This is a genomic window from Streptomyces sp. BK239, from assembly GCF_004217285.1.
GTDB lineage: Bacteria > Actinomycetota > Actinomycetes > Streptomycetales > Streptomycetaceae > Streptomyces.
In genome coordinates, this window is record NZ_SHKS01000008.1 from 1 (window position 1) to 230,686 (window position 230,686).

Annotated in this window: 193 protein-coding genes, 5 tRNA genes, 2 pseudogenes and 1 riboswitch (1 of these 201 cut by a window edge); of the genes and pseudogenes, 79 read left to right on the forward strand and 121 right to left on the reverse strand. The window is 71.9% G+C overall.

All coding sequences use genetic code 11. From position 1 onward, the window contains the following. Window positions 1-494: 494 nt before the first annotated feature. The 6 genes from ftsH to EV567_RS22955 all read right to left on the reverse strand — a co-directional run bounded on the left by ftsH (window position 495) and on the right by EV567_RS22955 (window position 10,246). The gene (gene ftsH / locus EV567_RS22930) at window positions 495-2,429 is read right to left on the reverse strand and encodes an ATP-dependent zinc metalloprotease FtsH (RefSeq protein WP_130443134.1); all 1,935 of its coding nucleotides are present in this window, start codon (window positions 2,427-2,429) and stop codon (window positions 495-497) included. Between the two features lie 127 nt (window positions 2,430-2,556). Then, a complete protein-coding gene (ffh, locus tag EV567_RS22935) occupies window positions 2,557-4,116 on the reverse strand; it encodes a signal recognition particle protein (protein WP_130443136.1) in 1,560 nt (519 codons plus the stop codon). Window positions 4,117-4,251: 135 nt separating this feature from the next. Continuing rightward, complete coding sequence (locus EV567_RS22940) at window positions 4,252-6,708, reverse strand: [protein-PII] uridylyltransferase (RefSeq protein WP_130443138.1); 2,457 nt, start codon at window positions 6,706-6,708, stop codon at window positions 4,252-4,254. 26 nt (window positions 6,709-6,734) lie between these two features. Beyond that, window positions 6,735-7,073 carry a P-II family nitrogen regulator gene (locus EV567_RS22945; RefSeq protein WP_009190863.1) on the reverse strand — a complete coding sequence of 113 codons (339 nt, stop codon included), beginning with the start codon at window positions 7,071-7,073 and terminating at the stop codon, window positions 6,735-6,737. Continuing rightward, complete coding sequence (locus tag EV567_RS22950) at window positions 7,070-8,407, reverse strand: ammonium transporter (RefSeq protein ID WP_130443140.1); 1,338 nt, start codon at window positions 8,405-8,407, stop codon at window positions 7,070-7,072. The genes EV567_RS22945 and EV567_RS22950 overlap by 4 nt, the downstream gene beginning before the upstream one ends. Window positions 8,408-8,755: 348 nt before the next feature. Further along, window positions 8,756-10,246: a hypothetical protein gene (locus EV567_RS22955; protein WP_130443142.1), complete on the reverse strand. Its 1,491-nt coding sequence runs from the start codon at window positions 10,244-10,246 to the stop codon at window positions 8,756-8,758. A gap of 447 nt (window positions 10,247-10,693) precedes the next feature. On the opposite strand from EV567_RS22955, the gene EV567_RS22960 reads away from it, so the two are divergent. After that, window positions 10,694-11,350 carry a bifunctional DNA primase/polymerase gene (locus tag EV567_RS22960; protein ID WP_130443144.1) on the forward strand — a complete coding sequence of 219 codons (657 nt, stop codon included), beginning with the start codon at window positions 10,694-10,696 and terminating at the stop codon, window positions 11,348-11,350. Window positions 11,351-11,490: 140 nt separating this feature from the next. Here EV567_RS22960 and ftsY read toward each other — a convergent pair whose 3' ends face one another. Beyond that, window positions 11,491-12,693, reverse strand: coding sequence for a signal recognition particle-docking protein FtsY (ftsY, locus tag EV567_RS22965; RefSeq protein ID WP_130443146.1), 1,203 nt, complete (start codon window positions 12,691-12,693; stop codon window positions 11,491-11,493). Window positions 12,694-12,827: 134 nt separating this feature from the next. Between ftsY and EV567_RS22970 the strand changes: the two genes are divergently transcribed. Further along, window positions 12,828-13,799 (forward strand): LLM class flavin-dependent oxidoreductase, encoded by a 972-nt coding sequence (locus EV567_RS22970; RefSeq protein WP_130443148.1) that lies wholly within the window; start codon window positions 12,828-12,830, stop codon window positions 13,797-13,799. A gap of 139 nt (window positions 13,800-13,938) precedes the next feature. Here EV567_RS22970 and EV567_RS22975 read toward each other — a convergent pair whose 3' ends face one another. The 4 genes from EV567_RS22975 to EV567_RS22990 form a co-directional block, all read right to left on the reverse strand. After that, window positions 13,939-15,357, reverse strand: coding sequence for a sugar porter family MFS transporter (locus EV567_RS22975; RefSeq protein ID WP_130443150.1), 1,419 nt, complete (start codon window positions 15,355-15,357; stop codon window positions 13,939-13,941). A 207-nt stretch (window positions 15,358-15,564) separates the two neighbouring features. Then, window positions 15,565-19,308, reverse strand: coding sequence for an AAA family ATPase (locus tag EV567_RS22980; protein WP_130443152.1), 3,744 nt, complete (start codon window positions 19,306-19,308; stop codon window positions 15,565-15,567). Window positions 19,309-19,582: 274 nt separating this feature from the next. Next, window positions 19,583-19,786 carry a hypothetical protein gene (locus tag EV567_RS22985; RefSeq protein ID WP_073491170.1) on the reverse strand — a complete coding sequence of 68 codons (204 nt, stop codon included), beginning with the start codon at window positions 19,784-19,786 and terminating at the stop codon, window positions 19,583-19,585. Window positions 19,787-20,166: 380 nt separating this feature from the next. Then, window positions 20,167-20,448, reverse strand: a complete 282-nt coding sequence (locus tag EV567_RS22990) for an acylphosphatase (protein ID WP_130443154.1) — start codon at window positions 20,446-20,448, stop codon at window positions 20,167-20,169. A 193-nt stretch (window positions 20,449-20,641) separates the two neighbouring features. Between EV567_RS22990 and EV567_RS22995 the strand changes: the two genes are divergently transcribed. Then, window positions 20,642-21,739 (forward strand): CAP domain-containing protein, encoded by a 1,098-nt coding sequence (locus tag EV567_RS22995; RefSeq protein ID WP_130443156.1) that lies wholly within the window; start codon window positions 20,642-20,644, stop codon window positions 21,737-21,739. Window positions 21,740-21,814: 75 nt separating this feature from the next. Continuing rightward, window positions 21,815-22,204, forward strand: a complete 390-nt coding sequence (locus EV567_RS23000; protein WP_130443158.1) for a helix-turn-helix domain-containing protein — start codon at window positions 21,815-21,817, stop codon at window positions 22,202-22,204. On the opposite strand, the gene mutM is transcribed toward EV567_RS23000, so the two are convergent. The 8 genes from mutM to recG all read right to left on the reverse strand — a co-directional run bounded on the left by mutM (window position 22,177) and on the right by recG (window position 29,574). Then, window positions 22,177-23,037, reverse strand: a complete 861-nt coding sequence (gene mutM / locus EV567_RS23005; protein ID WP_130443160.1) for a bifunctional DNA-formamidopyrimidine glycosylase/DNA-(apurinic or apyrimidinic site) lyase — start codon at window positions 23,035-23,037, stop codon at window positions 22,177-22,179. The two genes, EV567_RS23000 and mutM, sit on opposite strands and share 28 nt — an antisense overlap. Window positions 23,038-23,116: 79 nt before the next feature. Then, window positions 23,117-23,941 (reverse strand): ribonuclease III, encoded by an 825-nt coding sequence (rnc, locus tag EV567_RS23010; protein WP_388485047.1) that lies wholly within the window; start codon window positions 23,939-23,941, stop codon window positions 23,117-23,119. Between the two features lie 7 nt (window positions 23,942-23,948). Continuing rightward, the gene (gene rpmF, locus EV567_RS23015) at window positions 23,949-24,122 is read right to left on the reverse strand and encodes a 50S ribosomal protein L32 (RefSeq protein WP_007493396.1); all 174 of its coding nucleotides are present in this window, start codon (window positions 24,120-24,122) and stop codon (window positions 23,949-23,951) included. A 2-nt stretch (window positions 24,123-24,124) separates the two neighbouring features. Beyond that, window positions 24,125-24,778 carry a DUF177 domain-containing protein gene (locus EV567_RS23020; RefSeq protein WP_130443164.1) on the reverse strand — a complete coding sequence of 218 codons (654 nt, stop codon included), beginning with the start codon at window positions 24,776-24,778 and terminating at the stop codon, window positions 24,125-24,127. Between the two features lie 176 nt (window positions 24,779-24,954). Next, entirely contained in the window at window positions 24,955-26,073 is a 1,119-nt protein-coding gene (locus EV567_RS23025; protein ID WP_130443166.1) for a cell division initiation protein, read from the reverse strand. A gap of 110 nt (window positions 26,074-26,183) precedes the next feature. Further along, on the reverse strand, window positions 26,184-26,663 hold the full coding sequence (coaD, locus tag EV567_RS23030; RefSeq protein WP_207228842.1) for a pantetheine-phosphate adenylyltransferase: 480 nt from the start codon (window positions 26,661-26,663) through the stop codon (window positions 26,184-26,186). Between the two features lie 26 nt (window positions 26,664-26,689). After that, window positions 26,690-27,274 carry a 16S rRNA (guanine(966)-N(2))-methyltransferase RsmD gene (rsmD, locus tag EV567_RS23035; RefSeq protein ID WP_130443170.1) on the reverse strand — a complete coding sequence of 195 codons (585 nt, stop codon included), beginning with the start codon at window positions 27,272-27,274 and terminating at the stop codon, window positions 26,690-26,692. A gap of 107 nt (window positions 27,275-27,381) precedes the next feature. Beyond that, window positions 27,382-29,574 (reverse strand): ATP-dependent DNA helicase RecG, encoded by a 2,193-nt coding sequence (gene recG / locus EV567_RS23040; RefSeq protein ID WP_130443172.1) that lies wholly within the window; start codon window positions 29,572-29,574, stop codon window positions 27,382-27,384. A gap of 166 nt (window positions 29,575-29,740) precedes the next feature. Between recG and EV567_RS23045 the strand changes: the two genes are divergently transcribed. Together EV567_RS23045 and EV567_RS23050 are read left to right on the forward strand one after the other, a co-directional pair. After that, the gene (locus EV567_RS23045; protein WP_130443174.1) at window positions 29,741-31,597 is read left to right on the forward strand and encodes an HSP90 family protein; all 1,857 of its coding nucleotides are present in this window, start codon (window positions 29,741-29,743) and stop codon (window positions 31,595-31,597) included. After that, window positions 31,597-34,590, forward strand: a complete 2,994-nt coding sequence (locus tag EV567_RS23050; protein WP_130443176.1) for a tetratricopeptide repeat protein — start codon at window positions 31,597-31,599, stop codon at window positions 34,588-34,590. The genes EV567_RS23045 and EV567_RS23050 overlap by 1 nt, the downstream gene beginning before the upstream one ends. Window positions 34,591-34,605: 15 nt before the next feature. On the opposite strand, the gene EV567_RS23055 is transcribed toward EV567_RS23050, so the two are convergent. Next, window positions 34,606-36,324 carry a DAK2 domain-containing protein gene (locus EV567_RS23055; RefSeq protein WP_130443508.1) on the reverse strand — a complete coding sequence of 573 codons (1,719 nt, stop codon included), beginning with the start codon at window positions 36,322-36,324 and terminating at the stop codon, window positions 34,606-34,608. A gap of 256 nt (window positions 36,325-36,580) precedes the next feature. Between EV567_RS23055 and rpmB the strand changes: the two genes are divergently transcribed. Next, a complete protein-coding gene (gene rpmB / locus EV567_RS23060) occupies window positions 36,581-36,766 on the forward strand; it encodes a 50S ribosomal protein L28 (protein WP_003993230.1) in 186 nt (61 codons plus the stop codon). Between the two features lie 100 nt (window positions 36,767-36,866). Here the strand turns inward: rpmB and thiD are convergent, their stop codons facing one another. Together thiD and EV567_RS23070 are read right to left on the reverse strand one after the other, a co-directional pair. Then, window positions 36,867-37,664 carry a bifunctional hydroxymethylpyrimidine kinase/phosphomethylpyrimidine kinase gene (gene thiD / locus EV567_RS23065; protein WP_130443178.1) on the reverse strand — a complete coding sequence of 266 codons (798 nt, stop codon included), beginning with the start codon at window positions 37,662-37,664 and terminating at the stop codon, window positions 36,867-36,869. After that, window positions 37,661-38,626 (reverse strand): thiamine-phosphate kinase, encoded by a 966-nt coding sequence (locus tag EV567_RS23070; protein WP_130443180.1) that lies wholly within the window; start codon window positions 38,624-38,626, stop codon window positions 37,661-37,663. Before EV567_RS23070 ends, thiD begins: the two co-directional genes overlap by 4 nt. A gap of 206 nt (window positions 38,627-38,832) precedes the next feature. On the opposite strand from EV567_RS23070, the gene EV567_RS23075 reads away from it, so the two are divergent. Both EV567_RS23075 and EV567_RS23080 read left to right on the forward strand, forming a co-directional pair. Continuing rightward, window positions 38,833-39,066 carry an Lrp/AsnC family transcriptional regulator gene (locus tag EV567_RS23075; RefSeq protein WP_130443182.1) on the forward strand — a complete coding sequence of 78 codons (234 nt, stop codon included), beginning with the start codon at window positions 38,833-38,835 and terminating at the stop codon, window positions 39,064-39,066. A gap of 20 nt (window positions 39,067-39,086) precedes the next feature. Then, the gene (locus tag EV567_RS23080) at window positions 39,087-39,560 is read left to right on the forward strand and encodes a DUF3515 domain-containing protein (protein ID WP_130443184.1); all 474 of its coding nucleotides are present in this window, start codon (window positions 39,087-39,089) and stop codon (window positions 39,558-39,560) included. A gap of 16 nt (window positions 39,561-39,576) precedes the next feature. Here EV567_RS23080 and EV567_RS23085 read toward each other — a convergent pair whose 3' ends face one another. The 3 genes from EV567_RS23085 to EV567_RS23095 all read right to left on the reverse strand — a co-directional run bounded on the left by EV567_RS23085 (window position 39,577) and on the right by EV567_RS23095 (window position 42,694). Then, on the reverse strand, window positions 39,577-40,734 hold the full coding sequence (locus tag EV567_RS23085; RefSeq protein ID WP_130443186.1) for a D-alanine--D-alanine ligase family protein: 1,158 nt from the start codon (window positions 40,732-40,734) through the stop codon (window positions 39,577-39,579). Window positions 40,735-40,814: 80 nt separating this feature from the next. Beyond that, on the reverse strand, window positions 40,815-41,825 hold the full coding sequence (locus EV567_RS23090) for an NAD(P)H-dependent glycerol-3-phosphate dehydrogenase (protein WP_130443188.1): 1,011 nt from the start codon (window positions 41,823-41,825) through the stop codon (window positions 40,815-40,817). Further along, entirely contained in the window at window positions 41,822-42,694 is an 873-nt protein-coding gene (locus EV567_RS23095) for a 1-acyl-sn-glycerol-3-phosphate acyltransferase (protein ID WP_242620976.1), read from the reverse strand. The genes EV567_RS23090 and EV567_RS23095 overlap by 4 nt, the downstream gene beginning before the upstream one ends. Before the next feature lie 156 nt (window positions 42,695-42,850). Here EV567_RS23095 and cofC point away from each other — a divergent pair, with 156 nt between their 5' ends. Together cofC and EV567_RS23105 are read left to right on the forward strand one after the other, a co-directional pair. Further along, the gene (gene cofC, locus EV567_RS23100) at window positions 42,851-43,489 is read left to right on the forward strand and encodes a 2-phospho-L-lactate guanylyltransferase (RefSeq protein ID WP_130443190.1); all 639 of its coding nucleotides are present in this window, start codon (window positions 42,851-42,853) and stop codon (window positions 43,487-43,489) included. 9 nt (window positions 43,490-43,498) lie between these two features. Further along, window positions 43,499-43,702 carry a hypothetical protein gene (locus EV567_RS23105; RefSeq protein WP_130443192.1) on the forward strand — a complete coding sequence of 68 codons (204 nt, stop codon included), beginning with the start codon at window positions 43,499-43,501 and terminating at the stop codon, window positions 43,700-43,702. A gap of 119 nt (window positions 43,703-43,821) precedes the next feature. Here EV567_RS23105 and EV567_RS23110 read toward each other — a convergent pair whose 3' ends face one another. The 4 genes from EV567_RS23110 to leuC all read right to left on the reverse strand — a co-directional run bounded on the left by EV567_RS23110 (window position 43,822) and on the right by leuC (window position 47,166). Further along, window positions 43,822-44,475: an HU family DNA-binding protein gene (locus EV567_RS23110; protein ID WP_130443194.1), complete on the reverse strand. Its 654-nt coding sequence runs from the start codon at window positions 44,473-44,475 to the stop codon at window positions 43,822-43,824. A gap of 136 nt (window positions 44,476-44,611) precedes the next feature. After that, the gene (locus EV567_RS23115; RefSeq protein WP_130443196.1) at window positions 44,612-44,842 is read right to left on the reverse strand and encodes a hypothetical protein; all 231 of its coding nucleotides are present in this window, start codon (window positions 44,840-44,842) and stop codon (window positions 44,612-44,614) included. Between the two features lie 293 nt (window positions 44,843-45,135). Next, window positions 45,136-45,729, reverse strand: coding sequence for a 3-isopropylmalate dehydratase small subunit (gene leuD, locus EV567_RS23120; protein ID WP_130443198.1), 594 nt, complete (start codon window positions 45,727-45,729; stop codon window positions 45,136-45,138). 6 nt (window positions 45,730-45,735) lie between these two features. Next, a complete protein-coding gene (leuC, locus tag EV567_RS23125) occupies window positions 45,736-47,166 on the reverse strand; it encodes a 3-isopropylmalate dehydratase large subunit (protein ID WP_130443200.1) in 1,431 nt (476 codons plus the stop codon). A 185-nt stretch (window positions 47,167-47,351) separates the two neighbouring features. Between leuC and ndgR the strand changes: the two genes are divergently transcribed. Beyond that, the gene (ndgR, locus tag EV567_RS23130; RefSeq protein WP_010984119.1) at window positions 47,352-48,068 is read left to right on the forward strand and encodes an IclR family transcriptional regulator NdgR; all 717 of its coding nucleotides are present in this window, start codon (window positions 47,352-47,354) and stop codon (window positions 48,066-48,068) included. 170 nt (window positions 48,069-48,238) lie between these two features. Here ndgR and EV567_RS23135 read toward each other — a convergent pair. From EV567_RS23135 to EV567_RS23175, 9 genes are all read right to left on the reverse strand, one after another. Then, a tRNA-Glu gene (locus tag EV567_RS23135) sits at window positions 48,239-48,311 on the reverse strand. A gap of 43 nt (window positions 48,312-48,354) precedes the next feature. Further along, window positions 48,355-48,426, reverse strand: a tRNA-Gln gene (locus tag EV567_RS23140). Window positions 48,427-48,446: 20 nt separating this feature from the next. Beyond that, window positions 48,447-48,519, reverse strand: a tRNA-Glu gene (locus EV567_RS23145). 62 nt (window positions 48,520-48,581) lie between these two features. After that, window positions 48,582-48,654 (reverse strand) — tRNA-Glu (locus tag EV567_RS23150). 42 nt (window positions 48,655-48,696) lie between these two features. Beyond that, a tRNA-Gln gene (locus EV567_RS23155) sits at window positions 48,697-48,768 on the reverse strand. 92 nt (window positions 48,769-48,860) lie between these two features. After that, entirely contained in the window at window positions 48,861-49,592 is a 732-nt protein-coding gene (locus EV567_RS23160; protein ID WP_130443202.1) for an HAD family hydrolase, read from the reverse strand. A 74-nt stretch (window positions 49,593-49,666) separates the two neighbouring features. After that, complete coding sequence (gene gltX, locus EV567_RS23165; protein WP_130443204.1) at window positions 49,667-51,151, reverse strand: glutamate--tRNA ligase; 1,485 nt, start codon at window positions 51,149-51,151, stop codon at window positions 49,667-49,669. Then, a complete protein-coding gene (locus tag EV567_RS23170) occupies window positions 51,144-51,929 on the reverse strand; it encodes a fumarylacetoacetate hydrolase family protein (protein WP_130443206.1) in 786 nt (261 codons plus the stop codon). The genes gltX and EV567_RS23170 overlap by 8 nt, the downstream gene beginning before the upstream one ends. Before the next feature lie 142 nt (window positions 51,930-52,071). Further along, on the reverse strand, window positions 52,072-52,266 hold the full coding sequence (locus tag EV567_RS23175; protein ID WP_165430469.1) for a hypothetical protein: 195 nt from the start codon (window positions 52,264-52,266) through the stop codon (window positions 52,072-52,074). Window positions 52,267-52,867: 601 nt separating this feature from the next. Here EV567_RS23175 and EV567_RS23180 point away from each other — a divergent pair. The 8 genes from EV567_RS23180 to EV567_RS23215 all read left to right on the forward strand — a co-directional run bounded on the left by EV567_RS23180 (window position 52,868) and on the right by EV567_RS23215 (window position 63,479). Continuing rightward, entirely contained in the window at window positions 52,868-56,611 is a 3,744-nt protein-coding gene (locus EV567_RS23180) for a nitrate- and nitrite sensing domain-containing protein (protein ID WP_130443208.1), read from the forward strand. Between the two features lie 9 nt (window positions 56,612-56,620). Continuing rightward, complete coding sequence (locus EV567_RS23185; protein WP_130443512.1) at window positions 56,621-57,034, forward strand: roadblock/LC7 domain-containing protein; 414 nt, start codon at window positions 56,621-56,623, stop codon at window positions 57,032-57,034. Between the two features lie 113 nt (window positions 57,035-57,147). Next, window positions 57,148-57,546, forward strand: a complete 399-nt coding sequence (locus tag EV567_RS23190; protein WP_130443210.1) for a DUF742 domain-containing protein — start codon at window positions 57,148-57,150, stop codon at window positions 57,544-57,546. Continuing rightward, a complete protein-coding gene (locus EV567_RS23195) occupies window positions 57,527-58,102 on the forward strand; it encodes an ATP/GTP-binding protein (RefSeq protein WP_030793795.1) in 576 nt (191 codons plus the stop codon). The genes EV567_RS23190 and EV567_RS23195 overlap by 20 nt, the downstream gene beginning before the upstream one ends. 373 nt (window positions 58,103-58,475) lie before the next feature. Further along, window positions 58,476-61,811 carry a nitrate- and nitrite sensing domain-containing protein gene (locus EV567_RS23200; RefSeq protein WP_130443212.1) on the forward strand — a complete coding sequence of 1,112 codons (3,336 nt, stop codon included), beginning with the start codon at window positions 58,476-58,478 and terminating at the stop codon, window positions 61,809-61,811. A 10-nt stretch (window positions 61,812-61,821) separates the two neighbouring features. Further along, a complete protein-coding gene (locus EV567_RS23205; protein WP_004983065.1) occupies window positions 61,822-62,235 on the forward strand; it encodes a roadblock/LC7 domain-containing protein in 414 nt (137 codons plus the stop codon). A gap of 97 nt (window positions 62,236-62,332) precedes the next feature. Continuing rightward, window positions 62,333-62,917 (forward strand): DUF742 domain-containing protein, encoded by a 585-nt coding sequence (locus EV567_RS23210; protein WP_130443214.1) that lies wholly within the window; start codon window positions 62,333-62,335, stop codon window positions 62,915-62,917. Beyond that, window positions 62,898-63,479, forward strand: a complete 582-nt coding sequence (locus EV567_RS23215) for an ATP/GTP-binding protein (protein WP_026248371.1) — start codon at window positions 62,898-62,900, stop codon at window positions 63,477-63,479. The genes EV567_RS23210 and EV567_RS23215 overlap by 20 nt, the downstream gene beginning before the upstream one ends. Window positions 63,480-63,623: 144 nt before the next feature. Here EV567_RS23215 and EV567_RS23220 read toward each other — a convergent pair whose 3' ends face one another. Next, on the reverse strand, window positions 63,624-63,818 hold the full coding sequence (locus tag EV567_RS23220) for an acyl-CoA carboxylase subunit epsilon (protein WP_130443216.1): 195 nt from the start codon (window positions 63,816-63,818) through the stop codon (window positions 63,624-63,626). Window positions 63,819-63,875: 57 nt separating this feature from the next. Beyond that, window positions 63,876-65,471 (reverse strand): acyl-CoA carboxylase subunit beta, encoded by a 1,596-nt coding sequence (locus tag EV567_RS23225; RefSeq protein ID WP_130443218.1) that lies wholly within the window; start codon window positions 65,469-65,471, stop codon window positions 63,876-63,878. A gap of 357 nt (window positions 65,472-65,828) precedes the next feature. Between EV567_RS23225 and EV567_RS23230 the strand changes: the two genes are divergently transcribed. Beyond that, a complete protein-coding gene (locus EV567_RS23230; protein ID WP_130443220.1) occupies window positions 65,829-66,611 on the forward strand; it encodes a trypsin-like serine protease in 783 nt (260 codons plus the stop codon). A gap of 74 nt (window positions 66,612-66,685) precedes the next feature. On the opposite strand, the gene EV567_RS23235 is transcribed toward EV567_RS23230, so the two are convergent. The 4 genes from EV567_RS23235 to EV567_RS23255 form a co-directional block, all read right to left on the reverse strand. Continuing rightward, window positions 66,686-68,062, reverse strand: a complete 1,377-nt coding sequence (locus tag EV567_RS23235) for a hypothetical protein (RefSeq protein ID WP_130443222.1) — start codon at window positions 68,060-68,062, stop codon at window positions 66,686-66,688. 192 nt (window positions 68,063-68,254) lie between these two features. Next, entirely contained in the window at window positions 68,255-69,898 is a 1,644-nt protein-coding gene (gene cimA, locus EV567_RS23245) for a citramalate synthase (RefSeq protein ID WP_130443224.1), read from the reverse strand. Window positions 69,899-70,263: 365 nt separating this feature from the next. Continuing rightward, window positions 70,264-71,352 carry a branched-chain amino acid aminotransferase gene (locus EV567_RS23250; RefSeq protein WP_130443226.1) on the reverse strand — a complete coding sequence of 363 codons (1,089 nt, stop codon included), beginning with the start codon at window positions 71,350-71,352 and terminating at the stop codon, window positions 70,264-70,266. 249 nt (window positions 71,353-71,601) lie between these two features. Beyond that, window positions 71,602-72,645, reverse strand: coding sequence for a 3-isopropylmalate dehydrogenase (locus EV567_RS23255; protein WP_130443228.1), 1,044 nt, complete (start codon window positions 72,643-72,645; stop codon window positions 71,602-71,604). A 132-nt stretch (window positions 72,646-72,777) separates the two neighbouring features. Between EV567_RS23255 and EV567_RS23260 the strand changes: the two are divergent. Then, window positions 72,778-74,446, forward strand: a pseudogene (locus EV567_RS23260) (purple acid phosphatase family protein). 7 nt (window positions 74,447-74,453) lie between these two features. Here the strand turns inward: EV567_RS23260 and EV567_RS28420 are convergent. The 3 genes from EV567_RS28420 to EV567_RS23275 form a co-directional block, all read right to left on the reverse strand. Continuing rightward, window positions 74,454-74,585, reverse strand: coding sequence for a hypothetical protein (locus EV567_RS28420; protein ID WP_130443230.1), 132 nt, complete (start codon window positions 74,583-74,585; stop codon window positions 74,454-74,456). Between the two features lie 266 nt (window positions 74,586-74,851). Then, entirely contained in the window at window positions 74,852-76,483 is a 1,632-nt protein-coding gene (gene pruA, locus EV567_RS23270) for an L-glutamate gamma-semialdehyde dehydrogenase (RefSeq protein WP_130443232.1), read from the reverse strand. A gap of 183 nt (window positions 76,484-76,666) precedes the next feature. Beyond that, a complete protein-coding gene (locus EV567_RS23275; protein ID WP_130443234.1) occupies window positions 76,667-77,593 on the reverse strand; it encodes a proline dehydrogenase family protein in 927 nt (308 codons plus the stop codon). Window positions 77,594-77,755: 162 nt separating this feature from the next. Between EV567_RS23275 and EV567_RS23280 the strand changes: the two genes are divergently transcribed. After that, entirely contained in the window at window positions 77,756-78,991 is a 1,236-nt protein-coding gene (locus EV567_RS23280) for a CdaR family transcriptional regulator (RefSeq protein WP_130443236.1), read from the forward strand. Window positions 78,992-79,000: 9 nt separating this feature from the next. Here the strand turns inward: EV567_RS23280 and EV567_RS23285 are convergent, their stop codons facing one another. Continuing rightward, window positions 79,001-79,603, reverse strand: a complete 603-nt coding sequence (locus tag EV567_RS23285; protein WP_130443238.1) for a TetR/AcrR family transcriptional regulator — start codon at window positions 79,601-79,603, stop codon at window positions 79,001-79,003. A gap of 110 nt (window positions 79,604-79,713) precedes the next feature. Between EV567_RS23285 and EV567_RS23290 the strand changes: the two genes are divergently transcribed. Then, a complete protein-coding gene (locus EV567_RS23290) occupies window positions 79,714-81,219 on the forward strand; it encodes an MFS transporter (protein ID WP_130443240.1) in 1,506 nt (501 codons plus the stop codon). Between the two features lie 69 nt (window positions 81,220-81,288). Here EV567_RS23290 and serA read toward each other — a convergent pair whose 3' ends face one another. From serA to EV567_RS23320, 6 genes are all read right to left on the reverse strand, one after another. Beyond that, entirely contained in the window at window positions 81,289-82,878 is a 1,590-nt protein-coding gene (serA, locus tag EV567_RS23295) for a phosphoglycerate dehydrogenase (RefSeq protein WP_130443242.1), read from the reverse strand. Between the two features lie 298 nt (window positions 82,879-83,176). Further along, a complete protein-coding gene (gene ilvC, locus EV567_RS23300; protein ID WP_130443244.1) occupies window positions 83,177-84,175 on the reverse strand; it encodes a ketol-acid reductoisomerase in 999 nt (332 codons plus the stop codon). 117 nt (window positions 84,176-84,292) lie between these two features. Next, window positions 84,293-84,817: an acetolactate synthase small subunit gene (ilvN, locus tag EV567_RS23305; RefSeq protein ID WP_130443246.1), complete on the reverse strand. Its 525-nt coding sequence runs from the start codon at window positions 84,815-84,817 to the stop codon at window positions 84,293-84,295. Between the two features lie 20 nt (window positions 84,818-84,837). Continuing rightward, entirely contained in the window at window positions 84,838-86,685 is a 1,848-nt protein-coding gene (locus EV567_RS23310) for an acetolactate synthase large subunit (RefSeq protein ID WP_207228841.1), read from the reverse strand. A gap of 233 nt (window positions 86,686-86,918) precedes the next feature. Then, window positions 86,919-89,930: a bifunctional diguanylate cyclase/phosphodiesterase gene (locus EV567_RS23315; RefSeq protein ID WP_165430473.1), complete on the reverse strand. Its 3,012-nt coding sequence runs from the start codon at window positions 89,928-89,930 to the stop codon at window positions 86,919-86,921. 328 nt (window positions 89,931-90,258) lie between these two features. Further along, window positions 90,259-91,236, reverse strand: coding sequence for a 2-hydroxyacid dehydrogenase (locus tag EV567_RS23320; RefSeq protein ID WP_130443252.1), 978 nt, complete (start codon window positions 91,234-91,236; stop codon window positions 90,259-90,261). Between the two features lie 76 nt (window positions 91,237-91,312). Between EV567_RS23320 and EV567_RS23325 the strand changes: the two genes are divergently transcribed. After that, window positions 91,313-92,311, forward strand: coding sequence for an aldo/keto reductase (locus tag EV567_RS23325; protein ID WP_130443514.1), 999 nt, complete (start codon window positions 91,313-91,315; stop codon window positions 92,309-92,311). A gap of 633 nt (window positions 92,312-92,944) precedes the next feature. Then, window positions 92,945-94,108: a sorbosone dehydrogenase family protein gene (locus tag EV567_RS23330; RefSeq protein ID WP_130443254.1), complete on the forward strand. Its 1,164-nt coding sequence runs from the start codon at window positions 92,945-92,947 to the stop codon at window positions 94,106-94,108. A gap of 24 nt (window positions 94,109-94,132) precedes the next feature. Here EV567_RS23330 and EV567_RS23335 read toward each other — a convergent pair whose 3' ends face one another. The 11 genes from EV567_RS23335 to EV567_RS23385 form a co-directional block, all read right to left on the reverse strand. Then, complete coding sequence (locus EV567_RS23335) at window positions 94,133-94,327, reverse strand: DUF6191 domain-containing protein (protein WP_130443256.1); 195 nt, start codon at window positions 94,325-94,327, stop codon at window positions 94,133-94,135. A gap of 35 nt (window positions 94,328-94,362) precedes the next feature. Continuing rightward, window positions 94,363-97,461, reverse strand: coding sequence for a helix-turn-helix transcriptional regulator (locus EV567_RS28425; RefSeq protein ID WP_130443516.1), 3,099 nt, complete (start codon window positions 97,459-97,461; stop codon window positions 94,363-94,365). An 83-nt stretch (window positions 97,462-97,544) separates the two neighbouring features. Next, window positions 97,545-97,736, reverse strand: coding sequence for a hypothetical protein (locus EV567_RS23345; protein WP_130443258.1), 192 nt, complete (start codon window positions 97,734-97,736; stop codon window positions 97,545-97,547). A gap of 252 nt (window positions 97,737-97,988) precedes the next feature. Further along, entirely contained in the window at window positions 97,989-98,561 is a 573-nt protein-coding gene (locus tag EV567_RS23350; protein WP_130443260.1) for a hypothetical protein, read from the reverse strand. A gap of 35 nt (window positions 98,562-98,596) precedes the next feature. Further along, the gene (locus tag EV567_RS23355; protein ID WP_130443262.1) at window positions 98,597-99,172 is read right to left on the reverse strand and encodes a GNAT family N-acetyltransferase; all 576 of its coding nucleotides are present in this window, start codon (window positions 99,170-99,172) and stop codon (window positions 98,597-98,599) included. A 74-nt stretch (window positions 99,173-99,246) separates the two neighbouring features. Continuing rightward, on the reverse strand, window positions 99,247-99,573 hold the full coding sequence (locus EV567_RS23360) for a hypothetical protein (RefSeq protein WP_130443264.1): 327 nt from the start codon (window positions 99,571-99,573) through the stop codon (window positions 99,247-99,249). A gap of 118 nt (window positions 99,574-99,691) precedes the next feature. Next, complete coding sequence (gene gatB / locus EV567_RS23365; protein ID WP_130443266.1) at window positions 99,692-101,206, reverse strand: Asp-tRNA(Asn)/Glu-tRNA(Gln) amidotransferase subunit GatB; 1,515 nt, start codon at window positions 101,204-101,206, stop codon at window positions 99,692-99,694. Between the two features lie 15 nt (window positions 101,207-101,221). Continuing rightward, on the reverse strand, window positions 101,222-101,461 hold the full coding sequence (locus EV567_RS23370) for a hypothetical protein (protein WP_130443268.1): 240 nt from the start codon (window positions 101,459-101,461) through the stop codon (window positions 101,222-101,224). Then, on the reverse strand, window positions 101,458-102,951 hold the full coding sequence (gene gatA / locus EV567_RS23375; RefSeq protein WP_130443270.1) for an Asp-tRNA(Asn)/Glu-tRNA(Gln) amidotransferase subunit GatA: 1,494 nt from the start codon (window positions 102,949-102,951) through the stop codon (window positions 101,458-101,460). Before gatA ends, EV567_RS23370 begins: the two co-directional genes overlap by 4 nt. Before the next feature lie 5 nt (window positions 102,952-102,956). After that, window positions 102,957-103,253 carry an Asp-tRNA(Asn)/Glu-tRNA(Gln) amidotransferase subunit GatC gene (gene gatC / locus EV567_RS23380; RefSeq protein WP_095936815.1) on the reverse strand — a complete coding sequence of 99 codons (297 nt, stop codon included), beginning with the start codon at window positions 103,251-103,253 and terminating at the stop codon, window positions 102,957-102,959. Window positions 103,254-103,347: 94 nt separating this feature from the next. Beyond that, entirely contained in the window at window positions 103,348-103,719 is a 372-nt protein-coding gene (locus EV567_RS23385; protein ID WP_130443272.1) for a DUF4267 domain-containing protein, read from the reverse strand. Between the two features lie 89 nt (window positions 103,720-103,808). On the opposite strand from EV567_RS23385, the gene EV567_RS23390 reads away from it, so the two are divergent. After that, complete coding sequence (locus EV567_RS23390; protein WP_130443274.1) at window positions 103,809-104,393, forward strand: TetR/AcrR family transcriptional regulator; 585 nt, start codon at window positions 103,809-103,811, stop codon at window positions 104,391-104,393. A gap of 19 nt (window positions 104,394-104,412) precedes the next feature. Here EV567_RS23390 and EV567_RS23395 read toward each other — a convergent pair whose 3' ends face one another. The 5 genes from EV567_RS23395 to EV567_RS23415 all read right to left on the reverse strand — a co-directional run bounded on the left by EV567_RS23395 (window position 104,413) and on the right by EV567_RS23415 (window position 111,520). Then, on the reverse strand, window positions 104,413-106,653 hold the full coding sequence (locus EV567_RS23395; protein WP_130443276.1) for a bifunctional diguanylate cyclase/phosphodiesterase: 2,241 nt from the start codon (window positions 106,651-106,653) through the stop codon (window positions 104,413-104,415). Window positions 106,654-106,969: 316 nt separating this feature from the next. Beyond that, entirely contained in the window at window positions 106,970-109,162 is a 2,193-nt protein-coding gene (ligA, locus tag EV567_RS23400) for an NAD-dependent DNA ligase LigA (protein ID WP_130443278.1), read from the reverse strand. Window positions 109,163-109,177: 15 nt separating this feature from the next. Next, the gene (locus tag EV567_RS23405) at window positions 109,178-110,179 is read right to left on the reverse strand and encodes a methionine synthase (protein ID WP_130443280.1); all 1,002 of its coding nucleotides are present in this window, start codon (window positions 110,177-110,179) and stop codon (window positions 109,178-109,180) included. 60 nt (window positions 110,180-110,239) lie between these two features. Next, a complete protein-coding gene (locus EV567_RS23410; protein WP_130443282.1) occupies window positions 110,240-110,938 on the reverse strand; it encodes an SDR family oxidoreductase in 699 nt (232 codons plus the stop codon). 18 nt (window positions 110,939-110,956) lie between these two features. Then, complete coding sequence (locus tag EV567_RS23415) at window positions 110,957-111,520, reverse strand: TIGR00730 family Rossman fold protein (RefSeq protein WP_130443284.1); 564 nt, start codon at window positions 111,518-111,520, stop codon at window positions 110,957-110,959. Between the two features lie 119 nt (window positions 111,521-111,639). Between EV567_RS23415 and EV567_RS23420 the strand changes: the two genes are divergently transcribed. Beyond that, window positions 111,640-112,422 carry an alpha/beta fold hydrolase gene (locus EV567_RS23420; protein WP_130443286.1) on the forward strand — a complete coding sequence of 261 codons (783 nt, stop codon included), beginning with the start codon at window positions 111,640-111,642 and terminating at the stop codon, window positions 112,420-112,422. A gap of 15 nt (window positions 112,423-112,437) precedes the next feature. On the opposite strand, the gene mnmA is transcribed toward EV567_RS23420, so the two are convergent. Beyond that, window positions 112,438-113,568 (reverse strand): tRNA 2-thiouridine(34) synthase MnmA, encoded by a 1,131-nt coding sequence (gene mnmA / locus EV567_RS23425; protein ID WP_130443288.1) that lies wholly within the window; start codon window positions 113,566-113,568, stop codon window positions 112,438-112,440. Window positions 113,569-113,697: 129 nt separating this feature from the next. Here mnmA and EV567_RS23430 point away from each other — a divergent pair, with 129 nt between their 5' ends. After that, window positions 113,698-114,387 carry an N-acetylmuramoyl-L-alanine amidase gene (locus EV567_RS23430; protein ID WP_130443290.1) on the forward strand — a complete coding sequence of 230 codons (690 nt, stop codon included), beginning with the start codon at window positions 113,698-113,700 and terminating at the stop codon, window positions 114,385-114,387. A gap of 13 nt (window positions 114,388-114,400) precedes the next feature. Here the strand turns inward: EV567_RS23430 and EV567_RS23435 are convergent, their stop codons facing one another. From EV567_RS23435 to EV567_RS23445, 3 genes are all read right to left on the reverse strand, one after another. Next, window positions 114,401-115,570 carry a cysteine desulfurase family protein gene (locus tag EV567_RS23435; RefSeq protein ID WP_130443292.1) on the reverse strand — a complete coding sequence of 390 codons (1,170 nt, stop codon included), beginning with the start codon at window positions 115,568-115,570 and terminating at the stop codon, window positions 114,401-114,403. Between the two features lie 134 nt (window positions 115,571-115,704). Then, window positions 115,705-115,971: a DUF4190 domain-containing protein gene (locus EV567_RS23440; protein ID WP_130443294.1), complete on the reverse strand. Its 267-nt coding sequence runs from the start codon at window positions 115,969-115,971 to the stop codon at window positions 115,705-115,707. A gap of 20 nt (window positions 115,972-115,991) precedes the next feature. Continuing rightward, a complete protein-coding gene (locus EV567_RS23445) occupies window positions 115,992-116,159 on the reverse strand; it encodes a hypothetical protein (protein ID WP_130443296.1) in 168 nt (55 codons plus the stop codon). A 121-nt stretch (window positions 116,160-116,280) separates the two neighbouring features. On the opposite strand from EV567_RS23445, the gene EV567_RS23450 reads away from it, so the two are divergent. Further along, window positions 116,281-116,958, forward strand: coding sequence for a TetR family transcriptional regulator (locus tag EV567_RS23450; protein WP_130443298.1), 678 nt, complete (start codon window positions 116,281-116,283; stop codon window positions 116,956-116,958). 84 nt (window positions 116,959-117,042) lie between these two features. On the opposite strand, the gene EV567_RS23455 is transcribed toward EV567_RS23450, so the two are convergent. Beyond that, the gene (locus EV567_RS23455; RefSeq protein ID WP_130443300.1) at window positions 117,043-117,408 is read right to left on the reverse strand and encodes a hypothetical protein; all 366 of its coding nucleotides are present in this window, start codon (window positions 117,406-117,408) and stop codon (window positions 117,043-117,045) included. 153 nt (window positions 117,409-117,561) lie between these two features. Next, a complete protein-coding gene (locus tag EV567_RS23460; protein ID WP_130443302.1) occupies window positions 117,562-118,416 on the reverse strand; it encodes a thioesterase family protein in 855 nt (284 codons plus the stop codon). A gap of 169 nt (window positions 118,417-118,585) precedes the next feature. On the opposite strand from EV567_RS23460, the gene EV567_RS23465 reads away from it, so the two are divergent. Continuing rightward, complete coding sequence (locus tag EV567_RS23465) at window positions 118,586-119,848, forward strand: esterase family protein (protein ID WP_130443304.1); 1,263 nt, start codon at window positions 118,586-118,588, stop codon at window positions 119,846-119,848. On the opposite strand, the gene EV567_RS23470 is transcribed toward EV567_RS23465, so the two are convergent. The 9 genes from EV567_RS23470 to EV567_RS23510 all read right to left on the reverse strand — a co-directional run bounded on the left by EV567_RS23470 (window position 119,757) and on the right by EV567_RS23510 (window position 129,813). After that, complete coding sequence (locus EV567_RS23470) at window positions 119,757-120,413, reverse strand: trimeric intracellular cation channel family protein (protein ID WP_130443306.1); 657 nt, start codon at window positions 120,411-120,413, stop codon at window positions 119,757-119,759. The two genes, EV567_RS23465 and EV567_RS23470, sit on opposite strands and share 92 nt — an antisense overlap. 63 nt (window positions 120,414-120,476) lie before the next feature. Continuing rightward, the gene (locus tag EV567_RS23475) at window positions 120,477-121,712 is read right to left on the reverse strand and encodes an ABC transporter ATP-binding protein (RefSeq protein ID WP_130443308.1); all 1,236 of its coding nucleotides are present in this window, start codon (window positions 121,710-121,712) and stop codon (window positions 120,477-120,479) included. Continuing rightward, window positions 121,709-122,806: an ABC transporter ATP-binding protein gene (locus EV567_RS23480; RefSeq protein WP_130443310.1), complete on the reverse strand. Its 1,098-nt coding sequence runs from the start codon at window positions 122,804-122,806 to the stop codon at window positions 121,709-121,711. Before EV567_RS23480 ends, EV567_RS23475 begins: the two co-directional genes overlap by 4 nt. Then, window positions 122,803-123,801 carry an ABC transporter permease gene (locus EV567_RS23485; RefSeq protein WP_130443312.1) on the reverse strand — a complete coding sequence of 333 codons (999 nt, stop codon included), beginning with the start codon at window positions 123,799-123,801 and terminating at the stop codon, window positions 122,803-122,805. Before EV567_RS23485 ends, EV567_RS23480 begins: the two co-directional genes overlap by 4 nt. A gap of 110 nt (window positions 123,802-123,911) precedes the next feature. Then, window positions 123,912-125,708, reverse strand: a complete 1,797-nt coding sequence (locus EV567_RS23490; RefSeq protein ID WP_130443314.1) for an ABC transporter substrate-binding protein — start codon at window positions 125,706-125,708, stop codon at window positions 123,912-123,914. A 69-nt stretch (window positions 125,709-125,777) separates the two neighbouring features. Next, on the reverse strand, window positions 125,778-126,785 hold the full coding sequence (locus EV567_RS23495; protein WP_130443316.1) for an ABC transporter permease: 1,008 nt from the start codon (window positions 126,783-126,785) through the stop codon (window positions 125,778-125,780). A 328-nt stretch (window positions 126,786-127,113) separates the two neighbouring features. Beyond that, window positions 127,114-127,917, reverse strand: a complete 804-nt coding sequence (locus EV567_RS23500; RefSeq protein WP_130443318.1) for an enhanced serine sensitivity protein SseB C-terminal domain-containing protein — start codon at window positions 127,915-127,917, stop codon at window positions 127,114-127,116. A 324-nt stretch (window positions 127,918-128,241) separates the two neighbouring features. Beyond that, complete coding sequence (locus EV567_RS23505) at window positions 128,242-129,042, reverse strand: enhanced serine sensitivity protein SseB (RefSeq protein WP_130443320.1); 801 nt, start codon at window positions 129,040-129,042, stop codon at window positions 128,242-128,244. Window positions 129,043-129,126: 84 nt separating this feature from the next. Further along, entirely contained in the window at window positions 129,127-129,813 is a 687-nt protein-coding gene (locus EV567_RS23510) for an AAA family ATPase (RefSeq protein ID WP_165430470.1), read from the reverse strand. A gap of 177 nt (window positions 129,814-129,990) precedes the next feature. Next, window positions 129,991-130,101: riboswitch (glycine riboswitch) on the forward strand. Between the two features lie 165 nt (window positions 130,102-130,266). Here EV567_RS23510 and gcvT point away from each other — a divergent pair. The 5 genes from gcvT to EV567_RS23535 all read left to right on the forward strand — a co-directional run bounded on the left by gcvT (window position 130,267) and on the right by EV567_RS23535 (window position 135,375). Continuing rightward, the gene (gene gcvT / locus EV567_RS23515; RefSeq protein ID WP_130443322.1) at window positions 130,267-131,385 is read left to right on the forward strand and encodes a glycine cleavage system aminomethyltransferase GcvT; all 1,119 of its coding nucleotides are present in this window, start codon (window positions 130,267-130,269) and stop codon (window positions 131,383-131,385) included. 124 nt (window positions 131,386-131,509) lie between these two features. Beyond that, entirely contained in the window at window positions 131,510-131,887 is a 378-nt protein-coding gene (gcvH, locus tag EV567_RS23520; RefSeq protein WP_130443324.1) for a glycine cleavage system protein GcvH, read from the forward strand. A gap of 14 nt (window positions 131,888-131,901) precedes the next feature. Next, a complete protein-coding gene (gene glyA / locus EV567_RS23525; RefSeq protein ID WP_130443326.1) occupies window positions 131,902-133,164 on the forward strand; it encodes a serine hydroxymethyltransferase in 1,263 nt (420 codons plus the stop codon). Between the two features lie 105 nt (window positions 133,165-133,269). Then, window positions 133,270-134,637, forward strand: a complete 1,368-nt coding sequence (locus EV567_RS23530; RefSeq protein ID WP_130443328.1) for an L-serine ammonia-lyase — start codon at window positions 133,270-133,272, stop codon at window positions 134,635-134,637. Window positions 134,638-134,817: 180 nt separating this feature from the next. Further along, window positions 134,818-135,375: a glycoside hydrolase family 25 protein gene (locus EV567_RS23535; RefSeq protein WP_130443330.1), complete on the forward strand. Its 558-nt coding sequence runs from the start codon at window positions 134,818-134,820 to the stop codon at window positions 135,373-135,375. A gap of 25 nt (window positions 135,376-135,400) precedes the next feature. Here the strand turns inward: EV567_RS23535 and EV567_RS23540 are convergent, their stop codons facing one another. Beyond that, window positions 135,401-135,613, reverse strand: coding sequence for an EF-hand domain-containing protein (locus tag EV567_RS23540; protein WP_130443332.1), 213 nt, complete (start codon window positions 135,611-135,613; stop codon window positions 135,401-135,403). Window positions 135,614-135,723: 110 nt separating this feature from the next. On the opposite strand from EV567_RS23540, the gene EV567_RS23545 reads away from it, so the two are divergent. Then, window positions 135,724-136,383: a GNAT family N-acetyltransferase gene (locus EV567_RS23545; RefSeq protein WP_130443334.1), complete on the forward strand. Its 660-nt coding sequence runs from the start codon at window positions 135,724-135,726 to the stop codon at window positions 136,381-136,383. A 20-nt stretch (window positions 136,384-136,403) separates the two neighbouring features. Here the strand turns inward: EV567_RS23545 and glgX are convergent, their stop codons facing one another. After that, entirely contained in the window at window positions 136,404-138,638 is a 2,235-nt protein-coding gene (glgX, locus tag EV567_RS23550; protein ID WP_130443336.1) for a glycogen debranching protein GlgX, read from the reverse strand. 154 nt (window positions 138,639-138,792) lie between these two features. Between glgX and EV567_RS23555 the strand changes: the two genes are divergently transcribed. The 11 genes from EV567_RS23555 (at window position 138,793) to EV567_RS23605 (ending at window position 155,636) form a co-directional block, all read left to right on the forward strand. Continuing rightward, a complete protein-coding gene (locus tag EV567_RS23555) occupies window positions 138,793-140,040 on the forward strand; it encodes an Ig-like domain-containing protein (protein ID WP_130443338.1) in 1,248 nt (415 codons plus the stop codon). A 233-nt stretch (window positions 140,041-140,273) separates the two neighbouring features. Further along, entirely contained in the window at window positions 140,274-141,518 is a 1,245-nt protein-coding gene (locus tag EV567_RS23560) for an Ig-like domain-containing protein (RefSeq protein ID WP_407071614.1), read from the forward strand. A 211-nt stretch (window positions 141,519-141,729) separates the two neighbouring features. Next, window positions 141,730-142,497, forward strand: coding sequence for an enoyl-CoA hydratase/isomerase family protein (locus EV567_RS23565; RefSeq protein WP_130443342.1), 768 nt, complete (start codon window positions 141,730-141,732; stop codon window positions 142,495-142,497). A 244-nt stretch (window positions 142,498-142,741) separates the two neighbouring features. Continuing rightward, window positions 142,742-143,245 (forward strand): ATP-binding protein, encoded by a 504-nt coding sequence (locus EV567_RS23570; RefSeq protein ID WP_130443344.1) that lies wholly within the window; start codon window positions 142,742-142,744, stop codon window positions 143,243-143,245. A gap of 122 nt (window positions 143,246-143,367) precedes the next feature. After that, window positions 143,368-145,203, forward strand: a complete 1,836-nt coding sequence (locus tag EV567_RS23575) for an ABC transporter ATP-binding protein (RefSeq protein WP_130443345.1) — start codon at window positions 143,368-143,370, stop codon at window positions 145,201-145,203. After that, entirely contained in the window at window positions 145,200-147,074 is a 1,875-nt protein-coding gene (locus tag EV567_RS23580; RefSeq protein WP_130443347.1) for an ABC transporter ATP-binding protein, read from the forward strand. Before EV567_RS23575 ends, EV567_RS23580 begins: the two co-directional genes overlap by 4 nt. Window positions 147,075-147,114: 40 nt before the next feature. Continuing rightward, entirely contained in the window at window positions 147,115-148,911 is a 1,797-nt protein-coding gene (locus EV567_RS23585) for an ABC transporter ATP-binding protein (RefSeq protein ID WP_130443349.1), read from the forward strand. Continuing rightward, window positions 148,908-150,722, forward strand: coding sequence for an ABC transporter ATP-binding protein (locus EV567_RS23590; RefSeq protein ID WP_242620978.1), 1,815 nt, complete (start codon window positions 148,908-148,910; stop codon window positions 150,720-150,722). Before EV567_RS23585 ends, EV567_RS23590 begins: the two co-directional genes overlap by 4 nt. Before the next feature lie 286 nt (window positions 150,723-151,008). Further along, entirely contained in the window at window positions 151,009-153,054 is a 2,046-nt protein-coding gene (locus EV567_RS23595; protein ID WP_130443351.1) for a M4 family metallopeptidase, read from the forward strand. Window positions 153,055-153,377: 323 nt separating this feature from the next. Further along, window positions 153,378-155,042 carry a M4 family metallopeptidase gene (locus EV567_RS23600; protein WP_130443353.1) on the forward strand — a complete coding sequence of 555 codons (1,665 nt, stop codon included), beginning with the start codon at window positions 153,378-153,380 and terminating at the stop codon, window positions 155,040-155,042. 72 nt (window positions 155,043-155,114) lie between these two features. Beyond that, window positions 155,115-155,636 (forward strand): DUF1990 domain-containing protein, encoded by a 522-nt coding sequence (locus EV567_RS23605; RefSeq protein ID WP_130443355.1) that lies wholly within the window; start codon window positions 155,115-155,117, stop codon window positions 155,634-155,636. A gap of 52 nt (window positions 155,637-155,688) precedes the next feature. Here the strand turns inward: EV567_RS23605 and EV567_RS23610 are convergent, their stop codons facing one another. Then, entirely contained in the window at window positions 155,689-156,699 is a 1,011-nt protein-coding gene (locus EV567_RS23610; protein WP_347400506.1) for a hypothetical protein, read from the reverse strand. A gap of 281 nt (window positions 156,700-156,980) precedes the next feature. Beyond that, window positions 156,981-159,599, reverse strand: a complete 2,619-nt coding sequence (locus EV567_RS23615; RefSeq protein WP_130443357.1) for a glycosyltransferase family 1 protein — start codon at window positions 159,597-159,599, stop codon at window positions 156,981-156,983. Window positions 159,600-160,120: 521 nt separating this feature from the next. Here EV567_RS23615 and EV567_RS23620 point away from each other — a divergent pair. The 4 genes from EV567_RS23620 to glgB all read left to right on the forward strand — a co-directional run bounded on the left by EV567_RS23620 (window position 160,121) and on the right by glgB (window position 167,962). Further along, window positions 160,121-162,241, forward strand: coding sequence for an alpha-1,4-glucan--maltose-1-phosphate maltosyltransferase (locus EV567_RS23620; protein WP_130443359.1), 2,121 nt, complete (start codon window positions 160,121-160,123; stop codon window positions 162,239-162,241). Next, window positions 162,238-163,938 carry a maltose alpha-D-glucosyltransferase gene (gene treS, locus EV567_RS23625; RefSeq protein WP_130443361.1) on the forward strand — a complete coding sequence of 567 codons (1,701 nt, stop codon included), beginning with the start codon at window positions 162,238-162,240 and terminating at the stop codon, window positions 163,936-163,938. The genes EV567_RS23620 and treS overlap by 4 nt, the downstream gene beginning before the upstream one ends. Window positions 163,939-164,034: 96 nt before the next feature. Continuing rightward, window positions 164,035-165,432 carry a maltokinase N-terminal cap-like domain-containing protein gene (locus EV567_RS23630; protein ID WP_130443363.1) on the forward strand — a complete coding sequence of 466 codons (1,398 nt, stop codon included), beginning with the start codon at window positions 164,035-164,037 and terminating at the stop codon, window positions 165,430-165,432. Between the two features lie 13 nt (window positions 165,433-165,445). Then, a complete protein-coding gene (gene glgB, locus EV567_RS23635; RefSeq protein WP_130443365.1) occupies window positions 165,446-167,962 on the forward strand; it encodes a 1,4-alpha-glucan branching enzyme in 2,517 nt (838 codons plus the stop codon). Window positions 167,963-168,110: 148 nt separating this feature from the next. Here glgB and EV567_RS23640 read toward each other — a convergent pair whose 3' ends face one another. The 3 genes from EV567_RS23640 to EV567_RS23650 form a co-directional block, all read right to left on the reverse strand. Next, entirely contained in the window at window positions 168,111-170,342 is a 2,232-nt protein-coding gene (locus EV567_RS23640; protein ID WP_130443367.1) for a UvrD-helicase domain-containing protein, read from the reverse strand. A gap of 206 nt (window positions 170,343-170,548) precedes the next feature. Then, window positions 170,549-170,881, reverse strand: coding sequence for a co-chaperone YbbN (locus EV567_RS23645; protein ID WP_130443369.1), 333 nt, complete (start codon window positions 170,879-170,881; stop codon window positions 170,549-170,551). Beyond that, a complete protein-coding gene (locus EV567_RS23650; RefSeq protein ID WP_130443371.1) occupies window positions 170,878-171,306 on the reverse strand; it encodes a MerR family transcriptional regulator in 429 nt (142 codons plus the stop codon). Before EV567_RS23650 ends, EV567_RS23645 begins: the two co-directional genes overlap by 4 nt. Before the next feature lie 62 nt (window positions 171,307-171,368). Between EV567_RS23650 and EV567_RS23655 the strand changes: the two genes are divergently transcribed. Then, on the forward strand, window positions 171,369-172,055 hold the full coding sequence (locus EV567_RS23655) for a TetR/AcrR family transcriptional regulator (RefSeq protein WP_130443524.1): 687 nt from the start codon (window positions 171,369-171,371) through the stop codon (window positions 172,053-172,055). Between the two features lie 57 nt (window positions 172,056-172,112). Beyond that, complete coding sequence (locus EV567_RS23660; protein WP_130443373.1) at window positions 172,113-172,490, forward strand: DUF805 domain-containing protein; 378 nt, start codon at window positions 172,113-172,115, stop codon at window positions 172,488-172,490. Window positions 172,491-172,619: 129 nt separating this feature from the next. Here EV567_RS23660 and EV567_RS23665 read toward each other — a convergent pair whose 3' ends face one another. Then, window positions 172,620-174,053 carry a cation:dicarboxylate symporter family transporter gene (locus tag EV567_RS23665; RefSeq protein WP_130443526.1) on the reverse strand — a complete coding sequence of 478 codons (1,434 nt, stop codon included), beginning with the start codon at window positions 174,051-174,053 and terminating at the stop codon, window positions 172,620-172,622. 122 nt (window positions 174,054-174,175) lie between these two features. Here EV567_RS23665 and EV567_RS23670 point away from each other — a divergent pair, with 122 nt between their 5' ends. After that, complete coding sequence (locus EV567_RS23670) at window positions 174,176-175,822, forward strand: sensor histidine kinase (RefSeq protein WP_130443374.1); 1,647 nt, start codon at window positions 174,176-174,178, stop codon at window positions 175,820-175,822. Continuing rightward, the gene (locus tag EV567_RS23675) at window positions 175,819-176,526 is read left to right on the forward strand and encodes a response regulator (RefSeq protein ID WP_130443376.1); all 708 of its coding nucleotides are present in this window, start codon (window positions 175,819-175,821) and stop codon (window positions 176,524-176,526) included. Before EV567_RS23670 ends, EV567_RS23675 begins: the two co-directional genes overlap by 4 nt. A gap of 236 nt (window positions 176,527-176,762) precedes the next feature. On the opposite strand, the gene EV567_RS23680 is transcribed toward EV567_RS23675, so the two are convergent. Beyond that, entirely contained in the window at window positions 176,763-177,788 is a 1,026-nt protein-coding gene (locus EV567_RS23680; RefSeq protein ID WP_130443378.1) for an ATP-dependent 6-phosphofructokinase, read from the reverse strand. Between the two features lie 201 nt (window positions 177,789-177,989). Between EV567_RS23680 and pta the strand changes: the two genes are divergently transcribed. From pta to pyk, 3 genes are all read left to right on the forward strand, one after another. Continuing rightward, window positions 177,990-180,080 (forward strand): phosphate acetyltransferase, encoded by a 2,091-nt coding sequence (gene pta, locus EV567_RS23685; RefSeq protein ID WP_130443380.1) that lies wholly within the window; start codon window positions 177,990-177,992, stop codon window positions 180,078-180,080. Then, on the forward strand, window positions 180,077-181,285 hold the full coding sequence (locus EV567_RS23690) for an acetate kinase (protein WP_130443382.1): 1,209 nt from the start codon (window positions 180,077-180,079) through the stop codon (window positions 181,283-181,285). The genes pta and EV567_RS23690 overlap by 4 nt, the downstream gene beginning before the upstream one ends. A gap of 140 nt (window positions 181,286-181,425) precedes the next feature. Then, window positions 181,426-182,856, forward strand: a complete 1,431-nt coding sequence (gene pyk / locus EV567_RS23695) for a pyruvate kinase (RefSeq protein ID WP_130443384.1) — start codon at window positions 181,426-181,428, stop codon at window positions 182,854-182,856. Window positions 182,857-182,920: 64 nt separating this feature from the next. Here the strand turns inward: pyk and EV567_RS23700 are convergent, their stop codons facing one another. The 5 genes from EV567_RS23700 to EV567_RS23720 form a co-directional block, all read right to left on the reverse strand. Next, on the reverse strand, window positions 182,921-183,220 hold the full coding sequence (locus tag EV567_RS23700; RefSeq protein ID WP_130443386.1) for a hypothetical protein: 300 nt from the start codon (window positions 183,218-183,220) through the stop codon (window positions 182,921-182,923). Window positions 183,221-183,600: 380 nt separating this feature from the next. Beyond that, the gene (locus EV567_RS23705) at window positions 183,601-185,034 is read right to left on the reverse strand and encodes a hypothetical protein (protein ID WP_130443388.1); all 1,434 of its coding nucleotides are present in this window, start codon (window positions 185,032-185,034) and stop codon (window positions 183,601-183,603) included. Next, window positions 185,024-185,608: a DUF6114 domain-containing protein gene (locus tag EV567_RS23710; RefSeq protein WP_130443390.1), complete on the reverse strand. Its 585-nt coding sequence runs from the start codon at window positions 185,606-185,608 to the stop codon at window positions 185,024-185,026. The genes EV567_RS23705 and EV567_RS23710 overlap by 11 nt, the downstream gene beginning before the upstream one ends. A 189-nt stretch (window positions 185,609-185,797) precedes the next feature. Continuing rightward, window positions 185,798-186,442, reverse strand: coding sequence for a DUF6230 family protein (locus tag EV567_RS23715; protein ID WP_130443392.1), 645 nt, complete (start codon window positions 186,440-186,442; stop codon window positions 185,798-185,800). A 648-nt stretch (window positions 186,443-187,090) separates the two neighbouring features. Beyond that, entirely contained in the window at window positions 187,091-188,065 is a 975-nt protein-coding gene (locus EV567_RS23720; protein WP_130443394.1) for a tetratricopeptide repeat protein, read from the reverse strand. A 216-nt stretch (window positions 188,066-188,281) separates the two neighbouring features. Between EV567_RS23720 and EV567_RS23725 the strand changes: the two genes are divergently transcribed. Then, window positions 188,282-188,914, forward strand: a complete 633-nt coding sequence (locus EV567_RS23725; RefSeq protein WP_130443396.1) for a TetR/AcrR family transcriptional regulator — start codon at window positions 188,282-188,284, stop codon at window positions 188,912-188,914. 54 nt (window positions 188,915-188,968) lie between these two features. Here the strand turns inward: EV567_RS23725 and EV567_RS23730 are convergent, their stop codons facing one another. The 4 genes and pseudogenes from EV567_RS23730 to EV567_RS23745 all read right to left on the reverse strand — a co-directional run. Continuing rightward, the gene (locus EV567_RS23730) at window positions 188,969-190,669 is read right to left on the reverse strand and encodes a methylmalonyl-CoA mutase (protein WP_130443398.1); all 1,701 of its coding nucleotides are present in this window, start codon (window positions 190,667-190,669) and stop codon (window positions 188,969-188,971) included. A 94-nt stretch (window positions 190,670-190,763) separates the two neighbouring features. Next, complete coding sequence (locus tag EV567_RS23735; RefSeq protein WP_130443400.1) at window positions 190,764-191,102, reverse strand: DUF3817 domain-containing protein; 339 nt, start codon at window positions 191,100-191,102, stop codon at window positions 190,764-190,766. Window positions 191,103-191,145: 43 nt separating this feature from the next. Further along, window positions 191,146-191,655, reverse strand: coding sequence for a MarR family winged helix-turn-helix transcriptional regulator (locus tag EV567_RS23740; RefSeq protein ID WP_130443402.1), 510 nt, complete (start codon window positions 191,653-191,655; stop codon window positions 191,146-191,148). Window positions 191,656-191,666: 11 nt separating this feature from the next. Next, window positions 191,667-192,261: pseudogene (locus EV567_RS23745) on the reverse strand (MFS transporter); the annotation flags it as partial. On the opposite strand from EV567_RS23745, the gene EV567_RS23750 reads away from it, so the two are divergent. After that, window positions 192,209-193,144, forward strand: a complete 936-nt coding sequence (locus EV567_RS23750; RefSeq protein ID WP_130443528.1) for a DUF5937 family protein — start codon at window positions 192,209-192,211, stop codon at window positions 193,142-193,144. The pseudogene EV567_RS23745 and the gene EV567_RS23750 sit on opposite strands and share 53 nt — an antisense overlap. A gap of 20 nt (window positions 193,145-193,164) precedes the next feature. On the opposite strand, the gene EV567_RS23755 is transcribed toward EV567_RS23750, so the two are convergent. From EV567_RS23755 to EV567_RS23765, 3 genes are all read right to left on the reverse strand, one after another. Beyond that, on the reverse strand, window positions 193,165-194,175 hold the full coding sequence (locus EV567_RS23755) for a matrixin family metalloprotease (RefSeq protein ID WP_130443406.1): 1,011 nt from the start codon (window positions 194,173-194,175) through the stop codon (window positions 193,165-193,167). Window positions 194,176-194,458: 283 nt separating this feature from the next. Further along, entirely contained in the window at window positions 194,459-194,779 is a 321-nt protein-coding gene (locus tag EV567_RS23760; RefSeq protein ID WP_130443408.1) for an MTH1187 family thiamine-binding protein, read from the reverse strand. Continuing rightward, the gene (locus EV567_RS23765) at window positions 194,776-195,129 is read right to left on the reverse strand and encodes a DUF3817 domain-containing protein (RefSeq protein WP_130443410.1); all 354 of its coding nucleotides are present in this window, start codon (window positions 195,127-195,129) and stop codon (window positions 194,776-194,778) included. Before EV567_RS23765 ends, EV567_RS23760 begins: the two co-directional genes overlap by 4 nt. A gap of 222 nt (window positions 195,130-195,351) precedes the next feature. On the opposite strand from EV567_RS23765, the gene EV567_RS23770 reads away from it, so the two are divergent. From EV567_RS23770 to EV567_RS23785, 4 genes are all read left to right on the forward strand, one after another. After that, a complete protein-coding gene (locus tag EV567_RS23770; protein WP_130443530.1) occupies window positions 195,352-195,984 on the forward strand; it encodes an AIM24 family protein in 633 nt (210 codons plus the stop codon). A gap of 1 nt (window position 195,985) precedes the next feature. Beyond that, the gene (locus EV567_RS23775) at window positions 195,986-196,636 is read left to right on the forward strand and encodes an AIM24 family protein (protein ID WP_130443412.1); all 651 of its coding nucleotides are present in this window, start codon (window positions 195,986-195,988) and stop codon (window positions 196,634-196,636) included. Between the two features lie 53 nt (window positions 196,637-196,689). Next, the gene (locus tag EV567_RS23780; RefSeq protein ID WP_130443532.1) at window positions 196,690-197,454 is read left to right on the forward strand and encodes an AIM24 family protein; all 765 of its coding nucleotides are present in this window, start codon (window positions 196,690-196,692) and stop codon (window positions 197,452-197,454) included. 92 nt (window positions 197,455-197,546) lie between these two features. After that, the gene (locus EV567_RS23785; protein ID WP_130443414.1) at window positions 197,547-198,023 is read left to right on the forward strand and encodes a MarR family winged helix-turn-helix transcriptional regulator; all 477 of its coding nucleotides are present in this window, start codon (window positions 197,547-197,549) and stop codon (window positions 198,021-198,023) included. Window positions 198,024-198,044: 21 nt separating this feature from the next. Here the strand turns inward: EV567_RS23785 and EV567_RS23790 are convergent, their stop codons facing one another. Continuing rightward, a complete protein-coding gene (locus tag EV567_RS23790) occupies window positions 198,045-199,502 on the reverse strand; it encodes a HAMP domain-containing sensor histidine kinase (RefSeq protein ID WP_130443416.1) in 1,458 nt (485 codons plus the stop codon). Next, window positions 199,499-200,269 carry a response regulator transcription factor gene (locus EV567_RS23795; RefSeq protein ID WP_130443418.1) on the reverse strand — a complete coding sequence of 257 codons (771 nt, stop codon included), beginning with the start codon at window positions 200,267-200,269 and terminating at the stop codon, window positions 199,499-199,501. The genes EV567_RS23790 and EV567_RS23795 overlap by 4 nt, the downstream gene beginning before the upstream one ends. A gap of 124 nt (window positions 200,270-200,393) precedes the next feature. On the opposite strand from EV567_RS23795, the gene EV567_RS23800 reads away from it, so the two are divergent. Further along, window positions 200,394-201,005: a PepSY domain-containing protein gene (locus EV567_RS23800; protein ID WP_130443420.1), complete on the forward strand. Its 612-nt coding sequence runs from the start codon at window positions 200,394-200,396 to the stop codon at window positions 201,003-201,005. Window positions 201,006-201,198: 193 nt separating this feature from the next. Here EV567_RS23800 and meaB read toward each other — a convergent pair whose 3' ends face one another. Both meaB and EV567_RS23810 read right to left on the reverse strand, forming a co-directional pair. Continuing rightward, window positions 201,199-202,158 (reverse strand): methylmalonyl Co-A mutase-associated GTPase MeaB, encoded by a 960-nt coding sequence (gene meaB / locus EV567_RS23805; RefSeq protein ID WP_130443422.1) that lies wholly within the window; start codon window positions 202,156-202,158, stop codon window positions 201,199-201,201. Between the two features lie 35 nt (window positions 202,159-202,193). Beyond that, on the reverse strand, window positions 202,194-203,405 hold the full coding sequence (locus tag EV567_RS23810; RefSeq protein WP_130443424.1) for an acetyl-CoA C-acetyltransferase: 1,212 nt from the start codon (window positions 203,403-203,405) through the stop codon (window positions 202,194-202,196). Window positions 203,406-203,555: 150 nt separating this feature from the next. Between EV567_RS23810 and mce the strand changes: the two genes are divergently transcribed. The 7 genes from mce to EV567_RS23845 all read left to right on the forward strand — a co-directional run bounded on the left by mce (window position 203,556) and on the right by EV567_RS23845 (window position 213,473). Beyond that, window positions 203,556-203,996: a methylmalonyl-CoA epimerase gene (gene mce / locus EV567_RS23815; protein ID WP_130443426.1), complete on the forward strand. Its 441-nt coding sequence runs from the start codon at window positions 203,556-203,558 to the stop codon at window positions 203,994-203,996. Window positions 203,997-204,228: 232 nt separating this feature from the next. Further along, entirely contained in the window at window positions 204,229-208,107 is a 3,879-nt protein-coding gene (gene scy / locus EV567_RS23820; protein ID WP_130443428.1) for a polarized growth protein Scy, read from the forward strand. A gap of 241 nt (window positions 208,108-208,348) precedes the next feature. Continuing rightward, window positions 208,349-209,284 carry a cellulose-binding protein gene (locus EV567_RS23825; RefSeq protein WP_130443430.1) on the forward strand — a complete coding sequence of 312 codons (936 nt, stop codon included), beginning with the start codon at window positions 208,349-208,351 and terminating at the stop codon, window positions 209,282-209,284. Between the two features lie 130 nt (window positions 209,285-209,414). Further along, window positions 209,415-210,386 carry an ABC transporter ATP-binding protein gene (locus tag EV567_RS23830; protein ID WP_130443432.1) on the forward strand — a complete coding sequence of 324 codons (972 nt, stop codon included), beginning with the start codon at window positions 209,415-209,417 and terminating at the stop codon, window positions 210,384-210,386. Between the two features lies 1 nt (window position 210,387). Further along, window positions 210,388-211,158: an ABC transporter permease gene (locus EV567_RS23835; protein ID WP_130443434.1), complete on the forward strand. Its 771-nt coding sequence runs from the start codon at window positions 210,388-210,390 to the stop codon at window positions 211,156-211,158. Between the two features lie 111 nt (window positions 211,159-211,269). Continuing rightward, window positions 211,270-212,625: an ABC transporter ATP-binding protein gene (locus tag EV567_RS23840; protein WP_130443436.1), complete on the forward strand. Its 1,356-nt coding sequence runs from the start codon at window positions 211,270-211,272 to the stop codon at window positions 212,623-212,625. Then, window positions 212,622-213,473: an ABC transporter permease gene (locus EV567_RS23845; protein ID WP_130443438.1), complete on the forward strand. Its 852-nt coding sequence runs from the start codon at window positions 212,622-212,624 to the stop codon at window positions 213,471-213,473. The genes EV567_RS23840 and EV567_RS23845 overlap by 4 nt, the downstream gene beginning before the upstream one ends. Window positions 213,474-213,485: 12 nt before the next feature. Here EV567_RS23845 and EV567_RS23850 read toward each other — a convergent pair whose 3' ends face one another. Beyond that, window positions 213,486-213,818: an ATP/GTP-binding protein gene (locus tag EV567_RS23850; protein WP_130443440.1), complete on the reverse strand. Its 333-nt coding sequence runs from the start codon at window positions 213,816-213,818 to the stop codon at window positions 213,486-213,488. 222 nt (window positions 213,819-214,040) lie between these two features. Between EV567_RS23850 and EV567_RS23855 the strand changes: the two genes are divergently transcribed. Next, entirely contained in the window at window positions 214,041-215,069 is a 1,029-nt protein-coding gene (locus EV567_RS23855; RefSeq protein ID WP_130443442.1) for an LLM class flavin-dependent oxidoreductase, read from the forward strand. Window positions 215,070-215,163: 94 nt separating this feature from the next. Here EV567_RS23855 and EV567_RS23860 read toward each other — a convergent pair whose 3' ends face one another. Beyond that, window positions 215,164-215,556 carry an SCO5389 family protein gene (locus EV567_RS23860; RefSeq protein WP_130443444.1) on the reverse strand — a complete coding sequence of 131 codons (393 nt, stop codon included), beginning with the start codon at window positions 215,554-215,556 and terminating at the stop codon, window positions 215,164-215,166. A gap of 316 nt (window positions 215,557-215,872) precedes the next feature. Between EV567_RS23860 and nucS the strand changes: the two genes are divergently transcribed. Next, complete coding sequence (nucS, locus tag EV567_RS23865; RefSeq protein WP_130443446.1) at window positions 215,873-216,544, forward strand: endonuclease NucS; 672 nt, start codon at window positions 215,873-215,875, stop codon at window positions 216,542-216,544. Between the two features lie 85 nt (window positions 216,545-216,629). Here the strand turns inward: nucS and EV567_RS23870 are convergent, their stop codons facing one another. Both EV567_RS23870 and EV567_RS23875 read right to left on the reverse strand, forming a co-directional pair. Further along, the gene (locus EV567_RS23870; RefSeq protein ID WP_130443448.1) at window positions 216,630-219,206 is read right to left on the reverse strand and encodes an ATP-binding protein; all 2,577 of its coding nucleotides are present in this window, start codon (window positions 219,204-219,206) and stop codon (window positions 216,630-216,632) included. Window positions 219,207-219,481: 275 nt separating this feature from the next. Next, window positions 219,482-219,805, reverse strand: a complete 324-nt coding sequence (locus EV567_RS23875) for an STAS domain-containing protein (protein WP_130443450.1) — start codon at window positions 219,803-219,805, stop codon at window positions 219,482-219,484. A 418-nt stretch (window positions 219,806-220,223) separates the two neighbouring features. Here EV567_RS23875 and EV567_RS23880 point away from each other — a divergent pair, with 418 nt between their 5' ends. Then, window positions 220,224-220,796 carry a cob(I)yrinic acid a,c-diamide adenosyltransferase gene (locus tag EV567_RS23880; protein ID WP_130443451.1) on the forward strand — a complete coding sequence of 191 codons (573 nt, stop codon included), beginning with the start codon at window positions 220,224-220,226 and terminating at the stop codon, window positions 220,794-220,796. Window positions 220,797-220,803: 7 nt separating this feature from the next. Here the strand turns inward: EV567_RS23880 and EV567_RS23885 are convergent, their stop codons facing one another. Continuing rightward, window positions 220,804-221,379, reverse strand: coding sequence for a hypothetical protein (locus tag EV567_RS23885; protein ID WP_130443453.1), 576 nt, complete (start codon window positions 221,377-221,379; stop codon window positions 220,804-220,806). Window positions 221,380-221,531: 152 nt separating this feature from the next. On the opposite strand from EV567_RS23885, the gene EV567_RS23890 reads away from it, so the two are divergent. From EV567_RS23890 to EV567_RS23900, 3 genes are all read left to right on the forward strand, one after another. Next, window positions 221,532-222,767 (forward strand): sensor histidine kinase, encoded by a 1,236-nt coding sequence (locus EV567_RS23890; protein WP_130443455.1) that lies wholly within the window; start codon window positions 221,532-221,534, stop codon window positions 222,765-222,767. Next, entirely contained in the window at window positions 222,764-223,426 is a 663-nt protein-coding gene (locus EV567_RS23895; protein ID WP_130443457.1) for a response regulator transcription factor, read from the forward strand. Before EV567_RS23890 ends, EV567_RS23895 begins: the two co-directional genes overlap by 4 nt. Window positions 223,427-223,534: 108 nt before the next feature. After that, a complete protein-coding gene (locus EV567_RS23900) occupies window positions 223,535-225,355 on the forward strand; it encodes a glycoside hydrolase family 18 chitinase (protein ID WP_130443459.1) in 1,821 nt (606 codons plus the stop codon). A 69-nt stretch (window positions 225,356-225,424) separates the two neighbouring features. Here the strand turns inward: EV567_RS23900 and EV567_RS23905 are convergent, their stop codons facing one another. The 6 genes from EV567_RS23905 to EV567_RS23930 form a co-directional block, all read right to left on the reverse strand. Next, window positions 225,425-225,871 carry a DUF2550 domain-containing protein gene (locus EV567_RS23905; RefSeq protein ID WP_130443461.1) on the reverse strand — a complete coding sequence of 149 codons (447 nt, stop codon included), beginning with the start codon at window positions 225,869-225,871 and terminating at the stop codon, window positions 225,425-225,427. A gap of 142 nt (window positions 225,872-226,013) precedes the next feature. Next, window positions 226,014-226,388 carry a F0F1 ATP synthase subunit epsilon gene (locus EV567_RS23910; RefSeq protein WP_130443462.1) on the reverse strand — a complete coding sequence of 125 codons (375 nt, stop codon included), beginning with the start codon at window positions 226,386-226,388 and terminating at the stop codon, window positions 226,014-226,016. A 150-nt stretch (window positions 226,389-226,538) separates the two neighbouring features. Further along, window positions 226,539-227,975 (reverse strand): F0F1 ATP synthase subunit beta, encoded by a 1,437-nt coding sequence (atpD, locus tag EV567_RS23915; RefSeq protein ID WP_130443464.1) that lies wholly within the window; start codon window positions 227,973-227,975, stop codon window positions 226,539-226,541. Continuing rightward, the gene (locus tag EV567_RS23920; RefSeq protein WP_130443466.1) at window positions 227,975-228,892 is read right to left on the reverse strand and encodes a F0F1 ATP synthase subunit gamma; all 918 of its coding nucleotides are present in this window, start codon (window positions 228,890-228,892) and stop codon (window positions 227,975-227,977) included. The genes atpD and EV567_RS23920 overlap by 1 nt, the downstream gene beginning before the upstream one ends. 20 nt (window positions 228,893-228,912) lie before the next feature. Next, complete coding sequence (gene atpA / locus EV567_RS23925; protein WP_130443468.1) at window positions 228,913-230,502, reverse strand: F0F1 ATP synthase subunit alpha; 1,590 nt, start codon at window positions 230,500-230,502, stop codon at window positions 228,913-228,915. Window positions 230,503-230,642: 140 nt separating this feature from the next. Beyond that, window positions 230,643-230,686 carry the 3' end of a F0F1 ATP synthase subunit delta gene (locus EV567_RS23930; RefSeq protein ID WP_130443470.1) on the reverse strand. Its footprint extends 772 nt past the window's final position, so only the last 44 of its 816 coding nucleotides appear in the window; its start codon lies off the right edge, out of view; it ends in the stop codon at window positions 230,643-230,645.

Here is a 230,686-nt window from a genome sequence, read left to right on the forward strand (position 1 = left end):
AGCCTCGGCTACCGCAGTCCCGCCGAATACGAGACCACACTCGCAGCCTGACCACCACACACCGATGGTGTCCGTCAAAGCGGAACAAGCTCACTAGGCCGGACGAGCCCACGGGCTGGAGCGAAGCCCAAGGCCGGGTGAGCCACAAGGCCGGACGAACTCACGGGCCAGAGCGAGACCCGGACAAGCCCACGGGCCGGAGCGAGGCCCAAGGTCGGGCGAGCCACAGGACCGGACGCACTCACCGGCCGGGGCGAGGCCCGAGGCCGGACAAGCCCATGGGCCGGAGCGAGGCCCGAAGCCGGGCGTCCACGGACCGGGGCGACGCCCGAGGCCGGCCGAGCCCGCGGACCGGGGCGAGGCGCAAGGCCGGGTGAGCCACAAGGCCGGGCGGACTCATGGGGCGGAGCGAGGCTCGAGGCCGGGCGCGCTCGGGGGCCAGAGGCCCGAAGCCGGGCGCCCTCGGGGCGGCCACGTGAGGCTCAACGCCCGTCTTACGCCTCGTTCTTCGTCAGGCGGGTGATGCCCGCGATGCGGTAGGCGTCCGCCTCCTCCAGTGTCTCGTGTTCCAGCAGCGCCTCCGCCAGCGCGTCCAACTGCCCTCGGTGGTCGCGGAGTTTGCGGATGGCCTCCTCGTAGCAGTCCTCCACCACGCGCCGCATCTCGTCGTCGATCACATCGAGGGTGCGCGGCGCGGCGGCGAGGCCGTAGGCCTGCTGGGCGTCGCTGGGGAGGGCGGACAGGCGTCCCACGCGCTCGCTCATGCCCCACCGGGCGACCATGCCCCGCGCGATGTTCGTGACCTGTTCGAGGTCGTTCTCGGCTCCCGTGGTGACCACCCCGTAGATCACCTGCTCGGCCGCCATCCCGCCCAGGGCGCCGATGATGCGGCCGCGCAGGTACTCCTCGGAGAGCGCGTACCGCTCCACCTCCGGCGTCGACATCGTCACCCCGAGCGCCCGGCCGCGCGGCACGATGGTGACCTTGCGGACGGGGTCGGCGCCGGGCTGCAGCATGCCCAGCAGCGCGTGCCCGCTCTCGTGGTAGGCGGTCCTGCGGCGGTCCTCCTCGGGCATGACGAGCGTGCGCTCGGCCCCCAGCTGCACCTTCTCCAGCGCCTCCGACAGGTCCGCCGAGGTCACCCGGTCCTGCTTGCGCTTGACCGCGAGCAGGGCGGCCTCGTTGGCGAGGTTGGCCAGATCCGCACCCGTCATGCCCGGGGTCGTGCGCGCCACCTGGGCGAGGTCCACGTCGCCGGCGAGCGGGATCCCCCGGGTGTGGATGCGCAGGATCGCCTCCCGTCCGCCGCGGTCCGGCGGGGAGACGCTGACCACCCGGTCGAAGCGGCCGGGCCGGGTCAGGGCCGGGTCCAGGATGTCGGCGCGGTTGGTCGCGGCGATGACGATGACGCCCTCCGAGCCCGAGAAGCCGTCCATCTCGGTGAGGATCTGGTTCAGCGTCTGCTCGCGCTCGTCGTGGCCGCTCACCGAGGCGCCTCCGCCGCGCACCCGCCCGATGGTGTCGATCTCGTCGATGAAGATGATCGACGGCGCCACCTTGCGCGCCTCGGCGAACAGCTCGCGCACCCGGGACGCGCCGACGCCGACGATCATCTCGATGAACTCCGAGGCGGAGGCCGAGAAGAAGGGCACCCCGGCCTCGCCGGCCACCGCCCGCGCCAGCAGGGTCTTGCCGGTGCCGGGCGAGCCCGCGAGCAGCACACCGCGGGGCATCTTGGCGCCCATCCTGCGGTAGACGTCCGGGTGCTCCAGGAAGTCGACCACGTCGTCGAGTTCGCCCTTGACCTCGTCGATGCCGGCCACGTCGGCGAAGGTGGTGCGCTGGGTGCCGGCGCGCAACTCGACCGGCTTGGGCGGGGTCTTGCGCCCCAGCATGCCGCCCGCACCGCCCAGCCCGCCGCCGAAGCGCCGGGCGACGAAGATCCACACGGCGACCAGGACCACGATCGGCACCAGCGAGATCAGCAGGTTGGACAGCAGACCGCGCTGCTGCACCACCGGCCGCGCGGTCACGGTGACGTCCCGCCGCTCCAGGTTCTGCCAGAGGTCGTCTTCGGCGAAGGCCGGCCGCTGGGTGCGGAAGCGGGTGTACTGGCCGCCGCCGTCGGGATCGTCCCGGGCCTTCTTGAGCTGGCCCTCGATCGCGTCGCCCTTGGAGTAGATCTTGTCGACGTTGCCCTCGTCGACCTGTTTGCTGAACTCCGTGTAGGCGATCGTGGGCTCGTCGCCCCGGTCGAGGTAGTTGAGCCCGATGTAGGCCAGCAGGAAGACGATCACGGCGGTGACGGCAAGGCCCCACCAGCGCCCGCGTCTCCTGCGGCCGCCGGGCCTCGCCGGCGGCTCGTCCGGAGTGCCCTCGGTGCGCCACGGCTGGTCGGGGTTCCGCCGCGGCGGCGCGGCATCGCTCATATCTGGACGTTACGGCACACAGCGGACGGCGGCACGCGCTGAGGGCGCCCTCCCGTGCGGAAGGACGCCCTCAGCGCCTTGCGTTCCTCGCGGTGTCACACGCCTCTGGCGTACGGCACCGGCGGGCTCAGCCCATGAACTTCTTGAACTCGTCCGGCAGCTCGAAGTCCTGGCCGCCCTGCTGGCCGGGCAGGCCGAAGGCGCCACCGGGGCCGCCCTGCGCGCCGGCCGCCCTGCGGGCCGCCTCCTCCTGCTCCTGCTGCCTGCGCTTCATCGGGTTGCCGGAGCGCTGCTTGCCCTTGGCCTTCTTCGGCTGCTTCTTGGTGCGGCCGGGGCCGCCGCCCATGCCGGGCATCCCCGGCATCCCGGGCATGCCGCCGCCCTGCGCCATGCGGGACATCATCTTGCGGGCCTCGAAGAACCGCTCGACCAGGCCCTTCACCGCGCTGACGTCGACACCGGAACCCTTGGCGATCCGGGCGCGGCGGGAGCCGTTGATGATCGTGGGGTCCTGGCGCTCGGCGGGGGTCATCGACTTGATGATCGCGGCCGTGCGGTCCACGTCCCGCTCGTCGAGGTTGTTGATCTGGTCCTTGATCTGCCCCATGCCGGGGAGCATGCCGAGGAGCTTGGAGATCGACCCCATCTTCCTGACCTGCTCCATCTGGGCCAGGAAGTCGTCGAGCGTGAACTCCTGACCCTTCTTGGACGCCAGCTTGGAGGCCATCTTGGCGGCCTCTTCCTGGCTGAAGGTCTTCTCCGCCTGCTCGATCAGGGTGAGCAGGTCGCCCATGTCGAGGATGCGGGACGCCATCCGGTCGGGGTGGAACTGGTCGAAGTCGTCGAGCTTCTCGCCGTTCGACGCGAACATGATCGGCTTGCCGGTGATCTGCCGGATCGACAGGGCGGCGCCGCCGCGCGCGTCGCCGTCGAGCTTGGAGAGGACCACGCCGTCGAAGCCGACGCCGTCGCGGAACGCCTCGGCGGTGTTGACGGCGTCCTGACCGATCATGGCGTCGACGACGAAGAGGATCTCGTCGGGGCTGACCGCGTCGCGGATGTCGGCGGCCTGCTGCATCATCTCGGCGTCGATGCCGAGGCGGCCCGCGGTGTCCACGATCACGATGTCGTGCACCCGGGACTTCGCGAAGTCGACGGAGTCCTTGGCGACCTGGACCGGGTCGCCGACGCCGTTGCCCGGCTGCGGCGCGTAGACGGCGACACCGGCGCGCTCGGCGACGACGCTCAGCTGGTTGACGGCGTTGGGGCGCTGGAGGTCGCAGGCGACCAGCAGCGGCGAGTGGCCCTGCTCCTTCAGCCAGCGGCCCAGCTTGCCCGCGAGGGTGGTCTTACCGGCGCCCTGGAGACCGGCGAGCATGATGACGGTGGGCGGCTGCTTGGCGAAGCGCAGCCGCCGGGTCTCGCCGCCGAGGATCGTGACGAGCTCGTCGTTGACGACCTTCAGGACCTGCTGGGCGGGGTTCAGCGCCCGGGAGACCTCGGCGCCGAGGGCACGCTCCTTGACGTTCTTGATGAACGTCCGCACGACAGGAAGGGCCACGTCCGCTTCGAGGAGCGCGATGCGGATCTCGCGCGCGGTGGCGTCGATGTCCGCCTCGCTCAAGCGCCCCTTGCCGCGGAGATTCTTGAAAGTCGCGCTGAGGCGGTCGGAGAGGGTATCGAACACGGCGACGTCGGTCCTCGGTGTCGGGGGCAGTGTGAGCGTCTTCCAGGGTATCGGTCCGCGCAAGCGAATCGTCCCCGCCCGCCGCGAACGGCGGACGGGGACGGCCTGCTGACGTGGTCCGGCCGGGGCCCGGGGTCAGGCCCTCAGCGTCTCCTCGAGTTTCCGCGCGACGGCCGTGGCCTCGCCGGGCGGCAGGGGGGCGCCCGTGTCGTCCGTGACGTAGAAGGCGTCGACGGCGTTGGCGCCGAGCGTGCTCACGTGCATGCTCCGCACGCGTACCGCCGCGTCCTCCAGCGCCCGCCCGATCCGCAGCAGCAGTCCGGGGGCGTCCTGGGCGCGGACCTCGATGACCGTGGCGTGGCGGGAGGCCGCGGGGGCGACCGTCACGCGCGCGGGGGGCGCGACCGTGCCCCGGCGCCTGGGGTAGGCGGCGTCCCGCTCGGCGAGCCGGCCCGCGATGTCCAGTGAGCCGTCCAGCGCGCGGACCAGGTCGGCGCGCAGCCGGGCCGCCTGGGGCAGCGAGCCGTACTCGGCGGCGACCCGCCAGTTGAGCAGCAGGACGGCGCCGTCGATGCCGGAGGGCAGGTCGTGGGCGCGCAGTTCGGCGGTGCGCACGGTCAGCCGGTGCAGGGCGAGGACGCCGGCGACGGCCGGGAGCACGCTGGGCTGGTCGGGTACGGCGACGATGAGTTCCACGCCGAGCGGTTCGGGGTCGCCGGGCGCTGGTCCGGCCGCCGGGTCGGCGGGCGGTTCGGTCTGGGCGCGCAGCGAGAGGACCGGGCTGCCGGTGGCGGCCGCCTCGATGGCGAGGCGCTCCTGTTCGGCGGTGGGCGCGGCGGCGGCCGGCTCCTCGGGTTCGTCCCCGGCGAGGACGGCGGCGACGCGTTTGACCAGGTCGGCGACGAGCGAGCCGCGCCAGGAGGACCAGGCGGCCGGGCCGGTGGCGAGGGCGTCGGCCTCGGTCAGGGCGTGCAGCAGTTCGAGTGTGCCGGGTGAGCCGACGGCTTCGGCGACCGAGTGGACGGTGGCCGGGTCCTCCAGGTCGCGCCGGGTGGCCGTCTCGACGAGCAGCAGGTGGTGGCGGACGAGGGTGGCGAGGACGGCGGCGTCCGCCTGGTCGAAGCCGATGCGGACGGCGACGTCCCTGGCGATGGTCTCGCCGGCCACGGAGTGGTCGCCGGGCCAGCCCTTGCCGATGTCGTGCAGCAGCGCGGCGACCAGGAGGAGGTCGGGCCGACTGACGCGTCGGGTGAACTCCGAGGCGCGCACGGCGGTCTCGATGAGGTGCCGGTCGACGGTCCACAGGTGCACGGCGTTGCGCTGCGGCCGGCAGCGCACCCGCTCCCAGTCGGGCAGCAGCCGGGTGATCAGGCCGGCGGCCTCCAGTGCCTCCCAGACGTCGACGGTGGGGCGGCCGGAGCCGAGCAGGGTGACCAGTTGTTCGCGTGCCTCGGCGGGCCAGGGCGTGGGCAGGGGACGCACGGTGGCGGCGAGGCGGCGTACGGCGTGGAGGGAGAGCGGGAGGCCGGCCTGGGCGGCGGCGGCCGCGGCGCGCAGCGGGAGCACGGGGTCGCGTTCGGGGCGTGCGGCGCGGGCGAGCACCACCTCGCCGTCCTGCTCGACGACGCCTTCGGCGAGCGGGGAGCGTTCGGCGGTGGGCTTGCCGCCGCCGAGCATGGCGCGCAGCCTCGGCCGCACGGCGCGCGACCGGAGCACGCGCCCCACTTCGCGCCAGGTGACGTCGCTGGCGTAGGAGATGACGCGGGCGGCCTCGTAGACCTGGCGCAGGAGGGTGTCGGCGTCCAGGAGGCCCAGTTCGGCGGCGACCTGGTCCTGCTCCTGGAGGGAGAGGCGGTCGGTGGCGCGGCCGGTGGTCAGGTGGAGGGCGTCGCGGACGTCGAGGAGCCTGCGGCGGGCGTCGTCGAGGCCTTCGCGGGGTGCGTCGGCGAGCCAGGAGGCGGCGACGGCGCGCAGGGCGGTGGCGTCCCTGAGGCCGCCGCGGGCCTCCTTCAGGTCGGGTTCGAGGAGGTACTGGAGTTCGCCCTGGCGGTCGGCGCGTTCGGCGCAGAGCTCCTGGAGCTGGGGCAGGCGTTTGGGCGCCTGGTTGCGCCAGTCGGCGAGGGCGGCGGTGCGCAGTGCGGCCGTCACCGCCGGGTCGCCGGCGAGGTGGCGGGCGTCCAGCAGGCCGAGGTGGACCTTCAGGTCCTCGCCGGCCGTCTTGCGGGCCTCGGCGGGGGTGCGCACGGAGTGGTCGAGGGCGAGGCCGAGGTCCCACACGGGGTACCAGAGGCGGTCGGCGAGTGCGGCGATCTCCGCGGGGTCGCCGCCGTCGTGCAGCAGGAGGAGGTCGAGGTCGCTGCGCGGGGACAGTTCGCCTCGGCCGTAGCCGCCGACGGCGACCAGGGAGACGCCCTGGGCGGCGCCGGCGGCCGCGGTGAACAGTCCCGCGAGCCAGTCGTCGGTGAGTTGGGACAGGGCCTTACGGCGCGGCGGCCCGGACCGCGTCTCCTCGGTGAGGAGGCGCAGCCGGGCCGCCGCGTAACCGCTGGGTCCCGAGTCCTCTGCTTCTTTCCGCACGTCCGTACTCGTCACCCAGTGGCTCCTGTTCTGTGCTGCCGTCAGAGCGCGTCCGGGCCGCGCTCGCCGGTGCGGACCCGTACGGCCGTCTCGACCGGGAGGGACCAGACCTTGCCGTCGCCGATCTTGCCGGTGCGGGCCGCCTTGACCACGACGTCGATCAGCTGTTCGGCGTCGTCGTCCTCGGCCAGCACCTCGATGCGGATCTTGGGGACCAGGTCCACCGTGTACTCGGCGCCGCGGTAGACCTCGGTGTGGCCCCGCTGACGACCGTAGCCGCTGGCCTCGGTGACCGTCAGACCGTGCACGCCGAAGGCCTGGAGGGCTTCCTTGATCTCGTCGAGGCGGTGGGGCTTGACGACGGCGGTGATGAGCTTCATGCGTCCACCTTCTTGGCGGTGTCGGGCACGGGGGCCGGGAGGGCGGTCGAGCGGGCGCCGCCGCCGGCTCCGCTGAAGTCGTATGCGGTCTCCGCGTGCTCGGCCTGGTCGATGCCGGCGACCTCGTCGTCCTCGGGGACGCGCATGCCGATGGTCTTGTCCAGGAGGAAGGCGAGGATCGCGGAGGCGATCAGGGAGTAGGCGAGGACGGCGAAGACGCCGGCGCACTGCTTCCAGAACTGGTCGAGGCCGCCGCCGTAGAAGAGGCCCTTGACGTCTGACTGGCCCTTGCCGCTGGCGAAGAAGCCGATCAGCAGGGAGCCGAGGACACCGCCGACCAGGTGGACGCCGACGACGTCGAGGGAGTCGTCGTAGCCGAACTTGTACTTCAGGCCGACGGCCATGGCGCACAGGAAGCCCGCGATGGCGCCGACGGCGATCGCGCCGAGCGGGGAGACCGCGCCGCCCGCCGGGGTGATGGCGACCAGGCCGGCGACCGCGCCGGAGGCGGCGCCGAGGGTGGTGAACGCGCCGTGGCGGATCTTCTCGTAGATCAACCAGGCCAGCATGGCGGCGGCGGTGGCGACCTGGGTGTTGACGAACATCAGCGCGCCCACGCCGTCGTCGTTGCCGAGCCAGGAGCCGGCGTTGAAGCCGAACCAGCCGAACCACAGCAGACCGGCGCCGAGCATGACCAGCGGAAGGCTGTGCGGGCGCATCGGGTCCTTCTTGAAGCCGACGCGCTTGCCGATGACCAGGATCACGCCGAGGGCCGCGGCGCCGGCGTTGATGTGGACGGCCGTGCCGCCGGCGAAGTCGATGACGCCGAGTTCGAAGGCCCAGCCGCCGGCGCCCCAGACCCAGTGCGCGACGGGGAAGTAGACGACCGTGGCCCACAGGGCGACGAACAGCGCCCAGGCGCTGAACTTGACGCGGTCGGCGAGGGCGCCGCTGATCAGGGCCGGGGTGATGACGGCGAACATCAGCTGGAAGACGAGGAAGACGAAGACCGGGATGGTGTAGCCGTCCCACAGCTCGGTCAGGCCGATGTTGCTGAGGCCGACCCAGTCCGAGTTCCAGCCGATGAGGCTGCCGGAGTCGGTGCCGAAGGCGAGGGAGAAGCCGTACAGCACCCACAGGATGGTGACGATCCCGAGGCTGATGAAGCTCATCATCAGCATGTTCAGGGTGCTCTTGACGCGGACCATGCCTCCGTAGAAGAAGGCCAGGCCCGGTGTCATGAGCATCACCAGGGCGGAACAGATGAGCATGAAGCCTGTGTTCGCGGACGACAGCGTGGGTGCGTCCGCCGCAAGCGTGATGGCTGATGCCATCGGCGTCTCCTCGTCGTAGGTACGGCCCCGTGCGGGCGAAGCCTGAGCGGAATGAGGGGTGGGCCGCTTATGGGCCACGAGATTGACGCAGCGCGGTTTCGGTGGAAGCCCCTCGTTGTTTCGCCGCCGTGACGAAGGCGCCGTGCGTGTTACGCGTCGATGAACTGGCGGATGCCGCCTCAGCCGATCGTTATCGTGGCGCAACCTTCACCCGGCGGACGCCGGGGCTCGCCGGGAGGGAAGCGGACCGGCCGCGGTCGGCCTTCCGACGACCTGGCATGGGGGAGCCGAGTCGGGCGGTTCGGGAAGGCCGGCCGCGGCCGGGGTTCAGGGCGGTCGCGTCGGCGGTCAGACCGCTTCGGCGGCCTCCGGCAGCTCGACGGCGAGCCGGTCGGTGAGGTCGACGACCTCGGTGAGGTCCCCGAAGTCGCGGACCGCGCAGTCCACGGTCTTCCGGATACGGGTGTTCACCCGCTCGGAGCGGACCTTCTTGGCCTCCTTCATGGCCTGCGCGGCCAGCACCGCGCTCTGTCCGGGCTCGCGGCGCAGCAGATGGACGGTGGCCATGCCGATGAGGTTCAGCACGTAGGACCGCTGGTGGTGCTCGTCCTTGGCGAAGAGATCGACGGCCCGCTGCATCAGGGGTTCGGCGAGTGAGGCGTAGGTGGGGCTGCGGCCGGCGACGTAGGCCAGGTCGCGGTAGGAGTGGGAGTTCTCGCCGTGCAGTTCGGCCTCGGAGAAGAAGCGGATCCAGTCGGGGTCGGGCTCGTCCCAGTCGGCGGCGTCGGCGAAGGTGTCCTCGGCCATCCTGACCGCCCGTTTGCACCGGCCGGGCTGGCCCATGTTGGCGTAGGCGCGGGCCTCCATCGCATACAGCATGGACTGGGTGCGCGGGCCGGCGCAGTCCCGGCTGCCGTACTGGGCGAGGTGGATCAGCTCCAGGGCGTCCTCGGGCCGTCCCAGGTGGATCATCTGACGGCTCATGCTGGACAGGATGTAGGAGCCGAGCGGCCGGTCGCCGGCCTCCTTGGCGGCGTGCAGGGCGAGGACGAAGTACTTCTGCGCGGTGGGCTGGAGTCCGACGTCGTAGCTCATCCAGCCGGCGAGTTCGGCCAGTTCGGCGGCGACCTTGAAGAGCCTGCGGGCGGTGGCCTCGGGCTGGGGCTCCTGGAGGAGGTCCGTCACCTCGTGCAGCTGTCCGACGACGGCCTTGCGGCGCAGTCCGCCGCCGCACTGGGCGTCCCACTGCCGGAACATCACGGTCGTGGACTCCAGCAGGTCCAGCTCGGGCCTGGAGAGCCGGCCGCGCGCGCGGCTGGTCGGGAGGGGCTCCGCCTCCGGCGGGGTGGGCGGCGAGGGGACGAGCCAGCGCTGCATGGGCTCGATGAGGGTGGGGCCCGCGGACAGGGCCAGCGACGTTCCGAGGAAGCCGCGCCGGGCCAGCATCAGGTCGCTGCGCGAGAACTCGCTGAGCAGGGCCACTGTCTGCGGGCCGGTCCAGGGCAGGTCGACGCCGGTGGCCGCGGGCGTCTGCCGCGGGGTGCGCAGACCGAGGTCCTCGACGGAGACGACGCAGCCGAACCGCTCGGTGAACAGCTCGGAGAGGATCTTGGGGATGGGCTCGCGGGGGTTCTCGCCGTCCAGCCAGCGGCGCACGCGCGAGGTGTCCGTGGAGATGTGGTTGGCGCCCAGCTGGCGGGCCCGGCGGTTGACCTGGCGGGCCAGTTCGCCCTTGGACCAGCCGCTGCGCACGAACCAGGACGTGAGCAGCTCGTTGGGGCGCTTGTCGGCGGGCGCGGCGCTCCCCGCGCTCGTCCCCCTACCGCTGTTGCCGCTCACTGGAACGCCCCCATCCCTGAGACCACTTGTCGCTTCGCTGCGCCAAGCCCTATCAGAATGCCGGTGGACGGGGTCCGCCGTCCGGCGGTTCTCACCCTTCGAACGGCTGGCCGACTTGCCCCCGGCATACCCACAGAGGCAAGTGCCCCTGGGTCTCGCACACTCAAAGTAACCCCACGATCACGCGCCGACCACGGCGGTTCCAGAAACGCCACCATTCGCCACCCCTTCGAATGAACCTACGGTGGCGCGTTGGCGATTCACTTGACATAGGACGGCCAGGGGTGGGCGGAACGGTGCACTCAGGGGCGTGCGCAGTTGTACGCACCACCTGGAGCGCTCCCGCAAGCCGCCTGAAAACGGCTGGGCCGGGAAGGCGAAAGCACGCAGAGTCACGAGGCGCGTCCGCTGCGTGACCACCGGTGCGCCGGACCCGTTGGAGGGGGCATGGGCTTCACGATCGGCGGCATTCGCGAGATCCGCTCCGGCGCGCGCAGGCGCGGTCGCTCGTCCGAGTGCACCGCCGTCGCCGAGTTCACCGGACTGTGGGGGTGGGACGTGGTGCCGGGGGCGCGGGCCGCCGGCGGTCTGTGCTCCTGCGGCCGCCCCGGCTGCCGGGCACCGGGCGCGCATCCTCTTTCGTGCGCGCCCCGCGTTCCGGCCGGCGCCACGCTCGACGACGTCACGCGCGCGTGGGCGGAGTACCCGGGCGCCTCGGTGATGCTGCCCGTCGGGGAGGCCTTCGACGTGGTCGAGGTGGCCGAGCCGGCCGGACGGCACGCCCTGATCCGCCTCGAACGCATGGGCCTCCCCCTCGGCCCGGTGACCGCCACCCCCGAGGGGCGCGCCCAGTTCCTGGTCGCTCCCGGGGCCGCCGACGAGCTGCCCGACCTGCTGTACCGCATGGGCTGGGACGCGCCGGACTCCCTGGACCTGCGCGGCCTCGGCCCCGGCGCGCACATCACGGCGCCGCCCTCCGACCGGGGCGGCCTCGGCCCCGTGCGCTGGCTGCGCCCGCCCGCGCTGGACTCGGCGACCCGGCCGCCCGAGGCCCGCCTGCTGCTCGGCACCCTGGCGTACGTGGCCCACCGCTCCCGCGCGTAGGGCTCCGGCGTACACACCCACCGGCTCCGGCGTACACCCCACCGGCGTACGCCACGAAAACCCCTCACCCCGGCCGCACACGGCGAAGCGCCCGCTCCCACTGGATCAGGGGCGGGCGCTTCCTCGCGTGGCGGAGGTGGTCAGTCCCCGATGAGCGCGTCGACGAACGCCTCGGGTTCGAACGGCGCCAGGTCGTCCGCGCCCTCGCCGAGCCCGATCAGCTTGACCGGCACGCCCAGCTCGCGCTGGACCGCGACCACGATGCCGCCCTTGGCCGTGCCGTCGAGCTTGGTCAGCACGATGCCGGTGATGTCGACGACCTCGGCGAAGACCCGCGCCTGGACGAGGCCGTTCTGGCCGGTGGTGGCGTCGAGGACCAGCAGCACCTCGTCGAGCGGGGCGTGCTTCTCGACGACGCGCTTGACCTTGCCGAGCTCGTCCATGAGCCCGGTCTTGGTGTGCAGCCGCCCGGCGGTGTCGATGAGGACGACGTCGACCCCCATCTCCTTGCCCTCCTTGACCGCGTCGAAGGCGACCGAGGCGGGATCGCCCGCCTCCGGCCCGCGCACGGTGTGGGCTCCGACGCGCTCGCCCCAGGTCTGGAGCTGGTCGGCGGCGGCGGCCCGGAAGGTGTCGGCGGCGCCCAGGACGACCGTACGGCCGTCCGCGACGAGCACGCGCGCGAGCTTGCCGGTGGTGGTGGTCTTGCCGGTGCCGTTGACGCCGACGACCATCACGATGCCGGGCTTGCGGTCCTCGGGCTCGGTCTTCACGGTGCGGTCGACCTCGGTGCCGACCAGCTTGAGCAGCTCCTCGCGCAGCAGGCCGCGCAGCTCCTCGGGGGTGCGGGTGCCGAGCACCTTGACCCGCTCGCGCAGCCGTTCGACGAGTTCCTGGGTGGGCTGCACGCCGACGTCGGCGGTGAGCAGCGTGTCCTCGATCTCCTCCCACGTGTCCTCGTCGAGGTGCTCGCGCGAGAGCAGCGTGAGCAGACCCTTGCCGAGGGCGGTCTGGGAGCGGGAGAGGCGGGCGCGGAGGCGGACGAGCCGCCCCTCGGTGGGCTCCGGGATCTCGATCGGCGGAGCCTCGACGACGGGAGGTTCCTCGACGGCGGTGGGAGCGCCGCCGCCCGGGAGGTCCACCTCCTCGATGGTGCGGCGCGGTTCGTCGCGCGGCGTCTCGGCCTCGTCGCCGACGTGCGGCTCGGCCGGAGGCGCCGTGATGTCGGGCGCGGCGGGGGGCGGCGGGGGCAGCGGCTTCTTGCGCCGGCTGCCGACGACGAGCCCGCCGAGCGCGGCGACCACGACCACGGCGATGACTACAGCAAGGATGACGATGTCCATAACGCGTCCAGTATGCGCGACCCCTCCCCGCCGGGTCGGCCGCCGACGCGTGCGAACCGGGCGCCGCCCACCTCTGGCTACCTGACGGCCCGTCAGCTAGCGTCCTGCCCTCCACGACCGAAGGGGGCCCTGCCATGCCCGTGACCGTCGTCCGTTTCAACCTCGTCGCTCCCGGCGCGAGTCCCGCCGAGCTCGGCTCGCGCTACCGGGCGGCCCTGGAGATGGCCGCGTACGCCGACGAGCACGGGATCACCACGGTGCAGACCGAGGAGCACCACGGCGTGGAGAACAACTGGCTGCCCTCTCCGTTCGTCTTCGCGGGCGCGGTCCTCGGGGCGACCCGTCGGCTCGCGGTCACGGTCTCCGCGGTGATCGGCCCGTTGCACGACCCGCTGCGGCTGGCGGAGGACATCGCGGTGCTGGACCTGCTGAGCGGCGGCCGGCTGGTCACGGTAACCGGGATCGGGTACCGGCCCGAGGAGTACGCGCGGGCCGGGGTGGAGTGGGCGCGGCGGGGGCGGCTCCAGGACGAGGTGCTGCGGACGCTGCTGCGGGCGTGGACCGGAGAGGAGTTCGCATACCGGGGCCGTACGGTACGGGTCACCCCGCGGCCCGCTTCCGAGCCGCACCCCCTGCTGCTGGTCGGGGGCTCCTCGCGGGCCGCCGCCCGCCGGGCCGCCCGGCTCGGGCTGCCGTTCTTCCCCAGTGCGCACCTGCCGGAGCTGGAGGCGTACTACAAGGAACGGCTGGTGGAGTACGGGACGCAGGGCTGGGTGATGATGCCGGGGGCGCAGACCCCGCTGCTGCACATCACCGAGGACCCGGACCGGGTGTGGGCGAAGTACGGCGGGCACTTCCTCCACGAGGCCCGCACCTACGCCTCCTGGCAGTCGGCGGACATCCGCTCGGCGGTGCGTTCGCGGGCCACGTCGGTGGAGGAGCTGCGCGCGGAGGGCGTCTACCGCGTCCTGACCCCGGAGCAGTGCGCGGCGGAGGGCCTGGACAACCTCGTCCTCCATCCGCTGGTCGGGGGGATGCCCCTGGAGGAGGGCTGGCGGAGCCTGCGCCTGTTCGCCGAGCGCGCCCTCCCGGCCCTCGACGGCTGACCCGGGGCCCCGGGTCCGGCGACACGCGTGTCCAGGGTGTCCGGCGACACCGCCGCCCCCGTCCGGCTGTGGGCCGGGCGGGGGCGGCGGTGGGTGGGGAGGAGGGCGGCGGGGTGGTGGCCCTGCTCCCCGGGTCGGGTCAGCCCATCTCCTCCAGGGACTTGCCATTCGTCTCGTTGACGTACTTGAGGACGAAGGGGATGGAGAGGGCGGCGAAGGCCGCGTAGATCACGTAGGTGAGGGACAGGTTCCAGTCCGCCAGCGACGGGAAGCTCGCCGTGATGGCCCAGTTGGCGATCCACTGCGCGGAGGCGGCGACGCCGAGCGCGGCGGCGCGGATCCGGTTGGGGAACATCTCGCCCAGGAAGACCCAGACGACCACACCCCAGGACAGGGCGAAGAAGAGGACGAACACGTGGGCGGCGACGAGGGCGATCCAGCCCTGCGTGGCCGGGAGCTTGCCGCCGACGAGGTCGTAGGAGAAGGCCCAGGCCTCCAGCGCGAGGCCGATCACCATGCCGACGGAGCCCACGATCGCGAGCGGCTTACGGCCGACGCGGTCCACGAAGATCATGGCGATCACGGTGCCGACGATGTTGATGATCGACGTCGTGAACGAGTAGAAGAACGAGTCCGCCGGGTCGACGCCGACCGACTGCCACAGCGTCGAGGAGTAGTAGAACGCGACGTTGATGCCGACGAACTGCTGGAAGACCGACAGGCCGATGCCGATCCAGACGATCGGCTTGAAGAAGAAGGAGCCGCCGAGCAGGTCCCGGAAGCTGGACTTGTGCTCGCTCTTCATGGCGTGCTCGATCTCGGCGACCCGGGCGTCGAAGTCGACGTCCTTGCCCTCGACCTCCTGGAGGATCTCGCGGGCGCGCTCACGCCGGCCGACGGAGATGAGGAAGCGCGGCGACTCGGGGATGGCGAAGGAGAGCAGCCCGTACAGGACGGCCGGGACGACCATCACGCCCAGCATGACCTGCCAGGCCTCCAGGCCCATCAGCTGACCGCGCTGGTCGCCGTCGGCGGCGTTCAGCAGACCCCAGTTGACCAGCTGGGACACGGCGATGCCGACGACGATCGCGGCCTGCTGGAAGGAGCCGAGGCGGCCACGGTAGGCGGGCGGGGCGACCTCGGCGATGTAGGCCGGGCCGATGACGGAGGCCATGCCGATGGCGAAGCCGCCGACGACGCGCCAGAAGGCGAGGTCCCACAGGGAGAAGGGCAGCGCCGAGCCGACGGCGCTCACGGTGAACAGCGCGGCGGCGATCTGCATGCAGCGGATGCGGCCGATGCGGTCGGCTATCCGGCCGGCGGTCGCGGCGCCGATGGCGCAGCCGATCAGGGCGACGGCGATGACCTGGGCCAGGGCGGCGGAGCCGATGTCGTAGCGGTCGCGGATGGCTTCGACCGCGCCGTTGATCACGGAGCTGTCGTAGCCGAAGAGGAAGCCGCCCATGGCGGCCGCCGCGGCGATGAAGATGACGTGCCCGAGATGATCGGGATGAGCCGTTGCGGCTCCTGACTTGGGTGCCTGCGCTGTGCTGGTCACGTTCAACTCCTCGGGCCACCGGCAGCGCTGCCGGTGTGGGGTCAGCCCTTCGAGGTAGGCGGTACCTGAAGGTAAAAACGACGTTGCCGAGACTATGCCTTCAAGTTTCGAAGTCAAGGCCCGTACGTGTGTGAGAAAAGAGGCACACGTGAAGAGCATGTGTTCAATACTTGAAAGTAAGGTTCGGGGGTAAAAGAGGGCCCGCCGCTAGCGGAGCCGCTGGGAGATCACCTTCGACACGCCGTCGCCCTGCATCGAGACGCCGTAGAGCGCGTCGGCGACCTCCATGGTGCGCTTCTGGTGCGTGATCACGATGAGCTGCGAGGACTCCTGGAGTTCCTGCATGATGCGGATCAGCCGCTGCAGGTTGGTGTCGTCCAGCGCCGCCTCGACCTCGTCCATGACGTAGAACGGGCTCGGCCGGGCCTTGAAGATCGACACCAGCATGGCGACGGCCGTCAGCGACCGCTCCCCGCCGGACAGCAGCGACAGCCGCTTGACCTTCTTGCCCGGCGGCCGTGCCTCCACGTCCACACCCGTGGTGAGCATGTTGTCGGGGTCGGTCAGGATCAGCCGCCCCTCGCCACCGGGGAACAGCCGGCTGAACACGCCCTCGAACTCCCGGGCGGTGTCGCGGAACGCATCGGTGAAGACCTGTTCGACCCGTTCGTCGACCTCCTTCACCACCTGGAGCAGGTCGGCGCGCGTCTTCTTCAGGTCCTCCAGCTGCTCACTGAGGAACTGGTGACGCTCCTCCAGCGCGGCGAACTCCTCCAGGGCCAGCGGGTTCACCTTGCCGAGCTGCTGGTACGCCCGTTCCGCGGCCTTCAGCCGCTTCTCCTGCTCCGCCCGGGCGAACGGCCGGGGCCGGTTGCGCGGGTGCTCGGGATCCTCCGGCAGCTGCTCGCCGTCGGCGGGGGGCGAGGGCGGCACCAGTTGGTCCGGCCCGTACTCGGAGACGAGCCCTGCCGGTTCGACACCGAACTCCTCCAGCGCCTTGTTCTCCAGCTGCTCGATCCGCAGCCTCTTCTCCGCTCCTAGTACCTCGCCTCGGTGGACTGAATCCGTCAACTTGTCGAGTTCCGCCTTGAGATCACGCCCGGTGGTGCGGGCGGCGGCCAGTTCCCGCTCGCTGTGCGCCTTCGCCGCCTCGGCCGCGACCCGCTCCTCGTCCGCCCGGCGCACCGACACCTCGACGTGCGCGAGCAGTTGCCGGGCGCCGGAGGCGACGGCCTCCGCGACGGCGGCCTCGTGCCGCAGCCGCGCCCGCCGCCGCTCGGCACGCGCGCGTGCCTCCCGCTCGGCACGGGCCGCCCGGTCCAGCGCATCGGCCCGCCCGGCCAGACCCTTGACCCGCTCCTCGTGCGTACGGACCTGGAGCCGCGCCTCCATCTCGGTCTGCCGGGCGTTGGCCCCGTCGGCGGCGAGCCGGTCCCGCACGTGGGTGTCCGGCTCCTCCTCCCCCGGCATCTCCTCGGCCACGGCCAGCCGCTCGGCCAGCTCCTCGGCCTCCTCCACGGCCCTGTCCAGCGCCTCCTGGGCCCGGGTGGCCGCCGCGGCGGACCGCTCGGCCTCCCCCGCCGCGCCCCGCGCCTGCCCCGCGAGCCGCCCCAGCTGCTGGGCCACGCCCGACTTCTCCCGCTCGGCGGCCCGCCGCCGCTCCCCCGCCTCCTCGACGAGGGCCGCGCACGCCTCGCGCCGTTCACCGGCAGCGCGCTGCGCCTCCGTCAACTCCGCGCAGCGCACGGCAAGCTCATCCAGCTCGGCGGCGGCCTCGTCCACGGAGGCCTGCACCTCCAGCAGGCTGGGCGCCCCCGCCGACCCGCCGTGCGCGAAGTGCGCCCCCAGAAGGTCGCCTTCGGCGGTGACGGCGATGAGGTCCGGCCGCGCGTACACCAACTCCTCGGCGTCCTCCAGCGTCTCCACGACGACGATCTCCCGCAGGAGCCGCCGCACGGCGGGCAGAAGTTCGACAGGGGCCTTGACCAGGCCGGCGGCGTAGCGGGGAGCTCCGGGACCGTGGTCGATGCCGGTGGCGTGGGCGGGAGTGCTGCTGCCTGACGCGGGGGCGGGAGTGACGTTGTGGGCGGGTGCGGGCGTCTCGCCTTCCCCGGAGGCGAGGTGTGCGGGGACGCGGGCCGTGCCCGGCGCGGTGGTGGGGGCGTGGTCGTGGTTCCCGTCCGTGTCCTCGGCCTGCGCGGGCGTGACGGGGGCGGGGGCCTGGTCCTCCGGTGCTCCCGTCAGGAGCAGGGCCGCACGGCCCGCGTCCTGTTTGCGCAGGAGGCGGATGGCGTCGGCCGCCGCGGACGGGGTGGTGACGGCGAGGGCGTCGGCGGCGGCGCCGAAGGCCGCGGCGAGGGGGGCCTCGTAGCCGGGGGTGACGGTGAGGAGTTCCGCGGCGGGGCCGAGCACCCCGCCGAGGCGGTCCCTCGCCGCCAGCAGCGCGCCCGTGCCGTCCTTGCGGCGCAGGCCCAGCGCCAGGGCGTCATGGCGGGCCTTGGTCGCGGCCCGTTCGCGTTCGGCGGTGCCGGCCGCCTCGCGGGCGGCGCTCAGCGCGGCATCCGCCTCGGCGAGCCGCCGCTTCGCCTCCTCGTGCCGTTCGGCGAGTTCGGCGTCGTCGGCGTCGAGGCCGTCGACCTCGGCCTTCAGCGCCTCGTACTCCTCCTCGGCGGCGACGGCACGTTCCCGGGCCTCGTCCCGGGCGGCGGCCAGGCGGTCGATCTCGGCCTGGGCGGAGGCGGCGCGCGAGCGGGCCGCGTTGACCTGGCCGTTCAGCCGGGCGAGGCCCTCGCGGCGGTCGGCGATCGCGCGGGCGGCGTCCTTCAGCCGCCGTTCCTCCACGGCGAGCTCGCGCTCCAGGTCGGCGCGGTGGGCGACGGTGTCGTCGAGCGCCCGCTGCGCCGCCTCCAGGGCGGCTTCCAGCTCGGCCTCCTGCTCGCGCACCCGGGCGGCCTCACGCTCCAGGTCCTCGGGGTCGCGGCCACGCCGTTCCTCGGGGGGCGCGGAGGTGGCGCTCTTCACGCGCGCGTCGGCGAGCGAGATCGTGCCGCGGACGCGCTCGGCGAGCTGGGAGAGCTCGTACCAGGTCTGCTGCGCACGCTTCAGGCGTGGCGTGAGCCGGCGCACCTGGTCCTCCAGGAGTGCCTCGCGCTGGAGCGCCTTCCTCAGCTCCTGCTCGGCGCTGTCCTTGCGTTCCTTCAGCGCGGCCTCGTCGGCGACCTCGGCCCGGAGGGCCTCCTCCAGCCGTACGAGGTCGTCGGCGAGCAGGCGCAGCCGGGCGTCACGCAGGTCGGCCTGGATGACGGCGGCCCGGCGGGCGACGGCGGCCTGCCGGCCCAGCGGCTTGAGCTGGCGGCGCAGTTCGTCGGTCAGGTCCTGCACGCGCGCGAGGTTGGCCTGCATCGCGTCCAGTTTCCTGAGCGCCTTCTCCTTGCGCTTGCGGTGCTTGAGGACGCCCGCCGCCTCCTCGATGAAGGCGCGGCGGCCCATGGGATCGGCGTGCAGGACGGAGTCGAGCTGGCCCTGGCCGACGATGACGTGCATCTCCCGGCCGATGCCGGAGTCGGACAGCAGGTCCTGGATGTCGAGGAGGCGGCAGGTGTCGCCGTTGATCTGGTACTCGCTGCCGCCGTTGCGGAACATGATCCGCGTGATGGTGACCTCGGCGTACTCGATGGGCAGGGCCCCGTCGGAGTTGTCGATGGTCAGGGACACCTCGGCGCGGCCCAGCGGCGGGCGGCCGGTGGTGCCGGCGAAGATGACGTCCTCCATCTTGCCGCCGCGCAGCGACTTGGCGCCCTGCTCGCCCATGACCCAGCTGAGCGCGTCCACGACGTTGGACTTGCCCGAGCCGTTCGGTCCCACGACGCACGTGATGCCCGGCTCGAACCGGAGCGTGGTCGCCGAGGCGAACGACTTGAACCCCCGCAGGGTCAGGGCCTTGAGGTGCACGGCGCTGGACTCTACCTTCCCGACTTGTCCCACTCCGTGAACCCGCGGTTTCACCCTTGAACGCTGAGGGCAGACCCTTCGTTGAAGAGGGGGAAGGATGCGCGGGGGAAGACGATCGGCGGATCGGGACGGAAGCGGGGGTCAGCCGGGGGATCGGGGGAAGAAATAAGGGACGCCGAAGCGTCCCTTGCTACTTCTGACAACTTTAGCGGTCCGACGCGATGGGAATGTTTCTCCCCTTCGCTGCGCCTGCTGTCGTGGAGCGGTGCAGCGATCAGGTGAGCGCAGGCTCCGCCTGGTGTGCGTCGATGCTCTCCATGAACCTGTCGTGAGAAGCGGCAGCCGTCAGAGCGTCGTTCTCGGCCTGGATACGTCCGAGCTCGTTTTCCAGGTCCTGGACGCGCTGCTGGAGCCGTCGCATCTCGGCGAGGAGTCGCGGGTCGGAGCCGCCGACGTAACCGAGAAGCGCCTTTGCCATGATGGATGGTCCTCCACACTGAGTGACCGACCGAAGCGGTGGTGGGTCGTGAGGGATTCGCACCCGCGGTGTTGACCGGATCTTGTTCGTGCTGACGTTCATCCATGCCAAACAGCTAGGTGCGCGGGGTGCTTTCAGCGTCTCACCAAAAAGTTTGACGGTCAACACGATCACGCCCCGTATCGGTGGGCATCCGTGGGGCGCGCGGCCGGAAACGGCGGCGCTGTGACTCCCGCGGGCCCTCAGGGCGTGGCGATCATCTTTGCGTGCGGAGCCTGCCACGGCAAGCGGTTCTTGGCAACCACCTGCTTCTTTTCGCTTCGGGCGGCCGCCGACGGTACGTTTCCGCGCCGCCGCGTCCCGCCGGGGCGCGTGTTTCGTCAGCGGATGGCGAAGCCGTCGTAGCCGCCGCGGGGTGTGTCCCATATCTCTGTGACTCCGTCCACGCGCCCGGGCGTGTCGTCACTCAGGAGCCACTCCAGCAACCCCTGGCAGGCCTCACGACTGCCCTCGCCGACGACCTGGACCCGCCCGTCGGCCAAATTGAGAGCAAAGCCACTCAGGCCGCCGATCTCCAGCGCCTTGGCCCGCGTGAACCAGCGGAAACCCACACCCTGGACGTGTCCGCGCACCCAGGCCACCATCCGTACTTCCTCGCTCATGACTGCCATCTAACCGGGCGAAGTCACTCGGAACGCTTCCGCCCCCAGCGCCATGCGGTACCGTCCCGACCCAATGAATCTCATATGAAACTCACTCGATCGAGTGAGTCAGGTTGACCGTATGGAGTCAGTGACGCCATGCGCCGCCCGGCGCGGGTCGACCGAGGGAGACCGTTCGGACGAGGAAGGCCACATGGGACGCCACCGACGCGCCACCGCCGGCCACGGCGCGCAGGACCGTCACGCCGATGACCCCGTCATGGGCATCGCGCCGTACCTGAACCCGGAGGCGTACGCCGACTCGGCCGCCAGGAGCCGCGACTACCTGTACGCGACGGACGACGACCACGCCCGGTCCGCCGAGGACACCGCGGTCCTCACGGCGGACGGCTTCAGCCCCGGCGGTTCCGGGTCGACCAGGCCCGGCCGGGGCGGGACGGGCCGGCGCCGCAAGCGCAAGGCCGTGACCCCGGTCAAGACGGGCCTGCTCGGGATGTCCGCGGCCGTTGCCCTCGGCACGGTCGCGGTGGCGTCCGGCGTGGTGCCCGGCCTCGACGGTTACAAGCTGGGCGGGGGCGGCGGCCCCTCGGACAGGGTGACGGCCGCCGACCCGCCGGCCAACTCCGCCACGGAGTTCGGCGGCACGTCCGGCTCCGCCGACGCCGGCGCCGAGCGCGGCGAGTCGCCGACCAGCCGGGACGCGGGCCGGTCCGGCGCGCCGTCGGCCTCGGCTTCGGCCCCCGCGTCGACGCCGGCCTCGCCCAGCCCGTCGGCCTCGACGGCGTCGCCGAGCGCGTCGCCCGGCACCGGGAAGCCGACGACCACGCCGACGAAGCAGGCGCGCAAGCCCGCCCCGTCGAAGACGGCGTCGAAGTCGCCGGGCCGCAGCAGCGCCGCGGTCACGGTGTCCTCGGAGGTCCAGGCCGCGGCGGAGGTGCTGAAGCTCGTCAACGAGGAGCGCTCGAAGGTCGGCTGCAGCCCCGTCGCCGCGAACAGCTCCCTGGCCTCCCTCGCGCAGGCCTTCAGCGTGGACATGGCCAACCGGAACTTCTTCGACCACACCGACCCCGGCGGCGCGAGCCCCTGGGACCGGGCCGCGAAGGCCGGCATCACCGACCTCGGCGGCGAGAACATAGCCCGCGGCCAGGCCGACGCGGCGGCGGTCATGCAGGCCTGGATGAACAGCCCCGGCCACCGCGCCAACATCCTGAACTGCGACTTCAAGACCCTGGGCGTCGGCGTCCACTTCGGCTCGGGCGGCCCCTGGTGGACGCAGGACTTCGGCTACTAGGAGCGCCGACCGAGAGCGCTAACCATTGGTTAGCGCTCTCTGTCGTTCAGCGCTGTGCTCGCGTATTCTGAAGGAATGGACGGCATCCCGGAGCAGGAACTCCCCTACGACGTGTTCGCCAAGGCCTGCCCCTCGCGGGGCACCCTGGAGCACGTCACGGGCCGCTGGGGCGCGCTCACACTGGGGGCCCTGCACGAGGGCTCCCTCAGGTTCAACGCGCTGCGCCGCCGGGTGGACGGCGTGAGCGAGAAGATGCTGTCCCAGACCCTGCACGCGCTGGAGCGCGACGGCCTGGTGCACCGCGAGGCCCAGCCGACCAACCCGCCCCGCGTCGACTACGAGCTGACCCCCTTCGGCCATGAGGTCGCCGAACGGCTCCTGGGCCTGATCCACCTGGTGGAAGGGCGGATGGACGACGTCCTCGCGGCCCGCACACGCTACGACGAGACGCGCGGCGGCCGCTGACACTTCGGGCAGTAGTAGCTGGACCGGTTCATCCAGGGCCGGCGGCGCATCGGCGTGCCGCACCGCTTGCACGGCAGGCCCTCGCGTCCGTAGGCGTCCAGCGACCGGTCGAAGTAGCCCGACTCGCCGTTGACGTTGACGTACAGGCTGTCGAAGCTGGTGCCGCCGACGGCCAGGGCCGCGTTCATCACGTCCCGGACGTGGCCGAGGAGCTCGGCGGTGCGGGGGCGGGTGAGGGACGCGGTCGGCCGGTCGTAGTGGAGACGGGAGCGCCACAGGGCCTCGTCCGCGTAGATGTTGCCGACCCCGCTGATCAGCGACTGGTCGAGCAGGGCCCTCTTGATCGTGGTCCGCTTGCGCCGCAGCGCCTGGTGGAAGGCCGCGTCGTCGAACAGCGGGTCGAGGGGGTCGCGGGCGATGTGCGCGATGACGTCGGGCAGACCGTCGGGGGTGGTGTCGTGCAGGGAGAGGCCGCCGAAGGTGCGCTGGTCGACGAAGCGGAGTTCGGTGGCCTGGGCGTCTGCGAAGCGGACGCGGATGCGCAGGTGTTTCTCGTCGGGCGACCCCTGCGGCTGCACCAGCAGCTGCCCGCTCATCCCGAGGTGCGCGAGGATCGCCTGGTCGGTGTCCTCCAGCGGGAGCCACAGGTACTTGCCGCGCCGGCTGGGGACGCCCACGCGGTGGCCTTCCAGCCGGTGCGCGAAGTCGCCGGCCCCGGCCGTGTGACGGCGTACGGCACGCGGATGCAGCACCTCGGCGGCGGCGACGGTCCGGTGGGCGACCCACCGCTCCAGGCCGCGCCGGACGACCTCGACCTCGGGCAACTCGGGCATGACGACCCCCGTGGGACTGGTGGACGAACCGAGCGCCCGCCCCCTGGTGAGGGGCGGGCGCTCGTCGGGGCGGAGGGGGTCAGGCGGAGGCGGACTCGGTGTCCGCGCTGCCGTCGACCACCGGAACGGCCTGGACGGTCTTGGCCGCCGCGGCGCGTTCGTCCGCTGCGGCCCGGATGGACCGCCAGGCGGACTCGGCGGCCTGCTGCTCCGCCTCCTTCTTGCTGCGGCCGGTGCCGGTGCCGTACGAGACGCCTCCGACGCGGGCGGCAGCAGTGAAGGTCTTCTCGTGGTCGGGGCCGGTCTCCGTGACCAGGTACTCGGGGACGCCGAGGCCTTCGGTCGCGGTGAGCTCCTGGAGGGACGTCTTCCAGTCCAGGCCGGCTCCGAGGTTCGAGGACTTCTCGATCAGCGGGTCGAACAGGCGGTGCACCAGTTCGGAGGCCGCGTCGAGGCCCTGGTCGAGATAGACCGCGCCGATCACCGCTTCCAGGGTGTCGGCGAGGATGGATGCCTTGTCCCGGCCGCCCGTGCCCTCTTCACCGCGGCCCAGCCGGATGAAGGAGCCCAGGTCGAGGCCGCGACCGACCTCCGCCAGCGCACGCGAGTTGACCACCGCGGCCCGCAGTTTGGCCAGCTGGCCTTCGGGCAGGTCGGGGTGGATGCGGTACAGCGTGTCCGTGACGACGAGGCCGAGCACGGAGTCCCCGAGGAACTCCAGCCGCTCGTTCGTCGGCAGACCGCCGTTCTCGTACGCGTAGGAGCGGTGGGTCAGCGCGCGCACCAGAAGGGCGGACTCGAGCCGATAGCCGAGCCGCCCTTCCAGAAGCGTGTGGGACGAGGCCGTGTCCGCCTTGTTCTTGGCGGTCGTGTCCGCCTTGGCGTCAGACATGAAGCCTCTCACCAGCCGCTCAGACCTCGAGGACCTGGCGCTTGTTGTAGGTGCCGCAAGACGGGCACGCGATGTGCTGCAGCTTGGGCTCGTGGCAGCGCTCGCACGCAACCAGGGTGGGGACCGCAGCCTTCCACTGCGACCGGCGGTGGCGCGTGTTGCTGCGCGACATCTTCCGCTTCGGAACAGCCACGGCTACTTCTCCTGCTTCTCGGCGGCGCGCGCTGAATCGGGCGCTTCGCCGCTCATCTCGTCCTTCTCGCCGTCTTCGAGTGAACCGGCGAGTCCCTGCAAAGCCGCCCAACGGATGTCGACGGCGTCATGGTGGTGGTCCGGGTCGTCCGCCAGCCGGGCTCCGCACTCGGAGCACAGGCCGGGGCAGTCGTCCTGGCACACCGGCTGCATGGGCAGTGCGAGCACCACCGCGTCGCGCAGCACGGGTTCGAGGTCGAACAGGCCGTCCTCGAGGAAGAGCATGTCCTCGTCGTCCTCGGCGTCGTCGGCCGGTTCCGTCTTCACACGGCCCCGGTCGTCGGCGTCAGGGTACGAGAACATCTCCTGGAAGTCCGCTTCGAGCTCCAGCTCGACCGGCTCCAGACACCTTACGCACTCCCCCTCGGCCGTCGCACGGGCGGTGCCCGTGACGAGCACCCCTTCCATGACGGATTCGAGGCGGAGCTCCAGCTCCACCGGGGCGCCTTCCGGCACTCCGATGACCCCCTGGATCCCGAGGTCCCTGGGGGCGTCGATCTCGCGGGTCAGGCGCTGCTGCGCGCCAGGACGCCGACCCAGCTCGTGCGTGTCGAACACGAGAGGGTTGCGGTGGTCGAGGCGGGCGTTGGAAGCCATTCCTGCTTTCGATCTTTCCGAGCTCTGAGGGTCGCCGCCCTCCGGTTTCCGGGCAGCGGTGATCGCGAACGGCACGCAGTCAGTGACGCGCACACGCGACCGAAGAGCCAGGATACTGGACCTTGCGCTCATGGCCCAATCGGGTGCTCACGGCCGCCCGTGACCGCCCGCCGCCGTCACAGGCCGCGGCCCTGTTCGTAGGCGCGCAGCTGCTCTGCGCTGATCATGCCGGTGTCGAAGAGGCTGGTCTCGTCGAGGGCGTACGCCTGCGGGTCCTGCCCGGACTGCTGCTGGGGCTGCGACTGCTGCTGCGGCTCCTGCTCCGGGGCCGGGACCTGGTGGTGGGCGGCCTGGTTCGGGTCGTAGGGCGCCTGGTGGGCGTCGTAGCCGTGGTAGGCGTACGGGTCGGCCTGCTGCTGGTAGCCGTAGGGGTCCTGCCCGCCGGGGTAGGCCGTCTGCGGCTGGTAGCCGCCGTAGGGGTCCTGCTGCCGGCCGTAGTCGTACGCCGGCTGGGGCTCCCTGTGGTCGTACTGCTGCGGCTGCGGCTGCGCGGGCTGCTCGGCCGGGGTGTCCCGCGCCGCGAGGGCGGCGAGGTCGGCGAGGTAGTCGGCGTCGGAGGAGTGCTGGAAGGTCGTGGTGTCGTCGGCGAGGAGGCCGAGGTCGTCGGAGGCGATCCGGCCGTGCAGCTTCTGCCGGCCTCGGCCGACCGCCTCCAGGGTCTTGGCCAGGACCGCCTCGAAGGCGCCCAGCTTGACGTCCACGTAGGCGTCGGCGTCGCGGCGCAGCGTCTCCGGGTCGTGGCTGCGCTCGGGGGCGTCCTCGTCCTCGAAGCCGTTCTCGTCGGTGCCCGGGCCGGTGCCGAGGAGCTTCTCCCGGCCGCGACCGACGGAGCCGAGGGTCTTGGTGAGGACGACCTCGAAGTTGGCGAGCTTGGAGTCGACGTAGTCGTCGGCCTCCGCGCGGATGTCCTCGGCCTCCTTGCGGGCCTCGGCGAGGATGCGGTCGGCCTCGGCCTGGGAGCGGCGGGCGATCTCGGTGCCGGAGACCAGCGAGCCGCGTTCGGCGTGCGCGGTCTCGATGATCCGGTCGGCTTCCTGGCGGGCCTGCTCGACCATCTGCTCCCGGCCGCCGATCAGCTCCTGCGCCTGGGCGAGGGAGTCGGGCAGGGCCGCGCGCACCTCTTCCAGCAGGGCGAGCAGGTCCGCGCGGTTGACCACGCACGAGGCCGACATCGGCATCGACCGGGCACTGGAGACCGCCGTGACGATCTCGTCGAGCTTCTTCTGCACGTCCACCGGTTGCTCGCCACTCTCTACAGCTGTGAAGGAGACGGACGGGACGACTGTACGGCCAGGAGGCGGCCGCGGGACACCGGGTGAGGAGCCGTCAGCGGCTCAGGCGGCCGTCAGTCCTGGCGCAGGCGCTCGGTGAGCACCTCGTGGACGAGCGGCGGGACCAGGTGGGAGATGTCGCCGCCCCAGGTCGCGACCTCCTTGACCAGGGAGGACGACAGGAAGCTGTAGGCGGGGTTGGTGGGCACGAAGAGGGTCTCGACGCCGGAGAGGCCGATGTTCATCTGGGCCATCTGCAGCTCGTAGTCGAAGTCGCTGACCGCGCGCAGGCCCTTGACGATGGCCGGGATCTCGCGCTGCTTGCAGAAGTCGACGAGGAGGCCGTGGAAGGCCTCGACCCTGACGTTGGCGTACTCGGCGGTGACCCGGCGGATCAGGTCGATCCGCTCGTCGATCTCGAACAGGCCCTTCTTGGACTTGTTGATCATCACCGCGACGTAGACCTCGTCGTACAGACGGGAGGCACGGGAGATGATGTCGAGATGTCCGTTGGTGATCGGGTCGAACGACCCGGGACAGACGGCGCGGCGCACTTGTGATCCCTCGCTCTCCGGTCCGGTCATCGTGCGTCTTCGCACGTTGAGGCGGCGCGACCGTACCAAAACGTTCCCTCGCCGTAGCGGCGGGAGCGGAGGGCGTCGAAGCCGTCCGGCCACCCGAATTCCCCGCCTCTGGTGCTGCGCTCCACGGTGACCAGCGCTTCGGCGGCGAGCCAGCCCCCCGAGCGGAGTGTGAGCAGGATCTCGCGAAGATCGTCGTCGGTGACCGCGTACGGGGGGTCCAGGAAGACGAGGTCGTACGGGGCCGCCGGCGCCGTCTGGATCACCTGGTGGGCCTTGCCGGCCCTCACCTCGGCGCCGGGGAGCGCGAGGTTTCTCACGTTCTCGCGGATGACGCGGGCGGCGCGGGCGTCGGCCTCGACCAGGAGGGTGTGGCTCGCGCCGCGCGAGAGGGCTTCGAGGCCGACGGCGCCGGAGCCGGCGTAGAGGTCGAGGACCCGTTCGCCCTCCAGGGGGCCGCCCAGGAGGGACTGCCAGGTGGAGAAGAGGCCTTCGCGTGCGCGGTCGGAGGTGGGGCGGGTGCCGGTCCCTGGCGGGACGGCCAGGCGACGTCCGCCGGCTGCGCCGGCGATCACGCGGGTCATCTTCGGTCCTTGGTCGTGGGCTGCTTCAGGTTCATTGTGGCTGGTCGCGATCCCGCGGCGGTAGCCGCGCAGGCGATGCGGGCCCGCGCCCCCCGGGAGTCTCCCCCTCACCCCTTCTCCAGGTACCGCTCCCGTTCGTCGTCCAGCAGGGCGTCCAGGGCGGTCCGCAGCCCGGGCAGGCCCGTCAGCTCCGGGTCCGCCGCCACCAGCGCCACCGCCTCCTCCCGCGCCTGGGCGATGACCTCCTCGTCCTCGATGACCGCGAGGACGCGCAGCGAGGTGCGCGCGCCGGACTGGGCCTGGCCGAGGACGTCGCCCTCGCGGCGCTGTTCGAGGTCGATGCGGGAGAGCTCGAAGCCGTCGAGGGTGGCGGCGACGGCGCCCAGGCGCTGGCGGGCGGCGCTCGCCTCGGGCATCTCGGTGACCAGCAGGCACAGGCCGGGGGCCGAGCCCCGGCCGACGCGGCCGCGCAGCTGGTGCAGCTGGGAGACGCCGAAGCGGTCGGCGTCCATGATCACCATGGCGGTGGCGTTCGGGACGTTGACGCCGACCTCGATGACGGTGGTGGCGACGAGGACGTCGGTGTCGCCGGCGGCGAAGCGGCGCATGGCGGCGTCCTTGTCGTCGGGGGCCATGCGGCCGTGCAGCACCTCGATCCGCAGGCCGGTGAGCGGCCCCTTCGCGAGTTGGTCGGCGACGTCGAGGACGGCGAGGGGCGGGCGCTTGTCCGCGTCTTCCTGCGCCTTCCTCTTCGGCTCGTCCTCGTCGTCGCCGATGCGCGGGCAGACGACGTACGCCTGGTGGCCGTTGCCGACCTCCTCGCGGACCCGTTCCCAGGCGCGGGCGAGGAAGTGGGGCTTGTCGGCGGCCGGGACGACATGGCTGGCGATGGGCGAGCGGCCGGCCGGGAGCTGGTCCAGGACGGAGGTCTCCAGGTCGCCGAAGACGGTCATGGCGACGGTGCGCGGGATGGGCGTGGCGGTCATGACGAGGAGGTGCGGGGGCTGTTTGCCCTTGCCGCGCAGGGCGTCGCGCTGTTCGACGCCGAAGCGGTGCTGTTCGTCGACCACGACCAGGCCGAGGTCGTGGAACTGGACCTTGTCCTCGATCAGCGCGTGTGTGCCGATGACGATGCCGGCCTCGCCGGTGACCAGGTCGAGCAGCGCCTGCCGGCGGGCGGCCGCTCCCATGGACCCGGTGAGCAGCACGACCTTGGTGGCCTGTTCGGCCCCGCCGAGCATGCCGCCCTCGGCGAGCTCGCCCATCATCTCCACCACTGACCTGTGGTGCTGCTGGGCGAGGACCTCGGTGGGCGCGAGCATCGCGGCCTGTCCGCCGGCGTCGACGACGGCGAGCATGGCGCGCAGGGCCACCAGCGTCTTGCCGGAGCCCACCTCGCCCTGGAGCAGCCGGTGCATCGGGTGGTCGGTCGCCAGATCGTCGAAGATCTCGCGGGAGACCTTGCGCTGGCCGTCGGTGAGGGTGAAGGGGAGGCGGTCGTCGAAGGCGGTGAGCAGGCCGTCGGGGCTCGGCCGGCGGGGGACGGCGGGCAGTTGCGCGTCGGCGTGCCGGCGGCGGGCCAGGGCGACCTGGAGGACGAAGGCCTCGTCCCACTTCAGGCGGGCGCGGGCGTCGTCGATGTCGGCCTTGGTGTGCGGGCGGTGGATCTTGAGGAGGGCCTCGGGGAGGGAGACCAGCCCGCGGCCTTCGCGCAACGTGCCGGGCAGGGGGTCGACGGCTTCCTGGGCGCTGGGCAGCACCGTCTGGATAGCCTTGCCGATCTTCCAGGACTCCAGTTTGGCGGTGGCCGGGTAGATCGGGATGAGGGCGCCCGCCCAGGTCTCCACCGACTCCTCGGTGTCGCCGCGGAGCAGTTCGTAGGCCGGGTGGGCCAGTTGGAGGCGGCGGTTGAACAGGGAGACCTTGCCCGCGAACATCGCGCGCGTGCCCGGCAGGAGCTCCTTGTGGGGCTTGTGGACGCCGTTGCCGAAGAAGACCAGCTGGAGGCGGCCGCTGCCGTCGGTGATGGTGACTTCGAGGCGCTGTCCCTTGCCGCGGGGGGCCTTGGCGGAGGCGAAGCTGTGCAGCCGGGCGTCGGCGACCTGAGCGACGACCGTGACGTGCTCGTCCATGGGGAGGTCGGCGAGGTGGGTGAGCTGGCCGCGCTCCTCGTACCGGCGGGGGTAGTGGTGCAGGAGGTCGCCGACCGTGTGCAGGCCGAGGTGCTCGGCCATCACCTTCGCGGTCGGTGGGCCGAGCACCTTCTTCAGCGGTTCTTCGAGTGCGGGCACGAGATCCATTGCACACCACCGCACTGACATTGCCGTAGACGTGTCCCGAAACCCCTGGTCAGACGGCTCGTTCGGGCTCTAGGATGACGCGCTCCGGCCATCTCACCGCGGTCACCGCCCCACCGGGACCGCCCGACCCCGCGCCGTCGACGCCCCCAACCGCGGCGCTTGAGCGATGGACTCCCAGACGTCACAGTCATCCCAGGCATCCCCGTCACCTCACACGTTCCAGGTCGACCTGCGCGGTCTGGTGGACCTGCTGTCCCATCATCTCTACTCCAGTCCGAGGGTCTACCTGCGCGAGCTGCTGCAGAACGCCGTGGACGCCATCACCGCCCGGCGGGCCGAGGAGCCCGACGCCCCGGCGCGGGTGCGGCTGTTCGCGTCGGGCGGCACGCTGCGGGTGGAGGACTCCGGTGTCGGGCTCACCGAGGCCGACGTGCACGACCTGCTGGCCACCATCGGGCGCAGCTCCAAGCGGGCGGAGGGGCTGCAGGAGGCCCGCTCCGACTTCCTCGGGCAGTTCGGCATCGGGCTGCTGGCCTGTTTCGTGGTGGCCGAGCGGATCCGGGTGGTCAGCCGCAGCGCCCGTACGCCCGGCGCGCCGCCGGTGGAGTGGACGGCCCGCGACGACGGCTCGTACACCGTGCGGACGCTGCCCGACGAGGAGCGCCCGGAGCCCGGCACCACCGTGCACCTGACGGCGCGGGCCGGGGCGGCTGAGTGGCTCGACGAGCAGCGCGTGCTGCGGCTGGCGCGGGACTTCGGCTCACTGCTGCCCTACGACGTCCGGGTCGGCGAGGAGGCGGTCACCGATCTGCCGGCCCCCTGGGACCGGCCGTACGCCTCCCCCGCGGGCCGGCGGGTGGCGCTGGCCCGGCACTGCCACGAGCTGTTCGGTTTCACGCCGCTGGACTCGATCGAGCTGAACGTGCCGCTCGCCGGGATCCGCGGGGTGGCGTACGTGCTGCCGGCGGCGGTCAGTCCGGCGCAGCGGGCGGGTCACCGGGTGCACCTGAAGGGCATGTTGCTGACCGAGCGGGCCGAACAGCTGCTGCCCGACTGGGCGTTCTTCGTGCGCTGTGTGCTGGACACGGACAGTCTGCGGCCGACGGCCTCGCGTGAGGCGCTGTACGAGGACGAGACGCTGGCGGCCGTGCGCGAGGCGCTGGGCGAGCGGATCCGGGCGTGGCTGACGGGTCTGGCCGCCGGTGATCCGGAGCGCCTCGCCGCGTTCCTGGCCGTGCACCACCTGGGGGTGAAGTCCCTCGCGCGGCACGACGAGGAGATGCTGCGCACGATGCTGCCGTGGCTGCCCTTCGAGACGTCCGACGGGCGGCTGTCGCTGGAGGAGTTCGCGCAGCGGCACCCCGTCGTGCACTTCACGCGGACGGTGGAGGAGTACCGGCAGGTCGCGCCGATCGCGTCCGCGCAGGGCGTCGGTGTGGTGAACGGCGGTTACACGTACGACGCCGAGCTGGTCGAGGCGCTGCCGTCGGTGCGGCCGGGGACGGTCGTCGCCGAGCTGGACGCGGACACCGTGACCGCTCATCTGGACGCGGTGGAGCCGGCGGTGGAGCTGGCCCTGTCGGGTTTCCTGGTGGCGGCGCGGGCGAAGCTCGACCCGCTGGGCTGTGACGTCGTCCTGCGGGCGTTCCACCCGCTGTCCGTGCCCGCGCTGCACCTGGACGACCGCGCGGCGCGGCACGAGCAAGCCCGCGCGGAGGCCGAGGAGCGGGCCGACGAGTTGTGGGCGGGGATCCTGGGCTCGCTGCGGGGCAGCGCCCCGCGCGCGCGGCTGGTGCTGAACCATCTCAACCCGCTGGTCCGGCGCATCAGTTCGCTGCGGGACGCGGAGCTGATCGGGACCGCGACGGAGTCGCTGTACGGGCAGGCGCTGCTGATGGCGCAGCGGCCGCTGCGGCCGGCGGACTCCGCGTTGCTGAACCGGGCGTTCATCGGGCTCCTGGAGTGGGCCACGCACGGGGAGTCCGCACAGGGCGACCCCGCACAGGGGGAGGGCGGTCGCTGATGACCGAGATCGGGGACTTCGAGGCGCTGCGCCGGGCGATGGCGGAGAACTCCGGGCAGCCGGAGGGGCCGGCGCGCAACGCGCGCGCGGAGCGACTGCTGGTCGAGGCCGAGCGGTTGAACATCCCGCTCGCCGTGATCGAGGCGCTCGGGCACCAGCTGAAGGTCTACAACTACAGCTCCGAGAAGGGCAAGATGTTCGTCCCGTTCGCGCGGCTGCTGCGCATGTGGGACGAACGGCCCGGTGACTTCGACGAGTACGAGACGCACTCGCTGCACTGGGTCTTCAAGTGGGTGACGTCCGGCATGCTCGACCAGCCGCATGTGCCGCTGGCGTCGGTGGAGAAGTGGCTGGGCGAGATGGAGCACCGCTACCGGCTCGCCGGGCACTCCGAACGGGCCGTGCGCAGCGCGGAGTTCAGTGTGGCCGCGCATGTCGGGGACGTGCCGCGGGCGGAGCGGGCGTTCGCCGCCTGGCTGGCCGCGGACCGGGACAGCATGGCCGACTGCCACGCGTGCGAGCTGCACGGGCAGGGCTGGTGGCAGGCCGAGCGGGGCCGGGACGCGGCGGCCCTCGACCTGTGGGCGCCGGTCCTCGAGGGCGAGTACACGTGCGCGCACGAACCGCACACCGTGCTGGCCTCCTCGCTGCTGCCGCTGCTGCGGCTGGACCGGCCGGAGGAGGCGCGCGCCCACCATCTGCGGGGTTTCCGGCTGGTGCGGGCGATGGAGAGCATGCGGGGCGCGTACGCGGACCATGTGGAGTTCTGCGCGCTGACCGGGAACGAGGCGCGGGGCCTGGAGCTGCTCGCGGAGCGGCCGGCGTACTTCACCGACGACGGCCATCCGCGCAGCAGGCTGGAGTTCCTGAGCGTGGTGGCGCTGCTGATGGAGCGGCTGTCGGCGCGGGGCCTGGGCGGCCGGCCGGTGCCCGGCCCGGCGGGGCGGGCGTGGACGGCGGACGAACTCGCGGCCCACGCGCGCGAGGAGGCGCTGGCGCTGGCCGCGCGCTTCGACGAGCGCAACGGCACCCCGTACGTGAGTGAGCGCACCCGCGCGCGTATGGCGCAGGAACCGCTGGTGGAGCGGCTCCCGTTGGGCGTGCGGACGGCCCGCCCTGCGACGCCGGTCGTACCGCCGCCCGCGTCCTGGGAGCCGCCGTCGGCCGCGGACCCGCGGGCCGTCGAGGCGGACCTGCCCACGCTGCTCGCCGAGGCGCGGCGGCTGTCGGACGCCCTGCAGCCGCACGCCATGGAGGCGTGGGCCGCGGTGGCGCGGGCCGCCGAGGGCGTCGCGCTGGAGGCGCGCGACCGCGCGGAGATCGCCGACCACGAGGCGATGGCGCTCGGCCCGGAGGGCGCGCGGAAGTTCGAGCGGGCCGCCGAGCTGTACGCGGAGGCCGGCGACCCCGGGGAGGCTCTGGCGGCACGCACGCGTGCGGCGTACGTCCGCGCGCTCGCCGGGGACGTCGACGCGGCCCTGACGGCCGTCGCCGAACCCTACGACCTGGTCCTCGCGCTGTACGCCGACGGCGGCACGGAGATGCCGCAGGCGGCGGGTGTGCTGATGGGCCGCGCCCGCATATTGATGCGCCGTGTCCAGGCGGTCGGGGAGCCGGACGCGGCGGAGCCGACGGACACGGCGGAGGCCGCGGCGGTGCTGGCGGAGGCCGAGGCGGCCGTGCGGGAGCTGCTCGCGCTCGTCGACGGGCGGGCCGGGGACGACGTGCGGCTCGCCGCGCGGGTCGCCGAGGGGCACGCGATGCTCGCGGAGCTGGCCGTGCGCTCGGGGGACGCGCAGGCCGGCGCGGAGCTGTTCGCGCGGGCGGCGGCGGAGTTCACCGAGGCGGGCCTGCCCTGGTTCGCCGTGGAGTACGAGGCCCGGCTCGCCGGTCTGGCCCACCACCTGGGCGACCTGGTGGAGGCGGAGCGGGCGCTGCGGGCGGCGCTGGAGCACGGCGGGGCGTTCCTGGAGCCGGTGGGGCGGGCGCAGCTGGGCCTCCAGCTCGCCGAGGTGGTCGGCGGCCGGGGAGAGCCCGGGGAGGCCGCGGAGCACGCCCTTGAGGCCGCGCACTGGGCCGACGAGGCCGGCGAGGGCCCGACGCTCGGGGCGTGGGCGCGGCACCAGCTGGGCGGGTTCCTGGTCCGGCAGGGCCGGTGGGCGGAGGCGGCGGAGGTGCTGGAGTCGGCGCTCGCGGACCTGAGCCCGCAGACGCACGGCGACGGCGCGGTCGTCCAGACGCTGTGGTGGCTCGGCGACTGTCTGAGCGAGCTCGGCGAGCACCGGGCGAGCGCCGAACGGAGGCTCCAGGCGGCCGAGACGGCCCGGCACTGGCCCGAGCAGCACGACCACGCCACGCTCGCGCACCTGGCCGGCGAGTCCCTCGGTCAGGCGGGGCTCCCCGAGGAGGCGGACCGGGCGTACGCGCGCGCGGGTGAGCTGTGGCGCTCCCTGGGCAACGTCCACGGGCTGATCCGGTCCCTGCGCGCACGCGCGTGGCTGGCGCTGCGCGCCGAGGGCGGTGTCGACGCGGCGCGTGAGCTGATGACGAGGGCCGTCGAGGAGTGCGCGGACGCGCTGGAGGCGCTGGACGCGGCGGACACCGCGGACGCGGCGGAGGAGCGTCCGCGGCTCGTCCTCGAACTCGGCCACACCCACCGCCAGTTCGGCGATCTGCTGGCCCGCTCGGCCGCCGAGGACGCCGACGACGAGTCCATCCGGGACACGTGGGAGGACGCCCTGTCGCAGACGGCCCGCGCGGTCGCCGTGTTCGTCCCCCTGGGGGAGGACGCCCTGCACGCACGTACCGCGGCCGAACTGGCCGCGGGCTGGCTGGAGACCGACCTCGGCCGCCCCGGGCAGGCGGCGGCACGCGCGCGTGCGGTGCTGGCGGCCTACGCCGACGACGCCCCCGACACCGGCGACGGGACGGTCCGCGCGCGACGGGCCGAGGCCGAGCAGTTGATCCAGGTCACGACGGAGCAGACCGGCTGAGCACCCGGCGGCGGGTCACTCGACGCCGATCAGCAGCAGCGCCCCCTGCCGGCCGCCCCGGTAGACCACCGTGTCGACGGCGAGGTACGCCTCCCGCACCCGTGCCTCGAGGCGCTCGGCGACGCCCTCGGGCGCCTCGTCGCCGAGCACCAGGGTGACCAGTTCCCCGCCCGCCGACAGCATGCGGTTCAGAACGGTCTCGGCGGTGGCGGTGACGTCGGCGCCGATGACGGCCACGTCGCCGTCGACGAGCCCGAGCACGTCGCCGGCCTGGCAGATGCCGGCCATGGTCCAGGACTGGTGTTCGGCGACCGTGATCTCGGCGTAGCGGGTGGCGCCGGCCGCCGAGGTCATGGAGACCACGTCCTCGTCGAAGCGGCGCTCCGGCTGGTGGACGGCGAGCGCGGCGATCCCCTGGACCGCCGAGCGGGTGGGGATGAGGGCGACCCGGATGCCCTCCGTGCGGGCCTGCTCGGCCGCCGCGGCGGCGGTGTGACGCAGGTCGGCGTCGTTGGGCAGCAGCACGACCTCGCGCGCGTGGGCCCGTCGCACGGCGTCGACGAGTTCTCCGCTGGCGGGCGGCTCCCCCGGGCGCGCGAGGACCGTCGTCGCGCCCGCCTCGGCGTACAGCCCCGCGAGGCCCTCGCCCTCCACGACGGCGACGACCGCCCGCTCGACGCGCTCACGGGGCGGTCGCTCGCCACCGCGCGCGTGCACGTCGTCGAGGCCGAAGTGCGTGATGCGGATGCGGTACGGGCGGCCGGCCTCCACGCCCGCTTCCACGGCCGCGCCGGCGTCGTCGACGTGCACATGGACGTTCCACAGCCCGTCGCCGCCGACGACGACGAGGGAGTCGCCGAGGGCGTCGAGACGGCTGCGGAGCCGGTCCACGGCGGTGTCCTCGGCCTCCAGCAGGTAGATCACCTCGAAGGCGGGGCCGCCGCCCTCGGGGCCGTCCTCGCAGACCTCGGGGCCGAGGTGGTCCGGGGCGGCCGGAGAGCGCGGGGTGTCCGGCGCGTCCGGGGAGCGCACGGCCCGGGAAGGGACCGGAGGGGCCGTCGGCGATTCCCCGGTGAGCGTCTCCACCAGTGCCGCGAGCACCGCCACCAGGCCCCGCCCGCCCGCGTCGACCACCCCGGCGCGCTCCAGCACGGCCAGCTGGCCCGGGGTCGCGGCGAGCGCGGCGCACGCGCCCCGGTAGGCCGCGCGGGCCACCGCCCCGCAGTCGCCGTCGGCCGCACCGGCCGCGTCGGCCGCCCCCACGGCGACGGACAGGACGGTGCCCTCGACGGGGTGGGCCACGGCCCGGCGGGCCGAGTCGGCCGCGTGCCGCAACGCCAGGCGCAGCCCCCCGGCGTCGGTGTGAGGCCTCTCACCCTCGGCGGCGAGCACCTGGGCCATGCCGCGCAGCAACTGGGCCAGGATCGTCCCGGAGTTCCCGCGCGCACCTATGAGCGCGCCGTGCGCCATCGCGCGCACCGCGTCCGCGAGCGAGGGGACGCCGTGGCCCCCGCCGCCGGCCGACCCGGCCTCGTGTCCCGCGAACACGGCCTCCACGGCGGTCACCGCGGACTCGACGGTCAGATAGAGGTTGGTGCCGGTGTCCCCGTCCGCGACCGGATAGACGTTGATCGCGTCGATCTCCTCACGCGCGCGTCCCAGCGCGCCCAGCGCCAGGCCGCACCAGGTGCGGACCGCGAGAGCATCGAGGAATGTCTGCGGCACCTGCGGCACCTGGGCCTCCTTGAGCTGCTGGACTGGCACGCAGCGTAGACCTTGGAGGGGTGTCCGCCGGAAGCGGGCCGGGGCGGGGCCCCTGAGCAGCCATGGTAGTTTCGTTGTACTGGCGCAGCCGTTGTATGCTGCTCCGGTTGCCCGATCCGTATCGGGCCATCCCCTGGCACCGCCACTCAGATCTCTGATCCCATCGATCTTGATCCCGGCATGCCGGGATCAACCGTAAGTGCATCTGAAGTCTTTGGAGTGACCCGTGGCTGCCAACTGCGACGTCTGCGGCAAGGGGCCGGGCTTCGGCAACAACATCTCGCACTCGCACCGCCGTACGTCCCGTCGCTGGAACCCGAACATCCAGCGCGTACGTACCGTGGTCGGCGGGACGCCGAAGCGCGTGAACGCTTGCACCTCGTGCATCAAGGCCGGCAAGGTCTCGCGCTGACGCTCAGCTGAGCGCGCGGCCACTGCCGGTTCGCTGCATCAAGCCGGTCCACCCTGGGTGGACCGGCTTCTTGCTGTACCCGGATCCGGCGGGACGGCGGTCAGCCGCCCCGGGTGAGGTTCCAGCCGTGGTCCACCGGCCCGATGCCCCGGCCCAGCGCGAACCCGGCGGCGATCGCCCCGGTGACGTACTCCTTGGCCGCCGTCACCGCTTCCGGCACCGGCCGTCCCTTGGCGAGCTGCGCCGCGATCGCCGAGGCGAGGGTGCATCCCGTGCCGTGGGTGTGCCGGTTGTCGTGCCGGGGTGCGCGCAGCCAGTGCTCGGTGACACCGTCGGTGAGCAGGTCCACGGCGGGGCCGGCCAGATGCCCGCCCTTGATCAGGGCCCACCGCGGCCCGTAGGCCAGCACGGCGTGCGCCGCCTCCCTGAGGTCGGCCTCCGACTCGACGCGCACGCCGGTCAGTTGGGCCACCTCGTCCAGGTTCGGGGTGGCGACGGTCGCCGTCGGGAGCAGCTTCGTGCGGACGGAGTCCAGCGCCGAGGCCGCCAGCAGCGGGTCGCCGTGCTTGGAGACGCCGACCGGGTCGACGACCACCGGCGCGTCCGTGCCGGCGAGCAACTCGGCGACGGTCTCGACGAGTTCGGCGGAGGCGAGCATGCCGGTCTTCACGGCCTGGACGCCGATGTCGTCCACGACGCTGCGGTACTGGGCGCGCACCGCCTCGGCCGGCAGCTCCCAAGCGCCCTGCACGCCGAGGGAGTTCTGGGCGGTGACGGCGGTGAGCACGCTCATGCCGTGCACGCCCAGCGCGAGCATCGTCTTCAGGTCGGCCTGAACTCCCGCCCCGCCGCCGGAGTCGGAGCCGGCGACCGTCAGCACCCGGGGCGGTGCGCTCATGACTCCATGTCCCCGAAGTGGTCCCAGCCGCCCTTGCTCGTCCACGGGGCGCCGTCGACCGTCACCTGGGGCAGCGCGGACGGGTTGAGGACCTCGCCGATCACCTTCCAGCGGGCCGGCAGCTTCACGTCGGGCGGGAAGGTCGCCACGATGGCGTGGTCCTCTCCCCCGGTCAGCACCCACTGCATGGGGTCGACGCCGACGGCCTGGCCGATGTCGTTCATCTGCGAGGGGATGTCGATCGCGCCGGACCGGATGTCGATGCGGACCTTGCTGGACTCCGCGATGTGCCCGAGGTCGGCGATCAGCCCGTCGCTCACGTCGCACATCGCGGTCGCGCCCAGCGCGGCGGCCGCCGGGCCCGCGTGGTACGGCGGCTCGGGGCGGCGGTGCGCCTCGACGAAGGCGCGGGGCGAGCGGAAGCCGCGGGAGAGGATCGCGTACCCGGCGGCCGACCATCCGAGCCAGCCGGTCACCGCGACCAGGTCGCCGGGCTGCGCGCCGGCCCGGGTGACGGGCTCCTGGTTGCGCAGGTCGCCGAGCGCGGTGATCGACACCATGATCGTGTCGCCGCGCACGACGTCCCCGCCGACCACGGAGGCGCCGGCGACCTGGCACTCGTCGCGCAGGCCGTCCATCAGCTCCGTGGGCCAGGTGACCGGCAGTTCGGCGGGCACGACCAGGCCGAGCAGCAGCGCCGTCGGGACGGCGCCCATCGCGGCGATGTCGGCGAGGTTCTGCGCGGCCGCCTTGCGGCCGACGTCGTAGGCGGTGGACCAGTCCCGGCGGAAGTGCCGTCCCTCCAGCAGGATGTCCGTGCTGGCCACGACCCGCCGGTCGGGGGCGGCGACCACGGCGGCGTCGTCGCCGGGGCCCACCCGGACCACCGCGGAGGTCGTGAGACGGGAGGTGAGCTCCCTGATGAGCCCGAACTCACCGAGCTCACCAACAGTGCCCTTCATTGACCTTTCGCCCCTTCTGATGCTGTCCTTGCCCGGTCGCGCGTCACCAGTGTCCTCGATACGGTCGAGGTGGCCGTCAACTTCTGTCCTGCCCCCACCCCGGCGCGCGAGTCGCGCTCCCCGCGGGTCTCCCCGTGGCGAGCTACGACGCGATACCGTGGCGTTCCTTTTCCCCACATGATCCTCGTGGCCGCCCTGGAGGTTCCGTGGTACAGGCGTACATCCTGATCCAGACGGACGTCGGTAAGGCGTCGACCGTCGCAGAGTCGATCGGCAAGATCCCCGGCGTCGTCCAGGCCGAGGACGTCACGGGTCCCTACGACGTGATCGTGCGGGCCCAGGCCGACACCGTCGACGACCTCGGCCGCATGGTGGTCGCCAAGGTCCAGCAGGTGGACGGGATCACGCGAACCCTGACCTGCCCGGTCGTGCATCTGTAGCCCCCGTCTACGCTTGGCCGGTGAATCTTTTCCGTCGCCGGCTCAGTGGCCTGCCCGTCCTCGCTCTGCTCTGCGCGGCCGTGGGCTGCTCCTCGGCAGACGACAGCGCCTCGGTCGCGGTTCCCAGTCCTTCCGCGAAGGTCGTGGAACTGTGCCGGAACCTCGACAGGGTGCTGCCGTCGAAGGTGGACGGACGTGACCGCCGGGATCCCGGACCCGCGTCTGCGCTGACCGCGGGTTGGGGGGACCCGGCGATCATACTGCGCTGCGGTGTGGAGCGGCCCGCCGAGATGAGCGATGCGAACGCCGACTCCGGGGAGGTGGACGGCGTGGCCTGGCTGATGCAGAAGCAGGGGGACGGCGGCTACCGGTGCACCACCGCACTGCGGCGGGCGTACGTCGAGGTCTCGGTGCCCTCCGGGGACGGGGCGGCCGCGCTGGTGGACCTCGCGCCGGCCGTCAAGAAGGCGATCCCCGAAGGGATCGCCGACTGACTTCGGGCCGCGAGGGTCAGCGCAGTCCCGTGGAGCGGCGCAGCGCCGCCTGGATGAGCCGCTCGACCAGCTCGGGGTAGCCGACGCCGCTGGCCTGCCACATCTGCGGGTACATCGAGATCGGCGTGAAGCCGGGCATGGTGTTGATCTCGTTGATCACGAACTCGCCGTCCTCGGTGAGGAAGAAGTCCGCGCGCACGAGGCCCTCGCAGGAGGCGGCCTCGTAGGCGTCCACCGCGAGCCGCCGCACCTCGGCGGTCTCCTCGCCGGTCAGCGGCGCGGGCACGATCCCCGGCGTCGAGTCGATGTACTTGGCCTCGAAGTCGTAGTAGGCGTGCGCGTCCGGCGGCGGGATCTCGGCCGGGACGGAGGCGCGCGGGCCGTCCTCGAACTCCAGGACCCCGCACTCGATCTCGCGGCCCCGCAGCGCCGCCTCGACGAGGATCTTCGGGTCGTGGCTCTGCGCCTCCGCGATCGCCTCGTCCAGTCCCGCGAGGTCGTCGACCTTGGTGATGCCGATGGAGGAGCCCGCGCGCGCGGGCTTCACGAAGAGCGGCCAGCCGTGCTCGCCGGCGAAGTCGACGATCTTCTTGCGGGCGGCGGACTCGTCCTGCCGCCACTCCCGGGGACGGATCACCACGTACGGGCCGACCTTGAGCCCGAAGGAGGTGAACACCCGCTTCATGTACTCCTTGTCCTGGCCTACGGCGGAGGCGAGCACGCCCGAGCCGACGTAGGGGACGCCGGAGAGCTCCAGCAGACCCTGAAGGGTGCCGTCCTCGCCGTAGGGGCCGTGCAGCACCGGGAAGACGACGTCGACCTCGCCGAGCGCCTTGGGCACCGATCCGGGCTCGCTGTAGACGACTTCGCGGTTGGCCGGGTCGACGGGGAGGATCACGCCGCCCTCGGCCGTCTCCGCGAGCTCCTCCACGCTGGGCGTCCGGCGCTCGGTGATCGCCATGCGTTCGGGCGCGTCGGCGGTGAGCGCCCAGCGGCCGTCCCGGGTGATGCCGATCGGCAGGACCTCGTACTTCGTCCGGTCGATGGCCTTGAGGACGGCGCCCGCGGTGACCACGGAGATCCCGTGTTCGGAGCTGCGCCCGCCGAACACGACGGCCACGCGCGGCTTGCGGGCGGGCTGGCCGGGGCTCTGGGGGAGGTTCTCGGTGCTCATATCGCGTTGAGAGTACCCGGTGGCAGTGCCCGGACCCAGCGTCGACTCCCGGGGGTCGCTCAGGGTCCCTCCGGAGTCGCTCAGCGTCGTTCGGGCTTCGCGCTGCGCGACATCAGCTCCTTGAGCGCGACCACGGGGGGCTTCCCCTCGTGCACGATGTCGACGACCGTCTCGGTGATGGGCATGTCGACGCCGTGCCGGCGGGCCAGATCCGCCACGGACTCGCAGGACTTGACGCCCTCGGCGGTCTGCCGGGTGACGGCGATGGTCTCCTGGAGCGTCATGCCCTTGCCGAGGTTGGTGCCGAAGGTGTGGTTGCGCGACAGCGGCGAGGAGCAGGTCGCCACCAGGTCGCCGAGACCGGCGAGTCCGGAGAAGGTGAGCGGGTCCGCGCCCATCGCCAGACCTAGGCGGGTGGTCTCGGCGAGGCCGCGGGTGATCAGGGAGCCCTTGGCGTTGTCGCCGAGGCCCATGCCGTCCGCGATGCCGACGGCGAGCCCGATGACGTTCTTCACCGCGCCGCCCAGTTCACAGCCGACGACGTCGGTGTTGGTGTAGGGGCGGAAGTACGGGGTGTGGCAGGCGGTCTGGAGCCGCTGCGCGACGGGCTCGTCGACGCAGGCGACGACGGCCGCCGCCGGCATCCGGGAGGCGATCTCCTTGGCGAGGTTGGGTCCGGTGACCACGGCGACGCGTTCGGGGGCCACCTTGGCGACGTCCTCGATCACCTCGCTCATCCGCATGGTCGTGCCGAGCTCGACGCCCTTCATCAGGGAGACGAGGACGGTGTGCGGGGCGAGCAGCGGGCGCCATTCGGCGAGGTTGTCGCGCAGGGTCTGCGAGGGGATCGCGAGGACGGTGAAGTCGGCGTCCCGCGCGGCCTCGGCGGCGTCGGCGGTGGCGCGCAGGTTGGCGGGGAGTTCGACGCCGGGCAGGTAGTCCGGGTTGGTCCGCGTGGAGTTGACCGCGTCGGCGAGCTCGGCGCGGCGCGCCCACAGCGTCACCTCGCAGCCCGCGTCGGCGAGGACCCGCCCGAAGGCGGTGCCCCAGGATCCGGTGCCGAACACGGCCGCCTTGACGGGCTTGGTCACGTGCCGTTCTCCCCTTCTCGGACGGTCGGCCGACCGGTCTGCGTCGGTGCGGGCGTCTTCGTCTGTGCCGGTGCGGGTACCGATGCCGGAGCCGGCGTCCGGTCAGCCTGCGTCGCCTCCGGCGGCCGCGTCTGCTCCTCCTGGGTGCGGCGGCGCTGCTCGATCCGCTCCCGGCGCGGGTCGTAGGGCGTGGCGGGCGCCTTCTCGCCGCGGATCTCCTCCAGCTGGCGGGTGACGGCGGCCATGATGACCTCCGTCGCCTCCTTCAGCAGCTCGGGAGTCATCTCCTTGCCGTAGAACCGCGCCAGGTCCACGGGCGGGCCCGCGAGGACGTGGTGGGTCTTGCGGGGAAGGAGGTTGGGCTTCTTCGCGTAGGGCGGCAGCAGTTCGTTGGCGCCCCACTGTGCGACGGGGATCACCGGGCACCTGGTCTGCAGGGCCACGCGCGCGGCGCCGGTCTTGCCGGTCATCGGCCAGCCGTCCGGGTCGCGGGTGAGGGTGCCCTCGGGGTAGAAGGCGACGCATTCGCCGCGCTCCACGGCGTCGATCGCGGCGCGGAAGGCGCTGAGGGCGTCGGTGCTCTCGCGGTAGACGGGGATCTGCCCGGTGCCGCGCATCGCGGCGCCGACGAACCCCTTCTTGAACAGCCCGCTCTTCGCCAGGAATCGCGGCACTCGTCCGGTGTTGTACTGGTAGTGCGCGTAGGCGAAGGGATCGACGTGCGAATTGTGGTTCACCGCGGTGATGAATCCGCCCTCGGCCGGGATGTGCTCCGTTCCGCGCCAGTCCCGCTTGATCAGCACCACCAAGGGCGGTTTGCACAGGACCGCAGCGAAGCGGTACCAGAACCCGATTCTGCGGCGGGGCACGCGGACACCTTCCTCTAGGACTTCCCTACGGCGCCTGGGGGCCGCACAAGTGTCGCCCCAGGCCGTCTCTCTGTCGAGAACACCGTACGCCCCGACCGCGGCCGCGCCGGAGGGGCCGGGTGACAATGGCGGCGACGAGAGAGGGACGGTACACCGGTGCAGTGGAACTTGGTCATACCCGTGAAGCCTCTGGCGCTGGCCAAGAGCAGGCTCGCGGACACCGCGGCCGGCGAACTGCGCCCCGGACTCGCCCTCGCCTTCGCCCAGGACACGGTGGCGGCCGCGCTGGCCTGCCCGGTGGTGCGGGATGTGGCGGTCGTCACGGACGACGTGCTGGCCGGGCGTGAACTGGCGGCGCTGGGCGCCCGCGTCGTCCCCGACGAGCCGCGCACCGGTCTGAACGGCGCGCTGGAGCACGGGGCGGCCTTCGTGCGGGCCGCACGTCCCCGGAGCGCGCTCGCGGCGCTGAACGCCGATCTGCCGGCTCTGCGGCCACTGGAATTGGCGCGGGTACTGGACGCGGCCGCTGAATTCCCGCGCGCTTTTCTCCCGGATGCCGCGGCGATCGGCACGACCCTTCTCGCCGTCGGCCCGGACGGTGAATTGCTTCCCGCATTCGGTCCGGATTCCCGGGACCGCCACCGTGTTTCCGGGGCGGTGGAACTCCGGCTCGACGCGGTGGATTCCGTCCGCCAGGACGTGGACACCGGCGAGGACCTGCGGGCCGCGCTGGCTCTGGGCGTGGGCCCCCGCACGGCCGCCGCGGCCGCGCGGCTGCTGATTCCCGGGCAGTAGGCTGCCGTCATGCAGGCCACCGCGTACACGTACGACCCCGGCAGCCGCAGCGGACAGGTGCTGCTGGACGACGGCACTCCGGTTCCCTTCGACGCGCCGGCGTTCGACGCGGGCGGGCTGAGGCTGCTGCGCCCCGGTCAGCGGGTGCGGATCGAGACCGAGGGCGAGGGGGACGCGCGGCGGATCACGCTCGTGACGCTGCAGACGTTCTGACCGGCGCCCGGCGGGAGCGTCAGGGTCGCGGGTTTTCGGGGGCGTGGCGCGCGTGCGGACACGCCGCGGGCCGGGCTCCATGAGGGAGTCCGGCCCGGCGTGTGAGTGCCCCTGAACCCTTACGCCTGGCGGGCGGCAGTGGTCTTCTTGGCGGTGGTCTTGCGCGCGGTCGACTTCTTGGCGGGGGCCTTGACGGCGGTCGCCTTCTTCGCCGGGGCCTTCTTCGCCGTCGTCTTCTTCGCGGTGGCGGTCTTGGCGGCGCTGGTCTTCTTCGCGGCGGCGGCCGTCTTGCCCGTCGTCTTCTTCGCGGTCGTCTTCTTGGCGCCCGAGGTCTTCTTCGCGGCGGCCGTCGTCTTCTTCGCGGGGGTGGTCTTCTTGGCGGCGGCCTTGGTGGTGGCCTTCTTCGCGGCGGCCTTCTTGACCGTCGCCGTGGCGCCACCGCTGAGGCTGCCCTTGGGGGCCTTCTTGACGGCGACCTCGCCGCCGCGCGGGAGCTTCTTCGAGCCGCTCACCAGGTCCTTGAAGCCCTGGCCGGCGCGGAAGCGCGGCACGGACGTCTTCTTGACCCGAACCCGCTCGCCCGTCTGCGGGTTGCGGGCGTAACGCGCCGGACGGTCGACCTTCTCGAACGAACCGAAGCCGGTGACCGAGACCCGGTCCCCGGCGACGGTCGCGCGGACGATCGCGTCCAGGACCGCGTCGACCGCGTCGGCGGCCTGCTGGCGGCCGCCCAACTTGTCGGCAATCGCTTCTACGAGCTGCGCCTTGTTCACGTCTTCCCCTTCGGAACCTCGCCAGAACGAAAGTGTTCAAGCTTTTTCGCACGTTAGGCAGATATATACCGCAAATCAAACACGAAACGGGCTAATCACCCTTGTGCCGCAACGAAATCGGCTGCTCCGGAGGCGATCAGCGCTCCTCTTCAGGCATTCGTCCCTGATCGAGGTCCGCCATGAACCGCTCCAGCCGCCTTGTCGCGTCGGCGAGATCGTGCTTGGCCGCGGCCGTAATGACCAGCAGCTTCCGGGCCAGCGCCATCCGTACGCCCTCCGGGACTTGCAGTGCGCGCACTCGTGAGTGCGCTTCCTTGAGTTGGTTCGCGACCGCCGTATAGAGCTGGAGTTGGCCGTCGTGTTCCATGCACAGATTGTGCCATCTGGGGCGAGTTGTCGCCCGCCCAGGGGGCAACTGCCGCCCGGGACAGCCGTCCGGGCGACTGCGGAGATCGCGTCCACACACCTCGCGTACCCCGGCAACCACCTGCTTAACGTGGGAAGTTGGGAGGAACCGCGAAGACTCGCCGAGGTGTACGAGGACGAAAACGGCCGTACCCCCGATCGGAGTGATCGGGGGTACGGAAGGGTTTCGCGATGGCCGGATCTCGCCCCTGCCGGCGGGCGGAACCGGGACAACCCCCTGAGGGGTCCCGCGGATCAGACCGTGAGCGTCCGCGGCTTGTACGACGGGCGCTTGGCCTCGTAGGCGGCGATGTCGGCCTCGTTGCGCAGGGTGATGGAGATGTCGTCCAGCCCGTTCAGCAGCCGCCAGCGGGAGTTCTCGTCCAGCTCGAAGGAGGCGGTGATGCCCTCGGCGCGCACCTCACGCGCCTCGAGGTCCACGGTGACCTCAGCGGTCGCGTCCTTCTCGGTGAGCTCCCACAGCGCGTCCACCGTTTTCTGCTCCAGGACCACCGTGAGCAGGCCGTTCTTCAGCGAGTTGCCGCGGAAGATGTCGGCGAAGCGGGAGGAGATCACGGCCTTGAAGCCGTAGTTCTGCAGCGCCCACACGGCGTGCTCGCGGGAGGAGCCGGTGCCGAAGTCGGGGCCGGCGACCAGCACGGTCGCGCCCTGCCGCTCGGGGCGGTTGAGGACGAACGACTCGTCCTTGCGCCAGGCCTCGAACAGCCCGTCCTCGAACCCGTCCCTGGTCACCTTCTTGAGCCAGTGGGCGGGGATGATCTGGTCGGTGTCGACGTTGGAGCGGCGCAGCGGGACGGCCCGGCCGGTGTGCGTGGTGAATGCTTCCATGACTGATCAGACTCCAGCGGGCGTGACGGGGGCGTCGTCGGACAGGTCGGCCGGGGAGGCCAGGTGGCCCAGGACCGCGGTGGCCGCGGCGACCTGCGGCGACACCAGGTGCGTACGACCGCCCTTGCCCTGCCGGCCCTCGAAGTTGCGGTTGGAGGTGGACGCGGAGCGCTCACCCGGGGCCAGCTGGTCGGGGTTCATGCCGAGGCACATCGAGCAGCCCGCGTGCCGCCATTCGGCGCCGGCGTCCTTGAAGACGACGTCCAGGCCCTCGGAGACGGCCTGCAGACCCACGCGCGCGGAGCCCGGGACGACCAGCATCCGTACGCCGTCGGCGACTTTACGGCCCCGGACGATGTCGGCGGCGGCCCGCAGGTCCTCGATGCGGCCGTTGGTGCAGGAGCCTACGAAGACGGTGTCCACGCTGATCGAGCGCAGCGGCTGCCCGGCCTCCAACCCCATGTATTCCAGGGCCTTTTCGGCGGCGAAGCGCTCCGAAGCGTCTTCGTACGAAGCGGGGTCGGGGACGTCCGCCGAAAGCGGCGCGCCCTGGCCGGGGTTGGTGCCCCAGGTGACGAACGGCGACAGTTCGGAGGCCTTGATGACGACCTCGGCGTCGAACTCGGCGTCGTCGTCGGTCTTCAGGGTCTTCCAGTACGCGACGGCCGCGTCCCAGTCCTCGCCCTTCGGGGCGTGCGGACGGCCTTCGAGATAGGCGAAGGTCGTCTCGTCGGGGGCGATCATGCCGGCCCGGGCGCCGGCCTCGATCGACATGTTGCAGATGGTCATCCGGGCCTCCATCGAGAGCTTCTCGATGGCGGAGCCGCGGTACTCCAGGACGTAGCCCTGGCCGCCGCCGGTGCCGATGCGGGCGATGATCGCCAGGATCAGGTCCTTGGCGGTGACGCCATCGGGCAGTTCGCCGTCGACCGTGATGGCCATGGTCTTGGGGCGGGTCATCGGCAGCGTCTGGGTGGCCAGCACATGCTCGACCTGCGAGGTGCCGATGCCGAAGGCCAGTCCGCCGAACGCGCCGTGCGTGGAGGTGTGGGAGTCGCCGCAGACGACCGTCATGCCCGGCTGGGTCAGCCCCAGCTGCGGTCCGACGACGTGGACGACGCCCTGCTCGACGTCGCCGAGCGGGTGCAGCCGGACGCCGAACTCGGCGCAGTTCTTGCGCAGGGTCTCCAGCTGGGCGCGGGAGACCGGGTCGGCGATGGGCTTGTCGATGTCGAGGGTCGGGGTGTTGTGGTCCTCGGTCGCGATGGTGAGGTCGAGGCGGCGCACCGGCCGGCCGTTCTGGCGCAGTCCGTCGAAGGCCTGCGGGCTGGTCACCTCGTGCAGCAGGTGCAGATCGATGAAGAGGAGGTCGGGCTCGCCCTCGGCGCGCCGGACGACGTGGTCGTCCCAGACCTTCTCCGCGAGTGTCCTACCCATCGCTTTCCCTCCGGCCGGCGGAAGTCGCCCGGCCCAACTAGATCTTGTGGAGGCGGCGCCCTGTCCCGGTCCCCGGGCGCTCGCCGCCGGGCCCGTTGGTCTGCGGGCCGCTGTAGGTCCAAGGGTTGCGCGTCTCACGGAAAATTGAACTTGCGTTTCACAGAGTGAGACGGGAATATCGTTTCATGGACAACAGTAGCGGCGTCGGCGTTCTGGACAAGGCAGCCCTCGTCCTGAGCGCTCTGGAGTCCGGTCCGGCCACCCTCGCGGGCTTGGTCGCGGCGACCGGACTGGCACGACCCACGGCCCACCGGCTGGCCGTGGCACTGGAACACCACCGCATGGTGGCGCGCGACATGCAGGGCCGGTTCATCCTCGGTCCGCGGCTTGCCGAACTGGCCGCCGCCGCGGGCGAGGACCGCCTGCTCGCGACTGCCGGCCCGGTGCTCACCCACCTGCGCGACGTGACGGGCGAGAGCGCGCAGCTCTACCGCCGCCAGGGCGACATGCGGATCTGCGTGGCCGCGGCGGAGCGCCTGTCCGGCCTTCGGGACACGGTCCCGGTCGGCTCGACGCTCACGATGAAGGCGGGCTCCTCGGCGCAGATCCTGATGGCCTGGGAGGAGCCCGAGCGCCTGCACCGCGGACTGCAGGGCGCCCGGTTCACGGCGACGGCCCTGTCGGGCGTACGGCGGCGGGGCTGGGCCCAGTCGATCGGCGAGCGCGAGCCGGGCGTGGCGTCCGTCTCCGCGCCCGTGCGCGGCCCCTCCAACCGGGTCGTGGCCGCCGTCTCGGTGTCCGGCCCCATCGAGCGTCTGACCCGCCACCCGGGGCGGATGCACGCGCAGGCCGTCATCGACGCGGCGGGCCGCCTCTCGGAGGCGCTGCGCCGCACGGGCTGACCGGAAGCCGAGGACCACGTTCCTCCGGGGCCGGCCTCAACGCCGCGGCGGGCCACGGAGGACGATCACACGACGCGCTCGGGGCGGCGGCGTCAGGCGAACCCCGACCTTGTCCGTCGTACAACGCGAACGGCTCCCCGCCTCAGCTGAGGTGGGGAGCCGCTGTCTTGTACCCCCGACCGGATTCGAACCGGCGCTACCGCCTTGAGAGGGCGGCGTGCTAGGCCGCTACACAACGGGGGCGAGGATCTTGCAGGCGTTCGAACTGCACCGCCGCAGATCCGAGCTGGTCTACCAGGACTCGAACCTAGACTAACTGAACCAGAATCAGTCGTGCTGCCAATTACACCATAGACCAATGTGGTTTAGACCAGTTTGTACCCCCGACCGGATTCGAACCGGCGCTACCGCCTTGAGAGGGCGGCGTGCTAGGCCGCTACACAACGGGGGCCCTAGCGATCCTGCATCGAGGTGAGCGGGAGCTACCCGAACTCTCCCCGCGGGAAGGATCTGTACCCCCGACCGGATTCGAACCGGCGCTACTGCCTTGAGAGGGCAGCGTGCTAGGCCGCTACACAACGGGGGCTTCGTGGAGCAGATCTCCACTGGTGCAGATGAGCTCTGCGAGCTGGCCTACCTGGACTCGAACCAAGACTAACTGAACCAGAATCAGTCGTGCTGCCAATTACACCATAGGCCACTGGAACGCCGATCCCGGAAGGGATCTTGTTCTAGTTCGCTCCCCCGGGTTCCGGCCTTTTCGGCCCGCTCCCCGGCGGCGCAGAAGGAACATTACCCGAAGGTGGACTGCGCTCCAAAACGGGTATCCGCGCCGAGGATCGCCGGGAGTTCGGACAGGCTGGCGATCCGGTGCCGTCCGGAGGGCAGTTCGACGGTGGCCGTGCCGCCGTGGCGGTCGATCCACACGGAGAGCAGGCCGGCGTCGGCGGAGCCCTGGCCGTCGATCTCCGGGTGGTCGCCGACGTACGCCACCTCGTGCGGGGGCAGCCGGAGCGCCTCGCAGGCCGCGAGGAACGCGGCGGCCTGCGGTTTCGCGACGCCGAGTTCGGCCGCGCACAGGATCGCCTCGAAGCGGTCGTGCACGCCGAGGACGCGCAGCTTGCGGTCCTGGACGTGGATGCTGGAGTTGGAGAGCACGGCGTGGCGGTGGCTGGTGGCGAGGGCGTCCAGGACGGGCAGCACGTCGGGGAAGAGCGCCCAGGCCGCCTCGTAGTGATCCATGTAACGCCGGAACCAGACGTCGGCCTCCGCGTCGGTCATCTCCCGGTTCAGGAAGACCCGGACCCGGTCGCGGCGCTGCCCCTCGAAGGTGACCTCGCCCGCCTCGAAACGCCGCCACTGCCGGTCGGTGACCTCCCGCCACCGGACGACGGCGGCCTCGGGGGTGTCGTACGCGGCCAGGAGTCCCTCGACGTCCAGATGCCTGCGCATGCCCTCCCGGTCGGCGCTCGTGTAGTCGAAGAGGGTGTCGTCGACGTCCCAGACAACCGCGCGAATCGTCATGGCCTCGACGGTAGCGCGTGCGTGAGGGGCGGCGCCCGGGCTCTTTCCGGACACCGCCCCTCACGTGGCGCGCGTTACGACGCCAGCCTGGCCAGGGCCGCGTCGATGCGGGTCAGGGTCTTGTCCTTGCCCAGGATCTCCAGGGACTCGAAGAGGGGCAGGCCGACCGTGCGGCCGGTGACGGCGACGCGGACCGGGGCCTGGGCCTTGCCGAGCTTGAGGCCGTGGGCCTCGCCGGCCGCGAGGACGGCCTCCTTGAGGGACTCGGCGGACGTCCAGTCGGCCGACTCCAGCTTCTCGCGGGCGGTGCGCAGCAGGGCGTCGCTGCCCTCCTTCATCGCCTTGGTCCAGCTCGCCTCGTCGAAGACCGGCTCGGGGAGGAAGAGGAAGTCGACGTTGTCGGTGATCTCGGAGAGGACCCTCAGCCGGGTCTGTGCGTGCGGGGCGATCGCGTGCCACTTGCCCTCGTCGAAGTCCTCCGGCGCCCAGGGCGCGAACGGGGCCTTCAGCCACGGGGCGCAGCGCTCGGTGAAGTCCTTCACGTCGAGCAGCCGGATGTGGTCGCCGTTGATCGCCTCGCACTTCTTGAGGTCGAAGCGGGCCGGGTTGGGATTGACGTCCGCGACGTCGAAGGCCGCGACCATCTCGTCGGTGGAGAAGACGTCCTGGTCGGCGGAGAGCGACCAGCCCAGCAGGGAGAGGTAGTTGAGCAGCCCCTCGGGGAGGAAGCCGCGCTCCCGGTAGAGGTTCAGGCTCGCCTGCGGGTCGCGCTTGGAGAGCTTCTTGTTGCCCTCGCCCATGACGTACGGCAGGTGGCCGAAGGCCGGGATGTCCTTGGCGACGCCCAGTTCGATCAGCGCCTTGTAGAGGGCGATCTGTCGGGGGGTGGAGGAGAGCAGGTCCTCGCCGCGCAGGACGTGGGTGATCTCCATCAGGGCGTCGTCGACCGGGTTGACGAGCGTGTAGAGCGGGGCGCCGTTGGCGCGGACGATGCCGTAGTCCGGGACGTTCTCCGGGGTGAAGGTCAGCTCGCCGCGGACCAGGTCGGTGAAGGTGATCGTCTCGTCGGGCATCCGGAAGCGCACGATGGGGGCGCGGCCCTGGGCCTCGTACTCCGCGACCTGCCCGGCGGTCAGCTCGCGGCAGTGGCCGTCGTAACCGGAGGGCTTGCCGGCGGCGCGGGCGGCCTCGCGACGGGTGTCCAGCTCCTCCTGGGAGCAGTAGCAGCGGTAGGCGTGGCCGGCGTCGAGGAGCTTGGCGGCGACGTCCTTGTAGAGCTCCATGCGCTGCGACTGGCGGTACGGCGCGTGCGGGCCGCCGACCTCGGGGCCCTCGTCCCAGTCGAAGCCCAGCCAGCGCATCGAGTCGAGCAGCTGCTCGTAGGACTCCTCGGAGTCGCGGGCGGCGTCGGTGTCCTCGATCCGGAAGACCAGGGTGCCCTGGTGATGCTTGGCGAACGCCCAGTTGAACAGGGCGGTGCGGACCAGGCCCACATGGGGGTTACCGGTGGGCGAGGGACAGAAACGGACGCGTACGGGGGAGCCGGGTGCGCTAGCCACGCTTGACAACCTTGTTGGTGAGAGTGCCGATGCCTTCGATGGTGACGGCGACCTCGTCGCCGACGTTGAGGGGGCCGACCCCTGCCGGGGTGCCCGTGAGGATCACGTCGCCGGGGAGCAGCGTCATGGCCTCGGTGATGTTGACGATCAGATCCTCGATGGGGTGGATCATCTCGCTGGTGCGGCCGAGCTGCCGCTGCCGGCCGTTGACCGTGAGCTGGACGGTGAGGTCGGACGCGGCCTTCAGGTCCAGGTCCGTCTCCACCCACGGGCCGAGCGGGCATGAGCTGTCGAAGCCCTTGGCCCGGGCCCACTGCTTCTCGCGCCGCTGGACGTCACGCGCGGTGACGTCGTTGGCGCAGGTGTAGCCGAGGATGACGTCGGCGACGCGTTCGCGCGGGACCTCGCGGCACATGCGGCCGATGACGACGGCGAGCTCGGCCTCGTGGTGCAGTTCCTCGGAGAACGGCGGGTACTGGATCTGGTCGCCGGGCCCGATGACCGAGGTCGACGGCTTGAAGAAGGCGAACGGGGCGTCGGGGACGTCGTGGCCCAGTTCGCGCGCGTGCTCGGCGTAGTTGCGGCCGAAGGCCACGACCTTGTTGGGCAGCACGGGCGGGAGCAGCCGGACCTTGCTCATCGGCACCCTGGTGCCGGAGAGCTCGTGTTCCGCGAACGGGATGCCCTTGATGATGTTCAGGACGAGCTCGTCCGGCTTGTCGCCTTCGACCGCGCCGAAGGCGACGTTCCCGTCGATGGAGAACCTGGCGATGCGCACGGGTTGGTTGGCCCCTTGCTGAGCTGGCGGGAAGTCTGACGGTCCAGGCTAACGCGGAAGGGCGTCCCCGGCCGGGGACGCCCTTGACATCCGTGGACGGCAGCCTCAGGGGTGCTTGAGCATCCGGCGGCCGGCGTGCGTACTACTCCGCGGAGGCGGCGAGTGCCGCGACGGGTACCTCGTTGAGGATGGTGCGCTTGGGGTTGGCGGTCTGGGCCGGGAGATCGACGGCGTGCTCCCTCTGTTCGAGGAGCCGCAGCTCGTCGGCGTCCTTGAGGTGCGCCAGCGTCGTACGCTGCGGGTTGGCGATCTTGTGGAACATCGCGGTCGTCTTCACTGTTCTACGTAGCCCTGTTCTCTTCGGGCGCCGGGAGGGCCGTCGGCGGACCTCCGCAGGGGCGCGGCTTGTCGGATTTGCCATATCTGTAAAGGCTCAGGCTATGCACGCCATTCCCGGGGAAGGCGTGAAGGTCTCATGATCTGCGTGTGAGTTTGCTCACGAATCCCCGCCCATTTCGGTCAAATCAGGCCCTTCCCCAGGCATGAGGAAACGGACATCGACGTACCGAACCACTCATTCCGCTCCTGATCATGGCGACTGGGACACGTCCCTGATCCCAGACCTTCGCCCACCTTTGTCCGCATTGCGAGAGAACACTTTCTACATGCGGTAATGCACCCCTCACGGACTGTCACTCATGTCACAGCCCGGCCAACAAGCCTTGTTGGAGATCCGGCACTGTGCTGGAATCTCACGGACCGCCGCTGGAACTGGCCGGCGCGCAGGGCGCACAGCAGCGCCGAGCGGCGGTGAGAAGGGGGAGCCAGCGCCGGTCCATCACGACCGTTAGAGGGGCCGCATTCAGGGCACCCCTCAACACGCCGACACCGTCCTTCCGTTCACGCGGGGGGCGCCTGGTCCAGAGGTTGCGACGCTAGTGCAGGGACGTTTCAAGAGGGATGGCAGCGCTTCGGCGGAGCCGGAGCCGCACGGCGGGACTGGCCCCACGGCCGGCAGCTCCTCGCCCCAGCACGCCCAGAACCCGGGCCAGGCTTCCGGCGACGGCGGCCGCTCCGGCACGGCCGCGTCCGCGGCCGCGGCCCCCCAGACTCAGACGGTGAAGCCCACGGCCGCCTCCCCCGGCACCGGCTCCCGTGTCGCTCTGCGCAACTGGCGCATCTCCACCCGACTGGTCGCGCTGCTGACCCTGCCCGTGGTCGCGGCCACGACGCTGGGCACGCTGCGCATCAACCAGTCGATGGACGACATCCAGCAGCTCGACAACATGCGGCTGCTCACCGACATGACCAAGCAGGCCACCGAGCTGGCCAGCCGCCTCCAGGAGGAGCGCGACAAGTCCGCCGGCCCCCTCGCCCACGGCGCGAAGGAGACCGACGCGACGGTCAAGGGCGTCCGGGAGAAGACGGACCAGTCGCTGGCCGCGTTCAGCGACGCCTCCGAGGACATCGACGCCGCCAGCTCGGACGACAACCTCCAGGGCGTCCGCGACAGCCTCGTGGGTCTGCTCGGCGACCTCGGCAACATCGCCAAGGTCCGCAAGGCGGCCTACGCGGAGCAGAAAAACTCCACCCAGACGGTGGAGGCGTACCACCGCCTCATCACCTCGCTGCTCGACCTGTCGCAGGACATGGCGCAGGCCACCAGCAACCCGGAGATGATCCAGCGCACCCGCGCGCTGGCCGCCTTCTCCTCCGCCAAGGAGTACGCCTCCGTCCAGCGGGCCGTCCTGTCGGCCGCCCTGCCGGCGAGCAACACCCAGCTCGGCAAGCTCTCCGAGAACGACCGCCAGTACGGCGACGCCGCGCTCCAGAACCAGGACTCCGAGCTCGCGAGTTTCCGCAGCATCTACGGCGACGACGACGCCGAGACCCTGCTGGAGCCCGTCGAGCAGGGCAGCCCCACCATCGAGGACGCGGACACCTACGCCACCCGGGCCCTCGGCTCGGCCACCGGTCTTCAGTCGCTGAACAAGCGGTCGTACCAGGACTGGTTCGACGCCAGCACGACCAAGATCCAGCAGATGAAGAACATCGAGACCACGCTGCTGGAGCAGATGGAGCAGAAGGCCCGCGAGCTGCGCGCCGAGTCGGAGCAGGAAGCGATCATCTCCGGTGCGCTGATCCTGCTCGTGCTCGGCGTCTCGCTGGTCGGCGCGTTCGTCGTCGCCCGGTCCATGATCCGCTCGCTGCGCCGCCTCCAGGAGACCGCCACCAAGGTCGCCCAGGACCGGCTGCCCGAGCTGGTCAAGCAGCTGTCCGAGTCCGACCCGCAGGACGTCGACACCTCCGTCGAGTCGGTCGGTGTGCACTCCAGGGACGAGATCGGCAAGGTGGCCGCGGCCTTCGACGACGTGCACCGCGAGGCCGTCCGTCTCGCCGCCGAGCAGGCCCTGCTGCGGGGCAACGTCAACGCGATGTTCACCAACCTCTCGCGCCGCTCCCAGGGCCTCATCCAGCGTCAGCTCTCGCTCATCTCCGAACTGGAGTCCCGCGAGGCCGACCCGGACCAGCTGTCCTCGCTGTTCAAGCTCGACCACCTCGCGACCCGTATGCGCCGTAACGGTGAGAACCTCCTCGTCCTCGCGGGTGAGGAGCCCGGCCGGCGCTGGACCCGCCCGGTCCCGCTGGTCGACGTGCTGCGCGCCGCCGCGTCCGAGGTGGAGCAGTACGAGCGCATCGAGCTGGCCTCGGTGCCGACCACCGAGGTCGCCGGCCGGGTCGTCAACGACCTCGTGCACCTCCTCGCCGAGCTGCTCGAGAACGCCACCTCGTTCTCCTCGCCGCAGACCAAGGTCAAGGTCACCGGTCACGCGCTGCCCGACGGCCGGGTGCTGATCGAGATCCACGACACCGGCATCGGCCTCTCCCCCGAGGACCTCGCCGCGATCAACGAGCGGCTCGCCGCGCCGCCCACCGTGGACGTCTCCGTCTCCCGACGCATGGGTCTGTTCGTGGTCGGCCGGCTGTCGCAGCGGCACGGCATCCGCATCCAGCTGCGCCCGTCCGACTCCGGCGGCACGACCGCGCTGGTCATGCTGCCCGTCGACGTCGCCCAGGGCGGCAAGAAGCCGCAGCCCAAGCCCGGCCAGGGCGGGGCCTCCGGCGGTCCCGCCGCCGCGCAGGCCGCCGCCGGCGCCGCTGCCGCCCGCCGTCAGGGCGGTCAGCAGGCCGGCGCGCTCGGCGGCGGCGCCTTCGGCGGCGGCAACAGCGGCCGCCTGCCCGCCGGTCAGGGCCCCCGGGCCGCGCTGCCCGGACGGGACGGCGGCGGCCGTCCGAACAACGCCCCGCGCGGACCTCAGCCCCCCGCCTCGCCTCAGCAGGGCCGCCCGGCCCCGGCGGGCGCCGGCTTCGGCGGTCAGGCCCCGGGCGCCCCGCAGGGCCTCCAGGCGGCCGGTACCGGCGCGCCCTCCCAGGGTCAGGACCTGTTCGGCGGCGGACGTCCGCCGTCCGCGCAGCGCCCCCAGGACAACAACCGGTCCGAGCAGGGCGGCCGCGGCCGTCAGCCGCAGCTGCCGCCGCGCGGCGGCCCGCGCGCCGAACTGCCGGGCGGCAACCAGCCTCCGCGCGGGAACGTCGGGACCAACTGGGCCGACGACGCCGCGTACCCGCCGTCCGCACGCACCCCGCTGGACGCTCCGCGCGGCCACGAGGAGCCGGACGCCGCCCAGACCGCGCAGATGCCGCGCGTCAACGACCGGGGTCCCGGCTCCACCGCCGAGATACCCGCGATCCCCCGCATCGACGAGCGCCAGGGCACGGCCGGCCCCGCCGACTTCATGCGCCCGGCCGGCGGCCAGGGCACGGGCCAGTACCCGGCGGTCAACGGGGGCCAGGGCAACGGCCGCCACCAGGACACGGGTCAGTTCCCGGCTCCCGGCGCGGGCGGCCAGCAGGACGGCTTCGTCCGCTCGGACGTCTTCGGCGCCCCTGGCGGCCAGAACACCCCGGCGGACCAAGGCCAGTTCGCCGCTCCCCAGGCGTACGACAACGGCTCCACCGGCCAGTTCGCCGCGCCGGGCTACGACAGCGCCGCCCCGGGGCAGCCCTCGCTGCCCGCCCGTCAGGACCCCGCGTCCACGGGCCAGTACCAGCGGCCCCAGAACGACACCGCGGGCAACGGCTACGGCTCCCCACAGCAGCAGCCCGCCCCGCAGCGTCACGCCGCCCGCCCCGAGCCGGAGGCGCTGCCGCCGGCCCAGGGTCCCGGCGACGGCCGTACCCCGCTCTACGACACCCTGGAGACCAACTGGTTCCACGGTGCCCAGGGCGAGGACGGCAACGGCACGGCGCCTGCGCCGGCGCCTCAGCGGCAGCAGCCGCAGGCTCCCGCCGCACCCCAGCGTCCCGCGGCCACGGGCGCCACGACCTCCTCGTGGCGCACCTCGCCCAACGACGAACTCGTCCGTCAGGCCGAGCGCGTCCGGCAGCCGGCCGCGGGCGGCGTCACCACCTCCGGCCTGCCGCGCCGGGTGCCCCGGGCGAACCTCGTCCCGGGCACGGCTCAGCAGCAACAGCACCAAAGCGGTCCGCAGGTCTCGCGTGCGCCTGACGACGTACGCGGACGGCTGACCAATCTCCGTCGGGGCATCGCACAGGGTCGTCAGGCCGGCAACGGCTCGACCGGCAGTTTCCCCAGCCCCACTCACCAGCAGGAGCGTTAGTTGAGCCAGATGAGCCAGGCGGCCCAGAATCTGAACTGGTTGATCACCAACTTCGTGGACAACACCCCCGGGGTGTCCCACACCGTCGTCGTGTCCGCCGACGGGCTTCTGCTGGCGATGTCCGAGGGATTCCCGCGCGACCGTGCCGACCAGCTGGCGGCCGTCGCGTCCGGGCTCACGTCGCTGACCGCGGGCGCCTCGAGGATCTTCGAGGGCGGCCGGGTGTCCCAGACGGTCGTCGAGATGGAGCGGGGATTCCTCTTCCTCATGTCCGTCTCGGACGGCTCGTCCCTCGCCGTGCTCGCACACCCGGAGTGCGACATCGGCCTCGTCGGCTACGAGATGGCGCTCCTCGTCGACCGCGCGGGCGCGGTCCTGACGCCCGACCTGCGCGCCGAACTCCAAGGCAGTCTGCTCCACTGACCGTCCCCGGTACCACCCCCCTCACGAAATCACCGTCCGGCCGACACCATCCCCCCACCGGCCTCGACGGACGGCACGACTGACCGAGACATGCTGTCCCGCCCGGAGGATTCATGACCCCGCCCACCGCCTCTCATGACCCGTACGCGGAGCCGTACGGGGATGAGGGCGACCAGCCGCTGGTGCGTCCTTACGCGATGACCGGCGGCCGGACCCGGCCGCGCTATCAGCTCGCCATCGAGGCGCTGATCACCACCACGGCCGACCCGGCAGCGCTCATGGGGCTGCTCCCCGAGCACCAGCGCATCTGCCACCTCACCCGTGAGGTGAAGTCGGTCGCGGAGGTCTCGGCGCTCCTGGCCATGCCGCTGGGCGTGGCGCGGATCCTCGTCGCGGACCTCGCCGAAGCCGGTCTGGTGGCCATCCACCAGCCGGGCGGCGATGAGAACAACGGCGGCGCACCTGACGTGACGCTGCTCGAAAGGGTGCTCAGTGGACTTCGCAAGCTCTGACGGGGGCCGGGCCACCACCTCCGCGAAGATCGTGGTGGCGGGCGGCTTCGGCGTGGGCAAGACCACGTTCGTGGGCGCCGTCTCCGAGATCAACCCGCTGCGCACGGAAGCCGTGATGACGTCCGCGAGCGCGGGCATCGACGACCTCACCCACACCGGGGACAAGACCACCACCACGGTGGCCATGGACTTCGGCCGCATCACGCTCGACCAGGACCTGATCCTCTACCTGTTCGGCACTCCGGGCCAGGACCGGTTCTGGTTCATGTGGGACGACCTGGTGCGCGGCGCGATCGGCGCGGTGGTGCTGGTGGACACGCGCCGGCTGGCGGACTGCTTCCCGGCGGTGGACTACTTCGAGAACAGCGGCCTGCCGTTCGTCGTCGCCCTCAACGGCTTCGACGGGCAACAGCCGTACCAGCCGGAGGAGGTGCGCGAGGCGCTGCAGATCGGACCGGACACCCCGATCATCACCACCGACGCACGGCACCGGTCGGACGCCAAGAGCGCTCTGATCACCCTGGTGGAACACGCGTTGATGGCGCGTCTGCGCTAGCACTCCCGGCGCTGCCCTACGGCAGCCGTCGTAGGCGGATCGGAGCCGGCTGTGGCCTTTGACACGGCCGGCTCCGGTGTTCATAACGTTTCGGCAGAGGAATCGGGTGGTACGGCCACGCTTCGCGGTCGTCCGGTCTCACTGCGCTCCCGCGAGCCCCGTCATTTGGCGGGGCTCGCGCTGTTTGACCGTTTTATCTAGGGCTTACATCACAAGTATTCGTCCCCTACCGGTGTTTGGAGGAGCGCAGGCCGACGTGCTGGAATGCCTGAACTGCCCAATAGTCAATGACGTACTCATGGTCGATGGCTGACCGGGCTCTGAGACACTGCGGCACGACGAAGGTGCCGACCGCCGAGAGGTTGTTGGTCGAGTGAGGCGAAGCAAGAAAAGTCCCGAGCCGGCGGCGCGGGGCAACTTCACCCCGCCGCCGCGCGGAGCGGCGACCGCCCCTGTGCCCGGCTCGGAGCCGACGGCCGCACCCGCCAAGAGCGGTGGTCGTCTCTCCCCGCGCAACTGGCGAGTGCCGACCCGGCTGAACGCCATCCTGCTCATACCCGTGCTGGTCGGCCTGGTCATGGGCGGCTTCCAGGTGAAGACGTCGATCGACACCTGGCAGGAGGCGCTGGACGCGGAGAAGACCGCGAAGATCGTGGCCGCCTCGGGTGAGTACGCCGAGGCCCTCCTCAACGAGCGGGACGTGTCCGCCGAGCCGCTCCTGCAGAACAAGAAGGACAGCGAGGTCGTCAAGAACGCCCGCGCCGTCACCGACGAGAAGGCCAAGGCCTTCCACGCCGAAGTCGTCGGCATGCCGGACAAGCCGGGCCTCAAGCGCAGGCTGAACCTTGTCGAGGAAGCCGAACCGAAGCTCGCCCAGGTGCGCGCCGCCGCTTACACCGCGAAGTCCGACCCGGTGCAGACCGAAGAGGGTTACGTCGCCGTCGAGCACCTGCTGATGGAGTTCTCCAACGAACTCGGTCTGGGCACCGGCAACATCACCGCTTACGGCCGCACGGTCTACGCCATCGCCCTGGCCAAGGGCGCCGAGTCGCTCCAGCGCTCGATCGGCATGCACCTGCTGGTGCGGCCGAGCCCCGAGGAGAAGACCTTCACCCGGCAGGTCACCGCGTTCACCTCGTACGCGTACCTGGAGCAGATCGCGCTCCAGGAGTACGTGTCCGGCGGCACCACGGCGGACGCCGCCCGACTGCAGCAGGTCCTGCAGCAGAAGCAGGCCGAGGGCCAGCAGCTGGCGGCCGACGCCAAGGCCAAGGCGGAGGCCGCGGGGCAGAACTACGTCCCCGCGCCCCCCATGCTGAAGATGATCGAGGCCATCGGCAGTGGCCAGAAGCCCTCCGACCTCGCCGACAAGGGCATCACCGCCCAGGCGTGGATGGGGGCCGCCACGCTGAAGTTCCAGGCCTACAGCCAGGTCGAGAAGGAACTCATCGACCGCGCGGTGAGCGACGCCGGCAACATCGCCTCCGACGCCCGCCGTGACGCCATCGTCAACGGCAGCATCGTCATCGTCGCCCTTCTCGCCGCCTTCATCATCGCCAGTCTCATGGCGCGGCAGATGAGCCAGTCCATGCGCCAGCTGCGCAACGCCGCCTTCGGGGTCGCCGAGCAGCGGCTGCCGATGCTGGTCGACCAGCTCTCCCGCACCGACCCCGGGCGCGTCGACACCCGGGTCGCCCCGATCCCGATCACCACCACCGACGAGATCGGCGAAGTCGCCCGCGCCTTCGACCAGGTCCACCGCGAGGCCGTCCGGCTCGCCGCCGAACAGGCCCTGCTGCGGGGCAACATCAACGCGATCTTCACCAACCTCTCGCGCCGCAACCAGTCCCTGATCGAGGGCCAGCTGACCCTGATCACCGACCTGGAGAACAACGAGGCCGACCCGGACCAGCTGGAGAACCTCTTCCGCCTGGACCACCTGGCGACCCGTATGCGGCGCAACGGCGAGAACCTCCTCGTCCTCGCCGGCGAGGAGCCCGGCCGCCGCTGGGACCAGCCGGTCCCGCTGGTCGACGTGCTGCGCGCCGCCTCCTCCGAGGTGGAGCAGTACGAGCGCATCGAGCTGTCCGGTGTCCCGGAGGCCGAGATCCACGGCCGTGCCGTGACCGACCTCGTGCACCTGCTCGCCGAGCTCCTGGAGAACGCGACGACGTTCTCCTCCCCGCAGACCAAGGTCCGCGTCACCGCGACCCGTCTGCCCGACGGCCGGGTGATGATCGAGATCCACGACAAGGGAATCGGCCTGACCGCCGAGGACTTCGCGGACATCAACCACAAGCTGGCCAACCCGCCGACCGTCGACGCCGCGATCTCCCAGCGCATGGGCCTGTTCGTGGTCGGCCGGCTGTCCGACCGGCACGGCATCCGGGTCCAGCTGCGCCCCTCGGGCGAGCAGGCCGGTACCACCTCGCTGGTCATGCTGCCGGACGCGATCACTCACGGCGGCGGCGGCGAGCAGCCCGCCGAACGCGACGAGTTCACCGTCTCGCAGATCATCCCGGAGCAGAACTTCGGCGCCGAGGACTTCAGCAACGGCGTGCCGATGCGCACCGCGGCCGAACTCGGCTTCGACGACAACGCCTACCCCTCGGTCCCCGACGACCTGCGTGACCTGGACCCCGTGGGCCGTTCCCTGATGCGCGAGGAGCGCCGGGCGGCCCTGGAGTCCCAGCCGCACGAAGAGCAGCAGCAGCCGCAGTCTCAGCAGCAGCAGCGCGCCCCCGAGTCGCCCGCCTACGGCGAGAACTTCGGCCAGCAGCAGCAGTCCTACGAAGCCCCGCAGAACGGCTTCGCCGGTGCGCAGGGCGGCTACGACGCCGGCGCCAACGGAGCCACGGGGTACGCTGAGCAGCCCTCGGCCTACGACCAGCAGACGCCGTACGGCGAGCAGCAGCGCCAGGCGTACGAGGACCCGTACCTCACGTCGAACGGTCAGGCGCCCCAGGGCGACGCCTTCTCTGCGGGCGACGGCTTCTCGACGGGCGGCGGTGCGCCGCACAACGGCGGCTACGCGCAGAACGGCGGCTACCCGGACCCCGCGTACGCGGAGCCGGCGCAGGACGAGCGTTCCGCGGGCCGTGCCGACGCCGCCGACGGCTTCGGGTCCTACGAGCAGCAGTCCTACCAGGACGACTGGCCGCAGCAGAGCGGTTATCGCAACGGCTACCCGGACCAGTACGCTCCGGAAGCGGAATCCGCGCAGGCCGCTGACGCGGGTGAGCAGGACCGCGTAGGCTTCGACCGTCCGGGTCCGGCCGCCTCCTCCGCCCACACGATGACCGACTCCGGGCTGCCCCGCCGCGGATCCATCGCGGCGGCGAGCGGTTCGAACGGCTCTCGCCCCGTGAACCAGGAAGCGCCGGCCACCACTTCGGAGGGCGACGGTGGGGGCGACGACAGTTGGCGTTCGGCGAACGACGCGCGCTGGCAGCAGGCCGCCTCGCTCCGCAAGCCCAAGGCGGGCGGGGTCACCTCCTCCGGTCTGCCGCGACGCGTGCCCAAGGCCAATCTGGTCGAGGGCACCGCCGAGAGCACCCCCCAGGGAGGCCCCCAGGTCTCCCGCGCCCCGGAGGACGTCCGAGGCAGGCTGAGCAACCTGCGTCGCGGCGTCCAGCGCGGGCGCAACGCAGGCAGTGAAACGAACGGCCAGGGCCTCGGTCCTGACAGCACCTACAACCAGGAGCGTTAGTGTGAGCCCGATGAGCCAGGCGGCACAGAACCTGAACTGGTTGATCACCAACTTCGTGGACAACACCCCGGGGGTGTCCCACACGGTGGTGGTCTCCGCCGACGGACTCCTTCTGGCGATGTCCGAAGGCTTCCCCCGCGACCGCGCCGACCAGCTCGCGGCCGTCGCCTCCGGTCTGACGTCTCTGACGGCAGGCGCCTCCCGCATCTTCGAGGGAGGCAGTGTGAACCAGACGGTTGTGGAGATGGAGCGGGGATTCCTCTTCATCATGTCCATCTCCGACGGTTCCTCGCTCGCGGTACTCGCGCACCCGGAGGCGGACATCGGCCTCATCGGGTACGAGATGGCCCTCCTGGTGGACCGTGCCGGTACGGTTCTGACGCCCGACCTTCGTGCGGAGCTCCAAGGAAGCCTTCTCAACTAACAGACAGACGGTGCGTTTTGGCGTCCCGAGGCCGTAGGGTTTCGGGACGCGGCTTCCACATGAACGGGTGCCAGGCACAGTCGGAGGAGGAGAGAAAGTGGCAACACCCCCAGGCGGTTCACATTCGGGCAACTGGTCGTACGGCCCTGCCCAGGGTCAAGGCGACGGTTCCCAGAACCCGAACCGTTACAACTTCCCCTCCGCCCCGAGCCAGCAGCGGCCGTACACGCCCCAGGGTCCGCAGGGTCCCGGGCCGTCCCCGTACGACCAGCCGCACTCGCCGCGCATCCAGCCCGTGCAGCCGCAGCGCCGTCCCGAGCCGGCGCCCGCCGGGGCGTCGAACAACCCCCTGGTGCGTCCGTACGCCATGACCGGCGGCCGGACGCGCCCGCGCTACCAGCTCGCCATCGAGGCGCTGGTGCACACCACTGCGCAGCCGCACCAGATGCAGGGCCAGCTGCCCGAGCATCAGCGGATCTGCAATCTGTGCCGTGAGATCAAGTCGGTGGCCGAGATCTCGGCCCTCCTGACCATCCCTCTCGGCGTGGCCAGGATCCTCGTCGCCGACTTGGCGGAGGCGGGACTGGTCGCCATCCATCAGCCCGGCGGCGACGAGAACGCCGGCGGCCAGCCAGACGTGACACTGCTCGAAAGGGTGCTCAGTGGACTTCGCAAGCTCTAGCGGCGGTCCTTCCCGCTCCACCACCTCAGCGAAGATCGTGGTGGCGGGTGGCTTCGGCGTGGGCAAGACCACGTTCGTCGGGGCCGTCTCGGAGATCAACCCGCTGCGTACCGAGGCCGTCATGACGTCTGCTTCGGCAGGCATCGACGACCTCACCCACACCGGAGACAAGACCACCACCACGGTGGCGATGGACTTCGGCCGTATCACCCTGGACCAGGACCTGATCCTGTACCTCTTCGGTACGCCCGGCCAGGACCGCTTCTGGTTCATGTGGGACGACCTGGTACGCGGCGCCATCGGCGCGATCGTGCTCGTGGACACCCGCCGTCTCGCCGACTGCTTCCCCGCGGTCGACTACTTCGAGAACTCGGGTCTGCCGTTCGTGATCGCCCTCAACGGCTTCGACGGCAATCAGCCGTACAACCCGGACGAGGTGCGCGAGGCGCTGCAGATCGGCCCGGACACCCCGATCATCACGACGGACGCGCGGCACCGCGCCGACGCCAAGTCGGCGCTGATCACTCTCGTGGAGCACGCCCTTATGGCTCGCTTGCGTTAGTGGGCGTGCGGCCACCGGGCTGCCTGTGACGGTTGTGCGCCGTCCGCGGGCAGCCCGTGGTCGGTCGCGCAGTTCCCCGCGCCCCCTGGGCACGACGAGAAGGGCCCCTCGAAAGAGGGGCCCTTCTCGTCGTTGCCGAAAGGCTCAGCGCCAGCTGTGGGGGGCGCGGAAGCCGTTCTCGCGCTCCAGGCGGCGCCAGCCGGCCCTGGGGCGGCCGCGGTGGGTCGGGGTGGGCTCGGAGGTCCGGGCGGCGGCGCGGGCCAGGAGGATCGCCGTGATGGCGGCGACTTCCTCGGGCTCGGCGTGGCCCTTCTCGACGCGGATGTCAGGCGGGTTCATGAAAGTGAGTCTCCGTGGAAGAGGTTTCCGCTGTGGTGTCGCGGAGCGTCCGCTGGGTTACTGCGGGGGGTTGCCGTGCTTGCGCGAGGGCAGGTCGGCGTGCTTGGACTGGAGCATCGCCAGCGACCTGATGAGCACCTCGCGGGTCTCGGCGGGGTCGATGACGTCGTCGACGAGGCCGCGCTCGGCCGCGTAGTACGGGTGCATCAGCTCGGACTTGTACTCCTTGACCATGCGGGCCCGCATGGCCTCGGGGTCCTCGGCGTCGGCGATCTGACGTCGGAAGATGACGCCCGCGGCGCCCTCGGCGCCCATGACGGCGATCTCGTTGGTGGGCCAGGCGAAGGTCAGGTCAGCGCCGATGGACTGGCTGTCCATGACGATGTAGGCGCCTCCGTACGCCTTGCGCAGGATCAGGGAGATCCGGGGCACGGTCGCGTTGCAGTAGGCGTAGAGGAGCTTCGCGCCGTGGCGGATGATTCCACCGTGCTCCTGGTCGACGCCGGGGAGGAAGCCGGGTACGTCCAGAAGGGTGACGATCGGGATGTTGAAGGCGTCGCACATCTGCACGAACCGGGCGGCCTTCTCGCTGGCCTCGATGTCGAGGACGCCGGCGAGGGCCTGCGGCTGGTTGGCGACGATGCCGACGACCTGGCCGTCGAGGCGGGCCAGCGCGCAGATGATGTTGCGCGCCCAGCGCTCGTGGACCTCCAGGTACTCGCCGTCGTCGACGAGCTCCTCGATGACCTTGGCCATGTCGTACGGGCGGTTGCCGTCCGCCGGGACCAGGTCGAGCAGGGCCTCGCCGCGCCGCTCGGCGGGGTCGGAGCACTCGACGCGGGGCGGGTTCTCGCGGTTGTTCTGCGGGAGGAGCGAGAGGAGGTAGCGGACCTCCGCGATGCAGGTCTCCTCGTCGTCGTACGCGAAGTGGCAGACGCCGGAGGTCTCCGCGTGGACGTCGGCGCCGCCGAGGCCGTTCTGCGTGATCTCCTCGCCGGTGACCGCCTTGACGACGTCCGGACCGGTGATGAACATCTGCGAGGTGTCGCGGACCATGAACACGAAGTCGGTGAGGGCGGGGCTGTAGGCCGCGCCGCCCGCGCACGGGCCGAGCATCACGCTGATCTGCGGGATGACGCCGGAGGCCTTGGTGTTGCGCTGGAAGATGCCGCCGTAGCCGGCGAGCGCGGAGACGCCCTCCTGGATACGGGCGCCGGCGCCGTCGTTGAGGGAGACCAGGGGCGCGCCGGCCGCGATGGCCATGTCCATGATCTTGTGGATCTTCGTGGCGTGGGCCTCGCCCAGCGCGCCGCCGAAGATGCGGAAGTCATGGGCGTAGACGAAGACCGTGCGGCCCTCGACCGTGCCCCAGCCGGTGACGACGCCGTCGGTGTACGGCTTCTTCGCCTCCAGACCGAATCCGGTCGCCCGGTGCCGGCGCAGCTGCTCGACCTCCTGGAAGGAGCCCGGGTCCAGGAGCAGCTCGATGCGCTCCCGGGCGGTCAGCTTGCCCTTGGCGTGCTGCGCCGCCGTCGCCTTCTCGCCCGGCCCGGCCAGGGCCTGCGCACGGATCTCGTGCAGCTCGGCGACGCGCCCGCGCGCGTCCGTGGGCTCGGCGGTCGGCTCACCCGTCGTCTCTTCCAAAACGGTCATGTAGCGACCTTACGAAGAGCACCAAGGAAAGGGAGACGTCGACTCCGTACAGTCTCCGACCCGTTTTCCTGGTGCCACTGAACAGAACCAGGGCGGCTTGCAGGCGTTCGGACTGCTCAGAGGGCCGGGCGGTTGTAGAAGTCGCACAAAGCCGGACCGTGAGACGCCCTTCACACCGACCGGCGCGTCGGCTGACCCGTCGGAGTGACGCGCCATGAGTGCGCGCCGGGCGGGAGCCCTTGGGCGGGGAGTGTACGTGGCCGGATCGCCTCCCTTGTGCGGTGGGCGCGGGGTTCTCATACTCCAGCCAACAGGCTTGACCTGCCCATGCCAACCCCCCACATGGAAGGCATCACGGTGAAGAGAATCCTCACGGCGCTCAAGAGATGCGCCACGATCGGCGCCGCCGCCCTCGCGATCGTCAGCCTCCAGCCCGTCTCGGCCGCACAGGCCGCCCCCTCCCCCGTCGTCGGCGGCACCCGCGCCGCCCAGGGGGAGTTCCCGTTCATGGTCCGGCTCTCCATGGGCTGCGGCGGCGCGCTCTACACCCAGCAGATCGTGCTCACTGCGGCCCACTGCGTGGGCGCGACCGGCGCCAACACGGGCATCACCGCCACCGCGGGCGTCGTGGACCTCCAGTCCACCTCGGGCCGCGTCCAGGTGCGCTCCACGTACGTGTACCGCGCCCCCGGCTACAACGGCGACGGCAAGGACTGGGCGCTCGTCAAGCTCGCCCAACCGATCAACCTGCCGACGCTGAAGATCGCGTCGAGCGCGCAGTACAACACCGGCACCTTCACCATCGCCGGCTGGGGCGCGGCCCGTGAGGGCGGGGCCCAGCAGCGCTACCTGCTCAAGTCGACCGTGCCGTTCGTGAGCGACGCGACCTGTCGCTCGTACAGCGGCTACAGCGGTCTGATCGCCAACGAGGAGATCTGCGCCGGCTACGCGGCCGGCGGCGTCGACACCTGCCAGGGCGACTCCGGCGGTCCCATGTTCCGCCGCGACGCCGACAACGCCTGGATCCAGGTCGGCATCGTCAGCTGGGGCATCGGCTGCGCCCGGGCCAACGCGCCCGGCGTCTACACCGAGGTCTCCACCTTCGCCTCGGCGATCGCGTCGGCGGCCGCCTCCCTCTGACGGGGCGTGCGACATCGGCGGGCCCGGCGCATCCCGCGCCGGGCCCGTGCCGGCGGGTCACGTGGCCGCCGGGCTCAGAAGCCGCCGCCGAAGTCCCCGCCGCCGCCTCCGAAGTCCCCGCCGCCGCCGAAGTCGCCGCCGCCGAAGCCTCCACCGAAGTCGCCGGGGTCGAAGTCAGCGCCGGAGACGTCGCCGCCCTCGTAGCCGCCGCCGAAGTCGCCGTACCCGGAGCCGTAGTCGGCCGCGTAGGTGGGGGTGGCCATCATGCTGCCGAGCAGGGTGCCGACCAGCAGGCCGGGCAGGATGCCGCCGCCGAAGTAGCCGCCCGCCCAGGGGCCGTAGGCCGGCCCGGCCTCCCAGTAGGGGCGGCGGCCCCAGTCGGTGTCGACCTCGCGGATCACCGGGTCGCGGCCGTCGGCCAGCCGGGTGGCGTCGGCCGCGCAGACCGGGACCTCGCGCGGGGCCCCGCCGGGCGGCGTCCAGGTCGCGTCAGCGACCGAGGGGCCGTGCCGCGGGTCGAAGAAGCAGGGCGGGCGGCGCTCGGGCAGCGGCCGGCCGGAGCGGCGGGCGGCGAGGACGGCCAGGGAGAACCGGCCGTCCTCCAGGGCCTCGGTGACGGTCCGCACGTCCTCCGGTGCGGTCGCCGCCGCCATGGCCGTCTTGGCCCGGTCGTAGGCGTCGAGGGCGTTCTCGTAGTCGGTGCGCATGGCGTCGTCGGCCTCCGGGGCGGCCGGCTGGAAGTCGAGCCGGTCGAGCTCCTCGCCGAAGGCCGTGATGTCCTCGTCGACGACGACCCTGAGGCGGTCGAGGGCGGCCCGCTGCTCCTCCGCCCGGCGCCTGCGGTTGCGCCGGACGACGGTGTACGCGCCCGCGCTGCCGGCCAGCAGGACCGCTCCCGCGGTGATGAGCGCGGTGGTGGAGACCGCGCCGCCCCCGGAGGACGGGCTCCAGCTCGCGGGAGCGGAGCCGCCCATGTTGGCCAGCGCGCGGTCGGTGAACTCGTTCAGCTGGTCGCGGGCGCCGGTCACGTCACGGACGCTCGTGACGAGGTTGCGCACGGCGGCGTTCGGCAGCACCGAGGAGTCGGCACGGGCGTCGAAGCGGTCGCCGAGGCGGATCGCGTACAGGCCGGTCACGCCGGTGGCGGTGCGCAGGTCGGTGAAGAGGCCCGCGGTCGGGTAGCCGGCCGGCAGGACGGCGACGAACACCGGCTTGCCGGCGTCCTCGATCTTCTTCTGCAGCGCGTGGGCGTCGGCCGGGGAGAGCTGGCCGGAGGCCTCCGGGTCCACGTACACCGGGCTCTCGCGGAGCGCCTCGGCGATCGTCGACACGCTGGTGGCGGCGGGGGCGGCGGACGTGCGCGGGGCGCCCGCCGCCAGGAGGGTCAGGGCGGCGAGCGCCAGCGCGACCAGCAGTCCGGCGAAGCCTCGGGTCGAACGTGCGACCTTCATACTTCGACGCTACCCGAACCGCGCGCAAAGGGGGCCTTTGCACTGTGAGCGTGCGGTCAGGGCGCGTGGTCTGGCGCCGTGCATCGCAAGGCGCCGGAGTCCTCCGGTAGCGGCGCTACCGGAGGACTCCGGCAACGCGGCGAGGTGCGGTGCCAGGCCGCGCGACCCGGACGGGCACAGTGCAAGGACCCCTCAGGACATACGACCGAGGTCCCCGTCGGTGGAGGGCTCCGCCGGCTCGACGCCCGCCCGCAGCAGGCCGTACGTGTACGCGTCTTCCAGCGCCTGCCAGGACGCGGCGATGACGTTCTCGGCGACGCCCACCGTGGACCACTCCCCCGCCCCGTCCGACGTCGAGATCAGGACGCGCGTCGTGGACTGGGTGCCGTGGACCCCTTCCAGGATGCGCACCTTGTAGTCGACCAGTTCGAGCTTGGCGAGCTGGGGGTAGATCTTCTCCAGTCCCACCCGCAGCGAGCGGTCGAGCGCGTTGACGGGGCCGTTGCCCTCCGCGGTGGCGACGATGCGCTCGCCCTTGGCCCACAGCTTGACCGTGGCCTCGTTGGCGTGACTGCCGTCGGGACGGTCCTCGACGATGGCGCGCCAGGACTCGACGGCGAAATACTTCAGCGGCCGGCCCTCGATCTCGGCGCGCAGCAGGAGTTCGAAGGATGCGTCGGCCGCCTCGTAGGTGTAGCCCTCGAGTTCGCGTTCCTTGACCCGCTCGACCACCCGGCCGACGAGTTCCCGGTCGTCGCCGAGGTCGACGCCGAGTTCCTTGCCCTTGAGTTCGATCGAGGCGCGGCCCGCCATGTCGGAGACCAGCATTCGCATGGTGTTGCCGACCAGTTCGGGGGCGATGTGCTGGTACAGGTCCGGGTCGACCTTGATCGCGGAGGCGTGCAGGCCCGCCTTGTGGGCGAACGCGGAGACGCCCACGTACGGCTGATGCGTGGAGGGCGTGAGGTTGACGACCTCGGCGATCGCGTGCGAGATGCGGGTCGTCTCGCGCAGCTTGCCCTCGGGCAGGACCTTCTTGCCGTACTTCAGCTCCAGGGCGGCGACGACGGGGAAGAGGTTGGCGTTGCCGACCCGCTCGCCGTACCCGTTCGCCGTGCACTGGACGTGGGTCGCGCCCGCGTCCACCGCGGCGAGCGTGTTGGCCACCGCGCAGCCGGTGTCGTCCTGGGCGTGGATGCCGAGGCGGGCGCCGGTGTCGGCGAGGACGGTGGAGACGACCGCCTGGATCTGCGCGGGGAGCATGCCGCCGTTGGTGTCGCACAGGATGACGACGTCTGCGCCGGCGTCGGAGGCCGTCCGTACGACCGCCTTGGCGTAGGTGGCGTTGGCGCGGTAGCCGTCGAAGAAGTGCTCGCAGTCGACAAAGACGCGGCGGCCCTGCTCGCGGAGGAAGGAGACGGTGTCGCGGACCATCTCCAGGTTCTCCTCGAGCGTGGTGCGCAGCGCGAGTTCCACATGGCGGTCGTGCGACTTGGCGACCAGGGTGATGACCTCCGCGCCCGAGTTCAGGAGCGCCCTGACCTGCGGGTCCTCGGACGCCTTGCCGCCGGCGCGGCGGGTCGCGCCGAAGGCGACGAGCCGGGCGTGCCGGAAGTCGATCTCCTGCCGGGCGCGGGCGAAGAACTCGGTGTCACGGGGGTTGGCGCCGGGCCAGCCGCCCTCGATGAAGCCGACGCCGAAGTCGTCCAGGTGCCGTGCGATCGCGAGCTTGTCGGCGACGGTGAGGTTGATGCCCTCGCGCTGGGCGCCGTCGCGCAGGGTGGTGTCGAAGACGTGGAACGAGTCGTCGAGCTCGCTGGTTGCCGTCTCGGTCATGGTCTCAAGGCTCCTGTTGTGGATCTTCGGTCTTACCGGAATGACCGGCTCCACCGTCCCCCCAGAGGGTCCCTCGCACCTCGCTCCCGGCTGAAGGTGGGCCGGGAAAACGAAAGACCTCTCGCGGGTGCGAGAGGTCTGCGCGCGGGTCGAGGACGACGATGGCCACCCGTACCTGGTCGTACGTGGCGGTCACTGCGGACCGGCGCGCCTGCTGCCAATAATCGTGGCGAACGAGAGCACGGGGGAAGTCTGGCACAAGCCTCCCCCGCGCTCACCGACCGTCTCAGGATGCGGTCGCCCGACGGACGGTAATCGGACGGCGTCGCCCGGGGCGCCGCCTGGGGCGCTCCCGGGCGGGCGGCTCAGCCCAGTTCGTGCATCCAGCCGTGCTTGTCCTCGGCCGTTCCCCGCTGGATGTCGAGCAGCGCCCTGCGCAGCTTCATGGTGACCTCACCGGGGCGCCCGTCGGACTGCTTCCACTCGGCCCCGGTGCGCTTGACGGTGCCCACGGGGGTGATGACCGCGGCGGTGCCGCAGGCGAAGACCTCGGTCAGCTCGCCGCTCTCGGCGTCCCGCTGCCACTGGTCGACGGAGACGCGGCCCTCCTCGGCCCGGTAACCGAGGTCGCGGGCGACGGACAGCAGGCTGTCGCGGGTGACGCCTTCGAGGATGGAACCGGTCAGGGACGGCGTGACGATCCGGTCGCCGTAGACGAAGTAGAGGTTCATCCCGCCGAGCTCCTCCACCCAGGTGCGCTCGACCGCGTCGAGGTAGCAGACCTGGGCGCAGCCGTGGGCCGCGGCCTCGGCCTGGGCGAGGAGGGAGGCGGCGTAGTTGCCGCCCGTCTTGGCGTCGCCCATGCCGCCGGGGACGGCGCGGACGTAGTCCTCGGAGACCCAGATGGACACGGGCTCGACGCCGCCCGGGAAGTAGGCGCCGGCCGGGGAGGCGATGACGATGAAGAGGTACTCGTTGGCGGGCTTGACGCCCAGGCCGACCTCGGTGGCGATCATGAAGGGGCGCAGGTAGAGGGAGTCCTCGCCGCCGTGCGCGGGCACCCAGTCCTTGTCCTGGGCGACCAGCGCGTCGCACGCCGCGACGAAGGTCTCGACCGGCAGCTCGGGCATGGCGAGGCGGCGGGCGGAGCGCTGGAAGCGCTTGGCGTTCTGGTCGGGGCGGAAGGTGGCGACCGAGCCGTCGGGGCGGCGGTAGGCCTTGAGACCCTCGAAGATCTCCTGGGCGTAGTGCAGGACGTTGGTGGCCGGGTCGAGGGGGATCGGCGCGTACGGAACGAGCTGGCCGTCGTGCCAGCCGCGGCCCTCGGTCCACTTGATCGTCACCATGTGGTCGGTGAAGTGGCGGCCGAAGCCGGGGTTGGCCAGAACCGCCTCGCGCTCGGCGGCGGCGAGCGGGTGCGCGGAGGGCTTGAGCTCGATCGTGGGCGTCGTCATGAGTGGGTGTCCTTCACCGGTTGTAGTGACGGGCCGCGCTCACGCCCCGCACGGCCGGTGGCCAGTGCTAGGACGTCCGAGCATTCCCTCATTCCGCGGCTCCGCGTTCGATTGTCTCAAGCGGGGTGCCACGGAGGAAAACGGCGTGAATGCGGCCCGGGATGATGGTGTCACCCGGCGGCGGACATGCGGAAGCCGCCGGGCGCTGAGGCGACCCGGCGGCTGCGTGCAAGCTGCGTGCGGCCCGGGTCAGCCGGCTACGCGTACGGCGAGCGCGTCGCCGATCTCGGAGGTGGAGCGGGCGGGCTTGCCGGTGCGCTCGGCGAGGTCGGCCGAGACGGCGTCCTCGATGCGGCCGGCCTCGGCGTCGTAGCCGAGGTGGCGCAGGAGGAGCGCGACGGACAGGACCGTGGCGGTGGGGTCGGCCTTGCCCTGGCCGGCGATGTCCGGGGCGGAGCCGTGGACCGGCTCGAACATGGACGGGAACTCGCCGGACGGGTTGATGTTCCCGGAGGCGGCCACGCCGATGCCGCCGGAGACGGCCGCGGCGAGGTCGGTGATGATGTCGCCGAAGAGGTTGTCGGTGACGATGACGTCGAAGCGCTCGGGCTGGGTGACCAGGTAGATGGTCGCCGCGTCGACGTGCATGTACTCGGTGGTGACCTCGGGGAACTCCGCCGCGACCTTGTTGAAGACATTCGTCCACAGGTGGCCGGCGAAGGTCAGCACGTTGTTCTTGTGGATCAGCGCGAGCTTCTTGCGCGGGCGGGCCTGGGCGCGGGCGAAGGCGTCGCGGACCACGCGCTCGACGCCGAAGGCCGTGTTGACGGACACCTCGGTGGCGACCTCGTGCTCGGTGCCCTTGCGGATCGTGCCGCCATTGCCCGTGTAGGGGCCCTCGGTGCCCTCGCGGACGACGACGAAGTCGATCCGCGGCTCGCCGGCGAGCGGGGTGGCGACGCCCGGGAGCAGCTTCGACGGACGCAGGTTGACGTGGTGGTCGAAGGCGAAGCGGAGCTTGAGCAGGAAGCCGCGCTCCAGCACGCCGGAGGGGACGCTCGGGTCGCCGATCGCGCCGAGCAGGATCACGTCGTGCCGCTTGAGGGCGTCGAGGTCGGCGTCGGTGAGCGTCTCACCGGTGGCGTGGTAGCGCTGGGCGCCGAAGTCGTACTCCTTGGTCTCCAGCTTCACATCCTGCGGGAGGACGGCGGAGAGGACCTTGAGGCCTTCGGCCACGACTTCCTGGCCGATGCCGTCACCGGGGATCACTGCGAGATCGATGCTGCGAGACATGCGGGCACCCTACTCCTCGTCCCATGGGATGACACAGATCGTCCGGCATACGGACAGCCGATGCGGGGTGAACCGGCCGCGGATTCCCTCGTTCGCCGGACGGCCGTCGGGGCCTGCGGGGAGGGTGGGGGCATGGAGACACCGGACGTCGGCATTCCGCCCCGGCTCGCGGAGCGGATGAGCATGGCCGAGCAGTACGAGTACCTGTGGAGCGCGCACCGTCGGGCGAGGCCGTCGCGCCGCCGGGCGCTGGCGGGCGCCGGGGCGCTGGCGGGCTCGGTCGCGGGCGGGCTGCTCACCGGATGCTCCCCGGCCGCGCCCGCGCCGCGGCCCACGGCCGGAGAGGTCGCCGGCCGCGACGCCGTCCCCTTCGGCCGCCATCTCTCCTTCGGCACCGACCCGCGTACCCGGATGCGGGTCTCCTGGCAGGTGCCCGCCCCGGTGCGCCGTCCGTTCGTCCGCCTCGGCGCCCCCCGACGCGCTGGGCGCGAAGGCCGAGGCCGAGGTGCGCTCCCTGTACACGCCCGGGGTCCGGGGTGTGCGCCCGGCCGTGGAGCAGTACTACGTGCACGCGGCCCTGGACGATCTGCTGCCGGGCACGACGTACTACTACGGCGTCGGCCACGACGGTTTCGACCCGGCCGCCCTGGAGCACCGCGCCTCGATCGCGTCGTTCCGCACGGCGCCGGCCCGTCCGGAGCGGTTCGTCTTCACCGCCTTCGGCGACCAGGGCGTCGGCCGGGGCCCGGTCGCTGTCAACCGGCTGCTGGCCCGGGAGCGGCCCGCGTTCCATCTGCACGCCGGCGACATCTGCTACGCGGACGGCGCCGGGCAGGGCGCGCGGTCGGACCGCTACGACCCCTTGGCGTGGGACGCGTTCTGGCGGCAGAGCGAGCCGGTGGCGCGCTCGACGCCGTGGCTGGCGACCACCGGCAACCACGACATGGAGGCCTGGTACTCCCCCGACGGCTACGGCGGCCTCCTCGCCCGTTTCTCCCTCCCCGACAGCGGCTTCGCCCCGCGCACGACGCCGGGCGCGTACTCCTTCGTCTACGGCAACGTGGGCGTGGTGGCGCTGGACGCGAACGACGTGTCGTACGAGATCCCCGCGAACCTGGGGCGGACGGGGGGCCGGCAGACGGCCTGGCTGCGGCGGACGCTGGGCGCGCTGCGGGCGGCCGACGAGGTGGACTTCGTCGTCGTCTTCTTCCACCACTGTGTCCACTCCACCTCGACGCACGCCTCCGACGGCGGGGTGCGCGACGCGTGGCTGCCGTTGTTCGAGGAGCACCAGGTGGACCTGGTGATCAACGGTCACAACCATGTGTACGAGCGGACGGACGCCGTGAGGGACGGCGGGGTGGGCCGGCCGGTGCCGGTCGGCGGCTCGGCCGATCCCGCGCGGGACGGGACCGTGTACGTGACGGCGGGCGGCGGCGGCCGGGCGCTGTACGGGTTCCAGGCGGGCGTGGCGGAGAGCTATGAGGGGCACGTCACCCGCCACCGGGAGATCGACAGCTTCCGGTGGACCCGGTCCGGGGAGCGGGCGGCGGAGACGGTGGAGTGGTCGCGGGTGCGCTACCGCGGCTTCTCGTTCCTAACGGTGGAGGCGGTCGCGGGTCCGTCACCGCGGCTGACGGTGTCGGCGCGCGCGGCGGACGGCGCGCGGATCGACCGGTTCGAGGTGCGGCGCGGAGCCCGAGGTCCCGTTCGGGCCCCGCGCCGCATCCTCGACGGGCGCGGCTCCCGGGGTGCGGCTCCCGGCGGGCGGCTCCCGGTTCAGGAGGGCCGGGCGGGCTGAGGGGGCGTCAGTGGCCCGTCTCGCCGCCGTTGTCGCGGCGGTCGAGGGCGCGCTGGAGGGCGGCGGCGGCGTTCTTGCGGTCGGACTCGCTCGTGCGGGAGACGCGGCGGACTCGGCGGCGGACGGTCGTCTCGGCCATGGGGAATCGACTCCTTCTCACAGGACAGGGAGCACGGCAGGGGGTACGAGACGCCGGATGGGCGGGGAGCGCCGGCCGCAGGGGTTGCCTGCACGGGGCCTGGCTCACGACCGCCATTCGCTGGATCGAGCGAGACGTTCGGCTCCTACAAAGCTAAGCGAGGAGCGCGCGCCTGTCTCCACAATTACTCGGACTTCCTACTATCTGAGACGGCGAAGGGCCGGCCCGGGGGTGGGTGCCCCCGGACCGGCCCGTTCGACGGGGCGTCAGCCCATGTGCGGGTAGGTGTAGTCGGTCGGCGCGACCAGCGTCTCCTTGATGGCGCGGGTCAGGGTCCAGCGCGTCAGGTTCTGCGGGGCGCCGGCCTTGTCGTTGGTGCCGGAGGCGCGGCCGCCGCCGAAGGGCTGCTGGCCGACGACGGCGCCGGTGGACTTGTCGTTGATGTAGAAGTTGCCGGCCGCGTAGCGCAGCTTCTCCATCGTGTACGCGGCCGCGGCGCGGTCGCCGGAGATGACCGAGCCGGTCAGGGCGTAGTCGGAGGCCGACTCCATCTGGGTCAGCATCTCGTCGTAGCGGTCGTCCTCGTACACGTGCACGGCGAGGATCGGGCCGAAGTACTCGGTGGTGAACACCTCGTTGTCCGGGTCGGTGCACTCGATGACGGTCGGGCGGATGAACCAGCCGACCGAGTCGTCGTAGCTGCCGCCGGCGACGATCGTGCAGGACGGGTCGTCCTGGGCGCGGTCGATGGCGGCCTTGTTCTTGGCGAAGGCGCGCTCGTCGATGACGGCGCCGATGAAGTGCGAGAGGTCGGTGACGTCGCCCATGGCGATGCGGTCGACCTCGGCGGCGAACTCCTCACGGAAGCCGTCGTTCCAGATGGACGCGGGGATGTAGGCGCGGGAGGTGGCCGAGCACTTCTGGCCCTGGTACTCGAAGGCGCCGCGGGTCAGCGCGGTCTTGAGGACGGCGCGGTCGGCGCTCGGGTGGGCGACGACGAAGTCCTTGCCGCCGGTCTCGCCGACCAGCCGCGGGTAGGAGCGGTACTTCTCGATGTTGGCGCCGACCGTCTTCCACAGGTACTGGAAGGTCTTGGTCGAGCCGGTGAAGTGGATGCCGGCGAGGTCGCGGTGGTTGAGGGCGACCTCGGAGACCTCGATGCCGTCGCCGGTGACGAGGTTGATGACGCCCTTGGGCAGGCCCGCCTCCTCCAGCAGCCGCATCAGCAGCACGGCGGCGTGGGTCTGCGTCGGGGACGGCTTCCACACGACGACGTTGCCCATCAGCGCCGGGGCGGTGGGCAGGTTGCCCGCGATGGCCGTGAAGTTGAACGGCGTGATCGCGTAGACGAAGCCCTCCAGCGGGCGGTGGTCCAGCCGGTTCCACACACCCGGGGAGTTGGCCGGGGGCTGCTCGGCCAGGATCTGGCGGGCGTAGTGGACGTTGAAGCGCCAGAAGTCGACGAGTTCGCAGGGGGTGTCGATCTCGGCCTGCTGGGCGGTCTTGGACTGGCCGAGCATGGTGGAGGCGGCCAGGGTCTCGCGCCAGGGGCCGGCCAGCAGTTCGGCGGCACGCAGGATGATCGCGGCGCGGTCGTCGAAGGACATCGCGCGCCAGGCGGGCGCGGCGGCGAGGGCCGCGTCGACGGCGTCCTGCGCGTCCTGCCTGGTCGCGTTGCGGTAGGTGCCGAGGACGGCCTTGTGGTTGTGCGGCTGCACCACCTGGAAGGCGTCGCCGCCGCCCATCCGCTTCTCGCCGCCGATGGTGCACGGCAGGTCGACCGGGTTCTCGGCCAGCTCCTTGAGCTTGACCTCCAGCCGGGCCCGCTCGGGCGAGCCGGGGGCGTAGCCGTGCACCGGCTCGTTGACGGGGGTGGGGACCTGGGTCACAGCGTCCATGGGTTCCTCTACTCCTTACTGAGCGGTGTTACGAGCGGGGTGGTGCGGGCTCAGCCCTTGGTGACCATGCTCCGTGCGAAGAAGCGCAGGTTCGCCGGCTTCTCCGCGAGACGGCGCATGCTGTGCCTTCCCGGGGGACGACCCCCGGACCCCCGGCAGAGGCTGCGGCACAGCCTCGTCGGGTCAGCCATGGCTGATCATGCTCCGCGCGAAGAAGCGCAGGTTCGCCGGCTTCTCAGCGAGGCGGCGCATGAAGTAGCCGTACCAGTCGGTGCCGTAGGCGGTGTAGACGCGCATGCGGTGGCCCTCGGCGGCGAGCCGGAGGTGTTCCTCGCCGCGGATGCCGTACAGCATCTGGAACTCGTACTCGTCGAGCTTGCGGCCGGCGCGCCGGGCCAGTTCCTGGGCGATGGAGATCAGGCGCGGGTCGTGCGACCCGATCATCGGGTACCCCTCGCCCTCCATCAGCGTCCGCAGCACGCGGACGTACGCCTTGTCGATCTCGTGCTTGTCCTGGTGGGCGACCTCTGCGGGCTCCTTGTACGCGCCCTTCACCAGGCGGACGCGGCTGCCGCTGCCGGCCAGGCGGCGGGCGTCGGCCTCGGTGCGGAAGAGGTAGGCCTGGATGACGCAGCCGGTCCGCGGGAAGTCCTTCCGCAGCTCCTCGTGGATGGCGAACATCGAGTCGAGGGTGGTGTGGTCCTCGGCGTCGAGGGTGACGGTGGTGCCGATGGCGGCGGCGGCCTCGACGACCGGGCGGACGTTGGCGAGCGCCAGCTCGTGGCCGCCGGGGAGCGCCTGGCCGAACATCGACAGCTTCACGGACATCTCGACGCGCTCGCCGAGCTCCAGCCCGGCCAGCCGGCCGATCAGCTCCAGGTAGGCGTCCCGGGCCGCGGCGGCCTGCTCGGGGGTGGTGATGTCCTCGCCGACGACGTCCATCGTCAGCTCCAGGCCGCGGGCGGTGAGCTCCCCGACGATGGGGAGCACGTCGTCGACGGTCTCGCCCGGGATGAAGCGGTCGACGACCTGCTTGGTCACCGGGGCCGCCGAGATCAGGCGACGCATCCGGTCGCTGCGCGACGCGGCGAGAATCACGGGACCCAGCACGGGGCACCTCCACATACCAACCCACACGAGGCCGTTCCCGACGATCCGGGACGGCACGGAGAACCACCGTGAAACCTAAGGATCCCTCCGATCGTCTGCCATCGACAGCTGTCACGCATCCGTGCCGCAGATCTCAGACAGATGTATGAAGGGTCGCGCGCGATGCGGGAGAATGGCGTGGTGAGCGGGGACTTCCGGGACTTCAGAGGCGACTACCAGGAGCTGGTCGACGAGCTGTCGGAGCTGCTGGGCGCGCCGGCGACGCTGGAGAACCGCGACTTCGAGCTGATCGCCTTCGGCGCGTACGACAGCGACGACGAGCTCGACGCCGCCGCCCTGGACCCGGTGCGCACCCGCTCGATCCTGACCCGGCGCTCCACGGCCGCGGTCCGGGCGTGGTTCGAGGGCTTCGGCATCACCCGGGCCTCCGGCCCGGTCCGTATCCCGCCGACCCCGGAGGCCGGCGTCCACCGGGGCCGTGTGTGTCTCCCGGTGCGGCATCGGGGCGTCGTCCTCGGTTACGTCTGGCTGCTGGAGGGCGACCCCGGCCCCTCCGACGAGCAGCTGGCAGCCGCGATGCGGGTGACCGCCCGGATCGGCGCGCTGCTCGCCGACGAGGCCCGGCACGGTGCGGGCCTCACCCGGGAGCTGCGGGCGGTGCTGACCGCCGGGCGGGGCTGGCAGCGGGACATGGCGGTGGCCGAGCTGCGCACCGCGCTGGGCTCGCGCGCGGACGCGCCCCACACGGTGGTGTGCGTGGCCCCCTGGCCGTCCGCCGACCCCGCCGAGGCCCCCTCCCTGCGCACGCTCGCCGGCGCGGAGGCCCTGTGCACCGTCCCCTGGGGCGCGGCGGAACAGTGCCTCGCGGTGCTGGTGCGCCTCCGCTCGGCGTCCGCGTCGACGCCGGCGACCGTGGTGGCGGGGCGGCTGCTGGAGCGGGTGACGGGCGGGGACGCGGGGACGGACGCGGCGAAGGGCGCCGGGGGGCGTGCGGCCGCCGGGGTGGCCGAGGGGCGGGCGGGTCTCGCGGAGTTGGGCACGGCGTGGCGGGAGGCCTCGGCGTCGGCGCGGGCGGTGCTCGCCGAGCCACGGCTGGGGCCGGTCGCCCAGTGGGCGGACATCGGGCCGTACCGGCTGCTGACCGCGCTGCCCCCGGAGGCCGTCCACGACCGGGCCGTCCACGCCTTGCTGGCCCCCGCGCACCGCGAGCTGGCCCACACCGCCGAGACGTATCTGGACTGCGCGGGGCAGGCCGGCCGCACGGCGGCGGAGCTGGGCGTCCACCGCCAGACGCTGTACTACCGGCTGTCCCGGGTCGAGCAGCTGACCGGCCTCGACCTCGACGACGGCGAGGACCGCCTGCTGCTGCACATGGCGCTCAAGGCGCGCCGGCTGTGAGGCCGCGCCTCAGGAGGCGGTGGCGTTCTCGGCGGGCCGCATCCCCGCGATCACCTGGCGCATCCCCTCGGTGAGCCGGTCGGCCTCGGGGGCGGTCGCCGGGTCGAAGTTCCACTGGGCGATGAGGCCCGTCATCAGGGTGACGCAGAAGGCGCCGAGGGTGTCCGCGGTCTCGTCGGAGACGTCCTCCTCGCGTCCGCCCATGATCAGGGGCACGAGACCGCGTCCCGCCTCCCGCTGGGCCCGCGCCAGATGGTCGCGCACCTCGGGCATCCGGTCGCCCATGACCAGGGCCTCCATGCCCAGCCGCCAGATCGAGCCTGGCTCCCGCATGGTGCCGATGATGTTCGACCAGAGCGCCTGGAAGCGCTCCAGCGAGCCCGGCTCGCCGGGAAGGCTTCCCTCGCCGCCGCCCGCGAAGGCCGGGCCCATGTCCTCCACCAGCGCCACGTAGGCCTGCGCGAGCAGCGCGTCCTTCGAGCCGTAGTGGTAGCCGATCGAGGCCAAATTGGTCCCCGACTCCTTGACGATGTCGCGCGCCGTCGTCCGCGCGAAGCCCTTCTGCACCAGGCAGCGCTTGGCGCCGTCGAGCAGATCCTCACGGTGTCCCATGCGGACCAGCCTACCGCCCGATCCATACATCTGTCCTAGACGAAGTTTTACACGACTGTTTTATACAACCGTTCTAGACACTCGTTTAATGCGGCCGTACAGTCCTTGCCATGACGAACTCGACGCACACCTCTGCGGGCCCCCGTGCGGGGCGCCGCGAATGGACCGCCCTCGGCGTCCTGATGCTTCCGCTGCTCCTGGTCTCGATGGACGTCTCCGTCCTGTACTTCGCCGTCCCGGCCATCAGCGCCGACCTCGAGCCGAGCGGCGCCCAGCAACTGTGGATCTTCGACATCTACGGGTTCGTCCTGGCCGGCCTGCTGATGACGATGGGCTCGCTGGGCGACCGCTTCGGCCGCCGCCGGCTGCTGCTGGTCGGTGCGGCCGCCTTCGGCGCCGCCTCCCTGGTGGCGGCGTACGCCGGAAGCGCCGAGACCCTCATCGCCGCACGCGCGGTCCTCGGCATCGGCGGCGCCACACTGATGCCGTCGACGATGGCCCTGCTGCGCACGATGTTCACCGACCCCGGGCAGCGCGCGAAGGCGATCGGCCTGTGGTCGGGCGTGATGACGGCGGGCGTCGCGCTCGGCTCGGTGATGAGCGGGGTGCTGGTCGAGTACTTCTGGTGGGGCTCGGTCTTCCTGGTCAACCTGCCCGCGATGGGCCTGCTGCTGGCCCTCGGCCCGGTGCTGCTGCCGGAGTCGCGCGACCCCTCCCCCGGCCGCTTCGACCTGCCGAGCGTCCCGCTGTCGATGGCCGCCGTGCTGCCCGTGATCTACGGCCTGAAGGAGATCGCCGTCGAGGGCGTGCACGCCGAGTACGTCGTCTCGCTCGCCGTCGGTCTGCTCTTCGCTGCCCTCTTCGTCCACCGCCAGCGCACAGCGGAATCACCGATGATCTCCCCCGCGTTGTTCCGCGGCCACGGTTTCGCTCCCGCGGTCGTCCTCAACCTGGTCGCCTCGTTCGGCATGATGGGATCGGCGTACTTCACCACGCAGTACCTGCAGTCGGTCCTCGACAAGAGTGCCCTGGAGGCGGCCCTGTGGGCGCTGCTGCCCTCGGTGCCGATCGGCATGACGGCCCCGCTGGCCACCGCCCTGGTCCAGAAGGGGGTGAACCGGGCCTACGTCGTCACGGCGGGCTTCGTGATCGCCGCGGCCGGCTACGCCCTGCTGCTTCCCGCCGGCACCGCCTCGTTGTGGCTCGTGCTGGTCGCCTGCGGGGTCCTCGCCTCCGGGATGGTCGTGGTCGTCTCCCAGATGACCGACCTGGCGCTGGGGGCCGCCCCGGCCGAGCGCGCCGGCTCGGCCTCCTCCCTGCTGGAGACGGGCGCCGAGTTCGGCGGCGCCCTCGGGATGGCCGTCCTCGGCTCCATAGGCACGGCCGTCTACCGCCACGGCGTCCCGGCCTCGGCGCCGGACGCGGCCCGGGAGACCCTGGGCGGGGCGCTCGCGATCGCCGATCAGCTTCCGGGGCGCGCGGGAGACGCCCTGGCGACGGCCGCGCGGGAGGCGTTCACCAGCGGGATGCAGGGTGCGGCGGTCGCGGCGGCGGTGCTGCTGGCGGGGTCGGCGGTGGCGGCCGCCATGACGCTGCGGAGCATCCGCGTGAAGTGACGGGGAAACGGACGAGCGCCGGGCGGGCTGACGTCGGTCAGCCCGCCCGGCGCTCGTGCGTGGGTCGCGTCAGACGAGGTTCACGGAACGCGCGGACGTCGCCCCGATCTCCTCCGCCACCTCGGCCAGCACGGCCGCGGTGACCGTGTCGTCCACGGTCAGGACGGCCAGCGCCTCGCCGCCGACCGTGGCACGGGCGACCTGCATGCCGGCGATGTTGATGCCCGCCTCGCCGAGGATGCGGCCGACGGTGCCGACGACACCGGGACGGTCCTCGTAGCGCAGGACGACCATGTGGTCGGCGAGCGCGAGGTCCACGTCGAACTCGCCGACGGCGACGATCTTCTGGAGGTGCTTGGGGCCGGCCAGCGTGCCGGAGACCGACACCTCCTCGCCGCTGCCGAGCGTGCCGCGCACGGTGACGACGTTGCGGTGGTCGGCCGACTCCGAGCTGGTCGTCAGCCGCACCTCGACGCCGCGCTCCTGGGCGAACAGCGGGGCGTTGACGTACGACACCGTCTCGTCGACGACGTCCTCGAAGACGCCCTTGAGGGCGGACAGCTCCAGCACCTTCACGTCGTGCTGGGTGATCTCGCCGTACACCTCGACGTCGAGGCGGACCGCGACCTCGCCGGCGAGCGCGGTGAAGATACGGCCGAGGCGCTCGGCGAGCGGCAGGCCGGGCTTGACGTCCTCGGCGATGACGCCGCCCTGGACGTTCACCGCGTCCGGCACGAGCTCGCCGGCGAGGGCGAGGCGCACGGACTTGGCGACGGCGATGCCGGCCTTCTCCTGGGCCTCGTCGGTGGAGGCGCCCAGGTGCGGGGTGGCGACGACCTGGTCGAACTCGAACAGCGGCGAGTCGGTGCAGGGCTCCTTGGCGTACACGTCGAGACCGGCGCCGGCGACCCGGCCCTCCTTGAGCGCCGAGTACAGCGCCTCCTCGTCGACGATCCCGCCGCGCGCGGCGTTGACGACGCGCACGCCCGGCTTGACCTTGCGCAGCGCCTCGTCGCCGATGAGACCGACCGTCTCGGGCGTCTTGGGCAGGTGGACGGTGATGAAGTCGGAGACCTCGAGCAGCTCGTCCAGCGTCAGCACCTTGACGCCCATCTGCGCGGCCCGCGCGGGCTGCACGTAGGGGTCGTAGGCGACGACCTTCATGCCGAACGCGGACATCCGCTGGGCGACGAGCGCGCCGATGCGGCCGAGACCGACGACGCCGAGGGTCTTCTCGGCGAGCTCCACGCCCGTGTACTTGCTGCGCTTCCACTCGGCGTTCTTCAGCGCGGCGTTGGCCTGCGGGATGTTGCGGGCGGTGGCGAGGATCAGACCGCAGGCCAGCTCGGCGGCGGTCACGATGTTGGAGGTGGGGGCGTTGACGACCATCACGCCGGCCTTGGTGGCGGCGGAGACGTCGACGTTGTCCAGGCCGACGCCGGCGCGGGCGACGACCTTCAGCTTGCGCGCGGCGGCGATCGCCTCGGCGTCGACCTTGGTCGCCGAGCGGATCAGGATGGCGTCGACGTCGGCGATGGCCGGGAGCAGCTCGGCCCGGTCCGCCCCGTTGCAGTGCCGGATCTCGAAGTCCGGCCCGAGTGCGTCGACGGTGGCGGGCGACAGCTCTTCAGCGATGAGTACGACGGGTTTCGAGCTCACGTGAGTCCTCGCAAGTCTGGGGGCACCTCCCATGCCCTCCAGGCTATGGGGGCGCGTGCGGACGGCCGTCCCGACGGCCGCAGGCGGTGGAGGGTGGCTTGCCGCGGAAGACGCACGACGCTGTGGGCCTGACGCGTATTAGTGCAGCAGTCTAGTGCTGCGGCAAAGGTCGTCCTGCGCCTCTGCGGAAGGATCACCCGTCCGTGAATGGACGGGGTGGACAACACCGTCTCCTACGACGTTACCCGGGGTTCGCCGAAAGGGCCGGAGCGATCGGCTCCGGCCCCGGCGCTCAGGCTTACGCCTCCTCGTCGACCCAGCTCATCAGCTTGCGCAGCTGCTTGCCGGTGGTCTCCAGCAGGTGCTCGGAGTCCTGGGTCTTGTACTCGTCGTACTTCTTCAGGCCGCCGTGGTACTCGTCCATCCAGTTCTGGGCGAAGGTGCCGTCCTGGATCTCGGCGAGGACCTTCTTCATCTCGGCCTTGGTGGCGTCGGTGATGATGCGCGGGCCCGTGACGTAGTCGCCCCACTCGGCGGTCTCGGAGACGCTCCAGCGCATCTTCTCCAGGCCGCCCTCGTACATGAGGTCCACGATCAGCTTCAGCTCGTGCAGGCACTCGAAGTAGGCGATCTCCGGCTGGTAGCCGGCCTCGACCAGGGTCTCGAAGCCCGCCTTGACCAGGGCCGAGGTGCCGCCGCAGAGCACGGCCTGCTCACCGAACAGGTCGGTCTCGGTCTCCTCGGTGAAGGTCGTCTTGATGACGCCGGCGCGGGTGCCGCCGATCGCCTTGGCGTACGACAGGGCCAGGTCGAAGGCGTTGCCCGTGGCGTCCTGCTCGACGGCGGCGATCGCGGGGACGCCGCGGCCCTCCTCGTACTGGCGGCGGACGAGGTGGCCCGGGCCCTTGGGGGCGACCAGGGCGACGTCCACGCCGGCCGGGGGCTTGATGAAGCCGAAGCGGACGTTGAAGCCGTGGGCGAAGAACAGCGCGTCGCCGTCCTTCAGGTTCGGGGCGATGGACGCCTCGTAGACCTGGGCCTGGATCGGGTCCGGGATGAGGATCATGATGACGTCGGCCTCGGTGGCGGCCTCGGCGGGGGTCACCACGCGCAGGCCCTGCTCCTCGGCCTTCGCCTTGGACTTGGAGCCCTCGTGCAGACCGACCCGCACGTCGACACCCGAGTCACGGAGCGACAGGGCGTGGGCGTGGCCCTGGCTGCCGTAGCCGATGACCGCGACCTTGCGGCCCTGGATGATGGACAGGTCGGCGTCAGCGTCGTAGAACAGCTCGGCCACTTGGGTTCTCTCCTTGAATGCAGATGTTGCGTCCCACCGTATGACGGCGGGCGGAAGGGAAGTCTCGGGGTCTCGGTATACGGGCGGCCGGTGTCACCCGACCGCCCGTATCGGTCGTCAGGCCGACCGGTCGAGGGCGCGCAGCGATCGGTCGGTGATCGAACGGGCGCCACGGCCGATCGCGATCGTGCCCGACTGGACCAGTTCCTTGATGCCGTACGGTTCCAGCATCTTGAGCATGGCGGACAGCTTGTCGCTGCTCCCGGTGGCCTCGATGGTCACGGCCTCCGGGGAGACGTCCACGGTCTTGGCGCGGAAGAGCTGGACGATCTCGACGATCTGGGAGCGCGTCTCGTTGTCGGCGCGCACTTTCACCAGGACGAGTTCACGCTGAACCGCCTGCGAGGGGTCCAGCTCGACGATCTTCAGCACGTTGACGAGCTTGTTGAGCTGCTTGGTCACCTGCTCCAGCGGCAGGTCGTCGACGCTCACCACGATGGTGATGCGGGAGATGTCGGGGTGCTCGGTGACGCCGACCGCGAGCGAGTCGATGTTGAAGCCGCGGCGGGAGAACAGGGCGGCGATCCGGGCGAGGATGCCCGGGGTGTTCTCCACCAGGACGGAGAGCGTGTGCTTGGACATGTCTCTTGGGTCTTCCTCGCTCAGTCGTCTTCGTTGTCGCCGAAGTCGGGGCGGACGTCCCGGGCGGCCATGATCTCGTCGTTGGAGGTGCCTGCGGCGACCATCGGCCACACCATCGCGTCCTCGTGGACGATGAAGTCGACGACGACCGGGCGGTCGTTGACCGAGTTCGCCTCCTCGATGACCTTGTCGAGGTCGTCCGGGGACTCGCAGCGGATGGCGTAGCAGCCCATCGCCTCCGACAGCTTCACGAAGTCGGGGACGCGCGTGCCCCGGGCCTCCGGGTTGACGTCGCCCGGGCCGGAGTGCAACACCGTGTTGGAGTAGCGCTGGTTGTAGAACAGGGTCTGCCACTGGCGGACCATGCCGAGCGCGCCGTTGTTGATGACCGCGACCTTGATCGGGATGCCGTTCAGGGCGCAGGTGGTGAGTTCCTGGTTGGTCATCTGGAAGCAGCCGTCGCCGTCGATCGCCCAGACGGTCTTCGACGGGGCGCCCGCCTTGGCTCCCATCGCGGCCGGGACCGCGTAGCCCATCGTCCCCGCGCCGCCGGAGTTCAGCCAGGTGGCCGGCTTGTCGTACTGGATGAAGTGGGCGGCCCACATCTGGTGCTGGCCGACGCCGGCCGCGAAGACGGTGCCCTCCGGGGCGAGTTGACCGATGCGCTCGATGACCTGTTGCGGGGACAGCGAGCCGTCCGCGGGCTGGTCGTAGCCGAGGGGGTAGGTCTCGCGCCAGCGGGACAGGTCCTTCCACCAGGCGGTGTAGTCGCCCTTCTGGCCCTCGCCGTGCTCCTTCTGCACCGCCTGGATCAGGTCCGCGATGACCTCGCGCGCGTCCCCGACGATCGGCACGTCGGCTTCGCGGTTCTTGCCGATCTCCGCCGGGTCGATGTCCGCGTGGACGATCTTGGCGAACGGGGCGAAGCTGTCGAGCTTGCCGGTGACGCGGTCGTCGAAGCGGGCGCCGAGGGCGATGATCAGGTCGGCCTTCTGCAGGCCGGTGACGGCGGCCACCGAGCCGTGCATTCCGGGCATGCCCAGGTGCTGCGGGTGGCTGTCGGGGAACGCGCCCAGCGCCATCAGCGTGGTGGTGACGGGCGCGCCGGTCAGCTCGGCGAGGACCTTCAGCTCGGCGGTGGCGCCGGACTTCAGGACACCGCCGCCGACGTAGAGGATCGGCCGCTTGGCGGCGGTGATCAGCTTGGCGGCCTCGCGGATCTGCTTGGCGTGCGGCTTGGTGACGGGCCGGTAGCCGGGCAGGTCCATGGTGGGCGGCCACGAGAAGGTCGTCCGCGCCTGGAGGGCGTCCTTGGCGATGTCGACCAGGACGGGGCCCGGGCGGCCGGTGGAGGCGATGTGGAAGGCCTGCGCGATGACCCGCGGGATGTCCTCGGCCTTGGTGACCAGGAAGTTGTGCTTGGTGATCGGCATGGTGATGCCGACGATGTCCGCCTCCTGGAAGGCGTCGGTGCCGATCGCCTTGGAGGCGACCTGGCCGGTGATCGCGACCAGCGGCACGGAGTCCATGTGCGCGTCGGCGATGGGGGTGACCAGGTTGGTGGCGCCGGGGCCGGAGGTGGCCATGCAGACGCCGACCTTGCCGGTGGCCTGCGCGTAGCCGGTGGCCGCGTGGCCGGCGCCCTGCTCGTGACGGACCAGGACGTGGCGCACCCGGGTCGAGTCCATCAGCGGGTCGTAGGCGGGGAGGATCGCACCGCCGGGAATGCCGAATACCGTGTCGGCGCCGACCTCCTCGAGGGAGCGGATGAGGGACTGCGCGCCCGTCACGCTCTCGACGGAAGCGGAGTGTCCTCCGGATCGGGGCCGGGGCTGCGGGTGACTGGCCCCGGTGGCCTGCTCGGTCATCGGCATTCTCTTCTCGATGCTGAGGGTTTTTGCGTTGTTTGTGCGGTGTGCGAATGCTGCCTGTGCAACAAAAAACCCCTCGTGCCATAGGGCAAGCGAGGGGAGCGCGCCGGGTGGGGTCGCTGGGAGTTCCGGGTCCGTCCGGAGCGTCACCAGCTTCAGCCGACGCGCTTTCCAAGTACGAGAATTCGGGTGCGCATGGCACTGACCCTCCCCCCGGCGCGCACCGACTGTCAAGTGGGTGGGACATGGGTCTCATTATGTGAGCGTAGGGGCGTCCCGCCCAGGACGGCGGTGATGCCGCTGGTGTACGTCGCCGTCCCGCCGCCCGCGAACGCGGGTTCGACGGGTCCGTGCGGCACCGGGTAGTCGCCGCGGCCGAGGGCCCGGCGCAGCCGGTACTCGTCGAGCGGCCCGGAGAACGCCATTCCCTGCCCGTGCGTACAGCCCATCGCGCGCAGGGCGACGACCTGCTCGGGCAGGTCCACTCCCTCAGCCACGGACTGGAGTCCGAGGTCGCCCGCGATCCGCAGCAGCCCACTGGTGATCTTGTGCAGCCGCGCGGACTCGACGACGCCCTCCACCAGCCCGCGGTCGAGCTTGAGCACGTCGACGGGCAGCCGGCGCAGGGCCGTTATGGCCACGCAGCCGCCGAAGCCGTCCAGTGCGATCCGCACGCCGAGCCGGCGCAGGGCGCCCAGCCGGCGCTCCAGGTCGTCCAGCGGCACCCGGGAGTCGATGTCGGACAGCTCTATCACCAGTGACGCGGGCGGCAGTCCGTGCCGGGTCAGCAGTGCCTCGACGGAGCCCAATGGCATCGACCGGTCCAGCAGGCGACGGGCGCCCACCCGCACGACCACCGGGTGGTTCAGCCCGCCGGCGGCCCGGTCGGCGGCCTGGGCGACGGCCTCCTCCAGCGTCCAGCGGCCCAGTTCGGCGGTCTTGTCGCTGTCGTCGGCGTCCTGCGAGACCCGCAGGAACTCCGCCGGTGTGAACAGCACGCCCTGGGAGGACCGCCAGCGCGCCTGGGCGGCGACCGACGCGATCCGGCCGTCCTCCAGCCGCACCACCGGCTGGTGCAGCAGGGCGAACTCGCCGTCGTGCAGAGCGGCTCTCAGCCGCGTGGCCAGCTCCGCCTTGCGGACGACGTCCTGCTGCATCTGCGGCTTGTACAGCTCGACCCGGCCCTTGCCGCCCGCCTTGGCCCGGTACATCGCGAGGTCGGCGTTGCGCAGCAGTTCGCCGGCGCCGAGCCCGGTCTCGGCGAAGGCGACGCCGATGGACGCGGCCACCCTGACCTCGCTGCCGTCGATGAGGTAGGGCTGGGACAGCGTGACCCTCAGCCGGTCGGCGAGGTCCACGATGTGCCGCTCGCGCGCGGAGCGGTCGCGAGTGCCGTCCCCGACGATCAGCGCCGCGAACTCGTCGCCGCCGAGCCGGGAGGCGGTGTCGCCCTGGCGGACGGAGTCCTGGAGCCTGCGGGCGGCCTGGACGAGCAGTTCGTCCCCGGCCTGGTGGCCGATGGTGTCGTTGACGGCCTTGAAGCCGTCGAGATCGATGAAGAGGACGGCGGTGTTGCGCAGGGCGGTGCCCCGGTCGGAGCTGCGGCGGCCGGACAGCGCCTGCCGCACGCGCCGGGTGAACAGCGCCCGGTTGGGCAGGTCGGTGAGCGGGTCGTGCTCGGCGTTGTGCTGGAGCTGCGCCTGCAGACGCACGCGTTCGGTGACGTCCCTGCTGTTGAAGATCAGGCCGCCCTGATGGCGGTTGACGGTCGACTCGACGTTGAGCCAGCCTCCGTCGCCGGAGCGGAAGCGGCACTCGATACGGGTGGTGGGTTCGTCCTTGGGGCTGGCGGCGAGGAAGCGGCGCACCTCGTGCACCACGCAGCCCAGGTCCTCCGGGTGGATGAGGTGGGCCAGTTCGGTGCCCACCAGGTCCTCCGCGGACCGTCCGTAGACGCCGGCGGCGGCCGGGGAGACGTAGCGCAGGATGCCGCTGGGCGCGGCGATCATGATGACGTCGCTGGAGCCCTGCACCAGGGAGCGGAAGTAGTTCTCCTTCTGGGCCAGTTCCTGGGTGAGGGTGATGTTGTCGAGCAGCATGATGCCCTGGCGCACCACGAGGGCCAGCACGACGGTGCCGCCGGTCAGGAGGACCACGCGGTCGACGCTGCGGCCGTTGAGGACGTTGTAGAGGATGCCCAGGGTGCACACGGCGGCCGCGAGGTACGGCGTGAGGGCGGCGAGGGAGCCGGTGATGGGGCGGGTGGCCGGGTACCGGGCGTGCTCGCCGGGCGGTTGCGGCCGGGGGTCGCGCTGCGGGGGCGCGGCGACGACGGTGCGCCGGCCGGGCAGGTGCTCGTGCACCACACGCGTGTGCCCGTCCGCGCCGCGCCGGTGCTGCCGGTCCGCGGCCCAGGGGGCGTAGGCGAGCAGCAGCGAGCCCGCGAACCAGCCCGCGTCGAGGAGTTGGCCCGAGCGGTAGGAGTGGTGCAGGAGCGGTGAGGTGAACAGGGCGTCGCACATGACGGTCAGCGCGAGGGCGCCGACGGCGGTGTTGACCGCCGTGCGGTTGACCGGCGAGCGCCGGAAGTGGAGCACCAGCACCATGCTGACGAGGGCGATGTCGAGCAGCGGGTAGGCGAGGGACAGCGCGGCGTGGGCCACGCTGGGGCCGTCGAGCTGCGCCGCCTGGGCGAGCGCGAGGCTCCAGGAGAGCGTGAGCAGTGAGCCTGCGATCAGCCAGGCGTCGAGCACGAGGCAGACCCAGCCGGCCTTGGTGACGGGGCGGGCGGCCAGCACCAGCAATCCCACGATCGCGGGCGGCGCGAAGCACAGGAAGAACAGGTCGGCGTAGCTGGGACTGGGCACGGGCCGGTTCAGCACGACCTCGTACCAGCCCCAGACCAGGTTTCCGAGGGCGGCCATCGTCGAGGAGAGCCCGAACAGCAGCCAGGCGGGCCGAAAGCGGATGCGGCGGTTGCGCGCGTAGAGGAAGCAGGACACGGCCGCCGTCCCCGCCGCGGCGGCGAGGCCGAAGTCGCCCATGACCAGGGCGGTCCGGTCGGATCCCCAGCCGCACGCGGAGCCGACGGCGTATCCCGCGCACACCAGGGCCAGCACCAGTTGGCGGACCGCTCCCGGTCCATGGCCGCAGAACGGCGGCTCGGACGGCGACGCACCCGGCGCCGGGTGCGCGCGCGGCGCTCCGTCGAGGAGGGGGGTGGAGGTCGGCGGCGAACTCACCGTGGCCTCCCGGTCGGTGCCCGGTGACCGGCGGGGCCGCCGCGTCGTCGGCGCGTGGACGCGTGGCAGGGCCGTCGGCGGCCGCTCCACCGCGTCGGATCGTTCGTCCATTGGCCGTGCATCGCCCGTCGCCCCCCTCACGTCTGGAATGTTCGTCCCCGGCGCCGAACGGTGCGCGGCGCAGCCCCAGTCCGGACGATACACCAGTCTCGTCACTCAGGGACATAGTTCCTCTACGCTCAGTGACGACCAGCGGCGACGCGCGCACGTACCGCGTCCGCGGGACTGCGGAGGGTGCCCGAACCGGAGCGCCCGCGTGCCACGGCCGTCACGTCTCGTCCGTGACGCCCGTCGTGAGGATCACGTTGCGCAGCGGCTCCTGGTTCACGAATCGCCTCAACTGGTCCGTCAGCAGCCGTTCGGCGCGCGGCCGGAACGCGGACGTGGGGCCGCCGACGTGCGGGCTGATCAGAACGCCCGGCGCCCGCCACAGCGGGTGCCCCCGGGGCAGCGGCTCGGGGTCGGTGACGTCCAGGGCGGCGGTGAGCCGGCCGCTCTCCACCTCCGCGAGCAGGGCCTTCGTGTCGACGACCGCGCCGCGGGCCACGTTGACGAGGAGGGCGCCGTCCTTCATGCGGGCGAGGAAGTCGCCGTCCACGAGGCCGCGGGTGCTGTCGTTGAGGGGCGTCGAGAGGATCACGACGTCCGCTTCGGGGAGGAGGGCGGGCAGATCGGTGAAGGGGTGCACCGGGCCGCGCTCCGTGGTGCGCGCGGAGCGCGCGACGCGCGCCACCCGCGCCACCTCGAAGGGCACGAGCCGGTCCTCGATCGCCTCGCCGATGGCCCCGTAGCCGACGACGAGGACGCTCTTGTCGGCGAGCGCCGGATGGAAATCGCCGCGCCACACGCCCTGTTCCTGCGCGCGCACGAACTGCGGGATCCCGCGCAGCGAGGCCAGGGTCAGGGTGAGGGCGAGCTCCGCGGTGCTGGCCTCGTGCACCCCGCGCGCGTTGCACAGCCGCACCCCGGGCACGAGGTCGGACAGCCGGGCGGTGATGTCGTCGACGCCCGCGGTGAGGGTCTGCACGACCTGGAGGCGGCGCATCTCGCGGAGCGGGCGCACCTTGACCGGCTGACGCTTCATGTACGGCACCACGTACAGGACGCAGTCCGCGGGATCGCCGGGGAAGTCCTGGTCGCCTGCGTCGCCGCCGTCCCAGAAGAGGTAGCGGGGGCCTTCGGGGAGGCCCTCGATCTCGTCCGGCGGGAAGGGCAGCCAGACGTCGCGGGGTGTGTCCGTAGTCATGCTCAGGAGGCTATGTGAGGCACGCACGCGTGCAGAGGTTAGGTTGGTGGACCAGGACAGGGAGGGTCACGAGCAGGTGGAGCGCAGGACGATCGGCGCGGCGGCGCTCGCGGTGGGGGCCGTCGGACTCGGGTGCATGCCGATGAGCTGGGCTTACAGCGGGTCGCGTCAGCGGGGTGACGAGTCGCTGAGGGCATTGCACCGGGCACTGGATCTGGGCGCCTCCCTTCTGGACACGGCCGACATGTACGGCCCGTTCACCAACGAGCTGTTGGTGGGGCGGGTGTTGAAGGAGCGGCGCGCGGACGCGTTCGTGTCGACGAAGGTGGGGCTGCTGGTCGGCGAGCAGCACATCGTGGCCAACGGCCGTCCCGGCTACGTGAGAAGGGCCTGTGACGCCTCGCTGCGGCGGCTGCAGACGGACGTCATCGACCTCTACCAGCTGCACCGGGCCGACCCCGAGGTTCCGGTGGAGGAGACCTGGGGCGCGATGGCGGAGCTCGTACAGGCGGGCAAGGTACGGGCGTTGGGGTTGTGCGCGGTGGGCGCGCGGGGCGGCCGGCGGTCGGGCGGGCGGCTCTACGACGCGACGATCCGGCAGTTGCGGCGGGTGCAGCAGGTCTTCCCGGTGAGCGCGGTGGAGGCGGAGCTGTCGGTGTGGTCGCCGGAGGCGCTGGAGGCGCTGCTGCCGTGGTGCGAGGCGCGGGGGGTGGGCTTCCTCGCGGCGATGCCGCTGGGCAACGGCTTCCTCACCGGGACGCTGACCCCGGGGCAGGGCTTCGAGCCGGACGACATGCGGGCCCGGCACCCCCGGTTCACCGCCGAGATGATGGCCGCGAACCAGCCGATCGTCGCCGGGCTGCGGCGGGTGGCCGCGCGGCACGGCGACACGGTGACGGCGGCGCAGGTGGCGCTGGCGTGGGTGCTGGCCCAGGGCCGGAACGTGATCCCGGTGCCGGGGACCAAGCAGGAGCGCTGGGTCACGCAGAACGCCGCGGCGTGCGGGCTGCGGCTGACCGTGCGCGACCTGGCGGAGGTGTCGGCGTTGCCGGCGGCGCGGGTGTCTTGGGAGTGAGGGACGCTCCGCTGGTGGTGCCGGGAAGCCTGTGTTGCCGCACCGGGGAGGGTACGCCCGGGTCGGTGCCTGGCTTCTTGCGCGGCGCCGTCGTGGCTTGGCGCGCAGTTCCCCGCGCCCCTTGAGTGGGCTGCCCTGGCCGGGGGTGAGTGGCCTGGTCGGTAGGTGTGTTCGGGTGCGGCGGCGTCGTGGCTTGGCGCGCAGTTCCCCGCGCCCCTTCCCGGTGCTGCCCCGCCGTCGCTGACATGGCCGGGTCGGTGCCTGGCTTCTTGCGCGGCGCCCTCGTGGCTTGGCGCGCAGTTCCCCGCGCCCCTTGCGTGGGCTGCCCTGGCCTGGGGTGAGTGGCCTGGTCGGTAGGTGTGTTCGGGTGCGGCGCCGTCGTGGCTTGGCGCGCAGTTCCCCGCGCCCCTTCCCGGTGCTGCCCCGCCGTCGCTGACATGGCCGGGTCGGTGCCTGGCTTCTTGCGCGGCGGCGTCGTGGCTTGGCGCGCAGTTCCCCGCGCCCCTTGCGTGGGCTGCCCTGGACGGGGCGGTTGTTCTGCGTTGGGATTTGGGGATCGGGAACTCTGACGGGGTGGGCGGTGTATGACAAGGGGAAGGTAGCCGTGAGCGTTGTGGCGAAGGGACCAAGAGCGTGCAGCGTCGAGCAGTGAGGGCCGTGGCGGCCGCGAGTGCGCTTCTGTTGGCGGCCGGCTGCTCATCCGACGGTGGAGGGCCGGCCGGTGGTGCGGCGAAGCCGTCCGCCGCGCCCACGTCCGCCGCGTCCTCGCCCGCGCGGTCTCCCGCCGAGGCGGCCCCGCCCGCCAAGGGCGCCGTCACGGTGGTGCGCACGGTGGCCGAGGGGCTGAACAGCCCCTGGGGTCTCGCCCCGCTCCCGGAGGGCGGCCTGCTGGTCGCCTCGCGGGACGAGGGGACGATCACCCGGGTCGACGCGGCGACGGGGAAGAAGACCCTGCTGGGCGAGGTGCCGGGGGTCTCGGCGGCCGGCGAGGGCGGTCTGCTCGGCCTGGCCCTGTCCCCCGACTACGCCGCGGACCACATGGTCTACGCGTACTTCACCTCCGCCTCGGACAACCGCGTCGTACGCATGCTGTACGACGCTCGGCGGCCCGCCGGGGAGCAGTTGGGCGCGCCCGACACGGTGTTCAAGGGCATACCCAAGGGCATGATCCACAACGGCGGCCGGATCGCCTTCGGCCCGGACCGGATGCTCTACGCGGGCACGGGCGAGACCGGCGACGTGGGACTGGCCCAGAACAAGGAGTCGCTGGGCGGCAAGATCCTGCGGCTGACCCCGGAGGGCGAGCCGGCCCCGGGCAACCCGTTCCCCGACTCCCCCGTGTACTCGTACGGGCACCGCAATGTGCAGGGCCTCGCCTGGGACTCCAGGCAGCGCCTGTTCGCGGCGGAGTTCGGCCAGAAGACGTGGGACGAGCTGAACGCGATCACGCCGGGCGGCGACTACGGCTGGCCCGAGGTCGAGGGCAGGTCGGACGACCCGGCGTACCGCAACCCCCTCGCCCAGTGGAGCACCGACCAGGCTTCCCCCAGCGGCATCGCCTACGCCAAGGGCTCGATCTGGATGGCGGGCCTGCGTGGGAAGCGGCTGTGGCGCATCCCGCTGAAGGGCACGCAGGCGTCGGCGGACCCCCAGGCCTTCCTGGAGGGCGAGTACGGCCGGCTGCGCACGGTGGTCGCGGCGGGCGGCGACAGGCTCTGGGTCACCACCAGCAACACGGACGGCCGGGGCGCGCCCAAGGGGGGCGACGACCGAATACTGGAACTCCGGGTGAGCTGAGCGCCCCGAGGGGCACCGCGCCGCTCACGCCCCCGCCTCCGGCTCCCCTTCGCCCCGGTCCGCCGGCGGACGGACGACGACTTTGCCGGAGGACAGGTCTATCGGCCCGTGACCGGGGTCGGTGTCGCCGACGTCCTCCCGGGTCAGCTCCAGGCGGTTCTGCTCGTCGCGGGTGTGCTTGCGGCCGGGCGCGAAGAGCTCCTCGAACATGTTGAACACAACGCCTCCACAGCCGGGTCCTGCCAGCGTACGCCTCAGGACGTCGCGGGCGTCTCGGCCGGGAAGAGCCCCAGCCGGTGCGCCGTCGCCGCCGCCTCGCCGCGGCCGGAGACGCCGAGCTTGGCCAGGATGTTGGAGACGTGGACGCTCGCCGTCTTGGGTGAGATGAACAGCTCCTGCGCGATCTGCCGGTTGGTGCGGCCGGCGGAGACCAGACGCAGGACGTCGCGTTCGCGGTCGGTGAGGCCGAGGGCGCGGACGGGGTCGTCCGGTGCGCCGGCCGTTCGCGCGGCCAGGGCGAGGCGGGCGCGCTGGGCGAGCCGGGCGACCGCGTCCGCGAGCGGGCGGGCGCCGAGGTGGCCGGCCACGGCGTGGGCGAGGCGGAGCAGTTCGGCGGCGCGCTCGCGTTCGTCGTCGCCGCCGGCGGCCAGGAGCGCCTCGGCCAGGCGGTACCGGGTGCGGGCGAGGTCGTAGGGGCGCTCCAGGGCCTCGAAGGCGGTGACCGTCGCGCACCAGTCCCCGGGCACGGCACAGCCCTCGGCGCGCAGGAGTTCCACGGACAGCCAGTGTGCGTGGGCCTGCCAGACGGGGACGATGGCGGGGAGCTGCTTGGCCGCCTCGCGGATGCGGTCGAGGACCGCGGCGCGGCCCTCCTCGGCGGCGGGCCGGGTGCGGGCGTCGCCCTCGACGGCGGCGGCGGTGATCAGCAGGGGCCAGGCGTAACGCTGGGCGCCGGGCGGGAAGCCCCGGTCGAGGACGCGGGTGAGGTGGTCGCGGGCGTCTTGCAGGCGGCCGTCGGCCGCGGCGAGGGAGACGGCGAGGCGGGCGAGGGGGATCTCGTGTTGGGGTGAGTGGTCCTGGGCGCCGAAGTAGCCTCGAGCCGCCTCCAGTTGGCGTTCTGTCTCGGTGAGGTCACCGCGGCAGAGGGCGAGTTCGGCGGACAGGGCGGCATGGAAGCCCTTCATGGCGACGCCGAGGCCGATGCGGCCGGCGACGGCGCAGGCGCGCTCGGCTTCGTCCCAACGCCCCAGGGAGATCAGGGATTCCGCCCGGTTGGCCTGGATCCAGGCCTCACTCTCGGCCAGTTGGCGGCCTCGGGCGAAGGCCACGCCCTCCTCGATGATGGGCAGGGCCTCGTGGGAGCGGCCGACGGCCTCCAGTTCGTTGGGCAGGTTGACGTAGGCGTTCAGGGCGACGGAGGGGACGTCCTCGGCGAGCGCGCGCTCCTTGACCTCGTACAGCTCGGTGAGACCGTCCTCGACGTGGCCGGCGTCGACCATGAGGACGCCGAGGATCTGGCGGGCGTTGAGCTCGACCTCGCGGGCGCCGACCATCCGGGCGTACTCCACGGCGTGCTCGCCCGCCGAGTAGGCGTCGGGGCCCGGGGCGTGCAGCAGCGACCAGTTGGCCATGTGGGTGAGCACCTCGGCGTGCACCTCGCTGGGCGGCAGGCCGCGGATCAGGTCCTGGGCGGTGGCCAGTTCCTCGCGTCCGCTGCCCCGGCCGAGGAAGCGGACCAGCCGGGAGCGCTGCACCCAGAACCAGGCGGCGCGCAGCGGGTCGTCGGCGTCCTCCAGGAGGCGCAGCGCCCGCTTGGTGATCTTCAATGCCCGTTCGCGTTCCCCGCAGAGGCGTCCCGCGACGGCCGCCTCGGCCAGGAGGTCGAGGTAGCACAGCGGCTCGGTGGCGGAGCCGCCGTCGCGGGACGGGGGGACCTCGATGTAGTCGGCGGGGCGCAGCCGGGCGCGGACCTCCTCGGGCACGGTCTCCCACAGTTCCATCGCCCGTTCCAGCAGCCGCAGTTGCTCGCTGTAGGCGTGCCGGGAGCGGGCGGCGACGGAGGCGTCGAGGACGGCGGGCAGGGCCCTGGCCGGGTCGTGGGCGTGGTACCAGTAGCTGGCCAGCCGCATGACGCGCTCGTCGGCGGGGACGAGTGTGGGGTCGGCCTGGAGGGCTTCGGCGTAGCGGCGGTTGAGGCGGGAGCGTTCGCCGGGGAGCAGGTCGTCGCTGACGGCCTCGCGGACGAGGGAGTGGCGGAAGCGGTAGCCGTCCCCGGCGGGTGTGGCGAGCAGGAGGTTGGCGCCGACGGCGGCCCGCAGCGCCTCGATGAGGTCGTCCTCGGTGAGCCGGGCGACGGCGGCGAGCAGCCGGTGCTCGACGGTGGAGCCGCCCTCGGCCACGATCCGGGCGACGCTCTGGGCGCTCTCGGACAGCGCTTCGACGCGGACGAGCAGCAGGTCGCGCAGGGAGTCGGTGAGTCCGGTGCGGCAGCCCTCGTGGGCGGCGACGGCGAGTTCCTCGACGAAGAAGGCGTTGCCGTCGGAGCGTTCGAAGATGTCGTCGACCTGGGCCGGGTCGGGTTCCTGGGCGAGGATGCCGGCGACCTGCCGGCCGACCTCCTCGCGGGTGAGGCGGGCGAGTTCGAGGCGGCGGACGGTGCGCAGCCGGTCGAGTTCGGCGAGCAGGGGGCGCAGCGGGTGGCGGCGGTGGATGTCGTCGGAGCGGTAGGTGGCGAGGACGACGAGGCGTCCGGTGCGCAGGGTGCGCAGGAGGTAGGCGAGGAGGTGGCGGGTGGAGGCGTCGGCCCAGTGCAGGTCTTCCAGGGCGACGACGACGGTGCGGTCGGCGGCGACGCGTTCCAGGAGGCGGGCGGTGAGTTCGAAGAGGCGGGCCATGCCCTCCTCGTCGTGCCGGCCACCCGTGGCCTCACCCAACTCGGGGAGCAGGCGGGCGAGTTCGCCTTCCTGGCCGGCCGCCGCGGCGGCCAGTTCCGCGGGCAGTGCCCGGCGCAGGGCGCGCAGGGCGGTGGAGAAGGGCGCGAAGGGCAGCCCGTCGGCGCCGATCTCGACGCAGCCGCCGAGGGCGACGACGGCGGCGGGGCGGTGGTCGCCGGTGCGGCCGGCCGTGGCGGCCGTGGCGGCCGTGGCGGCCGTGGCGGCCGTGGCGGCCGTGGCGGCCGTGCGGGCGAACTCCTCGACGAGCCGGGTCTTGCCCACCCCGGCCTCGCCGCCGATGAGAAGTGCCTGTGGTTCTCCCGCGGCGGCGCGGGAGAGGGCGTCGTTCAGGACGCCCAACTCCTCGGCTCGGCCTACGAAGACGGGACTGACGCACCTGGTATCCACGGGGGCGAGCATCGCACAGCGGCGTGGAACCGCCCCAGTGGTCGTCGTCACGGCGGTGGTCGTCGTCACGGCGGTGCGGGAAGCGCGGCCGGCGCTCACGCCGTCCGGGTGGACCGGAGCCGGCGCGGGCGGCCGTCGCGGGGCGCGCCGTTGTCGGCGCAGACGCGTTCGGCGGCCTCGCGGCGGGCGGCGCGGCGGGCGCGGACGGCCTCGCGGGCGAGCCGCTCGTCGTCGGCCCGCCGGATCAGTTCGGCGGCCCGGACCTGCTGGTGGGTGTACTCGAACACGGTGTCCCCCTGGATGCCGGTGGTCGGGGCTGCTGTCGCGGCGCCGTCCGCCGCGATGCCTCCACCTTCCTGGGCCGGGGTGGTCCGTCACATCGGGAGGGTTCCGCATCTTCGGGCCGCTCGGGAGGCCTCAGACGCGCGTAAGGGGCCTCAGACACGCGTAAGGGGCCTCAGAGCGGCCGTAAGGTGCTTACGGCCGGGCCTGAGGCCCCTTGTCGTCGCTCGGTGCGTCCGGTGAGCCGGGCGCGGCGCTCAGCTCGCGGACGGCAGTCCGAACAGGATGCCGGTGTACTTCAGGACGGCCAGCAGCAGGCCGATCACGCCGACCGTGACGCCCGCCCAGGCGACCGACTTGATCCACGGCGCCTGCGGCCTGCCGGGCGCGCCGAACGCGGGCCGGGCGAGCACGACGAAGCCGGTGACGAGCGCGGCCAGCGCGAACACGCCGGCCCACAGGGCGGTGGCCTGCCAGGCGTCGCCGTAGACGGCCTGGATCTGCTGGGCCACGCCGGCGCGCGAGGAGGTCTCCAGCTGGCCGATGAGGGTCTGACGGGCGGCGGCGACGGTACCGAGCCAGCCGCCGTTCAGGGACGCCAGGCCGAGCACGACCGACACCACCGCACCGGCGCCCTGGCCGACCCCGGAGGGTCCGGCGGCCGGGGCGCGGCCCGCCTGTGCGGTCGGTTCGCCGTCGGTGTCGTCCGCCGCGTGGGGCGTGTTCTCGGCGACCTCGGCCGTCGTCTCGCGGCCCGGGCCGTCGGCCTTCTTCTCGGCGGCTTCGGCGCCCGTCGTGACGCCGTTCTCGTCTTCAGTCCTGGTTGCCATGTCCCGCACCGTACGGACGCTGTCTGAGAGGTTTCTTAACGTCCGCTGTGAGCGCCACGCGCGCGTGCGGCGCGCCATTCGGGGGCCAGCACGGACCAGGTCTCGAGGTCGTGCCGCACCCCGTGATGGGGGTAGGCCTCCCGCCGTACGCCGTCCCTGGTCATCCCCAGCCGGCGGGCCACGTTCAGACTGGGCTCGTTCCCCGCGGAGGCGACCCATTCGACGCGGTGGACGCCGCGCTGCTCGACGGCGAAGTCGATCAGCACCCGCATGGCGCGGGTGACCAGTCCCCGCCCGGTGCCCGCGGGCTCCAGCCAGCAGCCGACCTCGCAGTTTCCCTGCTCGGCGTCGAAGTTCAGGAACAGCACGCCGCCGACGAGCCGGCCGTCCAGCCACAGGCCGTGCAGGGAGGCGGTGTCCGCGGCGCGCATGTCGGCGTACCGCTGGAGCAGCTCGCGGGCGGTGTCCACGTCGGTGGCCTTCGCGCCGAAGGGCACGAACCGGTTGATGAACTCGCGGCCGCGTTCCAGGTGGGCGAGGAACTCCTCGGCGTGCCAGGGCTCCAGTGGGCGCAGTTCCGCTCCGTCGTCGCCCAGCGATATCGCGTACATCCTGCTGCCGCTCCTCCCGTGAGACCGTCCCGACCTCGGTGAGCCTCTCACGGACGGTTCTCGTGGCCGGGCCGTCAGTCGGACTGGTCGCCGACGGCCATGATCATCACTCCGGCGATGAGCAGCCACAGTGCGCGTCGGGTGCGGCCGCGGGAGCCGAGGAGCGCGGCGAGCGCGCAGACGGCGGCGCCGAGGGCGTACGCGGCGGGGACGAGCGCGGGGGCGGGGCCGGTCAGCCGCAGGAGCGACGCCGCGAGGCCGGCCAGGGTGAGCAGGGCGCCGGTGCCGGTCGCCGTCCAGCGGGCGCGCCGGGCGTCCTCGACGCCGTACTCCTCGTCCTCGTCGACGGCCGTACCGCCCTGGACGTCGCCTTGCCTGCCGGAGTCGGGTCGTGCACTCATGCCGCGCGAGCGTAGCGCCTTCTACGGCGGGGCAGGTCAGGGGGGTCGCCGAAGCCGGGACGCGCGAAGGGGGACGCGCCGAGTCGGCGTGTCCCCCTTCGAAACCCCGTGGGCCGGGTCAGGCGTCGGTGACGCCGAGCTGCTGCAGGATCAGCTCCTTGACCCGGGCCGCGTCGGCCTGACCCCGGGTGGCCTTCATGACCGCGCCGACCAGCGCGCCGGCCGCGGCCACCTTGCCGCCGCGGATCTTGTCCGCGATGCCCGGGTTGCCGGCGATGGCCTCCTCGACGGCGGCGGTGAGCGCGCCCTCGTCGGAGACGACCTTCAGGCCGCGCTTGTCGACGACCTCGTCCGGCGTGCCCTCGCCCGCGAGGACGCCCTCGATGACCTGACGGGCCAGCTTGTCGTTCAGGTCGCCCTTCGCGACGAGTTCGGCGACCCGGGCGACCTGCGCCGGGGTGATCGCCAGCTCGTCGAGCGCCTTGCCCGACTCGTTGGCGCTGCGCGCGAGTTCACCCATCCACCACTTGCGGGCGGAGGCCGCGTCGGCGCCGGCGTCGATCGTGGCGACGATCAGGTCCAGAGCACCGGCGTTGGTGATCGACTGCATGTCGGTGGCGGAGATGCCCCACTCGGCGAGCAGCCGGTTGCGGCGGGCCAGCGGCAGCTCGGGCAGCGCGGAGCGGATCTCCTCGACCCACTCGCGGGACGGGGCGACGGGGACGAGGTCGGGCTCCGGGAAGTACCGGTAGTCCTCGGCCTCCTCCTTCACCCGGCCCGAGGTCGTCGACCCGGTGTCCTCGTGGAAGTGGCGGGTCTCCTGGACGATCGAGCCGCCGGAGGAGAGCACGGCCGCGTGCCGCTGGATCTCGAAGCGCGCCGCACGCTCCACCGACCGGAGCGAGTTCACGTTCTTCGTCTCGGAGCGCGTGCCGAACTTCTCCGTGCCGTTCGGGCGCAGCGACAGGTTGACGTCGCAGCGCATCTGGCCCATCTCCATCCGGGCCTCGGAGACACCGAGCGCCCGGATGACCTCGCGCAGCTCACGCACGTAGGCCCGCGCCACCTCGGGGGCACGCTCGCCCGCGCCCTCGATCGGCTTGGTGACGATCTCGATGAGCGGGATGCCGGCGCGGTTGTAGTCCAGCAGCGAGTGCGAGGCGCCGTGGATGCGGCCGGTGGCGCCGCCGACGTGCGTCGACTTGCCGGTGTCCTCCTCCATGTGGGCGCGCTCGATCTCCACGCGGAAGGTCTCGCCGTCCTCCAGCTGCACGTCGAGGTAGCCGTCGAAGGCGATCGGCTCGTCGTACTGGGAGGTCTGGAAGTTCTTCGGCATGTCCGGATAGAAGTAGTTCTTCCGGGCGAAGCGGCACCACTCGGCGATCTCGCAGTTCAGCGCGAGACCGATCTTGATCGCGGACTCGACGCCGGTCGCGTTGACGACCGGCAGCGCGCCGGGCAGGCCGAGACAGACCGGGCAGGTCTGGGTGTTCGGGGCGGCGCCGAGCGAGGTCGAGCAGCCGCAGAACATCTTGGTGCGGGTGCCGAGTTCGACATGGACCTCGAGGCCCATGACGGGGTCGTACGACGCCAGCGCGTCCTCGTACGACACCAGGTCGGTCGTGGTGGTCACGGTGAACTTTCCCTCTCAGCCCAGCAGGACGTCGTCGTCGCCCAGCCGCTTCAGCTCGCGGTACAGGACGGCGAGGCCGGTGACGATGGCGGCGGCGGACACGGTGGCGTCGATCACGACCAGGAGGTCGTTCTCGGCGCGGGCCTTCCGGAGCCGCTTGGCGACGCCGAGCGCGCCGAACGCGGTGCCGGCCATGGACAGGTACAGACCGGACTTGGACTTGTTGAAGCTCTTGGCCTTGGTCAGTGCGCTCACAGCGACGGAGCCTCCTCGAGAAGCGGGTGCCCCCACCTTTCCACGAAGGCGGCCTCGACGGCGGCGCCGACCTTGTACAGCCGGTCGTCCTTCAGGGCCGGGGCGATGATCTGCAGGCCGACGGGGAGGCCGTCCTCCGGCGCGAGGCCGCAGGGCAGCGACATGGCCGCGTTGCCCGCCAGGTTGGTGGGGATGGTGCACAGGTCGGCGAGGTACATCGCCATCGGGTCGTCGGCACGCTCTCCGATCGCGAAGGCGGTGGTCGGCGTCGTCGGGGAGACGATCACGTCGACCTGCTCGAAGGCCTTCTCGAAGTCGCGGGTGATGAGCGTGCGGACCTTCTGCGCGGAGCCGTAGTAGGCGTCGTAGTAGCCCGAGCTCAGCGCGTACGTGCCGAGCATGATGCGGCGCTTGACCTCGGGGCCGAAGCCCGCCTCACGGGTGAGGGAGGTGACCTCCTCGGCCGAGTGGTCGCCGTCGTCGCCGGTCCGCAGGCCGTAGCGCAGGCCGTCGAAGCGGGCGAGGTTGGAGGAGCACTCGGACGGCGCGATCAGGTAGTACGCCGACAGGGCCAGGTCGAAGGACGGGCAGTCCAGCTCGACGATCTCGGCGCCGAGCTCCTTCAGCAGCGCGACCGACTCGTCGAACCGCTGGATGACGCCGGCCTGGTAGCCCTCGCCGCGGAACTGCTTGACCACGCCGACGCGCATGCCGGCGACGCTGCCGTTGCGGGCGGCCTCGACGACCGGCGGGACCGGGGCGTCGATGGAGGTGGAGTCGAGCGGATCGTGCCCGGCGATGACCTCGTGCAGCAGGGCCGCGTCCAGGACCGTACGGGCGCAGGGGCCGCCCTGGTCGAGGGAGCTGGAGAAGGCGACCATGCCGTAACGGGACACCGCGCCGTACGTCGGCTTCACGCCGACCGTGCCGGTGACGGCGGCGGGCTGGCGGATGGAGCCGCCGGTGTCGGTGCCGATGGCGAGCGGGGCCTCGAAGGAGGCGAGCGCGGCGGAGGAACCGCCGCCGGAGCCGCCGGGGATCTTGGTGAGGTCCCAGGGGTTGCCGGTCGGGCCGTAGGCGCTGTTCTCCGTGCTCGACCCCATGGCGAACTCGTCCATGTTGGTCTTGCCGAGGATGACGACGTCGGCGGCCTTCAGCCGCCGGGTGAGCGTCGCGTCGTACGGCGGGATCCAGCCTTCGAGGATCTTCGAGCCGACGGTCGTCGGGATGCCCTCGGTGGTGAAGATGTCCTTGAGCGCGAGGGGGACGCCGGCCAGCGGGCCGAGCTTCTCGCCGCGCTCCCGCTTCTCGTCGACGGCGCGGGCCTGCGCGAGGGCGCCCTCGCGGTCGACGTGCAGGAAGGCGTGCACCTTCTCGTCGACGGCCTCGATCCGGGCCAGGTGGGCCTCGGTGACCTGCACGGCCGTGAGTTCGCCGGAGGCGATCTTCGCGGCGATCTCGGCGGCCGTGAGCTTGATGATGTCCGTCATGGCTGTTAGTCCTCCCCCAGGATCTGCGGCACCTTGAAACGCTGCTGCTCCTGGGCCGGGGCGCCGGAGAGCGCCTGCTCGGGGGTGAGCGACGGACGGACCTCGTCCACGCGCATGACGTTCGTCAGCGGGAGCGGGTGCGAGGTCGGCGGTACGTCTTGGTCGGCGACCTCGCTGACGCGGGCCACCGCGCCGATGATGTCGTCCAGCTGTCCCGCGAAGTGGTCGAGCTCTTCGGGCTTCAGCTCCAGACGCGCCAGCCGGGCGAGGTGGGCGACCTCCTCGCGCGTGATGCCAGGCATGCAGCGTTCCTCTGGGGTGAGTGCGTGTGGTGTGGGGCCAATCCTAGGGTGCGGCGGCCCGTGACCGTGAAACGGTTTCGCGCGGGCGCCCCGCTCAGACCAGGAACAGCAGGGCGGCGCTGATCAGTACGACGACCGCGGTGGCGAAGTGGATGCCGAACGCGGTGGCCTTCGAGCCGCCGTGCCGCAGCACGATCAGCGTGTCCGCGAGCGGCACCACCGCCACGCAGAGCATGAACCAGGCCTCGGGGCGCGCTCCCGCGAAGACCAGCAGCGCCAGGCCGACGAGGCCGAGTGCGCCGTCCCTGAGGCCCTTGACGGTGAGGAAGGCGCCCGCGTCGCCGGAAGGGTCGGCCGGGACGCCGTAGCCGGCGGCGGCGGACGCGGGCCGGAACAGGAAGCAGTAGCCGAGGTACAGGCAGAACAGGTCGAGCACGACGGCGAGGGTGTACGCGGCGACGGTCATGTCTGTCTTCTCCTTGCTAGCGGCGCTAGGGATGAGAGTGAAGCTAGCAGAGCGTCGACAGGTTGGCTAGCGCTGCTAGAATCAGAAGCATGTCGATTCAGACGCGCCGGGAGCGCGAACGAGCGGAGCGCGAGCAGTTGATCGTCACGGCCGCGCGGGAACTGGCGGAGGCCGAGGGCTGGGAGGCGGTGACGACCCGCCGGCTGGCCGCCGAGATCGAGTACAGCCAGCCGGTCCTCTACAGCCACTTCAAGGGCAAGGACGCCATCATGGCGGCGGTCGCGGTCCAGGGCTGCGCGGACCTGGCCGTCGAACTACGAGCGGCGCGTACGGCCGCCGACGGCGCCCGGGCCGCCCTGACGGCGGTGGGCGAGGCGTACACCGCGTTCGCCCGGCGCCGGCCCGCCCTCTACGACGCCATCTTCACGCTCACCGTGGACCTGCCGTTCGCGACGCCGGAGGCCCCGGCAGCGCTTCAGGAGGCGTTCGGTGAACTGCTGCAGACCGTGCAGCCGATCGCGGCCGACGGGGACGACCTCGGCGCCCTCGCGGAGACGTACTGGGCGTGCCTGCACGGGCTGGTCACGCTGATGCGCAGCGGCCGTCTGCCCGAGCACGCCCATGAGACGCGGCTGGCCCTGCTGATCGGTCACTTCTCGGCGCGGGCGGACTGACGGGACCGGCGCGGGAACGTCACTCGGCGGCGGGGAGGGCGGCCCGTGGCCGCTGCCAGCCCCGGGAGCCTCGGGCCAGGAGCCAGGCCGTGGCCTCCTGCGGGGGCATCGCCGCCGCGACCAGCCACCCCTGTACGGCGTCGCAGCCGAGGTCGCGCAACCGCTCCCACGTCTCGTCGTCCTCGACGCCCTCCGCGACGACGAGCAGGCCCAGCGAATGAGCTAGGTCGACCGTGCAGCGGACGATCTCGGCGTCCTGCGTGTCGACGGCCAGCCGGGCCACGAACGAACGGTCGATCTTGAGCTCGCTGACCGGCAGCCGGCGCAGATGGACCAGCGAGGAGTACCCGGTGCCGAAGTCGTCCAGCGACATCTTCACGCCGTGCGCGGTCAGCCCGTTCAGGGTGTCGGCGGCGCGCTGCGGATCCTCCAGCAGCACATGCTCGGTGATCTCGAGCTGGAGCGAACCCGCGGGCACCCCGTGCCGGGCCAGCCGCGCCGCGACGGAGCCGGCGAAGCCGGGGGTGTGCACGTCGCGCGGGGAGACGTTGACCGCGACCGGCACGTCCAGCCCCTGGGAGCGCCACTCGGCGACCTGCCCGAGCGCCGTCTCCAGCACGTACTCGGTGAGGTGCGGCATCAGCCCGGAGGACTCCGCGATCGCTATGAACTCGTCCGGCGGCACCTTCCCCCGCTCCGGGTGCACCCACCGCACCAGCGCCTCCAGGCCCGCGACCTGCCCGTCGAAGCGGACCTTGGGCTGGTAGTGCAGTTGCACCTCGTGCGCGTCGAGCGCGCGCCGCAGATCTCCCAGCAGGCCCAGTCGGTCGGGGGTGTTGGAGTCACGCTTGGACTCGTAGACCTCGACGCCCGTACGGTCCCGCTTGGCCTGGTACATCGCCACGTCGGCCCGCCGCAGCAGCCCCTCCGCGTCGAGGGCGTGGTCGGGGAAGACGGCGACTCCGGCGCTGGCCTCCAGCACGAGGGTGAGCCCGTCGAGGTCGAGCGGGGAGCTGAGGGCGGAGACGAGTCCGCGGGCGACCCGGGTCGCGGAGGTCGTGGAGTCGGCCACGGGCAGTAAGACGGCGAACTCGTCCCCGCCGAGCCGGGCGACCTCGGCCCCCCGGGGCAGCGCGAGCCGCAGCCGGTCGGCGATCTGCAGGAGCAGCCGGTCCCCGGCCAGATGACCGAGGGTGTCGTTCACCGAGCGGAACCGGTCCAGGTCGATCAGCATCAGCGCGGCCCGGGCGCCGATGCGTTCGGCGTCGTCCAGGGCGGTCCAGATGCGTTCCCCGAGCCACTGGCGGTTGGGCAGCCCGGTCAGCGGGTCGCGCAACTGCTCCTCGGCCCGGGCGCGGGCCATCCACAGGGTGGAGTCGAGGGCGGTGAGCGGGATGGCGAACAGAGGCAGCAGGACCGGCTTCGCCATGGCCACCACACACACCAGCGGGGCTATGCCGAGCAACGCGACCGCGACCAGCCCCTGGCGGACCAGGGCCGTGCGGGCGACGGTGGGCAGACCGCCCGAGCGCGGCGCGTTCAGGTACCACAGCAGGACGCGGGTGACCGAGAGATAGGCGACGGCGACCAGCGCCACCTGCGGCGCGGTGTACAGGGTCCAGGTGTCGGGAGCCCAGGGGCGCTCGACGGACGGCACCCGCCCGCAGGCCGCCAGCAGCAGGGCGGCGCAGCCGATGCCGAGGATGTCGACCGCGCCGTGCAGGACGCCCTGTCGCCAGCGGTGGCGCCGGGCCACGCCGACGAGGACGACGACGGTGAGGCTGACCAGTCCGGCGGGCAGCCAGCCGTAGAGCAGCAGGACGGCGAGGGTGAGGGCGGCGCCCGATCCGGTGCCGCCCCACCAGCGCGCCCGGCCGAGCATGACCAGATGGCCGACGACTACGCCGGCCAGCAGGGCCAGCGACCAGCCGGCCGCGCCGGACGGGAAGAGGGCGTGATGGCCGGTGAAGGCGCGGTAGAAGCCGGCGCCGAGGGCGAGTGCGGCGGCCGAGACGATCACCATGGGCAGAACCGGCCAGGGCGGCCGGTGCTCGGCCCCGTCGCCGGGGGGCCGGGGCGCGGACCCGGCCGGCGGTGCGGCGGAGGCGCAGGAGGCCATGGAGCCGTGCGGTGTCCCGGTGCGCGCCCGCTGGCTCTCGGGCGGCGCTGTCCACGCCACCCACCGGCTGCCCCACCAGACGCCGGCGGCCCGGCGCCGGCGCAGCCCTGAGTCGGGGGCGGCGCTCTCGGTCGGTTCCATTCCCGTCCCTCTCACAGCCGGCGGTGCCCACGCCCCGCGGCCCGCCGCCCGGCGATGTCCGGGCGGCGCCGCGTCGGAAAGCCCTTCACCCCGGTCCCGGCGGGCCTCTCGGGGCTCCGGGGTCTTTCACGGGGATGCGCCGACCGCAGCGGGGCACGGCAGGCGCACCCCTCAACAGTAGGCCGCGGTCGGCGTCCACGGGCAGCGGTCGTCGACGGTTGCCCGAATGCGCCCCGGCCACCCGTATGCATCTGGTATGCGCCGATCGAGTGGCCTTCAACCGCTCCTGGACCGGGTCTTCGGCCGGCGTCCCGTGCTACCCCTCGGCCGGGAGGGCCGCCTCCGTGGCCGCTTCCGGCCCCTGTTCGAGCAGGACGGTGAAGCCGTCCTCGTTCAGGACGGGCACCTTGAGCTGCATCGCCTTGTCGTACTTCGATCCGGGGCTGTCACCCACCACGACGAACGACGTCTTCTTCGACACCGATCCGGTCACCTTCGCGCCACGGCTCTGCAGGGCGTCCTTCGCGCCGTCCCGGGTGAAGTGCTCCAGGGTGCCGGTGACGACGACGGTGAGGCCTTCCAGCGGACGCGGCCCCTCGTCCTCGCCGGAGCTCTCCTCCTCCATGCGCACTCCGGCGGCCTTCCACTTGCGCAGGATCTCCTGGTGCCAGTCCTCGGCGAACCACTCCTTGAGGGAGGCGGCGATGATCGGACCGACGCCCTCGGTGTTCGCGAGTTCCTCCTCGCTCGCGGCCTGGATGCGGTCGATGGAGCGGAACTCCCGCGCCAGCGCCTCCGCGGCGACCGGCCCCACGTGGCGGATCGACAGACCCGTCAGAACGCGCGCGAGCGGGCGCTCCTTGGCGGCCGCGATGTTCTCCAGCATGGCGACGGCGTTCTTCCTCGGCTCGCCCTGCTGGTTGGCGAAGACCGTGGCGATCTTCTCCTCGCCGGTCTTCGGGTCGCGCTTGGGCAGACCGCTGTCCTGGTCCAGGACGTACGCCCTGATCGGCAGCAGCCGCTCGATGGTGAGGTCGAACAGGTCGCCCTCGTCGACCAGCGGCGGGTCGCTCGGCTCCAGCGGCTTGGTCAGGGCGGCCGCGGAGACATAGCCGAAGTGCTCGATGTCCAGGGCCTTGCGGCCGGCCAGGTAGTACAGCCGCTCGCGCAACTGGGCGGGGCACGTGCGGGCGTTGGGGCAGCGCAGGTCGACGTCGCCCTCCTTCATGGGCCGCAGCGCCGTACCGCACTCGGGGCACTCGGCCGGCATCACGAACTCCCGCTCGCTGCCGTCCCGCAGGTCCGCCACCGGACCGAGGATCTCCGGGATGACGTCACCGGCCTTGCGCAGCACCACCGTGTCCCCGATGAGGACGCCCTTGGCCTTGACGACGTCCTGGTTGTGCAGCGTCGCGAACTCGACCTCCGAGCCGGCCACCGTCACCGGCTCGACCTGGGCGTACGGCGTCACCCGGCCCGTACGGCCCACGCCCACACGGATGTTGACGAGCTTGGTGTTGACCTCCTCCGGCGCGTACTTGTACGCGATCGCCCAGCGCGGCGCGCGGGAGGTGGAGCCGAGCCGGCCCTGGAGGGGGATCTCGTCGAGCTTGACGACGACCCCGTCGATCTCGTGCGCCACCGAGTGGCGGTTCTCGCCGTAGTACGCGATGAACTCCCGTACGCCGTCGAGGCCGTCGACCACCCTGTTGTGCGGCGAGGTGGGCAGGCCCCAGGACTTCAGCAGGTCGTAGGCCTCGGAGAGGCGGGTGAGTCCTTCGTAGCCCTCCAGGGCGCCGATGCCGTGCACGACCATGTGCAGGGGGCGGGTGGCGGTGACGCGCGGGTCCTTCTGGCGCAGCGAACCGGCCGCCGCGTTGCGCGGGTTGGCGAAGGGCTTGTCGCCGGCCGCGACGAGGCGGGCGTTGAGCTCCTCGAACTTCTCCATCGGGAAGTAGACCTCGCCGCGGATCTCCACGAGCGTGGGCACGCCGTCCCCGGAGAGCCGCTCGGGGATCTCCGCGATGGTGCGCACGTTGGGCGTGATGTCCTCGCCGGTGCGGCCGTCGCCGCGGGTCGCCGCACGCGTGAGCCGGCCGTTCTCATAGGTGAGGTTGACGGCCAGGCCGTCGACCTTCAGCTCGCACAGGAAGTGGTACACGGAGGCGCCCACGTCCTTGTGGACGCGCTCCGCCCAGGCGGCCAGCTCCAGATCGTCGAAGGCGTTGTCCAGCGAGAGCATCCGCTCGCGGTGCTGGACCGCCGTGAACTCCGTGGCGTACGCGCCCCCGACCTTCTGGGTCGGCGAGTCCGGCGTGCGCAGCTCCGGATGACGCTCCTCCAGCGCCTCCAGAGTGCGCAGGAGCCGGTCGAACTCCGCGTCGCTGATGACGGGAGCGTCCTTCACGTAATAGCGGAAGCGGTGCTCCTCGATCTGCTCGGCGAGCTGCGCGTGCTGCTCCCGTGCCTCGCTGGGCACCGCCGTCTCCGCTTGCCTGTCGCCGGCCACCGTGTCGTCCTCCCGTTACTCTGGGTTGTCCGCGAGTGATCTCGCCGCCCGGGCGCAGTGGGCGAGCGCCTGTCGCGCGTACCCCGGGGAAGCCCCCGCGAGGCCGCACGCCGGCGTGACCGTGACCGTTTCCGCGAGCAGCCCCGGTCGCAGGCCCAGCCTGCGCCACAACGTCCTGACACCCATGACGCTACCGGCAGGGTCTGACAATGCGGTGTCCGTGCCGGGCACGACACCGGCGAACAGCCGGGTGCCCGCTTCCACCGCCTCGCCGATCGCGTCGTCGTCACGTTCGGTGAGAAGGGAGAAGTCGAAGGAGACCGCCGCAGCCCCGGCTCTGCGCAGCAGCGCGAACGGCACGTCCGGCGCGCACGAGTGGACCACGACGGGCCCCCCGGCGTGCACCCCGACGACGTCCCGCAGCGTCGCCTCGACGAGCTGCCGGTCCACGGCCCGGTGGGTGCGGTAGCCGCTGGCGGTCCGCACCCGGCCGCGCAGGACGGCGGTGAGGGAGGGCTCGTCGAGCTGGAGGACGAGGTCGGCGCCGGGGACGCGGCGCCGTACCTCGGCGAGGTGCAGGCGCAGGCCCTCCATGAGGGAGGCGGACAGGTCGCGTACGGCGCCGGGGTCGGAGAGGGCGGCCTCGCCGTTCTTCAGCTCGAGTCCGGCGGCGAGGGTCCAGGGGCCGACGGCCTGGACCTTCAGGGGGCCCTGGTGGTCCTGTGTGAACTCCTCCAGCGCGTCGAGGTCCTCCCCCAACCACGACCTGGCCCGTCTGGTGTCCCGGCCCGGGTGGTCGCCGATGCGCCAGCCGCTGGGCTCCACGCGCGCGTAGAGCTCCACGAGGAGGCCCGCGGTACGGCCGATCATGTCGGCGCCGGGGCCCCTGGCGGGGAGTTCGGCGAGGAAGGGGAAGTCCTCGAAGGAGCCGGTGGCTGTCTTCGCGGCCTCTCTGGCGTCGCCGCCGGGCAGGGACCCGACGCCGGTGGCGGAGCCGAAACTGAAAGTTGCGTTCACGCGAGAAGCCTACGGAGTCCCGCCCGGACGGGCTGAACGCCCTCACCCCGGTGGGGCCCGTCAGCGGCCCGGCCGTACCGTCAGGTCGTTGATCTCCGCGTCCCTCGGCAGGTCGATCGCCGTGAGGATGGCCGTCGCGACCGACTCGGGGTCGATCCAGCGGCCGGGGTCGTACTCCTTGCCCTCCTGCCGGTGCACCTTGGCCTGCATCGGACTGGCCGTCCGCCCGGGGTAGACCGACGTGACGCGCACGCCGCCCGCGTGCTCCTCGTGGCGCAGGGAGTCGGCGAGGGCCTTCAGGCCGTGCTTGGAGGCGGCGTAGGCGGACCAGTCGGCGTGGGCGTTCAGTCCCGCCCCGGAGTTCACGAACACGACGTGCCCGCGGGCCGTCCGCAGCTGCGGGAGGAAGTGCCGCGTCAGCTCCGCGGGCGCGATGAGGTTGACGTTGAGCTGATGGCGCCAGGACTTGGGCGTCAGCTCCCCCACCGGTCCGAGGTCGACGACGCCCGCGATGTGCAGCAGGCTGTCCACCCGCTCCGGCAGCGTCTGGTGCGAGAAGGCCCAGGACAGCCGGTCCGGGTCGGCGAGGTCGCCGACGAGCGTCCGCGCCCCGGGGAACCGGGCCGCCAGTTCCTTCGCCCGTCCCGCGTCGCGCGCGTGCAGCACGAGTTCGTCGCCGCGCTCGTGGAGACGGCGGGCGACGGCCGCGCCGATGCCGGAACCGGCCCCGGTGATCACATGAGTAGCCATGCCCGCCATGCTCGCATCACCGTGGGCTCACCCGGCGCCCTGGCCCGCCTCGGCGGCCGCCGACGTCACGGCCTCCAGGTGGGCCAGCGCCCCCGCGGGTTCCTGCGCGAAGAACATCAGGTCGCTCAGCGGACGGGGCAGGAATCCCTCGGCCTCCATGCGCCGGAACTGCTGCTCGAGCCCGTCGTAGAAGCCGGCGGTGTTCAGCAGGACCACCGGCATGTCGGTGTGGCCGTGCTTCTTCAGCTCCAGGATCTCGGTGGCCTCGTCCAGCGTCCCGGTCCCGCCCACCATGATCACCACCGCGTCGGCCCTCTCCAGCAGCAGCCGCTTGCGCTCGGCCAGGTCCCGCGCGACGACCATCTCGTCGGCCCCCGACCGCGCGGTGGCCACGAGGAAGTCCACCGACACCCCGCAGAGCCGTCCGCCCGCCTCCTGGACCCCGTCGGCGACCACCTTCATCAGGCCGACGTCGGAGCCGCCCCACACGAGGGTGTGCCCGCCCTTGCCGAGCAGCCGCGCGAACTCGCGCGCGGGGCCGGTGTAGCGGTCGTCGAGGTCGGCGGCGGAGAGGAAGACGCAGATACGCATGCCGCCACCGTACGCGGGCCCCCGATCCGGGCGGGCGGGCGTCCCTGGGGCGCCTGTTCTCCGGAACGCGAGGTGTCGCAGAGCGCTCGCCGCCGTGTCGTGCGGCAGTGTGCACAGGCATGGACGAGAAGACCTTTTCGCGCGACGGCACCGAGCTCGCGTACACGCGCGCGGGGCGGGGTCCCGCGGTCATCCTGGTCAGCGGGGCGATGTCGACGGGCGGCACGGTGGCGCCGCTGGCCGGGCTCCTCACCCACCGCTTCACCGCCCTGTGGTACGACCGCCGGGGCCGCGGCGAGAGCGGTGACACGGCGCCGTACGCGGTGGAGCGCGAGGTGGAGGACCTGGCCGCGCTGATCGACGCGGCGGGCGGCGAGGCGGCGCTGTACGGCGTCTCCTCGGGCGGCGCGCTGGCGCTCCGGGCGGCGGCGAGCGGACTCCCGGTGAGCCGGGTGGCGGTGTACGAGACGCCGTACGCGGACTTCTCCGAGAACGGCGCGCAGGAGCGTGCCGCCTACACCGCGCGGTTGACCGAGGCGCTGGCGGCGGACCGGCGGGGTGACGCGGTCGAGTCGTTCCTGCGGCTGACGGGCCTGGCCGAGGCGGTGATCGAGGGCGCACGCCAGTCGCCGATGTGGGCGTCGATGGAGGCGATGGCCCCGACCCTCGCCTACGACGACGCCGTGATGGGCGACGGGCTGCTGCCCCGGGATCTGCTGGCCGGGGTCGGCGTGCCGGTGCTGGCCGTGGCGGGCTCGGAGAGCCCGCCGTGGCTGCGCCGGGCCGTGGAGGAGGTCGCGCGGGCGGTCCCCCGGGGCGCGCAGCGGACGCTGGAGGGCCAGACGCACATGGTGGACCCGAACGTCCTGGCGCCGGTCCTCACGGAGTTCCTGACGCCCTGAGGGAGCCTCGGGGCGTCACACCGCCGCGGTCGTCGCGCGCGTGGTCGACGCGATCGTCGCCGAGCCCACCACGCGCGTGCCGTCGTACAGGACGATCGCCTGGCCGGGGGCCACGCCCCGGACCGGCTCGGTGAAGGCGACGTTCAGGGTGCCGTCGACGAGTTCGGCGCTCACCTCGGTCTCGCCGCCGTGGGCGCGCAGCTGGGCGGTGTAGACGCCAGGGCCGGCGGGGGCCGTGCCGCACCAGCGGGGCTTGATCGCCGTCAGGCCCGTGACGTCGAGGGCGTCGGCGGGGCCGACGGTCACCGTGTTGTTCACCGGCGAGATGTCCAGGACGTAGCGCGGCTTGCCGTCGGCGGCCGGGGTGCCGATCCTGAGCCCCTTGCGCTGGCCGATGGTGAAGCCGTACGCGCCCTCGTGCGTGCCGAGCTTGTTGCCGGCCTCGTCGACGATGTCGCCCTCGGCCCGGCCGAGGCGGCGGGCGAGGAAGCCCTGGGTGTCGCCGTCGGCGATGAAGCAGATGTCGTGCGAGTCGGGCTTCTTGGCGACGGCGAGGCCGCGCCGCTCGGCCTCGGCGCGGATCTCTTCCTTCGTGGTCACGGTGTCGCCGAGGGGGAACAGCGCGTGGGCGAGCTGCTTGTCGTCGAGGACGCCGAGGACGTAGGACTGGTCCTTGGCCATGTCGGAGGCCCGGTGCAGTTCGCGGGTGCCGTCCTCGCGGACGACGACCTTGGCGTAGTGGCCGGTGCACACGGCGTCGAAGCCCAGCGCGAGCGCCTTGTCGAGGAGCGCGGCGAACTTGATCTTCTCGTTGCAGCGCAGGCAGGGGTTGGGGGTGCGGCCGGCCTCGTACTCGGCGACGAAGTCCTCGACGACGTCCTCGCGGAAGCGGTCGGCGAGGTCCCAGACGTAGAACGGGATGCCGATGACGTCGGCGGCGCGGCGGGCGTCGCGGGAGTCCTCGATGGTGCAACAGCCCCGCGCGCCCGTGCGGAACGACTGCGGGTTGGCGGAGAGCGCGAGGTGGACGCCGGTCACGTCGTGGCCGGCTTCCGCGGCGCGGGCGGCGGCGACGGCGGAGTCGACCCCGCCCGACATGGCGGCGAGTACGCGAAGGGGGCGGGGGCGCTGCGAGGTCTCAGTCATAACCCTTCCAGGGTACGGGTCGCGGGGAACCGGAACCCGTGCGTATCCGTTGGAAGTGTTCGAGGGCCCGGTGCGGGAGGGGGCTCGCGGGCCGGGCACGGCGGTCCGGGTGGGCGCGTCGAGGTGCGGATGAGGGATTCAGAGGGGCAGGGCGTGCGTATGGGGGCGAGCGGCAAGGACGGCGACCGGCGGCTGGGGCGGCGGGCCCTGCTGGTGGGCGGGCTGGCGGCGGCGGCCGGTTCCGCGGCGCTGGCGCGTGACGAGCTGGCCCGGCTGTGGTGGCGGGCGCCGGGGGTGGAGAAGCCCCGGGTGGAGGGAGCGGTCGACTTCCACGGCGCGGGGTGGGTGGCGGCGTCGGAGGCGAACTACCGCCGGGCCGACCGGCCGGACGACTACGGCATCGACCGGGTGGTCGTCCATGTCACGCAGGGGGACTTCGCGAGCGCGGTGAAGGTCTTCCAGGACCCGTCGCACAAGGCGGCCGCCCACTACATCGTCCGTCAGGACGGCCGTGTCACGCAGATGATCCGCGAGCTGGACGTGGCGTACCACGCGGGCAACCGGTCGTACAACGAGCGGAGCATCGGCATCGAGCACGAGGGGTTCGTGGACCGGCCGCGGGACTTCACGGACGCGATGTACGCGGCGTCGGCGCGGCTGACGGCGGGGATCTGCCGGCGCTACGGCATACCCGTGGACCGCGAGCACATCATCGGGCACGTGGAGGTGCCGGGGACGGACCACACCGATCCCGGCGAGCACTGGGACTGGGACCGGTATCTGAGACTCGTCCGGGAGGCGCACACCGCGGCGGCGTGAGGCCGGGCGGCCCTCAGGTGAGTCCCGCCGCGCGGGCGCGTTCCACGGCGGGGCCGATGGCCTCGGCGACCGCTTCGACGTCGGCCTCGGTGGAGGTGTGGCCGAGGGAGAAGCGGAGGGTGCCGCGGGCGAGGTCGGGATCGGTGCCGGTGGCGAGGAGGACGTGGCTGGGCTGGGCGACGCCGGCGGTGCAGGCGGAGCCGGTGGAGCACTCGATGCCCTGGGCGTCCAGGAGCAGCAGCAGGGAGTCGCCCTCGCAGCCTGGGAAGGTGAAGTGGGCGTTGGCGGGGAGCCGGCCCTCGGGCGCGGGGTCGCCGCCGAGGATCGCGTCCGGGACGGCCGTGCGGACGGCGTCGATCAGCGAGTCGCGCAGGGCGCCGATCTCGTGGGCGAACCACTCGCGCTGCTCGGCGGCGAGGCGGCCGGCGACGGCGAAGGAGGCGATGGCGGGGACGTCGAGGGTGCCGGAGCGGACGTGCCGTTCCTGGCCGCCACCGTGCAGCACGGGTACGGGCGTGTACTCACGGCCGAGCAGGAGCGCGCCGATGCCGTAGGGGCCGCCGATCTTGTGGCCGGACACGGTCATCGCGGCGAGGCCCGAGGCGGCGAAGTCGACGGGCACCTGACCGAAGGCCTGGACGGCGTCGGCGTGCAGGGGGACGTCGAACTCGGCTGCGGTCTCGGCGAGTTCACGCACCGGCATGAGGGTGCCGATCTCGTTGTTCGCCCACATGACGGTGGCGAGGGCGACGTCTGAGGGGTCGCGGGCGATCGCTTCGCGGAGGGCGTCGGGGTGGACCCTGCCGTGGGCGTCGACGGGGAGGTATTCGACGGTGGCGCCCTCGTGTTCGCCGAGCCAGTGCACGGCGTCCAGGACCGCGTGGTGCTCCACGGGGCTGGCGAGGACGCGGGTGCGGGCGGGGTCGGCGTCCCGGCGGGCCCAGTACAGGCCCTTGACGGCGAGGTTGTCGGCCTCGGTGCCGCCGGAGGTGAGCACCACCTCGCTGGGGCGGGCGCCCAACGACTCCGCGAGGGTCTCGCGGGACTCCTCGACGGTGCGGCGGGCCTGGCGGCCGGACGCGTGCAGGGAGGAGGCGTTGCCGGTGACGCCCAGGTGGGCGGTCAGTGCCTCTGCCGCCTCCGGGAGCATGGGAGTGGTCGCGGCGTGGTCGAGGTATGCCATGGTGAGGCGATTCTACGGGGCGGGGTCGCGGTGCCTCGTGCCACGGTGGTCCGGAGCGGCTGCCCACGGCGGTGGGGGCGGGCCGTCTCGGCGGGTGGCCGCCGCGCGAGCGCGCGGGGGGCCGTCGGCCTGGGTCAGAAGTTCCAGGAGACGGTCGCGTCGGCCTGCATGAAGGCGATCAGGACGATCAGGTCGGCGACGCCCAGGGAAAGGCCGAGCCAGGCACGGCCACGGCGCTTGGTGCCGCGCCAGAGGGCCACGGACGCCAGGACGATCGCGACGGGTCCGAGGAACACGTTCAGGACGAGGAGGCCGACGAGGCCCAGGACGAAGGACGCGACGGCCATGCCGTCGGTGTCGCGGACGCCCGTGCGGCGGGAAGCCGGTGCGGTGAGCTGCATGGTCGTTCTGCTCCTTCCGGTCAGTGGGACGAGGTGTGGTGCCGGCGGCCGTGGCGCTCGCGGAGCGCGAAGATGCCGAGCCAGGCGGCGATCACGGCGGCGGCGGCGAGCGAGAAGCCCAGCGGCGCGTGGGCGACGGTGCCCAGGACGACGCCGAGCAGCAGCAGTGCGGCGACGAGGAACAGCATGGGAACGGATCCCCCTTCGTGAAGTTTCGGTGAACAGTTGTAGTTACAGTTGTTCACTGACTTTCGAGTCTACCGTGCCTCCCGACTTGCATTTCCAGAGAACAGTTGTTAACTGGATGATATGAGTCACACCCTCGGCATCCGTCAGGCCCAGAAGCAGAAGACCCGGCAGGCGCTCCTCGACGCGGCGCTGGGCCTGCTGGAGGAGCAGAGCCTGAGCAGCCTGGGCCTGCGCGAGGTCACCCGCGCCGTCGGCGTCGCCCCGACCGCCTTCTACCGGCACTTCCGCTCGACCGCCGACCTCGGCGTGGCCCTGGTCGAGGAGGCCCTGGGCAGCCTGCACCCGATGATCCGGACCACCGTGACCACCGCCCAGTCCAGCGACGAACGCATCACCCGCGCCGTCGAGTTGATCGCCCGTCACGTTCACGCGTACCCCGCTCACGTCCGTTTCATCGCCCGGGAACGACATGGCGGGGTCCAGCCGGTGCGGGAGGCGATCCGGGAGCAACTCGGGCGATTCGCCGAAGAGGTGAGGATCGAACTGGCCAAGGACCCGGAGTCGGAGGGCTGGAGCGACGACGACCTGCTGATGCTCTCCCACCTCTACGTCGACCAGATGCTCGTCACCGCCTCGCTGTTCCTGGAGGCCCAGGAACAGGAACTCCAGCCGGCCGCGGACGGCGAGGCGGACGGGGACGTCCGGGCGGAGCGGGAGACCGCCCAGGAGTACGTCACCCGGCTCGCCACCCGCCAGATGCGACTCATCAGCATCGGCCGCCATCACTGGCTCGACTGAGCCCGGTCCACGCCGACGGACGAGCGGCGTACTCACCCCGAGTGCGCCGCCCGCCGCTCGTGCCTTACCGAGGGCGCCCCAAGGTCAGCCCTGCTGCTGCGCCTGCCCCTGCTGCTGCCCCGGACCACCGCAGCCGCCGCCCTGGCCGCCGGCCCGGCCCCCACCGGGCCCGCCGCTCGGCATACCCGAGGGCGCACCCGAAGGCATGCCCGAGGGTGCGCGCGACGGCGCCCCGGAGGGAGCCCCCGACGGGGCACCGGACGGCGCTCCCGACGGCGCCCCGCCGGGCATCCCGGACGGGGCCTGGCACCCCTGCTGCCCGGCGGAGCCGCCGCCGGAGGATGTGGACGACGAGGAGTCGCCCGAGCCGCAGGCCACGAGGGCCAGGGACGAGAGCGCCAGCAGTGCCACCGCGGGGGCGAGACGGGCCGACTTCAGTGCGCGCTTCATGAGAACCAGCTCCGGAGAGGATGAGGAACGGCTTGCGCCGGGACTCAACCACCGTCGCCTGGGCCCTGCTTGGGCCCGCGCTGTGCACCGTCTGTCAGCCGGCCGGCGCAACCGCGCCGAAGCCCCTCCCGAACCGGGGGCTCCCCCCGGCGGTCACCGCTGTACGCGGGCCAACTGCCGTGACTGCGCGACCAGTCGGTCCTCGCTGTCCCAGACCTCGGCGTCCTCCTCCAGGAAGCCGCCCGCGAGGTTGCGGGTGGTGATGGAGACGCGCACCGGGCCGGGGGCCGGGCGGCAGCGGACGTGCACGGTGAGTTCGACCGTGGGGACCCAGCCGGCGATACCCAGGTCGAAGGCGGTGGGCGGCAGGGCGTCCACCGCGAGCAGCAGGGAGAGCGGGTCGGCGTCCCGGCCGTCGGCCAGGCCGAACCAGGCCCTCATCTCGCCCTTGCCGGAGGGCTGTCCGAGCGCCCAGCCGATGGTCGAGGGGTCCAGTTTGAGCATCAGCCGCTGGGCGATGGGCTGCTGGTCGGCGTCGGGGGCGGGGGCGGGCCCGTCCTCGGGTCCGAAGCACTGGCCGATCGGCGGGAAGGCGGGCGGCTTCGCCGACGTGCGGACGTCGTCGGGGAGGGCGTCGAGGTCGCCGTAGGAGGCGAGGACGCGGATGCGTTCGACCTCGCGGCCCTCTCCGTCGTACTGGAAGAGGGAGGCCTGCCCGGTGGAGAGGGTGCGGCCGGCGCGGACCGTCTCGGTGCGCACGACGGCGGGGCCGGGGCGGGAGGCGCTGAGGTAGTGCGCGGAGACGGTGAAGGGGTCGCCGTGCGGGAGGGCGTCCGCCAGCGCGCGGCCGAGGACCGCGAGGAGATAGCCGCCGTTGACGGCGCCGAAGATCGTCCATCCCGCGGAGAGGTCGGTGTCGTAGACGCCGGGTTCGCGCAGGGTGACGGCGGTGTCGCGGTCGAACTCGCTGTCGCCGACGGCGGCGGGGGCGATGGCTGCTTCTGGCATGCCTGAACCGTACAACAGGAGATTACTAAGCGGTAGCTTTTCTCTTTGAGCCCCAGCCTGAGCCCGAGCCGGAGCGCATCTCCCTTCCCCAGGTGAGAACCCGGCAAGACCCCGGTAAGCGTCCCCCTCCCCCGTGAACCCCCACCCCCGGCCGCCCCTCTGCACAGACATGAGCCTCACCGGGACTCCGTTCCTCTGCACCCTGCTCGTCCTGTCCCTCGTCGCCGTCGCCCTGCCGCTGCTGTTGTGGTCGCGGCTGCGCGGGCCCAGGGTCGTGCGGGCCTCGGCCCGGATGCTGATGCTGCTGTTCGCCCAGGGCACGGCCGTCGCCCTGGTCTTCGTGCTGGTCAACAACGCGAACAACCTGTACGACACCTGGGGCGACCTGCTCGGCACCGGCAGCCATGTGGAGCAGGCCGCCGACCTCGGCGCCGACGGCGCGGCGGGCATCGCGGCGGCACGGCTGCCCAGGGTCCGGCAGACCTTCACCCAGGGCGACGGAGCCGGCATGCACGCTGCGGGCGGGGTGCGCGTCACCCAGCTCGAAGGCCGCGTCTCCGGCGTGAACGCCGAGGTCTACGTGTGGCTGCCGCCGCAGTACGACCAGCCCGCCTACCGGCACCGCACCTTCCCCGTGGTGGAGCTGCTGCCGGGCTATCCCGGATCGCCGAAGTCATGGTTCGGGCCGCTCGGGGTGCACGAGCGGCTGCTGCCGCAGATCCGCGCGGGCAAGATCGCGCCGTTCATCCTGGTCGCGCCGCGCACCACGCTGCTGCCCGGCGTGGACACCGGCTGCGCCGACGTGCCGGGCACCGTCAACGCCGACACCTGGCTGAGCGTGGACGTCCCGAAGATGGTGACGGACAACTTCCGGGCCGAGCCCGCGCCCCGGGGCTGGGCGGTCGCCGGGTTCTCGGCCGGGGCGCACTGCGCGGTCGAGCTGGCCGTCGCCCACCCCGACCGCTACCGGGCCGCGGTGAGCCTGTCCGGCTACAACGATCCGGCGGGCGAGCCCTCCTCCATGGCCGCGCAGGACCCGGCCCTGCGCCGGGCCACCGATCCCCTGCTGGTGCTGCGCCGGGCCGCCGAACCGCCAGCCGTCGCGCTCTACCTCTCCGGCCAGCCGCACGACGGCTACGAGGACGCCCTCGCGCTGCGACGGGAGGCGAAGGCGCCGACGAGCGTGCACGTCGTGTATCTGCCGAAGAGCGCGGGCGGTCACAACGCGACGCTGTGGCGGCCGCAGATCGTGCCGGCGTTCCGGTGGCTGACCGAGCAGATGGGCGAGCACCCGGTCGGCGGCGCGAGGTCGGCTCCCGCCGCTCCTCACTCGCCTCCCGCTACTCCTCGCTCACCGTCGAGCGACGGTTCCACGCGCGAGGCGCTCGCCAGTGGAACCGCATCGCGAGCAGCCGCAGGACGAAGGCGGTGACGGCGGCCCCGCCGCTGGCCCAGGGGCCGATGACGTCGTAGCGGATGCAGAGCACGACGATCGTGGCGCCGACGATCGCCGGCACCGCGTAGAGGTCGCGGTCCCAGCGCAGCAGCGAGGGCACCTCGTTGGCGAGGACGTCGCGCAGCACGCCGCCGCCCACGGCGGTGGCCAGGCCCAGGGCGGCGGAGGCGGTGAGGCCGAGCCCGTAGGCGTACGCCTTCGTCGTGCCGGTGACGCAGAACAGGCCGAGGCCGGCCGCGTCGAAGACGTTCACGCCGGTCTGGATGCGCTCCACGTGCGGGTGGAGGAAGATCACGAGGAGCGCGGCGAACAGCGGGGTGAGGAAGTACCCCAGATCCGTGAAGGCCGCGGGCGGCACCGCGCCGATGATCACATCACGGAAGATCCCGCCGCCCAGCGCGGTGACCTCGGCGAGCACGGCGATGCCGAAGACGTCGAAGTTCTTGCGGACGGCCAGCAGCGCGCCGGAGATGGCGAAGACGAAGATGCCGATCAGGTCGAGGGTGTGCTGGACGGAGGGGCTGAACATTTGCTGGAACACCCTTCCATTCTGACCCAGCACAGAGCCCCCGCCTTCCATTGCAAGGCGGGGGCTCGATGGTGCTTACTTCTCCTTGGAGGGCGTCTCCGCAGGCGGGGCGGGCGGCGTGGCCGGCTCCGTCTCGGCGGTCGCCGTCTCCTCCGTGAGGGACGCCACCGCCGCCGAGGTCTCCGCCGACTCCGCGAGCACCTCGTCGGCCACCAGCTCCGCCGCCTCCTTCGCGGCGGTCAGCAGGACGGTGTCCTGCGGGGCCTGGTCCGCGAAGTTCTCCGGGTGGTGGCAGGCGACCTGCTGGCCGGGGCGCAGCTCGACGAGCTTGGGCTCGGTGGTCTTGCAGATCTCCGTCGCCTTCCAGCACCGGGTGTGGAACCGGCAGCCGGTGGGCGGCGAGATCGGCGAGGGCACGTCGCCCTTGAGCAGGATCCGCTCGCTCTTGGCGTCCTTGCGCCGGGGGTCCGGGATCGGCACCGCCGACATCAGCGCCTTGGTGTACGGGTGCATCGGCGACTTGTACAGCGCGTCGCGGTCGGCCAGCTCGACGATCTTGCCGAGGTACATCACCGCGATCCGGTCCGAGACGTGCCGGACGACCGAGAGGTCGTGCGCGATGATCACGTACGTCAGGCCGAGCTCCTGCTGGAGGTCGTCGAGCAGGTTGACCACCTGCGCCTGGATCGACACGTCCAGCGCGGACACCGGCTCGTCGGCCACGACCAGCTTCGGGTTGAGCGCGAGCGCGCGGGCGATGCCGATGCGCTGGCGCTGACCGCCGGAGAACTCGTGCGGGTAGCGGTTGTAGTGCTCGGGGTTGAGACCCACGACCGACAGCAGCCGCTGCACTTCCTTCCTGACCCCGCCCTCGGGGTCGACGCCCTGGAGCTTGAAGGGGGCGCCGACGATCGTGCCGATGGTGTGGCGCGGATTCAGCGACGAGTACGGGTCCTGGAAGATCATCTGCACGTCGCGGCGCAGCGGGCGCATGCCGCCGACGCCGAGGTGCGTAATGTCCTTGCCCTCGAACTCGATCTTGCCGCCGGTCGGCTCGAGCAGCCGGGTGATCAGCCGGCCCATCGTGGACTTGCCGCAGCCGGACTCGCCCACGACGCCGAGCGTCTCGCCGGAACGGACCTCGAAGTCCAGCCCGTCGACCGCGTGCACCGCGCCGACCTGCCGCTGGAGCAGGCCCTTCTTGATCGGGAAGTGCTTCTGCAGGCCGGTGACCTTCAGCAGCACCTCACCGTCGGTACGACGGGTCTCACCGGCCTGCGCGGGAATCGTCACCGCTTTGTCGTCACTCACAGCTTCGGCGCAATCTCTTCGGTCCAGATACGCTCCCGCTGCTCCTTGCTCAGGTGGCAGGCGGCCCAGTGCCGGCTGCCGACCTCGGCCAGCTCGGGGCGGACCGTGCGGGTGACGTCGTCCTTCGGGAGGTCAGCGTACGGGCAGCGCGGGTTGAAGGCGCAGCCGGACGGGACGTTGATCAGGGAGGGCGGGGAGCCCTTGACCGGGATCAGGCGTTCCTGCTGGTCGCGGTCGAGCCGCGGCATCGAGCCGAGCAGACCCCAGGTGTAGGGGTGGCGGGGCTCGTAGAACACCTTCTCGGCCGGCCCGCGCTCGACGCAGCGTCCGCCGTACATCACCAGGATGTCGTCGGCGAGTTCGGCGACGACGCCCAGGTCGTGGGTGATGACGATGACCGCGGAGCCGAACTCCTTCTGCAGGTCGCGGATGAGGTCGAGGATCTGCGCCTGGACGGTCACGTCCAGGGCGGTCGTCGGCTCGTCCGCGATGAGCAGCTCGGGGTTGTTGACCAGCGACATCGCGATCATCGCGCGCTGGCGCATACCGCCGGAGAACTCGTGCGGGTAGTTGTCCACCCGCTTGTCCGGCTGCGGGATGCCAACCCGGTCGAGCATCTCGATCGCCCGGCGCCGGGCGGTCTTCTTGTCGACGTCGTGGTGGATCCGGTACGCCTCCACGATCTGCTGGCCGATCGTGTAGTACGGGTGCAGCGCGGACAGCGGGTCCTGGAAGATCATCGCCATTTCGCGGCCGCGCAGCTTGCGCACGTGGTCCGGGTCGGCGCCGAGGAGCTCGGTGCCGTCCAGCCAGATCTCGCCGGAGATCTGCGCCTTGCGCTTGCCGTACTGGCCGGCGGTGTGCAGGCCCATGATGCCGAGCGAGGTCACCGACTTGCCGGAGCCGGACTCGCCCACGATGCCGAGGGTCTTGCCCTTCTCCAGCTGGAAGCTGAGCCCGTCGACGGACTTGACCAGGCCGTCGTCGGTCGGGAAGTGCACCTTCAGGTCGCGCACTTCCAGGAAGGCGGTCGGAGCCGGGGAGGACGGCGTGGGCTCGCCCACGGCCGCTCCGGTCTTGCTGAGTTCCGTCATGCGAGCCTCACTCGGGGGTCGATCACGGCGTACAGGACGTCCACCACGAGGTTGGCGATGAGCACCGCGAGAGAAGTGATCAGGACGACGCCCAGAATGATGGGCAGGTCCTGGTTCCTGATGGCGTTCAGCACGGCCTGGCCGAGGCCGGGGAGGCTGAACGTGGTCTCGGTGAGGATCGCGCCGCCGATGAGGGCGCCGAGGTCCATGCCGAGCATGGTCAGGATGGGCGTCATCGTGGAGCGCATGGCGTGCTTGCCGATGACGGTCTGCTCCTTGAGGCCCTTGGCGCGGGCGGTGCGGATGTAGTCCTCGCCGAGGATCTCCAGCATGTTGGCCCGGGTGATCCGGGCGTACATCGCCGCGTAGAGGAACGCGAGGGTGATCCAGGGAAGGATCATGCCGCCGAACCAGCCGCCGAAGCTGTCCTCCAGGGGCACGTACTGCGCGTTGAACCACTTCAGCCCGAAGGCGAAGACGGCCAGGCTCAGCATGCCCGTGAAGTAGATGGGGAGCGAGACGCCGGCGAGGGCGACGACCATCGCACCGCGGTCCCACAGGGTGCCGCGCTTGAGCGCGGACAGCACGCCCGCCGCGACACCGAAGATCAGCCACAGCACGGCGGCGCCGAGCGCGAGGCCCAGGGTCACCGGGAAGCGGTCGGTCAGCACCGGCCAGACGGCCTGCTCACTGCGGAAGGAGTAGCCGAAGCACGGTGCGGCGCACTGGATGGTGTCCCCGCCGCCCGTGTAGGTGCGGCCGGCGAAGATGCCCTTGAAGAACTCCCAGACCTGGAAGTAGATCGGTTCGTCCAGGGACAGCTTCTCGCGCACGCCCGCGATGGCGGCAGGGTCGGCCTGCTTGCCCACGAAGCTCAGCGCGATGTCGACACCCGCCCACTTCGGGACGAGGAAGAAGATGCCGAAGACCACCATGATGATGACCACCAGCATCACTGCGGCGGCGAACAGCCGCCTGATGAGGTAAGCGAGCACAGCTCTCGGCCCGCCGCGGACGGCGGGCCACCGGGGGTTTCCCGATGGCCCGCGGTCACGCTGCGCCGGCCTTCACCTGCCTTTCGTGCCGTGTGGCGGGTGCGCCGGGTCTACTTCTGCGGGTTCTTCAGACCGAGGTTGACGAAGTCGTACTGACCGCTGTAGCCGTCGGTCGTGTAGACGTTCGCCAGGTTGTCCGAGCGCCAGTTGACGAACTTCTCGAAGACGAAGGGCAGGTAGTACGCGCCCTCCATCACCTTGTGGTTGATCTCCGTGGAGATCTTCTCCTTGCCGGCGTCGTCCAGCGTGTTCACGTACTGGTCGAACAGACCGTCAATGGTCTTGTCCTTGATGAGCGCGTAGTTGTTGTTACCGCTCTGCTGGATGTACTTGCTGTTCCACAGCGGCAGACCGAAGCCCTGCACGGACGGGAAGTCCGGGCCCCAGCCCATGATGATGATGCCGTACTTCTTCTTCTTGACGTTCTCGGGGCTACCGATGATGCCGGTGGTCTGCGAGCCGTCGAACTGGTCGATCTCGGCGGTGATGCCGACCTTCTTCAGCGACGCCTGGAGCGACTGGGCGGTGGCCACCTCGACCGGCTTGTTGTTGCGGACCGCGATGGTGGTCGTGAAGCCGTTGGGCTTGCCGCAGGCCTTCAGGGCCTCCTTGGCCTTGGCCTCGTTGCCGCTCTTGTTGGCGCCGGCGATCTCGTACGGGTCGTACTTCTGGCCCTCGGCGCCCGGGACGGACGGCGGCAGCATGTTGGTGCCGATGTCGCCACCCGCGACGGGGCCGCCGCGCGCGGTCTGGAGCGAGACGTGGTCGGCGCCGTAGATGACGGCCTTGCGGCACTCGATGTTGTCGAACGGCGCGACGCTCTGCGGGAAGACCGCGTAACGGACGTAACCGGAGACCGGGTTGTCCAGGTTGCCCTTGTGCTGCTTCAGGGCGGTGGTGCGGCCCTGCGGCGACATGCCGGTCTGGTTGAGGTCCAGGTCCAGGTCACCGTTGAGCAGGCGCTGGTCCAGCTGGTTGGCGTCGGAGAAGAACTGGATCGTGATCTTGTCCGGGTAGGCCTTGCGGACCGGGTCCGACGCCTGCTTCCACTGGTCGTTGCGGACCAGCGTCAGCGACTTGCCGGGGCTGTACGACTGGAACTTGTACGGGCCGGAGGAGAACGGCTTCAGCTGGTACTGGGCCTTGGTGTCCTTGTCCTGGCGGACCGGGGACGCGGAGATCAGGCCGAGCATCTCCTCGAAGTCCGAGTTGGCCTTCGGCAGCTTGAAGACGATGGTCTTGTCGTCCGGGGTCTCGATGGCCTTCAGACCGAGCTTGTCCGCCGCGGTGTCCTTGTACGGGCCCTTGTAGGCGCCGGTGGGGTCCAGCACGTCCTTCAGGTACGTCGGGCCGCCGGACAGCACGTCCTGCGCCCACACGCGCTCGATGCCGTACTTGATGTCCTTGGAGGTGATCGGCTTGCCGTCCTCCCACGTCACGCCGTCACGCAGCGTGTACGTGTAGGTCTTGCCGTTGTCCGTCACCTTGGCGAGACCCGTGGCGAGGTCCGGGGTGAGCTCGGCGCCCGCCTTGCCCGGCTCGGTCTTGTTCGTGACGAGCTGACGGCTGTAGTACCGGGCGAAGTTCCACATCATGCCGTAGTAACCGCGCGTGGTGTCCCACGAGTCGGCGTCCTGGGCGGCGCCGAACTTCAGGGTCCCGCCCTTCTTGGCGAGCGAGGCCTGGGCGACCTTGTTGTTCGCGGCGTCGAAGCCGGCAGCGCCGTTCTTCGAGCCGCCGCCGTCGTTGTCTCCGCCTCCGCACGCCGCCGTGGTCAGCAGCGCGGCGACCGCGGCGGCAGCGGCAAACGCCTGCTTCCGCCGCCCTGAGGTGCGTTCGGTAGTCACGATCTCGGATCCTCCGGATAGATGAGAGCCCCCGTGTGAGACCACGGGACAGTCAGTGGGTGCGGCGGTTCAGCGGGAGGCCTTCGGGTCGAGCGCGTCCCGGACGCCGTCGCCGAAGAGGTTGAAGGCGAGCACGGTGATGAAGATCGCCACACCCGGGACCACCATGTACATGGGGTCGGACTCGTAGTAGTCGATCGCGCTGGAGAGCATCTGCCCCCAGGAGGCGGTGGGCGGCTTGACGCCCACGCCGAGGAAGCTGAGCGCGGCCTCGGTGAGGATGTTCGTGGGGATCATCATCGTGGTGTAGACGATGATCGGGGCCACGAGGTTGGGCAGCAGCTCCTTGAAGAGGATGTACAGCCGGCCGGCGCCCAGCGAGCGGGCTGCCTCGACGTACTCGCGCTCACGCATCGACAGCGTCTGGCCGCGCACCACTCGCCCGATGTAGGGCCAGCCGAAGAACCCGATGACGAGGATCATCACGAAGACGCGCACGTTGGAGCCGGTCAGGCCCAGCAGGTTGCTCGGCATCACGGAGACCAGCGCGATGATGAACAGCAGCTGGGGGAAGGCGAGCAGACCGTCCATCACCCGGCTGACCAGGGAGTCGACCCAGCCGCCGAAGAAGCCGGCGAGGATGCCCAGGACCGTGCCGAGGATCACGGCGACGACGGCGGACAGGAAGCCCACCAGCAGGGAGATGCGGGCGCCGTAGAGGATGCGGGCGAAGATGTCGCGGCCGTTGACGGGCTCCACGCCGAGCAGGTGCTCACCGCTCACGCCGCCGAGCGAGCCCGTGGGGGTGCCGAACAGCGGGTCGATGAGGTTCTCGTGATACTCGTTCGGGTCCTGCCCGAGAGCGCCGGTGATGACCGGGGCGAGCAGGGCGACCACCACGAGGAAGAGCACGATGATGCCGCCCGTGAGAGCGAGCTTGTCCCGCTTCAGGCGCTCCCAGGCGATCCGGCCGAGGGAGCGACCCTGTACGGCCTTCGTGCCGGAAGCGGCGACCGCCGCTTCCTCGACCGGGCTCGGGGCCGCTTCCGCGGTCGGCTCGTGCAATGGTGCCGTCATCTGGCAGGGACCCCTCTCAACCGGCGGTAGCCGGCCCGCACTTGCCGCTGTAGCGGCGTGATCAGTCCGTTCGTGTGCAGGGGCGAAGCACCCCTGGAGCGGGAGTCTTCAACGCTTTGGCGATCTGTTGCCAGACTTGGCAGGAAAAGGATGCGTAAACGTGATGCGGTCAGAGGGATTCCGTTATCCGGACGGTGGGTAATGACTGCCGGACGGGGGCGAATGCGGACATATGCTCATTGATGCGCCTCAACTGCCGTTATCTACGCGCGAAGACGTTCGGCACCTCCCCGGAGGGAACACGCTGGGTGAGGGGTGGGACGCCGAGTCAGAAACGGCCGGCAGGAGGATAGCCGTAGCCCGCCGCGGACGCCTGCGAGGGAGCGACGGGGGCCGTGGCGTGAGCCTCGCGGTCGTAGAACGGGCGGGCGTGGACGCGCATCCACATCACCACCGGGTCGTGGTCGTCGGTCATCGCGACCGTCGACACCGGCAGGCCCTCCGGGACCGCGCCGATCGACTGCTGCATCATCGCCCGCACCGCGTCCACGGCCGGCGGGGACGTGTCGTACACGTCCAGCCCGATGACGAGGTACGGCGCGCCCAGGGCCGGCTGGACCCAGGCGCGGCGCAGTGAGCGCAACGCCGGTGTGCGGTGGGCGTTCTGCGCGAGGAGGGCGTAGAACTGCGGGATCTCCACGCCCGGTTCGGACAGCCGCAGGGGGCCGGCCGGCTGGCGGTCCAGGCCGGTGGCGATGCGGCGCAGGTCGAGCCAGGGGATGCCGACGCCGCCGCCGGGGGCGTGCGGGTTCAGCCAGAGGCCGTGGTGGTCCGGGTACAGCGTGCGGGCCACGTCGAGGCCGTCGACCACTTCGTACGATCTGTTCCAGCCGCTGGCCGAGAGTTCCTGGGCGGAGGTGACGCAGGGGGCGTAGCCGTGGCCCTCGACGTCCATCGTGCCGTACTGGGCGTCCGGGGAGCCTGCCTGGCCCTGCCACAGCAGCATCCACACCTGGCCGGTGGTCGGGGTGGCGAGGGCGCGCAGGAGCGCCTCGTAGGCGTCGTAGCGCCCGGGCGTCACCTGGCGCAGCATGTGCTCGACCTGTCCGGTCGCGATGCCGCTGGCGCTCACCTGTACCGCCCCTTCGATTGGTTGGCCGCGTTTCGTGGAGACCAGCTTAGGTGGCTTCGCCGACAACGGGTGCCCATCGGGTGTCGGTTGTTGGGGCGGGGCCCCGGGGTGGTGGCCTGGGGCGGGGGCTCGCCGTGGGCCGGTGCGGCTTTGGGGGGCTGGGCGCGCAGTTCCCCGCGCCCCTGAGGTGGGGACGGTCGCCCTTGGGGTCAGGGGGCCGGGGGTTCCCTCACCTGCGGGTGCGGGTTGTGGGGGGCTGGGGGCGCAGTTCCCCGCGCCCCTGAGGTGGGGACGGTCGCCCTGGGGGTCAGGGGCCCGGGGTGGTCAGCGGGTGTAGAAGGGGCGGACGTTTTGTTTCAGCCACTTGGCCACCGGGTCGTCCGTGACGTCCAGGAGGACCAGGTTGACCGGCCAGTGGGTCGGGGTGGCGGTCAGGGCCCGGCCGAGGGCTTCCAGGGGAAGGGCCCTCAGGTCGCCCTCCCACTGGGAGAGTTCGACGCCGACGAACATCACCGGGTCGGCCGTCTCGATGGCCGCGAGGCAGCGGCGGGCCGTGACGACGACGCCGATCGCCTCGAACTCGGCCGACGCGGCGGACAGGAAGTCGATCGGGTCGTCCTGCCAGTCGGGTTCGAACAGGCGGACCCGGCCGCCGGCGGCGGGGCCGTCCAGCGGGGTGCGGCCGGCCCGGCACAGCTCGGCGACGGCGCCGGGCGGCAGCGGGACGCCGACCACGCCCTCCGGGTTGACCGCGATGCCCACCTGCGGCGGCAGCCCGCGCGCGAACTCCACGGCCGGGGCGATGGTGTACGACATGTGCGAGCCGACGACCTGGCGGAACTGCTCCTCGGAGCTGAAGACGGGCACGTAGGCCTGGCCGTCGAGCTCCAGCGTCGGCAGGTCCAGGGGGCCACTGTGCGGGCCGCCGCCGCTGGGCAGCGGGATCCACACGAAGCTGCGGCTGAGCACCTCCACGATCCGCGCGCCGGCCCCGGGCACGCCGAGGGAGGCGGACAGCGCTTCCTCCAGCTCGTTGCCGGGCCATCCGCCGTGCGAAGGGGGGTGCGCCTGTGCCGGGAAACCCGCGGAGAAGTCCGCCGGGAAGTCCGCCGGGGGGAAATCCATCTGCCTACCGCCGCCTGCCGAGAACCACTGGTGCCAGAAAAGGCTAACGGGTACCGCCACCCCGCCCCGGCCCCACGGGACCTTTCAGCCGGTGAAGTCGATGCGGCGCAGCGTGTCCGCCGCGTCGCGGTCCAGGAGGACGGCCGAGCCGCAGCCTGCGGGCAGCCGGCCCTTCTCCACCGCGCGCAGCAGGCGGGACGCGGCCCGCCGGTGGCGCAGGAAGGCGTAGCGGGAGACCCCGCGCCCCCGCTCCCGCTGGCCGTCGAGCGCGGTGTCGACGGTGACGTCGAGCAGCAGCAGATGCAGCGTGCCCCCGCGGCGACGGGCCTCGCGGGCCAGCCAGTCGCGCACCCAGGCCTGCGTGCCGCAGTCGTGCACGACCACCCCCTTGCCCTCGCGCAGCGCGCGCCGCAGCCCCGCGTAGTGGGCGAGGCGGACGAGGGGGCGGTAGAGGGCGTACGGCAGCGCGCGCGGCGTCCGCGCGTCCCAGCGGTCCCGGGTGTCCTGCGAGTCGACGCGGTGGCCCTTGACCGTGCGCCGCATCAGGGTGGACTTGCCGCTGCCGGGCAGGCCGGTGACCACGACCAGGTCGCGGGGGCCGAACAGCAGGCCGTGCGGGCTGTGGCCGGCGCGGGCGCGCAGGTCGCGGACGACGGGAGCGGTCCGGGAGCCGCAGGCCGCTTCGGCGGGCGCCGCGGGCTGCGCCGGCACGGCGATCGCCGAGGTGGTCGCGTAGGCCGAGGTGGTCACGTACGCCGTGGTCCTGTTCACCGTGGTCGTCCTCCCCTGGGGTCCGACAAGTCTTCTCCCCGTCGAGCGTAAAGAGAAGGTAATGCGCGGTGTCTTCCGTTTTCGTGCACGTACCGCCACAAGCCGGTTACAGATGCGGCCTGCCCTGACCGGGGCGAGCCGTGCAATGATGGCCGCGCCAACTGCATACCGGCCGTTTGAATCCGCGCGGGAGAGTTCCCGGCGGCGCTCGTCCAGAGCGCCGGCCCGGGGCGCCGAAGGAGCAAGTCCCTCCCTTGAATCTCTCAGGCCCCGTACCGCGCGGGCGAGGCACATCTGAAAAGCGGGCCGGCTCCTCGTAGGGGGCGGCTCCACCCAAGGTGCAAGCCATGGTCACCCCGTCGTACGGATGGCCTTCATGGCGAACCTCTCAGGTTCCGATGACAGATGGGGAGGAACGACCTCGCCAGTCTTGCCTTGGGAGACGAACGCCCGATGAGCAGCACCCCGCTCCGCCATACCGCCCTCGACGCCCTGCACCGCTCGCTGGGCGCGACCATGACCGACTTCGCCGGCTGGGACATGCCCCTGCGCTACGGCTCCGAGCGCGACGAGCACAACGCCGTGCGCACCCGGGCCGGTCTCTTCGACCTCTCGCACATGGGCGAGATCACGGTGACCGGTCCGGCCGCGGCCGCCCTGCTGAACTTCGCGCTGGTCGGCGACATCGCCTCCGTCGGTGTGGGCCGCGCCCGCTACACCATGATCTGCGTGGCGGACGGCGGCATCCTCGACGACCTCATCGTGTACCGGCTGGCCGAGACCGAGTACATGGTCGTCGCCAACGCCTCCAACGCCCAGGCGGTGCTGGACGCCCTGGTGGAGCGGTCCGCCGGCTTCGACGCCGAGGTCCGCGACGACCGGGACGCCTACGCGCTGCTCGCCGTCCAGGGCCCGGAGTCCCCCGGCATCCTCGCCTCCCTCACCGACGCCGACCTCGACGGTCTGAAGTACTACGCCGGACTGCCCGGCACGGTCGCCGGCGTGCCCGCGCTGATCGCGCGCACCGGTTACACCGGCGAGGACGGCTTCGAGCTGTTCGTGAAGCCGGAGCACGCGGTGGAGCTGTGGCAGGCGCTGACCAAGGCGGGCGAGGGCGTCGGCCTGATCCCGTGCGGGCTGTCCTGCCGGGACACGCTGCGCCTGGAGGCGGGCATGCCGCTGTACGGGCACGAGCTGTCGCTGTCGCTGACCCCCTTCGACGCCGGTCTCGGCCGGGTGGTCAAGTTCGGCAAGGAGGGCGACTTCGTCGGGCGCGAGGCGCTGCTGGCGGCCGCGGAGCGCGCCGAGGCGAGCGCGCCGCGCGTGCTGGTCGGCCTGGTCGCCGAGGGCCGCCGCGTCCCGCGCGCCGGGTACGCCGTCGTCGCGGGCGGCGAGGTGATCGGCGAGGTCACCTCCGGCGCCCCCTCCCCCACCCTGGGCAAGCCGATCGCGATGGCGTACGTCGACGCCGCGCACGCCGCGCCGGGCACCGAGGGCGTGGGCGTGGACATCCGGGGCAGCCACGAACCGTACGAGATCGTGGCCCTGCCGTTCTACAAGCGCCGCAAGTAGCGACCGGGCGCTTCGCGTGAGGTCGCGTCCGCCGGCGTGACCCCGCGCACATTTCACCGCCCACCAGCGGTTTCCCCCGTCACCCAGCCATCAGCACTCCCCCGCGTACAGGAGAATTCAGGCCATGAGCAACCCGCAGCAGCTGCGTTACAGCAAGGAGCACGAGTGGCTGTCGGGCGCCGAGGACGGCGTCTCGACGGTCGGCATCACGGAGCACGCGGCCAACGCGCTCGGCGACGTGGTCTTCGTCCAGCTCCCCGAGGCCGGCGAGACGGTCACCGCGGGCGAGACCTGCGGCGAGCTGGAGTCGACCAAGTCGGTCAGCGAGCTGTACTCGCCGGTCGACGGTGAGATCGTCGCCGTCAACCAGGACGTCGTCGACGACCCGTCGCTGGTGAACTCCGCCCCCTTCGAGGGCGGGTGGCTCTTCAAGGTACGGGTCACGGGCGAGCAGGAGGAGCTGCTCTCCGCCGACGAGTACACCGCCTACACCGCCGGCTGAGGAGTCGTAGACGCATGTCTGTCCTGAACACGCCCCTGCACGAGCTCGACCCCGAGGTCGCCGCGGCGGTCGACGCCGAGCTGCGCCGCCAGCAGTCCACGCTGGAGATGATCGCCTCGGAGAACTTCGCTCCGCTCGCGGTCATGGAGGCACAGGGCTCGGTCCTGACCAACAAGTACGCCGAGGGCTACCCGGGCCGCCGCTACTACGGCGGCTGTGAGCACGTCGACGTGGCCGAGCAGATCGCGATCGACCGGATCAAGGAGCTGTTCGGCGCCGAGTACGCCAACGTCCAGCCGCACTCGGGCGCCTCCGCCAACCAGGCCGCCCTGTTCGCGCTGGCCCAGCCCGGCGACACCATCCTGGGCCTGGACCTGGCGCACGGCGGCCACCTCACCCACGGGATGCGGCTGAACTTCTCCGGCAAGCAGTTCGACGTGGTCGCCTACCACGTGGACGAGGCCGGGCTGGTCGACATGGCCGAGGTGGAGCGGCTGGCCAAGGAGCACCGCCCGAAGGTGATCATCGCGGGCTGGTCGGCGTACCCGCGGCAGCTGGACTTCGCGGAGTTCCGCCGGATCGCCGACGAGGTCGAGGCGTACCTGTGGGTGGACATGGCGCACTTCGCCGGCCTGGTGGCCGCGGGGCTGCACCCGAACCCGGTCGAGTACGCGGACGTCGTCACCTCCACCACCCACAAGACGCTGGGCGGCCCGCGCGGCGGGATCATCCTGGCGAAGAAGGAGTTCGCCAAGAAGCTGAACTCGTCCGTCTTCCCGGGCTTCCAGGGCGGTCCCCTGGAGCACGTGATCGCGGCGAAGGCGGTCTCCTTCAAGGTGGCGGCGAGCGAGGAGTTCAAGGAGCGCCAGCGGCGTACGGTGGAAGGCGCCCGCATCCTCGCCGAGCGTCTGACGGCCGCGGACGCCCGCGAGGCCGGGGTCAACGTCCTGTCGGGCGGCACGGACGTGCACCTGATCCTGGTGGACCTGCGCGAGTCGGAGCTGGACGGCCAGCAGGCGGAGGACCGTCTCCACGAGGTGGGCATCACGGTCAACCGCAACGCCGTCCCGAACGACCCGCGGCCCCCGATGGTCACCTCGGGTCTGCGGATCGGCACGCCGGCCCTGGCCACGCGCGGCTTCACCGCCGAGGACTTCGCCGAGGTCGCGGACGTGATCGCGCAGACGCTGAAGCCCGCCTACGACGCCGAGGCGCTGCGGGCGCGGGTCGTCGCCCTGGCCGAGAAGCACCCGCTGTACCCCGGTCTGGGGAAGTAGTTCCGTAGTTCCATCGTTTTCCGGCGGCCGCCCCGCGCACTCGTGAACGGGCGGGCGGGGCGCCCGGCGGAAGGCTTCTGCACCACCCTGTATGGAGGAGTTCCCGTGGCCATCTCGGTCTTCGACCTGTTCTCGATCGGCATCGGCCCGTCCAGCTCCCACACGGTCGGCCCGATGCGGGCGGCGAGCATGTTCGCCCGCCGGCTGCGCAACGAGGGCCTGCTGTCCTCGGTCGCCTCCGTCCGCAGCGAGCTGTACGGCTCCCTGGGCGCCACCGGCCACGGCCACGGCACCCCCAAGGCCGTGCTGCTCGGCCTGGAGGGCGACTCGCCGCGCACGGTGGACGTGGAGACGGCGGACGAGCGCGTGGAGGCGATCAGGTCGGCCGGCCGCATCCGGCTCCTGGGCGAGCACGAGATCCCGTTCGCCTACGACGACGACATGGTCCTGCACCGCCGCGAGACGCTCCCGTACCACGCCAACGGCATGACGCTGTGGGCCTACGACGAGCGGGGCGAGGAGCTCCTGACCAAGACGTACTACTCGGTCGGCGGCGGCTTCGTGGTCGACGAGGACGCGGTCGGCGCCGACCGCATCGTGCTCGACGACACGGTCCTGAAGTACCCCTTCCGCACGGGTGACGAGCTGCTGCGGCTGGCGCGGGAGACGGGCCTGTCGATCTCCTCGCTGATGCTGGAGAACGAGCGGGCCTGGCGGACCGAGGAGGAGATCCGCGAGGGGCTGCTGGAGATCTGGCGGGTGATGCAGGCCTGCGTGGCGCGCGGCATGTCCCGCGAGGGCCTCCTGCCCGGCGGCCTGCGCGTCCGCCGTCGCGCCGCCATGACGGCCCGTCAACTGAGGGCGGAGGGCGATCCGTTGGCCCACTCCATGGAGTGGATCACGCTCTACGCGATGGCGGTCAACGAGGAGAACGCGGCCGGCGGACGGGTGGTCACCGCCCCCACGAACGGCGCGGCCGGCATCATCCCCGCCGTCCTGCACTACTACATGAACTTCGTCCCCGGCGCGGACGAGGACGGCGTGGTCCGCTTCCTCCTCGCGGCGGGCGCGATCGGCATGCTCTTCAAGGAGAACGCCTCCATCTCCGGCGCGGAGGTCGGCTGCCAGGGCGAGGTCGGCTCGGCCTGCTCGATGGCCGCGGGCGCGCTGGCGGAGGTCATGGGCGGCTCGCCCGAGCAGGTGGAGAACGCGGCCGAGATCGGCATGGAGCACAACCTGGGCCTGACCTGCGACCCCGTGGGCGGCCTGGTCCAGATCCCCTGCATCGAGCGCAACGGCATGGCCGCGGTGAAGGCGGTCACCGCCGCCCGCATGGCGCTGCGCGGCGACGGCTCGCACAAGGTGTCCCTGGACAAGGTCATCAAGACGATGAAGGACACCGGAGCGGACATGTCCGTGAAGTACAAGGAGACCGCCCGGGGCGGGCTCGCGGTGAACATCATCGAGTGCTGAGGACACGCAGCGGACGGACACCGCCCGTGCGGCACGGGCCCGGCCACCCGTACCGCGGTCGTCAACGTCATGCGGGGGTTGAACTCCATCGGGTGACGTGAGCGGAGGGGAAGGTTCCGGGGTGGGGGGAGCGGGCATCAGACAACTCCCTCCCCTCCCCCAGCACTTCAGGAGTGCACCATGCTCCGAGGCATCGACGTCAGCGCGTTCCAGTCGTCCGACTACCGTACGGACGGTCTCTCCTTCGTCTTCGTCAAGGCGACGGAGGGGCGTACGTACGTCAACCCCAAGCTCGCCGCCCAGACCAAGACCGCGCGTGAGGCCGGACTGGTCGTGGGGTTCTACCACTTCCTGTGGCCCGGGAACCTCACCGAGCAGGCGGAATACTTCGTCGCCAAGGCCCCCGACCGGCCGGGCGACATCCTCGCCGTCGACTGGGAGACGACCGGCGGCGGGACCTACGCGAGCAACGCGGAGAAGGACCGCTTCATCCGCAAGGTGAAGGCCCTGCGGCCGGACAACCGCGTGATCCTCTACTGCAACCGGCACTTCTGGCTGAACGTCGACACCACGTCGTACGCCGGGGACGGGCTGTGGATCGCCGACTACGGCACGGCCGGCAAGCCCAGGATCGAGGCCCCGTGGCGCTTCCACCAGTACACCGACGACCCCGTCGACACCAACGTGGCCCGGTTCGCCGACCGGGCGGCGCTGCGGGAGTGGGCCGCGGGCGACTGAGCGCGCCCACTCCCGTGGCAGTTCGTCACTTGCTGAGGTAGCCCCAGAACTCGTCGAACGACAGGAGCTTGTCGCCGTTGAGGTCACGGCTGGCGATGACGGCCTCGGCGACCGACTCGGTGACGTTCCAGTCGCCCTGCTGGGCGAGGGCGGTCTTGAACTCGGCCGCGGTGATGAAGCCGTCACCGTCCGTGTCGATCCGCTGGAACTGCTTGCGTGCTTCTTCGATGTCGACCACCGGGTCCGCCCCTTATTCCGTAGCTTTGCTGTCGTACTGACGCAGGTCAGGTTAACGGCCCGAGTGGGCGCCCCGTGCGGCGACCACCGGCGGACGCGAGGAGCGCGGCAGTGGAGACGTTGCGGGACATACTCGACGCGGCGGCGCGGGGCGTCTTCCCGCCGGCCGACGGCGGGACGACCGTCGTCCCGCAGCACTCCGCCCGGGACGCCGGGGTGCTGTGCTTCACCGCCCACTCCGTCGTCTTCACGGACGAGGACCCCCGCTGGGTGCGTGAGACGCTCGCGGCCCTCGACTGCGACGCGCTGGCCGCCACCATGAACCCGCTCTTCCTGGCGGCCTTCATGGAACGCACCGGCCGCGCCTGCGACACCGTCGACGCGCTGCTCGTCGGCCCGCCGCTGACGGGTGAGCCGGCCCTCGCGCTGAAGGAGATCGAGGACGCGTCGCATCCCCGGGTGCGCTCCGCGCGCCGCCGCCGTGACGACGTGCGCGTCTGGTCCGCGGACGGCGGGATGCTGGCGATGGGCCGCGGGGTGGGCGGACGGCTGGAGGTGTCGGTGGAGGTGAACCCAGTGGACACAGCGGACACGGCGGACGCCGACGCCCGCCGCCGCGGGCTCGGCCGGGCCCTGGTCACCGCGGCGCGGCAGCTCGCCGGTGAGCCGCTGTGGGCGCAGATCGCGCCGGGCAACGCGCGCAGCATGCGGGCGTTCCAGGCCGCCGGGTACGTCCCGGTGGGGTCCGAGGCGCTGCTCCTCGCCCGCTGAGGACCGCGCCGCCCGCGGGTTCAGGTGAGGACGCGCAAGAGGAGCACCGAGCGGGCCGGGACCGTCAGCGGGACCGCCGAGGGGTGCGAGGTCAGCGGCGGGCGGGACTGGTCCTCGGTCGAGGTGTCCAGGACGAGTTCGTAGCGTTCGGCCCAGGGCGGGCCGGGCAGGACGAACGGGGCCGGCCGGTCGCCGGCGTGCAGGACGGCGAGGAAACTGTCGTCGGTGATGGGCGCGCCCCGCTCGTCGCGGCCGGGGATGTCGCGGCCGGAGAGGTACATGCCCAGCGTGGCCGCGGGGGCGTACCAGTCCCGTTCCGTCATCTCCGTGCCCCGCGGGGTGAACCAGGCCAGGTCGCGCAGCCCGTCCACCGAGTGGGGCCGGCCGGAGAAGAACGCCCGGCGGCGCAGCACAGGGTGGTCGTGCCGCAGGGCGATCAGCCGTGAGGTGAGGTCGAACAGGTTCTTCCAGCCCGGGTCCTCCAGCAGCCCCCAGTCGACCCAGCTGATCTCGTTGTCCTGGCAGTACGCGTTGTTGTTGCCCCGCTGGGTCCGCCCCATCTCGTCGCCCGCGACCAGCATCGGCACGCCCGTCGACAGCAGCAGCGTGGTCAGCAGGTTGCGCAGCTGGCGGCGGCGCAGGGACCGTACGCGTTCGTCGTCGCTCTCGCCCTCCGCGCCGCAGTTCCAGGCGCGGTTGTCGTTCGTGCCGTCCCGGTTGCCCTCACCGTTGGCCTCGTTGTGCTTGCGCTCGTAGGACACGAGGTCGCGCAGGGTGAACCCGTCGTGCGCGGTGACGAAGTTGACCGAGGCGTAGGGCCGCCGGCCGCCCCAGGCGTACAGGTCGCTGGAGCCCGAGAGGCGGTAGCCCATCTCGCGGACGTCGGGCAGCGCGTGCCGCCAGAAGTCCCGGACGGTGTCGCGGTAGCGGTCGTTCCACTCCGTCCACAGGGGCGGGAAGGCGCCCACCTGGTAGCCGCCGGAGCCGACGTCCCAGGGCTCGGCGATCAGTTTCACCCGGCGCAGCACCGGGTCCTGGGCGATGACCGCGAGGAACGGGGAGAGCATGTCGACGTCGTGCATGGAGCGGGCCAGCGCCGCCGCGAGGTCGAAGCGGAAGCCGTCGACGCCCATCTCGGTGACCCAGTAGCGCAGCGAGTCGGTGATCAGGCGGAGCACCTGCGGCTGGACCACGTGCAGCGTGTTGCCGCAGCCGGTGTAGTCGGCGTAGCGGCGGGCGTCCGACTGCAGACGGTAGTAGCCGCGGTTGTCGATGCCCTTGAGGGACAGCGTCGGGCCCAGCTCGCCCGCCTCGGCGGTGTGGTTGTAGACCACGTCGAGGATGACCTCGATGCCGGCCGCGTGCAGCGCCCGCACCATCCGCTTGAACTCGCCGACCTGCTGCCCCCTGGTGCCGGACGCGGCGTAGGCGGCGTGCGGGGCGAAGTAGCCGACGGAGTTGTAGCCCCAGTGGTTCTTCAGGCCGCGGCGCAGCAGATGGTCCTCGTGGGCGAACTGGTGGACGGGCAGCAGCTCGACGGCCGTGACGCCCAGCTTCACCAGGTGCTCGATCGCGGCGGGGTGCGCCAGACCGGCGTAGGTGCCGCGCAGTTCCTCGGGGATCGCCGGGTGCCGCATCGTGAAGCCGCGCACGTGCAGTTCGTAGATGACGGAGTCCGCCCAGGGCGTCTTGGGCCGCCGGTCGTCGGCCCAGTCGTCGTCGTCGTGGACCACGACGCCCTTGGGGACGAACGCCGCGGAGTCCCGTTCGTCGCGCACGGTGTCGGCGACATGCTGCTCGGGCCAGTCCCGCACATGCCCGTACACCTCGGGCGGCAGCGCGAACTCACCGTCCACCGCACGCGCGTAGGGGTCGAGGAGGAGCTTCGCCGGGTTCCAGCGCCCACCGGTCCACGGGTCCCAGCGGCCGTGCACCCGGTAGCCGTAGCGCTGGCCGGGCATCACGCCGGGGACGAAGCCGTGCCAGATCTCGTGGGTCAGCTCGGTGAGGCGGGCCCTGGTCTCCCGGCCCTGCTCGTCGAAGAGGCACAGCTCGACCGCCTCCGCGCCGGCCGCCCACAGCGCGAAGTTGGTGCCGGCGACTCCGTCCGGGCCCACCCGGAAGCGGGCGCCCAGCGGTGTGGACGCGCCCGGCCACACCGGCACGCCAGGCGTCCCCCGCCGTGCCCCGTTCACGACGGCGGACGCGGCGGTACGCCTCTCAGCCACCGCCTCCTGCTCGGCTGCGCTGGACACCGTTGCGCCTCCCGCGGCTCGTGGAACGACGGTGGCACCGGGGCGTACGGCGTCCCGGCCGCGGCTCCCCGTAGCGTCGTCCTCCCCCCTGTTCTGCCCAGACCATGCCTCGCACTCACGTTTCCCCGGAGCGTGCCCCGTCGTTGGGTATCGCGTGAGGCACGTACAACGGCGCGCGCGGCGCGCGGGGGCCGCGCTGGCCGCCGTACTGACATGGGCAGGACTGCTGGCCGGCGCGGCCGGCTGCACCGGGGAGGGCGGCCGCGGCGGCCCTGACCTGACGCAGGGCAAGGCGCCGCCGGCGAGGGACGTCATCCGCGTCACCCCGCAGGACGGGGCACGGGCGGTGCGCCCCGGCAAGGAGCTGCGGGTGCGGGTGACGGAGGGGCGGCTGGAGTCGGTGAAGGTCGTCAAGTGGCAGGACGCGCGGGAGACGCCGGTGCCGGGCGGGCTCTCCGCCGACGGCCGCACCTGGAGCCCCCGGGACGCCCGGCTCGGGCTCGCCGCCCGGTACACGGTCGACGCGGTGGCCGTCGACGGCAAGGGCCGCCGCTCGGCCCGGCACACCGCCTTCACCACCTTCGTCCCCGAGGAGCGCTTCATCGGCTACGTCACGCCGGAGAACCGCTCCACCGTCGGCACCGGGATGATCGTCTCCCTGGAGTTCAACCGGGAGATCACCGACCGGGCCGCCGTCGAGCGCGCGGTGCGGGTCACCGCCGAGCCGGAGGTCGACGTCCGGCCGCACTGGTTCGGCGACAGCCGGCTGGACTTCCGCCCCGAGACGTACTGGCGGCCCGGCACCCGGGTGAGCGTCGCCCTGCGCTTCCGTGACGTGGAGGCCGCGCCGGGGGTCTACGGGCTCCAGGACAGGACGTTCTCCTTCACCGTCGGCCGGCACCAGGTCTCCCGTGTCGACGCCGCCGCGCACACCATGGAGGTGCGGCGCGAGGACGAGCTGATCGCCACCGTCCCCGTCACGGCCGGGGCGCCGAAGACGACGACGTACAACGGCAAGATGGTGGTGACCGAGATGCTGGAGCTGACCCGGATGAACGGCGCCACGGTCGGCTTCAAGAAGAAGGACGGCAAGAGCGAGTACGACATCCCGGACGTGCCGCACGCCATGCGGCTGACCGGCTCCGGGACGTTCCTGCACGGCAACTACTGGGCGCCGGCGGACGCGTTCGGCACGGTGAACCTCAGCCATGGCTGCGTGGGCCTTCGGGATGTCAAGGGCGGCGGTTCCGACACCCCGGCGGGCTGGTTCTTCGACCGCAGCCTCGTCGGCGACGTCGTCGAGGTCGTCAACAGCAAGGACAAGACGGTCGCGGCGGACAACGGGCTCGGCGGCTGGAACATGGACTGGGAGGAGTGGACGGAGGGCAGCGCGGTGGAGTGACGGCGCCCCCGACTCGGCGACCCCGGTGATCCCGGCGACGTGATCTCCCCTCCGTGACGCGCCGCGCGTTCCCCGCCCCCGTTTCGGGAACCTTTCCTCCCAAGGTCGAAGTTGGGACGGAACGGTGACACACGGGGGCCGCCAGGGCCGTTGACCTTGTGGTTAATATGCGGCCAGCGCGGGGGACGCGCCGGTGCGCGGGCCTGACCGGCCCGGGGGAGGGGAAGAGAAAAGTGAACATGCGACCGATATCGGGGGCATCGGTTGGCAGGCGCTCAGGCGGCCGCGACAAGCGGCTGGCGCTGATCGTCGGGGGGCTGATGCTGGCCGTCACGGCCTGCGGCGGGGGCGGGGACTCCGGCTCGGAGAAGCCGAAGGCCGACGGGGGCTCCGGCTCGGCCACCGCGCAGGGCGCGCAGTCGGAGGCGGTCGTGAGCATCGCGCCGAAGGACGGCGCGAAGGACATCGACACCAACGGCACGCTGAAGGTGACCGCCGCCAAGGGCAAGCTGACCGAGGTCGTCGTCAAGGACGCCAAGGGCACGGCGATACCGGGCGCGATCTCCGCGGACGGGGCCGGCTGGACGCCGAGCACGCATCTGGCCGCCGCCACCAAGTACCAGGTGCACGCCGTGGCGAAGGACGCCCAGGGCCGTACGGCCGCCGAGGACGCGAGCTTCACCACGCTGACCCCTCAGAACACCTTCGTCGGCGCCTTCACGCCGGAGGACGGTTCCACGGTGGGCGTCGGGATGCCGTTCTCGGTGAACTTCACGCGGGGCATCACCAAGCCCGCGGACGTCGAGAAGGCGATCACCGTCAAGACCGAGCCGCCTGTGGACGTCCAGGGCCACTGGTTCGGCAACGACCGGCTGGACTTCCGTCCGGAGAAGTACTGGAAGGCCGGCACCAAGGTCACGGTGAAGATGAACCTCAACGGCGTCGAGGGCCGTGAGGGCGTCTACGGCAAGCAGACCAAGACGGTCTCCTTCACCATCGGCCGCAACCAGGTCTCCGTGGTGGACGTCGACAAGCTGACCATGCAGGTCACCCGCGAGGGCAAGACCGTCAAGAGCATCCCGGTCACCACGGGCCAGCCCGGCATGGAGACCTGGAACGGCCAGATGGTCGTCAGCGAGAAGCTGACGGTGACCCGGATGAACGGCGAGACGGTCGGCTACGGCGGTGAGTACGACATCAAGGACGTCCCGCACGCGATGCGGCTGACCAAGTCCGGGACCTTCATCCACGGCAACTACTGGGGCGGCGACGCGTTCGGCAACCGCAACGCCAGCCACGGCTGCATCGGTCTGCGCGACGTGCGCGGCGGCTACGACGGCGGGGTGCCGGCCGCGTGGTTCTTCAAGAACTCGATGATCGGCGACGTGGTCGTCGTGAAGAACTCCAACGACGAGGTCGTGTCCCCGGACAACGGCTACAACGGCTGGAACATGTCGTGGGCGGAGTGGAAGAAGTAAGCCCTCCCCCTCCCTCCCGCGGCCACCGTCAGTCACCGTGCCGCGCCACCCGGGGGGCGACCCCCGGACCCCCGGCCGCCGATGTGACCCGCGCCGCCCCGGCACCCGTTAGTCACCGTTCCGCGCCACCCGGGGGGCGACCCCCGGACCCCCGGCCGCCGATGTGACCCGCGCCGCCCCGGTACCCGTTAGTCACCGTTAACCTGCTGGCATGACCGTGAATCTCGAAGTCGCCGAGGGCGTCGGCACGATCCGCCTCGACCGCCCGCCCATGAACGCGCTGGACGTCGCCACCCAGGACCGGCTCAGGGAGCTGGCCGAGGAGGCGACCCGTCGTGACGACGTGCGGGCCGTCGTCGTCTACGGCGGCGAGAAGGTGTTCGCGGCGGGCGCGGACATCAAAGAGATGCAGGAGATGGACCACACGGCGATGATCCTGCGCGCCCGCGCGCTGCAGGACGCCTTCACGGCGGTGGCCCGGATCCCCAAGCCGGTGGTGGCGGCGGTGACGGGCTACGCGCTGGGCGGCGGCTGCGAGTTGGCGCTGTGCGCGGACTTCCGGATCGCCGGCGACAACGCGAAGCTGGGCCAGCCGGAGATCCTGCTCGGTCTGATTCCCGGTGCGGGCGGCACCCAGCGGCTCGCCCGGCTGGTCGGCCCGTCCAAGGCGAAGGACCTGATCTTCACCGGCCGGATGGTGAAGGCGGACGAGGCGCTGAGCCTGGGCCTGGTGGACCGGGTGGTCCCGGCCGACGAGGTGTACGCGCAGGCGCACGCGTGGGCGGCGAAGCTGGCGCAGGGTCCGGCGATCGCGCTGCGCGCGGCGAAGGAGGCGATCGACACGGGTCTGGAGACGGACATCGAGACGGGTCTCGCCGTCGAACGGAACTGGTTCGCGGGCCTGTTCGCCACGGCGGACCGGGAGATCGGCATGCGGAGCTTCGTCGAGGAGGGGCCGGGCAAGGCGAAGTTCCTGTGAGGCGAGCCGCGTGAACGCGCGGTCCACCGGATTACGGGAACCTTAAGGCAGCCTTAAGCCTGTCTTGTCCGGGGAGCCCGGGGCCCGCTTCCCGGCCGGTCGTCGCGGCAGGTGGACGCGGGTTTCCGCCGACCCCGTCCACCTTCGGCACATCCCGGGGGCGCCCTTCGGAACAGTGCCCTCCAGGGGGTGTATTCCTTGGGAACCACCTCGGCGCCCGCGCCGGACGGCCATGATGGGGGGCATGGCGGGGCTGGAGGGTATCGATCAGCCGCGGGGGGACGGTCGCGTGGCCGCGGCACGCTGGTCGCCCGCGGTCGTGGACGAACGGGCGCTCAACGCGGTGGAGTTGTTCGGCGACCCGACCGAGGCGGAGGTCCGGCTGCCGTCCCGTCCCGAGTCCGCCGCCGCCGCCCGCCGACTCGTCCAGGTCATCGTCCTGCGCCGCTGGCAGCTCACCCCGAGGATGACGGAGGACGCCGTACTGCTGGCCTCGGAACTCGTCGGCAACGCCGTCCGGCACACCGGCGCGCGGGTCTTCGGCCTCCGGATGCGCCGCCCGCGCGGGCGGATCCGCGTCGAGGTCCGCGACCCCTCGCGCGGGCTGCCCTGTCTGATGCCGGTGCAGGAGCTGGACGTCAGCGGCCGGGGCCTGTTCCTCGTCGACAAGCTGGCCGACCGCTGGGGGGTCGATCTGCTGCCCCGGGGCAAGACGACGTGGTTCGAGATGCGGGTCGCGGACCACTGACCCCACGACCACCGCCAGGCCGTTCGCATGACCGAACACGCAGGTCGTAGGACCATCGCACGATCACGTTCCGGCCAAAACCCGCTGGGCGATGTCAGTGGCGGTCCGTAGGCTCGCCGGTGATGCCGACGACACGTGCAAGCACCAAGGATCGTTCCTCCGTCCGGACGTTGCTCCGCCTGTGGCCCTACGTGCGCCCGGTGCGGGTGCGGTTGTTCACCGCCGCGTTCGTCGCCGTCGTGGCCTCGTGCACGGGACTGGTGATCCCCCTCGTGCTGAAGTGGATGGTGGACGGCCCGGTCGCCGACCGGGACCCGGCCGGGGTCTGGCTGGGCGCGCTGTACCTGCTGCTGCTCGGCATCGCGGAGTCGGTGCTGTTCGGACTGCGGCGGTGGCTGGTGGCCCGGCCGCTGGCCCATGTCGAGGCGGAGATGCGCTCGGGCCTCTACCGGCACCTCCAGCGGCTGCCGGTGGCCTTCCACGACCGCTGGCCCTCCGGGCAGCTGCTGTCCCGGGCGACCACGGACCTGATGCTGCTGCGGATGTTCCTCGCCTTTCCGCTGACGTTCCTGCTGGTCAACGGGGTGACGATCATCGTCGGCGTGATCATCATGCTGATGCAGGACTGGTCGCTGGGGCTGGTGATCCTCGGGCCCGCGATCCCCGTGATGGTGATGTGCGTGGTCTTCGAACGCCGGTACGCGATCGTGGCGCGGCAGGCGCAGGACCAGGTGGGTGATCTGACGACGGTCGTCGAGGAGAGCGTCCTCGGGATCCGCATCATCAAGGGGTTCGGCCGGCACCGCAGTCAGGCGCGGGCGTTCCGGGAGCTGTCGCGGACGCTGCGCGGGACGGAGCTGCGCAAGGCGCGGCTGCTGGCGACGATCTGGGCGGTCATCGTGACGCTCCCCGAGGTGGCCATCGGGGCGGCGCTGGTGCTCGGGGCGGTGCAGGTGGCGGACGGGGACCTGTCGGCGGGGACGCTGGTCGCCTTCCTGTCCACGGCGCTGGCCCTGCGGTGGCCGGTGGACTCCATCGGGTTCCTGCTGGCGATGAGCCAGGAGGCGGCGACCGCCACCCAGCGGTACTTCGAGGTGATGGACGCGGAGCCGGAGGAGCGCGGCCCGGCGGCGCGGGAGGCGGCTGCGCCCAACCGTGCCGAGGACGGCTTGCTGTTCGACGGGGTCGTGTTCCGGTACCCCGACGCCGAACCGGACTCCGCTCCCACCCTCGTGCGGGTCGACCTGCATGTGCGGGCCGGGGAGTCCATGGCGCTCGTGGGCGCTACCGGGAGCGGGAAGACGACGCTCACCGCGCTCGTGCCGCGGCTGCACGAGGTGACGTCCGGGCGGATCCTGCTCGACGGCGAGGACGTCACCGCGATGTCCCGGGAGGAGCTGCGGGCGAAGGTCGCCGTGGCCTTCGAGGAGCCGACGCTGTTCTCCGCGAGCGTCGGGGAGAACGTGCTGATGGGGGCGGACGCCGACGCGGGCGCCCAGGAGCTGGAGCGGGCGCTCGCCGTGGCGCAGGCCGACTTCGTGCACGCGCTGCCGCAGGGGACGCTGACCCAGGTCGGCGAGCAGGGGCTGAGCCTGTCCGGCGGGCAGCGGCAGCGGCTCGCGCTCGCGCGGGCGGTCGTGGGGCGGCCCCGGTTCCTCGTCCTCGACGACCCGCTGTCCGCGCTGGACGTCCACACGGAGGCCGCCGTGGAGGCCGCGCTGCGCCAGGTCCTCGCCGACACCACCGCGCTGATCGTGGCCCACCGCCCGTCGACCGTGCTGCTCGCCGACCGGGTCGCCCTGCTGTCGGGCGGCCGGATCAGCGCCGTGGGCACCCACCACGAACTGCTGCGCACCAACGCCGAGTACGCGCACCTGATGTCCGGCGAGACGAGCGACGTGACGTCGGGCGCGACGGCCGGCGCCCCGTCCCGGGACCAGGAGGACGACCGCCGATGACCGCCCCCACGCCCCCCACCCCCTCCCCCACCGCCGAGGGCACCGGGCGCGAGCACGAGCAGCCGCCCGCGCGGGGCGACGGCGACCCCTTCGACCGGGACGTCCTGCCCACGCCGCCGGGCGCCACGTCGGCCCTGCTGCGGTCGCTGCTCGCGCCGATGAAGGCGCGCGTCGCCCTCACCACGCTCCTGCTGCTGCTCCAGCAGGCGGCCGTGCAGGCGGGCCCGCTGCTGGTCGCGTACGCCATCGACCGCGCCGTGCCGGCGTTCCGCGACGACGACCACGGCCCGCTCGTCGCCGTGGCCGCCGGATACCTGCTGTGCGCGCTGGCCGCCGGCGGGTTGCAGTACGGGTTCCTGATCGTCTCGGCCCGCGTCAACCAGGACGTGCTGCTGGACCTGCGCGGCCGGATCTTCCGGCACGCGCAGGCGCTGAGCGTCGACTTCCACGAGCGCTACACCTCGGGCCGGCTGATCTCCCGCTCCACCACGGACGTGGAGTCCCTGCGCGAACTGCTCGACGAGGGGCTCCAGGAACTGATCACGGTCGTCCTGTCCTTCGTCTTCATCTCGGCCATGCTGCTCTGGCTCGACCTGGGACTGGGGGCCGTGGCGGTGGCGTCCTTCGTGCCGCTGCACTTCCTGGTGCGGATCTACCAGCGGCGCGCGAAGGCGGTGTACCGGGCGCGGTCCACCGCGATCGCGGCCGTGATCGTGAAGTTCGTGGAGACGATGAACGGCATCCGCCCGGTGCGCGCGTTCCGCCGCGAGAATGTCAACGACGCCGAGTTCCGCACGCTGAACCAGCGGCACGAGCGGACCAACGGCGACGCACTGCTGGAGATGGCCCGGTACGTCGTCGGCTCCCGGCTGGTCGCCAACACCTCCGTCGCGCTGATCGTGCTGTGGGGGGCCTACCGGGTCGCGGACGGCACCCTGGCCCTGGGCGTGCTGGCGGCGGCGGTGCTGTACCTGCGGCGGCTGTACGACCCGATCGACCGGCTCGCCATGTTCCTCAACTCCTACCAGTCGGCGGCGGCCTCGCTGGAGAAGATCGCGGGGCTGCTGGCCCAGACGCCGTCCGTGCCCGAGCCGTCCGCGCCCCGGGAGCTGCCCGCCCGGCAGGGCGGACGCCCCGGCCGGGAGGTCGTGTTCGACGCGGTCGGCTTCGGTTACCGCACCGGCGGCGAGGTGCTGCCCCGCTTCGACCTGACCCTGCCGGCCGGGCAGACGGTCGCGGTGGTCGGCTCCACCGGCGCCGGCAAGTCCACGCTGGCCAAGCTCCTCGCCCGCTTCTACGATCCCAGCGCCGGCCGGATCCTCCTGGACGGCGTCGACCTGCGCGATCTCGCGGTGCCCGAGCTGCGGCGCGGCGTGGTGATGGTGACGCAGGAGGCGTTCCTGTTCTCCGGCACGGTCGCCGAGAACATCGCGATCGGCCGGCCGGAGGCGAGCCGGGAGGACATCGAGCGGGCGGCGAAGGCCATCGGCGCGCACGAGTTCATCAGCGCGCTGCCCGACGGCTACGACACGGACGTACGCAAGCGGGGCGGCCGCATCTCCGCCGGTCAACGCCAACTGGTGGCCTTCGCGAGGGCGTTGCTCGCCGATCCGGCGGTGCTGATCCTCGACGAGGCGACCAGCTCGCTCGACGTGCCGGGCGAGCGGGCCGTGCAGGCGGCGATGGCGACGGTGCTCAAGGGCCGTACGGCGGTGGTGATCGCGCACCGGCTGTCCACCGTGGAGATCGCCGACCGGGTGCTAGTCATGGAGCACGGCCGGATCGTCGAGGACGGCAGTCCGGCCGAACTCGTGGCGGGCACGGGCCGGTTCGCGGATCTGCACCGGGCGTGGCGGGACAGTCTGGCGTGACGCGCGCAGAAGGGGACGTGAGGACCGGCAGGGGGGACAGTTGATCGACGCGTACGAGGACCCGGGGACGCCCGACCGCCGTGGCGGCGCCCGGTACCTGTGGTGGCTGGTGTGCTGCCAGCCGGGGCGGTCGGTGGCCGGCGCGGTGCTGGGCAGCGTATGGCTGGTGCTGATGGCGTCGGCGCCGTACCTGCTGTCGAAGGCCGTCGACGAGGGGCTGGAGCCCGGCGACACGGCCGCGCTGGCCGGCTGGACGACGGCCCTGTTCGTGGTCGGCGCGGGCAACGCCTGGGTGAGCATCATGCGGCACCGCACGATGACGCGGGTGCGCATGGACGCCAACTTCCGCACGGTGAAGGTGGTCGTGGGGCAGGCGGTGCGGCTGGGCGCCGCGCTGCCGCGCCGGGTGGGGGCCGGTGAGGTCGTCACCGTCGGGGTGGGCGACGTGGGCACCGTCGCTTCGGCGCTGACGGTGATCGGACCGGGCGTCGGCTCACTCGTGGTGTACGTCGTCGTCGCCGGGTTGCTGCTGTCCGTCTCGCCGCTGCTCGCGGGGGTGGTGCTGCTGGGGATGCCGGTGGTGGCGGTGCTGGTCGGGCCGCTGATGGCACGGTTGCAGGGCGCGGAGAGCGAGTACCGGGAGCGTCAGGGCGTGCTCACCGCCCGCATCGGCGACCTCGCGGGCGGGCTGCGCGTGCTCAACGGGCTCGGCGGCAAGCGGTTGTTCGCGGACGCCTTCGCCCGTGACTCGCAGCGGCTGCGCGCCCAGGGGTACCGGGTCGGCTCGGTCACCAGCTGGATGCAGGCGCTGGGCGTGGGGCTGCCGACGGTGTTCCTCGCGGTGGTGACCTGGCTTGCGGCCCGGCTGGCCGCCCAGGGGGAGCTGACCGTGGGCGAGCTGGTCTCGGTGTACGGCTATGTCGCCGTGCTGGTCGGCCCGGTGGCGTTCCTCGTGGAGATGGGGTACGAGCTCAGCCGTGGTGTGGTGGCCGCCCGCCGGGTCGTACGGCTGCTGCGGCTGGAGCCCGAGCCGGACACCGGGACCGCCGAAGCGCCCGCCGAGCCGTCGGTGCTGGAGGACCCCGCGTCGGGTGTGCGGGTCGCGCCGGGCCGGCTGACCGCGCTGGCCGGAGCCCGGCCCGCCGACGCCGCCGAGGTCGTCGACCGGCTGGGCCGGTACACGCCGTCGGACGTCACCTGGGGCGGCGTGCGGCTCGACGCGGTCGCCCTGGAGCAGGTCAGGGCGCGCATCCTGGTCGCCGACAACGAGGCCGACCTGTTCGCGGGCAGCCTGCGCGAGGTGGTGGGCGGCCGGCGGGGACGCTCACCGGAGGAGGAGCGGCGGGCGCTGCGGGCGGCGGCCGCCGAGGATGTCGTGCAGGGGCTGCCCGAGGGACTCGACTCGCCCGTGGCGGCGCAGGGCCGCAGTCTCTCCGGTGGTCAGCGGCAGCGTGTCCGGCTGGTGCGGGCGCTGCTCGCCGACCCGGAGGTGCTGCTCGCCGTCGAGCCGACGTCGGCGCTGGACGCGCACACGGAGGCCGCGATCGCCGGACGTCTGCGTGCGGCGCGGGCCGGCCGCACGACCGTCGTCACCAGCACCTCCCCGCTGCTGCTGGACCACGCCGACACCGTCCACTACCTGGTGGACGGCAAGGTGGCGGCGAGCGGCCCGCACCGCAGTCTCCTGGCGACGGAGCCGGGCTACCGGGCGCTGGTGGCGCGAGACCCGGACGACGACGAGGACGACGGGGGCGCCTCAGGCGGGGTGAAGGTGCGGGGCGGGCAGGCCGCGCCGGGCGCCGAAGGTACAGAAGGTGTCGAGGAGGTTCTGCGGTGACGGCGGGCGGCGGGGGCGTGGCGGCGGACGACGGGCGGGGCGCGGGGCGGCTTCCCGTCGCCGGGCCGGGCGAGGTGCGACGGGCCGTGGGGCGGCTGGTGCGGGCGGACGGACGGGCCTTCGCCGTCGTCCTCGCGCTGAACTCGCTGGCCGCCGCGGCCGGTCTGGCCGGTCCCTGGCTGCTGGGCCGGATCGTCGACGCGGTGCGGGAGGGCGGCGGGGTCGGCGCGGTGGACCGGCTGGCGGCGGCCATCCTGGTGTGCGCGCTGGCCCAGCTGCTGCTGGCGCGCTGGGCCCGGTACGCGGGGCACCGCTTCGGGGAGCGCACGCTCGCCCGGGTGCGGGAGCAGTTCGTCGACCGGGCGCTGTCGTTGCCGGCGTCGGTCGTGGAGCGGGCCGGGGCCGGTGATCTGACCATGCGCGGCACCGCCGACGTGGCCGCCGTGGGCGCCACCCTGCGCGACGCCGGTCCCGAGCTGCTGGTGTCCTCGGTGCAGGCGCTGTTCCTGATCGGCGCGGTGTTCCTGGTCGACCCGCTGCTCGGCGCGGTCGGGGTGCTCGGGCTCACGCCGATCCTGGTCGTGCTGCGCTGGTACCTGCGGCGGGCGCGGACCGGCTATCTGGCCGAGGGCGCGGCCACCTCCGAGGTCGCCGAGATCCTCGCCGCGACGGCGACGGGGGCCCGTACGGTCGAGGCGTTCCGGCTGCGGGAGCGGCGGATCGCGGCCAGCAGGGAGGCGCTGGAGACCTCGCGGCGGGCCCGCTTGCACACCCTGTACCTGCGGTCGGTGTTCTTCCCGGTGATCGAGGTGTCGTACTCGCTGCCGGTGGCGGGCGTCCTGCTGCTGGGCGGGGCGCTGCACGCGCGGGGCGCGGTGAGCCTGGGGGCGGTGGTGGCGGCGGCGCTGTATCTGCGCCAGTTCACCGGGCCGCTGGACGAGATCCTGATGCGGGTTGACCAACTCCAGAGCAGCGGGGCCTCGTTCGCCCGCGTGGAGGGGCTGGGCGAGGCGTCGCGGCCGGCGGGGGCGGCCGGCGGCGCGCCGGACTCCGCCCCGGTTCGTGTCCCGGCGGACGACCTGATCGAGATGACGGACGTGCGGTTCGCCTACGAGCGGGGCGGCGAGGTGCTGCGCGGGGTGGACCTGACCGTGCGGCCGGGTGAGCGGCTCGCGGTCGTCGGCCCGTCCGGCGCGGGGAAGTCCACGCTGAGCCGGCTGATCGCGGGCGTGGACGCGCCCACGGCGGGCTCGGTGACGGTCGGCGGGGTGCCGGTGGCGGAGCTGGCGCCGGAGGTGCTGCGCCGGCAGGTCGTGCTGGTCACCCAGGAGCACCACGTGTTCATCGGCACGGTTCGCGACAATCTGCTGATCGCGGAACCGGCGGCGACCGACGAGCAGTTGTGGGCCGCGCTGACGACCGTCGGCGCCGAGGGCTGGGTGCGGGAGCTGCCCGGCGGCCTCGACGCGGAGCTGGGCGCGGACCGGGGCCGTACGGACGGCTCCCGGGCGCAGCAACTCGCGCTGGCCCGGGTGGTGTTGGCGGACCCGCACACGCTGATCCTGGACGAGGCGACGGCGCTGCTGGATCCGACGACCGCCCGGCACACCGAACGCGCCCTGGCCGCGGTCCTGCGCGGCCGGACGGTCATCGCGATCGCCCACCGGCTGCACACCGCGCACGACGCGGACCGGGTGGCCGTGATGGAGGACGGGCGGCTCGCCGAACTCGGCACGCACGAGGAGCTGGTGGCGGCCGGGGGCCCGTACGCGGCGCTGTGGGGGACATGGCACGGGGAGCCGAGGAACTGACAGCCGGGAGAAGGCCGTTCAGGGCCGGATCCGGATGGCTCATCCGTATATCGAACATGAACTCCCGGTCAACGAACCGTTTCCGGCCAACTTTCTGACGCGCTCCTGACAGACAGCGCTGCCACCTGCCACTCTTCCCCCTGCTACTGCACAGCAACCCCACAGCACCACCCCGTTCTGCGTACCGCCCCAAGACGTCCAAGACGTCCAAGTCGTGCCCGGACGGCCGATCCGCCGTCCGGTCTCCCCTGGCCGCGTGATCCGCGGCCGCGCAGAAGGAGTCAGTGTGAGCAGCAGTTCTCGCAGACGCACCCCCCACACCCCGTACCGCAGAGCCACGGCCGCCGCGCTCGTCGGCGTGGCGGCGCTCCTCGCCACCGCCGTGCAGTCCGGCGCGGCGACCGCCGCCCCCACAGCGGCCCCGAAGGCGGCCGGCCAGGCGACCCCGGGCTCGGAGTCGGTCCGGCTCTCCCCCGCCCAGCGCGCCGCGCTGATACGCGACGCGAACGCCGACAAGGCGCAGACCGCCAAGGAGCTGGGCCTGGGCGCCCAGGAGGCGCTGGTCGTCCGTGACGTCGTCAAGGACGGGAACGGCACGGTCCACACCCGTTACGAGCGCACCTACGCGGGCCTGCCCGTCCTCGGCGGCGACCTGGTCGTCGAGAGCACTCCGGCCGGCGCCACCGAGAGCGTCGTCAAGGCCACCCGCGCGGCCATCGCGCCGGCGACCACCACGGCCAAGCTGCCCGCCGCGAAGGCCGAGGCGCAGGCGCTGGCGGCCGCCAAGGCCGAGTCCGCGAGGAACCCCGGCGTCAACCGCGAGCCCCGCAAGGTGATCTGGGCGGCGAACGGCAAGCCGACGGTGGCCTACGAGACGGTCGTCGGCGGGTTCCAGCACGACGGCACCCCGCAGGAGTTGCACGTCGTCACGGACGCCACCACAGGCGCGAAGCTGTACGAGTGGGAGGCGATCGAGACCGGCGTCGGCAACACGGTGTACAGCGGTCAGGTCACGCTCACCACCACGCAGTCCGGGTCCACGTACAACCTGACCGACGGTGCGCGCGGCGGCCACAAGACCTACAACCTCAACCGCGGCACCTCCGGGACCGGCACGCTGTTCTCGGGCCCCGACGACGTGTGGGGCAACGGCAGCGCCTCGAACCTGGAATCGGCCGGCGCGGACGCCCACTACGGCGCTCAGCTGACGTGGGACTACTACAAGAACGTGCACGGCCGTTCGGGCATCCGCGGCGACGGCGTCGGCGCGTACTCCCGCGTCCACTACGGCAACAACTACGTCAACGCGTTCTGGTCGGACAGCTGCTTCTGCATGACGTACGGCGACGGCTCCGGCAACGCCAACCCGCTGACGGCGATCGACGTGGCCGCGCACGAGATGACGCACGGGCTCACGTCCAACACGGCCGGCCTCAACTACAGCGGTGAGTCCGGCGGTCTGAACGAGGCGACGTCCGACATCTTCGGCTCGACCGTCGAGTTCTACGCCAACAACTCCTCCGACGTCGGTGACTACCTCATCGGCGAGGAGATCAACATCAACGGCGACGGAACGCCGCTGCGTTACATGGACAAGCCGAGCAAGGACGGCTCGTCCAAGGACAGTTGGTACTCCGGTCTCGGCGGGATCGACGTGCACTACTCGTCCGGTCCGGCGAACCACTTCTTCTACCTGCTGTCCGAGGGCAGCGGCGCGAAGACCATCAACGGCGTGTCCTACAACTCGCCCACGTCGGACGGGCTCCCGGTCACCGGCATCGGCCGCGACAAGGCGGAGAAGATCTGGTTCCGCGCGCTGACGACCAAGTTCGTCTCCAACACCAACTACGCGGGCGCCCGCACCGGCACCCTCGCGGCGGCCGGTGAGCTGTACGGCACCACCTCCGCCGAGTACACGGCGGTGGCGAACGCCTGGGCGGCCATCGCGGTCGGCTCGCGTCCCGGCGGCGGTGGCGGTGGCGGCACCTCGTTCGAGAACACCGCCGACGTGTCGATCCCGGACAACGGCGCGGCCGTCGAGTCGCCGGTCACCGTCTCGGGCCGCACGGGCAACGCCCCGTCCAACCTCGCGGTGGCCGTGGACATCGTCCACACCTACATCGGCGACCTCCAGGTGCAGCTGATCGCCCCGGACGGCACGGCGTACACGCTGAAGGCGTACGGCACCGGCGGCAGCACGGACAACATCAACACCACGTACACCGTGAACGCGTCCTCCGAGGTCGCCAACGGTGTCTGGAAACTGAGGGTCCAGGACAACGCCGCGCGGGACACCGGCTACATCAACAGCTGGAAGCTGACCTTCCCGTAGGCCGCTGCCAGGAGGCCTCTGCACCGCGTCAATTGAGGCCCACCCCCCACATACAGGGCGCCGTCCCGGAGGTTCGACTCCCCGGGGCGGCGCCCTCTTTTGCCTGGCGATTGCCTACGTCCTGTTGGCCTTTTACCGGCGTCGAGCCGCTTAACACAGCGGCAACATTCGCCGGTTGGTCATTTTCCGGCCAACATCACCACACCCTCATGACATGTACGCGACTTGGTGCCAATCTTCCTTCCACCTGCCGCACAACTTCACAGCAGCACCGGCCGGCCACCCCACGCCGACCGGGCAGCCCCCACATCCAAGGAGCTTGTGTGTCCTCCCTCTACGCGCGTCACAAGCGCACCTCTCTGGCCATCGCCACCGCCGTCGCGGCCGGAGCCCTCGTCACCACCGGCCTGACCGCCGGCACCGCCGCCGCGCAGTCGCCGGCGGAGTCCACGAGCGCCAAGCCGCTCGCCGTGCCCACCGCGCTGGCCCCCGCCGCGCGCACCGCGCTCATCCAGGACAAGCAGGCCGAGGCCCCCGCGACCGCACAGGAGATCGGCCTGGGCGCGCAGGAGAAGCTGGTCGTCCGTGACGTCGTCAGAGACGCCGACGGCACCGTCCACACCCGCTACGAGCGCACCTACGCGGGCCTGCCGGTCCTCGGCGGCGACCTGGTCGTCCACGAGTCGGCCGCCGGCGTCGAGCAGGGCGTCAGCAAGGCGACGAACGCCGCCATCAAGGTCGCCTCGACCAGCGCGGCGCTGCCCGCGGCGAAGGCCGAGTCGCAGGCGCTGTCCCTGGCCAAGGCCGCGGGCTCGCAGGACACCGACGCCTCCCGCGCCCCCCGCAAGGTGGTCTGGGCGGGCAACGGCAGCAAGCCGACCCTCGCCTACGAGACGGTCGTCGGCGGCCTCCAGGACGACGGCACCCCGAACGAGCTGCACGTCATCACCGACGCGGCCACCGGCGCGAAGCTCTACGAGTACCAGGGCATCGAGACCGGCACCGGCAAGAGCCTCTACTCCGGCACGGTCACCCTCGGCACCTCCCTGTCGGGTTCGACGTACCAGCTGAACGACACCGGTCGCGGCGGCCACAAGACGTACAACAAGGCCCGCAGCACCTCCAGTTCGGCGGGCACGCTGTTCACGGACGCGGACGACACCTGGGGCACCGGCGCGGCCTCCAGCTCCTCCACGGACCAGACGGCGGCGGTGGACGCGGCCTACGGCGCCCAGACCACCTGGGACTTCTACAAGAACACCTTCGGCCGCAACGGCATCAAGAACAACGGTGTCGCCGCGTACTCCCGCGTCCACTACGGCAGCGCGTACGTCAACGCCTTCTGGGACGACAGCTGCTTCTGCATGACCTACGGCGACGGCTCGGGCAACACCAAGCCGCTCACCTCGCTGGACGTGGCCGGCCACGAGATGACCCACGGCGTCACCTCGAACACGGCGGGCCTGAACTACTCCGGTGAGTCCGGCGGTCTCAACGAGGCCACCTCCGACATCTTCGGCACGGCGGTGGAGTTCTACGCCGCGAACAGCAAGGACGTCGGCGACTACCTCATCGGCGAGAAGATCAACATCAACGGCGACGGCACCCCGCTGCGCTACATGGACCAGCCGAGCAAGGACGGCGCGTCGGCCAACTACTGGTCGTCGTCGCTGAAGAACCTGGACGTGCACTACTCGTCCGGCCCGGCGAACCACTTCTTCTACCTGCTGTCCGAGGGCAGCGGCGCGAAGACGATCAACGGCGTGTCCTACAACTCGCCGACCTCCAACGGCTCGACGATCACCGGCATCGGTCGCGCCAAGGCGGTCCAGATCTGGTACAAGGCCCTGACCTCGTACATGACCTCGACCACCAACTACGCCGGCGCCCGCACCGCGACCCTCAACGCGGCCTCGGCGCTGTACGGCTCCACCAGCACCGAGTACAAGACGGTGGCGGCGGCCTGGTCGGCGGTCAACGTCGGCTGAGCTGACGCGAGTTGACCGAGGGCGGCACCCGGAAGCTGGACCTTCCGGGTGCCGCCCTTACTCTTGGGTCCCATGTCTGTTGGGGAGTTCACGTACGACGACGTCGGCGCGACGCGCGAGCGTCCGGGGCACTGCCCGCCGGGGTTCCACGCCCTGCACGTGCGCACCCGCCTCGGCGAGGGCGAGGCCGTCTTCCGCCGCGCCGCCGAGGCGGTCCTCAGCTGGGAGATGCACCGCGCGCTGGGCGTCGGCGTCACGACCACCGCCGACCGCGCCGCCCCCGACGTGGACGTCACCGTCACCCTGGCCGGCATGATCAAGGCGCCCTGCCGCGTCGTGTGGACGCTGGAGGAACCCCGCCGGGCCGGCTGGGCCTACGGCACCCTCCCCGGCCACCCCGAGTCCGGCGAGGAGTCCTTCGTCGTGGACCGCACCGGCGACGGCACCGTGTGGCTCACCGTCTCGGCGTTCAGCCGCCCGGCGAAGTGGTACTCCCGGGCGGGCGGCCCGGCGACCCGCGGCCTGCAACAGGCGTACGCCCGGCGGTGCGGGGCGGTGCTGCGGGACTTGGCGGCGGGACCGGACACGGAATAGCGCGGGCCCGCCGGCGATCCGTACCGCCGTTCACCACGCGCATGACGTCGCATCAGGTACGGGACACCACTCCGCATCCCCCCTCGCGGCCGGCGGCGATGTCCTTGCTGCGGTCGTAGGGGTCCACCGTCGGCCCGGTCGGGGGCGGTCCCGTGGGCCCGTTCGTCGAGAAGTTCGGATGCAGGAAGCCGTCGTGGACGTCACAGGCGGAGTTGCCGATGTCCAGCCGATAGTTCCGGACGGAGATCTTCCCCGGCGTGGTGAGGTACTTCGCGGGGTCGGGCAGCTGGACGTCCAGCACACGACGGACGATGGCGCGGGACACCTCGGTCGCGCCCTTCTCGGCCCGCGTCAGGGGATAGACGAAGGTGTAGTCGGCGTGCACGGCCATGGAGGCGTCCTTGCCCGCTGCGAACGTCATCCGCCCCCGGGTCTTGACCACGTCGCCCGCGAGGCGCAGTTCGCGGGGATCGAAGCGACTGAACATCGACAGTGGGTCGTACTCCTTGCCCGGCCTGCTCAACGCGGTGTTCAGCCGGGTGTGCAGGTCCTTCTGCTGCGGTTCGATCACGTCGAGCGCGGTCTCGGGGCGTCCGCCCCGCAGGGTGACCGGGTCGAGGTTCGCGTCGACCAGGAGCTTCTTGGTCTGCCGGAGCGCCTGCTCCACCTGGGCCTTGGACCACGTGCCGACCGCGGTCGCCTCGGGCAGGACGATGCCCGCCTCTCCGTCGGCCCAGCGCTGCGCGGGGGACCCCGCGAACGGCCGGTCGACAGTGGGCCGGCCGGGGCCGGCCTCACCGGGCGCTCCGGTCGGGGCCGCGGTCTCCGCCGGCAGGGGCGACGCGGAGAAGACCTCCGGCTCGCCGCCGAAGAGGTCGCCGGGCAGCAGCGAGGGCCGCATCGCCACGACGGCCAGCGCGATCACGACGGGCACGGCGACGAACGCCCACGTCCTGCGCTTGCGGTCCGCCCTGGCTTCCGTCTGCCTCGTGACCGGTCCGGTGCGCCAGCCCGCGGGCACTTCGCCTCGTGCGTCCTGCTGCCGCAGGCGCTCCGTGACCATACGGGCCCGCGCCGACGGCTCCTTGCGGACGGAGGCGTCCGGCCCCCGCTCGCTCTCCTCGAGAAAGGCCCGCAGTTCCTCATCGGATATGGACGAACCACTTCCAGAATCATCTTCGGGAGATCTACCCACCACTCCGACGCACGCCTTCCCCGAGTCGCATGGTTGTTCCTCAACCAGGCGAGGTTACTGGGTGGTTGGAGTGGGTCGTGCGCGGAACGGCCGTGCCGGGCGGGCATCCGGCACGGCCGCGTCGAGCACAAGGGGATCGAGGCGCCCCGTCAGCGCATCAGAACGCCCGCACCCTCCCCCGCGTCCTCCAACGGCGTTGCCATCAATCCCAGTTCGGCGTTGGTCGCCAGGAGGGGATGGGTGGGGAGCACGCGGACCGTGTAGCCGTAGGGGCCGGTGCGGTCGAGGGAGAGCGGGCCCTCGTAGGTCCAGCGGTTGCCGGAATCGGGAGCTCCGGCCGGTTTCAGGGGAACCGTCGTCGCGTCCGTGATGCGGTCCTCCTCGTCGACGCGCCCCGAGACGGCCTGCACCTCGACGTCGTCGGGGGTGAGGTCGCCGAGGCTCAGACGGACGCGAAGGGCGAGGGTGGTGCCCAGTTCGGCCGTGGGGGTGGCCACGGAGGTCTCGACGTGGTCGACGGTCACGCCCTGCCAGGCGGCGCGCACCCGCGCCTTCCAGGCGGCCAGGTCGCGGGCCGCGTCCGGGGCGAGGGCGCGGTGGGCCCTGGCGGCCGGCGCGTAGAGACGTTCGACGTACTCGCGGACCATCCGGCCGGCCAGCACCTTCGGGCCGAGCAGGGTGAGGGTCCGGCGGACCATCTCGATCCAGCGGTCGGGCAGCCCCTGGCGTCCGCGCTCGTAGAAGCGGGGCGTCACCCGCTGCTCCAGCAGGTCGTAGAGGGCCGCCGCCTCCACGGCGTCACGGTGGTCCTGGTCTGTGCCCGCGCCGTCCGCGGTGGGGATCGCCCAGCCGAAGTCGGGCTGGAACCACTCGTCCCACCAGCCGTCCAGGACGGACAGGTTCAGACAGCCGTTCAGCGCGGCCTTCATCCCGGACGTGCCGCAGGCCTCCAGCGGGCGCAGCGGGTTGTTCAGCCAGATGTCGCAGCCGGGGTACAGCTTCTGCGCCATCGCCATGCCGTAGTCGGGGAGGAAGACGATGCGGTGGCGGACCCGGGGGTCGTCGGCGAACCGCACGAGTTCCTGGACGAGCCGCTTCCCGCCGTCGTCGGCGGGGTGCGCCTTGCCGGCGACCACGATCTGCACCGGGCGCTCCGGGTGCAGCAGCAGGTTCCGCAGCCGGTCGCGGTCGCGCAGCATCAGCGTCAGCCGCTTGTACGACGGGACGCGGCGCGCGAACCCGATGGTGAGGACGTCCGGGTCGAGCACGCCGTCGATCCAGCCCAGCTCCGCCGTCCCCGCGCCCCGCTGCCGCCAGGAGGCCCGCAGCCGCGCCCGTACCTCCTGGACGAGCTGTTCGCGCAGGTCGCGCCGGAGGTCCCAGACGTCCTGGTCGGGAATGTCGGCGACGGAGTCCCACCGGTCGGAGCCGCCGACGCTGAGCGCGTCCTCGGTGCGGTGCACGCCGATCTGCCGGGCGCCGAGCCGCAGCACCTCCGGGGCCACCCAGGTCGGGGCGTGCACGCCGTTGGTGACGGAGGTGATCGGCACCTCGTCGGCGTCGAACCCGGGCCACAGGCCGGCGAACATCTCCCGGCTGACCTGGCCGTGCAGCAGCGAGACGCCGTTGGCGCGCTGGGCCAGGCGCAGGCCCATCACGGCCATGTTGAACAGGTTGGCCTCGCCGCCGGGGTAGGTCTCCCGGCCCAGGCTCAGGACGCGGCCGACGTCCAGGCCGGGGAGTTCCGCGTGCGGGCCGAAGTGCCGGGCGACCAGATCCCGGTCGAAGCGGTCGATGCCGGCGGGGACGGGCGTGTGGGTGGTGAAGACGGTGCCGGCGCGGACCGCCTCCAGGCCGGAGTCGAAGTCGAGCCCCTCGGCGCACAGCTCGGCGATCCGCTCCAGGCCGAGGAAGCCGGCGTGCCCCTCGTTGGTGTGGAAGACCTCGGGTTCGGCGTGGCCGGTGAGCCGGCAGTACGTGCGCACCGCCCGGACACCTCCTATGCCGAGCAGCATCTCCTGGAGCAGCCGGTGCTCGCTGCCGCCGCCATAGAGCCGGTCGGTCACCCCGCGTTCGCCGAGGTCGTTCTCCTCGACGTCGGAGTCGAGCATGAGCAGCGGGACGCGGCCGACCTGGGCCAGCCAGATCCGCGCGCGCAGCTGCCGGCCGCCGGGCAGGGCGAGGGCCACGTGCGCGGGAGTGCCGTCGGCCTCCTTGAGGAGGGTCACCGGCAGTTCGTTGGGGTCGAGGACGGGATAGTGCTCCTGCTGCCAGCCGTCCCGTGACAGGGTCTGGCGGAAGTAGCCGTGGCGGTACAGCAGCCCGACGCCGATCAGGGGCACGCCCAGGTCGCTGGCCGCCTTGAGATGGTCGCCGGCGAGGATGCCGAGGCCGCCGGAGTACTGGGGCAGGGCGGCGGTGATCCCGAACTCGGGTGAGAAGTAGGCGATGCCCGCGGGGAGCCCCGAGGGCTGGGTCTGGTACCAGCGGTCGCCGGTCATGTAGTCGTGGAGGTCGTCGGCGGCGGCGGTCAGCCGGCGCAGGAAGCGGCGGTCGTCGGCCAGCTCGGCGAGGCGTGCCGGGCGCAGGCCGCCCAGCAGCCGTACCGGGTCGCCGCCGCAGGTCGCCCAGCGCTCGGGGTCGACGGACTGGAACAGGTCACGGGTTTCCACGTGCCATGACCAGCGCAGATTGCGGGCCAGGTCGCTCAGCGGCCGGAGGGGTTCGGGCAGAAGGGGTCGGACGGTGAATCGACGGATCGCCTTCACATTCCACCTCGGCGTGCGGTTGAAGGAGGCGCACGGCAGTGTGCGTCCACGTCTTCTGAAACGTTACCGGTGCGGGTGTCGGCGCCGCTGAGGGCAGGCCGAGCCGGGGCCGGGGGCCGGCGGGCGTACGGCGCGCTCTCCTCGGCCGGGCCGGGACACGGCCCGTTCTGGCCGGTTTCACCCCCGTGGGCCACCTTGTCGCCCTCCACGGGGCACGAGAGGCTGCCCAGTGGCGCACACGGCACGGTTGTCGTATGCCGGTTCGAAAGGGGAAACACGGCCGGACTTATGTGTGGACATACGCGCGAGTAGTTAACAAAGTGCCGGATTGTTCACCCGAACAGGGTGGGAAGGCTCCTCCGGTACGAGACCGAGCACGACCCGAACGGAACCCCGGGACATCCGGTCAGTTGTACGACCGGGCCGATTCCGGGTACCAGTACATCTTCGGCACCCCCACAGCAGGACCCACCTCCCCACAGCCATCCGCCCACCCCTCGTTGATGCGGACAGGAGCGGTCATGCCCGCCAGGCACCATTCGTCAGCACCCCCGACACCCCCACGCGCCAAGGGCTCCGCGAAGGATCCCGGGCCGGCCCCCGGCGCGCGCCCCGCCGACGCCGGGCCACCCGCCCCTGAGCGGCCCTCCGCACCCGCCGCGACCGCCGTGGGGCGCATCCCCGTCCTCGACGTCCGCCCGATGGTCCAGCACGGGCGCCGGCCCGCCAAGGCGGTCGCCGGGGAGACGTTCCAGGTCTCGGCCACCGTGTTCCGCGAGGGCCATGACGCGGTCGCCGCGAACGTGGTCCTGCGCGACCCCGACGGCCGTCCCGGCCCCTGGACCCCGATGCGCGAGCTGGCCCCCGGCACGGACCGCTGGGGCGCCGACGTCACCCCGGACGCACCCGGACGCTGGTCCTACACGGTGGAGGCGTGGAGCGACCCGGTCGCCACCTGGCGGCACCACGCGGAGATCAAGATCCCGGCGGGCATCGACACCGACCTCGTCCTGGAGGAGGGCGTCCGCCTCTACGAGCGGGCCGCCGCGCAGGCGCCGGAAGGCGAGCGGGACGTCCTGCTCGCCGCGGTCGAGGCCCTGCGCGACCAGGACCGCCCGGCCGCCTCCCGGCTCGCGGGGGCCCTGGCCCCGGAAGTGGACGCCGTCCTGGCCCGCCACCCCCTGCGGGAGCTGGTCACCGCTTCGGAGCCCCTGCCGCTGCTGGTGGAGCGGGAGCGGGCGTTGTACGGGTCGTGGTACGAGTTCTTCCCGCGGTCGGAGGGGACGGCGGAGCAGCCGCACGGGACGTTCCGTTCGGCGGCGCGGCGGTTGCCGGTGATCGCGGCGATGGGGTTCGACGTGGTGTATCTGCCGCCGGTGCATCCGATCGGGACGACGTTCCGCAAGGGCCGCAACAACACGCTGACGCCGGACGCGGAGGACGTGGGGGTGCCGTGGGCGATCGGGTCGCCCGAGGGCGGCCATGACGCGGTGCATCCGCGGCTGGGGACGCTGGAGGACTTCGCCTGGTTCGTTCAGCGGGCCGGGGAGCTGGGTCTGGAGGTGGCGCTGGACTTCGCGTTGCAGTGTTCGCCGGATCATCCGTGGGTGCACAAGCATCCGGAGTGGTTCCATCACCGGCCGGACGGGACGATCGCGTACGCGGAGAACCCGCCGAAGAAGTACCAGGACATCTATCCGATCGCCTTCGACGCGGACATGGACGGTCTGGTGAAGGAGACGGTGCGGGTGCTGCGGCACTGGATGTCGCACGGGGTGCGGATCTTCCGGGTGGACAATCCGCACACCAAGCCGGTGGTGTTCTGGGAGCGGGTGATCGGCGAGGTCAACCGCCGGGACCCGGACGTGATCTTCCTGGCGGAGGCGTTCACCCGGCCGGCGATGATGCACACGCTGGCGCAGATCGGCTTCCAGCAGTCGTACACGTACTTCACCTGGCGCAACTCCAAGGAGGAGCTGACGCAGTACCTGACGGAGCTGTCGGGGGAGGCGGCCTCCTACATGCGGCCGAACTTCTTCCCCAACACGCCCGACATCCTGCACGCCTACCTCCAGCACGGCGGCCGGCCCGCCTTCGAGGTCCGCGCGGTCCTGGCCGCGACGCTGTCGCCGTCCTGGGGCGTGTACAGCGGTTACGAACTGTGCGAGAACACCCCGCTGCGCGAGGGCGGCGAGGAGTACCTCGACTCGGAGAAGTACCAGCTCAAGCCCCGCGACTGGGAGGCCGCCGAACGCGAGGGACGCACCATCGCCCCGCTGATCACCCGCCTCAACGAGATCCGGCGGGCGAACCCGGCCCTGCACCGGCTGCGCAACCTGCACTTCCACCACGCCGACCAGGAAGCGGTGATCGTCTACTCGAAGCGCAGCGGTTCGAACACGGTTCTGGTGGTCGTCAACCTCGACCCCCACCACACCCAGGAGGCCACGGTCTCGTTGGACATGCCGCAACTCGGCCTGGAACGGCACGAGTCGGTGCCGGTGCGCGACGAGCTCACCGGCGAGACCTACTACTGGGGCAGGGCCAACTACGTGCGTCTCGAACCGGGCATCCGTCCCGCGCACGTCCTCACCGTCCTGCGACCGTCCAACCCGCAGATCGGAGGGTCACCCACACGATGATCGTCAACGAGCCCGTTCAGGACACGTTCGAGGACACCCCCGCCAAGGACCGCGACCCCGACTGGTTCAAACGCGCGGTCTTCTACGAGGTCCTCGTCCGCTCCTTCCAGGACAGCAACGGCGACGGCGTCGGCGACCTCAAGGGCATCACCGCCAAGCTCGACTACCTGCAATGGCTCGGCGTCGACTGCCTCTGGCTCCCGCCCTTCTTCAAGTCGCCCCTCAGGGACGGCGGCTACGACGTCTCCGACTACACATCCGTCCTCCCCGAGTTCGGAGACCTCGCCGACTTCGTCGAGTTCGTCGACGCCGCCCACCAACGCGGCATGCGCGTCATCATCGACTTCGTCATGAACCACACCAGCGACCAGCACCCGTGGTTCCAGGAATCCCGCAAGGACCCCGACGGCCCCTACGGCGACTACTACATGTGGGCCGACGACGACAAACAGTACGCCGACGCCCGCATCATCTTCGTCGACACCGAAGTGTCCAACTGGACCTACGACCCCGTCCGCAAGCAGTACTTCTTCCACCGCTTCTTCTCCCACCAGCCCGACCTCAACTACGAGAACCCGGCCGTGCAGGAGGAGATGATCTCCGCACTGCGGTTCTGGCTGGACCTGGGGATCGACGGCTTCCGCCTGGACGCGGTGCCCTACCTGTACGCCGAGGAGGGCACGAACTGCGAGAACCTTCCGGCGACGCACGAGTTTCTCAAGCGGGTGCGCAAGGAGATCGACGCCGCCTACCCGGACACGGTCATCCTCGCCGAGGCCAACCAGTGGCCCGAGGACGTGGTCGACTACTTCGGCGACTACGCCTCCGGCGGCGACGAATGCCACATGGCGTTCCACTTCCCCGTCATGCCCCGCATCTTCATGGCGGTGCGCCGCGAGTCGCGCTACCCCGTCTCCGAGATCCTCGCCAAGACCCCCGCCATCCCCGCCAACTGCCAGTGGGGCATCTTCCTGCGCAACCACGACGAGCTCACCCTCGAAATGGTCACCGACGAAGAACGCGACTACATGTACGCGGAGTACGCCAAGGACCCGCGCATGCGCGCCAACATCGGCATCCGCCGGCGCCTCGCCCCCCTCCTGGACAACGACCGCAACCAGATCGAGCTGTTCACCGCCCTGCTGCTGTCCCTGCCCGGCTCGCCGATCCTCTACTACGGCGACGAGATCGGCATGGGCGACAATATCTGGCTCGGCGACCGCGACGCCGTGCGCACCCCCATGCAGTGGACCCCCGACCGCAACGCCGGATTCTCCTCCTGCGACCCCGGCCGGCTCTCCCTGCCCACCATCATGGACCCCGTCTACGGCTACCAGGTCACCAACGTCGAGGCGTCGATGTCGTCGCCCTCCTCGCTGCTGCACTGGACCCGCCGCATGATCGAGATCCGCAAACAGAACCCCGCCTTCGGACTCGGCTCCTACACCGAGCTGCCCTCCTCCAACCCCGCCGTCCTGGCCTTCCTGCGGGAGTACGAGGACGACCTGGTGCTCTGCGTCCACAACTTCTCGCGCTTCGCCCAGCCCACCGAGCTGGACCTGCGCCGCTTCAAGGGCCGCCACCCCGTCGAGCTGTTCGGCGGCGTCCGCTTCCCCGCCGTCGGCGAGCTGCCCTACCTGCTCACCCTCGCCGGCCACGGCTTCTACTGGTTCCGGCTCCGCAGGGAGGCCGTCTAGACGGGCCTGTCCGGGGCGGGGCGTTTCCTCCGCCCCGGCCGGGGCACGCATGAGTAGCACCCCAGACCCCGTCCCCGGGGAAAGGATCGTGACGCCATGGCGGAAACTGTCACACTTTCCGGCAAGACGAGCTCCGGCCTCCTCGCGTCCCTGGGGCCCCTGCTGCGCGACTGGCTCCCACGCCAGCGCTGGTTCGCCGGGAAGGGAAGCCCGGTCACCGGGTTCTCGCAGGTCGCGGCCACCGAGCTGCTGCCCGAGGACTCCCCGCTGGGCCTCTACCACCTGCTGGTGCGCGCCCACCAGGGCGCCGGTCCCGGCGACTGCTACCAGCTCCTGATAGGCGTGCGCGAGGCGCTGCCGCCCCGGCTGGCGCCCGCGCTCATCGGACACGTGCCGGACGGCCCGCTCGCCGGGCGGACCGTCTACGACGCCCTGTACGACACCCGGCCCGCCGAGCTGCTCCTGGAGGCGCTGCGCACCGGGTCCCGGATCGGCGTGCTGCGCTGCGAACGGGACCCGTCCCAGGAGATACGCGCCGGCCTGGTGCCGCGCCGGCTGACCTCCGAGCAGTCGAACTCCTCGGTCGTCTATGGAGATACGTTCATTCTCAAGCTGCTGCGCCGGGTGGTGCCCGGCGTCAACCCCGACCTGGAGTTGCCGCTGGCGCTGGCCCGGGAGGGCTGCCCCCGGGTGCCCGCGCCGACGGCGTGGATGCGCGCCGAGGCCGAGGACCTCGCGGAGGGGCCCGGGGAGAGCGGCGAGCCGTACGTCCTCGGAGTGCTCCAGCCCTATGTGCAGGGGGCGACGGACGGCTGGGAGCTGGCCCTGCGGGAGCTGGCCAAGACCGAGGACTTCGGCGCGGAGGCGCGGGCGCTGGGCCGGGCCACCGCCGAGGTGCACACGGCGCTGGCCCGTGCGCTGCCCACGGTGACCTTCGGGCACGCCCAGTTGGAGCCGCTGGTGCACGGCATGGTCGAGCGTCTCGACGCGGCGGCGCAGGCGGTGCCCGCCCTGCACCCTTACGCGCCCGCGCTGCGCACCGCCTTCACCGCGCTGGCCGACCTCGCGGCCGAGGGTCACACCTGGACCGCCCAGCGCGTCCACGGCGACCTGCACCTCGGACAGTGCCTGCGGGCCCCGTCCGGCCAGTGGTCGCTGATCGACTTCGAGGGCGAGCCGGCCCGGCCGCTGGCCGAGCGCAGGATGCCGCAGCCGCCGGTGCGGGACGTGGCGGGGATGCTGCGGTCCTTCGACTACGCGGCGCACTCGGCCACCCCGCCGGCGCCGGGCTGGGCCCGCGCCTGCCGGGCGGCCTACTGCTCGGGGTACGCCGAGGTGTCGGGCGCCGACCCCCGCACCGATCCCGTGCTGCTGCGGGCCTACGAGACGGACAAGGCGGTCTACGAGGTCGTCTACGAGGCCCGGCACCGCCCGGACTGGCTCCCCGTCCCGCTCTCCGCGATACGCAGGCTCGCAGCGTCCGACCAGCTCTGAGGAGGCTTTGTCCGTGACTCCCAGCCCCCCGTCCAACGGTTCCGAACCGAAGAACCCGAAGAAGAAGGCGGCCGCGGCCGAGGAAGGGGCGGCCGGGAAGGCGGCGGCGAAGAAGGCCGCTGCGAAGAAGGCCGCTGCGAAGAAGGCCGCTGCGAAGAAGGCGGCGGGCGGGAAAGCGGCCGTGAAGGCGGTGAAGGCCGCGACGCCGGCGAAGGCGGCGGCCAAGGCGGTGAAGGCTCCCAAGCCAGTGAAGGCGGCGAAAGCCGCGAAGGCTGTCGCGAAGAAGGCCGCGCAGGTGAAGGCGTCGCCGCCCACGCCTCCCGCCGGGCCCCTGGAGGTCGGCCTGTCCCCCGCCCTCGACGCCGGCGACCGCGACCGCCTCCTGCACGGCTCCCACCACGACCCGCACGGCGTGCTCGGCGCGCATCCGGCGCCCGGCGGGATCGTCTTCCGGGCCTTCCGCCCCTACGCGCGCGCCGTCACGGTCGTCTCCGGCGAGCTGCGCGCCGACCTGCACGACGACGGCGACGGCTTCTTCTCCGGACTGCTGCCCCTGCACGAGGTCCCGGCCTACCGCCTCCTCGTCCGTTACGAGGACGCGGTCGTGGAGACCGAGGACGCCTACCGCTTCCTGCCGACGCTGGGCGATCTGGACCTGCACCTGATCGGCGAGGGCCGGCACGAGCAGCTGTGGACGGTGCTGGGCGCCCACCCGACGACCCACCAGGGCGTGCGGGGCACCCGGTTCTCCGTGTGGGCGCCGAACGCGCGCGGCGTACGGCTGGCCGGCACCTTCAACCTCTGGGACGGCGCCGGGCACGCCATGCGCTCGCTCGGCTCCTCCGGGGTGTGGGAGCTGTTCGTGCCGGGCGTCGGCGAGGGCGAGCTGTACAAGTTCGACATCACCCGGCCCGACGGTTCGCGCACCCTGCGCGCCGACCCCATGGCCCGCCGTACCGAGGTCCCGCCGGCCACCTCGTCGGTCGTGACCGCCTCGCACTACGAGTGGGGCGACGAGGAATGGCTCGCCCGCCGGGCCGAACGCCCGGTGCACGAGGCCCCGTTCTCGGTGTACGAGATCCATCTCCCCTCCTGGCGACCAGGGCTGACCTACCGTCAACTCGCCGAGCAGCTCCCCGCGTACGTCAAGGATCTGGGCTTCACCCATGTCGAGCTGATGCCGGTCGCCGAGCACCCCTTCGGCGGGTCCTGGGGCTACCAGGTCACCGGCTTCTACGCGCCGACGGCCCGCCTCGGCACGCCGGACGACTTCAAGTACCTGGTGGACGCGCTGCACCGGGCCGGGATCGGCGTCCTGATGGACTGGGTGCCGGCGCACTTCCCGCGCGACGACTGGGCGCTCGCCGAGTTCGATGGGCGGCCGCTGTACGAACACGAGGACCCGCTGCGGGCCGCCCACCCCGACTGGGGGACCCTGGAGTTCGACTTCGGGCGGCGCGAGGTGCGCAACTTCCTGGTGGCCAACGCGGTCTACTGGTGCGAGGAGTTCCACATCGACGGGCTGCGGGTGGACGCGGTCGCCTCGATGCTCTACCTCGACTACTCGCGCGAGCCCGGCCAGTGGACGCCGAACGAGCACGGCGGCCGCGAGAACCTGGACGCGGTGGCCTTCCTCCAGGAGATGAACGCGACCGTGTACCGCCGGGTGCCCGGTGTCGTGACGATCGCGGAGGAGTCCACGGCCTGGGACGGCGTCACCCGTGCCACACACCACCGGGGGCCGAGCGGTTTCGGCGGGCTCGGGTTCGGGCTGAAGTGGAACATGGGGTGGATGCACGACTCGTTGCAGTACATGAGCAAGGAGCCGGTCCACCGGCGGTACCACCACGGGGAGATGACCTTCTCCATGGTGTACGCCTACAGCGAGAACTACGTCTTGCCCATCTCCCACGACGAGGTCGTGCACGGCAAGGGCTCGCTGGTGTCGAAGATGCCGGGCGACTGGTGGCAGCGGCGGGCCAGTCTGCGCGCCTACCTGGCGTTCATGTGGTCCCATCCGGGCAAGCAACTGCTCTTCATGGGGCAGGAGTTCGCGCAGGGCGCGGAGTGGTCCGAGGCGCACGGGCCGGACTGGTGGCTGCTCGACCCCGCCTACGGGGCGGAGCCAGATCACCGCGGGGTGCGCGATCTGGTGCGGGACCTGAACGGCGTGTACCGGTCGACGCCGGCGCTGTGGGAGCGGGACGTCGCCCCGGACGGCTTCCAGTGGGTGGTGGGCGACGCGGCCGACGACAACGTCCTCGCGTTCCTCCGCCACGACGCGGACGGGACGCCGCTGCTCGCCGTGTGCCACTTCTCGCCCGTCGTGCGGCACGACTACCGGCTGGGGGTGCCGGACGACGTGCCGGCGTGGCTGGAGGTGCTGAACACGGACGCGGAGCGGTACGGGGGCAGCGGTGTCACCCACCCGCACCCGGTGAAGCCGGAGCCCCAGCCGTGGCACACCCACCCGGCGAGCGTCCGCCTGACCCTCCCCCCACTGGCCACGGTCTGGCTCCGCCCGGCCTGACTCATGGGGGCGCCAGCAATCCAGCCCGTCCGGCGCTTGAGGACGAGGCCCGTTCAGGGCCGAAAGCGGGGGCCCGGGGGCGGCAGCCCCCGGGGACGGGTAGGGGCGGCGGGGGCGGGAAACCCCCCTCACCGCCCCTGCCCACACGTCACACGAGTGCCTCCCCCAAGGCCTGCGGCAGCTCCCCCGCGTGCACCACGCCGAGCCGCTGCGTGGCCCGGGTCAGGGCGACGTACAGGTCGCTCGTGCCGAAGTCGCCCGGCTCCACCACGAGGACGGAGTCGAACTCCAGGCCCTTGGCCTGCCGGGGGTCGAGCAGGACGACCGCTCGCGTGAGGTCGGGCTCGTCCCCCGCCGTCACGCCGTCGAGCCGGGCGGCCAGCTCGTGGTGCAGCACCCGGGGTGCGATCACCGCGAGCCGCCCCTCCGCCGGGGTGAGCTCCTCCACCGCCTTGGCGACCGCCCCGGGCAGATCGTCGACGGCCCGCGCCCACGGCCGCACGCCGGTGGACCGCACCGAGCTCGGCGGCACGAAGTCCGGCCGCTCGGCCCGGACGACGGCGGCCGCCGCCTCCATGATCTCCGCGGGCGTACGGTAGTTGACGCCCAGCCGCGTGTGCTCCCAGCGGTCCTCGACGTACGGCCGGAGGATCCGCTCCCAGGACCCCACGCCCCCGGCCTCCGAGGTCTGCGCCGGATCGCCGACGAGGGTCATGGAACGCGTGGGGCTGCGCCGCATCAGCAGCCGCCACGCCATCGGCGACAGCTCCTGCGCCTCGTCGACGATGATGTGGCCGAACGCCCACGTCCGGTCGGCCGCCGCGCGTTCGGCGGCGCTGCGGTGGTCGTCCTCCTCGTGCCGTTCGGCGAAGCGCTCCGCGTCGATGATGTCGTGCGCGGACAGCACCTCGGAGCCGTCCGGGTCGCTGTCCTCCTTGTCCTCGAACTCGTAGGTCCGGGAGGCGTAGGAGACGTCGAGCACGCCCTGGGCGTAGGCGATCTGGGTCCGCCGTTCGCGTTCGGCGCGCTCGCGGGCCGCCCGGTCGTCCTCGCCGAGGAGTTCGGCGGCCTCGTCGAGCAGCGGTACGTCGGCGACGGTCCAGCCGCGGGTGACCGGGCGGCGGACGGCGGCCGCCTCCTCGTCGCCCAGATACCCCTCGGGGTCGGCGAGGAAGTCGGCGACCAGCCGCTGCGGACTGAGCACGGGCCACAACTGGTCGACCGCGGCCCATACTTCGGGGTTCTCGGCGATCTCGTCGCGGATCTGGGTGACGTCGCTGGGGTCGAGGAGACTGGAGCCGTCGTAGGGGTCGGTGCCGACGCGTTCGGCGTACAGCTCGGTGAGGGTGTTGAGAATGTGGCCCTCGAAGTGCTCTCGGGCGGCGTTGTGCGGCAGCTTCAGCGCCCGGGTCCGCTCGCGGGCGATGCGCACGAGCCCTTCGTCGAGCATCAGCACCTCGCGGTCGTGCTCGACGGCGATCACCGGGTCGGGCAGCGCCTGCCGGTCGCGTACGACGGCGGCGAGGACGTCGGCCATGTGGGCGCCGCCCTTCACCACGGCCGCCTCGGGCGTGTCCGCGGCGGTCGCCCGCACGCCCGGGTACAGCTCGCCGACGGTCGCGAGCAGCACGCCGGTCTCGCCGAGCGAGGGCAGCACCTCGCCGATGTAGCCGAGGAAGGCGGGGTTGGGGCCCACGATGAGGACGGCCCGCCTCGCGAGCAGTTCGCGGTGCTCGTAGAGGAGGTAGGCGGCGCGGTGCAGGGCGACGGCCGTCTTGCCGGTGCCCGGGCCGCCCTCGACGACCAGCACCCCGCGGTGCGGAGCGCGGATGATCTCGTCCTGCTCGGCCTGGATGGTCTGGACGATGTCGGCCATGCGGCCAGTGCGGGCGGCGTTCAGCGCGGCGAGCAGGACGTCGTCGCCGGCCGGGTCCTCGTAGCCCGTGCGGGTGGCGTCGTCGACGTCGAGGAACTCGTCGTGCAGGGCGGTGACCCGGCGGCCCTCGGTGCCGATGTGTCGCCGGCGGCGCAGGCCCATGGGGGTGTGGCCGGTGGCGAGGTAGAAGGGGCGGGCGACGCCGGCCCGCCAGTCGATGAGGACCGGGGTGCGTTCGGCGTCGTCGCGGCGCAGGCCGATCCGCCCGATGTGGTGGGTGACCCCGGAGACGAGGTCGATGCGGCCGAAGCACAGGGAGCCGTCCACGGCGTTCAGCGCGGCGAGCAGGCCGGAGCGTTCGGCGACGAGGATGTCCCGCTCCAGCCGGGCCTGCCTGGGCTTGTCACCCTGGGCGAGGGCGTCGGCGACGGACGCCTCGGTGTCGCCGCGCAGGGCGTCGACACGGGCGTACAGGCCGTCGATGTATTCCTGTTCACGGCGCAATTCACTGTCCGTAAATCCGTTGTTTGACAATTCCGCTCCCGCCCGGATACACTGTGCCTACTGAACTTCACTGCGACCTCCCGGTAATCGTCACAATGAAGACGGCGAGAAAGTCGCGAACCATTCAATATACGCAGGGAAATCCCCCGGACGCAATTGCCCGGGGGATTTCTCTTGCGCCGGCACAGCCTGGCGCAGGCGCCCGGTCAGAGCACGTCGGACAGCTCCTCCAGCAGCCGCCGCTTCGGCCGTGCCCCCACCATCGCCTTCACCGGCTCACCGTCACGGAAGACCATGAAGGTCGGCATCGACAGCACCTTGTAGTGGTTGGTGATCGCCGGGTTGTGGTCGACGTTCAGCTGCACCACCTTCAGCCGCTCCCCCTCCTCCGCGGCCAGCGCACTCAGCACCGGCGCCATCTGACGGCACGGCGGACACCAGTCGGCGGTGAACTCCACCAGCACCGGCAGCCGTGCCGCCAGCACCTCCGCCGAGAAGTCGCCGTCCGACACCTCGCTCACTCCCGCGGCCTTGCTCACAGTTCCCGTCCTCCCAGCTCGCACCCGGGTTCCGGGCCCCCCGGAACCAGCGACTCGGCGGCCAGTTCGTCGCGGGCCTGCTCGGCCCGCTCCAGCTGACCGGCGACCTTCTCCCGCACCGCCCGCAGCTCCCCGACGAGCGCGTCCAGTTCGTCCAGCTTGCGCCGGTAGACCGCGAGCGACGCCGGGCAGGAGTCGCCCTCCGGGTGCCCGGCGCGCAGACACTCCACGAAGGGCCGGGTCTCCTCCAGGTCGAAGCCGAAGTCCCGCAACGTCCTGATCTGCCGCAGCAGCCGCAGATCACGCTCGTCGTACGCGCGGTGCCCCAGCTCGTCGCGGCGCGCGGGCAGCAGACCCCGCGCCTCGTAGTACCGCAGCGCCCGCGTGGTGGTCCCGGCCCGTGCGGCCAGCTCGCCGATTCGCATGACGACGAACGTACGGCCTGACGCCGACGTCAAGGCAAGAGCGGCTCGTGCCGGCGGGCACAATGGCAGCCATGACCACGGGCAACACCGGTCGCGCCGAGGCCAATCGCCGCCGCATCCTCGACGTCGCCCTCACCGAGCTGCTGCGCGACCCCGACGCGTCCATGGACCAGATCGCGCGGGCCGCCGGGGTCGTACGCCGCACGGTGTACGGGCACTTCGCCGGCCGGGAGGCGCTGATCGGGACGCTGGTGGAGGACGCCGTCCAGTCGCTGGCGGCGGCGCACGCGGCGGGCCGGGAGGGGATAGAGGAGCCGGCGGAGGCGCTGGCCCGGTCCGTGCTCGCGGTGTGGGAGGTCGCCGACCGCTACCGGCTGCTGGTCGCGCTGGCCCAGCGCACGGTCACGGTGCAGGGCATCCGGGAGCGGCTGACGCCGGTCCGGGAGAACAGCGTGCGGCTGCTGCGGCGCGGTCTGGAGGAAGGGGCGTTCGTCTCACCGCTGCCGGCGCCGGCCCTGGCGTACGTGCACGAGCAGATCCTGTTCGGCCTGATGGAGGCCGTGAACGACGGCCTGGTGAGCCCGCGGGAGGCGGGCCGCTCGGCCGCGGTCACCGTCCTGACGGCGGCGGGCGTCCCGGCCACGCTGGCCGCGGCGCTGGTGACGAAGGCGACGCGGACGGCCGGCCGCGCTCCGGAGAGGACGAGGCCGGCCGGAACCGCTTTGACGCGTACACATCCCCCCACATAGGTTCTGCCCGGCCCTGATCGTCCGTCAGGCGCCGACATCGATCCCGGGGGACACGTAGTGCGCTGGTTCTTCGTCGTGCTCAGGAAGTACTGGGTCTTCAGCGGGCGCGCCCGCCGCGCCGAGTACTGGATGTTCACGCTGGTCAGCACGATCATCTACCTCGCGCTGATGTTCGCGGACGACCGGGCCGGCAACGAGGTGCCCACGACCGCCTTCACCCTGGCGATCGCGCTGCCCTCCCTGGGCGTCACGGTGCGCCGGCTGCACGACACGGGCCGCACCGGCTGGTGGGCCCTCATCGGGGTGCTGCCCTGCGTCGGCCTCATCACCCTGCTGATCTTCACGGCCGAGGACGGCGTCCCGGGCCAGAACAAGTACGGCCCGAACCCCAAGGAGATCCCCCTGCTCACCGACCCGGCGCCCACGGACGCATGAGAGAGCCGGGCGGCTGAGCAACGGGGGAGTCTCAGCCGCCCGGCGTTCTGGGGGGGGCGGAACCGCAAGGCTTGGCCGGGTGTCCGGCCCCGGTTCAGGCGGGGCCGGACACCCGGGGTGCGGGGGGCGTCAGGCCTTGGCGAGTTCCTTCTCGCCGCCCTCGCGCTGCTCGGGCCGGACGGCCTCCTCGGCGGGCGCCGGAGCGCCGTGGCCGTCGTCGAGCAGGGTGGTCTCGTCGAAGGGGATCCGGCCCGCGAGGACCTCGTCGACGCGCGCCTTGTCGATCTCCTTGGTCCAGGTGCCGATCAGGACGGTGGCGACGGCGTTGCCCGCGAAGTTCGTCAGGGCGCGGGCCTCGCTCATGAAGCGGTCGATGCCGACGATGAGGCCGACGCCGTCCACCAGGGCCGGCTTGTGCGACTGGAGGCCGCCGGCGAGGGTCGCGAGACCGGCGCCGGTGACGCCCGCGGCGCCCTTGGAGGCGACCAACAGGAAGAGCAGCAGCGGGATCTGCTCGCCGAGCGACATCGGCGTGCCCATGGCGTCCGCGATGAACAGCGACGCCATGGTCATGTAGATCATGGTGCCGTCGAGGTTGAAGGAGTAACCGGTCGGGACGGTGATGCCGACGACGGGCTTGCTGACGCCCAGGTGCTCCATCTTCGCGATGAGGCGCGGCAGCGCGGACTCGGAGGAGGACGTCGACAGGATCAGCAGGAGCTCACGGCCCAGGTACTTCAGGAACGTGAAGATGTTCAGGCCGGCGACGATCCGCAGCAGCGCGCCGAGGACGACGAAGACGAACAGGAAACAGGTGACGTAGAAGCCGAGCATCAGCACGGCCAGGCTCTTCAGAGCGTCCACGCCGGCGGAACCGGTGACCGCGGCGATCGCGCCGAACGCGCCGATCGGGGCGGCCCACATCACCATGGCCAGGATGCGGAAGACGAGCCGCTGGATGTGCTCGACGCCGCGCAGGATCGGCTGGCCCGCGGAGCCCATCGCCTGCAGGGCGAACCCGGCGAGCAGCGCGATCAGCAGGGTCTGCAGCACCTCGCCGCCGGTGAAGGCGGAGACCATCGTGGTCGGGATGATGCCCAGGAGGAACTCGGTGGTGTCCTTGGCCTCGGCCGACACCTGCGCCTGCCCGGTCTCCTTGATCGCGTCGGTGACCGCGAGGCCGGTGCCCGGCTCCAGGATGTTGCCGACGACCAGGCCGATGCCGAGGGCGACCAGCGACATCACCAGGAAGTAGCCGAGAGCGATGCCTCCGACCGCGCCGACCTTGGCGGCCTTGCGGACCGAGCCGATGCCGAGAACGATCGTGCAGAAGATGATCGGCGAGATCATCATCTTGATCAGGTTCACGAACCCGGTGCCGATGGGCTTCAGCTCCACGGCGAAGTCGGGCGCGATCAGGCCCACGGCGATACCGAGGGCGACCGCGACGATCACCGCGATGTACAGGTAGTGGGTGCGGTCCCGCTTGGCGGGTGCGGCAGGTGCCGTATTCGTGGTGCTGCTGGCGGCCACGGCTGCCCTCCTTGACGTCTTCGTCGGCATCACCGGCGTGCGGCTCACGTCCGGGGAGTTAAGGGGAATGCTGGGACTATCTCCCGGCGTGTGAGGGCGGTCACCCTTCCGTTCATTTAGTTCACAATGCACGCCGGGGGCACACTGACGACATGCGTCTACCCGTTCCCGCACCTCGCAGCCTGGCCGGCCAGCTGTTCGCCATGCAGGCGGTGCTGATCGCGGTCGTCGTGGCGGGATACGCGATGTTCACCTACGTGAGCGACCGCTCGCAGGCCGAGGAGGCGGCGGGCCGGCAGGCCACCGCCGTGGCCCGGTCGGTGGCCGACTCCCCCTCCGTGCGGGAGGCGATCGGCACGCCGGACCCGACGGCCTCCCTCCAGCCGTACGCGCTGCGTGTGATGCGGGACACGGAGGTCGACTTCGTGACGATCATGAACCCCGAGGGCATCCGCTGGACGCATCCCGACGCCGGCCAGATAGGCCGGCACTTCCTCGGCAACACCGCCCGCGCCCTGAAGGGCGAGTCGTTCACGGAGACGTACACGGGCACCCTCGGCGCGTCCGTGCGCGCGGTGACGCCGATCGAGGACGACGGGCGGGTCGTCGGCCTGGTCAGCGCCGGCATCAGGGTCGAGGCGATCAGCGAGCGGGTCTCGGACCAGGTGAAGGCCCTGTTCGCGGTGGCGGCGGGCGCTCTGGCGCTCGGCGCGGTGGGCACGTACGTGGTCAACGCCCGGCTGCGCCGCCACACCCACGGCATGAACGCCACCGAGCTCAGCCGGATGCACGACTACCACCAGGCGGCGCTGCACGCCGTACGCGAAGGGCTGCTGATGCTGGACGGCCGGTTCCGGGTGGCGCTGATCAACGACGGCGGGCGGGAGTTGCTCGGCGTGGGCGAGGAGGTGGTCGGCGTCTCGGTGGCCGACCTCGGGCTGCCGGCCCCGCTGACGGGCGCGCTGCTGGCCTCCGAGCCGCGGGTCGACGAGGTGCATCTGACGGCGGACCGGGTGCTGGTGGTGAACACCTCGCCGGTGTCCGGCGGTGAACGCCGGGGCACGGTGGTGACCCTGCGGGACGTGACGGAGCTCCAGTCGCTGATGGGCGAGCTGGACTCCGAGCGCGGCTTCACCCAGGCGCTGCGCTCGCAGGCGCACGAGGCGGCGAACCGGCTGCACACGGTGGTGTCGCTGATCGAGCTGGGCCGGGCGGAGGAGGCCGTCGACTTCGCGACCGCCGAGCTGGAGCTCGCCCAGGCGCTCACCGACCAGGTGGTGGCGGCGGTGAGCGAGCCGGTCCTGGCGGCGCTGCTGCTCGGCAAGACGGCACAGGCGAACGAACGGGGAGTGGAGCTGGTGGTGTCCGAGGACAGCGGCCTGGACGACGGTCTGCTCCCCGAGTCCCTGCCCGCCCGCGACCTGGTGACCATCCTGGGCAACCTCATCGACAACGCCGTGGACGCGGCGCAGGGCAGCATGCGGGCCCGGGTGACGGTGACGGCGTCGACGGACGGCGACGACCTGCTGCTGCGGGTCGCCGACACCGGCGACGGGGTGGACCCGGCCCACGCCGCCCAGGTCTTCGAGCGCGGCTTCTCCACCAAGCCGGCGGGCCCGGGGGGCCGCGGTCTCGGCCTGGCGCTGGTGCGGCAGGCGGTGACCCGGCACGAGGGCACGCTGTCGATGGCGGCGTCCGGCAACGGCGGTGCCAACGGTGACGGCGGCGCGGAGTTCACCGTGCGGCTGCCGCTGCGGTCGGCGGCGGGCGCGGCGCGGACGTCGGGAGGCGCGAGATGACGGACGCCACGGGCCCCGCCGTCGCGCACCCGATCCGGGTGCTGGTCGTGGAGGACGATCCGGTCGCCGCCGACGCGCACGTCCTGTACGTGGGCAGGGTGCCCGGTTTCGTCGCGGTCGGGAAGGCGCACACGGGCGCGGAGGCGCGGCGCATGCTGGACCGCACGCCGGTGGACCTGCTGCTGCTGGATCTGCACCTCCCCGACGGCCACGGTCTGCAGCTGGCCCGGTCCCTGCGGGCGGCCGGCTATCACGCGGACGTGATAGCGGTGACGTCGGCGCGGGATCTGACGGTGGTCCGGGAGGGGGTCTCGCTGGGCGTCGTCCAGTACGTCCTGAAGCCGTTCACCTTCGCGACGCTGAGGGACCGGCTCGTGCGCTACGCCGAGTTCCGCGGCGCGGCGGGCGAGGCGAGCGGTCAGGACGAGGTGGACCGGGCCCTGGCGGCGCTGCGCGCCCCCAGCCCCGCCGCTCTGCCGAAGGGGCTGAGCGGGCCGACGCTGGAGCGGGTGACGGTGACGGTGCGGGAGGCGGACGAGGGCCTCACGGCGGCCGGCCTCGCGGAGGCGGTGGGCATCTCACGGATCACGGCCCGGCGGTACCTGGAGCACCTGGTGGACGCGGGAAGAGTCGAGCGAAAGCCGCTGTACGGCCAGGTGGGCCGCCCGGAACTGGTGTACCGCTGGGTGGCCGCGGGACGGTGACACAGGCGGTGCGACGACGCGGCGCCGACCGCACCGGGTGGTCGACCGCGGGGCGGTGACACACGCCGTGCGACAACGCAGCGCCAGGTGCACCGGCGGCAGACCGCGAGGGCGTGACACACACGGTGCGACAACGCCGCGCCCGGTGTACCGGCGGGTGACCGCGAGGCGGTGACGCACGCCGGGCGGCCTCGCGGCGGTCCGGCTGACGGGCCGCCGCCGTGCCCCCTGCCGTTCTAGAAGACCGACTCCGCCTCGTCCATGCGGTCCTTGGGGACCGTCTTGAGTTCGGTGACGGCCTCCGCGAGCGGGACCATCACCACGTCCGTCCCGCGCAGGGCCGTCATCCGGCCGAACTCGCCGCGGTGCGCGGCCTCCACCGCGTGCCAGCCGAAGCGGGTGGCGAGGACACGGTCGTAAGCGGTCGGGACGCCGCCGCGCTGGACGTGGCCGAGGATGACCGGGCGGGCCTCCTTGCCGAGCCGCTTCTCCAGCTCGTACGCCAGTGCCGTGCCGATGCCCTGGAAGCGCTCGTGGCCGAACTTGTCGATCGCGCCCTTGCCGTAGTCCATGGTGTCGTCGGCGGGGTGCGCGCCCTCGGCGACGCAGATCACCGCGAACTTCTTGCCGCGGGAGAAGCGCTCCTCCACCATCTTGACCAGGTCCGCCGGGTCGAAGGCGCGCTCGGGCAGGCAGATGCCGTGGGCGCCGGCGGCCATGCCGGACTCCAGGGCGATCCAGCCCGCGTGCCGGCCCATGACCTCGACGACCATCACCCGCTGGTGGGACTCGGCGGTCGTCTTGAGGCGGTCCATCGCCTCGGTGGCGACGCCGACCGCGGTGTCGAAGCCGAAGGTGCGGTCGGTGGAGGAGATGTCGTTGTCGATCGTCTTGGGGACGCCGACCACCGGCAGGCCCGCGTCGCTCAGCATCCGCGCCGCCGTCAGCGTGCCCTCGCCGCCGATGGGGATCAGCGCGTCGATGCCGAAGTCGTGGATCATGTCGCCGGCGCTCTCACAGGCCTCGCGCAGCCGGTCCCGCTCCAGGCGGGAGGAGCCGAGGATGGTGCCGCCGCGAGCCAGGATGCCGCTGACCGCGTTGAGGTCGAGGGCCCGGTAGCGGCGGTCCAGCAGACCCGCGTAGCCGTCCTCGAAGCCGATGACCTCGTCGCCGTAGTTGTCGACCGCTCGGTGCACGACCGACCGGATCACTGCGTTCAGCCCGGGACAGTCGCCGCCTGCGGTGAGAACTCCGATGCGCATCGTGCTGTGTCTCCTGCTCGCTGTCGATACCGGTGAGCCGCTCCGATTCTTTCACGCCGTCGAGGGCACTGTCTCTTGACGGGCGCCTTATCCAGACGCAGGGGTACTGTCAAGAGGGTTCGCTCACCCCGGTGGGCCATTTTTCTGCCCGGGCGGCGGCCCTCGACAACAAGCACCCGACGCAAGAAGTGGAGAGCACGCGTGACGCGCAGCGTGTACGTGACCGGGATCGACCGCGGCGACGGCCGCCAGGTCGTGGAGCTGGGGGTCATGGAGCTCCTGACCCGTCAGGTCGACCGGGTCGGCGTCTTCCGCCCCCTCGTCCACGACGGACCCGACCGCCTCTTCGAGTTGCTGCGCGCCCGCTACCGGCTGGCGCAGGACCCGGCGACCGTCTACGGCATGGACTACCACGAGGCGTCCGCCCTCCAGGCCGAGCAGGGCACGGACGAGCTGGTGTCCACGCTCGTCGACCGGTTCCACCGCGTCGCCCGCGACTACGACGTCGTCCTCGTCCTCGGCACCGACTACGCCGACACCCAGTTCCCCGACGAGCTGTCCCTCAACGCCCGGCTGGCCAACGAGTTCGGCGCCTCCGTCATCCCCGTGGTGGGCGGCCGGGGCCAGACCGCGGAGGCCGTGCTCGCCGAGACCCGCAACGCCTACCGCGCCTACGACGGCCTGGGCTGCGACGTCCTCGCCATGGTGACCAACCGGGTGGCCCGCGAGGACCGGGAGGCGATAGCCGAGCAGCTGATCTCGCGGCTGCCGGTGCCCTGTTACGTGCTCCCCGACGAGCCCGCGCTGTCCGCGCCGACCGTCGCCCAGATCAGCCACGCCCTCGGGGCGAAGGTGCTCCTCGGGGACGACTCGGGGCTCGCGCGCGACGCCTTGGGCTTCGTCTTCGGCGGCGCGATGCTGCCGAACTTCCTCAACGCCCTGACCCCGGGCACCCTGGTCGTCACCCCGGGCGACCGCGCCGACCTGGTCGTCGGCTCGCTCGCCGCGCACAGCGCCGGCACCCCGCCCATCGCCGGCGTGCTGCTCACCCTGGGCGAGGTGCCGAGCGACGAGATCCTCACACTGGCCGCCCGGCTCGCGCCCGGCACGCCCGTGCTGTCGGTGGCCGGCACCAGCTTCCCCACGGCCGAGCAGCTGTTCTCCCTGGAAGGCAAGCTGAACGCGGCCACACCGCGCAAGGCGGAGACCGCGCTCGGCCTGTTCGAGCGGCACGTCGACACCGCCGACCTGCTCAAGCGGGTCTCCGCGCCGAGCAGCGACCGTCTCACGCCGATGATGTTCGAGCACCAGCTGCTGGAGACGGCCCGCACCGACCGGCGCCGGGTCGTCCTGCCCGAGGGCACCGAGGAGCGGGTGCTGCACGCGGCGGAGGTGCTGCTGCGCCGCGGCGTGTGCGACCTGACGCTGCTGGGCCCGGCCGACCGGATCCGCAAGCAGGCCGCCGATCTCGGCATCGACCTCGCCGACGCGCAGGTGATCGACCCCGCCACCAGCGAACTGCGCGACGCGTTCGCCGAGAAGTACGCGAGGCTGCGCGCCCACAAGGGCGTCACGGTGGAGCTGGCGTACGACGTCGTCTCCGACGTGAACTACTTCGGCACCCTGATGGTGCAGGAGGGGCTCGCCGACGGCATGGTGTCCGGGTCGGTGCACTCGACGGCGGCGACGATCCGGCCGGCCTTCGAGATCATCAAGACCAAGCCGGACGCCGACATCGTCTCCTCGGTCTTCTTCATGTGCCTGGCCGACAAGGTCCTCGTCTACGGCGACTGCGCGGTCAACCCCGATCCGAACGCCGAGCAGTTGGCCGACATCGCCATCCAGTCGGCGGCGACCGCCGCGCAGTTCGGCGTGGAGCCGCGGATCGCGATGCTGTCGTACTCGACCGGCACGTCCGGTTCGGGCGCGGACGTGGACAAGGTGCGCGAGGCGACGGAGCTGGTGCGCACGCGCCGGCCCGACCTGATGATCGAGGGGCCGATCCAGTACGACGCCGCCGTGGAGCCGTCCGTCGCGGCGACCAAGCTGCCGGGCTCCGAAGTCGCGGGCCAGGCCAGCGTGTTGATCTTCCCCGACCTGAACACCGGCAACAACACCTACAAGGCCGTGCAGCGTTCGGCCGGCGCGATCGCCGTCGGACCGGTGCTCCAGGGTCTGCGCAAGCCGGTCAACGACCTGTCCCGGGGCGCTCTCGTCCAGGACATCGTCAACACGGTCGCCATCACGGCGATCCAGGCCCAGACCCCCAGCGAGAAGGCTTCCCAGCAGTGAGCGCCACACGTGTCCTCGTCCTCAACTCCGGCTCCTCGTCGGTGAAGTACCAGTTGCTCGACATGAGCGACGGCAGCCGGCTGGCCGTGGGGCTCGTCGAGCGCATCGGCGAGCAGACCTCGCGGCTCAAGCACACGCCCCTGGCGGACGGCGGCGAGTCGCGGGAGCGGACCGGCGCGATCGCCGACCACGACGCCGCGCTGAAGGCCGTCGCCGAGGAGCTGGCCCAGGACGGGCTGGGCCTGGACTCGCCCGAACTGGCCGCCATCGGGCACCGGGTGGTGCACGGCGGCAAGCACTTCACCGAGCCGACGGTCGTCGACGAGGCGGTGCTCGCCGAGATCGAGCGGCTGATCCCGGTGGCCCCGCTGCACAACCCGGCCAATCTGACCGGCATCCGCACGGCGCAGGCGCTCAGGCCCGACCTGCCGCAGGTCGCCGTCTTCGACACGGCCTTCCACACCACGATGCCGGAGTCCGCGGCCCGTTACGCGATCGACGTGAAGACGGCCGACGAACACCGCATCCGGCGCTACGGGTTCCACGGCACCTCGCACGCGTACGTCTCCCGGGCGACGGCCGAGCTGCTGGGCAAGGCGCCCGAGGAGGTGAACGTCATCGTGCTGCACCTCGGCAACGGGGCGTCCGCGTCGGCCGTGCGCGGGGGCAGGTGCGTGGACACCTCCATGGGGCTCACGCCGCTGGAGGGGCTCGTGATGGGTACGCGGTCCGGGGACGCCGATCCGGCCGTCATCTTCCATTTGGCCCGTGTAGGCAAGCTGTCCATCGACGAAATCGACACTCTTCTCAACAAGAAGAGCGGGCTGATCGGCCTGTGCGGCGACAACGACATGCGGGAGATCACCCGTCGGATCGACGAGGGCGACGAACAGGCGAAGCTCGCCTTCGACATCTACATTCACCGGCTGAAGAAGTACATCGGCGCCTATTACGCCGTTCTCGGCCGGGTGGACGCCGTGGCGTTCACCGCCGGCGTCGGGGAGAACGCGGCGCCGGTGCGCGCGGCGGCCGTCGCGGGCCTTGAGACCCTGGGCCTGGCGGTGGACGACGCGCTGAACGCCGTGCGCGGGGACGAGCCGCGGCTGATCTCGCCCGGGGACGCGCGGGTGAAGGTGGCCGTGGTGCCGACGGACGAGGAGTTGGAGATCGCCACGCAGACCTACGCATTGGTGGGGCGGTATTGATAAGCGGCTCCGACGCGGGGCAACTGAACAGCGTCGTCGAAATGCGGCCCCGCCGCTCGGCAACTGAGCGGCTTCCCGCCCATTTGTATCTTCCGCCAGACGGAATATTCCGGAGCGAAACAAACCGTTAGGATCGCCCCATGCGCCGTTCGAAAATCGTCTGTACTCTCGGCCCCGCGGTCGACTCCCACGAGCAGCTCGTCGCGCTGATCGAGGCCGGCATGAACGTGGCCCGCTTCAACTTCAGCCATGGCACGCACGCCGAGCACCAGGGCCGGTACGACCGGGTCCGGGCCGCGTCCAAGGAGACCGGCCGGGCCATCGGTGTCCTCGCCGACCTCCAGGGCCCCAAGATCCGCCTGGAGACCTTCGCCGAGGGTCCGGTGGAGCTGGTCCGCGGTGACGAGTTCACCATCACCACCGAGGACGTGCCCGGCGACAAGACGATCTGCGGCACCACCTACAAGGGCCTGCCCGGCGATGTCTCGCGCGGCGACCAGATCCTCATCAACGACGGCAACGTCGAGCTGAAGGTGCTGGACGTCGACGGTCCCCGGGTGCGGACGATCGTCATCGAGGGCGGTGTCATCTCCGACCACAAGGGCATCAACCTGCCCGGCGCGGCCGTCAACGTGCCCGCGCTGAGCGAGAAGGACATCGAGGACCTCCGCTTCGCGCTGCGCATGGGCTGCGACCTGGTCGCGCTGTCCTTCGTCCGGGACGCCAAGGACGTCTCCGACGTCCACCGGGTCATGGACGAGGAGGGCCGCCGGGTCCCCGTCATCGCCAAGGTGGAGAAGCCGCAGGCGGTGGAGAACATGGAGGACGTCGTGATGGCGTTCGACGGTGTGATGGTCGCCCGTGGCGACCTGGCCGTCGAGTACCCGCTCGAGAAGGTCCCCATGGTGCAGAAGCGCCTGATCGAGCTGTGCCGGCGCAACGCCAAGCCGGTGATCGTGGCGACCCAGATGATGGAGTCGATGATCACCAACTCCCGTCCGACGCGCGCGGAGGCCTCCGACGTCGCCAACGCGATCCTGGACGGCGCGGACGCGGTCATGCTGTCCGCGGAGTCCTCGGTCGGCGCGTACCCGATCGAGACCGTGAAGACGATGTCGAAGATCGTCGCCGCGGCGGAGACGGAGCTGCTGAGCAAGGGCCTGCAGCCGCTGGTGCCGGGCAAGAAGCCGCGCACGCAGGGCGGTTCGATCGCGCGCGCCGCGTGCGAGATCGCCGACTTCCTCGGCGGCCGGGGTCTGGTGGCCTTCACCCAGTCCGGCGACACGGCCCGCCGCCTCTCCCGCTACCGCGCGGCCCAGCCGATCATCGCCTTCACCACCGACGAGGGCACCCGCAACCAGCTGGCGCTGAGCTGGGGCGTCGAGTCGCACATCGTGCCGTTCGTGAACAGCACCGACGAGATGGTCGACCTGGTCGACCAGGAGATCATCAAGCTCAACCGCTTCAACGCGGGCGAGATCGTGGTCATCACCGCCGGCTCCCCGCCCGGCGTCCCGGGCACGACGAACATGGTCCGAGTCCACCACCTGGGCCAGGGCGCCCGCGACTGACGTCCCAGCACTTCAGCCACTGAGGGCGCCCCCGGGACGGGGGCGCCCTCTGGCGTTCTCACGGCTACGGCAGGTCCGGGGCCAGCCGCTCCCACACCTGGACCTCCGCCCAGCGGGGATGCTCCGCGAGGAGCGGCGCCAACCGGCGCACGGGGGCGAGCAGTCGCCGGATCGTCCGGAGCGCCAGGATCTGCTCGCGGTCCAGTTCCCGCCAGTGCCCGGCGCAGCGGACGGCCTCACCCGGGGACAGCGGCATGGCGGCCAGCGCGCTTTCGAGCACGATCTGCGGATCGAGCAGAGGAACGCCCTTGCGCGGCCCTGTCCGCTCCAGCAGCCAGGACCGCAGTTGCAGGTCACGCGACAACCACTCGCCTCGCTGGGGGCCGGTAGAACGCTCGGCGCGCGTCAGCAGCGCCGTCCAAGCTTCTCCGACCGCGCGCCACCGTTCGTCGGGGAGCGTGGACGCATCTTCTTGGACCCTGGCCGCGAACTGCTGAACTGCGGCGATCCACTGGCTCACCTCACCGTCGGTCGCCGCCGGCTCGGATCAGCGCCGCACGTGGCCGTCCAGGTCGAGCCGGTCGAGGCCGTCGAAGCACCCGGTCACCCCGAACACCCTTTGATCGCCTCGCCGTCCATGCCGATGTACTTGTCCCACTGACGCCATGAGGCTGCAGCCCGGGCCCCCGTAAGACGGGGGACCCGGGCTGCGGCGCTTGAGCGGCCCTCGGAGGGAAGTGAGGGTCAGCCGGCCAGCTTGCTGGTGTAGACCTGCATGCCGGGGATGTGCAGGTTGCCGCCGAACTGGCCGGCCTGGACCACCTTGACCTTGGTGAAGTAGATCAGGGGGATGTTCAGCGGCGGCGGGTTCTCCGGGCTGAAAGTGATCGGGAGCAGGCCGAACAGGTTGCCCGAGATGCTCTCGGTGTACATGATCGTGTCGCCGCCGGTGATCTTGGACTTGGTGCCGGCGCCGGCCTGGACGTGGTAGGTCACGCCCTTCTGCTTGTCGTCCACCGTCTGGTGCAGGTCGTCGATCTCGGTGCCGCCGGAGATGACGTACTTGAGAACCTTCTTCTTGGTCCCGTTGGCGGTCTTCACCTCGACGATGCCCTCGTAGTCGGCGCTCTTCAGCAGCAGCGCGCTGGCGTTGAGGTACCAGGGGTCGTCCGCCAGGAGGACCTTGTTGTCGACACCGCTCTCCTTGTCGGTGGCGGCGACGCAGTCCTCGGGCTTCACGGTGGAGCTCGCGGACGGGCTCGGAGAGGCGGAGGCCGAGGGCGAGGCGGAGGCGTCGGCGGCGTCCTTGGCGTCGGAGGCCGCCTCGTCCGTCTTCTCGCCGGCGTCCTCGGCCGTCTCCCCGGCCTTGTCGCCCGCCTTCTGCGTGGTGTCCTTCGCCGTGTCGGTGACGGCGTCGGGGGTGTCCTCGGCGGCCGTGCCGGAGCTCTTGCCGGTGCCCGCGGAGGAGCCCGAGGCGCCCGACTTGGCGCCGGAGTCCGCGGCGGACGGAGAGGCCGACGGCGAGGGGCTCGCCTCGTCCGGCTTGGCGGAGCCGCCGATGCCGCCGCCGTCGAAGACGTCCTTGACGGCGTCGCCGATGGTCTCCAGGACGTTCTTGCCGGTCTCGGCCGGCGCCGGGCTCCCGGTCTCGGTCCCGCCGGAGGACGGCTCCTGCGCGGAGGCCGACGCGGACGGGGCCGGCGCCGGGGCGGGGCCCTCGTCGGAACCTGAATCCGACGAGGAGGAGCCGCCCGAGGAGGAGCCCTTGGATCCCTTCGAGCTCGACGGGTTCTTCGCCCCGCCGGACTTCTCGGAGCCGGAGTCCGACGCGTCACCCTTGGAGTCCTTGGAATCCTTGGAGTCCTTGGAGTCGTCCTCGGAGGCCGACGGGGACGGCGAGGCCGAGGGAGAGGCGGAGGCGCCCTCCAGGGCCGTCAGGCAGTCCTTGTAGTCGTCGGCGAGCTGGCTGTTCGACGTCGGCTGGTCGTCGGCGACGGCGAGCGTCGGCGTGAAGCCCATGCCCATGAGCACGGCCGTGGGCATCGCGGCCATGGCTATCGCCTTGCCGGCCGGCATGTGCAGCCGGGTGAACAGCGGCTTCTTCGGCGCCGCGTGGCGTGCCCCGCCCGACCGGTCCGGCAGGACCGAGCCGTCGCCGAGGACCTCGTCAGCCGACACGGTGCACTCCGTTCGGCTCGTCCGCCTGGACGGGCTGGGACGCGCCGCCGTCCGCCTGCTTGTGCAGCGTGTACGACGGGCCCTGCTCCCCGGCGACGGGGTACGGGCCGGGCGCGGGGGCGCCGTCCTGGGTCGGGGCGGGCGGGAGGTTCTGGGGCTCCGCGCCCTGGGGCGCCGGGTTGCCGGGCGCCCAGGAGAGGGCGAGGGCTCCGCCGATCATCGCCAGCAGGAAGCCGATGATGAAGCCGCCGATGTTGGAGACCACGAGGGAGACCAGCGCGAGCAGGATCGCGGCGATGCCGGCGAAGACGCGGGTGGCCTGCTGGAACCACATCGTCAGGCCCAGGGTGACCAGCAGCACGCCGATGATCAGCGAACCGGCGCCGGCGGTGGTCGCCATGGTGAGCGACATGGTGCCCAGCTTGAGCGTGGCGTAGGGGAAGTAGGCGATCGGCAGACCGCCGAGCAAGGTGAACAGGCCCGCCCAGAAGGGCCGGTTGCCCCGCCAGTCACGGAACCGCAGACGCAGCCGGGTGAAAGTCCCGGTGCTCTGGCCCGGAGTCTCGGCACTCATGGAAAACAGCTCCCTGGGTCCGGGTTGGGTACATACCGGCTCGGCCGTGACGTGGAGAAGCCGGAGAGTCTGTGAGGTGGGGATGCCCGGCGCTCGGTGCCGGGTGGGGGCGCGGGGCGGAGGAGCGAGCGCTCCTCCGCCCCGTCCTGGCGGCTCAGCCTGCCAAGATCACCCCTGCGGCGCGAGCCGTCAGAAGCACTCCATCTTGGGGTCGGCGCCGAGACGCATCGACAGCCCGCTGAGCTTGAACGTTCCGGCGGTGGTCGCCCACGCCGTCTGCTCGACGTTCGAGAGGTCGGCCGACTTCGCCTGCTGGGCGAAACCGCCCGGCAGCACGCTCTCGCCCTCCTTGACGGCGGGGCCACGGGTCTTGTCCTTGACCGCGACACCGATGTCGATCTGGTTGAACGTCGCGTCGGCGTCGAGCTGCGCGACGTCGATGTAGAGGTTCTCGGCGGTGACCGGCTTCTTCGGGTCCTTGCCCGCGTCAAGACGCAGGTAGAACGTCTTGTTGAGGACCGGGATCGTCGTCTTGACCGACTGACACATGTTCGTGATAGTCGCGTTCTCGAACGAGGAGACCGCTACCGGAACCTGCGTCTTGGTCTTGCCGTCGACCGCGGTGTAGACGTTGTCGATGCCGCCGTACTGGGCGAATCCGTCACCGTGCAGGGTCTCGGCCGAGACCTTGAACTGCTGACCGGAGACGCTGAACGAGGCCGCGAGTGCGCCCTGCGCCAGGCCGACGCCCACACACGCTGCCGCGGCGACGCTGGGCACCATGACCACAGCGAACCGCTTCCATCTGGTCCCGCCACGCACCTGGGACTCCATATTTCCTCCTTCTCGGACGTACATCTCCTGGCTCCGGCTCGCCTCCGAGGCGGCGGCTCGGCCGGGCAGGGATGGGAGAAGCACTACGTCCTCGGGAAGGGGAGCGCCCGAACCCGAAAGGCGCGAACCGCGCTCCGAATCACCGGCGATCACCCCCGAGCGACACATCGGTCGCGCCTGACACGCATCACGCACAACCCTGCTGGACAGGCTTCACCGAGCGGCGAAGACCCCCCTGTCCAAGAGCCGACGCCACTGTCGCCGACCCTGCTCGGTGGGGACCCAGGGGACCCGTCGACCCAACCGGCTGTCGGGGTACGGAATTGGACCGAGCGTGGCCGATCGTGGTGCATTCTGGCCGCCCGCACAAGGGGGTTCGTTACCGGCTAGTAACGGCCGGATAACCGAACAACGACCCACAGGTCTCGGCCCACGACGCTGGGTGGCAATCATGCCCAGGACAAAACTATTGATCGCTGGACAGAATCCGACACATCCACGCCTCTGCTTTACTCGCAGTAACAGCGGCCGCGATTACCAAGATTTGGTAAAACGCGGCCGCAGGGGGCATCCAGTCGCCAGATTTTTCACTCCGGCACCACAGGCCCCGGCGTTTAGCGGCTGGTCAGCACCGGGGCCCGGCGGGGCTCAGAACAGGGCGCGCGCCAGAGCCCTGCGCGCCGTGGCCACCCGCGGGTCCTCGGGGCCCACGACCTCGAACAGCTCCAGCAGCCGCAGCCGTACGGCGTCCCGCTCCTCACCGGCCGTGCGCCGCACGGTGTCGATGAGCCGGCCGAACGCGTCGTCGACATGACCGCCCACCAGATCCAGGTCGGCTGCGGCGATCTGGGCCGTCGCGTCCTGCGGCTTCTCGGCGGCCTCCTTGCGCACCGCCTGCGGGTCCATGCCCTGCACGCGCTGGAGCAACTCGGCCTGTGCGAGGCCGAGCTTGGCCTCGGTGTTGCCCGGGTCGTCGGCCAGCACGTTCTGGTAGGCGCGCACCGCGCCGCCCAAGTCGCCCGCGTCCAGGGCCTGTACGGCGGCCTCCAGCAGGGCGTCGTACGGACCGGCCGGCGCCTCGGCGGCCTCGGTGGGCTCGCCGGGCCGGGCGTCGGGGTCGACGGTCAGGCCGGTGAGACCGAAGCGCTGCTCGGCGACGGCCACCAACTGGTCGAGCGTCTGGCGGATCTGAGCCTCCGAGGCGGCCCCCTGGAAGAGCGGCAGCGCCTGTCCCGCGACGACGGCGAAGACGGCCGGGATGCCCTGCACCCCGAACTGCTGCATCAGCATCTGGTTGGCGTCGACGTCGATCTTCGCGAGCAGGAAGCGCCCGGCGTACTCGGCGGCGAGCCGCTCAAGGACGGGGCTCAGCTGCTTGCAGGGCTGGCACCACTCGGCCCAGAAGTCGATGACGACGGGCACCTCGGCGGACCGCTGGATGACGTCGCGCTCGAACCCCGCCTCATCGACGTCGATGACGAGGTCCGCTGGGGACACCGCCCCCGTCCCGCCCTGCCGGGCGGCTTCGGCGCGCGCCTGCTCCGCCTTCGCCTTGGCCTCCTGGGCCGCCTTCACCGCGGCGAGGTCGACGACTCCGCTCATGGACATGTTCCGTGGCTGCATGCGTCTATCCTCCCCCGTTCCCGCGCGTGCGTGAAAACGATCCGCGAATGCGCCGGGGTCCCCACCCCACGCGCCGCGTGATCTCGGCTCGCGGACGTCCACCACGAGCTTTCGCTACGAGTCGTAGCGTAATACCCATGAGGCCGGCGCGGGGGTCGCTTTCCGGTGATCTCCCTCACTGGGAGCGGCACGGAAAGTGGCCGTTATGGTCGATGCATGCAGAGTCGTTCCCCCGCCGGCCGTGCCGGACGACCGCGCAGCGCGGCCGCGGACGCCGCGATCCTCGCCGCGACCCGGGCGGCGCTGGTCGAACTGGGCTGGTCCAAACTGACGTTGGGGGACGTGGCGACCCGGGCCGGGGTCGCCAAGACGACGCTCTACCGCCGCTGGTCCGGCAAGAACGAACTCGTCGTGGACGCGGTGGCGGAGCTCTTCGGCGAACTGCGGCTCCCCGACCGCGGCAGTCTGGCCGCCGACATCGAGGGCGTGGTCCTGCAGTTCGCGGCGATCCTGGCCCGCCCGGAGGCCAGGAGCGGCCTGATGGCGGTGGTGGCGGAGTCCACCCGTGACGAGGCGCTGCGCGCCCGTGTCCGCTCCTCGATCGTCGACCCGCAGAAGGACCTGGTCCTGGAGGGCCGGGCGCGTGCCCAGAGACGCGGCGAACTCCCCCCGGAGACGGACCCGCTGGAGGCGGCCCGCACAGTGGACCTCATCTTCGACGTGGTGGCGGGCGCGGTGGTGCACCGCACCCTCGTGAGCGACGAACCGGCGGACGAGGAGTGGGTGCGGAGCTTCACGAGGGTCCTGCTGCTGGGACTGACGTCGGCTTCCAGCCCGTCCGGCATGTGAGGACGGGCAGGGGCGGCGGGGGCGACCGCCGGGCGTACGCCCCCGCCTCCCGCGTCAGAACCCGGCGGGCTCGGTGTACACCCCCCACTCCTCGCGCAGCACGTCGCAGATCTCGCCCAGCGTCGCCTCCGCGCGTACCGCGTCGAGCATCGGGGCGATCATGTTGCCGCCGTCCCGGGCCGCGGCGAGCATCTTGTCGAGGGCGTCGCGCACGGCCGCGTCGTCCCGCGCGGTGCGGCGCTGGGCGAGCACCCGCACCTGCTCCCGCTCCACCTCGTGGCTGACGCGCAGGATCTCCAGGTCCCCGGTCACCGAGCCGGTGTGGGCGTTGACGCCGACGACCCGCTTCTCCCCCTTCTCCAGCGCCTGCTGGTAGCGGAAGGCGGACTCGGCGATCTCCCCGGTGAACCACCCGTCCTCGATGCCGCGCAGGATGCCGGACGTCACCGGGCCGATGGGGTGCCGCCCGTCGGGGTGGGCCCGCAGACCCCGCTCCTTGATCCGCTCGAAGATCGCCTCGGCGTCGGCCTCGATCCGGTCGGTCAGCTGCTCGACGTACCACGAACCGCCCAGCGGGTCCGCGACGTTGGCGACGCCGGTCTCCTCCATCAGCACCTGCTGCGTGCGCAGGGCGATCTCCGCGGCCTGCTCGCTCGGCAGCGCGAGGGTCTCGTCGAGGGCGTTGGTGTGCAGCGAGTTGGTGCCGCCGAGCACCGCGGCGAGCGCCTCCACCGCCGTGCGCACGACGTTGTTGTACGGCTGCTGGGCCGTCAGGGAGACGCCGGCGGTCTGGGTGTGGAAGCGCAGCCACTGCGCCTTCTCGCTCTTCGCGCCGTAGACGTCCCGCATCCAGCGGGCCCAGATCCGGCGCGCGGCGCGGAACTTGGCGATCTCCTCGAAGAAGTCGACGTGGGCGTCGAAGAAGAAGGACAGGCCCGGGGCGAAGACGTCGACGTCGAGCCCGCGGCTGAGTCCGAGCTCGACGTAGCCGAAGCCGTCGGCGAGCGTGTACGCCAGTTCCTGCGCGGCCGTCGCTCCGGCCTCGCGGATGTGGTAGCCGGAGACGGACAGCGGCTTGTAGGCGGGGATGCCGGACGCGCAGTACTCCATCAGGTCGCCGATGAGGCGCAGGTGCGGCTCGGGCGGGAAGAGCCACTCCTTCTGCGCGATGTACTCCTTGAAGATGTCGGTCTGGAGCGTGCCGTTCAGGACGGACGGGTCGACGCCCTGCCGCTCGGCGGCCACCAGGTACATGCAGAAGACGGGGACGGCGGGCCCGCTGATCGTCATGGAGGTGGTGACGTCCCCGAGGGGGATGTCCTTGAACAGCACCTCCATGTCGGCGGCGGAGTCGATGGCGACCCCGCAGTGGCCGACCTCGCCGAGCGAGCGCCGGTCGTCGGAGTCGCGGCCCATGAGGGTCGGCATGTCGAAGGCGACCGAGAGGCCCCCGCCGCCGTTGGCGAGGATCATCTTGTAGCGCTCGTTGGTCTGCTCGGCGTTGCCGAACCCGGCGAACTGCCGGATGGTCCACGTCCGCCCGCGGTACCCGGTCGGGTACAGCCCTCGGGTGAAGGGGTACTCCCCGGGCCACCCGATCCGTTCGAACCCGGCGTAGGCGTCACCGGGCCGCGGCCCGTACACGGGCTCCACGGGATCGCCGGAGAGCGTGGTGAAGTCGGCCTCCCGCTTGCGCGAGGCGTCGTAGCGGGCCTGCCAGCGTCGGCGGCCTTCCTCGATGGCGTCAGCGTCCATGCTTCGAATTTACTAGGACGTCCTAGTAAATGTCGATGGGAGACCGCCGTACGCGTGCCGTACGGCGGTGACGGCCGGGCGCGGGGCGGCCGGGTCAGGCCTTCGCGGTCGCCGGGGCGTCCTGGGCGACCTTGCCCTCCAGCTCGTGGCTGACCTTGCGCTCCACGAAGAAGGCGGCCGCGGGGACCGTTCCCGCCAGCAGCACCCAGAGCTGCTTCTTCACCGGCCATTTCGCCTTGGAGCCCAGGTCGAAGGCGAAGACCAGGTAGAGGATGTACAGCCAGCCGTGGGCGATGCCCACCACGCGTGTGAAGCTCTCCGCGCCGTCCATCGACAACAGGTACTTGGCGATCACGCCGAGGGTCAGCAGGACCAGCAGTACACCGGTGACGTAGGCCATGACGCGGTAGCGGGTCAGCACGCTTCGTTTCATGCGAACGAGCGTAACCACCCGTTCGGGGAGATCTTGCCCGGGGTCATTCCCCGTCGAAGTCGTGGGCCGCGATGCGCAGGGGGCGCAGGAGGGCGAAGATCTCGGCGCATTCCTCCGCGTCGTAGACGCCGAGGCCGAAGTCCATCGCCATCAGGTCGTGGGTGGCGGCGTCGACGACCTCGCGGCCCTTGGCGGTGATGGAGGCGAGGGTGCCGCGGCCGTCGTTGGGGTTGGGGCGCTTGGCCACCAGACCCGATCTGACCAGGCGGTCCACGGTGTTCGTGACCGACGTGGGGTGGACCATCAGCCGCTCGCCGATCTTCGACATGGGCAGCTCGCCCTCCTTGGAGAAGGTGAGCAGCACCAGCGCCTCGTACCGCGCGAAGGTCAGCCCGTACGGCTTGACCACCGCGTCCACCTCGGCGAGCAGGATCTGGTGGGCGCGCATGACGGAGGTGATCGCGGCCATGGACGGCACGTTTCCCCAGCGCTGCTTCCAGAGCTCGTCCGCGCGGGCGATGGGGTCGAAGGGGAGGCTGAGCGGCTTCGGCACGGCACCAGACCCTACCCGTCGGTCATATGGCGGTCAGCCCCGTCTCGGCCCTCGGTCCCCCGGGCACGCCGGGCCTCCCACGCCAGCGCGGCGCAGCACACCGCCCCCAGCACGCCCGCGCCGGTGACCGCCGCCGTCACCCCCGCGAACTCGGCCGCCACTCCCGCGAGCGCCATCCCGACGCCCTGCACCGTCATCAGCCCGGCGGTCAGCAGCGTCATGGCCCGCCCCCGCAGCTCCTCCGGCACCGCCCGCACCAGCCACTGGTCGAGGCCGAGGGTGTACGCCGAGCCCGCTCCGGCGAGCGCCGTCAGCAGGAGGGAGAGAGGCCAGCCCCGGGGCCAGGGCGAAGCCCAGGTACGGCAGAAGGGTGAGGGAGACCAGGGGGAGGACGATCCGCTCACGGGTCGCCGGCCGCAGGCGCGCCCCCGCGTACAGCTCGCCGGCGATGGTCCCGACGGGCGGCGCGCACATCAGCAGGCCGAGGCCGACCGGTCCCGCACCGAGTTCGTCGGCGTACGGCGCGGCCAGCGCCTCCGGTGCGACCGTGAACATGGGCGGGACCCAGAACAGCAGCATCAGGACGCGCACCCGGCGGTCGGAGAGGCCCGACCGGCACGGGTACCACGCGCCCTGGCTGCGCGGGATCCGGGAGGCGGCCGAGGGGCTCGACCTGACCGGGCTGTGGCTGCTGATGCCCCGCCGCGGTCACTCCCCCGACTGGCTGAGCCCGCCGCCGGCCGGCCCGACGGCCACCTTCGAGGAGGAGATCGCGCAGGTCCGCGCGGCGGACCCGGGGGCCGCGCGCGAGGATTCGGCCCGCTCGCTCGCGGACACCCCGGGCGCGCTGGAGCATCCGCTGGCCCATGCCTGGCTCGCCGACCCCGAACGGATGATCCGGGACCTCGCCGACCTTCTGGAACAGGTCTGGCACACCCTCCTCGCGCCGGACTGGCCCCGGCTGCGGGCCCTGCTGGAGGCGGACGTCACCTTCCACTCGCGGAGGCTCGCCGAGGTCGGCCTCGGCGGGCTGCTGCCCGAGATCCACCGGCGGTGCGGCTGGCGGTCCGGCACCCTCACCGTGGCGTCCGACGGCGAGTACGAGCGGCATCTGGGCGGGCGGGGGCTGGTGCTGATGCCCAGCGTGTTCGTGTGGCCGGACGTGGTCAGCTCCTTCGACCCGCCCTGGCAGCCGACCCTGGTCTACCCGGCGCGCGGCATCGCCGGCCTGTGGGCCGACCCCGCCGGCCGCTCCCCCGACGCGCTCGTACGGCTCCTCGGGCGGGGCCGGGCCGCCGTCCTCGCCGCGCTCGACGACCCGGCGACCACGACCGCGCTCGCCCACCGCCTCGGCCTCGCGCCGTCCTCGGTCTCCGCCCAGCTGACGGTCCTGCGCGACGCCGGTCTGCTGGTCGCCCGCCGTTACGGCCACCAGGTGCTGTACGAGCGGACGCCGCTCGGGATGGCGCTGGCGTCGGGCGGTGCGTGAACGCGGCCGGCCGCGCCCGCTCAGTACAGGGCGCGCAGGCCGAGGACGTCCCCCCGGCCGAGGGTGCGGGCGCCCGTGCTGCACGCGAAGGAGTTGGTGAACATGGTCTGCCCCTCGTGCCCGGGGCCGACGTGGGCCAGGCCGAAGACGTGTCCCGCCTCGTGCGTGGCGACGCTGCGGATGTCGTAGGCGTTGGAGCAGTCGCCGCGGGGGTGGTCGGTGAAGACGTAGTCGCCGGTGTTGAAGCGGACGTCGGCCTCCTTCAGCCAGTCCGGGCCGCGGGGCACCGGGCGGCTCCAGGAGCAGGTGGTGGCGACGACTCCGCTGGTGAGGTCGCCCGCGTCCCAGACGCTCACCCCGTCGCGCGCGGTGCAGCGGGCCTGGGGATCGATGTCGGCCTCGTGGTGGGTCACCGTCCAGTACCTGGAACGCGCCGCGACCGCGTCGCCGTAGCCGCAGTCGTTGCGGGTGCCGGTGATCGCGCTGATGGAGTCCTCGAAGGCGCGGCGGGCCTCGGCGGGGGTGAGACCGCCGGGCAGGGGGCCGTCGCCGATCCACCAGTCGTAGGTGCCGTACTCCTTGTGGTCGGCGATGGCGTAGGCGCTGTCGGCGCACGCGGCGCGCGCGGAGGCGGGGGGCCGCCTGCCCGGCCGGGCGGAGGCGGGCAGACCGTGCTCCCCGGCCTCCCCGTGGGCCGGCAGGTCGTACGACACTCTCCCGTCGGCGGCGACCTCCAGGGTGAAGCCGTGGCGTGAGCCGTCCGTCGTCAGGGCGTCCACGCCGACCTTGGTGCCCGGTTCGGGGACGGTGACGCCGGCGCCCTCGTAGGTGACGAGACGTCCGACGGCGTCACAGTCCAGCACGGAGGAGCCGGCGGGCAGGTCGTCGACGGTCAGCACCCCGTCGGCGAGCACGCACCGGTCGCTCGCGCGCGGGGGTGTGCCCCCGGCGCTCACCACCGCTCCCGACACCGCCAGAACCAGCGCCGCGCCGATGCGGCCCACCAGCTGCGGCCCGTGACGACCTGTCACTTCGCCTCCGCCCGAAGGTCCGCCACGCGGGCGGAACTTGATCGATTCCCGGAGAGGTTAGCCGTCCCAAGCGAGCTGAAAACCATCTATATGTCACCCGTCCGAGCGATCGCTCGGACGGGTGCACGGCATCTTGCGGGCGGGGGCGGGCACCTGGGCCGACCGGCTGCGACGTCGGCCGCGGCGGCGCCGTCCGGTGGCGGCGGCGAGCGGAAGGGTGTACGCGGCCGGGCCGATCGGGGCAACGGTCGGGGCCCCCGGCCCGGCGGATCGCGGAGAAACGTCACTCCTCCGGCGGGCGTCGCTCCCCCGGGTGGGTCAGATGCCGCTCCACCGTTTCCACCTTGGACGTCAGCCCGTCCGTCACCCCGGGGCGGATGTCCGCCTTGAGGACCAGGGAGACGCGCGGCGCCCGCCCCTCGACGGCGGCGACGGCACGCCTGACGACGTCCATGACCTCGTCCCACTCGCCCTCGACGGACGTGAACATGGCGTCCGTACGGTTGGGCAGACCCGACTCGCGGACCACCCGGACGGCGTCGGCGACGTACTCGCCGACCTCCTCGCCCACGCCGAGCGGGGTGACGGAGAAGGCGACGATCACGACGCCTCCACCACGCCCTCACGCCGGGCACGGGAGGCGATCACCGCGTCCTCGGCCTCGCGGCGGAGCCTGCGCTCGGCCATGAAGCCACCGCCGGGAATGATCGAGTAGGCGAAGTACATCGCGCCGGTCTTCGCGTCCCACTTGGCGCGGTTCCAGGCGTCCGCCCAGAAGATCACGTACAGGACGAACAGCACGCCGTGGATCGGCCCGAGCACCGGTGCGGCGTCGAAGCCCTCGGCGACGGTGTACTTGATGATCGTGCAGACCGCCAGCACGATCCAGGAGATGCCCTCCGGGACGGAGACCAGGCGCAGTCGGCGCAGGGCGGAGGCTGTCTTGAGGTCCACGGGTCACCTTCGGTGGGGTCGCGTCGGGAACGGAGACGCTTGTGAACGCACGCACAAGCGCCCGCCCATTGTGACAAACGCGGGCGGCGGGGCGGGAGCGGGGTCCCGGACGGACCGTTGGGGCAATCCCCACGCGGATCCCTTAGGGGGACCATCCGGGATGATCTCCGCCCTCGGGACCTGTCGGCCGGGGCTTCGGGAGGCTACCTTCGCTGCGTGGCGATGTTTCGACTTCAGGGCAGCAAGGTGCTCGCCGTCGACATGACCGGGGACGCCGTGAAGGCGAAGAACGGCTCCATGGTCGCGTACGACGGACAGATGGCCTTCAAGAAGATGAGCGGCGGCGGCGAGGGACTGCGGGGGATGGTGACCCGCAGGCTCACCGGCGAGCAGATGACGGTGATGGAGGTGAGGGGGCAGGGCACGTGCTGGTTCGCCGACCGCGCGTCGGAGATCAACCTCGTGCGGCTCAACGGCGACAAGCTGTACGTCGAGTCGAGCAACCTGCTCGCGACGGACGGGGGGCTGCGCACGGGCACGAGCTTCACCGGGCTGCGTGGCGCGTCCCAGGGCAACGGCCTGTTCACGACGACCGTCGAGGGGCACGGTCAGGCGGCGATCACCTCGGACGGTCCGGCGGTGGTGCTGCGGGTCAGCCCCCAGTACCCGCTGACCGTCGACCCGGGGGCGTACGTCGCGCACCAGGGCGACGTACGGCAGTCCTTCCAGTCCGGGGTGACGTTCCGCACGTTCCTCGGCGAGGGCGGCGGTGAGGCGTTCCAGATCCGGTTCGAGGGGGACGGGCTCGTGTACGTGCAGCCGAGCGAGCGGAACACGATCGCGGGGGACGTGTGACATGCCCTTCCGCGAGATCAACTCCAAAATGGTCGAGGCGACGGTGCTGCCGGGGCAGCGGCTGTTCAGTCAGCGCGGCGCGATGCTCGCCTACAAGGGCGAGGTGTCCTTCACGCCCAACATGCAGGGCGGGCAGGGCGGGGTGATGTCGATGCTCGGTCGCCGGCTGGCGAACGAGGACACCCCGCTGATGTCGGTGGAGGGCAGCGGCACGGTCCTGTTCGGGCACGGCGGCCACCACGTCCAGGTCATCAACCTCACCGGCGACACCCTGTACGTGGAGGCGGACCGCCTGCTCGCCTTCGAGGGCACGCTCCAGCAGGGCACGATGTTCATGGGGTCGCAGGGCGGCGTCATGGGCATGGTGCGCGGCCAGGTCAGCGGACAAGGCCTGTTCACCACGACCCTGAAGGGCCACGGCTCGGTGGCCGTGATGGCGCACGGCGGGGTCTTCGAGGTCCCCGTCACCCCGCAGCGCCCGGTGCACGTCGACCCGCAGGCCTACGTCGCCCACCACGGCGACGTGCGCAACAAGCTGTCGACGGCGCTGGGCTGGCGGGACATGGTGGGTCGGGGCTCGGGCGAGGCGTTCCAGCTGGAGCTGAGCGGCAACGGCGCGGTGTACGTGCAGGCATCGGAGGAGAAGCTGTGACCGCCTACCCCGGCGCGGGTCCCCAGGGGGCGGGCCCCGTGGTCCTCGACCCGATGACGCTGCCCGTCGACGACAACGTCAACGCGTACACCTTCTGCGTGGAGCTCAAGGGGAGCCAGTGGTTCCTGCAGAAGGGGAAGATGATCGCTTACTACGGCTCGATGGAGTTCAACGGCGTCGGGCACGGCGGACTGGACCGTCTGGTGCGGACCTCGTTCCATTCGCCTCTGCACGCGAGCGACTGGGTCGTGGCGCAGGGCTCGGGCAAGATGCTGCTGGCCGACCGGGCCTTCGACGTGAACTCCTACGACCTGGACGACGGCAATCTGACCATTCGCGCGGGCAATCTGCTCGCTTTTCAGCCAAGTCTGGCGCTGAAGCAGTCGATCGTGCCGGGCTTCCTCACATTGATCGGAACCGGAAAGTTCGTGGCCGCGTCGAACGGACCGGTGGTGTTCATGGAACCGCCCATCCGGGTGGACCCCCAGGCGCTCGTCGGCTGGGCCGACTGCCCCTCGCCCTGCCACCACTACGACCACGGGTACATGACCGGCGTGATGGGCGGTCTACGTGCGCTGACGGGCCTGGGCGGGGCGTCCGGGGAGGAGCACCAGTTCGAGTTCGTGGGAGCCGGGACGGTGCTGCTCCAGTCGTCGGAGACCCTCATGGCGGAGCAGGCCACGGGTGCCGTTCCGCACGAGCCCGGGGTCCCCGGCGGGGGCTACGCGGGCGGGCACGGCGGCGCTCAGGGCGGCCAGCCCGGGGTACCGCGCCTTCCCGGCCAGCTGGGAGACCTCCAGCGTCGCTTCGGGCTGTGAGCGGTAGTCTGCGGAGTGTGACGTCGAACGCGTGCACGTCGTCACACCACCCTCACTAGTTCGCCTTTCAACATTTTAGGTAGACTTCACTTATGGAGACCGAAACGGCCACGCGCTGGCTGACCGATGCGGAGCAGTGCGCCTGGCGCACCCACCTGGAGGTCAACAGGCTGTTGACGTACCAGCTCGAGAAGGACCTGCAGCCGTTCGGCCTGACCATGAACGACTACGAGATCCTCGTGAACCTCTCCGAGTCGGAGGACGTCCGGATGCGGATGAGCGACCTCGCCTCCGCCACCCTCCAGTCGAAGAGCCGCCTGTCGCACCAGATCACCCGGATGGAGAACGCCGATCTGGTGCGCCGGGAGAACTGCGAGTCCGACCGCCGCGGCCTGTACGCGGTGCTCACCGAGCACGGCATGGAGACGATGCGGAAGGTGGCGCCCCACCACGTGGCCTCCGTGCGGCGGCACTTCATCGACCTCCTCCCCCCGGAGGCCCTCGGGGAGCTCGACCGGGCTCTGAAGCCCGTCGCGGACCACCTCCGCGGCGAGCGGGGCCGCCCCTAGCGCCCCGCGCACCCCACGCCCTCAGGCGGCCGGCAGGCGGAGCTCGAACAGGGCTCCGCCTGCCGGCGCCTGCCGGACCGTGAGCGTGCCGCCGTGCCGTTCGGCCACGTCACGGGCGATGGCCAGGCCCAGCCCCGCGCCGCCCTCGTCCCGGGTGCGGGCCGCGTCCAGCCGGACGAACCGCTCGAAGACGCGCTCACGGTCCGCCTCGGGCACCCCGTCCCCGTCGTCGGCGACCGCGACGAGCGCCCACCGCCCGGCCGGCCCGTTCTCCCGCCGCACCGACACGGTGACCTCCTCCCGGGCGTGCCGCCGCGCGTTGTCGAGCAGGTTGGCCAGCACCCGCCCCAGCTGCCCCCGCGATCCGGCCACCTCCACCGGCTCCGCGTCCACCCTCACCCCGGCCCGCTGAGCCGCCTCCTCACGCACCAGCGCCGCCAGGTCCACCCGGGCGTCCGCGGGCCGCTCCCCCGCGTCCAGCCGGGCGAGCAGCAGCAGGTCGGCGGCCAGGTCCTGAAGCCGTACGGTGTCCTCGACCGCGCCCGGCACGTCCAGCAACTCGGGGTGCGCGGCGCCCACTTCGAGCTGGGTGCGCAAGGAAGCGATGGGGCTGCGCAGTTCGTGGGAGGCGTCGGCGACGAACCGGCGCTGGCGCTCCACCGCGGTCTGAAGTGCCGTCAGCGTCTCGTTCGTCGTACGGGCGAGCCGGGCGACCTCGTCGTGGGTGTCCGGCTCGGGCACCCGGCGGGCGAGGTCCGCGGAGGCGGTGATGGCGGCCATCTCGCGCCGGATCCCCTCGACCGGCCGCAGCGCCCGCCGGGTGACCAGCCAGGTCACGCCCGCCACGACCGCCAGCAGCAGCGGGAAGCCGATCAGCATGACGGTGAGCGCGGTGCCGACCGCGCTGTGCTCGCTGGACAGGGGCGCGCCGGCGTGCACGGCCAGGGCGCCCCGGTCGTCGGTCTCGACGGAGACCGAGGCGAAGCGGTAGTCGGCGGTGTCGCCGTCCACGGTGGCGGAGCCGTCGCGGAAGGCGGTGTCCTCGCCGATCTCACCGGGTCGAGGCACCGAGGACGCGTCGCCGCCCCCGTCGGTGTCATCGTCGTCGTCCGGGGCGGGGGCCGCGTGCCCCGCCTGTGCCGTCGCCCGGGCCGCGCCCGGCGCCGGGCGCACCGCGTCCGTCCCGGTCCCGCTGATCCGCTCCAGGCCCTCCGTGGCCGCGACCAGGGTGCCGCCCTCGGTGACGACCTGGACGGGCCTGTCCTCGTCGTCGAGGGAGAGCCGGTCGTAGGCGTGCCCGGCGGCGAGCTCGGCGGCCACCTCGCGGGCGGCGCGGTCCGCCTGGGCGCCGGCCTGGCCGCTCAGGCTGGACTCGAGCGAGAGCAGGACCGCCGCCCCGGCGGCGACCAGGGCCACGGCGACGACGAGCGTGGCGCCCAGCGCGGCCCGGGCGCGGACGGAGCCGAGCCGGCGCCTCACCGGCCCTCCCCCGGCTCCCCGGGCGCCACGCTCGCCGGGCCGGACGGCGGTTCCGGCCGCTCCAGCCGGTACCCGGCGCCCCGGACCGTCCGGATCAGACCGGCGCCCAGCTTGCGGCGCAGCGCGCTGACGTACACCTCGACGATGTTGGGGTCGCCGTCGTACGCGAAGTCCCAGACGTGGTCGAGGATCTCGGACTTGGACACCACCGCGCCGGCCCGCACCACCAGCTGCTCCAGGACGGAGAACTCCTTCGCGGTGAGCGTCGCCTCGTCTCCCCCGAGGAAGACCCGGCGGGCCGCGGTGTCCACCCTCAGCTCGCCGAGGACGTGCACGGGCGAGGCCCCGGCGCCCTGGCCGCGGCGGCGCAGCAGCGCCTTCACGCGGGCGACCAGGACGACGTAGGAGAACGGCTTCGTGAGGTAGTCGTCCGCGCCGGTGTCCAGGCCCTCCGCCTCGTCGTACTCGCCGTCCTTGGCGGTCAGCATCAGGATCGGGACGTCGTTCCCGGCGGCGCGCAGGGCGGAGCAGACGCGGTAGCCGTTCAGGCCGGGCAGCATGATGTCGAGGACGACGAGGTCGTACGGCGACTCGCTCGCGCGGTGCAGGCCCTCCAGGCCGTCGTGGACGACGTCCACGGCGTAGCCCTCGGCGGTCAGGCCCTTGGCCAGGGACAGGGCGAGCCGCTTCTCGTCCTCGATGATCAGGAGTCGGAAGGGGCGGCGCGCAGCGCCTCGAGCAGGGTGGTGGGCGACGGGCGGGTGCATGCCCGTCAGGGTTTCAGACCGCACCTGAAGCGGTCTTCAGGTGCCTTCAGGTGCCCCTCAGCATGGGTCGGCGACGGTGGTTCCCGTCAGACAACACACGCCTGGAGCTCGGGAGGAACCCGTCATGAAGCGCAAGCTCGTCATCGCCGCCGTCGCCGCGTCCGTCGCGATCGGAGGCGGCACCGCTGTCGCCTTCGCTGACGACGGCGCGCGGGACGCCGCACACGCCGGTGTGAGCGGCACGCGGGCCCCGGCGGACGGGGCGAAGGTCACCGCCGGGCAGGCGATCGCCGCGGCGCTGAAGGCGCAGCCCGGCACGGTGGTCTCCGCCGGTCTCGACGACGACGGGGCCGACCGCCGCTGGGAGGTCGACGTGCTGGGCGAGGGCACGACGGCCCATACCGTCCTCGTGGACTCCGCCGACGGCCGGATCCTCGGCAAGGAGACCGACGGCGACGACGCCGACGACGTCCGCGAGGCCCGCGCCCTGCTGAAGGACGCCCGGGTCACCGCCGCCGACGCCGCGCGGACCGCCGCCGGCAAGGGGGCCGTCACCTCGGTCGAGCTGTACGACGACGGCGGGGACGGTCAGGGCGGCTGGGAGGTGGAGACCACGGACGCGGCGGCGAAGGAGCACGACTGGACCGTGGGCCTGAAGGACGCCGAGCTCACTCCGGCCCACGAGACCGGCGCCGACAAGGATTCAGACGACCAGGCCGACGGCGACGACGCCTGACGCACGGCGTGAGCACGCAGGGCGGTGAGCGCATCGGCGCAGGTCTCGCGATGCGGCGTGACGCCGGCGCTGCCACGGCGGTGCCGCGCCGCGACCGCCGGCCACCGGTGGGCTCCCGTCGGGCTCGTGGCCACGCGGTCGCGGTGCCGCACGCCCCGGCGCGAACCGGGGCGTCCCCGTCACTCCCCCGGCCTCACTCCCCCTGCGTCAGCCCCGCGACCAGTTCGTCCGCCGCGCCGTAGGGGTCCAGTTCGCCGGCGACGATGCGGTCGGCGAGGGCGCTCAGGCGGCGGTCGCCGTGGAGGTCGCCGATCCGTTCCCGCAGGGCGGTGACGGCGATGGCCTCGACCTCGTGTGCGGCGCGGGCGCGGCGGCGCGCCGCCAGGACCCCGCGCTCCTCCATCCACGCCCGGTGCTTCTCCAGCGCCTCCACGACCTCGTCGACGCCCTCCGCGCGGGCCGCGACGGTCTTGACGATCGGCGGGCGCCAGTCGCCGGGGCCGCGGGACTCGCCGAGGCCGAGCATGTGGTTCAGCTCGCGGGCGGTCGCGTCGGCGCCGTCCCGGTCGGCCTTGTTGACGACGTACACGTCGCCGATCTCCAGGATGCCCGCCTTGGCGGCCTGGATGCCGTCGCCCATGCCCGGGGCGAGCAGCACGACGGAGGTGTCCGCCTGGGAGGCGATCTCCACCTCGGACTGGCCCACGCCCACCGTCTCGACGAGGACCACGTCGCAGCCGGCCGCGTCCAGCACGCGGATCGCCTGCGGCGCGGCCCAGGCCAGGCCGCCGAGGTGGCCGCGCGTGGCCATCGAGCGGATGTAGACGCCGGGGTCGGAGGCGTGGTCGGACATCCGGACGCGGTCGCCGAGCAGGGCGCCGCCGGAGAAGGGCGAGGACGGGTCGACGGCGAGGACGCCGACCCGCCGGCCCTGCTTGCGGTACGCCGTGACCAGCGCGGAGGTCGACGTGGACTTGCCGACGCCCGGGGAGCCGGTGAGACCGACGACGTAGGCGTTGCCGGTCAGCGGGGCCAGCGCCGCCATCACCTCCCTGAGCTGCGGGGACGCCCCCTCCACCAGGGAGATCAGCCGGGCGACGGCCCGGGGCCGGCCTTCCCTGGCCTGGGCGACCAGCGAGGAGACGTCCTGCATCACAGCTCCGTTCACGTGTTCCTACGGGAGAGAACTCAGGCCTTGGGCACCCGCACGATCAGTGCGTCGCCCTGGCCGCCGCCGCCGCACAGCGCGGCCGCGCCGACGCCGCCGCCGCGTCGCTTCAGCTCCAGGGCGAGGTGCAGCACGAGCCGGGCGCCGGACATGCCGATCGGGTGTCCGAGGGCGATGGCGCCGCCGTTGACGTTCACCTTTTCCGTGGAAACGCCGAGGTCGTCCATTGACTGGACGGCGACGGCGGCGAAGGCCTCGTTGATCTCGATGAGGTCGAGGTCGGCGACCTCCAGGCCGTCCTTCTTCAGAGCGTGCAGGATGGCGTTGGACGGCTGGGACTGCAGGGAGTTGTCCGGGCCGGCCACGTTGCCGTGGGCGCCGATCTCGGCGATCCACTCCAGGCCCAGTTCCTGCGCCTTGGCCTTGCTCATCACGACCACGGCGGCGGCGCCGTCGGAGATCTGCGAGGCGGAGCCGGCGGTGATCGTGCCGTCCTTGGCGAAGGCCGGGCGCAGCTTGCCGAGGGACTCCGCGGTGGTCTCGGGGCGGATGCCCTCGTCGTGGCTGAAGAGGACCGGCTCGCCCTTGCGCTGCGGGATCGACACCGGGGTGATCTCGGCGTCGAACAGCCCGTTCTTCTGGGCGGCCGCGGCGCGCTGGTGGGAGAGGGCGGCGAACTCGTCCTGCGCGGGGCGCTCGATGCCGAGGCGGGTGTTGTGCTTCTCGGTGGACTCGCCCATGGCGATGCCCTCGAAGGCGTCGGTCAGCCCGTCGTAGGCCATCGCGTCGAGCATCTCGATCGCGCCGTACTTGAAGCCCTCGCGGGACTTCGGCAGCAGATGCGGGGCGTTGGTCATGGACTCCTGGCCGCCCGCGACGATCACGTCGAACTCACCCGCACGGATCAACTGGTCGGCGAGCGCGATGGCGTCGAGCCCCGACAGACACACCTTGTTGACGGTGAGCGCCGGGACGTTCATCGGGATGCCGGCCTTCACGGCGGCCTGGCGGGCCGGGATCTGGCCCGCGCCCGCCTGGAGCACCTGGCCCATGATCACGTACTGCACCTGGTCGCCTTCGATGCCGGCGCGGTCGAGGGCGGCCTTGATGGCGAAGCCGCCGAGGTCGGCTCCGGAGAAGGACTTCAGCGAGCCCAGCAGCCGCCCCATGGGCGTACGCGCGCCCGCGACGATCACCGAGGTCGTGCCGTTGGAACCTGTCGATCCAGTCATGAGCTGCGATCCCCTTACCGGCCTGCACGGGCCGAGGAGTGAACGAGGGTTTACTTCGAATGTACTGAGCGGTAGTGCGCCCCGTCACCTCGCTGTCGGTGTGATCGCCCGCACGTTGCGCAACCACCTCCGGGACGCTCCACTGACTACATGCTGACGCGAATCGACCACATCGGGATCGCCTGCCACGACCTCGACGCCACCGTCGAGTTCTACCGTTCCACGTACGGCTTCGAAGTGTTCCACTCCGAGGTCAACGAGGAGCAGGGCGTGCGCGAGGCCATGCTCAAGATCAACGAGACGTCCGACGGCGGCGCCACCTACCTCCAGCTCCTGGAACCGACCCGGGAGGACTCCACGGTCGCGAAGTGGCTGGCCAAGAACGGCGAGGGCGTCCACCACATCGCTTTCGGTACGGCGGATGTGGACGCCGACGCGGCGGACATCCGCGACAAGGGCGTACGCGTTCTGTACGAAGAGCCGCGACGTGGCTCCATGGGGTCACGAATCACCTTCCTGCACCCCAAGGATTGCCACGGAGTACTGACAGAACTGGTCACATCGGCCCCAGTTGAGTCCCCTGAGCACTGACCCTCGTACAGAGGGGCCGGTAGGGTTGGGGTCGGTCGCCGCTCTTGACGGGCGACCTACGTCCTGCCGCCTCGGCGGCAGGACCAGCCGGGGTCCGGGTTTCGGGGGACGAGCGTCGGGGCGGCAGCCCGTGCTCCGCCGTTGATCTGACACCATTCCCCGGGGGCCCCGTCCGGCGGATGGACGGAGCTCGTGGAAAAGCTTGCGACCAGGGGACGGATGGGACCGCGCAGTGCGGGGCTACGAGAGCCAGGAGCGGGAACCGGCGGCTGACGTCGACCACCTCACTCGGTTCGAAGCCGAGATGAAACGGCTGAAGACCGAGCGGGAAAAGGCGATCCAGCATGCCGAGGACCTCGGCTACCAGGTCGAGGTGCTGCGCGCCAAGTTGCACGAGGCGCGGCGCACCATCATGTCCCGGCCCGCGTTCGACGGCGGCGACATCGGCTACCAGGCCGAGCAGTTGCTGCGCAACGCGCAGATGCAGGCGGACCAGATCCGTTCCGACGCCGAGCGGGAGCTGAGCCAGGCGAGGGCGCAGACCCAGCGCATCCTCCAGGAGCACGCCGAGCAGGCGGCCCGGCTCCAGGCGGAGCTGCACGCGGAGGCCGTGGCCCGGCGTCAGCAGCTCGACCAGGAACTCGCCGAGCGCCGGCAGACCGTCGAGTCGCACGTCAACGACAACGTGGCCTGGGCCGAGCAGCTGCGGGCCCGCACCGAGGCGCAGGCCCGCCGGCTGCTGGAGGAGTCCCGCGCCGAGGCCGAGCAGGCCCTGACGGCCGCGCGCGCCGAGGCCGAACGGGTCGCCGAGCAGGCCCGCCAGCGGCTCCAGAGCGAGGCCGAGTCGGCCCGGGCGGAGGCCGAGCAGCTGCTGCTGCGCGCCCGCGCGGACGCCGAACGGCTGCTGAACGCGGCGTCCACGCAGGCCCAGGAGGCCAGCGACCACGCCGAGGCGCTGCGCAGCTCCACGGCGACCGAGTCCGACGCGGCCCGCCGCCAGGCGGGTGAGCTGAGCCGTGCCGCCGAGCAGCGCATGGCCGAGGCGGAGACCGCGCTGCGGGAGGCGCGCGCGGAGGCGGAGAAGCTCGTCACCGAGGCCAAGGCCGCCGCGGAGAAGGCGCTCAGCAGCGCCGAGTCCACCAACGAGCAGCGCACCCGTACGGCGAAGGAGCAGGTCGCCCGGCTGGTCAGCGAGGCCACCAAGGAGGCCGAGACCACCAAGGCCGACGCCGAGCAGATCGTCGCCGACGCCCGCGCCGAGGCGGAGAAGATCCTCGGCGACGCCGCGGAGAAGGCCCGCGCGGTCACCGCCGAGGAGAGCGCGACCCAGCTGTCGAAGGCGGCCAAGACCGCCGAGGACGTCCTGAACAAGGCCCAGGAGGACGCGCGGCGGACCACGAAGGCCGCCGCCGAGGAGGCCGAGCGCATCCGCCGGGAGGCGGAGACCGAGGCGGACCGGCTGCGCGCCGAGGCGCACGACATCGCCGAGGAGCTGAAGGGCTCCGCGAAGGACGACACCAAGGAGTACCGCGCCAAGACGGTCGAGCTGCAGGAGGAGGCGCGCCGGCTGCGCGGCGAGGCCGAGCAGCTGCGCGCCGACGCGGTCGCCGAGGGCGAGAAGATCCGCGCGGAGGCCCGCCGGGAGGCCGTCCAGCAGATCGAGGAGGCGGCCAGGACCGCCGAGGAGCTGCTGTCCAAGGCGAAGGCCGACGCGGACGAGCTGCGCCAGAAGGCCACCACGGACAGCGAGAAGGTCCGCACGGAGGCCATCGAGCGGGCGACCACGCTGCGCCGGCAGGCCGAGGACACCCTGGAGCGCACCCGCAAGGAGGCCGAGCGGCAGCGCGACGAGGCGGTCGACCTCGCGGAGACGATCACCTCCAACGCCGAGGAGGCCGCGCGCGAGCTGCGCGAGGAGGCCGAGCGGGCGGTCGAGGCCCGGCAGGCGGACGCCGCCGAGGAGCTGGCCCGGCTGCACTCCGAGGCCGAGCAGCGGCTCGCCTCCGCCGAGCAGGCGCTCACCGACGCGCGCGAGGAGGCCTCACGGATCCGCCGGGAGGCCGGCGAGGAGATCGACCGGCTGCGCGGCGAGGCCGCCGAGCGGATCCGTACGCTGCAACAGCAGGCGGAGACGGAGGCCGAGCGGCTGCGCACCGAGGCCGCGTCCGACGCGTCCGCGTCGCGGGCCGAGGGCGAGGCCGTCGCCGTACGGCTGCGGTCGGAGGCCGCCGCGGAGGCGGAGCGGCTGAAGACGGAGGCGCAGGAAACCGCCGACCGGGTGCGCGCGGAGGCGCAGGCCGCGGCGGAGCGGCTGGAGACGGAGGCGTCGGAGACGCTGGCCGCCGCCCAGGAGGAGGCCGCCCGGCGTCTGCGGGAGGCCGAGGAGTACCTCGGCGGGGCCCGTCAGGAGGCCGACCAGGAGCGTGAGCGGGCCCGCGAGCAGAGCGAGGAGCTGCTGGCGTCGGCGCGCCGCCGGGTGGAGGACGCGCAGGCGGAGGCGGTCCGGCTGGTCGAGGAGGCCGACCGGCGCGCCTCCGAGATGGTGTCGGCGGCCGAGCAGCACGCGCAGCAGGTGCGGGACTCCGTGGCGGGGCTGCACGAGCAGGCCCAGGAGGAGATCACCGGGCTGCGCAGCGCCGCGGAGCACGTGGCGGACCGTACCCGCCGGGAGGCGGAGGAGGAGGCGGACCGGCTCCGCGCCGACGCCTACTCCGAGCGGGAGCGGGCCGCCGAGGACGCGGCCCGGCTGCGGCGCGAGGCGCGCGAGGAGGCGGAGGCCGCCCAGGCGCTGGCCGAGCGGACCGTCGGCGAGGCGATCGCGGAGTCCGAGCGGCTGCGTTCGGAGGCGTCCGCGCACGCCCAGCGGGTGCGCACCGAGGCCTCGGACGCGATCGCCCAGGCCGACCAGGACGCGTCGCGCACCCGGGCGGACGCCCGCGACGACGCCAACCGCATCCGTTCGGACGCGGCGACGCAGGCCGACACGCTCATCACCGAGGCGCGTTCCGAGGCGGAGCGGCTGCAGACGGAGACCCTCGCGGAGGCGGAGCGGCTCCAGGCCGAGACGGCCGCGGAGGCCGAGCGCGTGCGGGCCGAGTCGGTCGCCAAGGCGGAGAAGCTGATCGGGGACGCCACCGACGACGCGGAGCGGCTGCGCGCCGAGGCCGCCGAGACGGTGGGTTCCGCGCGGCAGCAGGCCGAGCGGATCCGGGTGGAGGCCGAGCGCGTCAAGGCGGAGGCCGCGGCGGAGGCCGACCGGCTGATGAGCGTCGCCCGCGAGGAGGCCGACCACACGCTGGACGAGGCCCGCAAGGACGCCAACAAGCGGCGTTCGGAAGCGGCCGAGCAGGTCGACACGCTCATCACGGAGACCACCGCCGAGGCGGACAAGCTGCTCACCGAGGCGCAGCAGCAGGCGCTGAAGACCACCGCGGAGGCGGAGGCGCAGGCCGACACGATGGTCGGCGCGGCCCGCAAGGAGGCCGACCGGCTCGTCGCGGAGGCGACCCGCGAGGGCAACGCGCGGGTGGAGAAGGCCCGTACGGACGCGGACGAACTGCTCGTCGGGGCCCGTCGGGACGCGACCGCCATAAGGGAGCGGGCGGAGGAGCTGCGCGACCGGATCACCACCGAGATCGAGCAGTTGCACGAGCGGGCCCGCCGGGAGGCCGCGGAGACGATGAAGTCGACCGGCGACCGCTGCGACGCGCTGATCAAGGCGGCCGAGGAGCAGCTCGCCAAGGCGCAGGCGAAGGCCAAGGAACTGGTGTCGGAGGCCAACTCGGAGGCGGGCAAGGTCCGTATCGCCGCGGTGAAGAAGGCGGAGGGGCTGCTCAAGGAGGCCGAGCAGAAGAAGGCCACGCTGGTCCGGGAGGCCGAGGAGCTGAAGGCGGAGGCGATCCGCGAGGCGCGGCGCACCGTCGAGGAGGGAAAGCGCGAACTGGAGGTGCTGGTCCGGCGCCGGGAGGACATCAACGCCGAGATCTCCAGGGTGCAGGACGTGCTGGAGGCGCTGGAGTCGTTCGAGGCGCCGTCCTCCAAGGACGGCGGGGTCCGGGCGGGCGCGACGATCGGCGCGCCCCGGTCGGGCGGCAAGCCGTCGGAGGGCTGAGGGCCAGTGCCGCGGCACTAGCGGTGCAGGGGGGTCGGGGCCAGTCGACAGGCCGTGGCGCTGCATGAGAATTGCGTTGAGATCTGGGGCCTTTGACCAACTTTTTGGCAAGCTGTCCGGCGGGGAGCCACCCAAAAGGGGTGTCAATCTCCAGATCAAACACGTATCCGCTCGATGACACAGCGCTTCGGCCCCTAGGATTCCACCTATCACCTCACCGGTCTCATTCGACAGGAACCCCATGAGCGACACTTCCCCCTACGGCTTCGAGCTTGTGCGGCGTGGATACGACCGCGCTCAGGTGGACGAACGGATCTCCAAGCTCGTCTCCGACCGTGACAGCGCTCTCACCCGCATCACCGCTCTGGAAAAGCGCATCGAGGAGCTCCACCTCGAGACGCAGCACGCCCAGGCCCAGGTAAGCGACGCCGAGCCGTCGTACGCCGGTCTCGGCGCGCGTGTCGAGAAGATCCTCCGTCTCGCCGAGGAGGAGGCCAAGGATCTGCGCGAGGAAGCCCGTCGCGCGTCCGAGCAGCACCGTGAGCTCGCCGAGTCGGCGGCCCAGCAGGTGCGCAACGACGCGGAGGCGTTCGCCTCGGACCGCAAGGCCAAGGCCGAGGACGAGGGCGTCCGGATCGTCGAGAAGGCCAAGAGCGACGCCGCTCAGCTGCGCCAGGACGCGCAGAAGGACGCGCAGTCCAAGCGCGAGGAGGCCGACGCGCTCTTCGAGGAGACCCGTGCGAAGGCCGCGCAGGCCGCCGCCGACTTCGAGACCAACCTCGCCAAGCGCCGCGAGCAGTCCGAGCGCGACCTGGCGTCCCGTCAGCAGAAGGCCGAGAAGCGCCTCGCGGAGATCGAGCACCGCGCGGAGCAGCTGCGGCTGGAGGCGGAGAAGCTGCGCACGGACGCCGAGCGCCGTGCCCGCCAGACCGTCGAGACGGCGCAGCGCCAGGCCGAGGACATCGTGGCCGACGCCAACGCCAAGGCCGACCGCATCCGTTCGGAATCGGAGCGCGAGCTCGCGGCTCTCACCAACCGCCGCGACTCGATCAACGCCCAGCTGACCAACGTCCGCGAGATGCTGGCCACGCTGACCGGCGCCGCGGTGGCCGCGGCCGGTTCCCCGACCGAGGACGAGCCGGTCTCCCGGGGCGTTCCGGCCCAGCAGTCCCGGTAGTCGCCGGCGGGTCGAGGGGCGGTGGGGGCGAAACCCCACCGCCCCCGCTCATGTGTTGTTGCCGTGGGCGTCGGCCGCCGTTCGCCCGCCGGGTTGGCACAGGCCGTGCGTCGGTCATAGCGTGGCCCGCATGATCGAGCTGGAAGGGCTGACCAAGCGGTACGGCGACAAGGTCGCGGTCGACAACCTCACGTTCACCGTCAGACCGGGCATCGTCACGGGTTTCCTCGGTCCCAACGGCGCGGGGAAGTCCACCACCATGCGGATGATGCTCGGGCTCGACCGGCCGACCTCGGGGGACGTCCGCATCGACGGGCAGCACTACGACCGGCTGAAGGATCCGCTGAAGTACATCGGCGCCCTGCTCGACGCCAAGGGCGTGCACGGCGGGCGCAGCGCCTTCAACCACCTGCTGTGCCTGGCCCAGAGCAACGGCATCCCCGGATCGCGGGTGCACGAGGTGCTCGACACCGTGGGCCTCACCTCCGTGGCGAGGAAGAAGGCGAAGGGGTTCTCGCTGGGCATGGGGCAGCGGCTAGGGATCGCGGGCGCGCTCCTGGGCGACCCCCGCATCCTGATGTTCGACGAGCCGGTCAACGGGCTCGACCCCGAGGGCATCCACTGGATCCGCAACCTGATGAAGTCGCTGGCGGCGCAGGGCCGGACGGTGTTCGTGTCGTCCCACCTGATGAGCGAGATGGCGCTGACCGCGGATCACCTCGTCGTCATCGGCCAGGGCCGGCTGCTCGCCGACACCTCGATGGCGGACTTCATCGCGCGCAACTCGCGCTCGTACGTGCGGATCCGCACCCCGCAGCGGGAGCGGATGCTCGACGTGCTGCACGAGGCCGGGGTCACCGTCGTCGAGGCCGGCAACGGGTGCCTGGAGGTGGACGGGGACAAGTCCGAGGCCATCGGTGAACTGGCCGCGCGCCACCAGCTCGTGCTGCACGAGCTGAGTCCCCAGCGGGCCTCGCTGGAGGAGGCGTTCATGCAACTGACCGCTCAGTCGGTGGAGTACCACGCGCACACCGACGCGCCGCCCGCACAGCCGCCGCAGCAACCGGGGCAGCAGTGGGGCGACGGATGGAGGAAGGGCTGACATGGCGGCGACCCAGGTCATCCGGTCCGAGTGGACGAAGATCCGCTCCGTCGCGTCCACGCTGTGGACGCTCTCCCTCGCCGCGGTGGTGACGATCGCCCTCGGCATGCTCATCTCGGCTCTGTCCGCGAGCCAGTTCGACGAGATGAACGCCGGCGACCGCAGCACCTTCGACCCGACGTTCATCAGCTTCGCCGGGATGAGCCTCGGTCAGCTGGCGATGATCGTGTTCGGGGTGCTGGTGGTGTCCAACGAGTACAGCACCGGCATGATCCGCGTCTCGCTGGCGGCGGTGCCGCAGCGCGGGGCCTTCCTGTTCGGCAAGATCTCCGTCGCGGCGGGCCTCGCGCTGGTCGTCGGGCTCGTCACCAGCTTCGTCGCGTTCTTCCTCGGGCAGGCGATGCTCGGCGAGCACAAGGCGTCGATCGGCGACACCGGGGTGCTGCGGGCGGTGATCGGCGGCGGCCTCTACATGACGCTCATCGCGGTCTTCTCCATGGGCGTGGCCGCCATCCTGCGCTCGCCGATGCTGTCGCTGGGCATCCTGATGCCGTTCTTCTTCCTCATCTCCAACATCCTGGGGAACGTCGACGCGACGAAGAAGATCGGCCGGTACCTGCCCGACCAGGCCGGCAGCAAGATCATGCAGGTGGTCCCCTCGACCGGGGACGACGCTCCCTACGGGCCCTGGGGCGGCCTGGCGATCATGGCCATCTGGGTGGCGGCGGCGCTTCTGGGCGGGTACGTCACCCTCAAGCGACGGGACGCGTGAACCTTTGGGCTTTACTTTGATTTGAGCGGAACCGTCAGCGCCTCGATATCCTCCTAACCCTTACGGGGGGCGTGCGCCCCGCTGTCCTGAACCTGTCGATGGGTGCGGAGCATGATCGAAGCAGTCGGCCTGACCAAGCGCTACGGCGACAAGACCGCTGTGTACAACCTTTCCTTCCAGGTGCGACCGGGCGCCGTCACGGGCTTCCTCGGGCCGAACGGCTCGGGGAAGTCCACCACCATGCGGATGATCCTCGGTCTGGACAACCCGACCTCGGGGACGGTGACGATCGGCGGCTTCCCGTACCGGAAGCTGCCGAACGCCGCCCGCCATGTCGGCGCGCTGCTGGACGCCAAGGCCGTACACGGCGGCCGCCACGCCCGCAACCACCTGCTGAGCCTCGCCCAGCTCTCGGGCATCCCCGCCCGGCGCGTGGACGAGGTGCTGGGCGTCGTCGGCCTCCAGGACGTGGCGAAGAAACGGTCCAAGGGGTTCTCGCTGGGCATGGGGCAGCGCCTCGGCATCGCCGCCGCGCTGCTCGGCGACCCACAGGTGCTGCTGTTCGACGAGCCGGTCAACGGGCTCGACCCCGAGGGCATCCTCTGGGTGCGCAACCTGATGAAGTCGCTGGCGGCGGAGGGGCGGACGGTGTTCGTCTCCTCCCACCTGATGAGCGAGATGGCGCTCACCGCCGACCATCTGATCGTCATCGGACGCGGACAGCTGCTCTCCGACATGAGCGTGAGCGACTTCATCGCGGCCAACTCCGCCGGCTTCGCGCGCGTGCGCACCCCGCATTCGGAGCCCCAGCTGCGCGAGAAGCTCGCCGCCGCGCTCACCGAGTCGGGCGGACATGTGCTGCCCGAGCAGGACGGCGCGCTGCGCGTCACCGGTCTGCCGCTCCCCCGCATCAGCGACATCGCCCACGAGGCCGACGTACGGCTGTGGGAGCTGTCGCCGCACCAGGCCTCGCTGGAGGAGGCGTACATGCGGATGACGCAGGGGGCCGTGGACTACCGGTCGACCATCGACCAGAAGGCGGGCCTCCAGCAGCCGTTGCCGCCCGGCGCCCAGCCTCCCATGCCGGTCCCCGGCCAGGGCCAGCCCGGCTGGTACGCCCCACCGCCCCCGCAGCAGGGCTACGCCCCGCCGCAGCCCGCCCAGGCCCCGTACGGCGGGCAGGCGCCGGCCGGCGGCGCCAACCCGTACGCCCAGCCGTCGCCCGGCCCGGCACAGGGCCACCCGGCCCAGCCGGCTCCGGCCTCGGCCGCCCCGGCCGCGCCGCCCGCGGCCGCCTCCGCGCCGCAGGGGCCCGCGCCGGCCACGAGTCCGGCCACCGTCGCCCTGGGCAAGGTCCCGGCGGCTCCCGCGGACCAGGCCCCGGCCGACGCCGCTCCCTCCGCCCCGGCTCCCGCGGCCCCGCAGGGGCAGGGCACCGTTTCGACCACGACCGAGGACGTCCGATGAGCACCCCGCAGCCCACGTCTTCGCCGGCGGCGCCCGCGGCCGCGTACCCCGGCTACACCTCGCCGATCCCCGTGGTGCGCACGCACCTCGGGCACGCCCTCGCCTCGGAGTGGACCAAGATCCGCTCGGTGCGATCCACCATGTGGACGCTGGGCGTCTTCGTCCTGCTCGTCATCGGCATCGGGCTGGGAACCGCCGCGCTGGTCGCCGCGAACACCGAGGGAGCCGACCTGGAGAGCGAGAACGCGCTGTCGTTCGGCTTCTTCGGGTTGCTCCTCGGCAGCATGTGCGTCATCACGCTCGGCGTGCTGACCACCGCCTCCGAGTACGGCACCGGCATGATCCGGACCACGATGGTGGCCTGCCCGTCCCGGGGGCGCGTCCTCGCTGCGAAGGCCATCGTGTTCTTCCTGGTCGCGTTCGTGGTGACGCTGGTGTCGTCGGTGTTCGTCGCGATGGTCGACGTGGCGCTGATGCCCGAGGCGCGGGAGCCCTCCGGCGGCGAGTGGGCCAAGGGGACGCTCGGCGTGTCCCTGTTCATCGCGCTGCTCGGACTGCTGTCACTGGCCGTGGGCTCGATCATCCGGCACTCGGCCGGCGCGATCACCATCATGATCGGCCTCTTCCTCGCGCCGCTGGTGATCGCGCTGTTCATGTTCTCGGAGTCCCTGGTGGACGTGCGCGAGGCCCTGGTCGAGTACTCGATCCCCAACCTTCTCAGCGTCTTCTACTCCACCTCGCTGACCGACACCGGCCCCTCCGGCTGGGACCCGCTGTGGATCGCGCTCGGCGTCACGGCCGCCGCCTTCGCCGGCGCCTTCGCCCTGCTGGAGAAGCGGGACGTCTGACCGCCCGCAGGCCTAGAATCTCGGCGCGTTACGGGACCGCCGCACCCCCGGGGTGCGGCGGTCCCGCGCGTTCCAGCACGCCTTGTGCCAGTGGCGGCGGTCGTCGACTCCCGCGTGCTCGGGCCAGGCGACGACGTGCGGCACGCCGTCGGGGATCAGCTGGTCGCAGCCGGGGCACCGGTAGGCCTTGCCCCGCGCGCTCGCCCCGGCCACGTGCCGCACGCTCCACCGCTCGTCCTGCCAGCTGACCGTGGACTCCCAGCCGCCGTACCGGCCCGCGCCGTCGTCCTCGGCGCTGCGGCCGGACGAGCCCTCACCCTTGGGTCGGTTGCGGCGCGGGGACACGGGACACCTCACGGGGCTGTACGGGGGCAGGGTTCCCGTCCAGCCTACGCGGCCCGGACAGGGGTATCCGAAGGGTGCCGAACCCCGCAAGTCCCCCTCAGGGACCGCTCATTCTGCAGACAATCCGCAAAATACTCCGACAGGCCGTGTCCTCGGCACGTGTCAGACGGTTATGCCGGGTGGGGGAGCTCCGCGTCGGAGCCGAGGAAGCAGGAAAGTCCCATGCGCGTTGGAAGTTTCGTGTTGGCGGCCCAGTTCCCGGGCCAGGGTCAGGGGGAGGCCCTGCACCGGGCGGTCCGCTCCGCCGAGGTCGCCGAGGAGGCCGGCCTGGACTCGGTATGGCTGGCCGAGCACCACTTCGTGCCGTACGGCACGTGCCCGTCGGCGATCACCCTGGCCGCCCTCCTGCTGGGCCGCACCCGGCGCCTGCGGGTCGGCACGGCGGTCAGCGTACTGCCCACGGCCCACCCCGTCGCCCTGGGCGAGCAGGCCGCGCTGCTGCATATGACGAGCGGCGGCCGCTTCTCCCTCGGCGTGGGCCGCGGCGGGCCCTGGGTCGACCTGGAGGTGTTCGGGGCGGGCTTGGAGGCGTACGAGAAGGGGTTCCCGGAATCACTCGATCTGCTGGTGCGCTGGCTGCGCGAACCGTCGGTCGCAGCGGACGGCGAGCGCTTCCGCTTCCGTGAAGTCCCCGTCGTACCACGCCCGTCGGAGGCCCTGACGGACGCGGCGGGGCCGGAGGTGGTCGTCGCCTGCACCTCCCCCGCGAGCGTGCGGCTGGCCGCGGAGCGCGGACTGCCGATGCTGCTCGGCATGCACGTCGGGGACGAGGAGAAGGCCGAGATGGTCGCCCTGTGGCGGCGGCACGCGCGCGCGGCCGGGCGGCCGGCGGACGAGATCCGCGACGCGGGCCATGTCTCGGCGGGCGTCTGCCAGATCGCCGACCGGCGCACCGACGCCGTGGAGACGCTGGTGAAGGCGATGCCGGGCTGGCTGAAGCAGGGCCTGGACGCCCATGTGACGGTGGACGGCCGCGCCCGCGGCATGCGGGACCCGGTCGCGTACACCGAACTGCTCTGCGGGCTGCACCCGGTGGGCACCCCGCGACTGTGCGCGGACCGGCTCGCCGCGACCAGCGAGCGGACCGGCGTCTCGCGCTTCGCCCTCCTCGTCGAGGGCTCGGGCGATCTGGCGGCCACCGAGGAGAACCTGCGGCGGCTGGGCGCGGAGGTCCTCCCCCACCTCCGGTGAACGGCCCCGCCGCCGAGGAAGCTGCCGCTCCTGTCGATCGGCGCCCTGTGCGACGCCGTGCGCGAGGAGCGGCAAGCGACAGGCTCACGTTGCCTCAGCAGTCCCGGAACTCCGGGGACTGGTTCAGCACCTGACTGCGGACCGAGGTGAAACGGGACAGCTTCTCGTCGACCGATGAGTCCAACGGGAAGACCGCCACCCGGTGGCAGTTCTGGAAGGCCAGCCGCACGCCGAAGTGCCGCTGCAGCGCGCCGCGAATGGCGTCGCTCGCCAGCGCTCGCAGCAGCTGCCCGCGTGCCTGCTCGTCCGGCGGGGGCGTCTGGTTGTCGGCGAAGTCTCCGCCGTCCACCTTCAGCTGGGCCACCAGGGAGCTGACCATCTCCCATGCGTAGGGCAGGGAGGTCCGGACGCAGTCGACGAATTCTGCTTCGTCGACCTCGCCTCGCTCGGCCTGTTCGAGTAGGGCCGGTGAGACGTCGAGCGACATGGGTACTCCTCTCGCACCCCCGACGCGCAGGGGTTGCCGGACACGGAAAGGGAGTTCGCAGTGCACGGACACCGAGAACTGCGAGCACGCTGAGTACACGCATCGCGACCTCCCGTTCCTACGGTAGGCAACGGCCCGTGACCGCACCAGGAGAACGGGCACATAGGGAAATCCTGGTGGGCACACAATCAGCCACTGCCGAACTCACGTTTTCCAGATCAAAAGGTGCGGCGCAACGGGCCCCCGGGGAGCCTGGTGCGGGGTGACGCTCGGGCGAATCGCGTGGCGTGCGGGGCGTCGAGTAGCGTTGCCTGCCATGCGTCTCGTCATCGCCCGGTGCTCCGTGGACTACGCGGGCCGGCTCACCGCCCACCTCCCCTCCGCCCCTCGTCTCATCCTTGTGAAGGCGGACGGCAGCGTCTCGATCCACGCGGACGACCGGGCCTACAAGCCCCTGAACTGGATGTCCCCGCCCTGCACGCTGAAGGAGGGCACGGGCGACGACGAAGGCGTGTGGACCGTCGTCAACAAAGCGGGCGAGAAACTGATCATCACGATGGAGGAAGTCCTCCACGACTCCTCGCACGAACTGGGCGTCGACCCCGGTCTGATCAAGGACGGCGTGGAAGCGCACCTCCAGGAACTGCTCGCCGACCGCATCGAGACGCTCGGTGAGGGCTACAGCCTCATCCGCCGCGAGTACATGACCGCCATCGGCCCCGTCGACATCCTGTGCCGGGACGCCGAGGGGCAGACCGTCGCGGTGGAGATCAAGCGGCGCGGGGAGATCGACGGCGTCGAGCAGCTCACCCGTTACCTGGAACTGCTGAACCGCGACCCGCATCTGGCGCCGGTGCGGGGCGTCTTCGCGGCCCAGGAGATCAAGCCGCAGGCCCGCGTCCTGGCCACGGACCGCGGCATCGGCTGCACGGTGCTGGACTACGACGCGCTGCGCGGCATCGAAGACGACAAGCTGCGCCTGTTCTGAACGCCGGCGCGAGCGTCGGGCGACGAGGAGGGCCGGGCCCTGTACGGGACCCGGCCCTTCGGCGTGCCCGGCGGGCCCGCCCGGCTCAGATGATCGTGTCCGGGGACACGAACGGGGAGCCGACGGCGCTGGGGGAGCCGGTGGCGCTGCTCTGCGAGCCGGCCGGGCTGGAGGCGGGACCGCTGGCCGAGTTCGAGTTGGACGGCGGGGTGGAGGGCTGCGTGCTCGGGGTGTCCGTGGGGGGCGTTGTGGGGTCTTCCGTCGGCGTCGTGGGGTCGTCGGAGGGCGTCGGGTCCTCCGTCGGCGTCGACGGAGGCCTGGACGTGGAACTGGACGACGACGACGGCCTGGGCGTCCCGGTCGAGCCGCCACCGCCTGGCTCCTGCGTGCCGCTCGGGTCCCCCGACGGCTCCGGCGTCGCCTCTCCCGTCGGCGTCGGGTCGTCGGCGGTGCCCATCGTGCCGTCCGGACCGGGGTCCGTCGGCCTGCTGGTGACCGCACCCACGTCCCCCGGGCCGGTGTCGCCGCCGGGCGTCTCCTCGCCCGTGGTGCCGTCGTCGGTGCCCGCGCTGACGGACGGGCGGACGCCGGGCCGGTCGGCGGGGGTGTTCGCGTCGTTCTTGGAGGTCGCGCCGAGCGTCACCACCGTGCCGAGCACCGCGACGAGCACGGCGCCGGCGCCGGCCGCGACGAGGTTGCGCCTCGCCAGGGCCCTGAAGCCGCCGCGGCCGTGGTGGGCGGCCGCCGGGGTGGCGGAGGGCACGCCGGTCACGAGGGTCGGGGCGGTGGGCGTCGGGGTGGCCAGGGCCGCGGGGATGCCGCGCGGCGGGGACGCGGGCTCCTCGCGGCGGGCCTCGGCCCCCTCCTCGACGGCCATGAGCGCGGCCAGGCCGGGCACGTCGCCCGAGCGGTCGGCGACCAGGGCGAGGGCGCGACGGCCCGCGACGGTGCCCCGCTTGTCGGCGAGGGCGCCGCGCAGGGCGAGGGAGGCCTCCAGTTCGGAGCGGGCCCGGTCGAGCTGTCCGGCGCAGAGCGCGAGGACGCCGAGCTCGTGGTGGAAGTAGGACCGGTCGGCCCGGGCTGCGGCCAGACGGGCGGCCTCGGCGCCCTCGTGCAGGGCCTGCTCCCAGGCGCTCCAGTGCAGCCCGGCGGCGAACGCGGGCGCGGCGGCGCGGGCCAGCCGTACGGAGGTGGCCTCGTCCTCGCCCTCGGCGGGCCGGGTGGTGCCGGGCACGACCAGGGCGAGGGCGGTGAGAATGGCGTCGGCCTCGGCGCACACCCGCTCCGGGGTGACCGAGGGGTGTGCGGCCCACCAGGCGTAGTGCTGGGCGGCGGCGTGGGCGCGGCCGTCGACGTCGTCGGCGTATCCGGCGGCCTCGAGCTGGGCGCGGACGCCGGCGGCGAGCCGGTAGCGGGGGCCGACCGGGGAGACGAGCCCGCAGGCGGCGAGTTCGCCGAGCGCGGCGTCGGCGTGGGTGTCGCCGACCAGGGCCGGCAGATGGGCCTGGTGAGGGACCTCGCCGCCGAGGGCGACGGCGAAGCGCAGGGCGGTGCGGGCGGAGGCGCTGAGGCGGGCGGCGAGGAGGGGGGCGGGCGCGGCGGCCTCGCCGAGCGAGGGCAGGGGTATCTCCTCGGCCTCGCCGGCGCCGGTGTCGAGCGACGCGGTGAAGGGGCGGGCGTCCTCGAAGACGCCGAACTCGTCGACCGCGTCGACGTCGGCCCGGAGCTGGTCGCGCTGGCGCAGCAGGGCGCCGGCCTGCACGAACCGCAGGGGCAGGCCCTCGGACTCGAACCAGAGGTCGCCGGCCCAGTTGGCCTCCTCCTCGGTGAGGACGCGGCCGACGGCCCGCTCGATCACCTCGACGCCGCCGGCCCGGTCGAGGCCGGCGAGGACGACCTCCTCGACGGCGGAGCCGGCGGAGGGGGCGGGGACGTCGGGGGTGGCGCCGAGGAGGAAGGCGCACTCGGGCGTCGCGTCGAGCAGTTCGTCGAGGGCGGCGCCGCCGAACTCCAGGTCGTCGACGACGACGACCGCGCCGATCTCGCGCACGTGGGCGAGCAGCTCGTCGTCCTCGGGGCGCAGCCTCGGGGCGTCGTGGACGGTGTGGAAGAGGTCGTGCAGCAGGTCGGAGGGGGTGCGGTGGTAGCCGGTGAGGCGGACGACGCCGTCGGGCGCGAGGTCTTCGCAGTCCTCGGCGACGAGGTCCAGCAGGCTGGTGCGGCCGGAGCCGGAGGGGCCGGTGAGGCGGACCGTGCGGCCCCGGGCGAGCAGGCGGACGAGCTGTTCGCGTTCGTCCTGGCGGCCGATCAGGGGCTGGGCGGGGGTGCGGTGGGTGCCCGCCGGTGCGGGGGGACGGGCGACGCGGTCGGCCTCGGCGCGCTCCTCGGGGGTGCGCCTGGCGGGCGGTTCGGGCCGTTCGGTGGGCGGGCACAGCTCGATCTCACTGCCGTCGACGGGGTTGACGGTGAGGAGGTGCTCGCCGGTGTGCAGCCGCGCGGTGCGGGCGGGCGCCGGGCCGTGCGGGGTGAAGTCGGGTGCCAGGGGGTCCCTGGAGGAGCGGGGGCGCGGCGCGTGGCCCTGCCCGGTGTCGGCGTCGGCCGGGCGGGAGCCTTCGGCGTCGTCGTGGCCGTACTCCTCGGGTCCCCGGTTCGTCGGGTCCATGGGTCCCCCCAAAAGCGTCGTGTGGCGTAGCCCCTCCCGGCCTTGCTGCACACTGCGCTGTCGCTTCTGGTCCGGTGCCCGCCTGAGGGATGCGCGCGGCGGGCAGACGAACCGTAAACCTTCGCACAGTATCCACGACAGTCCGGGGGGCCACGCCGCCCGAGACGTCACAGTCCGGTGAGGATTGCGTGCGGCGCGCGTTTCGTCACGGAGAGGTGTGCGACCGCGACCGTGCCGGTGCGCGCGCCGTGTGCCGGGTCCCCCGTGGGGGCGTTTCACACCCGGGGCAGGGATTCCACCGGGATGCCGCCCTCGATGGCGAGGATGCGGTGCAGCCGGGTGGCCACCAGCAGGCGTTGCATCTGGGGCGGTACGCCGCGCAGGACGAGACGGCGGCCGCAGCGGCCGGCGCGGCGGTGGGCGCCCATGATGACGCCGAGGCCGGTGGCGTCCCAGGAGTCCAGTTCGGACAGGTCGAGCACCAGGTCGCCTACGCCGCCGTCGACCGCCGTGTGCAGGGCCGTACGGGCGTCCGCCGCGGTGCGGACGTCGAGACGGCCCCCGACGACCAGCTCGGCGTGGTCGCCCCTGATGTACATAGCGCTCCCCTAAGCGTGCGTCTCGTGCTCCGCGGTGTGATGTCCGGTGTTGCCCCCTCTGACTGCGTGAAGCGGTCGGAGGTTGCCGTCTGTGAGCGAACCGATAGCAGATTCACCCGCAGGGGTGAGGCCGGTGAGGCCTGTGCGGATTCCGTGCCTGTAGAAGCCCTGCCCGCTCGCGCGTCCGATGTCACCGGCGTCAGCCATCCGGCGTATCGACCGCTTCCTCACGGCTCTCGGCCGGACACTAGCGGGCCTGAGGCGCTGTGTGACCGGTTAGTAACGCGTTTCACGTCTCAGCGGGTGAGACACCGGTCACGTCGTCAAATCCTGTCTGATTCGCACCGATTGACCCCGTGCTGGGCAGGGGTGACGAAGGCGACGGAACGGCTCGGCGGGGAGGGTCTAGATTGGCCGCATGGTCAATCTGACGCGCATCTACACGAGGACCGGCGACCAGGGCACGACGGCCCTCGGCGACATGAGCCGGGTCGCCAAGACCGACCTGAGGATCGCCGCGTACGCGGACGCGAACGAGGCGAACGCGGTGCTCGGCACGGCGATCGCGCTGGGCGGGCTCGACGCGGAGGTCGTCGCCGTCCTCACCCGCGTGCAGAACGACCTCTTCGACGTGGGCGCGGACCTGTCGACGCCGGTGGTCGAGAACCCGGAGTTCCCTCCGCTGCGGGTCGAGCAGTTCTACGTGGACCGGCTGGAGGCGGACTGCGACCGCTTCAACGCGGAGCTGGAGAAGCTGCGTTCCTTCATCCTGCCCGGCGGCACGCCCGGCGCGGCCCTGCTGCACCAGGCGTGCACGGTGGTCCGCCGCGCGGAGCGCTCGACGTGGGCCGCGCTGGAGGTCCACGGCGAGGCGATGAACCCGCTGACCGCGACCTACCTCAACCGCCTGTCGGACCTGCTGTTCATTCTGGCGAGGACGGCCAACAAGGCCGAGGGCGACGTGTTGTGGGTCCCCGGCGGGGAGCGCTGAACGCCGCCTAGCGGGCCTTGACCTCCACCGCGTCGTCGGCGTCCGCGTCCGCCGGGGCCCTGCGGGGCCAGACCGTGTACGACAGGGCGATCAGGCCGTAGACGCCGACGATGCGCAGGGTCGTCCACTGGAACGCCCGCAACGAGCTGACGTCCCCGGAGTCGCCCACGTAGAGGACGGCGAGCTGGAGCAGGGCCAGGGCGACCGCCCCGCCCAGGACTGCGCGCAGCCACAGCTTCGCCTCGTGCCGGGCGCGGGCGCGGCCGTAGCGGGGCGGCTTCGGCGGCGGCGGACCGCCGGCCAGGCGGTGCGCGGCGTGGCCGTCGAGCCAGCGGATCGTGTAGTGCCCGTACGCCACGGTGTAGCCGATGTACAGCGCCGCCAGACCGTGCTCCCAGCCCGGCTCGGCGCCGTTCCTCAGGTCGACGGCCGTCGCGGCGAGCAGCACGAGCTCCAGCACCGGTTCGCACAACAGCAGCACGACGCTCGTACGGCGCCACTTCAGCAGATAGCGGGCGCCCAGCCCGAGCGCCAGCAGCACCCAGAATCCGATCTCACAGGCGGCGACCAACCAGACGACCACGGTTCGCTCCTCTCGCTCACCACTCAAGGCTCCCGCGCCCGGCGGCCGGGATCGTCGTCGCCGGTGACGAACCTCCGGTACATCGAACGATGCAGTCCCGGACCCTTCCGGGGGATCACTCGCCGACGCGGTGGGCCGTGTTGGATGGAGGCATGGCCCGACGACTCCCCCGACCGCACCGGCTCGACGTGTACGCGGCGGCCGGCGGGCTGCTCGGCGGGCTGCTGCTGTGGGGCATCGGGCTCGGCACCCGGCGGGCGGCCGACCCGATCGTCCTGTTCGACGGGCGCTGGCCCGTCCTCCTGCCGCTCTTCGTTACGGCGGGCTGCGAGCTGCTGCGCCGGACCGCGCCACGCGTCGCCCTGCTGACCGCCACGGTCGCGCTGACCCTGGACACGATGACCCAGGGCAGCCTGGGCACCCTGCTGATGTTCACGGACCTGGTGTACGCGGCCGTGCTGTACGGCACGCCCGCGTCGGCTCGCCGTATCCCCTGGATCACCGGGCTGGTCACGGTGCTCGCGACGGTGGTGCCGTTCGCGGCCTGGCGGGTGCCCGAGGCTCTGCTGATCGGGGTGGCCGTCGGGCTCGTGTCGCTCGCGCCGGCCTCCACCGGCCTGATCGTCCGCAATCACCGTGACGCCGCCGAGGCCGCCCGGCTGCGCGCCGAACAGACCGCGCTGCTCGCCGAGATGGACCGGACGCAGGCGGTCGTCGCAGAACGCGCCCGGATGGCACGCGAGTTGCACGACATGGTCGCCAACCACCTGTCCGCGATCGCCATCCACTCCACGGCCGCGCTCTCCATCGACAGCCCGGAGACCTCCCGTGAGGCCCTCGGCGTGATCCGGGAGAACAGCGTCGAGGGACTGGCGGAGATGCGGCGGCTGATCGGGATCCTGCGCGACAGCGGCGGTGACCTGGAACCGGTCGCCGCGCCCACCCTCGACGGCCTCGGCTCGCTGGTCGAGGGCGCGCGCGCCAACGGCCTGGACGTCGAGCTCGGCACGGCCCTGGACGACGGCGGCGGACCTGTCCCCGCCCCGGTGGGGCTGGCGGCGTACAGGATCGTCCAGGAGTCCCTCACCAACGCCCTCAAGCACGCCTCCCCCGGCCGGGTGACCGTGTGCCTGGCCCGGCGGGACGGTTCGCTCACCGTGGAGGTGACGAGCCCGTACGGCGACCGGGACGGGCCGCGGGCCCCCGGTTCGGGGGCGGGGCTGGTCGGGATGCGGGAGCGGACGGAGCTGCTGGGCGGGACCTTCGAGGCCGGCCCGGCGACGTCCGCTCACGGCGGACTCTGGTCGGTGCGCGCCGCCCTGCCCCTCACCGACGCCGTCGCCACCCCTGACCCCGTTCGCACCGCCGCCCGAGGAGGCCCCGCATGATCCGTGTGCTCGTCGCCGAGGACCAGTCCGCCGTACGCGCCGGGCTGGTCCTCATCCTGCGCAGCGCGTCCGACGTCGAGGTGGTCGGGGAGGCGGTGGACGGGGAGCAGGCACTCACGCTGGCAAGGGAGTTGCGGCCGGACGTGGTGCTGATGGACGTTCAGATGCCGCGGATGGACGGCGTGTCGGCGACCCGGGCGGTCGTCGCGGAGGGCCTCGCGGACGTCCTGGTGCTGACCACCTTCGACCTGGACGAGTACGTGTTCGGGGCGCTGCGCGCGGGGGCCGCCGGGTTCCTGCTGAAGAACACCGAGGCCAAGGACCTCATCGCTGCGGTGCGGACCGTCGCAGGGGGCGAGGGCGTCGTCGCGCCCGCCGTCACGCGGCGGCTCATCGCCGAGTTCGCGGCGCGGCCGGCCCGGCCGCCGAAGGCGGATCCGGCGGTGCTGGAGTCGCTGACCCGGCGCGAGCGCGAGGTGCTGGCCTGTCTGGGCGAGGGGCTGTCGAACGCGGAGATCGCCGAGCGGCTGGACATGGCCGAGGCGACGGCGAAGACGCACGTCAGCCGACTGCTGGCGAAGCTGGAACTGCGCAGCCGGGTGCAAGCGGCCGTGCTGGCGCAGGAGTTGGGGATCCAGCACGCCGAACCACCGGCATGAGCAGAGTGGTCCAGACCTATTGACCCGTGGTCCAGACCTTTCTATTCTCGCGGCACCGTGGCGTGAGGCTCAGTCACGCCCCCCACAACTCCCCCGAGGAGGCGCACGATGCGCTTCAGGAACCGAGTCGCGGCAGGGCTGGTCACCCTGCTGCTCCCCTTCGCCGGACTGGTCGGTCTCGCGAGCCCCGCCGAGGCGGCCCCCTCCGCCACCGCTTCCTACACCAAGCCCCAGGACTGGGGCACCGGCTTCGAGGGCAAGTGGACGGTGAAGAACACCGGCACCACCACCCTCACCTCCTGGACCGTCGAGTGGGACTTCCCCTCCGGCACGTCCGTCACCTCCGCCTGGGACGCCGACGTCACCTCCGCCGGCACCCACTGGACCGCGAGGAACAAGTCCTGGAACGGCACACTCGCCCCCGGCGCCTCCGTCTCCTTCGGGTTCAACGGCACCGGCTCCGGCTCCCCCGCCAACTGCAAGCTCAACGGCGGCGGTTGCGACGGCGCCACGGTCCCCGGCGACGCGCCCCCGTCCGCCCCGGGCATCCCCACAGCCTCCTCAGTCACCGATACCTCGGTGAAGCTGAGCTGGTCGGCCGCCACCGACGACAAGGGCGTCAAGAACTACGACGTGCTGCGCGACGGCGCCAAGGTCGCCACCGTCACGACGACCTCATACACCGACACCGGGCTGACGGCCGGCACGGACTACTCGTACACCGTCCGCGCCCGTGACACCGCCGACCAGAGCGGCCCGGTCAGCGGCGCCCGCGCCGTGCGCACCACCGGCGGCACCACCGAGCCCCCGCCCACCGGCGACAAGGTCAAGCTCGGCTACTTCACCGAGTGGGGCATCTACGGCCGCAACTACAACGTCAAGAACCTGGTGACGTCCGGCTCGGCTGCCAAGATCACCCACATCAACTACGCCTTCGGCAACGTCACGAACGGCCGGTGCGCGATCGGCGACTCCTTCGCCGACTACGACAAGGCCTTCACCGCCGACCAGTCCGTCAGCGGCGTCGCCGACACCTGGGACCAGCCGCTGCGCGGCAACTTCAACCAGCTCCGCCAGCTGAAGGCCAGGTACCCGCACATCAAGGTGCTGTGGTCCTTCGGCGGCTGGACCTGGTCCGGCGGCTTCGGCCAGGCCGCCGCCAACCCCGCCGCGTTCGCGCGGTCCTGCCACGACCTGGTCGAGGACCCGCGCTGGGCCGACGTCTTCGACGGCATCGACATCGACTGGGAGTACCCCAACGCCTGCGGGCTGTCCTGCGACACCTCGGGCGCCGCGGCCTTCAAGAACCTGATGGCGGCACTGCGGGCCGAGTTCGGCGCGAACTACCTGGTCACCGCGGCCACCACGGCGGACGGCTCCTCCGGCGGCAAGATCGACGCCGCCGACTACGGGGGCGCCGCGGCCTACGTCAACTGGTACAACGTGATGACGTACGACTTCTTCGGCGCCTGGGCCGCCCAGGGACCGACGGCCCCGCACTCGCCGCTCACCTCCTACAGCGGCATCCCGCAGGCCGGGTTCACCACGGCCGACGCCATGGCCAAGTACAAGGCGAAGGGCGTGCCGGCGAACAAGCTGCTCATCGGCATCGGCTTCTACGGCCGCGGCTGGAGCGGCGTCACCCAGGACGCCCCGGGCGGCAGCGCCACGGGAGCGGCCCCGGGCACCTACGAGCAGGGCATCGAGGACTACAAGGTCCTCAAGACCTCCTGTCCGCCCACCGGCACGATCGCCGGCACCGCCTACGCGAAGTGCGGCGGCAACTGGTGGTCCTACGACACCCCGGCCACCATCGCCACGAAGATGAACTGGGCGAAGAACCAGGGCCTGGGCGGCGCGTTCTTCTGGGAGTTCAGCGGAGACACGGCGAACGGCGAACTGGTGAACGCCATCAGCAACAACCTGTAACCGGTCAAGCGACGTCGGCGCTCCCCCGGACTTCGTCCCGGGGGAGCGCCGGACAGCGGGTGAATGCGGCTACGCCACATTCACCCGCTGTCCGGGCGGGGCTGCTTCCAGCCACGCGAGGAAACCGGTCAGCGCGTCCTCGCTCATCGCCAGTTCCAGTCGCGTGCCGCGGTGGACGCATACGAGGATCACCGCGTCGGACAGCAGCGCCAGCTCCTCCTCGCCCTCGGGGAGCCGGCGGCCGGCCACCTCGATCGAGGCGCGTTCCAGGACGCGGCGCGGCCGGTAGGCGTAGGAGAAGACGCGGTACCACTCGATGCGGTCGCCGTTGTAGCGGGCGACGCCGTAGCTCCAGCCTTTTCCGCTCGGGTCCGGTTTCTCGGGCACGTCCCAGCGCAGGGAACAGTCGAAGGTGCCGCCGGAGCGCTGGATGAGCCTGCGGCGCAGGCCGAAGACGAACAGCCCCAGCGCCACCAGCGCCACGACGATTCCGCACACAGTCAGAGCGAGGACCATCGACACCGACCTCCTCGTCTCCTAGGTACCTTCGATAGGTAACGGAACGGAAAAAACATCCAGATCTGCCTCAGCCGCGGCCGGCTCCGGATCGCTCCGGTGCCGGCCGCGGCTGAGTGACGTCATCACACGGTGAGCTGGGTCAGCTCGCCGCCGCCGCGCGCAGTCGTACGTCCGCGCGGCGCTCGGCGGTGGCATCGCCCTCCGCCTTCGCACGCTCGAGCTCGCGCTCCGCGCGCTGGACGTCGATCTCGTCCGACAGCTCGGCGATCTCGGCCAGCAGCGACAGCTTGTCGTCCGCGAACGAGATGAAACCGCCGTGCACCGCGGCGACGACCGTCCCACCGTCACTCGTACGGATGGTCACCGGGCCCGACTCCAGCACACCGAGCAGCGGCTGGTGACCGGGCATGACGCCGATGTCGCCGGACGTGGTGCGCGCGACGACCAGGGTGGCCTCGCCGGACCAGACCTCTCGGTCGGCCGCGACCAGCGCGACGTGCAGCTCAGCAGCCAAGGTGGCTCCTCGGGTCACCACCCGGCGTCTGCCGGGTGTTGGTTACAAGTCTAAGGGGCGTGAAAGAGGGGGCGGGACGAACCCCGCCCCCTCCGGTGTGAGCACGCGGCTCACGGACGTGAGCGGAAGGACCGCTCAAGAGCCGTCAGCTCAGGAGACGCCCAGCTCCTTCGCGTTCTTCTTCAGGTCCTCGATGCCACCGCAGAGGAAGAACGCCTGCTCCGGGAAGTGGTCGTACTCGCCGTCGATGATCGCGTTGAACGCGGCGATCGACTCGTCCAGCGGGACGTCCGACCCGTCGACGCCGGTGAACTGCTTGGCGACGTGGGTGTTCTGGGACAGGAAGCGCTCCACGCGACGGGCGCGGTGGACGGTGAGCTTGTCCTCCTCGCCGAGCTCGTCGATGCCGAGGATGGCGATGATGTCCTGGAGGTCCTTGTACTTCTGCAGGACGTTCTTCACCCGCATCGCGGTGGCGTAGTGGTCCGCCGCGATGTAGCGCGGGTCCAGGATGCGGGACGTGGAGTCCAGCGGGTCCACGGCCGGGTAGATGCCCTTCTCGGAGATCGGACGGGAGAGAACCGTCGTCGCGTCGAGGTGGGCGAACGTGGTGGCCGGGGCCGGGTCGGTCAGGTCGTCCGCGGGGACGTAGATCGCCTGCATCGAGGTGATCGAGTGACCACGGGTCGAGGTGATGCGCTCCTGGAGGAGACCCATCTCGTCGGCCAGGTTCGGCTGGTAGCCCACCGCGGAGGGCATACGGCCGAGCAGGGTCGACACCTCGGAACCGGCCTGGGTGAAGCGGAAGATGTTGTCGATGAAGAACAGCACGTCCTGCTTCTGCACATCGCGGAAGTACTCCGCCATGGTCAGACCGGCGAGGGCCACGCGCAGACGGGTGCCCGGGGGCTCGTCCATCTGACCGAAGACCAGGGCGGTCTTGTCGATGACGCCCGAGTCGGCCATCTCCTCGATGAGGTCGTTGCCCTCACGGGTGCGCTCACCGACGCCGGCGAACACGGAGACACCGTCGTGGTTGTTGGCGACGCGGTAGATCATCTCCTGGATGAGCACCGTCTTGCCGACGCCGGCGCCGCCGAACAGACCGATCTTTCCACCCTTGACGTACGGGGTGAGAAGGTCGATGACCTTGACGCCGGTCTCGAACATCTCGGTCTTCGACTCGAGCTCGTCGAAGTTCGGGGCCTTGCGGTGGATGGACCAGCGCTCGCCGTCGTACTGCTCGTCGACGTTCAGCACGTCACCGAGGGTGTTGAACACCTTGCCCTTGGTGAAGTCGCCGACGGGGACGGTGATGCCCGTGCCCGTGTCGGTGACCGGGGCCTGGCGGACCAGACCGTCGGTGGGCTGCATGGAGATGGTGCGGACCAGGCCGTCACCCAGGTGCTGGGCGACCTCCAGGGTCAGCGTCTTCTTCGCGCCGTCCTGGGCCGGGTCGGCCACCTCGACGTGAAGGGCGTTGTAGATCTCCGGCATGGCGTCGACGGGGAACTCCACGTCGACGACCGGGCCGATGACCCGGGCGACGCGGCCCGTGGCAACGGCCGTCTCAACTGTCGTCGTCATTACCTGTCACTCCCCGCGGTCGCGTCGGCCAGGGCTGCGGAGCCACCGACGATCTCGCTGATTTCCTGGGTGATTTCGGCCTGGCGGGCCGCGTTGGCAAGGCGTGAGAGCGTCTCGATCAGCTCTCCCGCGTTGTCGGTCGCCGACTTCATCGCGCGCCGCGTGGCGGCGTGCTTCGAGGCTGCCGACTGAAGGAGCGCGTTGTAGACGCGGCTCTCGACGTAGCGCGGCAGAAGGGCGTCGAGGACGTCCTCCGCCGACGGCTCGAAGTCGTACAGCGGGAGGATCTCGCCCTTGGGGGCGGCCTCCTTCGCCACCTCGTCGAGGCTGAGGGGCAGCAGACGGTCGCCGAGGGCCGTCTGCGTCATCATCGAGACGAACTCGGTGAAGACGATGTGGATCTCGTCCACGCCGCCGTCCGCCGTGTCCTTCTCGATGGCCTCGATCAGCGGCGCCGCGACCTTCTTGGCGTCCGCGTACGTCGGCTCGTCCGTGAAGCCCGACCACGACTGGGCGACCTTGCGCTCACGGAAGTTGTAGTGCGCGAGACCACGCCGGCCGACGATGTACGTGTCGACCTGCTTGCCCTCGGCCTCGAGGCGCGCCGTCAGCTGCTCCGCGGCCTTGATGGCGTTGGAGTTGAAGGCGCCGGCGAGACCGCGGTCGCTCGTCAGGAGCAGCACCGCGGACCGCACGACCTTGTCGGCCTGCGTGGTCAGCGCGTGCTTGGTGTTCGAGCCGGCGCCGACCGCCGTGACCGCGCGGGTGAGCTCGGTCGCGTACGGCGTGGAGGCCGCCACCTTGCGCTGCGCCTTGACGACGCGCGAGGCGGCGATCATCTCCATCGCCTTGGTGATCTTCTTGGTCGCGGTGACGGATCGGATGCGACGCTTGTAGACCCGGAGCTGGGCTCCCATGAGTCAGGTCCCTTCCTACGTCACTTGGCCGCGGCGGGGGCGTCCTCGCCGAGAAGCTTGCCGTCCGAGGTCTCGAACTGCTTCTTGAACTCGGCGATCGCGTCGGCCACAGCGGTGAGGGTGTCGTCCGACATCTTCGCGCCCTCCTTGATGGAGGTCATGAGGCCCTGCTCCTTGCGGTGCAGGTACTCGAGCAGCTCCTTCTCGAAGCGGCGGATGTCGGAGACGGGGACGTCGTCCATCTTGCCGGTGGTGCCGGCCCACACGGAGACGACCTGGTCCTCGGTCGGCATCGGCTGGTACTGCGGCTGCTTGAGCAGCTCGACCAGTCGCTGACCACGCTCCAGCTGCGACTTCGACGCGGCGTCCAGGTCGGAACCGAAGGCGGCGAACGCCTCCAGCTCGCGGTACTGGGCCAGGTCGAGGCGGAGACGGCCGGACACCTGGCGCATCGCCTTGTGCTGGGCCGAGCCGCCGACGCGGGAGACCGAGATACCGACGTTCAGCGCGGGACGCTGACCGGCGTTGAACAGGTCCGACTCCAGGAAGCACTGGCCGTCGGTGATGGAGATGACGTTGGTCGGGATGAACGCCGAGACGTCGTTGGCCTTCGTCTCGACGATCGGCAGACCGGTCATCGAGCCGGCGCCCAGCTCGTCGGAGAGCTTCGCGCAACGCTCCAGCAGACGGGAGTGCAGGTAGAAGACGTCACCCGGGTAGGCCTCGCGGCCCGGCGGGCGGCGCAGCAGCAGCGACACGGCGCGGTAGGCGTCGGCCTGCTTCGACAGGTCGTCGAAGATGATGAGGACGTGCTTGCCCTCGTACATCCACTGCTGACCGATGGCCGAACCGGTGTACGGCGCGAGGTACTTGAAGCCGGCCGGGTCGGACGCCGGGGCGGCGACGATGGTCGTGTACTCCAGCGCGCCGGCCTCTTCGAGGGCGCCACGCACGGAGGCGATGGTCGAGCCCTTCTGGCCGATGGCGACGTAGACGCAGCGGACCTGCTTCTTCGGGTCGCCCGAGCGCCAGTTGTCGCGCTGGTTGATGATCGTGTCGACGGCCAGGGCGGTCTTGCCGGTCTGGCGGTCACCGATGACCAGCTGACGCTGGCCACGGCCGATCGGGGTCATCGCGTCGACGGCCTTGTAGCCGGTCTCCATCGGCTCGTGCACCGACTTACGGGCCATGACGCCGGGAGCCTGAAGCTCCAGGGCACGGCGGCCGGTCGTCTCGATCTCGCCGAGGCCGTCGATCGGGTTGCCGAGCGGGTCGACGACACGGCCGAGGTAGCCCTCGCCGACGGCCACGGACAGGACCTCGCCGGTACGGGTGACCGGCTGACCCTCCTCGATGCCGCTGAACTCACCGAGGACGATGGCGCCGATCTCGCGCTCTTCCAGGTTGAGCGCGAGGCCGAGGGTGCCGTCCTCGAACTTCAGCAGTTCGTTGGCCATGGCCGAGGGCAGGCCCTCGACCTTCGCGATGCCGTCGCCGGCAAGGGTGACCGTACCGACCTCCTCGCGCGAGGCCGCGTCCGGCTTGTACGACTGGACGAAGTTCTCCAGCGCGTCCCGGATCTCCTCCGGCCGGATCGTGAGCTCCGCCATCTGGGTTCCCTGCTCTCCTTGTTGGGCCCGAAGTTTCACTTTGGGGGGATGTCTGAATCCCGGACTCCCCCCTGAAAGAGGTGAATCCTCTGCACGGCCCAACCAGGGCCGCTTGCGTACGTACTGCGGTCTTCTTGCTGCTAGCTCGCCATGCGGCGGGCGGCGTCCTCGATGCGGTCCGCGA

Bases quoted from the DNA above. Each gene is read 5' to 3' on its own strand.
- ftsH (WP_130443134.1), bottom strand. From the start codon at position 2,429: ATGAGCGATGCCGCGCCGCCGCGGCGGAACCCCGACCAGCCGTGGCGC.
- EV567_RS22945 (WP_009190863.1), bottom strand. From the start codon at position 7,073: ATGAAGCTCATCACCGCCGTCGTCAAGCCCCACCGCCTCGACGAGATC.
- EV567_RS22950 (WP_130443140.1), bottom strand. From the start codon at position 8,407: ATGGCATCAGCCATCACGCTTGCGGCGGACGCACCCACGCTGTCGTCC.
- EV567_RS22960 (WP_130443144.1), top strand. From the start codon at position 10,694: ATGGGCTTCACGATCGGCGGCATTCGCGAGATCCGCTCCGGCGCGCGC.
- ftsY (WP_130443146.1), bottom strand. From the start codon at position 12,693: ATGGACATCGTCATCCTTGCTGTAGTCATCGCCGTGGTCGTGGTCGCC.
- EV567_RS22970 (WP_130443148.1), top strand. From the start codon at position 12,828: ATGCCCGTGACCGTCGTCCGTTTCAACCTCGTCGCTCCCGGCGCGAGT.
- EV567_RS22985 (WP_073491170.1), bottom strand. From the start codon at position 19,786: ATGGCAAAGGCGCTTCTCGGTTACGTCGGCGGCTCCGACCCGCGACTC.
- EV567_RS22990 (WP_130443154.1), bottom strand. From the start codon at position 20,448: ATGAGCGAGGAAGTACGGATGGTGGCCTGGGTGCGCGGACACGTCCAG.
- EV567_RS22995 (WP_130443156.1), top strand. From the start codon at position 20,642: ATGGGACGCCACCGACGCGCCACCGCCGGCCACGGCGCGCAGGACCGT.
- EV567_RS23000 (WP_130443158.1), top strand. From the start codon at position 21,815: ATGGACGGCATCCCGGAGCAGGAACTCCCCTACGACGTGTTCGCCAAG.
- mutM (WP_130443160.1), bottom strand. From the start codon at position 23,037: ATGCCCGAGTTGCCCGAGGTCGAGGTCGTCCGGCGCGGCCTGGAGCGG.
- EV567_RS23020 (WP_130443164.1), bottom strand. From the start codon at position 24,778: ATGGCTTCCAACGCCCGCCTCGACCACCGCAACCCTCTCGTGTTCGAC.
- rsmD (WP_130443170.1), bottom strand. From the start codon at position 27,274: ATGACCCGCGTGATCGCCGGCGCAGCCGGCGGACGTCGCCTGGCCGTC.
- recG (WP_130443172.1), bottom strand. From the start codon at position 29,574: ATGGATCTCGTGCCCGCACTCGAAGAACCGCTGAAGAAGGTGCTCGGC.
- EV567_RS23045 (WP_130443174.1), top strand. From the start codon at position 29,741: ATGGACTCCCAGACGTCACAGTCATCCCAGGCATCCCCGTCACCTCAC.
- EV567_RS23050 (WP_130443176.1), top strand. From the start codon at position 31,597: ATGACCGAGATCGGGGACTTCGAGGCGCTGCGCCGGGCGATGGCGGAG.
- thiD (WP_130443178.1), bottom strand. From the start codon at position 37,664: ATGAGCGCACCGCCCCGGGTGCTGACGGTCGCCGGCTCCGACTCCGGC.
- EV567_RS23070 (WP_130443180.1), bottom strand. From the start codon at position 38,626: ATGAAGGGCACTGTTGGTGAGCTCGGTGAGTTCGGGCTCATCAGGGAG.
- EV567_RS23085 (WP_130443186.1), bottom strand. From the start codon at position 40,734: ATGAGCACCGAGAACCTCCCCCAGAGCCCCGGCCAGCCCGCCCGCAAG.
- EV567_RS23105 (WP_130443192.1), top strand. From the start codon at position 43,499: ATGCAGGCCACCGCGTACACGTACGACCCCGGCAGCCGCAGCGGACAG.
- EV567_RS23115 (WP_130443196.1), bottom strand. From the start codon at position 44,842: ATGGAACACGACGGCCAACTCCAGCTCTATACGGCGGTCGCGAACCAA.
- leuD (WP_130443198.1), bottom strand. From the start codon at position 45,729: ATGGAAGCATTCACCACGCACACCGGCCGGGCCGTCCCGCTGCGCCGC.
- leuC (WP_130443200.1), bottom strand. From the start codon at position 47,166: ATGGGTAGGACACTCGCGGAGAAGGTCTGGGACGACCACGTCGTCCGG.
- ndgR (WP_010984119.1), top strand. From the start codon at position 47,352: ATGGACAACAGTAGCGGCGTCGGCGTTCTGGACAAGGCAGCCCTCGTC.
- EV567_RS23160 (WP_130443202.1), bottom strand. From the start codon at position 49,592: ATGACGATTCGCGCGGTTGTCTGGGACGTCGACGACACCCTCTTCGAC.
- EV567_RS23185 (WP_130443512.1), top strand. From the start codon at position 56,621: ATGAGCCAGGCGGCCCAGAATCTGAACTGGTTGATCACCAACTTCGTG.
- EV567_RS23190 (WP_130443210.1), top strand. From the start codon at position 57,148: ATGACCCCGCCCACCGCCTCTCATGACCCGTACGCGGAGCCGTACGGG.
- EV567_RS23205 (WP_004983065.1), top strand. From the start codon at position 61,822: ATGAGCCAGGCGGCACAGAACCTGAACTGGTTGATCACCAACTTCGTG.
- EV567_RS23220 (WP_130443216.1), bottom strand. From the start codon at position 63,818: ATGAACCCGCCTGACATCCGCGTCGAGAAGGGCCACGCCGAGCCCGAG.
- EV567_RS23225 (WP_130443218.1), bottom strand. From the start codon at position 65,471: ATGACCGTTTTGGAAGAGACGACGGGTGAGCCGACCGCCGAGCCCACG.
- EV567_RS23235 (WP_130443222.1), bottom strand. From the start codon at position 68,062: ATGAAGGTCGCACGTTCGACCCGAGGCTTCGCCGGACTGCTGGTCGCG.
- cimA (WP_130443224.1), bottom strand. From the start codon at position 69,898: ATGACCGAGACGGCAACCAGCGAGCTCGACGACTCGTTCCACGTCTTC.
- EV567_RS23250 (WP_130443226.1), bottom strand. From the start codon at position 71,352: ATGACGACGCCCACGATCGAGCTCAAGCCCTCCGCGCACCCGCTCGCC.
- EV567_RS23255 (WP_130443228.1), bottom strand. From the start codon at position 72,645: ATGTCTCGCAGCATCGATCTCGCAGTGATCCCCGGTGACGGCATCGGC.
- EV567_RS28420 (WP_130443230.1), bottom strand. From the start codon at position 74,585: ATGGCCGAGACGACCGTCCGCCGCCGAGTCCGCCGCGTCTCCCGCACG.
- pruA (WP_130443232.1), bottom strand. From the start codon at position 76,483: ATGGACGCTGTGACCCAGGTCCCCACCCCCGTCAACGAGCCGGTGCAC.
- EV567_RS23280 (WP_130443236.1), top strand. From the start codon at position 77,756: ATGCGGGAGAATGGCGTGGTGAGCGGGGACTTCCGGGACTTCAGAGGC.
- EV567_RS23285 (WP_130443238.1), bottom strand. From the start codon at position 79,603: ATGGGACACCGTGAGGATCTGCTCGACGGCGCCAAGCGCTGCCTGGTG.
- EV567_RS23290 (WP_130443240.1), top strand. From the start codon at position 79,714: ATGACGAACTCGACGCACACCTCTGCGGGCCCCCGTGCGGGGCGCCGC.
- ilvN (WP_130443246.1), bottom strand. From the start codon at position 84,817: ATGTCCAAGCACACGCTCTCCGTCCTGGTGGAGAACACCCCGGGCATC.
- EV567_RS23310 (WP_207228841.1), bottom strand. From the start codon at position 86,685: ATGACCGAGCAGGCCACCGGGGCCAGTCACCCGCAGCCCCGGCCCCGA.
- EV567_RS23320 (WP_130443252.1), bottom strand. From the start codon at position 91,236: ATGACTACGGACACACCCCGCGACGTCTGGCTGCCCTTCCCGCCGGAC.
- EV567_RS28425 (WP_130443516.1), bottom strand. From the start codon at position 97,461: ATGCTCGCCCCCGTGGATACCAGGTGCGTCAGTCCCGTCTTCGTAGGC.
- EV567_RS23350 (WP_130443260.1), bottom strand. From the start codon at position 98,561: ATGGCAACCAGGACTGAAGACGAGAACGGCGTCACGACGGGCGCCGAA.
- EV567_RS23355 (WP_130443262.1), bottom strand. From the start codon at position 99,172: ATGTACGCGATATCGCTGGGCGACGACGGAGCGGAACTGCGCCCACTG.
- EV567_RS23360 (WP_130443264.1), bottom strand. From the start codon at position 99,573: ATGAGTGCACGACCCGACTCCGGCAGGCAAGGCGACGTCCAGGGCGGT.
- gatA (WP_130443270.1), bottom strand. From the start codon at position 102,951: ATGACGGACATCATCAAGCTCACGGCCGCCGAGATCGCCGCGAAGATC.
- gatC (WP_095936815.1), bottom strand. From the start codon at position 103,253: ATGCCTGGCATCACGCGCGAGGAGGTCGCCCACCTCGCCCGGCTGGCG.
- EV567_RS23385 (WP_130443272.1), bottom strand. From the start codon at position 103,719: ATGACCGTCGCCGCGTACACCCTCGCCGTCGTGCTCGACCTGTTCTGC.
- EV567_RS23390 (WP_130443274.1), top strand. From the start codon at position 103,809: ATGTCGATTCAGACGCGCCGGGAGCGCGAACGAGCGGAGCGCGAGCAG.
- EV567_RS23395 (WP_130443276.1), bottom strand. From the start codon at position 106,653: ATGGAACCGACCGAGAGCGCCGCCCCCGACTCAGGGCTGCGCCGGCGC.
- EV567_RS23410 (WP_130443282.1), bottom strand. From the start codon at position 110,938: ATGGCGGGCATGGCTACTCATGTGATCACCGGGGCCGGTTCCGGCATC.
- EV567_RS23415 (WP_130443284.1), bottom strand. From the start codon at position 111,520: ATGCGTATCTGCGTCTTCCTCTCCGCCGCCGACCTCGACGACCGCTAC.
- EV567_RS23420 (WP_130443286.1), top strand. From the start codon at position 111,640: ATGGACGAGAAGACCTTTTCGCGCGACGGCACCGAGCTCGCGTACACG.
- mnmA (WP_130443288.1), bottom strand. From the start codon at position 113,568: ATGACTGAGACCTCGCAGCGCCCCCGCCCCCTTCGCGTACTCGCCGCC.
- EV567_RS23430 (WP_130443290.1), top strand. From the start codon at position 113,698: ATGAGGGATTCAGAGGGGCAGGGCGTGCGTATGGGGGCGAGCGGCAAG.
- EV567_RS23435 (WP_130443292.1), bottom strand. From the start codon at position 115,570: ATGGCATACCTCGACCACGCCGCGACCACTCCCATGCTCCCGGAGGCG.
- EV567_RS23440 (WP_130443294.1), bottom strand. From the start codon at position 115,971: ATGCAGCTCACCGCACCGGCTTCCCGCCGCACGGGCGTCCGCGACACC.
- EV567_RS23445 (WP_130443296.1), bottom strand. From the start codon at position 116,159: ATGCTGTTCCTCGTCGCCGCACTGCTGCTGCTCGGCGTCGTCCTGGGC.
- EV567_RS23450 (WP_130443298.1), top strand. From the start codon at position 116,281: ATGAGTCACACCCTCGGCATCCGTCAGGCCCAGAAGCAGAAGACCCGG.
- EV567_RS23455 (WP_130443300.1), bottom strand. From the start codon at position 117,408: ATGAAGCGCGCACTGAAGTCGGCCCGTCTCGCCCCCGCGGTGGCACTG.
- EV567_RS23460 (WP_130443302.1), bottom strand. From the start codon at position 118,416: ATGCCAGAAGCAGCCATCGCCCCCGCCGCCGTCGGCGACAGCGAGTTC.
- EV567_RS23465 (WP_130443304.1), top strand. From the start codon at position 118,586: ATGAGCCTCACCGGGACTCCGTTCCTCTGCACCCTGCTCGTCCTGTCC.
- EV567_RS23480 (WP_130443310.1), bottom strand. From the start codon at position 122,806: ATGACGGAACTCAGCAAGACCGGAGCGGCCGTGGGCGAGCCCACGCCG.
- EV567_RS23495 (WP_130443316.1), bottom strand. From the start codon at position 126,785: ATGACGGCACCATTGCACGAGCCGACCGCGGAAGCGGCCCCGAGCCCG.
- EV567_RS23505 (WP_130443320.1), bottom strand. From the start codon at position 129,042: ATGGATTTCCCCCCGGCGGACTTCCCGGCGGACTTCTCCGCGGGTTTC.
- gcvT (WP_130443322.1), top strand. From the start codon at position 130,267: ATGAGCAGCACCCCGCTCCGCCATACCGCCCTCGACGCCCTGCACCGC.
- gcvH (WP_130443324.1), top strand. From the start codon at position 131,510: ATGAGCAACCCGCAGCAGCTGCGTTACAGCAAGGAGCACGAGTGGCTG.
- glyA (WP_130443326.1), top strand. From the start codon at position 131,902: ATGTCTGTCCTGAACACGCCCCTGCACGAGCTCGACCCCGAGGTCGCC.
- EV567_RS23535 (WP_130443330.1), top strand. From the start codon at position 134,818: ATGCTCCGAGGCATCGACGTCAGCGCGTTCCAGTCGTCCGACTACCGT.
- EV567_RS23565 (WP_130443342.1), top strand. From the start codon at position 141,730: ATGACCGTGAATCTCGAAGTCGCCGAGGGCGTCGGCACGATCCGCCTC.
- EV567_RS23570 (WP_130443344.1), top strand. From the start codon at position 142,742: ATGGCGGGGCTGGAGGGTATCGATCAGCCGCGGGGGGACGGTCGCGTG.
- EV567_RS23575 (WP_130443345.1), top strand. From the start codon at position 143,368: ATGCCGACGACACGTGCAAGCACCAAGGATCGTTCCTCCGTCCGGACG.
- EV567_RS23580 (WP_130443347.1), top strand. From the start codon at position 145,200: ATGACCGCCCCCACGCCCCCCACCCCCTCCCCCACCGCCGAGGGCACC.
- EV567_RS23605 (WP_130443355.1), top strand. From the start codon at position 155,115: ATGTCTGTTGGGGAGTTCACGTACGACGACGTCGGCGCGACGCGCGAG.
- EV567_RS23610 (WP_347400506.1), bottom strand. From the start codon at position 156,699: ATGGTCACGGAGCGCCTGCGGCAGCAGGACGCACGAGGCGAAGTGCCC.
- EV567_RS23620 (WP_130443359.1), top strand. From the start codon at position 160,121: ATGCCCGCCAGGCACCATTCGTCAGCACCCCCGACACCCCCACGCGCC.
- treS (WP_130443361.1), top strand. From the start codon at position 162,238: ATGATCGTCAACGAGCCCGTTCAGGACACGTTCGAGGACACCCCCGCC.
- EV567_RS23630 (WP_130443363.1), top strand. From the start codon at position 164,035: ATGGCGGAAACTGTCACACTTTCCGGCAAGACGAGCTCCGGCCTCCTC.
- EV567_RS23650 (WP_130443371.1), bottom strand. From the start codon at position 171,306: ATGCGAATCGGCGAGCTGGCCGCACGGGCCGGGACCACCACGCGGGCG.
- EV567_RS23655 (WP_130443524.1), top strand. From the start codon at position 171,369: ATGGCAGCCATGACCACGGGCAACACCGGTCGCGCCGAGGCCAATCGC.
- EV567_RS23665 (WP_130443526.1), bottom strand. From the start codon at position 174,053: ATGCCGACGAAGACGTCAAGGAGGGCAGCCGTGGCCGCCAGCAGCACC.
- EV567_RS23670 (WP_130443374.1), top strand. From the start codon at position 174,176: ATGCGTCTACCCGTTCCCGCACCTCGCAGCCTGGCCGGCCAGCTGTTC.
- EV567_RS23675 (WP_130443376.1), top strand. From the start codon at position 175,819: ATGACGGACGCCACGGGCCCCGCCGTCGCGCACCCGATCCGGGTGCTG.
- EV567_RS23680 (WP_130443378.1), bottom strand. From the start codon at position 177,788: ATGCGCATCGGAGTTCTCACCGCAGGCGGCGACTGTCCCGGGCTGAAC.
- pyk (WP_130443384.1), top strand. From the start codon at position 181,426: ATGCGCCGTTCGAAAATCGTCTGTACTCTCGGCCCCGCGGTCGACTCC.
- EV567_RS23710 (WP_130443390.1), bottom strand. From the start codon at position 185,608: ATGAGTGCCGAGACTCCGGGCCAGAGCACCGGGACTTTCACCCGGCTG.
- EV567_RS23715 (WP_130443392.1), bottom strand. From the start codon at position 186,442: ATGGAGTCCCAGGTGCGTGGCGGGACCAGATGGAAGCGGTTCGCTGTG.
- EV567_RS23720 (WP_130443394.1), bottom strand. From the start codon at position 188,065: ATGCAGCCACGGAACATGTCCATGAGCGGAGTCGTCGACCTCGCCGCG.
- EV567_RS23725 (WP_130443396.1), top strand. From the start codon at position 188,282: ATGCAGAGTCGTTCCCCCGCCGGCCGTGCCGGACGACCGCGCAGCGCG.
- EV567_RS23730 (WP_130443398.1), bottom strand. From the start codon at position 190,669: ATGGACGCTGACGCCATCGAGGAAGGCCGCCGACGCTGGCAGGCCCGC.
- EV567_RS23735 (WP_130443400.1), bottom strand. From the start codon at position 191,102: ATGAAACGAAGCGTGCTGACCCGCTACCGCGTCATGGCCTACGTCACC.
- EV567_RS23750 (WP_130443528.1), top strand. From the start codon at position 192,209: ATGGGCGGGACCCAGAACAGCAGCATCAGGACGCGCACCCGGCGGTCG.
- EV567_RS23770 (WP_130443530.1), top strand. From the start codon at position 195,352: ATGTTTCGACTTCAGGGCAGCAAGGTGCTCGCCGTCGACATGACCGGG.
- EV567_RS23775 (WP_130443412.1), top strand. From the start codon at position 195,986: ATGCCCTTCCGCGAGATCAACTCCAAAATGGTCGAGGCGACGGTGCTG.
- EV567_RS23780 (WP_130443532.1), top strand. From the start codon at position 196,690: ATGACGCTGCCCGTCGACGACAACGTCAACGCGTACACCTTCTGCGTG.
- EV567_RS23785 (WP_130443414.1), top strand. From the start codon at position 197,547: ATGGAGACCGAAACGGCCACGCGCTGGCTGACCGATGCGGAGCAGTGC.
- EV567_RS23795 (WP_130443418.1), bottom strand. From the start codon at position 200,269: ATGCACCCGCCCGTCGCCCACCACCCTGCTCGAGGCGCTGCGCGCCGC.
- EV567_RS23800 (WP_130443420.1), top strand. From the start codon at position 200,394: ATGAAGCGCAAGCTCGTCATCGCCGCCGTCGCCGCGTCCGTCGCGATC.
- meaB (WP_130443422.1), bottom strand. From the start codon at position 202,158: ATGCAGGACGTCTCCTCGCTGGTCGCCCAGGCCAGGGAAGGCCGGCCC.
- EV567_RS23810 (WP_130443424.1), bottom strand. From the start codon at position 203,405: ATGACTGGATCGACAGGTTCCAACGGCACGACCTCGGTGATCGTCGCG.
- mce (WP_130443426.1), top strand. From the start codon at position 203,556: ATGCTGACGCGAATCGACCACATCGGGATCGCCTGCCACGACCTCGAC.
- EV567_RS23825 (WP_130443430.1), top strand. From the start codon at position 208,349: ATGAGCGACACTTCCCCCTACGGCTTCGAGCTTGTGCGGCGTGGATAC.
- EV567_RS23830 (WP_130443432.1), top strand. From the start codon at position 209,415: ATGATCGAGCTGGAAGGGCTGACCAAGCGGTACGGCGACAAGGTCGCG.
- EV567_RS23835 (WP_130443434.1), top strand. From the start codon at position 210,388: ATGGCGGCGACCCAGGTCATCCGGTCCGAGTGGACGAAGATCCGCTCC.
- EV567_RS23840 (WP_130443436.1), top strand. From the start codon at position 211,270: ATGATCGAAGCAGTCGGCCTGACCAAGCGCTACGGCGACAAGACCGCT.
- EV567_RS23845 (WP_130443438.1), top strand. From the start codon at position 212,622: ATGAGCACCCCGCAGCCCACGTCTTCGCCGGCGGCGCCCGCGGCCGCG.
- EV567_RS23855 (WP_130443442.1), top strand. From the start codon at position 214,041: ATGCGCGTTGGAAGTTTCGTGTTGGCGGCCCAGTTCCCGGGCCAGGGT.
- EV567_RS23860 (WP_130443444.1), bottom strand. From the start codon at position 215,556: ATGTCGCTCGACGTCTCACCGGCCCTACTCGAACAGGCCGAGCGAGGC.
- nucS (WP_130443446.1), top strand. From the start codon at position 215,873: ATGCGTCTCGTCATCGCCCGGTGCTCCGTGGACTACGCGGGCCGGCTC.
- EV567_RS23870 (WP_130443448.1), bottom strand. From the start codon at position 219,206: ATGGACCCGACGAACCGGGGACCCGAGGAGTACGGCCACGACGACGCC.
- EV567_RS23875 (WP_130443450.1), bottom strand. From the start codon at position 219,805: ATGTACATCAGGGGCGACCACGCCGAGCTGGTCGTCGGGGGCCGTCTC.
- EV567_RS23880 (WP_130443451.1), top strand. From the start codon at position 220,224: ATGGTCAATCTGACGCGCATCTACACGAGGACCGGCGACCAGGGCACG.
- EV567_RS23890 (WP_130443455.1), top strand. From the start codon at position 221,532: ATGGCCCGACGACTCCCCCGACCGCACCGGCTCGACGTGTACGCGGCG.
- EV567_RS23895 (WP_130443457.1), top strand. From the start codon at position 222,764: ATGATCCGTGTGCTCGTCGCCGAGGACCAGTCCGCCGTACGCGCCGGG.
- EV567_RS23900 (WP_130443459.1), top strand. From the start codon at position 223,535: ATGCGCTTCAGGAACCGAGTCGCGGCAGGGCTGGTCACCCTGCTGCTC.
- EV567_RS23905 (WP_130443461.1), bottom strand. From the start codon at position 225,871: ATGGTCCTCGCTCTGACTGTGTGCGGAATCGTCGTGGCGCTGGTGGCG.
- atpD (WP_130443464.1), bottom strand. From the start codon at position 227,975: ATGACGACGACAGTTGAGACGGCCGTTGCCACGGGCCGCGTCGCCCGG.
- EV567_RS23920 (WP_130443466.1), bottom strand. From the start codon at position 228,892: ATGGGAGCCCAGCTCCGGGTCTACAAGCGTCGCATCCGATCCGTCACC.
- atpA (WP_130443468.1), bottom strand. From the start codon at position 230,502: ATGGCGGAGCTCACGATCCGGCCGGAGGAGATCCGGGACGCGCTGGAG.